153 protein-coding genes and 1 pseudogene (1 of these 154 cut by a window edge) are annotated in these 230,686 nt (G+C 55.3%); 42 read left to right on the forward strand and 112 right to left on the reverse strand.

The annotated features are described in order from the left end of the window. Both HCH_RS15175 and HCH_RS15180 read left to right on the forward strand, forming a co-directional pair. Positions 1 to 1,118: the 3' portion of a DUF4185 domain-containing protein gene (locus HCH_RS15175; RefSeq protein WP_011397200.1), read on the forward strand. Its footprint begins 934 nt before the window's first position; 1,118 of the gene's 2,052 nt are visible here — the last part of the coding sequence; its start codon lies off the left edge, out of view; its stop codon occupies positions 1,116 to 1,118. Between the two features lie 137 nt (positions 1,119 to 1,255). After that, a complete protein-coding gene (locus tag HCH_RS15180; RefSeq protein ID WP_011397202.1) occupies positions 1,256 to 2,548 on the forward strand; it encodes a discoidin domain-containing protein in 1,293 nt (430 codons plus the stop codon). A gap of 110 nt (positions 2,549 to 2,658) precedes the next feature. On the opposite strand, the gene HCH_RS15185 is transcribed toward HCH_RS15180, so the two are convergent. The 11 genes from HCH_RS15185 to HCH_RS15235 form a co-directional block, all read right to left on the reverse strand. After that, positions 2,659 to 3,186, reverse strand: a complete 528-nt coding sequence (locus HCH_RS15185) for a nitrous oxide reductase accessory protein NosL (protein WP_083769777.1) — start codon at positions 3,184 to 3,186, stop codon at positions 2,659 to 2,661. A 67-nt stretch (positions 3,187 to 3,253) separates the two neighbouring features. Continuing rightward, entirely contained in the window at positions 3,254 to 4,081 is an 828-nt protein-coding gene (locus HCH_RS15190) for an ABC transporter permease (RefSeq protein ID WP_011397204.1), read from the reverse strand. Continuing rightward, a complete protein-coding gene (locus HCH_RS15195; RefSeq protein ID WP_011397205.1) occupies positions 4,078 to 4,995 on the reverse strand; it encodes an ABC transporter ATP-binding protein in 918 nt (305 codons plus the stop codon). The genes HCH_RS15190 and HCH_RS15195 overlap by 4 nt, the downstream gene beginning before the upstream one ends. Before the next feature lies 1 nt (position 4,996). Next, the gene (locus tag HCH_RS15200; protein ID WP_011397206.1) at positions 4,997 to 6,310 is read right to left on the reverse strand and encodes a nitrous oxide reductase family maturation protein NosD; all 1,314 of its coding nucleotides are present in this window, start codon (positions 6,308 to 6,310) and stop codon (positions 4,997 to 4,999) included. 14 nt (positions 6,311 to 6,324) lie between these two features. Beyond that, positions 6,325 to 8,244: a TAT-dependent nitrous-oxide reductase gene (gene nosZ, locus HCH_RS15205; RefSeq protein WP_011397207.1), complete on the reverse strand. Its 1,920-nt coding sequence runs from the start codon at positions 8,242 to 8,244 to the stop codon at positions 6,325 to 6,327. A gap of 26 nt (positions 8,245 to 8,270) precedes the next feature. Continuing rightward, complete coding sequence (gene nosR / locus HCH_RS15210; RefSeq protein WP_011397208.1) at positions 8,271 to 10,409, reverse strand: transcriptional regulator NosR; 2,139 nt, start codon at positions 10,407 to 10,409, stop codon at positions 8,271 to 8,273. A gap of 287 nt (positions 10,410 to 10,696) precedes the next feature. Then, positions 10,697 to 11,608, reverse strand: coding sequence for an NYN domain-containing protein (locus HCH_RS32400; protein WP_011397209.1), 912 nt, complete (start codon positions 11,606 to 11,608; stop codon positions 10,697 to 10,699). 284 nt (positions 11,609 to 11,892) lie between these two features. After that, positions 11,893 to 12,351 (reverse strand): hypothetical protein, encoded by a 459-nt coding sequence (locus HCH_RS34260; RefSeq protein WP_041598688.1) that lies wholly within the window; start codon positions 12,349 to 12,351, stop codon positions 11,893 to 11,895. A 2-nt stretch (positions 12,352 to 12,353) separates the two neighbouring features. Next, positions 12,354 to 13,082 carry a DUF2182 domain-containing protein gene (locus HCH_RS15225; protein WP_238385001.1) on the reverse strand — a complete coding sequence of 243 codons (729 nt, stop codon included), beginning with the start codon at positions 13,080 to 13,082 and terminating at the stop codon, positions 12,354 to 12,356. A 16-nt stretch (positions 13,083 to 13,098) separates the two neighbouring features. Then, entirely contained in the window at positions 13,099 to 14,499 is a 1,401-nt protein-coding gene (locus HCH_RS15230) for a tyrosinase family protein (protein WP_011397211.1), read from the reverse strand. Positions 14,500 to 14,669: 170 nt separating this feature from the next. After that, positions 14,670 to 15,053 carry a winged helix-turn-helix transcriptional regulator gene (locus HCH_RS15235; protein WP_011397212.1) on the reverse strand — a complete coding sequence of 128 codons (384 nt, stop codon included), beginning with the start codon at positions 15,051 to 15,053 and terminating at the stop codon, positions 14,670 to 14,672. A 117-nt stretch (positions 15,054 to 15,170) separates the two neighbouring features. On the opposite strand from HCH_RS15235, the gene HCH_RS15240 reads away from it, so the two are divergent. After that, positions 15,171 to 16,097, forward strand: coding sequence for an alpha/beta fold hydrolase (locus HCH_RS15240; RefSeq protein ID WP_148212584.1), 927 nt, complete (start codon positions 15,171 to 15,173; stop codon positions 16,095 to 16,097). An 82-nt stretch (positions 16,098 to 16,179) separates the two neighbouring features. Here the strand turns inward: HCH_RS15240 and HCH_RS15245 are convergent, their stop codons facing one another. The 6 genes from HCH_RS15245 to HCH_RS15270 all read right to left on the reverse strand — a co-directional run bounded on the left by HCH_RS15245 (position 16,180) and on the right by HCH_RS15270 (position 19,107). Beyond that, positions 16,180 to 16,665 carry a VOC family protein gene (locus HCH_RS15245; RefSeq protein ID WP_011397214.1) on the reverse strand — a complete coding sequence of 162 codons (486 nt, stop codon included), beginning with the start codon at positions 16,663 to 16,665 and terminating at the stop codon, positions 16,180 to 16,182. Positions 16,666 to 17,087: 422 nt separating this feature from the next. Further along, positions 17,088 to 17,360: an NIF family HAD-type phosphatase gene (locus HCH_RS34620; RefSeq protein WP_011397215.1), complete on the reverse strand. Its 273-nt coding sequence runs from the start codon at positions 17,358 to 17,360 to the stop codon at positions 17,088 to 17,090. A 31-nt stretch (positions 17,361 to 17,391) separates the two neighbouring features. After that, positions 17,392 to 17,685, reverse strand: a complete 294-nt coding sequence (locus tag HCH_RS15255) for a hypothetical protein (RefSeq protein WP_148212585.1) — start codon at positions 17,683 to 17,685, stop codon at positions 17,392 to 17,394. Between the two features lie 171 nt (positions 17,686 to 17,856). Further along, positions 17,857 to 18,330: a DUF1851 domain-containing protein gene (locus HCH_RS15260; RefSeq protein WP_011397217.1), complete on the reverse strand. Its 474-nt coding sequence runs from the start codon at positions 18,328 to 18,330 to the stop codon at positions 17,857 to 17,859. A gap of 66 nt (positions 18,331 to 18,396) precedes the next feature. After that, positions 18,397 to 18,693: a hypothetical protein gene (locus tag HCH_RS15265; protein WP_011397218.1), complete on the reverse strand. Its 297-nt coding sequence runs from the start codon at positions 18,691 to 18,693 to the stop codon at positions 18,397 to 18,399. 63 nt (positions 18,694 to 18,756) lie between these two features. Beyond that, on the reverse strand, positions 18,757 to 19,107 hold the full coding sequence (locus tag HCH_RS15270; protein ID WP_041598690.1) for a hypothetical protein: 351 nt from the start codon (positions 19,105 to 19,107) through the stop codon (positions 18,757 to 18,759). A gap of 332 nt (positions 19,108 to 19,439) precedes the next feature. Between HCH_RS15270 and HCH_RS33180 the strand changes: the two genes are divergently transcribed. From HCH_RS33180 to HCH_RS15285, 3 genes are all read left to right on the forward strand, one after another. Further along, positions 19,440 to 20,262 (forward strand): IS5-like element ISHch3 family transposase gene (locus tag HCH_RS33180; protein WP_085944396.1). Its coding sequence is split into 2 segments (ribosomal slippage): positions 19,440 to 19,765 and positions 19,764 to 20,262, totalling 825 coding nucleotides; the frame shifts between segments, so codons are not numbered across the junction. Positions 20,263 to 20,315: 53 nt separating this feature from the next. Then, on the forward strand, positions 20,316 to 21,152 hold the full coding sequence (locus tag HCH_RS15280; RefSeq protein WP_011397219.1) for a hypothetical protein: 837 nt from the start codon (positions 20,316 to 20,318) through the stop codon (positions 21,150 to 21,152). Continuing rightward, positions 21,152 to 21,922, forward strand: a complete 771-nt coding sequence (locus tag HCH_RS15285) for a hypothetical protein (protein ID WP_011397220.1) — start codon at positions 21,152 to 21,154, stop codon at positions 21,920 to 21,922. Before HCH_RS15280 ends, HCH_RS15285 begins: the two co-directional genes overlap by 1 nt. Before the next feature lie 160 nt (positions 21,923 to 22,082). On the opposite strand, the gene HCH_RS15290 is transcribed toward HCH_RS15285, so the two are convergent. Together HCH_RS15290 and HCH_RS15295 are read right to left on the reverse strand one after the other, a co-directional pair. Beyond that, the gene (locus HCH_RS15290) at positions 22,083 to 24,077 is read right to left on the reverse strand and encodes a galactose oxidase-like domain-containing protein (RefSeq protein ID WP_011397221.1); all 1,995 of its coding nucleotides are present in this window, start codon (positions 24,075 to 24,077) and stop codon (positions 22,083 to 22,085) included. Between the two features lie 249 nt (positions 24,078 to 24,326). Continuing rightward, complete coding sequence (locus HCH_RS15295; RefSeq protein WP_011397222.1) at positions 24,327 to 24,734, reverse strand: acyl-CoA thioesterase; 408 nt, start codon at positions 24,732 to 24,734, stop codon at positions 24,327 to 24,329. A 158-nt stretch (positions 24,735 to 24,892) separates the two neighbouring features. Here HCH_RS15295 and HCH_RS15300 point away from each other — a divergent pair, with 158 nt between their 5' ends. The 4 genes from HCH_RS15300 (at position 24,893) to HCH_RS15315 (ending at position 29,664) form a co-directional block, all read left to right on the forward strand. Continuing rightward, positions 24,893 to 25,252, forward strand: coding sequence for a MerR family transcriptional regulator (locus tag HCH_RS15300; protein WP_011397223.1), 360 nt, complete (start codon positions 24,893 to 24,895; stop codon positions 25,250 to 25,252). 73 nt (positions 25,253 to 25,325) lie between these two features. Continuing rightward, complete coding sequence (locus tag HCH_RS15305; RefSeq protein WP_011397224.1) at positions 25,326 to 25,904, forward strand: NAD(P)H-dependent oxidoreductase; 579 nt, start codon at positions 25,326 to 25,328, stop codon at positions 25,902 to 25,904. 298 nt (positions 25,905 to 26,202) lie between these two features. Further along, positions 26,203 to 27,510: an acetyl-CoA C-acetyltransferase gene (locus HCH_RS15310; protein WP_011397225.1), complete on the forward strand. Its 1,308-nt coding sequence runs from the start codon at positions 26,203 to 26,205 to the stop codon at positions 27,508 to 27,510. 15 nt (positions 27,511 to 27,525) lie between these two features. Further along, the gene (locus tag HCH_RS15315; protein WP_011397226.1) at positions 27,526 to 29,664 is read left to right on the forward strand and encodes a 3-hydroxyacyl-CoA dehydrogenase NAD-binding domain-containing protein; all 2,139 of its coding nucleotides are present in this window, start codon (positions 27,526 to 27,528) and stop codon (positions 29,662 to 29,664) included. A 76-nt stretch (positions 29,665 to 29,740) separates the two neighbouring features. On the opposite strand, the gene HCH_RS15320 is transcribed toward HCH_RS15315, so the two are convergent. Beyond that, positions 29,741 to 30,487, reverse strand: a complete 747-nt coding sequence (locus HCH_RS15320) for a rhomboid family intramembrane serine protease (protein ID WP_158304962.1) — start codon at positions 30,485 to 30,487, stop codon at positions 29,741 to 29,743. A gap of 474 nt (positions 30,488 to 30,961) precedes the next feature. On the opposite strand from HCH_RS15320, the gene HCH_RS15325 reads away from it, so the two are divergent. Beyond that, positions 30,962 to 32,350, forward strand: a complete 1,389-nt coding sequence (locus tag HCH_RS15325) for an undecaprenyl-phosphate glucose phosphotransferase (protein ID WP_202945312.1) — start codon at positions 30,962 to 30,964, stop codon at positions 32,348 to 32,350. A 73-nt stretch (positions 32,351 to 32,423) separates the two neighbouring features. Next, the gene (locus HCH_RS15330; protein WP_011397229.1) at positions 32,424 to 33,962 is read left to right on the forward strand and encodes a hypothetical protein; all 1,539 of its coding nucleotides are present in this window, start codon (positions 32,424 to 32,426) and stop codon (positions 33,960 to 33,962) included. Positions 33,963 to 34,080: 118 nt separating this feature from the next. Here the strand turns inward: HCH_RS15330 and HCH_RS15335 are convergent, their stop codons facing one another. The 17 genes from HCH_RS15335 to epsL form a co-directional block, all read right to left on the reverse strand. After that, positions 34,081 to 36,570, reverse strand: coding sequence for a S8 family peptidase (locus HCH_RS15335; protein WP_011397230.1), 2,490 nt, complete (start codon positions 36,568 to 36,570; stop codon positions 34,081 to 34,083). 17 nt (positions 36,571 to 36,587) lie between these two features. Continuing rightward, entirely contained in the window at positions 36,588 to 37,556 is a 969-nt protein-coding gene (locus tag HCH_RS15340; protein WP_011397231.1) for an AAA family ATPase, read from the reverse strand. A gap of 200 nt (positions 37,557 to 37,756) precedes the next feature. After that, positions 37,757 to 38,872: a hypothetical protein gene (locus HCH_RS15345; RefSeq protein WP_011397232.1), complete on the reverse strand. Its 1,116-nt coding sequence runs from the start codon at positions 38,870 to 38,872 to the stop codon at positions 37,757 to 37,759. A gap of 377 nt (positions 38,873 to 39,249) precedes the next feature. Further along, positions 39,250 to 39,732, reverse strand: coding sequence for a glycosyltransferase (locus HCH_RS15350; protein WP_011397233.1), 483 nt, complete (start codon positions 39,730 to 39,732; stop codon positions 39,250 to 39,252). Beyond that, positions 39,729 to 40,172, reverse strand: a complete 444-nt coding sequence (locus HCH_RS15355; protein ID WP_011397234.1) for a glycosyl transferase — start codon at positions 40,170 to 40,172, stop codon at positions 39,729 to 39,731. Before HCH_RS15355 ends, HCH_RS15350 begins: the two co-directional genes overlap by 4 nt. 2 nt (positions 40,173 to 40,174) lie before the next feature. Continuing rightward, the gene (locus HCH_RS15360; protein WP_011397235.1) at positions 40,175 to 41,287 is read right to left on the reverse strand and encodes a glycosyltransferase family 4 protein; all 1,113 of its coding nucleotides are present in this window, start codon (positions 41,285 to 41,287) and stop codon (positions 40,175 to 40,177) included. After that, complete coding sequence (locus tag HCH_RS15365; protein ID WP_011397236.1) at positions 41,284 to 42,357, reverse strand: polysaccharide pyruvyl transferase family protein; 1,074 nt, start codon at positions 42,355 to 42,357, stop codon at positions 41,284 to 41,286. The genes HCH_RS15360 and HCH_RS15365 overlap by 4 nt, the downstream gene beginning before the upstream one ends. 4 nt (positions 42,358 to 42,361) lie before the next feature. Further along, a complete protein-coding gene (locus HCH_RS15370) occupies positions 42,362 to 43,621 on the reverse strand; it encodes a glycosyltransferase family 4 protein (protein ID WP_011397237.1) in 1,260 nt (419 codons plus the stop codon). Continuing rightward, positions 43,618 to 45,213, reverse strand: coding sequence for a lipopolysaccharide biosynthesis protein (locus tag HCH_RS15375; RefSeq protein ID WP_011397238.1), 1,596 nt, complete (start codon positions 45,211 to 45,213; stop codon positions 43,618 to 43,620). The genes HCH_RS15370 and HCH_RS15375 overlap by 4 nt, the downstream gene beginning before the upstream one ends. Continuing rightward, a complete protein-coding gene (locus tag HCH_RS15380) occupies positions 45,210 to 46,715 on the reverse strand; it encodes a hypothetical protein (protein ID WP_011397239.1) in 1,506 nt (501 codons plus the stop codon). Before HCH_RS15380 ends, HCH_RS15375 begins: the two co-directional genes overlap by 4 nt. A gap of 69 nt (positions 46,716 to 46,784) precedes the next feature. After that, a complete protein-coding gene (gene epsI, locus HCH_RS15385; RefSeq protein WP_011397240.1) occupies positions 46,785 to 47,465 on the reverse strand; it encodes an exosortase-associated protein EpsI, B-type in 681 nt (226 codons plus the stop codon). Beyond that, entirely contained in the window at positions 47,458 to 48,345 is an 888-nt protein-coding gene (gene xrtB, locus HCH_RS15390) for an exosortase B (RefSeq protein WP_011397241.1), read from the reverse strand. Before xrtB ends, epsI begins: the two co-directional genes overlap by 8 nt. A 30-nt stretch (positions 48,346 to 48,375) precedes the next feature. Further along, positions 48,376 to 49,245: a chain length determinant protein tyrosine kinase EpsG gene (gene epsG / locus HCH_RS15395; RefSeq protein ID WP_011397242.1), complete on the reverse strand. Its 870-nt coding sequence runs from the start codon at positions 49,243 to 49,245 to the stop codon at positions 48,376 to 48,378. Further along, positions 49,245 to 50,693: a chain length determinant protein EpsF gene (gene epsF, locus HCH_RS15400; RefSeq protein WP_011397243.1), complete on the reverse strand. Its 1,449-nt coding sequence runs from the start codon at positions 50,691 to 50,693 to the stop codon at positions 49,245 to 49,247. The genes epsG and epsF overlap by 1 nt, the downstream gene beginning before the upstream one ends. Before the next feature lie 28 nt (positions 50,694 to 50,721). Beyond that, positions 50,722 to 51,561 carry a polysaccharide export protein EpsE gene (gene epsE / locus HCH_RS15405; protein WP_011397244.1) on the reverse strand — a complete coding sequence of 280 codons (840 nt, stop codon included), beginning with the start codon at positions 51,559 to 51,561 and terminating at the stop codon, positions 50,722 to 50,724. 14 nt (positions 51,562 to 51,575) lie between these two features. Next, complete coding sequence (locus HCH_RS15410; RefSeq protein ID WP_011397245.1) at positions 51,576 to 52,526, reverse strand: EpsD family peptidyl-prolyl cis-trans isomerase; 951 nt, start codon at positions 52,524 to 52,526, stop codon at positions 51,576 to 51,578. A 109-nt stretch (positions 52,527 to 52,635) separates the two neighbouring features. Continuing rightward, positions 52,636 to 53,859 (reverse strand): XrtB/PEP-CTERM-associated polysaccharide biosynthesis outer membrane protein EpsL, encoded by a 1,224-nt coding sequence (gene epsL / locus HCH_RS15415; RefSeq protein WP_011397246.1) that lies wholly within the window; start codon positions 53,857 to 53,859, stop codon positions 52,636 to 52,638. 408 nt (positions 53,860 to 54,267) lie between these two features. On the opposite strand from epsL, the gene HCH_RS15420 reads away from it, so the two are divergent. Further along, complete coding sequence (locus tag HCH_RS15420) at positions 54,268 to 54,561, forward strand: hypothetical protein (protein WP_011397247.1); 294 nt, start codon at positions 54,268 to 54,270, stop codon at positions 54,559 to 54,561. Between the two features lie 218 nt (positions 54,562 to 54,779). Here the strand turns inward: HCH_RS15420 and HCH_RS15425 are convergent, their stop codons facing one another. The 3 genes from HCH_RS15425 to HCH_RS15435 all read right to left on the reverse strand — a co-directional run bounded on the left by HCH_RS15425 (position 54,780) and on the right by HCH_RS15435 (position 57,662). Continuing rightward, entirely contained in the window at positions 54,780 to 55,457 is a 678-nt protein-coding gene (locus tag HCH_RS15425; protein ID WP_011397249.1) for a PEP-CTERM sorting domain-containing protein, read from the reverse strand. 295 nt (positions 55,458 to 55,752) lie between these two features. After that, positions 55,753 to 56,676 (reverse strand): sulfotransferase domain-containing protein, encoded by a 924-nt coding sequence (locus tag HCH_RS15430; protein ID WP_011397250.1) that lies wholly within the window; start codon positions 56,674 to 56,676, stop codon positions 55,753 to 55,755. A gap of 89 nt (positions 56,677 to 56,765) precedes the next feature. After that, the gene (locus HCH_RS15435) at positions 56,766 to 57,662 is read right to left on the reverse strand and encodes a sulfotransferase domain-containing protein (RefSeq protein ID WP_011397251.1); all 897 of its coding nucleotides are present in this window, start codon (positions 57,660 to 57,662) and stop codon (positions 56,766 to 56,768) included. 300 nt (positions 57,663 to 57,962) lie between these two features. On the opposite strand from HCH_RS15435, the gene HCH_RS15440 reads away from it, so the two are divergent. Together HCH_RS15440 and HCH_RS15445 are read left to right on the forward strand one after the other, a co-directional pair. Next, on the forward strand, positions 57,963 to 58,580 hold the full coding sequence (locus HCH_RS15440; protein ID WP_041598692.1) for an aspartyl/asparaginyl beta-hydroxylase domain-containing protein: 618 nt from the start codon (positions 57,963 to 57,965) through the stop codon (positions 58,578 to 58,580). 89 nt (positions 58,581 to 58,669) lie between these two features. Then, positions 58,670 to 59,416, forward strand: coding sequence for a hypothetical protein (locus tag HCH_RS15445; protein ID WP_011397253.1), 747 nt, complete (start codon positions 58,670 to 58,672; stop codon positions 59,414 to 59,416). A 92-nt stretch (positions 59,417 to 59,508) separates the two neighbouring features. Here the strand turns inward: HCH_RS15445 and HCH_RS15450 are convergent, their stop codons facing one another. The 15 genes from HCH_RS15450 to HCH_RS15520 all read right to left on the reverse strand — a co-directional run bounded on the left by HCH_RS15450 (position 59,509) and on the right by HCH_RS15520 (position 103,190). Further along, the gene (locus HCH_RS15450) at positions 59,509 to 60,360 is read right to left on the reverse strand and encodes a 3-hydroxyacyl-CoA dehydrogenase family protein (protein WP_011397254.1); all 852 of its coding nucleotides are present in this window, start codon (positions 60,358 to 60,360) and stop codon (positions 59,509 to 59,511) included. A 49-nt stretch (positions 60,361 to 60,409) separates the two neighbouring features. Further along, positions 60,410 to 61,117 carry a GNAT family N-acetyltransferase gene (locus HCH_RS15455; RefSeq protein ID WP_202945313.1) on the reverse strand — a complete coding sequence of 236 codons (708 nt, stop codon included), beginning with the start codon at positions 61,115 to 61,117 and terminating at the stop codon, positions 60,410 to 60,412. A gap of 106 nt (positions 61,118 to 61,223) precedes the next feature. Next, positions 61,224 to 62,045: a thioesterase II family protein gene (locus tag HCH_RS15460; RefSeq protein WP_011397256.1), complete on the reverse strand. Its 822-nt coding sequence runs from the start codon at positions 62,043 to 62,045 to the stop codon at positions 61,224 to 61,226. Further along, complete coding sequence (locus tag HCH_RS15465) at positions 62,038 to 63,147, reverse strand: cupin-like domain-containing protein (RefSeq protein ID WP_011397257.1); 1,110 nt, start codon at positions 63,145 to 63,147, stop codon at positions 62,038 to 62,040. Before HCH_RS15465 ends, HCH_RS15460 begins: the two co-directional genes overlap by 8 nt. Positions 63,148 to 63,159: 12 nt before the next feature. Further along, on the reverse strand, positions 63,160 to 68,154 hold the full coding sequence (locus HCH_RS15470) for an SDR family NAD(P)-dependent oxidoreductase (RefSeq protein WP_011397258.1): 4,995 nt from the start codon (positions 68,152 to 68,154) through the stop codon (positions 63,160 to 63,162). A gap of 76 nt (positions 68,155 to 68,230) precedes the next feature. Next, positions 68,231 to 74,686, reverse strand: coding sequence for an AMP-binding protein (locus HCH_RS15475; RefSeq protein ID WP_011397259.1), 6,456 nt, complete (start codon positions 74,684 to 74,686; stop codon positions 68,231 to 68,233). A 72-nt stretch (positions 74,687 to 74,758) separates the two neighbouring features. Then, the gene (locus HCH_RS15480) at positions 74,759 to 81,238 is read right to left on the reverse strand and encodes a non-ribosomal peptide synthetase (protein ID WP_011397260.1); all 6,480 of its coding nucleotides are present in this window, start codon (positions 81,236 to 81,238) and stop codon (positions 74,759 to 74,761) included. Continuing rightward, positions 81,228 to 84,371, reverse strand: coding sequence for a serine hydrolase (locus HCH_RS15485; RefSeq protein WP_011397261.1), 3,144 nt, complete (start codon positions 84,369 to 84,371; stop codon positions 81,228 to 81,230). The genes HCH_RS15480 and HCH_RS15485 overlap by 11 nt, the downstream gene beginning before the upstream one ends. Continuing rightward, positions 84,364 to 90,945 (reverse strand): type I polyketide synthase, encoded by a 6,582-nt coding sequence (locus tag HCH_RS15490; RefSeq protein ID WP_011397262.1) that lies wholly within the window; start codon positions 90,943 to 90,945, stop codon positions 84,364 to 84,366. Before HCH_RS15490 ends, HCH_RS15485 begins: the two co-directional genes overlap by 8 nt. Then, on the reverse strand, positions 90,942 to 94,280 hold the full coding sequence (locus tag HCH_RS15495) for an AMP-binding protein (RefSeq protein ID WP_011397263.1): 3,339 nt from the start codon (positions 94,278 to 94,280) through the stop codon (positions 90,942 to 90,944). The genes HCH_RS15490 and HCH_RS15495 overlap by 4 nt, the downstream gene beginning before the upstream one ends. Beyond that, positions 94,277 to 95,509: an ACP S-malonyltransferase gene (locus HCH_RS15500; RefSeq protein ID WP_202945314.1), complete on the reverse strand. Its 1,233-nt coding sequence runs from the start codon at positions 95,507 to 95,509 to the stop codon at positions 94,277 to 94,279. The genes HCH_RS15495 and HCH_RS15500 overlap by 4 nt, the downstream gene beginning before the upstream one ends. 8 nt (positions 95,510 to 95,517) lie before the next feature. Further along, on the reverse strand, positions 95,518 to 100,089 hold the full coding sequence (locus tag HCH_RS15505) for an AMP-binding protein (protein ID WP_011397265.1): 4,572 nt from the start codon (positions 100,087 to 100,089) through the stop codon (positions 95,518 to 95,520). Continuing rightward, a complete protein-coding gene (locus HCH_RS15510) occupies positions 100,090 to 101,640 on the reverse strand; it encodes an amino acid adenylation domain-containing protein (protein WP_011397266.1) in 1,551 nt (516 codons plus the stop codon). Positions 101,641 to 101,794: 154 nt separating this feature from the next. Then, positions 101,795 to 102,946 carry an acyl-CoA dehydrogenase family protein gene (locus HCH_RS15515; RefSeq protein ID WP_011397267.1) on the reverse strand — a complete coding sequence of 384 codons (1,152 nt, stop codon included), beginning with the start codon at positions 102,944 to 102,946 and terminating at the stop codon, positions 101,795 to 101,797. After that, the gene (locus tag HCH_RS15520; protein ID WP_011397268.1) at positions 102,939 to 103,190 is read right to left on the reverse strand and encodes an acyl carrier protein; all 252 of its coding nucleotides are present in this window, start codon (positions 103,188 to 103,190) and stop codon (positions 102,939 to 102,941) included. Before HCH_RS15520 ends, HCH_RS15515 begins: the two co-directional genes overlap by 8 nt. Positions 103,191 to 103,727: 537 nt before the next feature. Here HCH_RS15520 and HCH_RS15525 point away from each other — a divergent pair. The 6 genes from HCH_RS15525 (at position 103,728) to HCH_RS15550 (ending at position 110,932) form a co-directional block, all read left to right on the forward strand. Continuing rightward, positions 103,728 to 104,765: an ABC transporter substrate-binding protein gene (locus tag HCH_RS15525; protein WP_011397270.1), complete on the forward strand. Its 1,038-nt coding sequence runs from the start codon at positions 103,728 to 103,730 to the stop codon at positions 104,763 to 104,765. Beyond that, complete coding sequence (locus HCH_RS15530) at positions 104,766 to 105,788, forward strand: FecCD family ABC transporter permease (RefSeq protein ID WP_011397271.1); 1,023 nt, start codon at positions 104,766 to 104,768, stop codon at positions 105,786 to 105,788. Further along, positions 105,781 to 106,815 carry a FecCD family ABC transporter permease gene (locus HCH_RS15535; RefSeq protein ID WP_011397272.1) on the forward strand — a complete coding sequence of 345 codons (1,035 nt, stop codon included), beginning with the start codon at positions 105,781 to 105,783 and terminating at the stop codon, positions 106,813 to 106,815. Before HCH_RS15530 ends, HCH_RS15535 begins: the two co-directional genes overlap by 8 nt. A 75-nt stretch (positions 106,816 to 106,890) precedes the next feature. Continuing rightward, entirely contained in the window at positions 106,891 to 107,748 is an 858-nt protein-coding gene (locus HCH_RS15540; RefSeq protein WP_011397273.1) for an ABC transporter ATP-binding protein, read from the forward strand. Then, positions 107,739 to 108,665 (forward strand): sucrase ferredoxin, encoded by a 927-nt coding sequence (locus HCH_RS15545; RefSeq protein ID WP_011397274.1) that lies wholly within the window; start codon positions 107,739 to 107,741, stop codon positions 108,663 to 108,665. The genes HCH_RS15540 and HCH_RS15545 overlap by 10 nt, the downstream gene beginning before the upstream one ends. A 143-nt stretch (positions 108,666 to 108,808) precedes the next feature. Then, on the forward strand, positions 108,809 to 110,932 hold the full coding sequence (locus HCH_RS15550) for a TonB-dependent receptor (RefSeq protein WP_011397275.1): 2,124 nt from the start codon (positions 108,809 to 108,811) through the stop codon (positions 110,930 to 110,932). Between the two features lie 82 nt (positions 110,933 to 111,014). Here HCH_RS15550 and HCH_RS15555 read toward each other — a convergent pair whose 3' ends face one another. The 26 genes from HCH_RS15555 to HCH_RS15690 all read right to left on the reverse strand — a co-directional run bounded on the left by HCH_RS15555 (position 111,015) and on the right by HCH_RS15690 (position 170,227). Then, positions 111,015 to 112,253: an ATP-grasp domain-containing protein gene (locus HCH_RS15555; protein ID WP_011397276.1), complete on the reverse strand. Its 1,239-nt coding sequence runs from the start codon at positions 112,251 to 112,253 to the stop codon at positions 111,015 to 111,017. Between the two features lie 408 nt (positions 112,254 to 112,661). Continuing rightward, entirely contained in the window at positions 112,662 to 114,356 is a 1,695-nt protein-coding gene (locus HCH_RS15560) for a methyl-accepting chemotaxis protein (RefSeq protein ID WP_011397277.1), read from the reverse strand. A gap of 595 nt (positions 114,357 to 114,951) precedes the next feature. Further along, positions 114,952 to 117,051 carry a DEAD/DEAH box helicase gene (locus HCH_RS15565; RefSeq protein WP_011397278.1) on the reverse strand — a complete coding sequence of 700 codons (2,100 nt, stop codon included), beginning with the start codon at positions 117,049 to 117,051 and terminating at the stop codon, positions 114,952 to 114,954. Next, positions 117,048 to 118,367, reverse strand: coding sequence for a BREX system ATP-binding protein BrxD (gene brxD, locus HCH_RS15570; protein WP_011397279.1), 1,320 nt, complete (start codon positions 118,365 to 118,367; stop codon positions 117,048 to 117,050). The genes HCH_RS15565 and brxD overlap by 4 nt, the downstream gene beginning before the upstream one ends. Continuing rightward, positions 118,364 to 121,162, reverse strand: a complete 2,799-nt coding sequence (gene pglZ, locus HCH_RS15575; protein ID WP_011397280.1) for a BREX-2 system phosphatase PglZ — start codon at positions 121,160 to 121,162, stop codon at positions 118,364 to 118,366. Before pglZ ends, brxD begins: the two co-directional genes overlap by 4 nt. After that, positions 121,162 to 124,845, reverse strand: coding sequence for a hypothetical protein (locus HCH_RS15580; RefSeq protein ID WP_011397281.1), 3,684 nt, complete (start codon positions 124,843 to 124,845; stop codon positions 121,162 to 121,164). The genes pglZ and HCH_RS15580 overlap by 1 nt, the downstream gene beginning before the upstream one ends. Before the next feature lie 77 nt (positions 124,846 to 124,922). Next, a complete protein-coding gene (gene pglX / locus HCH_RS33185) occupies positions 124,923 to 128,576 on the reverse strand; it encodes a BREX-2 system adenine-specific DNA-methyltransferase PglX (RefSeq protein WP_041598693.1) in 3,654 nt (1,217 codons plus the stop codon). Next, positions 128,573 to 129,193: a DUF4276 family protein gene (locus tag HCH_RS15590; protein ID WP_041598694.1), complete on the reverse strand. Its 621-nt coding sequence runs from the start codon at positions 129,191 to 129,193 to the stop codon at positions 128,573 to 128,575. The genes pglX and HCH_RS15590 overlap by 4 nt, the downstream gene beginning before the upstream one ends. Continuing rightward, positions 129,187 to 130,347 carry an AAA family ATPase gene (locus HCH_RS15595; protein WP_011397284.1) on the reverse strand — a complete coding sequence of 387 codons (1,161 nt, stop codon included), beginning with the start codon at positions 130,345 to 130,347 and terminating at the stop codon, positions 129,187 to 129,189. Before HCH_RS15595 ends, HCH_RS15590 begins: the two co-directional genes overlap by 7 nt. Positions 130,348 to 130,414: 67 nt before the next feature. After that, positions 130,415 to 134,572, reverse strand: a complete 4,158-nt coding sequence (pglW, locus tag HCH_RS15600) for a BREX system serine/threonine kinase PglW (RefSeq protein ID WP_011397285.1) — start codon at positions 134,570 to 134,572, stop codon at positions 130,415 to 130,417. After that, positions 134,565 to 134,774 (reverse strand): methylation-associated defense system helix-turn-helix domain-containing protein MAD1, encoded by a 210-nt coding sequence (gene mads1 / locus HCH_RS15605; protein ID WP_011397286.1) that lies wholly within the window; start codon positions 134,772 to 134,774, stop codon positions 134,565 to 134,567. The genes pglW and mads1 overlap by 8 nt, the downstream gene beginning before the upstream one ends. Before the next feature lie 423 nt (positions 134,775 to 135,197). Further along, the gene (locus HCH_RS15615; protein WP_158304963.1) at positions 135,198 to 135,857 is read right to left on the reverse strand and encodes a substrate-binding periplasmic protein; all 660 of its coding nucleotides are present in this window, start codon (positions 135,855 to 135,857) and stop codon (positions 135,198 to 135,200) included. A 362-nt stretch (positions 135,858 to 136,219) separates the two neighbouring features. Then, positions 136,220 to 136,945 carry a transporter substrate-binding domain-containing protein gene (locus tag HCH_RS15620; RefSeq protein ID WP_041598695.1) on the reverse strand — a complete coding sequence of 242 codons (726 nt, stop codon included), beginning with the start codon at positions 136,943 to 136,945 and terminating at the stop codon, positions 136,220 to 136,222. Between the two features lie 251 nt (positions 136,946 to 137,196). Next, complete coding sequence (locus tag HCH_RS32415) at positions 137,197 to 139,860, reverse strand: FG-GAP-like repeat-containing protein (protein ID WP_011397290.1); 2,664 nt, start codon at positions 139,858 to 139,860, stop codon at positions 137,197 to 137,199. 24 nt (positions 139,861 to 139,884) lie between these two features. Next, complete coding sequence (locus HCH_RS15630) at positions 139,885 to 141,066, reverse strand: G8 domain-containing protein (protein ID WP_158304964.1); 1,182 nt, start codon at positions 141,064 to 141,066, stop codon at positions 139,885 to 139,887. A gap of 815 nt (positions 141,067 to 141,881) precedes the next feature. Beyond that, positions 141,882 to 142,439: an imm11 family protein gene (locus HCH_RS15635; protein ID WP_238384905.1), complete on the reverse strand. Its 558-nt coding sequence runs from the start codon at positions 142,437 to 142,439 to the stop codon at positions 141,882 to 141,884. A gap of 32 nt (positions 142,440 to 142,471) precedes the next feature. Continuing rightward, a complete protein-coding gene (locus HCH_RS15640) occupies positions 142,472 to 143,062 on the reverse strand; it encodes an imm11 family protein (RefSeq protein WP_011397295.1) in 591 nt (196 codons plus the stop codon). An 897-nt stretch (positions 143,063 to 143,959) separates the two neighbouring features. Next, on the reverse strand, positions 143,960 to 145,204 hold the full coding sequence (locus tag HCH_RS15650; protein ID WP_011397297.1) for an MFS transporter: 1,245 nt from the start codon (positions 145,202 to 145,204) through the stop codon (positions 143,960 to 143,962). A gap of 119 nt (positions 145,205 to 145,323) precedes the next feature. After that, positions 145,324 to 148,395, reverse strand: coding sequence for an alpha/beta fold hydrolase (locus HCH_RS15655; RefSeq protein ID WP_011397298.1), 3,072 nt, complete (start codon positions 148,393 to 148,395; stop codon positions 145,324 to 145,326). Beyond that, positions 148,385 to 155,494, reverse strand: coding sequence for an SDR family NAD(P)-dependent oxidoreductase (locus HCH_RS15660; RefSeq protein WP_011397299.1), 7,110 nt, complete (start codon positions 155,492 to 155,494; stop codon positions 148,385 to 148,387). Before HCH_RS15660 ends, HCH_RS15655 begins: the two co-directional genes overlap by 11 nt. 119 nt (positions 155,495 to 155,613) lie before the next feature. Then, positions 155,614 to 156,168 carry an isochorismatase family protein gene (locus tag HCH_RS15665; protein ID WP_011397300.1) on the reverse strand — a complete coding sequence of 185 codons (555 nt, stop codon included), beginning with the start codon at positions 156,166 to 156,168 and terminating at the stop codon, positions 155,614 to 155,616. 106 nt (positions 156,169 to 156,274) lie between these two features. After that, complete coding sequence (locus HCH_RS15670; protein WP_011397301.1) at positions 156,275 to 157,618, reverse strand: FAD-dependent oxidoreductase; 1,344 nt, start codon at positions 157,616 to 157,618, stop codon at positions 156,275 to 156,277. Positions 157,619 to 157,636: 18 nt separating this feature from the next. Next, positions 157,637 to 158,518, reverse strand: a complete 882-nt coding sequence (locus tag HCH_RS15675; RefSeq protein WP_011397302.1) for an ACP S-malonyltransferase — start codon at positions 158,516 to 158,518, stop codon at positions 157,637 to 157,639. 60 nt (positions 158,519 to 158,578) lie between these two features. After that, positions 158,579 to 164,305 (reverse strand): SDR family NAD(P)-dependent oxidoreductase, encoded by a 5,727-nt coding sequence (locus HCH_RS15680; RefSeq protein WP_011397303.1) that lies wholly within the window; start codon positions 164,303 to 164,305, stop codon positions 158,579 to 158,581. A 14-nt stretch (positions 164,306 to 164,319) separates the two neighbouring features. Next, complete coding sequence (locus tag HCH_RS15685; protein WP_041598698.1) at positions 164,320 to 165,162, reverse strand: polyketide synthase dehydratase domain-containing protein; 843 nt, start codon at positions 165,160 to 165,162, stop codon at positions 164,320 to 164,322. Then, on the reverse strand, positions 165,146 to 170,227 hold the full coding sequence (locus tag HCH_RS15690; RefSeq protein WP_011397305.1) for a beta-ketoacyl synthase N-terminal-like domain-containing protein: 5,082 nt from the start codon (positions 170,225 to 170,227) through the stop codon (positions 165,146 to 165,148). Before HCH_RS15690 ends, HCH_RS15685 begins: the two co-directional genes overlap by 17 nt. A 1,156-nt stretch (positions 170,228 to 171,383) precedes the next feature. Between HCH_RS15690 and HCH_RS15695 the strand changes: the two genes are divergently transcribed. After that, on the forward strand, positions 171,384 to 172,148 hold the full coding sequence (locus tag HCH_RS15695; RefSeq protein WP_011397307.1) for a hypothetical protein: 765 nt from the start codon (positions 171,384 to 171,386) through the stop codon (positions 172,146 to 172,148). Positions 172,149 to 172,210: 62 nt separating this feature from the next. Here HCH_RS15695 and HCH_RS15700 read toward each other — a convergent pair whose 3' ends face one another. Continuing rightward, entirely contained in the window at positions 172,211 to 173,161 is a 951-nt protein-coding gene (locus HCH_RS15700) for a zinc-binding dehydrogenase (RefSeq protein ID WP_041598699.1), read from the reverse strand. Positions 173,162 to 173,269: 108 nt separating this feature from the next. Between HCH_RS15700 and HCH_RS15705 the strand changes: the two genes are divergently transcribed. Next, positions 173,270 to 173,599: a winged helix-turn-helix transcriptional regulator gene (locus HCH_RS15705; RefSeq protein ID WP_148212586.1), complete on the forward strand. Its 330-nt coding sequence runs from the start codon at positions 173,270 to 173,272 to the stop codon at positions 173,597 to 173,599. A 126-nt stretch (positions 173,600 to 173,725) separates the two neighbouring features. Here the strand turns inward: HCH_RS15705 and HCH_RS15710 are convergent, their stop codons facing one another. The 5 genes from HCH_RS15710 to HCH_RS15730 all read right to left on the reverse strand — a co-directional run bounded on the left by HCH_RS15710 (position 173,726) and on the right by HCH_RS15730 (position 176,346). After that, the gene (locus HCH_RS15710; RefSeq protein ID WP_148212587.1) at positions 173,726 to 174,136 is read right to left on the reverse strand and encodes a hypothetical protein; all 411 of its coding nucleotides are present in this window, start codon (positions 174,134 to 174,136) and stop codon (positions 173,726 to 173,728) included. Positions 174,137 to 174,264: 128 nt separating this feature from the next. Beyond that, positions 174,265 to 174,576: a hypothetical protein gene (locus HCH_RS15715; protein ID WP_041598700.1), complete on the reverse strand. Its 312-nt coding sequence runs from the start codon at positions 174,574 to 174,576 to the stop codon at positions 174,265 to 174,267. A 113-nt stretch (positions 174,577 to 174,689) separates the two neighbouring features. Further along, a complete protein-coding gene (locus tag HCH_RS15720; protein WP_011397311.1) occupies positions 174,690 to 175,091 on the reverse strand; it encodes a hypothetical protein in 402 nt (133 codons plus the stop codon). Positions 175,092 to 175,131: 40 nt separating this feature from the next. Further along, a complete protein-coding gene (locus HCH_RS15725) occupies positions 175,132 to 175,575 on the reverse strand; it encodes a DUF6334 family protein (RefSeq protein WP_041598701.1) in 444 nt (147 codons plus the stop codon). 126 nt (positions 175,576 to 175,701) lie between these two features. Then, on the reverse strand, positions 175,702 to 176,346 hold the full coding sequence (locus HCH_RS15730) for a YwqG family protein (RefSeq protein ID WP_158304965.1): 645 nt from the start codon (positions 176,344 to 176,346) through the stop codon (positions 175,702 to 175,704). Positions 176,347 to 176,477: 131 nt separating this feature from the next. Here HCH_RS15730 and HCH_RS15735 point away from each other — a divergent pair, with 131 nt between their 5' ends. Next, positions 176,478 to 176,972, forward strand: coding sequence for a hypothetical protein (locus HCH_RS15735; RefSeq protein WP_011397313.1), 495 nt, complete (start codon positions 176,478 to 176,480; stop codon positions 176,970 to 176,972). A gap of 95 nt (positions 176,973 to 177,067) precedes the next feature. Here HCH_RS15735 and HCH_RS15740 read toward each other — a convergent pair whose 3' ends face one another. Beyond that, the gene (locus HCH_RS15740) at positions 177,068 to 178,792 is read right to left on the reverse strand and encodes a potassium/proton antiporter (RefSeq protein ID WP_011397314.1); all 1,725 of its coding nucleotides are present in this window, start codon (positions 178,790 to 178,792) and stop codon (positions 177,068 to 177,070) included. Between the two features lie 270 nt (positions 178,793 to 179,062). Between HCH_RS15740 and HCH_RS15745 the strand changes: the two genes are divergently transcribed. After that, on the forward strand, positions 179,063 to 181,339 hold the full coding sequence (locus HCH_RS15745) for a pyridoxal-dependent decarboxylase (protein WP_011397315.1): 2,277 nt from the start codon (positions 179,063 to 179,065) through the stop codon (positions 181,337 to 181,339). A gap of 111 nt (positions 181,340 to 181,450) precedes the next feature. Here HCH_RS15745 and HCH_RS35115 read toward each other — a convergent pair. Further along, a pseudogene (locus tag HCH_RS35115) lies at positions 181,451 to 182,555 on the reverse strand (diguanylate cyclase domain-containing protein). Between the two features lie 602 nt (positions 182,556 to 183,157). Further along, entirely contained in the window at positions 183,158 to 183,913 is a 756-nt protein-coding gene (gene map, locus HCH_RS15755) for a type I methionyl aminopeptidase (RefSeq protein WP_011397318.1), read from the reverse strand. A 172-nt stretch (positions 183,914 to 184,085) separates the two neighbouring features. Here map and HCH_RS15760 point away from each other — a divergent pair, with 172 nt between their 5' ends. Further along, positions 184,086 to 185,198: a leucine-rich repeat domain-containing protein gene (locus HCH_RS15760; protein WP_011397319.1), complete on the forward strand. Its 1,113-nt coding sequence runs from the start codon at positions 184,086 to 184,088 to the stop codon at positions 185,196 to 185,198. Positions 185,199 to 185,216: 18 nt separating this feature from the next. Here the strand turns inward: HCH_RS15760 and HCH_RS15765 are convergent, their stop codons facing one another. The 4 genes from HCH_RS15765 to HCH_RS15780 all read right to left on the reverse strand — a co-directional run bounded on the left by HCH_RS15765 (position 185,217) and on the right by HCH_RS15780 (position 188,372). After that, the gene (locus HCH_RS15765) at positions 185,217 to 185,879 is read right to left on the reverse strand and encodes a VOC family protein (protein ID WP_011397320.1); all 663 of its coding nucleotides are present in this window, start codon (positions 185,877 to 185,879) and stop codon (positions 185,217 to 185,219) included. Positions 185,880 to 185,914: 35 nt separating this feature from the next. After that, entirely contained in the window at positions 185,915 to 186,208 is a 294-nt protein-coding gene (locus HCH_RS15770; protein WP_011397321.1) for a hypothetical protein, read from the reverse strand. 450 nt (positions 186,209 to 186,658) lie between these two features. Next, positions 186,659 to 187,219, reverse strand: coding sequence for a hypothetical protein (locus HCH_RS15775; protein WP_011397324.1), 561 nt, complete (start codon positions 187,217 to 187,219; stop codon positions 186,659 to 186,661). 259 nt (positions 187,220 to 187,478) lie between these two features. Further along, positions 187,479 to 188,372 (reverse strand): LysR family transcriptional regulator, encoded by an 894-nt coding sequence (locus HCH_RS15780; RefSeq protein ID WP_041598702.1) that lies wholly within the window; start codon positions 188,370 to 188,372, stop codon positions 187,479 to 187,481. Positions 188,373 to 188,993: 621 nt separating this feature from the next. Here HCH_RS15780 and HCH_RS15785 point away from each other — a divergent pair. Both HCH_RS15785 and HCH_RS15790 read left to right on the forward strand, forming a co-directional pair. After that, positions 188,994 to 190,133, forward strand: a complete 1,140-nt coding sequence (locus HCH_RS15785; RefSeq protein WP_011397327.1) for an efflux RND transporter periplasmic adaptor subunit — start codon at positions 188,994 to 188,996, stop codon at positions 190,131 to 190,133. A 14-nt stretch (positions 190,134 to 190,147) separates the two neighbouring features. Continuing rightward, a complete protein-coding gene (locus tag HCH_RS15790) occupies positions 190,148 to 193,291 on the forward strand; it encodes an efflux RND transporter permease subunit (RefSeq protein WP_011397328.1) in 3,144 nt (1,047 codons plus the stop codon). A gap of 4 nt (positions 193,292 to 193,295) precedes the next feature. On the opposite strand, the gene HCH_RS32425 is transcribed toward HCH_RS15790, so the two are convergent. The 3 genes from HCH_RS32425 to HCH_RS15805 all read right to left on the reverse strand — a co-directional run bounded on the left by HCH_RS32425 (position 193,296) and on the right by HCH_RS15805 (position 194,749). Continuing rightward, entirely contained in the window at positions 193,296 to 193,652 is a 357-nt protein-coding gene (locus HCH_RS32425) for a Cu/Zn superoxide dismutase (protein ID WP_011397329.1), read from the reverse strand. A gap of 76 nt (positions 193,653 to 193,728) precedes the next feature. Then, positions 193,729 to 194,394 (reverse strand): hypothetical protein, encoded by a 666-nt coding sequence (locus HCH_RS15800; RefSeq protein WP_011397330.1) that lies wholly within the window; start codon positions 194,392 to 194,394, stop codon positions 193,729 to 193,731. Next, complete coding sequence (locus HCH_RS15805) at positions 194,381 to 194,749, reverse strand: hypothetical protein (RefSeq protein ID WP_011397331.1); 369 nt, start codon at positions 194,747 to 194,749, stop codon at positions 194,381 to 194,383. Before HCH_RS15805 ends, HCH_RS15800 begins: the two co-directional genes overlap by 14 nt. 348 nt (positions 194,750 to 195,097) lie before the next feature. Here HCH_RS15805 and HCH_RS15810 point away from each other — a divergent pair, with 348 nt between their 5' ends. Further along, positions 195,098 to 195,853 carry a substrate-binding periplasmic protein gene (locus HCH_RS15810; protein WP_011397332.1) on the forward strand — a complete coding sequence of 252 codons (756 nt, stop codon included), beginning with the start codon at positions 195,098 to 195,100 and terminating at the stop codon, positions 195,851 to 195,853. A 141-nt stretch (positions 195,854 to 195,994) separates the two neighbouring features. Here HCH_RS15810 and HCH_RS15815 read toward each other — a convergent pair whose 3' ends face one another. From HCH_RS15815 to HCH_RS15830, 4 genes are all read right to left on the reverse strand, one after another. Next, positions 195,995 to 196,840, reverse strand: coding sequence for a substrate-binding periplasmic protein (locus HCH_RS15815; protein WP_158304966.1), 846 nt, complete (start codon positions 196,838 to 196,840; stop codon positions 195,995 to 195,997). A 149-nt stretch (positions 196,841 to 196,989) separates the two neighbouring features. Next, entirely contained in the window at positions 196,990 to 198,387 is a 1,398-nt protein-coding gene (gene ccoG / locus HCH_RS15820; protein ID WP_011397335.1) for a cytochrome c oxidase accessory protein CcoG, read from the reverse strand. A gap of 138 nt (positions 198,388 to 198,525) precedes the next feature. Then, positions 198,526 to 199,938: a GntR family transcriptional regulator MpaR gene (gene mapR / locus HCH_RS15825; protein WP_011397336.1), complete on the reverse strand. Its 1,413-nt coding sequence runs from the start codon at positions 199,936 to 199,938 to the stop codon at positions 198,526 to 198,528. Between the two features lie 85 nt (positions 199,939 to 200,023). After that, on the reverse strand, positions 200,024 to 200,899 hold the full coding sequence (locus HCH_RS15830; protein ID WP_011397337.1) for an HpcH/HpaI aldolase/citrate lyase family protein: 876 nt from the start codon (positions 200,897 to 200,899) through the stop codon (positions 200,024 to 200,026). A 176-nt stretch (positions 200,900 to 201,075) separates the two neighbouring features. Between HCH_RS15830 and HCH_RS15835 the strand changes: the two genes are divergently transcribed. Continuing rightward, on the forward strand, positions 201,076 to 201,573 hold the full coding sequence (locus HCH_RS15835) for a GNAT family N-acetyltransferase (protein WP_011397338.1): 498 nt from the start codon (positions 201,076 to 201,078) through the stop codon (positions 201,571 to 201,573). Here HCH_RS15835 and HCH_RS15840 read toward each other — a convergent pair. Both HCH_RS15840 and HCH_RS15845 read right to left on the reverse strand, forming a co-directional pair. Beyond that, the gene (locus tag HCH_RS15840; protein ID WP_041599617.1) at positions 201,570 to 202,637 is read right to left on the reverse strand and encodes an alkene reductase; all 1,068 of its coding nucleotides are present in this window, start codon (positions 202,635 to 202,637) and stop codon (positions 201,570 to 201,572) included. The genes HCH_RS15835 and HCH_RS15840 overlap by 4 nt on opposite strands. 122 nt (positions 202,638 to 202,759) lie before the next feature. Further along, on the reverse strand, positions 202,760 to 203,230 hold the full coding sequence (locus tag HCH_RS15845) for an Rrf2 family transcriptional regulator (protein WP_011397340.1): 471 nt from the start codon (positions 203,228 to 203,230) through the stop codon (positions 202,760 to 202,762). Positions 203,231 to 203,856: 626 nt separating this feature from the next. Here HCH_RS15845 and tssI point away from each other — a divergent pair. Genes tssI through HCH_RS32430 form a run of 3 tightly spaced genes read left to right on the forward strand, consistent with a single transcriptional unit; the run spans position 203,857 to position 211,690 of the window. Then, positions 203,857 to 206,010, forward strand: coding sequence for a type VI secretion system tip protein TssI/VgrG (tssI, locus tag HCH_RS15850; protein ID WP_041598705.1), 2,154 nt, complete (start codon positions 203,857 to 203,859; stop codon positions 206,008 to 206,010). Positions 206,011 to 206,015: 5 nt separating this feature from the next. Further along, positions 206,016 to 207,332, forward strand: a complete 1,317-nt coding sequence (locus tag HCH_RS15855) for a hypothetical protein (protein ID WP_011397343.1) — start codon at positions 206,016 to 206,018, stop codon at positions 207,330 to 207,332. Further along, complete coding sequence (locus tag HCH_RS32430; RefSeq protein ID WP_011397344.1) at positions 207,332 to 211,690, forward strand: DUF6531 domain-containing protein; 4,359 nt, start codon at positions 207,332 to 207,334, stop codon at positions 211,688 to 211,690. Before HCH_RS15855 ends, HCH_RS32430 begins: the two co-directional genes overlap by 1 nt. Positions 211,691 to 212,024: 334 nt before the next feature. Here HCH_RS32430 and HCH_RS15870 read toward each other — a convergent pair whose 3' ends face one another. Further along, the gene (locus HCH_RS15870; RefSeq protein WP_011397346.1) at positions 212,025 to 212,639 is read right to left on the reverse strand and encodes a TetR/AcrR family transcriptional regulator; all 615 of its coding nucleotides are present in this window, start codon (positions 212,637 to 212,639) and stop codon (positions 212,025 to 212,027) included. A gap of 136 nt (positions 212,640 to 212,775) precedes the next feature. Here HCH_RS15870 and HCH_RS15875 point away from each other — a divergent pair, with 136 nt between their 5' ends. Beyond that, positions 212,776 to 213,945 (forward strand): MBL fold metallo-hydrolase, encoded by a 1,170-nt coding sequence (locus tag HCH_RS15875; RefSeq protein WP_238384906.1) that lies wholly within the window; start codon positions 212,776 to 212,778, stop codon positions 213,943 to 213,945. A gap of 611 nt (positions 213,946 to 214,556) precedes the next feature. On the opposite strand, the gene HCH_RS15880 is transcribed toward HCH_RS15875, so the two are convergent. Then, positions 214,557 to 215,639: a helix-turn-helix transcriptional regulator gene (locus HCH_RS15880; RefSeq protein ID WP_041598706.1), complete on the reverse strand. Its 1,083-nt coding sequence runs from the start codon at positions 215,637 to 215,639 to the stop codon at positions 214,557 to 214,559. Between the two features lie 306 nt (positions 215,640 to 215,945). On the opposite strand from HCH_RS15880, the gene HCH_RS15885 reads away from it, so the two are divergent. From HCH_RS15885 to HCH_RS15910, 6 genes are all read left to right on the forward strand, one after another. Further along, positions 215,946 to 216,962, forward strand: coding sequence for a TRAP transporter substrate-binding protein (locus HCH_RS15885; RefSeq protein WP_011397350.1), 1,017 nt, complete (start codon positions 215,946 to 215,948; stop codon positions 216,960 to 216,962). A gap of 85 nt (positions 216,963 to 217,047) precedes the next feature. Further along, complete coding sequence (locus HCH_RS15890; RefSeq protein ID WP_011397351.1) at positions 217,048 to 217,632, forward strand: TRAP transporter small permease subunit; 585 nt, start codon at positions 217,048 to 217,050, stop codon at positions 217,630 to 217,632. Further along, positions 217,625 to 218,947: a TRAP transporter large permease gene (locus HCH_RS15895; RefSeq protein WP_011397352.1), complete on the forward strand. Its 1,323-nt coding sequence runs from the start codon at positions 217,625 to 217,627 to the stop codon at positions 218,945 to 218,947. Before HCH_RS15890 ends, HCH_RS15895 begins: the two co-directional genes overlap by 8 nt. A 74-nt stretch (positions 218,948 to 219,021) precedes the next feature. After that, complete coding sequence (locus tag HCH_RS15900) at positions 219,022 to 219,552, forward strand: gluconokinase (protein WP_041599619.1); 531 nt, start codon at positions 219,022 to 219,024, stop codon at positions 219,550 to 219,552. After that, a complete protein-coding gene (gntR, locus tag HCH_RS15905; RefSeq protein WP_011397354.1) occupies positions 219,549 to 220,544 on the forward strand; it encodes a gluconate operon transcriptional repressor GntR in 996 nt (331 codons plus the stop codon). The genes HCH_RS15900 and gntR overlap by 4 nt, the downstream gene beginning before the upstream one ends. A gap of 188 nt (positions 220,545 to 220,732) precedes the next feature. Further along, complete coding sequence (locus tag HCH_RS15910; protein WP_011397355.1) at positions 220,733 to 221,281, forward strand: hypothetical protein; 549 nt, start codon at positions 220,733 to 220,735, stop codon at positions 221,279 to 221,281. 186 nt (positions 221,282 to 221,467) lie between these two features. On the opposite strand, the gene HCH_RS15915 is transcribed toward HCH_RS15910, so the two are convergent. Further along, positions 221,468 to 223,162, reverse strand: coding sequence for a DUF262 domain-containing protein (locus tag HCH_RS15915; RefSeq protein ID WP_011397356.1), 1,695 nt, complete (start codon positions 223,160 to 223,162; stop codon positions 221,468 to 221,470). Between the two features lie 284 nt (positions 223,163 to 223,446). Between HCH_RS15915 and HCH_RS15920 the strand changes: the two genes are divergently transcribed. Both HCH_RS15920 and HCH_RS15925 read left to right on the forward strand, forming a co-directional pair. Beyond that, positions 223,447 to 225,606: a protein-disulfide reductase DsbD family protein gene (locus HCH_RS15920; protein ID WP_011397357.1), complete on the forward strand. Its 2,160-nt coding sequence runs from the start codon at positions 223,447 to 223,449 to the stop codon at positions 225,604 to 225,606. After that, positions 225,494 to 226,108 (forward strand): redoxin domain-containing protein, encoded by a 615-nt coding sequence (locus HCH_RS15925; protein WP_011397358.1) that lies wholly within the window; start codon positions 225,494 to 225,496, stop codon positions 226,106 to 226,108. Before HCH_RS15920 ends, HCH_RS15925 begins: the two co-directional genes overlap by 113 nt. A gap of 267 nt (positions 226,109 to 226,375) precedes the next feature. Here the strand turns inward: HCH_RS15925 and HCH_RS15930 are convergent, their stop codons facing one another. From HCH_RS15930 to HCH_RS34450, 6 genes are all read right to left on the reverse strand, one after another. Further along, positions 226,376 to 226,606 (reverse strand): hypothetical protein, encoded by a 231-nt coding sequence (locus HCH_RS15930; RefSeq protein ID WP_148212589.1) that lies wholly within the window; start codon positions 226,604 to 226,606, stop codon positions 226,376 to 226,378. A 95-nt stretch (positions 226,607 to 226,701) separates the two neighbouring features. Beyond that, positions 226,702 to 227,409 carry a hypothetical protein gene (locus tag HCH_RS15935; protein WP_011397359.1) on the reverse strand — a complete coding sequence of 236 codons (708 nt, stop codon included), beginning with the start codon at positions 227,407 to 227,409 and terminating at the stop codon, positions 226,702 to 226,704. A 30-nt stretch (positions 227,410 to 227,439) separates the two neighbouring features. Further along, entirely contained in the window at positions 227,440 to 227,625 is a 186-nt protein-coding gene (locus HCH_RS33835; RefSeq protein ID WP_148212590.1) for a hypothetical protein, read from the reverse strand. A gap of 18 nt (positions 227,626 to 227,643) precedes the next feature. Beyond that, the gene (locus HCH_RS15940) at positions 227,644 to 228,267 is read right to left on the reverse strand and encodes a hypothetical protein (protein ID WP_011397361.1); all 624 of its coding nucleotides are present in this window, start codon (positions 228,265 to 228,267) and stop codon (positions 227,644 to 227,646) included. 157 nt (positions 228,268 to 228,424) lie between these two features. Continuing rightward, the gene (locus HCH_RS15945; RefSeq protein WP_011397364.1) at positions 228,425 to 228,820 is read right to left on the reverse strand and encodes a hypothetical protein; all 396 of its coding nucleotides are present in this window, start codon (positions 228,818 to 228,820) and stop codon (positions 228,425 to 228,427) included. A 1-nt stretch (position 228,821) separates the two neighbouring features. Beyond that, the gene (locus tag HCH_RS34450; protein WP_011397365.1) at positions 228,822 to 230,486 is read right to left on the reverse strand and encodes a hypothetical protein; all 1,665 of its coding nucleotides are present in this window, start codon (positions 230,484 to 230,486) and stop codon (positions 228,822 to 228,824) included. Between the last annotated feature and the right edge of the window lie 200 nt (positions 230,487 to 230,686).

Here is a 230,686-nt window from a genome sequence, read left to right on the forward strand (position 1 = left end):
ACAACGGAGCGCCCTACCCGTTAAGCGACTGGGGCATGAGTATCGACTGGTCTACCTATCACAGCGCCGCTTATGACAAGAACGATGGCGGCGACAATTGGCCGACCACCTGGTCGGGGGACGGCAATGTTTACACCGCCTGGGGAGACGGCGGCGGCTTTCACGGCGACCAGCGTAAAGAACGCGCTGCTCTGGGCGTCGCCCGTATCGCCGGAGTTCCCGGGAACTTGTCGCAACTCAAAGCCACCGATCTGGCGGACTTTAAACACTATTGGACATGGTTTAAGGATAAAGAAGGAAATTGGACCAAACCGAACCCGGAAGGAATAAAGGAATGCAAGGGCAATAACCTGCCGGGCTGCGACAAAGCGCATAAGTATGGTTACAAATCCTACGGCATTATCGCCATCGGAAAGTCGCTGTACATGATTGTAAACAATCACGCCGAGGGCATGTACACGCCCGGTTACACCTATCCCAGCGATCTCTATAAGTCCGTCGACAATGGTAAGAGCTGGAAAAAGACCGGGGTAAGGCTTGAAAATGACCTGCTCACGCCGACCTTTATCCAGATGGCCAAAGGCCATGGCAGTTACCCTTATGTTTACATTTACAGCTCTCATAAGACTGACAAGACTCATGGGTTGAACAGCCAGATTCCCGGAGAGATTTATTTGATTCGCGTCTCCACCTCGAAAATTGAAGACCCCGGCGCCTATGAGTATTACGCCGGAGGAAACGGCGGGGCCGCCAAATGGTCGAAAAACTGGAAGGACCGGGCGCCCGCGTTCCAGGACAAAAAAGGCGGCGTTGGCTGGAATTGCTCAAGTTTCTATCACGTGGGACTGGATAGATTCTTCCTGTTTACCCAGCACGGAGAAAATGCAAGCGGCAATATCGGTCTATTCGAGGCGGAAACTCCCTGGGGGCCTTGGAAAACCGTGCATTACGCCAATCAGTTCACCAACGGCAAAGTGGAAGACACCAGCTTCTTGTGGAATATCCCCCTGAAATGGCTTGATGTGAAGAAACATACTTTCACCATGACATACACCGGCATCAAACAGACAGACCGTTGGAACACCGTGAACGGTCAGTTCTACTTGCGCAAAAAATAATCTTTTCAGCAATACCAAAGCATCAGTTCGGTTCGGTTCGGCGTAGCGCCTGCAGCATTACTGGCGGTCTGCGGGCCCCGCCGCTTTTCATGCTGAAACCCACTGATAAACAACCCAATACATAAGGATCATTCATAATGAAAATACGCAATCAGTTAATCAAAGCGATGACGCTCACTCTGCTGACCTCGGGGGTACAGGCTGGGGTGTTCTTTCAGGACAGTTTTGAATCCGCCGACATTCTCTCGACCAACGAGGAAGGTTTCAGATGGGGCTCATTGAATCGCACCTCTATCGTCAGGGACGACCAGTTCATCGTCTGGAAAGGAAGAGGAACGGGCTCCAAGGCGGAAGATGGCCCAGTGGCCGGGCGCAAGTGGGAAGGCTCCGACGGGCGTCACGCCTTGCGCTTTCGGTATCCCGCAGGCGAGGCGTTTGCGGAACAGCGCTTCGATATGGGCGAAGCCCATGGCGAGTTGTGGATCAGCTACTGGGTGCGAGTGCCTATCAATTACTCTCATGACAACGTAGATGGAAGCGCCGCCAATAATAAGTTTTTCTCCCTCTGGATGGACGGATACTCCAATAAAGGGGAAGGTTCTTCCTTCTGGCTGAGTATGGAGCCGGCCGGAGGCGGCAATACCGACCTGGCCTTCACCTACTCCAAAGGCGGCCATACCGCCTCCATCGCCATGCAACAGCATAAGCCTTTCATCAATAAAGCGACGGATCGGGGCAAATGGATGCAGGTGGTCATGCACCTGAAAAACGCCTCATACAACGGCGCCAAAGACGGCGTGATTGAAACCTGGAGACGGTGGGCCGATGAAAGCAGTTTCACCCAGCTCCATAAGGCCGCCAATATTCCCTTCAGAACGCCTTCCCAAGGCCCACAGGGATTCAAGACCGGTTATCTGCTGGGTTGGGCGAACGGAGCCTATGGTCAGGACACCGAGTGGCTGCTGGACGACTTCAAACTATCGGATACCTCCCTGCTCTCCATCACAGACGGCGGATGCCAGCCTAAGCACAGCCTGAGCCGGAATCCCGGAAAAGGCAGCGATGTCAGCTACGCATTTGACGGAGATCTGAGCAACTGGGTTTACTTCCAGGGTGTGGGGCAGCATATCGATACCCAGTTCTGTGAAGAGCGGACATTGTCCTCGGTGAAGATCGCCTTCCATAAAGGCGACAAACGCCAGTACATGTTTAAAGTTCAGACTTCGGAGGACGGCGTGAACTACGTGGACCATTACGAAGGCATCAGCTCAGGAACACTGAACGGAAAGTTCGAGACTTTCGAATTTCCCGAGGTTTCCACCAGGCGCGTGCGCATAGTGGGCCAGGGCAATACCGAGAACGACTGGAATAGCTACCGGGAAATTGAGTTCTCGCAAAGCGACCTGGCTGGCTGCGCGGCTCCCCAATAATATTAATCAGGCAGACAAATAGCTTCCTTCTATTTGTCTGCAACGACAGGGCCTGCGCATGTCAGGCCCTGTCTCCCGCGGCTAGCCGCGCTGGCGCATCATTTGGTCGTCTAGTCGTCCCTATGGTTGAGGCTCTCCAGATTAATCTGCCCATACCCCAATAAACGACCGCCGTGAGCCGCCATGAATGCTTTCGCATCTTCTTCACTTTTAAATGACGCCAGGGACGGCCCCATTCCTGATTTAATCTTTGCGCCCAACACATATGAAGCCGTCCTGGCGTCTATAAGGTGGTCATTGTCTGGCGTATTCCAATCCGTGCGCGACATGTCATGCACAAATACGGCGGAGCCCGGGCGCCGATTTTCTGGTTGAAGCAACCAGGTGAAAAGCTCATAGGTCGAGCAAAACTTAAATACTTGACCATCAGCAAGCACCGCCTCACCTTTGGGGCCAGGCAGCCTGGCGATCACCATCCCGCAGATGTGACATTCGTCTTCCGGTTCAAAGTGTACCGCCGACAATTGCACACTGGCGTCGCTGACGGGATCGCGGCAGCCAGTAAGGCCAAGTAGTACGAGAATTAGTAAAACACCCAAGGAGGACTTCAGCGTCCATTCATATATTCCAAGCACCATATCACCTGCTTCTGTGAATAAGCATTAAAGATCACAACCTGCTTCGCTTTCTGGCGGATTTGGGCCCCTAAATCGCTCTTCGCGTAAAGGCGATATGCGCCAGCAGAAGAGGCGCGGCCACCCATACCGCCAGACCGAGCCACAACCCATGCGTCAGAGGCAAATCCGCCCCGATCGCCAGCGCGCCGCTGACTCCGCCAAACCCATTCATCGCCGTCAGATTGATGAGACGATAGATATCCGTCGGATTAAGCATCAATAACCAGGGAAGAGTCTCAGGGCTCATCCGGCCTTCGGTGGAAGTCAGAATCGCCAATAAAGCCAGATCAAACACCAGCACAAACAGGAACCAACACGACAACGCCAACCCGGCGGCGCGTTTTTTCTCCGTCACCAGCGCGCTGACAAGATACGCAAGCGCCAGAAACGACCATCCCAGTAGTGTGGATGACAGGATAAAGCGACCGAAAGCCGCTAACACTTCACTGACAACGACCCCTTCGGCGAAGATGACAATCGCCAGAGCGGCGGAGCCGAAACCTGTTACTGCAGCCAAACCAAGAATTATGCTATGGCCGCAAAACTTTCCTATTAACAAGTGCATTCGACTCAGGGGGTAAGTCAGCAGCAATAATAAGGTTCCGCCTTCATCCTCTCCGACTATCGCGTCATAGGCTACCAGCAGTGCAATGAGGGGAATCAGAAAGCTGGCCAGACTAGTGAGACTGGCGATAGTGGTCTCCACACTGGAGAACCCGATTTGACCTGACGCGGCGGAGCCAAACCAGGCAATGCCAATCGCCAGTATCGCAAACGTCATGGTGATAGCGAGCAGCCAGCGGTTGCGTAAGCCGTCGCTGACCTCTTTTTGGGCGATGCGCCAGATCTGTCTCATTGCCGCTTCTCCTCTGTTTGCGCAGGGTCATCGGCGATGAAATACCGATACAAGTCCTCCAGGCCGGGCTGGTGGATATCCACATCCTCTACCTGGATGCTGGTCAGCAATACTTTCAGCAGTTCCAGCTTATGTTGCGCGTCGGTGGCGATTTCCAAACTATGGGCGTTAACCGGACGCATATTGGGAATCTGGTCTTTCCAGCGCTCCAAACATTGGTCCCGGTGCTTGACGCCCGACAACCTGACCCGAATCGGGGCCTGCGCCTGACGGCGCAATTCACCCAGAGAGCCATCCGCCCGCAGACGCCCATGGGCGAGGATCGCCGCCCGGTCAATATGAGGCTCCACTCCAGGCAACACATGGGAGCATAAAATGACTCCTGCGCCCCGACATCGCAGTCCATCCACCAATTCATACAAATCAGCGGTTGCAATGGGGTCGAGCCCCACAGTCGGCTCATCCAGCAGGAGCAGCCGGGGTTCGCCCAATAGCGCCTGAGCAAGCCCGAGACGTTGTCGCATGCCTTTTGAGTAGGTTTTGACTTTCTGGTTCGCCGCTTCCGACAGTCCCACTTGTTCCAGCAGGCTTTTCACCTGGGTCAAAGGCGCTTGTTTAAGCCGCGCGAAGTAACGCAAGGTCTCCAGTCCGCTTAGTTGCGGATAGAACATGACATTTTCTGGCAGATAGCCGATCTGACGGCGCATATCCACCTGATTCGGGCTTCGCCCCAGGGTGAGCACATTGCCGCGATCTGGACGAAGCAGTCCAAGTATGAGTTTAATTGTCGTCGTTTTGCCGGCGCCGTTATGTCCGAATAATCCCAGCACTTCGCCTTCCCCCAAAGTCAGATTGAGGTCATGCAGAACCTGATGACGGCCGTAGTACTGGCTAACCCCTTCCAGGTGAATCATGCTATTTCCCCCTCCCCTTTTTACGGCAAGCCGTTTGTGCTTCATGTTGTACTGTATTCCGCATCAACGGGGCACTATCCCTGACGCCAGGAGACTTCACTACGGGAAAGGCCTGTTGCGCCCAACGCAAGACGTCGATGGATGGACTGTGCATCAGCAATCGGGCTTGTGGGTAGGTCCATAAGAGTCGGTCCACGTTATCATTGGGTTCATAGGGAACATCGCCAATCCCATCGGCGTTACGATCCCATCCCAGATAATCGCTCCAGTAATTTCCTTTTCCATTCGTTGACCACTCTTGCAGGCGTGTCGCTACGTATTTCACTTGACGCCGATTATGAATAAACGCATTCCCCCCCACTAAGTTATCTTCTGAGCCGGCCGTCAGATGGACGCCAATATCGCTCTGTTCAAAGCGGTTGCGCTCAAACACGTTAAACGGTGAGTTATAAACGAATAAGGCCTTACCTTCAGCGCCATCCACCCCTACCCCCGCCATTCCTCCCTGCTTCACGGCGACGACCTGATTGTTGCGCAAAGTGGAATAGGTGATGTAATTCATCAAAATGCCGTAGTTCTGATCCTGTTCGGAATAGTTTCCCTCTACGGTCAGGTTACGACTCTGCATCAGCGCATAGCCTGTGCGGGTGCGCAAGGTGCAGTTATTCAGCACCGCATTATCGTGTGAATACATGTAATGCACTCCGTAACGCAGATCGTGCAGGAAGTTGTCGGCCAGGGTGTTATTGTTGGAAGTGTCGATGTAGATGCCATCCCGCGTTTGCGACACCTCATTACCTTCAACGAGAGCGCCAGTGACGGCGAACAGATGAATGCCATTGCCGCGATCTTGTGAACGCACGCTGACGTCGCCTTGTATTTGGTTGCCGCGCAAGGTGACGTTGGGAGTGGCGTCTACCCAGACGCCAAATCCCGGCCCGCTCAGACGGACGTTCTCCACCACCGCGCCAGCGGCTTGACGCTCAATGAAAATACCGGCGTCCAGGTTTGTCAGATTACGTCCCCAGTTTTGAATCTCACAGTCGCGGACGGTTATGTCCGGCGCCCTGAGACGGAGTCCGTGCCCCTGACCGCCGGCGTTGATGACGGCGCCAGGCAGGCAACGAAAATGAAGGCTGCGGGAAACGGCGAAATTGCCTTCGTAAACGCCCTCCGACAGCACCCACTCTCCATCGGTCGCCTGGATCATCGGCAACTCTTGCAGAGTCGCCGATGCATATCCCGCCGCAAGGCACAGGAGTGACGCCTGCGCCAGGCTAAAGCCAGAAACCAGCCGTGACAGGAATCCGCGCATGGGATGTCCGAGCCTCAAGCCTTTTCCACAATCATGCGGCCGCGCATTTCCATATGCAGGGCATGGCAGAACCAATTGCAGTAATACCAATGCACGCCCGGCTCAGACGCTACAAAAGTGACGGACGAGGTCTGCTGGGGACTGATTTCCATACTGACCCCATGATTCACCATACAGAAGCCATGGGAGACATCCTCCACCATATCCATATTGGTAATGTAAACGGTGACTTCATCTCCCTGTTTCACCCGAAACTCAGTGAGGCCGTAGATTGGCGCGACGGAGGTCATGTACACGCGCACTTTATTACCGTCGCGAATAACCTTGTTATCCGTCTCTAAAGTAATTCCATCCTTTTTGGCTTGCGCCACGGCGGAGGCGAAGAATGGGTCATCCCGGCTCCATATTTTCAGTGGGCGGATCTGATCCCGGCGCACCAATATACAGTCATGAGGTTCAGCGTAGGTTGGTCCATCATGGACCAAAGCCATCTCGTCCCCAGAGATATCGATTAACTGATCATTCTCTGGATGCAGCGGCCCCGCAGGAAGGAAACGGTCTTTTGAGAACTTGCAGAGCACCACCAGCCACTTTCCATCAGCATCCCGGGACTCGGTCAGGCTGGCGTGGTTGTGCCCCGGCTGGTACTGTACGTCCAACTTCTGCTTAATATAGTTAACCTTCTCTCCGTTATAAGCGCGTATGGCTTCGGCGATATTCCACTTCGCCACCTGACTGTCTATAAACAGCGTCGTGTAGGCAAAACCGCGGCCGTCGAAGGTGGTGTGCAGCGGCCCCAGGCCCAGCTCCGGTTCGCCTACAATGACGTCGCGTTCGTCTTTAAACTTGCCGTCAAACAGGTCATCCAGCTTATCGATGGCGATGATGGAGACCGTGGGCGACAGCTTTCCATTCGCCATGAAGTACTTGCCGTCAGGGGAGGTATTTAGTCCATGCGGGTTTTTAGGAACGGGGATGTAACGGGTCAGCTCAGAACCATGACGGCCGTCCACCACCGGCGTTTTGGCGTCGCCAATCGTTTTGAAGTTACCCGCCTGAATGGCAGCCTCAATTCTCGGCACGTTGAACACCACGACCCAGTCGCGCTCGTTGCGCATGGTATCCGTCAATAGCAATCCTTTTTCGGAGTTATAGCACGTCGAGGCGACATACTTACCAGTGTAGTCCGCATCGGTGTTATCCAGATTACCGTCGACAATGACCTGCCAGGCGACTTCCATGGTGTCCGCGTCTACAGCATTGAACATGGTGTAATGGTTTTCCAGATTTTCCATGTCTGTGCCGTCATTGGGCTGTGGAATCACAAACTCAGCATTGCAAAACACATACTTGGTGCGGGGAACTTTCTGTAGCCGCAAACCATGGATCGCCTGCACATTCGGAATGGTGGTGATTTTATCGCACTTCATGATGTCCAGGCGGATACGCGCCACCCGGGTATTGGCTTTGTCGTTGATAAACAGATATTTGCCGTCATACCGCCCATCCGTCATGGACACATGAGGATGGTGGGCGTCGCCATTGGAAAACCGCGCTGACTCTCCCAGCACTTGTTTACTCTCATTGGTCAGGCCCCATCCTGTGGCGGAATCCACATTGAATACGGGGATGCGCATTAATTCACGCATGGAAGGCACCCCCAACACCCTCACTTCCCCTGAATGGCCTCCGCTCCAAAAGCCATAGTATTCATCCAGCTCTCCAGGCTCCACCGAGGCTTTCTGATGCGCGGTCTTTGCCGCCGCCGCCCAGGATTCCGGGCTCATGATGGAAGAACCGAACCCCGTCATCGCAGCCATTCCGGTAACAGCGGATACGCCTGTCACCGCCGCTCCGCCAAGGAAGCCGCGACGACTGATTCCAGAATCCCGGGCATCCGGCGTAGTGTGTGACGATTTGTCTGCATCTTTCATAGTTAAGCTCCTGTTCATCAATGGAATCAGCCGTCCAGTTGCGTCGCCGGGATGCGTTCCGGCCTGGGCGCAGCGGCATTCTTGCGCTGGCGTTTGTTTTTCAGCACCAGCGGCGGACATTTACGCTCGTTGTGATAGGTCATCTGGCAGTCAAGGCAGTGATGGCATTCGTTGGCGTTGATGCGGCCATCAGGATGAATCGCCTGAATTTCGCATTCCACGGCGCAGAGTTGACAGGGGTTCCCGCACTCTTTTCGCCGCTTTAGCCAATCGAACAGGCGGAATTTAGTGGGAATCGCCAATGCCGCCCCTAATGGGCAGAGGTAGCGGCAGTAAAACTTGCGGGTGAAAACGTTAATGAGGAGCAATACGCCGGCGTAGGCGACAAACCACCATTCCCGGTTGAAAAGCAGCGTTATCGAGGTTTTAAAAGGCTCCACCTCCGCATATTTCTCCGCCGTCGCCATGGATTCCAACGACACTCCGAACAAAGCCAGCAAGATGATGTATTTCACCGCCCACAAACGCTCGTGGAGACCGAACGGCAGGTCAAATTGGGGGATCTTTATCTTGCGCGCGGCTTCATTGATCAGCTCCTGCAGAGCGCCGAAAGGACAGAGCCAGCCACAGAATACGCCGCGTCCCCATAACAGAATGGTCGCGGCGGTAAATGTCCACAAAATAAAAATCACCGGATCAATCAGGAATAATTCCCAGTGAAAATCCTGCATGACCGCATGTGTAAAGGTCAGAACGTTGACGATGGACAGTTGCCCCAGCGCATACCAGCCAAGGAAAACCACCGTGTAGAGAAGGTAAATGCGCCGTAAGTGATGGAGTAAGCGTGGAAAGCGTACGAAATAGTCCTGCAGAAACAGAATGACCAGCAGCAGCGCCAGGCTGACGATCACTACGCCAATCTGCATGCTTTTATTGCGCCAAATGCTGATCCAAATGGGCTCAGGGTCAGGTTCATCCACCACTAACGGCGCAGGTCTGCTCACGTAGGCGTCGGGTATCTGATAGGACGCGGAGAAGCTTGAGAATACGCCCTCCACCGGGCCCGTTTGTCGCCGCACCAGCAGCTCAAGCTCCCAGGAGCCGCCAGGATCGAAATCATAGTGTGAGCGAATCACAAAAATCGCCATCTCCCGAAATTCCGGCATGCCCTGAGCGTAGACGTCGCTTAAGCGGTAATAATCAAGATCGCGAAAACTGATAATGTCGCCGCGCTGACGCAACTGCACTCGATCGAATATACCGCCGCGGACATAGCCGGAGCCTTTGAAGGAATAACGTCCTTCCGCCATCACGGCAATAGCGTGTTCGCCTGGCTTTAGTTCCTCCATCAACCAGCGATACTGGCTTTCGCCAAGCAGGTTGCGGCCTATCGTGGGCGCATTCAGATAGGCGTAGTACAAGTTGATAAAGGTTTCATCCCTTGAATCGGGCGGAGCGTCGTCGACGCCTTCCGCTGCGGTACCCCGAAACGACTCATCCACCTGCCCGCGACTCAGATGTAACCGACGTATCGCTCCGGCGCCTGTCAATTGAGCCCAATCTGCGGTATTGAATAAATCCTCCAACACTTCCGCACGTATCGGCGCTGTGGCGTTGGCGTTGATCAGACCCAGAGACGTCGCCACTTTACGAACCGAGCGCATGATTGACTCATTCACCACCATAACGGTCACCGTGGCGCCGGTAATCGCATCCACGCTTTTGGTCGCGGAGTCTGAATGTCCCACCACCACCCGATCGTTTGCGCCAACTTCTTGATAGCCGGCGACAAAATCAAACAGCTTTTGCTCAGGAATGCCGACTAGCAGGATCGGCTCATGATGTTCCAGAACGACGGCGTCTTTAATGGTCCCTTCAGCGTCAAGAATGATATGAAGATTGATGGGCTTGCCTGAGTAGGCGGGAATCTGAAAAACGTCATGGGTTTGGTAAGCGTAACCAAGCGTGTGATTGCCCAGACTGATTGTGCGGACTGGAGGATCGCCCAGGGGATCTGAGATAACGTCAGCCTGAGGAAATATCTCGTTGATGCGTTGCGCCTCAATCGCCGTCAGCCCTTCCTCAGCGTAACCCCAAGTTGGCGTTAACAGCAGAAGTACGGTAAGAAAAACCCACCGTAAGCAACCTTTGAACGAAGATTCCACGTTATAACTCCTGGCGTGCGGCGTGACAGCATTGCCGCCCCAAGGTTAAAAGGGTCTGTTTGATCTCTTATTGATACATATCAAGGTGATTCGGATTAAGACCGCGCCTATCTCTAAGGAGGTATAGGGCAAAAAGACTTGCGTGCTCGTCATTGCATGCAGGTAAATTCGAGACTTTCGTTGCGATTCTCCGCCTTGCGCCAAGGGTGCGGCAGGGGACTCAAAAAGAGTGTGGACCTGATGGGGATACGGGGGAAACTTGATCCCCCCTGCTCCCCTATTTGCGTCTACGCAAGCACTCTGGAGCTTATATCTCGTAAAGAAAGATATTCAACGAATTCCCCTTCCGCTGAGACCGGAATGATCTTTACAGCGCAGGTCTTGTTGCCTTTTTCACTTATCCCTCGCTCAAACTCCAGCTGGCATCCACTTTTTGCAATGGTTGTCATCTCAGAGTTGGTAGGGCGTGTCCCCCCGGAAAAACGCACATGCGATACATGGAAAAAGAGGTCGCTCGTTTTGCCAGATTCCTCCTTAACGGTCAGGAAACCAAAGCCCTTGTCCTCTCTCCAGGAACCCGCCTTGATGGTGGCGATCTCACGAACTGGTTTTGTGACCTTCTCTTTCTTTTCCGTCTTGGTCGGCTGTTTGAGAGCGGCCTGATTTTTCTTCAGAAACCCGTGGATCTTATGGCCATGTTCGCCATCCGGACGGTAAAAGGTATCCACGCCTTGACTCAGTTCAGTGGAAATATTGTCGAAAGCGAATGCCTCCACCTTTTTGCCCTTGTGCTGCAATGCGGATACGACGCGGGAAAAATCACCGTCGCCACTGCCAAGGAGAACATAGTCAAGATTGTCGGTCTGGAGCAAGGCGTCTACGGCCAGTTCCAGGTCTACATTGCCTTTTGCGTATACGGTTCCGTCTTCTTGTTGGTATTTTTTCAAGGGTTTCTCGAACACTCTGAACCCGGCGTTGCGGATATCACTGCGGTGTTTTCGTTGTTCCTGCCGGTATTTGGCGTCTTTTTGTTCCCTGTCTTCATCAACCGCCATGTAGGTATTCGCTCGAATGACAAGCATCCCTAGATCTTCCACAAACTTTATGATGGCGCTGTAGTCCAGCCCCTCACGATCCTGTCCATAGATCAAATTGTCATTGTCGATGAATATGCCGGCTTTTAGCCCATCGTATTTCATGTGTCACTTCCGCTCTGAGTCGCTTATAACCTTTTTACTCATTATATCTGGCGGAATCTCGGCTGCCCTCCCTAATTCGTAACATTTACAAGTGGGTGGCCTTGGACGCTGTGAAAATGACGGAACGCCGACGCGCTTATTAATATGGCAATGATATTGACATGTTGATATCTGGCGCATGAATGCGCCTGCGCGGCGGAGAGCCGCGGGAGACAGGGCCCCTGTCGTTGCAGACAAATAGAAGGAAGCTATTTGTCTGCCTGATTAATAGTATGCAGGAGAGGCTACTGTTCGTGCGGTATACAGCAAAGGAATATGAACTCCACCTCTATGGGTATTGGCTCGTCGGCCTGGTCCTGGGGGGTGATTTGTAGAGTCAGGCTTTCTCTCTTGCCTGCCTCCTGACCAAGCAATTCTTTTATGGGGGACTCGATTTTTATTTTTAGGTTCATTCCTTCGTTGTTGTCCGGGTTTCTTGGCCGGACGGAAAAAAACGATAATGAGCCGATATAGTGGAGCGCGCCTCCCTGTGTGTGTGCAACGAGAAACACATCGTAGTTAGGGCTGCCGGGTTCACCGAAGATGCGATGAAAGTTTAGGAATACCCGTGAGTCGCACAAAGACTCGCGATTGAAATGAGGTCGATTTTCCTCATAAATTCCCAGCCGGATTTCTACCTCATCCCCTGACAAGATTAACGGTCCAGGATGCTCGGCCATAATGTTTATGGAAGGTGACGCCATAATCAATTGAGCCAGATCAGTAATGGGTACACCGCCAGCGCACAGCACATCCAGGACACCAGTCTGGTTTCTCTGGGCAGAAGTATGCGTTCATATAACAGAACAGCCGTCACAATCATCATCAGCCAAAGATTGTGCCCGGCGATTACCAGCGCCAACATGACATGAAGGCAGGCTTTTACACAACTCATGCCCTTGATTAGGCCAAAATAGACTGTATCCCTGTAGGCATACCAGCCACTGATTCGCATGGGGACGCCGCTGCTGCAGGCAAAAACGGCTTTTCTTCGGGATGATGTATTGTTCCAGACCGCCGCCGCCAAAAAGGCAAGCGACCCAACAGGTAATGGTGAGATCACGTCATGCTCAATATAGGGCAGCTGATACAAAATTCCCCTGATAACCTCTACCACAGCTCCTGCGATCAGCCAGACGATTGCATACCCAGACACAAGAAGGGGCATCAACCTTAAGTGTTGATACCGTGGCATCATGATTTTTACCCGCCGGACTGAACCGCTGAGCATGGGCAGCATCATCGCTGAAACCATCATTAGCCAGGCCAGCAAACTACCAGAAAGCGCCACAATGGGAGTGGCTGACATAGGGTGATGTGAGTGTGCGGAGCGGCTCAGCTCAGCCGAAATCAAATATGCCCAGCTCAGCGCGCTCACCATGAAAAGCCACCAGTAGGGATAAGCCGTTGTCAGACGGCTCATCCTGTCGCTCATGTCAGCATACCGTTCGCTAATCAATTTCACTGTGCAAACTGACTCTGCCAACGTTTATTTCGACATCACTGTCCTGCTTTGACTGGGGGATCAATTGGACCCGAATTTTTTCTTCGTCCCAATCGTCACGCTGCCTGAGCTTGTTAATCGTGTCGGAAATATCGAGAGCAAAGTTCAAGCCGCCGCCATCACTCTCAACACTGGGAGTTGAGGCATTTTCGAGGCCAAACAGTCCAATACAGCCCACGAAGTTTTCTTCGTTGCCTTCTTCGTTATCACGGTTGGTGATGAACAGATCGATCGGGGACGTTGCGCCTTTACCTTTCACGTTACTGATTCGCAAAATGGTTCTTTTTTCGTCATCAGCTCTGGCGGACTTAAGGCGTGCGCCTCTTACCGGCTGAGGCGTCATGGTCAGATCCATGGGCGCCATATGATCGCCGACCGAAAAGCTGCCTGGGGTCGCACCGACAACATCCATTGGCGGCGCTGTTCTTCTGACAGGCTTGGTGGAAGGAAGAGGAAAGGACGGGGTATATACATAACCCAGTAATTCGGTCGTCTCCACGTCTTTGACCGCCATTTCGACAGGTTGGCCATTGCCGTCATGGAACTTGAAGCGGAAATCCTTCCACGCATTCACAGCAGGGTTGGTGCGACCTGCCTGAGCCAGCCACACCTGCCACAGCCGGTCGATATTAGCATGGTGTAGCCAGAATATGGGGTCGAGAGCAGCCGTGTCGGGATTCCCCATGGCGCCGTTAATATCAGTGTGCACAACGTTGTGTGGAAGGCTTTCTAGTTGCCCGGTCTCGCCACCTGAGTGGGCGAATCCTGTGACTCCGCCGCCAAAGCTTAAGTCATTGCTGATATTGGTAAACTCCACTTCATTCATGGCGGGCCAGGGATTAACGTTGTTCTTATTCAACACATAGTTGCGCCGGTTTTTTATCCATAAAGCGGCGAAGTCGGTATTGGGCCCCTGGGAAGACCCAAACTCAGGTGGGATTTGCAGGGCTTGTTGTTGCTCACTCGCCTGAGCGCTTGTGTTATATGCGTCACAGTAATTCCAGTAGGGAAGCGTCCAATCTGAGGGCCCGCCCATGTCACGGATTGCCTTGGCGACAATCTCTTCGAAGTAGAACAGGTACATGCGGTGCCACGGCAGGAAGTACCAGGTACCGTGCTGGCAACGGTTCCAGAAGCCGCTATTGACGGTCTGCTGGGATGGCGGAAAACCTGTGGCGTCCTGCCAGTAGGTTAAAGCACTGGGGTAGATTGCGTAGCCGTGAATGGCTCCTTGGTACCACCAGCTGGTGGGATCGTTAATGTCCCTGGATTTCATTTCCTCAACGGCTCTTGAGTACCAGGACAGCGTCTCGTCTTGCAATTCGTAAACGTTTTGTCTTGTTTTCATGGTGACCCTCCTTGGGGCGCTGCGCCACATCCAAAGGTAGTTCCAATGTATAACTACCTTTTGTCCGTTAAATATAGATGCTTTTAAAATATTTGGTGGAAATGTGATCAGCCCATTGCGTTCCTTCATTTTATTGGAGGGCTGGCTAGGTGGAACGCCATGCTGCAAACCTAACCATTATCCCGATCATACTCCCGTCGGGCATTGCGAATTTCATCGTGGTGTGCGTTGGCCCATGAAACCAGTTTCCAAAGTGACTTGGCCAGACCTTCTCCCAGAGAAGTCAGTTTATACTCCACTTTTACCGGGACTTCTGGATAAACCGTGCGGTTGACGTATCCATCCCGCTCCAGATCTCTCAAGGTTTGCGTCAGCATGCGCTGAGAGATGCCTTCGATTCGGGTTTTCAGGGAATTGAAGCGATCTGGCCCTTCAACGAGGCTGAATAAGATCAGCATCGACCATTTATCCCCTACCTGACTGACCACATTTCGAATCGGACAGTCTTCATTTTGCAAGAAAACTCGCTTGCCGTTTTTGGTCTTGGTGCTCATTACTCTTCACTCACAGGTTATCAAAAGGTAACTAGGGCATATTTTAGTGCCTAATTGTTGTCCAGAATTCTTTTATGTATGTTAGTACACATTAGTAACCAACATGAAGCCAATTTTATGACTCAATCTCTACTTAACCTGGCGTTAAATGAATATGCGACACGCCGCGCAGACTCTGGAATCGATTTCTTTGCGCCTAAATACGTCGCTGTCGGCAAGTTTAATGTTCGGTATGTTCGTCACGTCAAAGAGGGTGCTCCAACTTTAGTGCTGCTCAACGGCTTGCCTCAAAGCATCCGCATCTGGGAGAGTTTTTGGGAAAGGCTCTCTCATGATTTTAATCTGCTTGCCTTCGACATTCCTGGTTTCGGACTTACCAAAGCAGATGAAAGCGATATGTCGCCGAGAAAACTGGGGCAAGCCGTCGTTGAAATAATGGATCACTTTGGCATTCAGAAGGCGCACCTGATTGGCCCCGATGTGGGCGTTCCCACTACGCTTGCGGCCGTTATTGCTCACCCAGAACGCTTCGAGAGTATTAATATTTTTGACGGTCCTGGCAGTTATCCGCCCAAAATGTCTCCCATTTTGACGGCGGTTATCAAATCAGGTTTCGTCAGATGGCTTGCGAAGGGGCTAAATAGAAAAGCGGTTATGAAGACTAACTTTATGGTCGCAGTGAAAGAGGGCTACAAACGTTATCGGCCCACAAAAAATGCAATTCGAGAGTATTACCAGATAACCCATGACCTGCAAAGTCATCGTTGCGCCATGAGTTTCTTTGGCGCCTACGCTCAGGATCTCCCCTGGATTCAGGAACGTTTACGAAGTATTTCGGTTCCTGCCTTGGTTACCTGGGGAAAACTCGATCCGTTCGTTGACGTCAGCAACGCCGACTATCTTGCAAAGCATATTCCCTTGAGCAAACTCGTCGTCTTTGAAAACGCCTCCCACTTTTCATCTGAAGATGCAGGAGAAGAATATCTAAAGACGTTAACTAATTGGTGTCTGGGTGAATACAAGGGGATACGGGGGAAAGCCTGATCCCCCTGCTCTTTTATTTGTGTCTGCGTTGCTGCGACTCCGCTCTGTCTTTCCATCTGACTGGCGGAGTCTCAACGGAAGTTCAAGAGATATCCTCCACTGCCGCGTCGAGGGCGGCGATATCGATCTTCTTCATGGTCATCATCGCTTCGAATGCGCGCTTCGCCTCGATCGGGTTGGAGCTTGTGGTCAGATCAAGCAGTCGTCGCGGCGTGATCTGCCATGAATATCCCCAGCGGTCTTTGCACCAGCCACAGGCGCTCTCCGCGCCGCCATTCTCGATAATGGCGTTCCAATAGCGATCCGTTTCTTCCTGATTCTCCGTCACGACCATGAAGCTGACGGATTCATTGGGAGTGAAAACCGGACCGCCGTTGAGGCCGACAAACTGTCGGCCAAGCACCGTGAATTCGACGGTTAACTCAGTCCCTTCCTGACCACCGGGAAAATCACCAGGGGCCATGTTGACGCGGCCGACATGACTGTCAGGAAAAGTGGCGGCATAGAACTCAGCCGCTTTGCTGGCTTCACCGTGATCAAACCACAGACAGGTAACGAGGTTGGACATCTCTGCTCTCCTTATTTGTTGGGCACAAACTCTTTGTTGCAATCACTGAGTAGTCGTTCAGCGACATCCCATTTCGACCGTCGTGCGCAAAAAATCTTGAATGTAAGCCTATTACTCCTACGGTACGATTTTTTGATCAGGCTCCGCTTATATCCTGTTTCTGTCGCCCCCTTGAAGGGAGCCATCAGAACAGTGTGTGCATTTAATGATGTTTATTTCATTAAATCGCTATGACATTTCAGAAGCTTTTTCCATAGCATGTTCAATTCATTGTCGGTGCTGGGGTACGGAGGGGCGAACTCAGGTATATGTAGCCAGCAGTCCATTTGTGAGGGCTGGATATACTCAACCCTATCATCAACTAAGATGGTGCTGCTCATACTTGAGTATGGTATGAAATTTAGATTTTTGTATTCGCCGCTCTAATTGATATATTCAATGTCTTTAAACCATTCAGGGGCTACCCCTTCATCTGAAAGTAAAATTGCTATTTTGCGAAACCGTTCTTCGTTAATGGCGGTAAAAATAACAATTCTTTGGAATGCCTGCTTACAGTTTGTCAAGAATGGATGCAAGTTGGGCCGAGGTATTTGACTCATCGCATTCGAGATCAATGTACCCTCAAGGTCTAACGCCAAAACAGAGTTCGGCGCAATTACAATATCAGAGCTTGATTTTGACTTATTGCTATTCATTGATGTTGAGTCCTGTTACTCGTCGTAATCCTCACAAAAACCGGGCATCCACAAACTCTGGCGACTGCCAGCGATCAGCCTGATTGTTACTGATGAAGTCGCCATACCAGGATTCGAGATCTTTGTAGTTGGCGGAAATTGTCTTCTTATCAAGCCCGGCTTCCTTGAGTTGCGCCATATCGGCGAACTGGCTTGCTTGGGGGCGCACCAGGGCCACTGACAACATGCCTTCAAAATCGATCGCACCGCTCAGTTCGGGCCAGTATAAAACCACATCCGGCGTATCGACGGTCTTAAACGCCGAGGCGGATCTTAGCAGCGCCATTAACTTCTCCGCTAAACGTTCATCCGGCCCCATTACAGACATCACGAAAAAGCGAAATGTATCGGCGTCGTATTTCAACAGGGCGAAGTAAGGACCGCCCAATTATTCCAAAAAAAGCCACATTAGGCGTCGGGCGTTTGCCTGTACTTGCTTGATCGTTACGATGCGCCTTTACTCGGAAACCCGAAAATTAACCTGCGTGCCGTCTGGTAGATCTTTTATTAGGAAGTTCATTTGACCCGACAAAGCAAAATGAATCTCTATATCAGTGAGTTCGAAGTTTTCTGGCTCATATTTTCCACCCAAAACTGGCAGCCGCTTAAAGCCATACAGTTTACCCCGCTCAAGCACGGAGCCTTGCTCTTTGAGTTGAAGCACCAAAGGGACCAAAAACCACTCGTTGAGAAGCTCATTATCTTGCAGCTTTATTTTGAACTCTTCGTAAGACTCCGCAACTTTCTCAAACTCGGCGCTACCTGCAATGAGCCAATATATTTCCCCTGACTCATTCTGTAGGAAGGCATCTCCAATAGAGGTCACTAATATCGGCAGCGATTGACCTACGAGCCACTTCCAATCTTCGACTAGTTTATTTCGATCAATGTGTGTAAAGCTGACCGTAAGGTCATTCCATGTTAAAGGCATTTAGTTCTCCCTGAGGCATAACGTTCAGCTTATAAGTGTGTTGTTTGCGAATTTTTCAGCTCATGGCTACGTGTTTTCATTATCCTTGAATACATTCTTTTCAAACCAAGCCTCTGAATGGACTTCTTTATCCACAAGTTCCAGCGCTTCTCTCAATTTGGATACGGGAATTTGGACTAACTCCTTTCCAGACCAAAACTCTACAAATTTCTCTTCGCTTTCTTCGTCAGCGTAAAATTTCAGCAGCGGATAGTCTACACTTTCATCTATAGATTCGTTACCCGTATCAATAAATAGTTCCAATGTCATTCCGAAATCAGAAACAAATTGAGTAGCTATTTCGTCATTTTTAAATCGCTTCATGGTCCCCACTCCACACATAACGCCTAAAGCATTGACCTTACTAATCCTGTGTGCTTTGGCTTTTTATAAGTCATTATCCAACCAGCAAGTTGGGTACTCTAATTTAAGCATTATGATCTTTAGCTCATCCACACACAGCTTACCCTTTGAGATAAAGGGCAAACAAGCAATACCCCATGCTAGCCATGCGGCAAGAGGAATTGAAGCAATCACAATCACCTCAAGTAAGCTCGAATCCTTAGCCCCCTCAGTAGATGTAGTCAACTCTTCAAAGCTAAAACCCAGAAGAAAACCGACAGAAAAAAAATACATTATATGAACGATAAAATACATCGGAATCCATAAATTTGAAATGCGCTTTAATAAAGCAGCCTTTTCCGATTTCAAATAATCATATTGCTTATGTAGTTTCATTTTAATTCATAAAAAACAGTTATCGCGCATTCGCATTCGCATTCGCATTTTATCTGGACCAAGACTTCGTAGAAAACTCATCCAGCCCACTGTGCTTCCTATGTTACATCCGCTCTCGTGTCTAACGCCAAAAAACGTCGCATCGTGGCCTACCATCTACACAACCGGCTCCATTTCAGGATCGATACCTTGCCATCAACGGCTTAGTAACTATCTCATAACCCCCACTTGAATTTTTTAACCTTTGCCGGTTCACTGAGGCGCCACTTCTCTGATAAGGAAACGTCATGTCACAAAAGGACTCAAGCGCCCCGTCCAGTAAATCGAAACCCCTGGACACTCTATGGGAAGTACCGGACGAGCTATGGCTACGAATCGAACCCATTTTAAAAGAAGACTGGCAACCCAGCGCCAAGGGTGGCCGCCCCATCGGCAACTGGAGGGGCTATTTGAACGGGATTATTTTTCGGATGCGTTCAGGCTGTCAGTGGAACCAGTTGCCCCGCCGATTTGGGGATGACGCCACGGTCCATCGCTGGTTTCAGCGCTGGAGTAAAAACGGCGTGATGGAGAAGATCTGGGCGAGTCTATTGCGAGACTGCCAGGAACTGGAAGGGGTGGACTGGGAATGGCAAAGTGCGGACGGCTGGCTGGGGAAAGCCCGCTTTGGGGGGGGAGAATGTGGGGCCGAACCCGACAGACCGAGGCAAGAAGGGAACCAAGAAAAGCCTGCTGGTGGAAGCCGAGGGAGGCCCCTTGGGACTCGTCATCGCCGGAGCCAATGTCAACGACCATAAGCTGCTGGAAGCGACGCTGGAGTCGATTGTGGTAGAGCGTCCGGCTCCAACGGTGGAGGCGCGGCAGCATTTATGCCTGGATAAGGGGTATGACAATGTGGCGAGCGAAGACGTGGCAGCCCGGCATGACTACATACCGCATATCTGCCGAATTGGCGAGGAGGCGCAGCCAGCGGACCGTCATCCAAGTGGAAAGCCCCGGCGTTGGGTAGTGGAGCGCACGTTTGGTTGGCTGTCTAAGTGCCGTGCGTTACTGATTCGCTATGACAAAAAGGACAGCAACTATCTGGGATTGCTGCAATTGGCATGTGGTCTGTTATGGTTTCGGCGGATGTGGCGGCTACAGGGGCGTCAATGAGGTTATGAGATAGTTACTTAGCAGAAGACATCTCAGATGCAGGCATTAATATAATGCCTAAAGTACTAGAAGATGCCTACAAAGACGACAAAGCCGAGATAAGACAAAAAGGTTATACTCTCGCCTACAACCCGCCACCGCTTTATAGCAGGGGCACTGAGTGGACTACACCAGCTCAGAAACAATCTTCCGCCTCGTTTACTGAGACGAAGCTCGCCAAAGGGCTTTATCAAGCTCACAAAATGGGACAACATATTAAGATTGCAGCAACCGGTGATGGATGCTTGCTTTTACTTAAGGCGTTACAGCAATTACCAGATATGCAGCTTAATAACTTTACTCTGTTTATGGGTGCTCCACGAAAAATAGCCATCCCATTATTTAACGAAGTTGAAAAGCGCGGGATAAAACTTGCCTCTGATGTAACTAAAACGCAGTCATATGACTGGACTTGCGTAATGTCAAAGGTTTATGACAGCTTCAAGCTAGCAAACAAGGTTGAGGGCTTTGGTGGAGACCCTGCAAAAGCCCATCAAGTGATAAGAGCACAAGCAAGAACAGATGCAGCATACACCATTGGTGGTGCATTGGGTGCTGGCGGCTCAGGCTTTGCTCTTGGCAATGCCGGCTTAAACCTTGCCGCAGGGATGTCTATCATCGAATCATTTGGTGGTTACTGGACAGTCGGTACAACAACAGTTGGCCTTTTGCTTGTAGCTGCTAAGATGAGAAATTTGCTGGCGAACTCATCAAAATCCTCCGCACTAAATCCGCATATGCATCCCACACGAAGCGGCACAGACTTTGATGCTCAAGTTGTAATCAGGAATGGCGGTTACCTCAAATCATTTTTCGCTCTTGCGAGAGATATGGCGGGGATGGCCAAATAATGCGTTGGCTCAGACGTTTCAGCGCAAACAAAATGAACCCAATGGGGCCAGACTTTAAGTCTGCTCCACTCCTTCATTTCAACTTGTCTGGAACATCATTTAAGTTTCACAGTCCTCGAAGCGAACTGGTATCAGGGGTTACGCAAGGACCGCTGAAAATTGATCTATACAAAGATGAAGCCTTTGAAGCATGGAGCAATAACAAAGGCTTTTCATGCTTGATGATTAGCACTGGCTGGAAATATTGGGACAAGCCATTTGGAGAGGGCGCAATTGGCTCTCTTTCACTAAAAGTTAGAGTCCGAAAACGTCACCCACACTTCAATAAACCTGGCTCACTCTTTTCACCGTCTGAGCTTAAGCTATGGATACTTGAGTATTGCGAGGATGTTTGGGGAAGCTTTAACAAAAATGAGTGGGCACGGCGGCATAACAAGGTAATTGATATCGACCCTGAAAGGGATTTTTTCAGGTATCCAAAGTCTAACTCAGATATAGAAGTGTCAACATTCGCAGGTACAGACTGGTACTCCTACACTGTTGGCAAACCGTCCTCGCCCAGACAAGCTTTATATCACACACCAATATCCGACGATCATGACATAGCCCTGCATTTTGAGGCTAAAGCCCTAAACCGCGAATATAACAACGGTGACCATAATATTGATGACGCGGTTGAGCGCTCAATTTCAGACTTCATGGCCACCACAAGTTTACAGCTCTCAGAGGAATACCAAAAACGGAAGCAAGAAGCCCAAGCAAAAGAATAGCCCTCTCTGAAGGCTCCGCAATTCAACCATTACCACCTTATTCCTCCTGCTATTATCATGCGCATAATGCCGCATCGATCCAGGCGAAGGCCAGTTAATACCTGGCCTTTGCTTCATCTTTCAATGAATAGAATGTGGGTTAATGACTTCTATTTAGCCCCTAGAGTGAGTTATCCAACTTCACCATTTTGGCCTCAGAAGGCACGCCGTTTTCATTGAGCGCGAACAGCATGTAATAGCCCGGAGGCGCGATATTGGAGTTCAATGGCGTGGTCAGCCGATAGTAGTCGGAGCCCAATGGGTCCACTTCCAATTCGATGCGTCGTTGATCGGTATTGGATGAGTGGGTGACTGCAGACAAGCGGATCAGCGCGACAGAGCTGATAGTCTGTTCAGAGCGAATATCGAAATCCTTGTTATAGCCGATTTTTCCGTTATATCCCGTCGGCCCATTGTTGACAAGGGAGACTTCCGGACGATCGCCTTTGAACAGGTACGGAGGACTGTAGATTTCCGCCGTGGTGTAGTTGAACTTGCAACTCGCGCCACAGGCGCCGCCGCCGGCAACCCAGATTCTACCATCAGGAAGCAGCAGTGCGGTCGAGTGATAGTTTCTAGGGTCCTGATGCGGAGCGACTTCCGTCCATTCGTCATTGACCGGATCGTATATTTCCGGCGTATACACCGCTTCGCTGGTATCGAAGAGGTGGCTGTCCCGGGAGCCGCCCACTGTGAAAACGCCGCCATCCGGCATTACCACCGAGTTGGCGTAATACCGGGGATGGCGCATGTTTTCCTTGCGCACGGATTCACCGGTTTTCAGATCGATTTCATAGACGGAATACAGTGACTCGCTGACATTGATTTCCGCCTGATCGTCTTTGTAGTCTTCAATACCGAACCTGGCGTTTCCGCCCATTAGCAGCAGCTTGTCCGCGCTGTACTGGACATTGGCGGCGCCCTGAATGTACTTCGGTCCATCCTCACGTCCCTGGCCGGTCAGCATGGACCCGCCCTCGCCTTCGACAGTATGACGCACGAAGTTCTTGTAAGGCGCGTACTCCAGAATGCTACCGTCATGCATGACAGCGAGTTTTCGGTAATACTGCCCACGGGCCAGACCGTAATCACTGTTTTGTCTGCCGTCGATATCAGTGATGGTTTCGATTTTGTCGTAACCAATATCCCGGGTATTGCTTAAGTACCTGAAGCTGCGGGTGTCTGGATTCCAGATTTCCCCTTTCATATTTTCGAAAAAGGATTTTGGATTAGTGGACCCGTCCCCATCGCCGCCGATGGTGAAGACGGAACCATCGCCGAGGACGACGGCGCTGTTGTACCAGCGCGCCTTTTCCAGGTCGTTTTCCCTCACCCAATCGTTGGTGTCTGAGTTATAGGTCACCACATATTTGCGCTTGGCCTGATCGCCGCCACCGCCCAAAATCAGCAGCGACCCGTCCCGATCCATGACCGTGGCCGGGCAGAACATCTCATAGGTGTCTTTCACCACATATTGAGACAGTGTTCCATCTTTGGGATTGAACGCGCCGGTATAGGTGACGTCATCGCCATGAAAACTGATCGGCGTGGACCCCGACCAGAACACCAGCTGCCCGTCGGGTAGAACCGCTGAAGCAATCGCCACCAGGCCCAGCTCAAAAGTGTCGCTCCACTCTCCAACTACCGTTTTGGCGGCGGGTTTGAGGTCAAACTTTTCGTTGTCACCGGTCGTGCAGCCGAATTGCATCAGCTTCGCACCGTTAGTGAATCGATTGCCTGCGATATTCAGACAGAGCTCCGTTGCCGCTTCACTGATCCGATAACCATCCCTTAAAGGCGCTATATTCAACGGTCTTGCGGCCTGGCAATCGCCCAGTTTGACGTCCGTTCCGGCGACGCCCGGCGCGTTAATGCAATATTCCCGGTTCTCAACCGTAGTGGTCAGCCGGTAACTCCCGTCAGGATTCTGCTGAGCGTTCCATAACAGGGAGTCCGCTGAGCAGGCCAGCTGAACCAAACCCATTGTCTCGTTACGTTGAAAACAGAGCCCACTGTCCTTACCGGCAAGGTTGAATAAACCCGCCGGTATCTCAGCAAACGCTATCTGGGAGGTCACAGCTATGCCCGTACCTACAATTATTTCACGTATTCTCACGTGTACTTCTCCAAATTAATTAACTTCTTAGGTTTCTCATGCAGCTTGTTGTTTTTATTGACTAACATGAGGCCTTGTTAGAAGGGCGTCTGGAGAATTGGTTCAATTTTTTCGACTAAATTAATCGATTATTTTGAAAAGTCTGGAAATCGGGCCGAGCCGCGGGAGACAGAGCCTGCACATGTCAGGCCCTGTCGTTGCAGGCAAGTCGTTACAGACAAAATAGAAGGAAGCTATTTGTCTGCCTGATTAATAAGGGGCGCTTAAAGCCCCGCGAAGCCGCGGCGGAAGCGGCACGGGGCGCTTAGTTTCCGGCGAGACGGCGACCTGGGTTAACGTCGAGCGAAAGGTTACTTCGTTGGCATGGTTACGGGCTTCAACGAAAAAGCTGAATGAGGTCGTGGTTAACTCTTTGCAGCGGACTTCAATGCTGATGGTCTCGTCCCAGGCCATCGGGGCCAGGAACTCCATGGAAAACGCCCGCGCCGGAGGCAAAATCCCCATATCCAATATCTCGCGGATTCCCGGCGCGCCCAGCTTGTGCGTCAGGAATTCATGCACCGCCTCAATCACGAAATAAGACACCCTTGGCGTATACACAATGCCGGCCGGATCGCAGTCGCCAAACAGGATTGTTCGCTTTGTCGTAAAACTCATGGCATTCACTCGCTAGTTATTTCTTTTCCGATGTTTTTGGGCGCCGCGCAAACCATTGTCACGCGCGCCCTACTCGCAATCTTGGACTTTCGGCCTCATCTATAGCCGAACAACCATAGAATACTCGCTATCACGTAGATTTCAGGAGACCGCTGGACATGTATATCGGCAAATTGGCGAAATTGACCGGAACCACGCCGAAGGCCATTCGCCACTATGAAGCTCTGGGGCTGTTGCCGGAGCCGCAACGGAGGGAAAAATACCGGGTTTATTCTGACGATGACGTTGAGGCGGTCACGCTGATCAAGCAGGCCCAGTCGCTTGGATTCAAACTGTCCGAACTCAGGAAGCTGGTTGAAGGCGTCAATGTGTCCGAAGGCTTTCCCTTCGATGCGGCGATAGCCATGGTCAAATTGAAACGGGAAACGCTGCACGAAGAAATGCAGGCGATTCAAAGTCTGGACAAGCGCCTTAAACAGCTTCAGGAAGATCTGCAAAACTCATCCTGTCGTTGTTGACTCTGTCCCTAAGGACAAGGTTTAGCATTTGCGCCGTCAAACGGGTATCTGATCACGTGTCTGGAGATTGTAGATGAAGAAAATACTGGTGCTTAACGGCAGTCCTAAAAACGATGGCTTCGCCAGCGCCTTGTCGCAACACTACGCGGCGGCTGCGGGCGAGGCGGGATTCCCGGTGACGCAGGTGAATTTGCGGGAGTTGGAGTTTGATCCCAATCTGGCGGCGGGCTATGACGCCATCATGCCCCTGGAGCCGGATTTATTGCGATTGCAGCAACAGGTTCTGGCTGCGGATCACTTGGTCTTCGCCTATCCAGTCTGGTGGGGATCGGTTCCAGCGTTGATGAAAGGCGTGCTGGATCGCATTCTGTTGCCGGGCTTCGCGTTCCGTTTTGAAGAAGGAGCGTCTTTTCCTCAGCAACTGCTGGCGGGAAAAACGGCGCGGCTCTTGGTCACCATGGATACGCCGCCCTGGTACTACAAATGGGTTTATGGCGCTCCCAGTCATAAAATGATGAAAAAAACGGTCTTGGAGTTCTGTGGCGTGAAGCCGGTGAAAATCAGCGAATTCGGACCGATTGTCAAATCCACCCACGACGTCCGCCGCCGCTGGCTGCAGCAGACGTTGCAGCTGGCGGCGACGGGCGGCTGAACCTGCGCCTCATTTGAAGGTCCCACTTTTTGAAGGTCCCACTTTCAGCGTTCATTGCACAGGGCTGCGCCCGCTCAAACCGGCTATTGAAGACGCTCTTGTAAGCCTTACAAAAATCATTGCAAGTCTGACGGGAACGGCGGCAGTTATTAATCAGGAAGACAAAGAGCTTCCTGCTCTTTGTCTACAACGACAGAGCCTGCGCATGTCGGGCCCTGTCTCCTGCGGCGGTCGGGGGGGCATGTTTCTTGCCCCGATCAACAGTCAATGGACTGCAACTGTTGAAGTGAGGAAATCTATGTCTATACAGGAATCTCAACCCTCTGAGCCCGTTTATGTGGTTGACGGCGCCCGTTCCCCCTTTATCAAAGCAGGCGACCGCCCCGGCCCTTTCCACGCTGGCGATCTCGCCGCACAGACCGGCGCCGCGCTGTTGCTGCGCCAGCCTTTTAATGCGGAGGAGATCGATGAAGTCATCCTCGGCAACACCATGGCCGGTCCGGAGGAAGCCAATATCGGCCGCGTAGCGGCGCTGCGCATGGGATGCGGCGAGGCGACGCCAGGCTATACGGTGCACCGGAACTGCGCTTCCGGCATGCAGGCGCTGGACAATGCCGCCGCCAGCATCGCCGACGGTCGCTCCGATCTGATTCTCGCCGGAGGCGTGGAAGCCATGAGCCATGCCCCGGTGCTGCTGCGCGAAGATATGCTCAACTGGCTGGCGGACTGGCGTAACGCCGACTCTCCCCTCGAAAAAATCAAGCTGATTCCAGAGTTCGAAACCCAATATGTGCAACCGGTTATCGGGTTACTGCGAGGACTGACCGACCCCATCGTCGGCTTGAACATGGGACAAACCACAGAAAAAGAGGCGGAGCATTTCGGCGTGTCGCGACGCTCCATGGACGAGTACGCCGCGCTCAGCCAGCAACGTTTGGCTCACGCCGATGGAGCGGGTTACTTCAAGGAGGAGCGCACGTCGCTGTACTCCCCTGACGGGACCTTTTTCGACAAGGATAACGGCATGCGCCCGGACACCACGGCGGAGTCCCTGGCGCGACTCAAACCGGCTTTTGATCCGTTCGGCAGCGTCACCGCCGGCAACAGCTCGCAAATCACCGACGGGGCCTGCTGGCTGTTGCTGGCCAGCGAACAGGGTCTGAAAAAACACGGCCTCACCCCCATCGCCCGTCTCGCCCATACCGCCTGGGCCGCGCTTGATCCCTCGATGATGGGGCTGGGCGTCACGCTCTCCTCAACCGCCATTCTCAAACAACGAGGTTGGGGCCTGGACGACATCGACTACTGGGAAATCAACGAGGCTTTCGCCGGGCAGGTGCTGGCTTGTCTGAACGCATGGGCTGACGACGCCTATTGCCGGGAACAACTGGGGCTGGAGCAGGCTCTGGGAGAACTGGACATGACGCGCCTGAATGTAGACGGCGGCGCAATTGGTCTCGGACACCCTATCGGCGCCAGCGGCGCCCGCATCGTCCTTCACTTGATCCACGTACTGCGGCGCCATCAGACGCGACGCGGCATCGCTTCATTATGCATCGGCGGCGGACAAGGCGGCGCGATGCTGGTGGAAAATATTGAATCGTAAAGGGAGAACTCAACCATGGAGCAGACTCAAGAAGCCCACCCCATCGTAGAACTGGAACGGTCCGCCTTTATGCATTGGAGCTTGCAGCGTGACACGGACAATATCCTCTGGTTGCGACTGGATCAAAAAGACGCTTCCGCCAACCTGTTGGGAACGGAGGTGCTGGGGGAATTGACCCGAATAGTCGACATGCTGGAGCAACAGCCCTCAAATTCCGGCGCTCCGAGCGCCCTCGCCTTCATCTCAGATAAGGACGCGGGCTTTATCGCCGGCGCCGACATCAACATGATCGAGCAACTGCAAGACCTGGAACGTCCGGTGGATCGACTGCTGTCCATTCAACAGATTTTCAACCGTATCGAAGCGCTGCCCTACCCCACAGTGGCGGCGATTCACGGCTATTGTCTGGGCGGCGGACTGGAGCTGGCCCTGGCGTGTCGGTTCCGCATCGCTACTGCGGACGCCAAACTGGGCTTTCCCGAAGTGAAGCTGGGGCTCCATCCCGGCTGGGGCGGCGCCGTGCGCCTGCCACGCTTAATCGGCGTCACTGACGCCATGGACATGATTCTTGGCGGCAAACCGGTTTCCGGCGAACGCGCCCATGAACTGGGATTGGTGGACCACATCGCGCCACGACGCCAGTTCGCCAACGCCGCGCTCGCTATCGTGCGGGACAATCCCAAGCCCCATGAACCCAGCCTGGGCGGCAAGATTCTGAATGCGTCACTGCTGAGCGGGCCGGTGGCTTCGGAACTACAGCGGCGACTGCGTAAACGCGCAGATCGCAGTCATTATCCCGCTCCCTATGCCGTCGTTGAGCTATGGGACCATCACAGCAGAGACACGGATAAAATGCTGCATAAAGAGGCGGAATCCTTCGTCGCCATGAGCCGCACTCCCGCCTCGCAAAACCTGCGGCGTATTTTCCTGCTGCAACAGGAAATGAAAGCTCAGGGCCGCAACGCCCGCGATACCATCCAACATGTGCATATTATCGGCGCCGGGGCTATGGGGGGCGGCATCGCCGCCTGGTGTGCGCTCAAAGGATTGCGCGTCACCTTGCAGGATCAGAATCCCGAGAGCCTCGCTGAGGCATACAAGCATGCGAACGGGTTATTCCGCGATAAGCTTGGGGACAAACGGCTGGCGATGGTCGCCCGGGACCGCCTGACGCCGGACCCCGAAGGCGTCGGCCTGGCGTGGGCCGACTTGGTGTTGGAGGCGATTCCGGAAAAACTGGAGGCGAAGCGTCAGTTGTATCAGGAAATAGAGCCGCGTATGAAAAGCGACGCAACCCTGGCCAGCAACACTTCCAGCATCCCCATTGACGAACTGGCGCGCGGCCTTGCCCACCCTGAGCGACTGGTTGGGCTCCACTTCTTCAATCCAGTGGAAAAAATGTTGCTGGTGGAAGTGATCAAGGGCGACAAGACCTCGCAACAGACGCTGGATCGCGCCATGGCTTTCGCCGCCCTCATCAAGCGCGTACCCACGCCGGTCAACAGTGCGCCCGGTTTTTTCGTGAACCGGGTGCTGACCCCGTATCTGCTTGAAGCGATGATCATGTTTGACGAAGGCGTCCCGGCGGAAACCCTGGACGCAGCGGCGGAAGAATTTGGCATGGCCATGGGGCCAGCCGAAACCGTGGATCTGGTGGGCCTGGATATTTGTCTTGACGTGGCGGAGCACATGAGCGGACTGATTCGCGGCGACGCGCCGGCCATGTTCAAGAACTGGGTGTCCAAAGAACGCCTGGGCCGCAAAACCGGCCAGGGATTCTATGAATACAAAGACGGCGAGCCGCAGAAGACCAAAGTCTCCCGTCCGGATGATCAGGAAATGGAGGCCCTGCGTCAGCGCATGATTTACCGCATGCTGAACGAAGCCGTGGCCTGTCTGCGGGAGAAGGTGATTGAACAGAAAGACCACGGCGATCTGGCGATGGTGCTGGGAGCGGGCTTTGCTCCCTTCAGAGGCGGCCCGTTCCGCTACATCCAGGCGTGCGGCCCCACCCAGATCAAACGTATGCTCACGCTGATGGCTCAGGATTATGGCGACCGTTTCACGCCGGACAGAGGTTGGGAAATGCCCGCTCTAATCGCCGATGAAGAACGCGGGCACAAACAGGACCGCGATTCCCAGACTGAGTTATGAAGCCGAACAGCGCCCTCAGACCGTCCCGGGGGATGAGAGCCCGCCCGAATAGCGCCATGGCCATCTATTCCGCACCCTATTCCGCACCATGCCGCCTGGCGTAGGCTTCCAGGCGGTCGAGCATCTCCATTGACGGCAAGCCGTTGTCGTAGGGGCGCGAGGAGAGCGCTTCGAAGCTGTTCGCATAGTCAGCGATATCCCCGTCGGACTGGGCCATGGTTATAACGCGCACTTGGCGTTTCAGCGGCTGATAGCGACCGGGTTCAGGCAGGCACGCCCATAGCGCGACAAGGGCGGCGCTCGCCAATCCCGCGATGCATCCTCGACGAAGCGGAGAGAGTTGGCGGGCGTCGCGGGGAATAAGCAAGGCGCCCAGAATCAGGCCGGTAATGAACCCTCCCCCATGGGCGGCGTTGTCAACGCCATCAATCAAGAAACCCAAAAAGATGGTGAGCAAAGAGAAGATAGCGGCGCCGAAGAACAACCATCTGAATTCGGTCAAAGGTACACGGGATTTATTCAACCAGAGATAACTGAGTAACGCGCCATAGACGCCGAATATGCCTCCCGAAGCCCCTGCGGAGACGACGCTGACGACATGCAAAGCGAGGGAAAATAAATTGCCGATGAGACCTGACGTTATAAAGATAATTAAAAAACGCATCTGGCCGTACATGCGCTCCACCCACTGCCCCCCATCCCATAGCGCCCAGGCGTTCAGGGTCAGGTGGACGATTCCGAAGTGGAGAAAAATCGCGGCGTCCAGCCGCCACCATTGCCCGTTCTGCGTCGCCGGGCTGAAGTTGGCGCCCCACTGCAGCATGACATGACTTGGGACATGCCAAAATTCACCGTTTTTTAACCATATAGAGACAAAAGCGAGTATAATCCCGAGAATGATTATCATTGAAGTGTAAGTAACGGCGACCCTTTCTTTTAGCTGTTCATAGAAAGATGACATGGACGCGCTGGATTCCCTGCGATAGCTTTTAACTTATTGAAACTTAAAGGACATATTGCTCGGCACATATGGAAACTAACATACCCCGGGCGCAGACGCACGTTAACACAATGAAGACCCAGGTTAACACGACGAACAGAAACAGGCTTTCACAGCGGCCGCTGACGCCGCCTTTTTGGGGCCCGCGAACAGTTGTTCCCAGCCCTCCCACCTCCGGACCCTAGAGGAGATTGACGCGCTTTCAGTAAAACAAGGAACCAAGGAAGTAAAGGATTAGATGTACACAAGGATTAGATGTACACAAGGATTAGATGTACACAAGGATTAGAGGTACATATGGACAACCTGCAACGATCAATGAAGATCGGCTTTGGCCGGAATAATCTGCATCAGTTTTGCGAGGCGCTGTTGGACCCCCTCGCCCTGTTCATCAGCATCTTGTTGGTGAGTTATTTATTTGAAGGCGCCATTGAAGCGCCATCGATGATCTCCGCATTATTTGCATTCTGCGTCGCCTTCCCCGGGCAATCGCGACTGCACCAACCCTTGAGCCGTTGTCTCATCAACATATTATTAGGCTGGTTCGTTATCGCCTTTTTGATTCTATCTTTAGGCTACGCCACGCGATCGATAGACTTATTCTCACTGACCACCATCCTCCACTGGCTGTGGATCGGCCCCGCCATGCAAGTCAGCGCGCATCTGGCGTTCCGCTACTTCACGGTATTGCTGCAACTGCGCGGCGATCGACAGAAAGTGGTCATTGTGGGCATGAACGAACAGGGACTGGAGCTGGCCAAACGTCTGTGCCGCAGCCCCTATTACAACGTCGAAATACTGGGCTTTTTCGATGACCGAACGGCGGATCGACTGCCGAAAGGCGCCGACTGGCCAGTGCTGGGGGATTTTTCTGAGTTATACGGATACTGCAAGGCCCAGCGAGTCAACAGTATTTACCTGTCGCTGCCCATGACCACGCAGCCTCGCATCCTGGCGATTCTCGACAACCTGGGCGACACCACCGCTTCCGTTTTGTTTATTCCCGATATGTTCGTGACCAAGTTGATCCAGGGCAATGTCCACCAGGTCACCGGCATGCCGGTCGTCTCTGTTTGCGATACGCCGTTCCGGGGCGTTAACGGGCTGATCAAGCGCTGGAGCGACATTGTTCTTTCCACGCTGATTCTGCTGATGATCGCGCCGCTGCTGGCGGTCATCGCTGGCATGGTGAAAGTCAGTTCACCCGGCCCCATCATTTTCAAACAGCGCCGCTACGGTTTGGATGGCGAGGAAATCATCGTCTACAAATTCCGCTCCATGACCGTCTGCGAGGACGGCGATGTGATTAAACAAGCGCAAAATGGCGACAAGCGGCTCACGCCCATCGGCGGCTTTTTGCGCAAGACTTCACTGGATGAGCTTCCCCAGTTCATCAATGTGCTGCAAGGCAGGATGAGCATCGTCGGCCCCCGCCCGCACGCGGTGGCGCACAACGAGCAATACCGCAAGCTCATCAAAGGCTACATGGTGCGCCACAAAGTCCGGCCGGGCATCACTGGTTGGGCTCAGGTCAACGGTTTGCGGGGCGAAACACAAACCCTGGAGCGCATGCAGGCGCGGATCGAGTTCGATCTCGACTACCTGCGCAACTGGTCGCTGGCGTTGGACCTGAAAATCATCCTGATGACTGTCGGCATGGTCTACAAGGATGAGTACGCATACTGAAACCGGAACCTGGAACTTCATCCGGTTACCGCGCAATGGATATTACCTCCCACTTAACTGAGAGATATTTGCAATGAAAGGCCTGTACATTAACGTTACCAACGCGAGAGCCGAGGTAGAGTTATTTTCTTCTTCAATTGGCGCCCCCGCGGACATACATGAGTTCAATTCCCCTCTCGGCGCCCACATTTTGGTGGACGTGCATCGCGCCAACTGGCCGGAGGGCGTCGCTTACGCCGATGCGGCCACACATTCCCTGGCGGTGGGCTGCGGGCATTTCGTCTTCAACGGACGTTTGGGCAATATCAGCGAGTTCGCCCGCGCCTTTTTCAGGGCGGAAACGGAAGAAGAACGCACAGCGGTGTGTTCGCTGATCGAAGCCGGCAGTTACGTGTTCTATATCGAAACCGGCGGCGCGCACTACCTGGTGACCGACCCCTTCGCGCTGGCGCCGCATTTTCAGGACGTTCAGTCTGCAACGCTGCGCGTCGCGCCGGCGCCCTGCTTCATCGTTGAGGGCAAGGAAAAGGAAGAGGACCCGGCGCTGCAGAACATCCTGAACATCAAGCGCCACCTGTTCGGCGGCTACACCCTGTTCAAGGGAATAGAGCGGCTGGAAGTGGGCGCCATCGTGTCCCAAAGCCAAACCTCATTCTATTTCGATTATCTGAACGGCTCCGGCGACTTGCAGAACGTCAATGAAAAGATGCGTAAGGGCCTGGAGATTTTCGGCGATCGCAAAAGAATTCTCCCTTTGAGCGGCGGGCTGGACTCCCGGTATTTGCTGTCGCTGGGCAAGACTCATTACGGTTACACCTATGGACCGGCGAATACCGGCGACCGCCCTGTCGCTCGTAAATTCGCCAGATTCTTCGACGACTATCGTGAGTTCTCCCTGTTGGATCTCAGTTATCCAAAGCGCTCGCAACAACTGGGCGAAAAGATGTTCAAAGGCCTGGTGTCCCGACCGCTCTCCGAACTGCTGGTGGTGTACCGTCATTTCTATGAAGCCTGGGGCGACGGCAATCTGTTCGTCGACGGTTACCTGGGGGGCACCTTACAAAGGGGCTACTACTTCAACATCGAGTCCGCCTGGGGAACCCTGTTCCGTATCTTCCCTTCCCTGATGTTCCGCTTCATCACGCCGGAAGACCTGATTCGTTATCGCTACCGTCAGTTGGATGCAACCGGCAAAGCCCTACTGCTGGATAACTTCCATGCCGTCACGGCGCGCTTCAACTGCGACGGCTGGAAGAAAATATTCCTGTACGAAGCGCTATACGGGCGCAGCGGGCGCTGGATCACCCACGGCGGCTGCGTGATGGCGAGCCAGTTCTTTACGCCTGTGCAGCCCTTCGTCTTCTTCGACGTTTTCCGCACCTTCATGTCTCTGGACGTTCGCAAGTTCAACAGCTTTTCTTTGCTTTCGCCTTTGTGGCGCACGCTGCCGAAGGGCCTGAGCGACGTCGCCACCCTCGACTTGTACCGCCCGCTCTGGCCCGCCATGCTGAACCGCTGTCTGCACGTGGCGTCCAGAACCACCGACAAACTCTCCCTCAGCCATCGTTTTGATAACTACAAGGAAGAACTGCCCAAGGTGCAGTGGGAGTGAGTGTCAGAAATAAGGCAGGGATCTGATTTTGCTTTCGCGCACCTCAGATGGAATATGATCAGAGGTGCGCGTTAAATTAATAGTAGAAGCAGATAGCGCATGCCTTACTAACGTCGAATTAAACTTGGATAGCAACGGGAATAGGTAGCCCCAACATAGTCACTACTGGCGTATAAATATCTACATCGGCGGTGACTGTTTCTATCGACACAATCAGGCTATAGCGGGTCTTTCGATTCCAGCAGCCTAAATGGGCTCGCTCCCTCCACCATCCAATTTTTGGCATCACAGAGATAAAGTGGGAAGTTGCAAGTTCGGCGGAAGTGCCAATCCAAGTATCAGAATGGATGGAGCCACGATCCCTGGCATTCGAACCAAGAAACCAATAGCCAGACGCCGATTGAGTGTTGACAAGCTGCTCATCTTCTTCTCTAGCAGCTTTATTTATTCGCTTAACAAACTCTTCTTTTGATTCGCTAGGATTATTGATATCAAAACGTAACGCATGTGATGCATATCGATAACGATCCTTCCAGCCGATTTCACCAGGCCCTGGCTCAATAAAATATGACAACGTAACTTTCATTTTTACTTGGACATTATCGGGAAGCGCCTGAAGCACTTCTTTAGGCCATGGTAAGTCATAGAAATGCATGTCCCGTGTGCACATACCAGTTTTGGGCTTCTTACGTCTATCAAATGGTTGAATTTCTGCCTGTGAAATTAAGGTTAACGAATTCTTGGCGCTGAACAGCGCACGATTCAAGTCAGGTACGCCATAACCACAAATACTGAGCAATACCTTTAAATCAGCTTTTTTATTGCTTGACGTAAACTGATTTTTTAAAGGCTCAGGCCAATCTGCTGAATGAACCAAAAGAGCCCGGATAGTCTCTTCCCAGTAACTAGGGTACTCGGCTCTAAGAGCTCCCGCCATTCTTGCTAACTGAGCCGTAGCCGCACTAGTCATATTAAAAGGATAAAAATATCCTTGTGAGTGCGGTTGATGAGTGATCGAAAGTATTGACAGGTCATCACACTCAGTTGCAAACCCTGTGCGGTCTATCGCTAAATTCCCTCCTTCTAACACTAATTCTGGCTTAATCGGCCACTTGTTTTCTTCCCATGTACTCGACGTTGTTGAAAATGGAGAGAGTGTTTGTGCCTGTGCGACAGGAGAATATGAGTCTAACTTTGGATCAGTTATATCAACGAGATTTGTTATCGCGCCAACTGTCAGAGCATTCCAAGATTGGGCTGGGTCATGTGCGGATTCCGTCACTTGAATTGCAGGATAATCTTGTGCAGCTTTTGTAAAGTCTATGCCATGTACAGAGTTACCCGCACTGATAATAAACAGCCTTTGCTCATTCCACCTTGCAGTAAGTTGGTCAATCTCAGCGGACCAAGAGCTTGGGCGACCTCTGTCACGTGTATCCGTTGCAGTAACAGCCATGCAATAGGTCCGCTTCCTTTCAGGTGCTTGTATTTCTGCTCTACTAACCCCCTGAGCGATAATGTATCCCCAAAGTTCTGGTTTGTTCTCACCATCATGCGGCAAAATTTTTACAGACTCTAAGGCATAGCGAATAGGTACAGTGTCATTGTTTTCCAAGAGAAGCGTTAAGTCTCCATACAGGGCTGTTCCCGCCATGAGCGTCCCATGCTGGTCACGGTCATTTACCCCCCAATTTGGATCTATTGACTGGCAGTCTTCATCAGCTAAGTGTGGTCTGAGTAAAGGGTGACCATTGTTAACACCAGTATCAAGAATACATACTGAAGATACTGAGTGTTCCGGTTTATCAATTCTATTTAGAAGATCAGTCACCCATTGGCTTTGCTCTTTTGCACTCATCTCCATAAAAAACGCGGACGTCGTTTTTGCTAAGCGATATTCTGCTATAAGGTCGCTTGTTTGCGTCAGCTTCTCCAAGTCGCTCATACTCGCGAAGATTACTTTAACAATTCGCTCTGGAAACTTTATAACTCCTTGGCGAGCATCTAAATTGAGCTGATGGATAAGTCTGTCAAATATCCTAACTTCCTCATCGGAGCTGCCTCGAAGCCATACTTCCACCCATTTCTTTTCTAGTCCTGGTTTAGTCGCACTCAAATCAGTCCAAAACGAATCGACCAAGAGCGCACTCTTGATATCCGCAATACTTGCCACTAACCTTTGGTGCTTCGGGTTGCCCTTATCTGTATTTTGATTTATATACTCATCAAATTTTGAGGCAAAATATTTCCGCATTTTGTTTGAAACATATACTGTCGCCAAAGTGACTAACTGTCCTGCATCGTTCTCCACTTTCCGAATGTTTAACAGCCTAATTTCTCTAGATCGCATATCTTCGAGGCTTTTGGTTACTAGCTCAGCCCCTGGATCGCTAATAAATTCTAAATAGACACCATTCCTGGCGCCAACTAAGGCTAGTTGGGTGGCTTGTGATTCGTGCCAAGCCTTTTTAAACTGGGCCTGCAAATAACTACCATGCTGAACTCGATTTCTGGCGGTAACTTCAATCGGATTTATTGCTGAGGAGGTACTGGTATATGGGCGAACTTCAGGTTGGCTGGGCAATACAATATGAGGAAGCTTATCCATAAACTATTACTCCTCTATCAGAGACTTGAGTAGACCTGTCTCCGTTGATTTAAAGTATAGATTAGGTCAGTAGATGTAACTTTTGAACGATCATGCAATACAGCTTCTTTAATGGCATCGCGGCAAGCTGAGCCTATTTCGGCTTGGCTCAGGTTTTCGCATGTAGACAGAACTTTCCGCCAAGCAAAGCGCGTCGCCAAGAACCCTCCTAACACTATTTCAATCAACTGTTTACATTCGCTCTCATCGGGTAACGTGTAATAAATTACATCATCAAATCTGCGAAACAGTGCTTGGTCTAAAAGTTTTGGGTTGTTAGTTGCTGCGATGATAATGCTGTCAGACTGATCAAGCTCAATAAATTGCAATAACGCATTCAGAACTCGACGCATTTCTCCGACGTCATTATCAAGGGATCGATCACCACCAATGGCGTCGAATTCGTCAAAGAAATAAACTCCTTGCTTTTGTCCCATAATATCGAAAATTTGACGTAGTTTAGCACTAGTTTCCCCCATAAACTTAGTAACGAGCCGATCAACTTGAACTGTATAAAGCGGTAACTTAAGCTCATGAGCAAGCACTCTTGCTGACATTGTTTTTCCAGTTCCTGGAGGGCCAGCAAGTAGAACTCGACGACGGTTTGATAAACCGTGCATTTGTAACTTACTGCGCTGATAAAACTCCTTAACAACCCTATGAAACCGCTCCAAAGTATCCTTAGGGGCCACAAGTGATTTGAAAGGGGTGTCTGAAGTTTCAGAAACTACCAACCCTTTCAGTTCCTGAGGAAAAGGTACAACTGTTAAGCTCTTGCGAACCCTTTTGCGATGGTTATCAACTAGCTCTCGTATCTCATGAGCTAAAGTGGCGTGTCCTTGCTTTGCCTCATGAGCCGCCATCTGAAGAGCAATCGAATAAAAGCGCTCTCGATCTTCCTCTGAATAGGAGCGAATGAGGGATTTAATCTGGTCCGCGGTGGCCATGGGGCATATCCAACTTAATCACGTCAAAAGGCTCGTAATCCTACATGAAGCGGGCAACCAGCAACAGCTAAAAAACATTGGTATGAGATGGAGTGAAAGTTTAGCACACAAAATGCTTGGGGCCTGAGGAGCTGGATCATTGTTGTCGGTCCTCCGAGTCCGCCAAAGCAGGCTCGGCGAACCGCTAATGAATCCTTCCGCTAGTCCAACTCCAAACTGGGTCTTTTTGGAATCGCCATCCTGACTTTTTCCGGAATGGACGGATCGGGCTCGCAATCCGCGAGCGTGTTGCAGCCAATCATCTTCATATCATCCCACTGAATCGTCAGCAGCCCACCGTTGGCGGTGACGTAATCAATCAATTCCGCAGAGGTATAGAGTTTCATGGGACTGATAATACTGACGCCATCCGGAGAAGGATCGAGAGGATGGCGGGTGTAGTTGTGAATGTCGAAAATAGTCTGGGGAGCCTGATTGTCCAGAGTGGCGGTCATCTGGAAGCGTCCGGTCTCCGCATCCCCCTCAATAAACGTGTATTCAAGAGATATCCACTGTCCCACGGGGACTTCAAAGGTCTGGTTGACTTCACGCCATAGCGCGTCGTCCCACTTCTGCGTGGTTTGATTGTAGCTGCGCGCCCGCACGGCGAAACGCAGCTGATTTTGCCCCTCCTTTACGCTGGGTTTGTTGATATTGACGCTGACCACGAACGGATAGGGATCGCCATCCCAATGCGGGTTGTTCCACCAGGAAGACAGGGACAGCCAGTCAATGGTTTTCGGGTAGGTCCGCAGCATGCTGAAGCTGTTGCTCAGATACATGCGCACCTTCAGCTTTAACTCTTTAAAGCCGGTCTTGCCAGTGACGTCCAGCTGCACTCTGCCTTTCTCGTTATTGACGTTGGGCTTTTTCAGTGCGAAAGCGAGCACCTTGTTGTTGGGATCGTCCAGCGCCGGCTGAACCTGCGCCCAGCGTTCGGTGAGGTCGCCCCCTTCATAGTTGATGAACGCGCCGCCAAATCCCATGGTGGTTTTCTGTTCATTGATCCAATTGCGCACGCAGGAAAACTGGTTGGTGCTTAGCTTGGGCTCTGCGGTTTTGCCGGGCTGGATGTCTTGAAAATATAAGCCTTCGTTGAAGTCCGAGCTGAAAACAACCCGATTCCCGTCGTTACATGACCAGAACCAGTCCAGTTGCGGCGTTTCCGCCTGGACCGAATCAAGGGGCGGAAGCAAACACCCCAGAGCGGTAAGTAGAAGCGCCCATCGTTTCACAACGTCGGGCGACTTGGTCGAGTTGGCTGTCGGCCTGTCCATAAGCACTCTGACTCCTGTTGGTTAGACTGACTAAAAAAATGGCGCTGCTCCGCAGCGACCGAATACAACCTGCCAGTTTATTAACCAAAGGCTCATCCGCGACCACGGATAGAAAAGAGCCCGATTGCAATGACGGGGACCTCCACAAATGCTTGGGTAAGTCGAAGTCGTTCAGGCCCGATAATGCTTCTCCGGTTGGCCAGCCACTTCACGGCGGACAACTGATGCTATTAACGGCGCTCGCCGGAACATGCTTGCGCGGCGGTCCGATAACCGGCGCCGCGTCCCTCCGGCGAGCGGATTTTGTTGAGGCGGCTGTAGGTTTTCCCTAGCGGAATGACTCCTGTTAGTTAGTCTGACCTTACTAATAGTAGCCTTCATTGCAGAGACTGAATGTAACGTGACAGCTTTTTAACCAAAGCGCCATCCGCCACTTCGGAGATGGCGGGACCGGATTCCAATTGCGTGCGCCGGTCCAGTATGCGCGGCAAATCCGACGCTTCCCAGGCCACGATGATGCCTTTGCGATTGGCCAGCCATTTCGCGGTGGCCAACTGATGCTCATTGCGATGCTCGCCCAAAGAGGCTTTGCGCGGCACGATGATCACCGGTTTACGCAAATACATGGCGGTGATGATGGAGCCCATGCCCGCATGAGAGACAATCAGCTCCGCCTCGCGCATGTAGTCGGTCACTTTTCCTGGTGCGAGAAAGTCCGCGAAGCCCATGTGTTGGGGCATGTATTTAGCCGGTCCGGTCTGCGCATAGACCACTACATCCTGGTTGCGGCCCGCCCAATCGTCCAGCGCGCTGATCATGCGATCAAACGCAAGTTGAGTGCCTACGGTTGCGAAAATCACAGCACAGCCCCCCAGTAATGCGGTCCGCTGGGCTTGCTCAGATGCTCCCACTGCGTCAGCCACACATGGGCCCATCTGCCGACTTTGGCGCCGGACTGGGACAACGCCTCACCATTGGCGATGCTGTCTATCCATATGGTGCGCGCGCCTAAGAGACGCCCGTACAGGATGGCGGCGAAACCCGGCGCTGCGCCGGTGGTGACGACGATGTCCGGCCGGGTCTTAAGCATCACCAACGCCACCTGCAGGAACATTTTCACCAGCGCCAATTTATTCCACATGTTCGCATCCTGCACGATAAAACAGGGTTCGTTCTGAGGCGAACTGTAGTCCTTTACTGTAGTCATCCATGACAGTTTATGGTTCTCAAACGCGCCGCGCAGTCTTTGCAGTTGCACCCAGTGTCCCCCACCTGAGGCGACCAAAAGTATTTTTTTCATTTTTATTCTCCTGTCATTCCCTGAAAGTTCCTTTTTTGAGACAGATTTCCGGCTCTGGGCCGGTTGACGATGCTCAACCAAAGCTTCGCCAGTTTGGGGTACACCACATTTGCGGAAAAGGTATCCGCAAAACTGGCGTGTCCCCTTGCCGCCAGGCCCGCGCGCGCTTCATCATCGCTGATCGCGCAGCGTAAGGCCCGGCGTAATTCCTGAATGTCCCCCGCCGGCGTCAACATGCCCCGGCCATCGCTCAATACATTGGCGATGCCCCCCACCGGCGTCGAAATCACACAACAATGCCGCGCCAGCGCCTCCAGAATAAACATCGGCATCGCCTCGTCTCTGGAAGGCAGCACCGCAATGGCGGCGCGGTCCAGCAGATCCATGAGCGCCTGATGGGATAGCGCCCCCACGAACTCGGCGTTGCGCAGCGACTCGGGAACCACGCCAGCATCGATCACCGGTCCGGCGATGACCAGTTTCCAGGCGCCGACGTTAAGAGTGGGATCGGTATCGCTTTCAGCCTGCAGCTCTTCCCAGGCCTGCGCCAACACATCCACGCCTTTGCGATAGGTGACGCCGCCGCCGAATACCGCCAGATTTTCCTTGTTCCCCGGACGGCCGGTCGCCACTGCGTTGGGAATATACACGATGCGCTCCGGCGCCAGCGTCTGCGCCACGATGGCGCGGGTCTCTTCACTCAGCACATGGACATAGGTCGCTCGCGAAAGGACAAAACGCACCAGTTTCGGATAGCGCCGACTGAACTCGGCGAAACGGCTGCCGTGTAATTGCGCGACCACTCCGAAGCCCAATAGTTGCGCCAGGGTGAGCAAAGCGCCCTCACGCACGAAAGAACCGTCCTGGGACAGGTGAATCACCATGGCGTCCCGGTTTCTACGTCCGCGCAAGCGCAGAATTTTCCAAATGGCGCGGAAGAACAGTCCCAAAGCCTTTACGCCCCTGGAGCCGTCCCGTGACGGGATCACCTCAACCTTTAAGTTTTCGAACGGCCAGTTCAGATAGGCGTTGATCACCTGGGTCATGCCCCCCGCCACTTCGCCATGGCGTCCCACGTGCCATACCACTGGCGTCGTTGTTCTGTTCGCGCTCATGCTTCACGCCCCCGCACCGCCTCCACGAAAGAAACCAGTTCTTTGCGAACGCCATCCAGGGACACTCTGGCCTGCCCCAGCGTATTCAGATAACTCTCCCGCTGTCGCAGCGTATCCTCCAGAAACTGACCGGTGCGCTCCGGGGACCAGGACGCGGCGCTTTGCCCCACGCCTTTCAGCCCGATGGCTTCGAAATGACGGTCCACCTTGCTGGAATTATCCGTGGTCAGCCCCGCCGGCGCCGCGCCTTCCGTATAGGCGGCGATGAGCACGTGAAGACGGTCGCTGACCACCAGCGCCGCGCGTCGATAGACATCCCGCAAGCGCTGTTCCTGTTGCATATGGTCGTGGCCGTCCCAGTCCAGCACCTGTCCGCCCAGACTGCCGGCCAGCTCGCGGGAGCGCGCGGAGTCCATCAGCACCTGGGTCACCGCCATGATTTCCAGACGATGTTTGTGCGCGAAATCACGGACGGCCTTACGCCAGGCTTCATTGGGCGCAGGTCGGTCGCCGCGCATGGACACAATCAGATAGCGGCGGTTTTCCATGGAGGAAATACGGCTGAGTTCGCCGCCCTCCGCAAACGCCAGATCCGGCATCACGCCGCCGTGTCCCAGATACTGGAAAGAGCCCTGATCGCGCCAGTAAGTGAGATCGGAGACTTTCAACGACGGCGTTATCAAACGGCGATAGAAGCTGGAGAAGTTACGCACTCCTGAGCCCAGGCGGGCGACGCTGCCGCCCCGCGCCTTGAAGCGTTTCGCCATGGGCAGAACGCCAAGGTGCTCCTTCATGCCTTTCAGACTCAACTGGATTTCTCCGGGCTTGAACAGATAAATGCTTTTCTGGCGCCGACTGGCTTCCATGCCGGCGCGATACCAGGACAGAAACGACGTGTAGACATGATCGTCCGGACGCAACTGCAATGCTTCGGTATAGCCGGCGGGGGCGTCGCCGGTAAACACATGCAGCCGCGAATCGCCCTGCAGCCACTTGGCTAACGGGCGTCTCAGGATGATGTCGCCGATGTTCTGGTATTGACCGATGAGGGGTAAAAATATCGGAGTCATGATTTCAACTTCCTTGCTTCAGAGCCTCGTGACAGGCTTTCTCATGGATGGCGAAATAGGTTCCAGCCAATTTCCTTGCAATGACTGGATAGTCCCTGTGGGTTCTCAAATAACGAATGGCGTTTTCCATTCTGTGGCGGCGCATGTCCGGGGACTCCTTGAGCAGGGCTTCCGCGGCGTCGGCAAACGCTTCGGCGGTGTACGGAACGCACAAGCCCGCGCCGGATTGTTCGATCACCAGTTTTTGGTCCGGGTTATCGTTACAGACCACGGGAACGCCCAGCGCCATGTATTCGATCAGCTTGGTCGGCGAGGAACAGTCAAGCAGTTCGCCCCGGGGAATGGGCGACAAGCCCACTTCCGCCTCACGAATGTATCGCCACGCCTCCTGCATCGGCAGCCAGCCGGTCCAGATCAGGATATCGTCGACGCCCAGCTGGCGCGCCCGTTCCTGCAGCCACGTCTTGTGCTGCTGGTCGTTGGTGTCGCCGACGATGGCGACCACGATATTGGGAAGACGCCAGCGCAACAGCGACGCCATCTCGAACAGGGTTTCGATGTTGCGCACGTAATCCAGACTGCCCAGATAAATCAGGGCGCGCCGGCCCCGCATGCGATTATCGACACAAACATCGTCTGCCACGTCCGCATCGAAAGCCGCCACGGAAGCCAACATGCGCTCCAGATCCACGCCCATAGGAACCGGGGTCATGCGGTCCGGCGGAGCCCCGCGGCGCGCCATATCCTGTTTCATTCTTTCCGACTGCACAAAGATATGATCCGCCCGGCTCAGCACGAGTCGGTACAGAACAAAGCGTCCCAACAGTCCACGCAACAGCAAAGGCAGCGATGTGATTTTCTTCAAGCCGTTGGCCCGGCGGGCCCGGTCTATCTGGCCTTCCGGATAGGGGTAAGAGCACCAGTACAGGAACGGCATGCCTTTAAGCCGGGCGAAAACCAGCGCCATTAGCGCGATAAAAGGCATGTCCCGCACCTGCACGCCGTCATGCCTGTCGCGCCGGGACTGCGCCAGCGCCCTGAACATATGCGCGAACCCCGCAAGATGTTTGAGCCTGCGCGGCGAGTCCGCCAGAATCGCCTCGCCGCCGCCCCAGGCCTCCTTCTGCGTCCCCGGTTTGCGGAACGCGACTATGTCGGAATAGACGCCGTGACGGTGTAAACAGTCGCCAAAAAGCAGGCCCACGTCCACCCGTCTGGCGGGAAACAACCCTGGCGTCAGATAAAGCAGTCTCATTGTTCTCATGCAGTGCTCGCGCCTCTTTTGACTAGCGATTTCAACAATCCTGTCTCCTCCGCCGTGAACGGACGGAGCAGTAACACCGACACCGCGAAGGCGCCGACAATCAACAGTGAATAACCCAGCAACGGAATGAGGCCGGCGCCGATCACCGCAACGGAAACGTCGGGGCCGATCGCGCCGGGAATGATCGCCACCGCCATGGCCAGGATGAGCTTGGTCTGATTGAGCCAGTCAAAGGCGTAATCGCAACGCCGCTTGAGACCCGCGATAATGAAAGTATTGAACAGCACATGCCCCAGCCCGATGGCGATCACCGCCGCCCACACGCCGAAGCCCAGGTGCAGCAGTCCCCAGAGACTGGGCAAGGTGATCAATCCCAGCGCCGCGCCCCATTTACACAGGTTGGCCTGATCCAGCGTCACTGCGGCGGTTTCCAGCAAAAGCCGCTGGCTGTAGGGGATCAGACACAACAAAAATCCGAAGAACAGATAACCGGAATCGCTGAATTTGCCGCCGGAAATCAGGTGAATAAGATCATCGCCGAATACCGCCGCCACGGACACCAACGGCAACAGAATCACCAGACTGACTTTGCCGGCGGAATTGGTCAGGCGGCTGAGTTCAGACGTGCCGCCGCCGTTGACGTAGACCGCCACCAGCTTGGGTCTGATCAGGCTGAACAGCAGCGACGCCGGTAGATAGCGCGCAATCTGGTCATTCAGGGTGCGCAGGAACCCGAACACAGCGGAGGCCTCCGGTCCCAGGTATTTCTGCAACAGGTTGACCAGCGCCTGCGGGCTGTACAGCAGGGTGAGCAAATGTGCGAAATACATGTGCAGGGACAGCCACCATTGCTCCCGTATGGACGGCTCCGTCCAGCCCGCTTCCCCTTGTAATCCGCGCATTGAGCGACAGAACCTGAACAGGCAGGCCATGGCGATGAGGGTTCCAAATACGGACGCGATCAGTTCGATCAGAACCACTGCATAAAGCCCCCCCCCAGGCTGCGCCAAGGTTTGCGCCAAAGGAAACAGCGACAGTTGAGTCAGGTCGGAACCGGAGAGCCGCCACAGCACAAGTAACGCGACCAGATACAACAACTGCCGCCCCACCATGCTGGCCCGGATGCCGCCTTGCAACAGCAGCGGGCCCAAAACCGCCTCCCGCAGGAAGCGGCCGACGCCTTCCACCAGGAAGACGCCCAGAAACACCCAGGCGGCGGGACGAAACGCCTGTAATCCCGCCCAGTTGAGATAGGCGTCCATCAGCACGGCGAATAACAGGGCGCAAGCAATGAGCGCCGCGCTTTGCCATACCGCGACGCGGCGGCAGAACCGGATCAAACGGGGCCCGTCCGCCTTGAGGCGATACTCGGGAAGTTGTCGCGCAGTGAGCCAGGCCAGCCCCAATTGCGCCAGAGAACGGCCGATTTCCGTCATGGCCAGCAACGTCACATAGGCGCCGTATTCCGTCACCGGCAGCAAACGCACCGTCACCAACAGGATGCCAAGGGTCAGCAAAGCCGATATGACTTTGCCGGATAAAAACTTCTTCGTGCCTGAAATCAGCGCCTGACGTGAATAAGGATGACTCATACCGCTTCCTCCGCACGTTGGGACTCACGGTAAAGCCACGCCAGATACCCCAGCATGCTCCAGAACAGAATCTGAAAGGGCAAGCCCTCCAGCAGGGTGCTGCGGTAAACCGGATAGATCATGAAAATGCTCAGCGCCGCCTGGATGCCGGCGGCGTCCGCCATAATCCGGCGACCGAAGCGCGCCGCGCGCAGCCGGCCGGCGGTCAACCAGGCGGAGACTAATACGCCGTAGAACAGCATGGAGCCCAGCAGGCCCTGCTCCCACAGTAAGGAAGACAGTGCGGTGAGACTGACCCCGAAGCCCGGATAACGCAGCGCAATGGTTCCCCCGGTGGCGTCATGGGCGGAGCCGATGCCGCAGCCGAAAAAGAATGAGACGGGATCATGCAGGCCCTGCTGCTGGAACCAGAACAGCAACCCGGTGAGGCGATTCAGATAGTAGCCGCCATAGCCCTTGTCGCCCATGTTGTACGCCATGGTGTCGGACAGCATTTCCGACAGACTTTGCGCCTTCACCAGTTGCAGGTAAGCGTAGGCCACGCCCAGGGTCAGCAGTGCGCCGACGACCAGCGCCAGCAGCGCCAGATGGGGCTTTCTCAGCAGCTCGCGACCATACAGGGTGACGAACATCAACGGCAGGAAAATCACCACCACTTTGGTTTCACCGAGAAACAGCGGCGTCAGGGCGAACAGTCCCAATAATGCGAAGTGGCGCGGGGATATCAGCTTCTCACTGCGTCTGGCCAACAGAAAGCCCAGAGCGATCACCAGAAAGCTCGCCATTTCTGCGTTGGCGCCGCCGGCGTAGCGAGTCGCGCCGAACGTGCCGGCCACCACGTCGATGGGGATCATGCCGGGATAGGCGTATTGCAGGCTTTCTCTGACCGGCACGAGCCTGAGCAGCTCATAGAGCGCGAACGGCAATTGCACGATCACCAGCGCCGCGAAAAGCCGCACCCAGCGATCCATGTCGGCGCGGGAAAAGCTCAGCCAGGCCAGTGCGAAACAGACGCCCATGACCTGAAAGTAGCGTTTGAATCCGCTGGCGAGTTCGAAGAGCGTGGATTGCGCCGCGCCGTTCAATAAGGCATAGCCGACGAACACCAGCGCCAGCCAGATGAACAGCGGCTGCTTTTCCGCGCTGGCGGGATTGAGCAGGCGTCGCGAGGCGGCGCTGAGGAACAGAATCAGCCCCAGTACGGAAATACCCCATACTGCTTTCTTGCTCAGTCCTTCCGCCCAGATGGGCGCCAACCCGGCCACGAACAAGCCTAAAAACAGGATCAGCCACAGGGTGATGGCGGCGTTGGCGAACGCCAGCAGGCCGACGATCATTCCCGCCGCCAGACCCGCCAGCAACAGATTGCCCGTGGCGGCCACCATGCCAAACACCACGGCGGCGGCCAGCGCGCCCAAAATAATCAACGCCTCCGCGCCGTAACGTTCAAGAAATACCAACGCGCCGCCTGCGCCTGCTTGCAACTGCTGACTGAAAATCATCGAATATCCTTTCGATTAAAAGTAAGAGTCCTTCCGGTTATTTACTGCGTCAACCTGTTATGCGAATCCTTACTGAGTCAAACCCGCCAGACGCTGTCGCGATGCTGGCGATATTTCCGTTAAAAGCGCGTCCACCAGCTCCCGCTGTTTCTGAAACGCGCGTAAGGAATTTTTATCCACGGAGGACACGCGAAACAGCAGTCCATCCGGAATGTAACCACGAAAGCCGTAACTGACTTCCTTCAACTTCTTGTCGACTTTATTGGCGATCACCTGCTCCCCTACCGTCGCCCAATAAGTGACCGGTTCATGGCGTTGTCCCTGGGAGGTCAGTAAACGGGTAATGCGAATCTGACCGAAGTCCGTCTGCAACAAAGCGGAAGTCTTGTCCGCCAGCGTAAAACCCTGGGCCGGATAACAGACTTCCGGATAATGCATCTGTATGGCGTCGCGCTGATCTTTCCCATAAGCAACGGAAACCATGACTCGGTAACCCGAATCGTCCACATAGGTGCGGGACAGCGTCTGGTTATAAATCCGGTTTATCGCCTGTTGGGTCTGCGGATCGACAATCTGGTTGGCGGACTGGGCGACTTCGCGCCAGCCGCCGAACACTTCGGGAATCATGGCGTCCAGCTTCACCTTGGCGATGTGGTCGGACAGCATTTCTCTCGGCGTCAGCGCATACGCCGACAACGCCGAGATCACCATCGCCGCGCATGCGACCAGACTTGTCCTGCGTTTACGCATGGGACGTTAGCCTCCCTGTCGCCGGGGTTTTCCGTCGCAACGCCAGATGCAGAATCGAGTCGACGCCAATAATGAGCAACAGCGCGCTGACAAACAAAACCATGCCGGCGAATCCATGCAGAAACCCCTGCCCCGCTTCATCGCCGTAGTGATAGGTGATCAAGGTCAGCGCCAGCACTCTGACGAAATTGGCGACAAACGAAATCGGAATAATAGCGATAGCAAGGGCGACGTTACGCAGAATCGACTCATGACGGACGATATGCAGATAAAACAGCCCCATCGCTTCCAGGGTAAACAAAGTATGCAACCCCGCGCAGGCGTCGGCGATAAGCAGCCGGTATTGGCCGACCTGTAAAATCACGCCTGACCGGGATACCGGATACCCCGCCCAGTACAGCGTCTGATCCACGGACCAGGACACTGCGGTTTTCATGGGCAGCGTCAACGCGCTCACCACCGGCCCCGGCAGCGGCGCCATAAAAATCATGAACAGCAGCGGAAACCACATCATTTTCACTGCTTCGCGGCCGCGTAACAGCAGAAGCAGCCCCGCGACCACCGGGATCTGCGAGCCGATCTCGAAAAGCAGAATGTCCTGGGAGCGCCCCAACACGTACAGAACCAGGCCCGCGCACAGGGCGGCATAGCCTTCCAACGACGCCGGAGCGCACTCAAGCCGGTGGATGTCCAGGCGTTTTTTCCAGAAAAACCAAAGCAGCAGAATGAGAATAATCGGCTCATGCCCCTGCTCACCCGACGTCCATAATGAGCCCGCCAGATCGTAGTAGGTGGGCAGATAAAGCACGACAACGCCAAGTAGCACGGGCGACCATTCGCTAATCGCCGGAATATGGGGTTGGGTGATCGTCTGCTGCATGATGTTTCAGTGATTTTACGCGCGTGGATTTCAGGTTTTGTTTAACAGACTCCCGGCGATGGCGACGCCGTTTTGCTGCAAGTTCGCCACCAGGGATTTGAGGCCCCTGACGGCGGTTTTGTGCTGGTTCGCCACCACCAGCGCCCCGCCCGCCTGCGCGGAAATCGGCTGCGCGTCGGAGACCGTCGCCCCCGGCGGGGTATCGAAAATGACGATGTCATAGTGTTCTTTCAGCTCCGCCGTCAGGCTTGCGAAACGCGGCCTACTGAGCAGCTCCTGCGGATTGGGCGGAATCGCCCCGGCGGTCATCAAGAATAACCCCTGCAGACCGTCTATCTGTTTCACCGCATCCCGCCAGGGAATACGGTCGGCCAGAACAGTGGAGAAGCCAAACTTATTCGCGCGCTTGAACAACTCATGCTGCCGCGGCGCGCGCAGATCCGCGTCCACCATCAGAGTGCGTTGCCCCAGCTGGGAGAACACCACCGCCAGATTGGCGGCGACAAAACTGCGTCCTTCGCCGTGGTTGGCGCTGACGACAGACAGCGCGTTACGCCCGCTCTGCGCGTCGAACCAGCGCAGCAGCAATTGACTGCGCAGCGCCCGCAGCTGCTCAACGATATGGCTGAACGGGTTGAACGCGGCGACCACTTCCTGACTGATGCGATCGTCGGACGCCTGCAGATAGGAGTAAACAAACTGCCGCGACAGAGCGAACTGAATATCCTGCTCCTCCAACAAACCCAGTTGCAGCGCGGCGTCGCCGAAACGCAGTCCGGGCTTGTTTTGCTGCAAACGAAGTATTTGCTCAGCCGCCTCCGGCTCCAGGCGCCCGCTGTCGATCAGGATGGCGCCGATTGATGGGGAGTGGCTGCTGAGGTTTAGAGCTTCCATGTTCATCAGGCTTCTCCCGCCAATGGATAAGAGCCGCCCGCCATCGCGCCGGTTTTCAGTCCCGACGGTCCGGCGGTATCGGTCTTCCCTTCTTTTTGTTTCATCATGGATACCGGCGCTTTACCCAATTGCGCCAATACAGGAACGCCAAGCGCGGATTGCAGATCCTCTATGGAGCGCACTACAGGATTACGTAACTCCAGGATCAGCGCGGCGCCAACGGACAACAGTCCTCCCAGCATCACCGCGATGACGAGATTGAGGAACAGTATAGGCTTGCTGTGCCTGAGAGGCGGCGACGCCGGCGTCAATACGGAGACATTGGTCTGCACCGTTTGCGCCTCCAACTGACTTTGCGTAAGCCGCTGGCTGATGGCGTCGAAATCCCGCTGCGCGGTTTCCACTTGGTGAGACAGAATCTGAATTTGATCATGCTGACTTTTCAGCTCCAGCATTTTCTTTTTCTGCTCCTCGATGGCTTCTTTCAACTCCGCCTGCTTGGCTTTGCTGACGCGTCCTACCGTGGAAATCGACTCCGCTATTTTGGCGGTTTCCATACGCAGCCGGGACTTCATGCTGGCCAGCTCGGAGGCGGCGCTTTTGTATTGCGGATGATTGACGCCATAGTCTTCGGACAACTCCTGCAGCCGCGACTCCAGGCGCGCGATATCGGTCTTGAGCTGGATAATCAGCGGATTGCGCATGATCTCAGGCAGCGTGTCGCCGCCTTGATGAAAGCCCTGCTTGCTGGAGGAATCCGTGCCTTCCGCCAGGGCCAGACTCAGTTGCGCCGTCAACTCGCCCAGCTTCTGGTTTTCAAAATCCAGGCGATCATTGGTCACCACGATGCCGGTTTGCTGCTGAAAGTCGGACAACGCTTTTTGCGCTCTTTGCAGGCGCTCGCGCTGGGTTTCGTATTGCTGTTCAAACCAGGCGGCGTATTTTCTCGCCGGCTCCGCCCGCAGATCGATAGTGGTGTCGATATAGGCCTGTGCGAAGGCGTTGGCCGCGGTGGCGGCGAAACGGGGGTCCGTCGCGCTGAACTCCACGCTGATGACGTTGCTTTCCCGGGCGGGACTGACCTCCAGATTCTTCTTCAACCCCGGCGCCAGCCAGACAGCGAGGCTTCCCTGTCCGCCGGTTTCCTCCAGCCACTTTTCACGGGTCTCCGGGTTTTCGTCGAGTTTCAGCAGACGCACCACGCCCTGGGCGACGCGGTCGCTGGTGATGATGTCCATCTGCGTCGCCATATAACCCGGCGACATCATACCCGGCAGCACCATGCCGACAATACGGTCGGGCGTCTGCACATCCAGCACCACGGTGGTGGAGGCCGTATACTCTTTGGGAATGAGCAGGCTGACCACGGCGGTGGTCGTTATCGTGGCCAGCAGGACGCTCAACACCACCCAGCGTCGCGCCCACAGAACCAGTAATACATGTTTCAAGGTCATTACTTATCTTTCCTGGAACAGATCTTTCCTAGAACAAACTTTCGCGAATGTAGATAACGTCATCGGCGCGCACGGGGTCGTACAGCTCCGACTCTTTCAGCTCCACATCGCCTTTGGCGTCCTTGCGATACACCTTGATGCCGTTATCGGTGCCGCGCAGGCTGATTCCTCCGCCCTGGGCCAGGGCCTGTTGCACCGTCATGTTGCGTTCGACCCGATACACGCCGGGACGCTGCACCTCGCCGTAGATATAGTAAACGGGGGCCTTATCCACGAAGATGACGTCGCCGCCCGCCACCAGGATGTTTTCGTTACGCTCGCCCTGGGAGAAAATAGAGGGGAAGTCCACTTCTTTGTGGAACGGCCTGCCTTCGCGAATCCCTGACACTACGACAATGTCGGAGCCTGACGCAGTGACGCCGCCGGCCATCGCCAACACATCGGAAAGCCGGGTCTTCTGCGTATCCAGAGGAAAGCGGCCGGGCCGGCTCACTTGCCCCAAGACGGATACCTGATTGCCGCGAATTTCCAGTAGCGTGATGGTGACCTGCGGGTCTTTCACGTACTTGCCCTGACGCAGCCCTGCGGCGATTTGTTGCTCCGCCGCCGCCAGCGTCTCGCCGCCCAGCTGCAGACTGCCGATCAATGGGTAAGTAATACTGCCGTTTTCCGAAATACGGGTATCCAGGGTCAAATCCGGTTGTTGAAATACGTTGATGCGGATTGCATCTCCCGGCGCCAGGCGATAATTCAGGCTGGCGACCTCCGCCGCCTGAGCCGGCGTGAACAGAATCAGCGTCAACAGACACAGCACTATCTTTGTTGGCATTTGCGTCAATTGCATGACGTAAGAAGAGAAAGCTTTCATTTTTTCAGGCGCCGTTACGCATCATTTCCCAGTTGCAAAGAAACGGCGTCGGCATTGCGGATATCCTCTCCGCCATCGACGCCGGTGTTTTCATTCCCTTTTTCCCCGTCTGACGCAGGGATGGCGAGTCGCTTGAAGTCGCCGACATACTCAATGGCGGCGCTGCTTTTCAGGCGCTCGACTTCATCGGTGACGGCCTTTTTTACTTTGCGATTATGAAGAAACTGCGTGATGCGGGGCTTGGCGTCCTCTTCCGACACCGGCCTTTTCTGAGAGGCGGCCACTCTGACGACCAGATAATTGTTGGGGCCCTGGAACAGCGTCATCGCGCCGTCTTCAAGCCTGGCCACCTGGGTCAACAATTCCAGGCCGATCTGCTCTGCGGAGCGATTCGCCGCGTTGACGCGATACTGCACGCCTTCGGCTTTCAGCCAGGCGACAATGTCTTCCAGCTGCCCGGCGTTACCAACTTTATTTCTAAGCGGCGCAAGAAGTTCGTCCCGGGGCTCAATGGCGATTTCCTGCAGACTGTATAGCTTGCGCTCGGCGAATAACGCGGGATGCTCTTGGTAATACTGATGAATTTCTTCCTGCGAGGGTTGTGAAAGCGCGCCTATCACCTGTTGCAGGTACGCCCGGGCGATGATGCTTTTCTTCATGGACTCAATCGCCATGACCACGTCGGGACTGCGGTCCAGCTTAAGCTCCACCGCCTTGTCGTAGGCGACTTGCTGCTCCACCAGCTCATCCAATGCCCGCGCCCGCGCCGTGTCGGAGCTGACGCCTTGGGCAGGCTGCTTGGCGAGTATGGCGTTAAGCTGATGAATAGAGATTTCCGAACCGTTGACTTTGGCGACCACCTGGGTTGCGTCAGTCGCCTCGCCTGCGCCGCCGCACCCGGCCAAAGAACCCGTCAGGGCGGCCAGAAAGACAAACTTCGGAAAGGAAGTTCTATGGAGAAACATTGCTAAATCCTTTAGTTAATATGTGCGGCGCGATTGACCACACAGTTACACATTCCTACATGTGGGCTACATACTAAACCCAAAAATTTTTCAGTGATAGTGATTCTCACTAAAAAGTAAAGGTTAACGATAATGTCGCATTATCGCTGTTGAAATCAGCGTTCGCTTGATTCGACGCACGCTTCTCCCGCTGCAGCGCGGCGCTTATCAGGACGTAGCTGGCGGGGCTCCAGTCGCCCCCTAAAACCAGCGTTTGCAAGCGGTCTTCGCGCGCCGGCGGGCCCGTGAGCAAACCACCTTCATAGTCCCTTTCTTCATAGCGCCAGCGGGCATGCAGACTCACCTTGGCGGAGTAACGCCACAGCGGTCCGATGGAGACCAGTCGTCGCCGGTAATAACTGCTGTTATAGAAAGCCCCGCCGCCCAGTATTTTATCGATGTCGGTCGCTGGCGAGCTTTGATAAGACGCCAGGCTCTGCTCGATCGCCGCGCTCAGGCTGGTTGAACCTGTCCATTGATAATCCAGACTCAGTCCGCCAATGGCGCCCTGGTAGTCTCGCTCACCGTAGTGATAGTGCTCGCGCTCGACATAGCCGAGACTGCCTCTGACCTTTGACTTGCCGCTGAAGATCCACAGAAAGCGCATCTCCGCAAGGGTTTGTTCAAAACCGGAATCCACGCGGTCGGTAGTGCTGATCACGCGATTGGCGTAATCGCCGTCCGTCTTGCGCAACGAAATTGAAAGATGACTGCCGGAAGGCGCCTCGTAACCCACTCCCAGCTCCAGTGAATCAGACTGATAGTCCCCTTCAACGCGATACAGAGAGCTGTTTTCCTGTTGATAATGAGCGCCGCCGGCCAGCAGTTTCCAGCGTCCCGCAACACGCCAGTCCGCATCAAGGTAATAGCGGCGTCGGGTGCGGATATTCTGTTCGGTTCCGGAAAAATCGGCGAAGCTGTTGATGGATTCATTGTAGTCGGCGCCGAGAACGCCCTGTAAACGGCTGGTGGCCAGCCAGTCCCACGCCGCTTCAGCCTCCCAGGCGGTGTAATCAAGATAGTCGTAATGCTGATAGCGGTGGTCGGAGAAGCGGGCGTCCAGTTTCAGGTTTTGCCGCGAGATCGACTGCTCGCCGCTGACTGCGGCGAATGCGGACACAATCTGCTCATTGCTTTCGTTGCCGGAGGTCGACCGGAACAGATTATCTTCATGGCGCAGAAGGCTGCCTGCGCTGAATTCCCAGGCGTCGCCGACTTTCCCCTGCGCCGCTGCGCAGTAACACAATGACAGGCCCGCGGTAATCCATGCGGTAGGTTTGATCTGACAGAACATTTGAATTCGTCACTCACATTAAGAACGCGATCCTGCGTTCCAAAAAATTTAAGACGGACGCTGAACACCGTGCGCGTATGTCGTGAATGACTTGAACGAAGAGATACTAAGCCATGACGCACGCTTCAAGCGACGGAAAATCCAAGGTCCCTGGATGGCGTCTGTGTAGAACCAAACGAGGGCCATTCTAGAGGAGATTCCGTTTCCTTACTATTACGAAAAAGACTAACTCGGGAAGCCGGTTGCCAGCGCCCAGCCTCTTCGCCCTGGGGCTGCTTTGATGACGGAGATTGATGCGACTTACCGCGCATCAGCCGCAGATAAGCTAGACTGGTTAGGTTAAGCGGTTGAACAACAAAACAGGCCATAAGGGACCACAACAAGCTGTGATTAGGGAGAACAAAAAGGATGACTCAATCTTTGATTGACGGCGACTGGCGCAAGCTGCTCGTTGACGACAACGTAAGCGAAGAACCCAAGCATCAGGTTATCGACGCCAAGCGCAGGCAGCTGCAGGAACTCAAAACAAGACCGGAGGCCCCCGTCCAGGTTCGGCGTCTGATCATTGCCGCCTGTGACGGCTTGGAACGTTTGAAAGGACATGTCGGCGCCGAAGAATTCTACGTTTATTACGGACGTCTGACCGATTTGCTCAGAGTCATAGGCAAAGAACTGGAGGTGAGCGGCATCGCTGTTGATTGAGCGCCTGTCGCTTGCGGCCGCGGCTTCATGGAAAGCTGACCATGCGCAGGCGCCTGTGAGAGCGGGAGTGTTGGTCGCCCATGTCTCCCGCTTGCATCATCAGACTTTCAATTCGTCAGACTTTCAATTCGTCAGACTATAGCTATTTGTCAGACTTTCAATTCGCCAGACAAACAACGTCCGTCTATTTGTCTGCAGACGACAATGTAAGAAAGAATTCAGGCTTTCTGACTGCGTCGACGAGCGACATAGCCCACGATGCCCAGACCGGCCACCCACATAGCGTAGGCGTCGGCTTCCGGAACCATGGTCACAGCGGCTGCGCCGAACTGATTGGAAGCGAAGTAAACGTCACCGATCAAGATTGAGTCAGTGGCGCCATTCAGGTTGAGGTTGATTTCGCCAAGCTTGGTTTTCCAACCATCGAAAACGCTGCTGTTGTAAGCGCCGATAATGCCTTCGTTGGCGGGGCCCGCATACCATTGAAAACTGGTGATGTTTCCGTCCACGATGGTCAAAACGCCACTGTCGCCATCCTGGGTATCGTCAGGGGTCCAGGTAACGCCATCCGGCGCTTCCTGACGGGTCCCTTCAATACCGCCAAGCACGCCGCTCACAATCGCCAGATTCAGGCCATTGGAGTTGAGGCTCACCTGGTGCGTACCAGTCAGGTAGTTATCGAAGTTGGGAAGAATAATCTGACCGAGGAAAGTCGCGTAGGAAGCATCCTCCATGAATATGTCAGTGTATTCGTCAATCGTTTGCTGGCTGTGATAATTCGGGTCAAATGTCAGGTCGACGCTCCCAGAAAAATCAAAAACCAGGGTGCTGGCGCTAACGCCCATACTAACCGCCGAAAGCGTTGTCGCCAGGATCGCCCCTCTAAAAGGATTCATGTTTAACTCCTTGTTTTATTGGGTTGAGGTCCATTTCCACAGGCGATACAAAGTTTCTAACCAATACGACTCATCATAGAAATACGACGTCGCCGACATGCATGATACTCACTGGCGTAAAAAAAACACAACCGTTGACCCAAGAAAAGTCGGGCGGTCCTATGTCTTCTTTTACAACCTGATCATGATGTCGAACGACGTAATAAAAAGTTCTTATTCACGAGATGCAATCCGCTGGACCGCCAGCCGCAGGATCGCCGCACAAATAGATTCTACGACCTGACGGACGGCGTCATCAGTACTTAATACCATAGCCGCTCAGCAACGCTAAATTGTCCAGCCGATACATGTCTTTCAACTGCTCGATTCTTTTGCGGTCATCCGGCGTCATTTCATTCTTTTTTATCTGCAGCATGGAATAAAGACTATTCATACAATGCCTCATTCTTTTACTTTTCAGGAAGTAAAAGGAGTTCAAATGGGTATCCAGTTCTTCCTTCGACATAGGGTTAAATCCCGCTATTTCCCTCAATCGCCGATGTACTTCCGGAAATCGGACGCTGTAGGACTGGTTAATCGCCTTGAAGTTATACTGGTTGAAAAAACGCGAACTGACGCCCAGCCAGGCGCAGACTTTCTGCAAAAACGTCAGGGGGAAGGTTTCCATTTCTTCAAGCGCGCCGATGAAGATCCTGTCATTCCCCAACGCCGAGCGCCACTTATCCAGATAATGCACGTAGCGTCCCCACTCAAAAGCGTTGTTGAGGACATAATCGAATCTTATTTCACGCAGTGATCCTTTGACGCAGCTTTGATGCATCACCACATCCACAAACTCAGAAAACGAGTTGATTCTTAACCCCTGTATCACCTGCGTGAAAAACAAGTAGCTGGAATACATCCGCAGTTCGGGGCTGCGCAGAACAAAGATCGCTTTTACGTTTTTATTTCTTCCGGCGTATTCGAAGCAGGTCTTTTGGTCAAAATGAAACGGCGAAGCCTCCAGCAAAATATCCTTGTTATCCCGGGCGAAGAAACTCGCAAAATCGCCGCCGCTATGCTGGGTTTTCCACGGTGGTTGAAATAAACACTCCTTGTCCATGAAAAAGAAGGTTTCTTTGGGATTTGATGGAGAGATGTCAGGATGATCGGAGAGCCAATAATAGAGAGAAGACGTTCCACACTTGGGAAACCCAAGAATCAGCAGAATTGTTTTCATAAGGTATCTCCCTATATCAGCGTCCCCTTCCTAAGATCAATTCATCAGATTTCGGCTAACTATTAATCAGGCAGACAAATAGCTTCCTTCTATTTTGTCTGTAACGACTTGCCTGCAACGACAGGGTCTGCGCATGTCAGGGCCTGTCTCCCGCGGCCAGCCGCCGCGCAGCTTTTGTCGCCCGGGAACTGCAACATCGCTTTCACCTCGTTCATTTTGTGGGTCAGCGAATTTATTTGCGCCTCGCTCATTACTCTTCGATGATCGCCAATCGCGCCAACCCGATAGTGATGCGCCATCTCGGGCTCCCTCGCCTTCATGGCGGCGAAGCGACAGGCCTCAGTAATACGCTGGACGTCGCGCTCCGTGACATCGACGCCGACAAAGTCGGCGATCTTTCTGACCGCCGTCGGCATGTCGGACAAGATCTCTTCATAGGTCAGATAGAGAATATTGGAGCGCCCGTAATGCCGGCGCCATGAATAATAATGATAAAAATAACTCCCCCAACGTAGTTCGGAGGTCATGAACTGCTGGAAAAAATCATCCCATGAGCGACGGTAGGATTTGTCCCCGTCAATGGCGTTCAAATACTGATAGTAATAAGACGTCACCATGTCCGGACAGTCTCTGGATACATGAATAAACCTGGCCTTTGATTTGATGGGGTCGACGTGTTCGGACGCCGTCCAGTGACTTTTAAAACAACGAGGCGCGACAAGCTTTTCCAGATCATCCAGGGAAATATAATAGCGACTGTTTTCCCAGCCTACTTCAGGCCATGGGACAGTTTGATGACGGGAGGCGTCAGCGTTCAACAGGTTGGCGAGAATGCCCTGGGTTAAAGTGGTGCCGGACCTGGGATAAGTGACCAGCCATACATCAGTGTTTCTTGGCTCCACCTGTTGCATCAGCTCATTGATTCTGGATTCGGTAATAAAGTAAGGAACCCTCAAGCCATATACCATTCTGTCGCTTCGATCCACACCGTTTCCCTCGCCGTTCGCCACATCATGATAATCCGAAATGAAGTATAGACCAGGAAGTAAACGCCAATTGTAACCGTATCTGTTTTTATGTATCGACTTTTATTATCTTAATAACGTCGGTCTGGAGTGTTTGCGATTGAAATCAAATCATTAAAATAAACAATTAAAACCGCCATCAGATACAATATTTACTTTATATTTTTAAGTCATTCCTTTGACCTGGAAAATTTATAACCTCCTGCTAATACTTTATCAAATGCGATGAATGCACCGCGCCTGACGTCACAGGAGGACGCCATGAACTTCGATGGGAACTTCAAGCACATAGACGTTTACGATATCGCTGCTCTAAGCAGGAAAGTGTCCGCGTTTACGGAGGACGAATGGGGAAAAATGTCCTGGAAGGACCGCATCGGCAAGGAGCATCGCGAAACCCAGACCATTCCGATCCTTTTTGATAAGGACTTCAGGCACGCCAACCCGTCCCGGCATTCCGCCGCCGATACACTGGCGACCGCGTATGCGGATATGACCGCGTTCATGAAGCGTATTTACGAAGACGACGCCGGATACTTTATTCGCATGATACTCGTCAGGATGAACCCTATGTCGGAAATCCCACTGCATTACGACACGGGCGCCTCGCTTCCTTATTCCCATCGCGTGCATTTACCTATCGCAACCAATGAAAAAATAACCTTTCAAGTTGGCGATGAAAGTAAATATTTAAAGCAAGGCGAGCTTTGGGAAATTAATAATCAAAGACGTCATGGCGTTTTCAACCGTTCGAGTGATTACAGGATTCATATGATCATGGATTGGGTGACCTCTGATCTGGCGAAGTTAAGAAAAGAGCAACTTGGGCTGGAGCCTGAGGATGTCGGACAGTTACCCAAAGAAGATTCGCGTAACTAATAACACTTATAAGGTTCCGTTGAATTATTTGATTTGACCTAAGCTAATTTTTTGCTGGTTTATTCTTAATATGGAATAAGGAAATAGTTATGAGTGAATACATTATTGGCGGCTGGACGCAGAACCCTGCAGATACTTCACCGAACTCCTTTTCTTTCACCATGTACGGCATGGTGACCAACCTTTCCGGGCTAACGACCGGCACGCCTCAGTCTCCGGGGTGGAGTCCGGACACGACGGCTGCGCCTGGCGGATCGGGTAAAGTGCTTTGGACCTACGGCGGCGGTGGCTGCACGCCGAACAACATGCCCCAGAACGCGACGGAAGTGAGCGCCATTGTCAACGCGACCCAAACCAAGAACTGGGCCGGCGTGGATTTTGATGACGAGTGCTACATGAACGTGGACATGCTGGTTGAGACGATGAGCAAGCTGAAGTCACTCAACAAGGAGTGCAGCTACACCTTTCTGGCCGGTTGGGATTACAACAACCCCAGCGCCTCCAGTGAGGGAACCAAGATTAATCAGGCGGTGCAAACCATAGCGCAATCCGGCGCGGTCAACCGCTTCTGCCTGATGTGCTACGCCGAGGCCATGTGGAGCATGAGCGACATTGAAGCCAACGTCGGTCCGGCGATAAAACGCACCATCGCCAACGGCGTTCCCGCCAAGCAGGTGATACTGGCGCTGACGCCCGCCGGATTGAATCAGCAGAACCTGAGTTACTTCCTCAATGAGGTGACGCAAAACGGCATTGGCGGTCTCTTTATCTGGGACTACCCCGCCCTGCCCAGCAGCTATCTGCAGCAGATTGAGCAGGCGCTGTTGGGCGCCTGAATTTCAGGTTAAGCGACAGGACCTGCGCAGGTCAGGCCCTGTCTTTCGCGGCTTGTCGCGTTAGTTAAAGTAATAGCTAGTAAGAATAAAAGTCAGTAAGAGTAAAAACCCTTGCCGGTCTTGCGGCCCAAATGGCCGGCATCCACCATGCTGCGCATTAACGGACAGACCCGGTATTTCGAATCCTGAAATGTCTGATAAAGCACATCCAGCGAGTTCACCACGGTGTCGACGCCGATCAGATCCGCCGTCTCCAACGGCCCCATTTTATGGCCAAAGCATTCCTTGAAGATGGCGTCCACATCCGCAGGTTGCGCGATGCCGTCCTGAATGGCGAACGCCGCTTCATTCATGAAAAGATGAGAGATGCGGTTGGAGACAAAACCAGGGCCGTCCTTCACCACCACCGCTTTTTTGCCCAGCATCGCCAGCATTTCCAGACAGCGGTCTTTGGTTTGCTCTGAGGTATTCAGGCCCAGTATTACTTCCACGGTATGTTTCAGGTAAACCGGGTTCATGAAGTGAACGCCAATGACCTGCGCCGAGGTTTTATGGAAAGACCCCAGTTTGGTGATGGGAATGCAGGAGGTATTGGCCGCCAGAACGGCGTTGGGCGCAATAAACTCAGCCATGCGGGTATACAGCGCCTGTTTAAGCTCAATGTTTTCCGGGATATTCTCGACCACGAAGGCGCAATCAGAGATCGCGCCCAGCTCATTCGACCAGCGAATGTTGTCCAGAATATCCTGAGGTTTCTTCCCTTTCGCCAATGGGCTGAACAGGGGCGCGTATCCCGCCGTCTCCAGCACGCGCGCCCGACTTTGCTCGCAGGACGGCTCGTCTTTTTCAACCACGACGACGTTATGGCCGCGCAGTGCGCAATCAAACGCCAGGCTGGACCCGATGTTACCGCCGCCAATCACTGCAATGTTTAGTTTTGACATACAAACTTCTTCCTTGTTGTGCTTTAAAAATCTGTTTTCCGTTGACTAATCAGGCAGCAGAATCCGGCGAGATCACTTCCCACTTTCCAAACCAGGTCAGCCCTGCCGCCTTCGCCAATGACGCCGACGCCAGGTTGTCGAACTGACAACGGTATTGCGGTTCATAACCCCTCTCACTGGCGCGTCGGCAAATCGCGCGCACGACTCTGCGGGCGTAGCCTTTTCCTCTGAAGGGCGGCAGCGTCAGCACGCCCAGATCGGCGATGCGCGCGTCGTCGCCGGGATAACTGTCCCAGGGATACATGCTGGCGGCGCAAACCAGACTGTCGCCGATAAAAGCGCCGCAGACCTCCCAGTGATCCAGTTCAACGTAAGCGTCATCCAGGTCCTGCTCTGTTGCGGACGCCTGAAATTCAGCGAAAACGGCCTCATCCTCAATGTTTAGCGGGCGGATGTCGCCTTCTGTGGCTTCCTGCATCAGTGTTTCTTTATCCTGCGCAGAGAAATAAAAGATCTCATCGGCGCCATGCAGAACCACTCCCGCGTCCTGCAATGTCTGGCGCAGGGCCGTCGTCGTTAAGGCGTCCAGCTGATAGAAGCCCAGCTTATCCGCCATCGCCGGCGTCATGACCGCCATGACGCGCCCGTCCGACAATTCCAGCACCATCAGCCGTCGTTCCTCCGGCAACGTCGCATTCGCGATCACCGTCAGGCTCCCGGTTTGCAGCAGAACTTCCCCATGTGTAAAAGGGGTCATCCAAAAATCCATTATTGTTGATGAAAATACAGACATACTTCTCTCTCGACTTCGTTGTCATTAATTCGGCGGACAGGTCGCTTCCGTCTGTCCGCCAATCACTCAATCACAATACCTGTGATGTCAGGTCCTGTTTCTCTCTGCTTGGCGCCGCGCAGGCGCGACTGTCCTGCAAGCCCGTTAACTCGCTGACCCGCGCTTCAATCCATGGCGCCACCTGATTATCGGCGAACAGATAAAAGTGGCCGCCAGTGAACACCCGCTGCGTCAGCGGCGCAGCGAACGCCCGTCGCCATCCCGTCAGGCGAGACACCGGCACGCGATTATCGCTGTCGCCTCCCGCGATAAAGCCAGGAACGTCCAGCGGCGGTTTCGGCATGCCGGCCAGGGCCGCCAACAGCATCAGATCATTGCGCATCACGCCAACCACATAAGTTCTCAACTCAGGGTCCGCCAGCACCTCCGGCGGTGTGCCTTCGTATTGCTCCAGCAAACGCAGGATCTCTTCGTCCGACAGGGACTCCCGAGGTCTTCCGCGCAGGTCAACAGGATCAATATAGCCGCGGGCGGAGAGAATCACTCCCAGGCGCATCTCCGGCGCCTTGCGCCTGAGTCTGTGCGCAGTCTGGTAAGCCAGCTCCGCGCCCAGGCTGTGGCCGCATAGCATCAAGGGCTTGTCGCGCCCCAGCTGCAATCGCTCGACGGCGTCGAGAATCTCTTCTAAGACCGCATCAGCGTCCGCGTTAAGCGGCTCCAGAAAACGCGCGCCTCTTCCCGCCAGCTCCAGGCAATAGACTTCAATCGAATCGGACAGATTCTGCGCCAGTTGCATGTAGGTGTAACTGGAGCCCCCCGCATGGTGCATAAACAGCAATTGCGCGGCGGCGTCCGGCCTGTTTTTCGCAGCAAACAAGACTGAATCAGACAAGGCTTACTTCCTCCCTGGCTTCACTCCCGGAAACGGCGCGCTTCTGATATACCGACTTGAACGCCAACGCCGCCGCAATGGGAGCGCTGGCGATCCACCCCGGACCGCGCGCGCTTTTGAATTTAAAATAATCGTCGTACTCCGGGCTGGTGACGAAGTTATAGGTCAGGGAAATGCTGGGCGATAGAGTATGCACCTCATGGGGCAGCCCTTTGGGAATCAGCATGATTTCCCCCGGCTCCAGATCGAAGCGCCAAATCCTGTCCGCCTGCCCGCCGGGATCATTGGCGGCGGCGGGCGAATGGGCGAAAGAGCGACCTTCCGCAAGGGTTCTGGCGGCGCCTTCCAGCGACGAAGAAAAAATCCATCCCGCTTTTTTGCCCACTACCTGACACAACACCGCATTCGTGCGCATGCCGTCTACATGCAAACGGGTGCAGGCGCCCGGCGCGGAAAAATAAAGCCCCCAGTCCTGACACATACGCTTGTTCGGCTCTAAGGAGCCCATCTGCACCCAGGGAATCCGATAGCCGCTCCGGGGCAGAAAATAAGGTCGGCCCCAGTGCCGCTGAATGCGCTGAAACGCGAGGAAGCTGAACGACTGCGTTTTTACGCGATGACCGAACCCCCAGGTGAACAGCAGATGCTTGAAAAAGGAGTCATAGGTATAGCGCAGGTAGTCCAGCTCATTGCTCATACACCCCAGCTCCACCTCAGGAAGCGAAGCAATCTGCTTCAGGTAGGCGCGCAGCTCGACGCTGTCTTTCGGCTTGAATCCCGCGTCCTGCAAGCGGACCGACAGGTCGCCGAACTCCTCACAAAAGTAGTTGAAGCTCCACAACTGTTGCGCCGGCCAGTCCAGCAGTCCGTCTGCGACAATGACGGGCTCATTGCGCATCAGGTAGCGTTCGCTGAACGTCGCAGAGGTAATATCCGAGACTCTTTCCACATGGCGGTAATCCGCCCCTTGCAGGCGCGACGCCGCCTCGCTCTCTTCAATCAACGGCTGCGTTTCCCGTTTGCGCCGATAGATGCTGGCTTCTTCATAGGTCCACAACGCCACATCCCCCAGCGCATTGCATACATCGCCAATAAAACTCATAACCGCCCTTCCCTAAAAATCAAACTCTAAGTCCACATCCCTTTCCGCCATTTGCGCGGCGTCTGTTTGGACGGGGTGGTATTCGAGGTTTTGCAGCAAGTCCCCCACTTCCGTTTCCGGGTCGGCGAGGATGGCGCCCACCAGTTCGAAGTAGTACTGGAACAACGCCAGAATTGTCGCCTGCTCGAACATGTGTTCGCGATACTGAATGGTGCAGTCGAAGCCGTCCCGGGTTTCGGAAACCTCCAGCACCAGGTCAAACTTCGCGGTGTCCGAACTGATATCGAGCCGCGACAGCCCTGCTTCCTGAGCCTCCTCAGCGCCGCCGTTCAGACTCTGGGGCAAATACCCGAAAACCACATCGAACAGAGGATGCTTACCCTGACGATGCTGACAGTAAGACTCTGCGCTCAGGTCCTGCAAAAGCGCGCTCATGGGATAGGTTTGGTATGGCGCGCATTCGGCCCATTGTTCGTTCAGGTCCAGCAGATAATCCGCCACCGGGAACTCCGCCTCCGGCTCAAGCTTGAGGGCGAGCATGTTGACCAGATACCCGACCAGCTGCATCTCTTCGGGCTGCGTGCGTCCGGTAACCGGAACGCCGAGCAGCAACGCATCCGTGCGGGCGATCTTGCTCATCAGCACGCCAAACGCGCCGAGGAAAAAAGTAAACGTCGGCAGTCCCAGTTCCTCGCACAGCCGTTTGACGTCCTCGCCAAGCTGTCTGGGCAGCGCCTGCACCCGCGTCGCGCCCTGATTGCGCGCGGATTCGTCGCCATCGTCGCAGCCCTCCGCCCGAGGCAACGCCAGCGGCGCCGGCAAGGGTAATAAGTTGGCGAGCCAGAACGCTTTGTCCTTGCGGGTTTTTTCCTCATTTTCAGCCGCCTGCCGCCCCTGACGGAACGCGGCGTAACTGTATTCCAAAGGCGCTACGGACCGCCCGGCGAGGAAGTTCTGCAAATCGTCTGCGAGGATGCCGAGGGACACCGCATCGCAAACAATATGATGAACGACGATCAACACTTGATGAGGCCGCCCGGCGCCGGGACTGGTTATCATCATGGCGCGAATGGGCAGCGTGGTTTGCAGATCGAACGGCATGGCGGCGAACTGCTCCAGGCGAGCCCGATTCTCCGCCTCCGTCGCAGCGCTTTCAAACACCACCAGGCTGGCTTTGGCCAGGACCTGGGGTTCCATCATCAGGTTGGCGCCCTGTCGCTTGAACAGGCACTTCAGCGCCAAATGCCTGTCGGCGACCTGCTCAATCGCCGCCGCAATATCTGTAGGGCTGTATGATGCGGGACATTCAAAGGCCACCGGCATGTTATAGCTGGCGTCCTGAAAGGTGGTCTGGTGTATGTAAAGCAGTTCCTGATCCGCGCTCGCCAATATGGGCGCGGCGGGATCGATCTCCAGCGCGGTCACTTTCGCGTCCTCCTGCTCCAGCAGACACTGGCGTTCAATTTCCCGAATGGTCGGTTGCGCGAAGAAATCCTGTATGGCGATCCGCTTGCCCAGCTTTTTATACACTTTCTCCGCCATCACGATCGTTTTGAGGCTATCGCCGCCCAGTTCCATAAAGCGATCATCGACGCCCACGCCTTCCACGCCGAGAATGCCGCTCCAGATGGCCGCAATCTCTTCCTGTAAGGCATTGCCGGGCGCGGCGAACGCCGCCGCCACGGTCGCCGGCCGCGGCTTCAGCTTAATGCTGTTGACCGAGGACGAAGTCTGTCCCTCCCCGTTCGCCGGGCGCCGACCGCCCCAGGAGTACAAACGATCGCTAAACTGTCCGGCGGAGAAGATCTTCTGATTCTCGCGGTCGAACTCGCGCAAACTGCGTTCGAACAAGGCGGGGAACTCCGCTCCCAGCAGCGCCGTTTCGTTGGCGCCCCAGGCGTTGGCGTCTTTTGGCGACGCTTCCTCGAAGTGGATGGTCTCCCAGTTCACCGTCACCCAGCGGGTCGCCGCCAGTCTGTTGTTGCGCCGTTGGCTCCAGCCATCCAGAAACAGGTTGGCGGCCGCATAGGGCGCGTGGGCGATTCCACCGAAAAACGCGGACATGGAAGAGGTGACAAAACAGGTCTCCACAGGCGCGCTTTCGAACACCCGCGCCAGCGTCTGCGCAACCCGCGCTTTCGGCGCAAGTTGCGCCAGATAGCGATCTGCGTCGAGCTGGGCGAGTGGCGCAAAGGAGTCGCCATCCGTCACCCCGGCGGCGTGAATCACCACCTGTATTGCGCCCAGACGCTGGCGAATGCTCTCAAACAGCGCCAGGGCGTCGCTTTCTGACTCCAGCGCATAGGGAAACACCTCCACCGCACCAGCGCCGGCCGCCGTCAGTTCCTGCCGCAGGTTTTGCATAGCGGGTGAGTCCGCTGACTGACGGCTGATCAGAGCCAGTCGTCCCTGAAAGCGCTGGGCGAGGGTTTTCGCCATCGCTCTGGCCATTCTGCCCCCCGCACCTGTAATCACGAAGGTCCCGCCAGTAAAATGCGACGCGTCCAGCACCTCGTTTTCTTCTTCGTCAGGACTGCGAAAGTCCTCTACGAACAGTCCTTCTGCGCTCAGCTTCAGAGGGCCATGCATGGGAGACGCCAACACGCTGGCGAGCGCCGCCGGCGTCCATTTCTCACTGGGATTGCAAATCTCCACACAGGCGCACGCGATGCCGGGTATCTCCTGAGGCGCCACCAACGCCAGGGATTTCAGCGCGGCTGTCGTCAGCACCTGATCGGCTTCCTGCTGCAGGTCGTCCACGGCTAAAAAGGAAGGCGCCAGCAAATAGATATGCACGGACGCATACCCTGAGAAATCCGCGTCCGTCAGCGCCCTGCCCAGATCAGCCAGCGCCTGCAGGGACTCCGTGTTCATTGACAGGCCATCCGCAGGAAACGCCAGCGTCAACGTCAGCGCCTGCTCGCTTCGCGCGCCTGCAGCCAGCTCCGCCAGTGCGCCGCGCAACTGCACTGAACATAAGGGGTTACAGTCGAGCACTTCGATATCATGCTGGGTCAGCCCGGCGGTCAGCGCTTCTGTCGAAGCCGGGGCGAGCAGCACGCGCCGGGACCCGGGTTGCACCGGGGGTTTGCGAAGCCGTATGGATTTCCAGAATGGCGTCAGCATTCCCGCCGCGTTTTTGGAGAGATTGCCGCCTTCCGGCGCCGACAGAACGTCCGCAATGCGTCCCCAGGTTTTATCCGAGACATGGCCTGCGCCGTGGTCTTCGCGGGCGAAAGCGTAACCCGGAACCTCTTTCAGGGGCGGTATGGATTGATCGCCCCAAAGAGACCGAGGCAATTCCTTGCTCACGCCGGAAAGCCATTTTTCGATACTGTCTTTATCAAGAGGCGCAGGCATCCCATTCAGGACTTCCGGCGTCAGTGACGCCAGGGTCGAGCGGACCAGGGACGGCGCATCGCCATCCTCTGCGAGCGCCAGATAGCGCTCGATTTCCCGCATCAGGGCGAATTGGGAGTCCGCCGCCAGCAGCGCCCGACAGGGAAAGCTGTGACGTTTGCGCAGCGTATGAGAGAGCGCGCGAAGATCAGGACTCTCCTGCGTCACCAGCCACTGGGACACAGACTCCATATGCCGCGTCAACGACGCAGTGTTAACAGCGGAAAACGGGAAGAACAACGGTTCTGCGCGATCCGTGTCGACCGCCGTCTTCTGCGACGCAGGCGCATATTCCTGCAACACAATATGGGCGTTGGTTCCGCCAATGCCGAAACTGCTGACGCCACCGGTGCGCAGCTTGCCGTCCTGCGCCAGCCAGGGCTCGGCTTCGGTGTTGACATAGAAGCACGACTTTTCAAAATCCAGCTGCGGATTGGGACGCAGGAAATGCAGCGTCGGCGGTATTACGCCGTGCTTGAGCGCCAGCACCATCTTGATGAATCCGGCGACCCCGGCGGCGGAGTCCAGATGGCCGATATTGCTTTTAACGGCGCCCAGCGCGCACTGGTTCGGCGTGTCGCTGTCGGCGCCGCTCTCGCCGAATACCTCGCGCAAAGCCATGAACTCAATGCTGTCCCCCAATCCGGTGGCGGTGCCGTGGCACTCAATGAAATCCACGTCGGCGGCGTCCACTTCCGCCAGTTGCAGGGCGGCGCGAATCACCTCCGCCTGCCCTTTCACGCTGGGGGCGGTGTAACCCACTTTGCGGGCGCCGTCGTTGTTAATGGCGGAGCCTTTGAGAATCGCCCAAATAGGGTCATTGTCGGCGATGGCGTCACCCGCCCGGCGCAACACCACCGCGCCCAGGCCGCTGCCGAACACGCTGCCGCTGGCGTCGGCGTCAAACGCGCGGGTTTTACCGTCTTTGGAGAACAGCATGCCCTCCTGATAGAGATGCCCGTTCTGTTGCGGCAACAACAGGCTGACGCCGCCGGCCACAGCAAAATCGCATTCGCCGTTCAACAGACTTTGCACCGCCTGATGAATGCTGACCAGACTCGTCGAACAGGCGGTCTGCATGGTGAAGCTCGGCCCTTGCAGCCCCAGTTTCCAGGAGATCAGCGTGCTCATGGCGTCTTTATTGGCCAGTTGCGAGGCCAGAAAGCCGCCGACGTTATCCACCTGCTCGGACAACATGGCCTGCATAGTCCACTGCACGGTGCTGCGCGCCCCCAGAAACAGACCGATGCTGCGTCCGCGTTTGTCAGGATCGACGCCGGCGTTCTCCAGCGCATGCCACACGCACTCCAGCATCAGCCGGGTTTGCGGGTCCATCAACGCCGCCTCCGCCTGGCTGTATCCGAAGAACTCCGCATCGAAATACTGCGCGCCGCCCAGCACGCCGTTGGCCGCTACGAAGTCCTTGTTGCGTATCTTGTTGACGTCGTGCCCGGCCTTGAGCAGTTCTTCGTCGGTAAAATGAGAAATGCCGTCCACGCCCATGAGCAGGTTGCGCCAATACTCACGGCAGTTGTCGGAACCGGGAAAGCGACCCGCCAGACCGATAACGGCGATATCCAGATCTTCTCTAATCTCTACAACACTCATAATTCCATACCTTGTTATGCTCTCAGACGAGGTCGTCTGATATAAATCCTTGTGGTCCTTGCTGCGCCCCTGATCACTAAACCGGCTCGGGCTGACTTGCCGAAACGGGCGGCGCCTGGGAGAAATCTGCGGGCGACACATCCTCGGCGCCCAACCTGCGCAAAAACTCAACGTGGTCCCCTTGCAGGCGTCGTATCTGTGCATTCGCCGGCGCCGAACGCTGCAACGCGGCGGCGCTTTTCTCATCGGCGTCATCGGAGAGAAACACCCGCGTCGGGATGCGATTCAACGGGGACGCCGACAACCGCTCAGGGAAGCGCGCGGGTTGGATGAGCTGATGCTGCAACCGGTAGTAACGCCATTCCATAAACAGAGACGGCGAGGCTTCCCGCAGCGCCGCTTCGTCTTCGATCGCCGCCAGCGCTTTTGTTGTCTCACTGTCTTCAGCGGACGCGGCGATATCCCGGAACATCGCCAGGAACTCCGCATACAGCTCTGGCCCATCGAACACACTGGTTTGCAGGTTGGGATCAAGAAACACCAGCTGCTCAACATCCTGGCCTAATTCCGGACGCTGCGTCAGCAACGCCGCCAGCATCTCCGCCCCCAGGGAATAGCCGCCCAGCCACAGGGGCCGCGCGGGCGTTTCCCGGCGGCCCGCAGCAAGCGCCGACAATGCATCCGCCAACGCGGTCTGCAACGCCTCCGCAGAAAGATCAACGGCTGCGCCGGGCTCCAGAGTCAGCACCGATAGCGTTACGCTCCCCGCCAACGCATCCGCCAGTCCTTGCAGCTCCACCAGTCCGCCTAACGCGGGAGGCAGCAACACCCATTTGGGAAGCCTGGGGTCGTCCGCATTCAGCAAGCGCTCCTGCAGGCATGCCCCCGCCATGGGCCGGGACTGGCGACGGGTTGCGATCAGGGCCCGCTGGGCGGCCAGGGTGGCGTGGCGAAACACATCCACCGGGCTGAACGGGACGCCGAATCGCCTCTCAATCTGGCTGGCCAGACGCACTGCGCTCAAAGACGACCCGGACACCTGGAAAAAATCCGAATCCGGCGTCAACGCGCCATGGAAACCCAGACATTCGCGCCAGCACGCCGCCAATTCTCCCTGCTCTTCGTCCCAGGCCGGGTCCGCAGCGTCCGACGCTACCTGCGCGCGTTCACGCCACGCCTGAAACAGGGCGACGATTTGCGCCCGATCCAGCTTGCCGGTCTCGGTGCGGGGCAAACGCGTTACCGGGAAGATGGCGGAAGGCAAATGGGAGCGCGGATAATGCCGGGCCAGATGCGCCTGCAGTCCTGAACCGCCGTCATCATCGCCTTCAACCGCCAGCACCAGACAGGCCTCCGGCGTTCCCGCCTGCGCCACCGCCGCTCCCGCCGCGATTACGCCGGGATGTTGTCCCGCCCGGCTCTCCAGCTCGCCCAGGCCGATAAAATTGCCTCGCACCTTGCAGCTGTCGTCCATGCGCCCTTTGAGAAAACACTGACCACTGGCGTCCACCATGGCCATATCGCCGGTGCGGAAATAAGCGCCCTGATCATCGTTCCCGAATTTCTGCGCAGTCAGTTCCGCTTCGTTCAGGTAGCCGTGCTGCGCAAAGTCTCCGTAGATCAACAGTTCGCCCCATTGCCCTGGACGCAGGCGACACCCCTGGGCGTCCACCACGGCGAAAGAGACGTGATCGAGAGGCGCGCCGATGGACAGCATCGGCGCCGAATCCATATCCGCGCAGTTCGCCATGGAGACGGCGATACAGGTTTCCGTCGGGCCATAACTGTTCCAGATCTGGGTGCGTTGCAGCAGACGGTCGATATCGCCGAGGGTGAGAAAATCACCGCCGCTGATGCACACTTTGGGGAGCGGGGCCAGGTTTTCCATGCGGTTCCAGGCGGAAAACAGCGCCGGCGCTGCAGAAATCACATCGGGACGGCGCTGCGCCAGAAACGCTTTCGCCCTGCGCTCGTCGAGCAGGCTGTAGCGGTCCGTCACCAGACTGGTTCCCTGCACAGCCCAGGCCAGCAGTACTTCTTCCAGATAGCCGTCGAAGCTGGGTGAAAATTGCTGTGTTACGCGCGCCCCGGGTTGCAGGTTCAGCGTGCGGACCAGCGAATCCAGATACTGCGCGACGGTCTGCGCCGCGACGCAAATGCCCTTGGGGCGACCTGTGGTGCCTGAGCTGTACAGTATCCATGCGGTGGGATTGGTCTCCATGGACTTCAGGCTCGCAAACTGGCGCCAGTCGACGTCCCTGGCGGCGATCGCGTCCTCCGCATTCAGCACGATATCCGGCTGCCCATGGCGAATCACTTCCTCTACACGAGCCTGTGGCGTTCCCTCCTCCAGGGCGAGATAAGTGGTTCGCGTCAGAAAGCACGCCGCCAGAAACGCCTGCAACCGGCGTCCGGGACGGCCTTGGATCAGTGCGCGCCGAATCTCTGAGCGGTTCAGGCGGTCTGCATAGCTCCCGGTCAGCGACGCCAACCCGGCCCAACTCAGCTCGCCTTCGTCGTCAATCACGGCGGGGCGATCGCCCAGGGTCAGAAAACCCTGGCGTAAAATATCTTCAATGGAGCGATAGGCTTCACGCCGTTGTGCAGGCCGGAACGCCTGGGCGGCGATGTCGCCGGCAACCAGCAGGTCCTTCAGTCGTGGCGTTGAACTGTCGCCAAGCGCCTGCCGCAGGATATCGCGATAGCTTGCGGCGAGCTTCGCTATCCGCGCGTCCGACAAGGCGGCGCGCTGATATTCCAGCATCAGGCGGCTGTGATCTCCGCCGTGGAAGACGGTGAGGTTCAACGGGCCATGGGCCTCTTCGTCGTTCTCCTTATCCGTCCCGTCGCTGGCGAGGGCGTCACTTTCCTCTTCGGCGTCGAAATAGGAATAGGCGACGTTAAGCAATGGGTTGGCGCCAAACACCCTCGGATCGTGACGCAGTAACGCAAACACCTCTTCTACAGGAAAGAACAGCTGCTCCATGGCCCGCCACTGCGCCTCCGCCAGGGACTTGAGATAGGCGTCGAAACATTCTTCGTCGCGATCAAAACGAAACGCGCAGGGAGACAAAGACACGAACATGCCCACCGTGGTCTGCGCCTGAGGCGGACGGTACGCATTCGCGACAGAGATGGAAAACCCATCGCTGCGGCCCTCCCGCGCCACGGCCAGTCCCCATATCCCCAGAAAGAACACCGCCGGCGTGACATTGTGGCGGGCGCATAATCGGTTCACCGCCTCGATCTCCATCGCGGTCAGAGACCAGGAGGTATATTTCACGCCATCGTCGTCATCCACGGCGCCATGGCCGAAAGGATCAAAATCGAGATCCTCAAGGTAATCCTTCCAGAATGCCTGCGCTTCCCCCCAGAGCGGTTGCTGACGGGCTTGCGCCAGCGCCTGCGCATAACGGCGGTAGCTCAGGCTGGATGGCGACGGCTGCGCTCCACGCAGAAGCTGCTCAAACTCATGCTTGAGCATCTCCATCGAGGGCTTGTCCACCAGAATATGATGGACCTGCAGATGTAACCGCGCCCGCTCCGTCTGCGGCTCCAACAGACATCCTCGCAGTAAGGGCCCCCGCTCCAGGGCGAACGCCCGGGTCCAGTCCGCGTCAGCGCCGATCAACACCTGGTCGACGTTGAGGGTCGCCAGCGCTTCCGCGCAAGGCGCGCCCTGTTCATCAAGGGGGTAACGCGTGCGCAAAATAGCATGGCGGTCAAGCAAGGCCTGCAGGGCCTGTTTCACCGTGTCGCTGGCGACATCCCGCGCAAGGGGTATGTCTATTTCCAGCACATAGGCCATGGAGTCTGGATGCAGTCGGTACTGCGCATACAAGCGGGCTTCCTGAGGGGACAGCTCGCCGCGAACCACCTCGCCGGACTCCGCCGCCTTATCCAGCAGCCTGGAGAACGCGTTTCCGGCGCCCTCCCGCTGCCCGGCGCAGCGCGCGTCGATCAGCGCCGCCAGACTTGCGATGGCGTCATGCTTGAAGAATTCCAGCAAAGTCACCGCCTGGCCGAACTCCTGTTGTATTTCCGCCAGCACCCTGCCCGCTCGCAAAGAGTGTCCGCCCAATGCGAAAAAACTCCTGTCCGCTCCGATGACGCTGACCTCCAACTCCAGATGACGCGCCCAACACGCCGCCAGCCACTCCTGGGTACGCCCTTGGGGACGCGGGCCGAGGTCGCTGTTGGCGACGTCACTGAGCATCTGCTTCAGCTTCTGTCGATCCAGCTTGTCGTTGCGGTTCAATGGCAATGAGGGAGTCAGAATGATCTGGCTGGGAACCATGTAGGCCGGCGTACGCTGTAACAGCCTTTCCCGCACATCACGCTCGTTGAGGCCGCTGTCGTTAGCGACAATGAAAGCGCCAAGCCGGGCGTGTCCTCGCTGGTCCGTCAGACTGATCACCGCCGCCTGAGACACGCCAGGCAAATCCAGCACCTTTCTCTCGACGGCGTCCAGCTCGACGCGGAAGCCGTTGACTTTCAACTGCCGGTCCCGCCTGCCCAGAATTTCCAGTTCGCCGTTCGCGTCCCAGCAACAGATGTCGCCGCTGCGATAAAAGCGGCCCTGCAGAGCCCCGTTATCCAGCTCGATGAAGGCGTTTTCGGTCAGATCGGGGCGATTCAGGTAACCAGCGCCTACTCCGGCGCCGCCAATCAGCAGCTCCCCCGGCGCGCCGATCGGACAGGGTTGCAGGGTGTCGGGAAACGCCACCACGCACTGGCAGCCATTGAAGGGCCTGCCAATGGTTATCTTCTGATCATTGCGGCTGATCTTCTGATAGGTGGTGAGCACCCCGGTCTCGCTGGGCCCATAGAGGTTGATCAGCTCGTAGTTATTTTTCTGAAAAGCGCGCAGACTTTCGCCGCCGAAATACAATTGCCGCAGGCTGGTAATATCCCCCTGCGCCATGATGTCCTCCGCCAGCACCGTGGTCGTAAACATCAGATCAATGCGCTGCTCCCGCAGGAAATCCACGCACTTCGCCGCGTCGGTGCGAGCCGCTTCCGGCGCCACGACAATGACGACGTCTTCCGTCAGCGCCAGCACGCACTCCAGCACAAAGTAATCAAAGGTATGGTTCGCCACAGAGGCGACCCGCGAGTGATCTGTGTGGTACTGGGCGCGCTCTTCCTGACAGATATTGAGCAGGGCCCGGTGGGTGTTGACGCAGCCTTTGGGCTTGCCTTCGCTGCCGGACGTCATCACCACGCACAAAGGGTCGTCCAGTGACGCCGCGTCGCCCTTGCGCAACGCTTCATCGCGAACACTCGCCGGTGCGGACGCCACAATTACGCCGCTGTATGACGGCAGGATAACGACGCGGCAGCCCTGAGCGACAAAGCGTTGCTCCAGCTCGCCGCCGCCATCCTGCAACAGCACCGTTTGGGTCCCGTGCAGGGCCACCACATCGGATAGCTGCTCTATTGGCGATTGCCGGGACTGCAGACAGAACGGTTTGCCGATGCGCATACAAACCATCGCCGCCAGTGTGGTCTCCACCCCTTTATCGCCAACGATCAAGACATAGTCACCGAGGGCGTCCCAGTGCGGCCAGTTGGGAGCTTGCAGCAACGCGTCGATATAGCCGTCCAGCTGCTTAAAGTTGACCGTCTGGTCGTCGCACTCAAAAAACACCTGCTCGCCCCGATCGCGAATCGACGCGGCAATCGCCTGGGCGACATTGCGATAAGCCAACGGGCGGCCCTGGGTCGGCGCGGACAGCGCGTCAATGCGCGCCTGCTCCGCAGGTGGAATCCAGGGCATGGACGCGAGCACGCCGCCCGGGTCGAACGCCATCGCCTCCATCAGCGTCCGCAGGCGCTCAAGCAACAGCGCCGCCAGCGCCGGGTCCACTTGATCCGGGTTGAAACGCAGATGCAGCCGGGTCGCTTCGGGACGCGCCTCAACGCCAATACAAAGCCTGTACTGAGAAGCGTCAATGCCTGCGCAGGGGACGCCCGTTTCCGAATATCCCACCAGCACCTGCGGCCCCGCCGACATGTCGCCCGACGCGCTTTGCGGCGACAGACCAGCGATCAATCCGGCGACCTGCTTCCACTGCCTCAGCTCCGCGCCGATCAGTTGTTTGACTGGCTGCGCCAACTCCGTTTCCGTCAGCCGCCATTGGGCGGGAATGACGTAAAGGCCGTCACTCGGGCTGTGCGACGGCGCTTCAGACGCCGACGCGCCGCCTTGCCCCAGCTCTCCGGCGCCTAGCGCCCAGTTCAGCGCGCCCAGGGATTCGTGGCTGTGCGCAAACGCCAGATACTTGATACAGGCGGAGAACAGCGATAGCCGGTGCAACGGAGAGGCGGACGCCATCGCGTAAATCCGGCGGTTAAGCGCCTCAGGAAGCGCGCAGGTAATGGTCGTCGTCGCGTTCGCCTCAGGCGTCGCCTGCGCCATCACAAAAAACGGGCACTCCTGATAGTCCGCCGCCAACTGCTGGCGGACATAGGCTTTGAGCGCCTGTTTCCTTGCATTCATTGCAATGGGATCATTCGTGAGCATTTCCATGTTTTACTGCTTCTCCATTTTTACTACGTCTCCACGCCTTTCTGCTTATCCGTGTTTGCCTGGATTCTTTTTTCAATCCAGCGCACATTGCAGCGCTTCCTTGAAGCGGGCGCCCCAGTCTTCCTGGGCCGCCTCGGCGCGATACGCCAACGCCTCCAGCCGGATGTCGAAGCCGGCGTCATGTTCCGCCACCTCACAGGTCAGGCTCCACTGCGACTGCGCTCCCGCCAGGCCGGGCAGCTCAAGCTGGCGACAAGGGACTCCGGCGATGCGGCCGGTGAAACCTTCTTTCTTGAAGTAACCGAAAAAGGCGGCGGGATACAGCGCCTCTCTGGACAGGTCAGGGTGACGGGCGCCGAGGTCCTCCGCATCGAACAGATAATGACGACAGGCCTCGCGAACCGCATTGGACACCTCTTGCAACAAGGCGCCCCCCTGCTCCGACGCCATGATCACCCGCACAGGCAACAGGGTCATCAGCGGCGCGATGACCGTCTGTTGCGCCAGATTGTCGCGGCCGTGGAAGATCATGGAGACCAGTTGCTCCGCCTGCTGGTCGAGTCCACTCTTGAACAGGGCGAACACCGCCATAAAGTATTCTGGAACGCTGATCTTCAGTCTGGCGGTCAGCGCTTCAATGCGCGCCTTGCAGTCGGCGTCCACAGAGACCAGCCAGGCGCCGGTGCGCGGTTGAGCAGTGACCGCCGGCGAGGCCGGCGTCCAACCTTGCAGTTGCGCCAGCCAGTAATCCGCGTGCGTGCGTCGCTGAGCGGCGAAGGCCGGGCTGTAGAACAACTCGGAGTACGCGCTCAGATCGCCGCCGGCGTCGGACTGGGCGGCGTCCGCCGTCAGCTCATGCAGAACCTGGGTCAGTCCCGAGCCGTCAATGCAGGCATGAGAGAAGTCCAGCAACAAAACGCCGCCCTGAGCATCGGACACCCAGCGACCGCGCACGTTTACGCCATCTTCCAGAGAAAACGGCCGCACAAAGTCGCGCACGTCCTCTTCCAGACTCCCCAGGCTTTGCCGTTTTTCCAGACGAAACAGGAAGCGTTTGGCGGGACGCAGGAAAAGTTCGCCTTCCGCCAGCGTAAACTGCGCGCTGAGACTCTCATGGCGTGAAAACACCGTTTGCAGCAGATTGCGCAGTTGTTTCAGATCCGGCTCCGCATCAAACGCCAGCGCCACAAAACTGTTGTTGCTGAGATCGCCGGGATTCAGTTTCACCGCCTTGTAAATCGCTCTTTGCGCAGGCAACGCCCGGATGCCCTGGGTTGGTGACTGAGTTGATGCTGGCGGCTTAGTTGACGCTGACATGAGTGTCGCTGATTGCGCGTCCGCAGTCTGTTCCGCCTGAGAACGAACCAATTCGGCTTCAATCAACCTGGCCTGACTCTCCAGATCCAGATGCGCCACGATCGCGCCCAGAGACAGAGCGAGATGGAACTCCCGCTGAATGCCCGCCATCAGCGCCACCGCCAGCAGCGAATGTCCGCCGGCTTCGAAAAAGTGCGTTTGACGGCCAATGGCGTCGGTGTTGAGCAGAGAGCGCCACAACTGCGCCAGCCTGGCCTCCACGCCGTCCCTGGGCGCTTGCGCCTCAGAAGGAGCCACGGCGCTGAAAGACGGCGCCGGCAATGCTTTGCGATCCAGTTTGCCATTGCTGGTGACGGGCATGGTCGCCAGCCAGACAAAGTTGGAAGGAATCATGAACGCCGGCAGACGGTCTTGCAGATGTTCCCGCAGCGCGAGATTCAACGCGTCTGCCTGAGCGTCCACGTCTTCGCCGTTCGCCAGCGCCAGTGACGGCGCCGCCGTGACATAGGCGACCAGACGCGCGTCTCCCGGCGCATCTTCGCGCACCAGCGCAACGCATTCCCTGACGCTGGCGTGGGACGCAATCGCCGCCTCCACCTCGCCCAGCTCAATGCGAAAACCGCGCAGCTTGACCTGAAAGTCATTGCGTCCCAGGTACTCAATGTCGCCATTCGGTAGAAAACGCGCCAGATCGCCCGTGCGATACATGGCCCGCCCCCCGTCAGCGCAGAATGGATCGGCGACGAATTTTTCGGCGGTCAGCTCGGGTTGATTCAGATAGCCCCGCGCCACGCCCACGCCAGCGATATACAGCTCGCCAACGACTCCGACCGGACAGGGCTGGCGGTGCGGATCAAGGATATAAAGGCGGATGTTGTCGATCGGGCGACCGATGGGAACCGTCGCGCCGACCTCATTGCCCACGCAATCCCACACCGTCACGTCAATGGCGGCCTCGGTCGGTCCATACAGGTTGTACAGTTCAACGCCGGGGAATCGCTCCCGAAACCGGCGCACGCTCTGAGCGGGCAAGGCTTCGCCGCTGCAAAATACATGGCGCAGGCTGTCGCTGACGCCGGCCGCCGCCTGATCCAGGAACGGCGACAGCATGGACGGCACGAAATGCAGGGTGGTGACGCGACGGGCGCGGATGAGGTCGCTCAAGTACACCGGGTCCTTGTGCCCCTCCGGCTTCGCCACCACCAGGCGCGCGCCGTACATCAACGGCCAGAAGAATTCCCACACGGAGACATCGAAGCTGAACGGCGTTTTTTGCAGCACCGCGTCCTCCGCCGTCAAAGCGTGGGCCTTCTGCATCCAGGTCAAACGGTTCACCACACCGCGATGTTCGTTCATCACGCCTTTCGGGCGTCCGGTGGACCCGGATGTGTAGATGACATACGCCAGATGAGAGGCGTTCACCGCCGTTTCTTCCCGGCTCAGATCGACGCTGCGCTTGTGCTCCCAGGCCGCTGTGGCGTTGAGATCAATCAGGCGCGCCTCGCGCTCTACGGCATAGGCCGCCAGCAGCGCATTAACGTCCGCGGGTACTTGAGCGTGAGTCAGCACCGCTTTCGGAGCGGCGTCGCGCAACATGTAGTCGAGACGGTCGCCGGGATAATGCGGGTCCAGCGGCGCATAGGCGGCGCCGGCTTTCAACACCGCCAGCAAGGCCACCACCATTTCCAGACTGCGCTCCACGCAGACGCCGACGATGGCGTCCGGCCCGACGCCCACGTCTTCCTTCAGATAGCGCGCCAGTTGATTGGCGCGGCGGTTCAACTGCGCATAGGTCAGCGTTTCCTCGCCGAATTCCACTGCCACCGCGTCCGGCGTGCGCGCAGCCTGCGCTTCGATCAACCAATGCAGGCAGGCCTCGCCAGGAAAGTCCGCCTGGGTCTGATTCCAGCGTCGCACCACCAGATCACGTTCCTGCTCAGGCATGGCGCTCAGACGGCCAAGTCGGGTTTCCGGCGCCGCTTCCAGGGCGCCGACGATTTCCCGCAGCGCCGTCTCAAAAAAGTCGCACACCCGCTCTGGATCATGTCCCTGCGTCACCTGTGCGTTGACCACAAAATCATCGCCAAAATCGTCCACATTCACCGACACCGGATAGGTGGTGCGCTCCATCACGCCGGAGTAGCTGACGCCCTCTACGGCGGAGGGATTGAGGGCCTGAAACGGGTCCGCCGACGGAACGTTGCGCACGTCACTGTGACGGTAGTTCAACATGGTCGTGAACAATGGCGTCTCGCCCTGAACCTGCGCGGACTTTTGCGCCTGCGCCAGGGAGGCCTGTTCATGCTTCACCAATTGCATCAGCCTGTCCTGGGCGTTCCACAATCCTTCCAGCACCGGCAGCGCCCCCAGACGCAGACGAATCGGCAGCGTGTTGATGAACTGCCCCATGGCGCTCTCCGCTTCGTCGCCGGCGAACATGCGTCCCAGCAGCACCGTGCCGAACACCACGTCATCGCGCCCGCTCAGGCTGCCCACTACCTGGGCCCAGGCCAGATGAATGATCGCTGCGACGCTGACGCCATGCGCCCTGGCCTGCCGCCGTATCTGCGCGGATTGCGCCGGAGAAAGCGAGCGCCAGGCCTCCGTGACCGCATCTTCGCCGGTCAGATACTGTTCCAGGCCAAGAGGCGCAGGCCCCGGTTCATAGTCCAGCAGCATGGCGTCGAAGAAGGCTTTGCGCTCCGCAGTATTGATGTCGGAATACAGGCCGGATCGGGTCAGGGAGAACGACACCGCGGACGCCGGCGCCAGCGCTTTGCCCAGCAATTGCGCTTCTATCTCCTGCTGCATTTTTTCTACAGTGGCGTGGTCCACCGCCAGATGATGCAACAGGTGCAGCAACACCCATTGCCCGTTCTGGGCGTCATAGCAGTAGTAACAACGCTGCAAGGGCGCCCTGGCGATATCGAAGCGTTGCGCGGATGCAGCGCAGCGTCGCTTCAGGGCGGTCACGGCGTCTTCACCCTCCCTTTCCGCATGCACTTCCTCTACGGCCAACGGCGCTTCTCGCCAAACCACCTGCAACGGTTGCGTCAGCCCTTCATAGGCGATGCCGACGCGGAAAGCGTCGTGCCGGGCGATGGTATTGCGCAGCGCGTCCAGATAGCCATGCAACAGATCGGCGCTGGCGAACCGGGTCGCCTGCCATAACACATAGGGGTCCGCCGCGGGGTTAGCGAGAGCATGATAGAACATGCCCTGCTGCAGCGGCCCCAAAGGACAGACGTCCTTGATGTTGGCGAGTCCGCCCGTGGTGGCGGCGATGGCGGTCTGTTCCTCCTGGCTCAGTTGCGACCACAACGTCGGCCGGGTTTCGTTCGCCTCTAAAGTCGCCGTCCCCTGCTGCGCGTCAAACCGCCGCAACTGCGTCGCCAGATCCGCCAGGACCGGGTGCTGATACAGGGTGTGCGCATCCACGATGAAGCCGCGACGACGCAGCGCCAGCATCATTTTCACGATAAGCAGAGAGTGGCCGCCCAGGTTGAAAAAGTGCGCATTGCGGCCGATGTCCTGAACCCCCAGCAGCTCGCTCCACACCTCCGCCAGCAGGCGCTCCAGCGCAGTCTCGGGCGGCGTGGCGTCGCCGTTGTTCGCCGCCCCGTGGGCGATGACCGGAAAGGCTTTACGGTCGACCTTGCCGCTGGCGGATAACGGGAAACGCTCCATGATGACCACCGCCGCGGGCCTCATGTAGTCCGGCGCCTGCTCCTGCATATAACGGCGAATGCTTTCCTGAACGCCTTCTGAGGTCTGGCGTTGCTGCGCACGCTCCGAGACCAGGACGAAGGCCGCCAGACATTTGCTGTCCGCATCCTCTCCCTGCGCCGCCACGACCGCATCGCGCACCGCCGGATGCCGCATCAGCATGGCTTCGACTTCACCCAGTTCAACCCGATAGCCGCGTATTTTGACCTGAAAGTCGATGCGACCCAGAATGTCCAGCAGCCCGTCCGGCCGCCAGCGCGCCAGATCCCCCGTGCGATACAGGCGCCGCGGCCCGCCGCCGTCCACATCGATATCGACGAACCGGGCGGCGGTCTCCTGCGGACGCTGATGATAGCCATAGGCGAGTTGCAGCCCGCCGATGCACAGCTCACCCGGCGTTTCGTCGCGCAACGGACGGTTGTTCTCGTCCAGCACAAACAACTCAACCTGATCGATGGGCGCCCCCACTGAGGGCAGATCCGGCCATTGCCGGGGATGTCCGCTCAGGGTGTGCGCCGTCACCACATGGCTTTCCGACGGACCGTAGTGGTTATGCAGACGGCAGTTCGGTAAAGCGCTGAAGAATTGCCTGATGGCGGGGGTGATCACCAGCTGCTCGCCGGCGGTCACCACATCAAGCAGTCCGCCGGGATAGCGATCCTCCGCCACCGCCGCCAGCGCCAGGCTGTTCAGCGCCACATAAGGCAGGAATATCCGTTGCGCCTGCTGCGACTCAATCAGCGACAACAGCGCCAGCGGGTCCAGACGCAGCTCGTTCGCCATCAACACCAGCTCGCCGCCGCTGGCCAGCGTGGCGAAGATTTCCTGAAACGACACATCAAAACTCAACGGGGAAAACTGCAGGGTTTTCTTGCCTGCGTAGTCGCCCTGCTCGCGAATCTGCCAGACCAATAAATTCACCAGGGCTTTGTGGGGCATACACACGCCTTTGGGCGCGCCCGTGGAGCCGGAGGTATAGATAAGGTACGCCAGATCCTCCGGCGTGCAGGCGCGGGACGGATTCTGCGACTCGTCGTCGTTTGCGTCGCCGGAAAAGTCATAGGCGTCCATATCCAGGAAGGCGAAGGTATCGGGCAGCGCGCGGATAATCTCGGCGCTGGAAATCACCACTGAGACATTGGAGTCGCGCAGAATATAAGCCTGACGCTCAAGCGGATAACTCATATCCACCGGCGCATAGGCGGCGCCGGCTTTGAGCGCGCCCAGCACGGCGACGATAGCGTCTATGCCGCGATCCAGACAGACGCCCACTACCGCCAGTTCGTCGCCATAACGCCGGCGCAATTCATGCGCCAGCCTGTTGGCGCGGCGGTTCAGCACGTCATAGGTCAGGGTTTCCGCGCCAAAGCTGAGAGCAATGGCGCTCGGCGTCAGCGCCGCCTGACGCTCGAACAGGTCGTGCACGCAATCGTCCGCGACGGCGTTTGCACCCGGGTCGGTTTGTTTGAGATGGCCAGAATTACTGTCTAACAACGATTTAGTAAACATAACTATCTTCTTTGAACTCAATAAGTTGACCGTTTTTCATGGTGATCAGGGCGTCCGCCTCGGAAAAATACTCATCATCATGGGTCACGACAAAAACGATGCGTCCCTGGGCTTTCAGCATAGGGACCCATTCCTTGTAAAACCGGGATTTGGAGCGCGGGTCCTGGTCCGCGGCCCACTCATCCAGCACCACCACCGGACTGGGGTCCGCCAGCAGCATGGCCAAAGAAAGGCGTTTGCGCTGTCCGGTGGACAGCTTGATGTTGTCGAAGGCGCCGTCGTCCAGCAGCGTGGACTTATCCGCCATGCCAAGCAGCGCGATGTTGCGGTTGATGGCGTCCCGCGCCGCGATCAGGGCGGGGTCGTATATCCGCTTGAACAGCCAGTTGTCGCTGAATATGGCGCGGGTGTGCTCCAGCAACTGGCTTTGCGACACCTCGACGCCGTCTATCCTGAGGGCGCCCTGGGCGGGGGCGTAGAGCCCCGCCAGAATCATCGCCAGGGTGCTCTTGCCGGAGCCGTTGCCTCCCGTCAGGAAGTAGGCCTTGCCGCTTGCCGCCGTCATGGAGACCGGCCCGACCCCGAAGCATTCGCTTTCCCCGCCCGGCGCGGGATAGTTGAAGCGAACGCCTTCAAGCTGGAGGGTTTTGACCGGTTGCAGGGTTTTGACCGATTGCAGAGTCGCGCCCGCCGCGCCGGACTCAACGCTCTGGATGGACTGACTGAACGCCACCATATTGCGCATCAGGCTGCGCAGCCGCACCAGTTCGGGCATCGCCGACATGACCGCGTTCAAAGGACCGATCAGGTACAGCAGGATGATCAGATACTCTTTCGACGCATCTCCGTCGAACCGGGGAATCAGCAACGGAAACAGCAAAGCCACAGCCACCAGCAACACCGTAAGCAGGGACTCGCCGATGAAGAACGCGCTCAGGAAGCCGCGGTCATACTGAATTCTCAGTCCCTTGAAGCGGTCTGACACCGCCTGGGCGTGACGATGGAAACTGCGTTTCACCGCCTCCCGGCGCAGCCCTTTGTAGCCCTTCTGCAGGTCTTCAACGGTGTCCATGAACTCGCTGCGGGTCTGCAACGCCTGCGGCATGATGCGGTTGGCGCGCTCGGACACGTAGTAGTACAGGCCGATCATGGGAACCGCGCAGGCCAGCAGAATGGACGTCGCCAGCGTGGATTTGAACGCCATCAGATAGGCGAACAGAAACACAATCGTCAGCAGGTTGGCGAAGAACGGCACGAAGGCGAGCACGCTTTTGGCCAGCTCCTGGGAATCTTCACCCACCACGGACTGAATTTTTCCAGGCGAGAGTCGCTCCACGCTTTTGTAATCCGACGCCAGCAGCTTACGGATGATCTCCATGCGCCAGCCCTGCACGAAAGCGTGGCCGAACCGCATGATCTGCAGTTCCGCGGCCTTGCGGGCGGAAATGTAGAAATAGATGCAGTTGAACAACAGCGCAGCGCTGTACGCCAGATTGGCCGCCGGGCTGTCAATCGCCTGGATGATGCACAGCACCAGGGCCGAGTTGAGCAGGCCGGAAATCACCGTCAGGCCGACCACTTTGGCGATCATCAGCGACGAAAAGGTTTTGCTGTTGAACTTGTCGCTGTGACGGGACGCCTGGAAAAAGAACAGGCTCAGAGCGTTGACGCAGACCACCAGTCCCGCCGCCGCAGCCAGCAGACTTGTTGGGCCCCACACCAGCAGGTTCGCCCATCCCAGTCCCAGGGTAAGGGGCGGCGCGATCATCAGCACCGACGCCAGCGCGACGTTCAGCACCAGCAGGCGTCCCAGGAATGCGCGCCAGCTCACCCTTTCCGCAGACTGCACGAAACTCTCCTGCACAATGGCTGCGTCCACCTGGAATCCCTTGGCTCCGCCATCCGCCGGGCCCGCGGAACGCGCTTGCAGACGCCTCAGTACAGGCAGCGTCAGCAGCGCGCACAACCAGAAAACCACGGCGGCGACGGTTGCGATCCAGTCTCCCGTATCCGCGGCGAAGCGCTCAGGCAGAGGCTGCGGCGACGCGCCGCGCAGGTGTTCGAAGACCGCCCGGCCCAGCTGAATCACTTGCGGACTGTTGCTGTTGCCCAGCAACGCAACGCCGACTCCGGTTTGCGGGTCGAACGCCACATAGGCGCCGGCGTTGGGGTTCTGTCCCGGATGACTCCAACTGGTGGTGGCCCCCGCCTCCACATCCCACCCATAGGCGTAGCCTGCGTCGCTGTCGCCGCCATAGGGACGTTTCGCCTGCTGCGACGCCCACTGCAAGACGTCCAAACGGGAGTCGCTTAGCTTTGGCGGCTGCAGCAGAAACTGCAGCCACCGCGCCATGTCCTCCGGCGTGCTGAGGATATATCCCGCCGGGGTGTTTTGCAGATAGCGCGGCGCCTCATACGGTCTGGCGACGGTGAAGCTGAGCTTGTAGCCCGATATGCGCGGCGCGGTGGCGGCGGGATCGCCTTCCACGAAGGTGTCCTTCATGCCCAGGGGCAGAAAGATTTTCTCCCGTAACAGGACCGCGAAGGATTTCCCCGTCGCCCGCTCCGCCGCCAGCCCCAGCAGGCTGTAGTTCAGCGTGGCGTACTCTTCCCTGGCGCCGACCGGGTAAGCCAGCGGCGTGTCCCGCAACAAGCCCGGCAATTGCTCCAGAGCGTTGGCGGCGTCGCTGGGGCGCAGCAGGTCCAGGGTATCCCCGGACAGACCGCTGCTATGGAACAGCAGATTATTCAGGCGAATGGCGGAATATCCCAACTCCGGGCGTTGATTCAGCTCCGGAATCCAGCGCGTGATCGCATCCTGCCGGCTCAGCGCGCCCTCCTGCTCCAGCACGGCGATCAACAGGCCGGTGAAGGCTTTCGAACAGGACGCCAGCTCGAATACGCCGGCCTCCTGCGCCCCCAGACGCAGCGTGTGCGCCTGACCATTGACGACCACGCTCAGTCCCCCAGTGGGAATCTGTGACGCGTCCCAGCGCCGGGTCAGCTCGCTGACCGTCTGCGCCAGGTCCGCCGCCGGCTTGACGCCCGCCATGTCGGCGAACGCGCGCCCCGTCAGCGCAAGCAGGAGGCTGATCAGAAGTACGCCAATGCGGATTAAGCCGACATTATTCATTGACTTCGCTCTCCTGACGCTGGGTCGCGCCCCGCAACTTGCGACGGGCCTGCAGCGCCCGTCGCTTGTCGCCAAGGTCCGCCTGCGCAGACGGCGCGGGATCGACCGGCGCAGACTCCGCCGGCGCCAGTTCCTTGCTCAACTCACGCAGGGAGGCGGCTTTAAACAGCAGGGCCACCGGAATCTCACGGGCCAGCCTTTGCTCCAGTCGTTTGGCGAACTGGATCAGGTCCAGTGAGGTCGCCCCCAGATTGAAGAAGCTGGCGTCAACATCCAGCCCGTCCGTGCCCAGGAAGCTTTCCAGCATGGCGCGCATCGCCGTCAGCAGCGTTTCCGCGTCCGCGCCCGCCAGAGATTCCGCCTCATCGGCGGCGTCCGGCGCGCCCTGAGAAGCGCTGGCGCTGAACAGCATCTGCTGAGTGCTCAATTGTTTCTCCAGCACCACGCCCACAGGCAGTTTGGAGACGGCGACAAAAGGCGTCTGCAGCTGACGCGCCAGGGTCGCCATCGCCAGCGCGATGCGCGTTCCTTCCTGGTTCGACAGTCCCTCCTCCCGCAGTTTGGCGGCGAAGCTTCGCTCCTCCGAAGGCGTCTCCATCGCAATGACGATCTTTCCGATGTGCCGGCCCTGGGCCATAAACTGAAACGCGTCGGCGATGTCTCTGGCGGCGTAGGCTTTGGTGGGCAAAGGTCTCAGCGCCTCCCGCTCCAGCAGCGCCACGACTTCGGCCCAGGCTTCTTTGTAAGCAGGATGCTCCGCCCCAGCCTGTACGGCGTGGAAACTGCCGCCCTCGGCAAACATCGACAGGCCCAGTTTCCAGTCCTGCAAAATGTCCCGCAGCCCCAGCTCCAGGAAGCGCCCCTGGGGCGCCAGCAAGGACAGGCTCTCCTCCAGCAACTCACCCGCCAGCGCGTTGAGAATTACCTGGAAAGGCCGCTCGCCCAGGCGCTCGCGGAAAACGTCGCCGAATTCACGGGTTCTGGAGTTCGCCGCGCCCTGGGCGCCCAGACTCACCAGCAGATTACGTTTCTCTTCCGTACCGGCGGTGACCCAGACTTCCGCCCCCAGATGCAGCGCGATCTGCATGGCCGCCATACCCACGCCGCCAGCGGCGGAATGGATCAGTATGCGTTCCCCCGGCCTCAGATTGGCGGTGTGCCGCAACGCGATCCAGGCGGTGGTGAACGCGACAGGGACGCCGGCGGCCTGCTGATATCCGAGCACAGGGGGGATAGGAGCCACCACCCGCTCCGGCATCAGGACATGCTCCGCCAGACAACTATGGCCCGCGCACATCACGCGGTCACCGACGCGAACCTTCGTCACCTCCGCACCAATCCGGGTGACGACCCCCGCCGCTTCCTGGCCGAAGGTCATGCTCGGGTCGGACGGCGCGGGTAAAACTCCCAGGGCGATCAAGACATCCTTGAAGTTAAGTCCCGCCGCCCTGACTTGAATCTCCACCTCCAGCGGGCCGGGCTCCCGGCGCGGTTCCTGGCGGGATTCGAAGGCGAAATTGCCATCGCGGGCGTCGCCATTGCGCAAGCGCATGACGGCGTGACGCGCCGAGTCATTACTGCGTAACGCCTCAGACGCATCCACCAGCAGCAGATCGTCGATCGCCACCAACAAGGCGTTCGCATCCGAATAGATTTTCACCTGTAGCAACTTGCCGGCGCCCAGATCGCTGACCTGCACCCGGCTCCTGACCTGGTCGCCCATGGGCGCATACTGTGTGAAGGCGCCGATGGACACTGGCGCATATTGCGCGTCTTCCTGTTCCGGAGAGGCGATCAGGGTGGCGGTGTCCAGCAATGCGACATGCAGACCCTCCGCCGCCGCTTCGCCCTGATAAGCCGCCGGCAGCTGCAATTGCACAGCGACGGCGTCGGGGGCGACGCGATCCACCGCGATCACATTGCGCCAGCGCGGTCCGAAGGCCAGCGCGCCTTTGGGGCTGACGCCGACACCATCGCGAACGCGAAACAGAGGCTCCCTCTCCCCAACTGACTCCTCGTCCCCGACTGTCTCCTTACCCCCGACTGGCTCTGGGCCCGCCTGTTGCGATGAGATCGCGCTGTCGCCAAGGCGGATTTTGCCGGTTGCGTGGCGGGTCCAGGACTCTGCGGAGAATGCGCCGACGCCGGAGAAAATCGTGAACGCGGCGTGGTCGTCGGAGAACGCCACCGCCACGTCTAACGCCACTCCGTCCTGCACCACCAGCGGCCTTTCAATGGCGACGCCGTGCAGGGAAAACCGTTGCGCCAGCGCTTGCTCGGCGATGGCGCGATAGGCCAGCGTCACCATGCCCATGGCCGGCATCACCGTCGTGGCGGCATCCATGCGGTGCTCGTCCAGCCACCAGTCCCGCCTGGCGTCCAGGGAGCGGCGCCAAAGCGAGGCATGCTCCGCTTCGGACCGCACAGGCTGTTTGAGGGCGTCATCCAGTTGCTGCGCCGAGCGCGTCGCCATGCCGGATTCCGCCCAGTCGTCCCAGGCGATGGCCAGGGCGCGGCCGCCCCGTCGACGCACCTGTTCGGCGTATGCCTCCAGGCAGGCGTTGGCGGAAACATAGGCGACCTGACCGACTTTTTCCTTCGGCAGTAAGTTGCCCAGACTGGAGAACAGCAACAGGGTCGGTTTCCCCAGCCGCTCCAGGTTGTCGCACAGGAAACGGGTTCCCGTGACTTTCGGCGCCAGGGTGGCGAGGGATTCCGCCTCCGAGCGCATCTGCATCATGGCGCCTTCGCCGCGACCGGCGGTATGGAACACATAGTCGACGCCAACGCCCTGCGCCGCGAGCTGGAACACCGGCGCGAACGCCTTGTTCAGCGCCGCTTCGTCGCCAAGATCCCCTTGCAGCAAAGTGACGCGGCCGCCTTTGGATTCAAGGCTCAGCACCCATTGCAGAAACTCAGCGTTGGCGCTCTGACCGGCGATCTCCGCCGCCCAGTCCCGTCGCGGCGGTAAAGACTTGCGCACCAGCAACAGCAGATGACAGTGGTAGACCTCCGCCAGATGCTCCGCAATCGCCGCGCCCATGCCGCCATTGGCGCCGGTGATGAGCACCCAGCTGTTGCGGCTGATATCCGGAAGCGCGCGCGCCAGAGGTTGCGCCTGTATCCGTGCGCTTACACGCCGACGCCAGAACGCATCGCGTCGCAGGCAATACAACTGGCCGCCGCGCCAGCCGCGCTCCAGCCAGGGTTTGAGAGCCTGGGCGACGCTTTCTCCATCAGGGCCGTCCGCCTGCTCGCTCGTCAGGTCTATGCACAGGGCTGACAGATCCGTGTATTCTTCCGGCGCAATCAGCAATGGGCCCAGCAACTGGCTTTTTTCCGCGTTCAGGGTTTCCGTTCCCTCCCAGGCCGCCATGCCGACGGCGGGAAATATCAGTCTTAATTTTGGCGAGGACGGCTGCGCCGCGCTCCACCTGGCCAGCGCCACCGGCAGCCAGAACGCCCAGAATTGCGCCTGTGTGGCGTCCAGGTCATCCAGCAATCCGGTGACAATCACGTCCATCGCCGCAGACGCCCGCACCCCCTGCTGCGTCAGCCAGTCCTGCAGCTCAGCATGGACCTTGCTGAAATCGCCCCGCCACTCGCCGCACTCGATCACTCCACAGCGCTGGTTGCGGGTTTCCAGCGCCTGCGCTAGATCCCGTTCTCGTTGCGTCAATTGACGACAGATAATCCAGATATCCGGGGTTTCATCCATCGGCAAACGTTCGGGCGGTTGCGCGCCAATGCTTTCCCATTCCTGACCATAAAAATGCGAGCCAAAGAACAGCGAAGCGACCCTGTTTGAATCCTGTGCGGAAGATGCAGGTAATGAACGCGCCTTTAATGAACGCGCCTTCGTCAGTGGCGCACAAACGCGACGCTCAAAGGCGTGACCAGGCAGATGACTGCGCAGGCTCTCTTGATCCCGCGCCGGCCGTAGGTACAGCCGCGACCAGGCGATGCGCGCGCCCTGGGTCCAGGCTTTGGCGATGAACTGGCGTAACGCCGTCGCCTCTTGCCCCACCCCGGCGGAGCCCAGACTTGGCGTCAATCTCGACGCCTGCAGGCGCAGCCATTTGCGCGCATGCTGCAGCAAATCCACGCCGGTTCCGATTTGCGTATAGAGCGCATCAGGATGCGCCGCATTCACTTCCGCCAGCGCCGCGCCCCACTGCACCGGCGACAGCATTTGCCGCACCCAGTATTGCGGATCGCACATATCGCGCTCGTCGAGCTTGCGGCCCGTGGCGGTCGAGAAAATGGCGCATTGCGCCGGTTGCAGCGCGCAGGATTGCAGCATTTCGCCGAACGCCCGCGCCGCCGATTCGATCAACGGCGTATGGAAGGCGTGGGACACCGCCACGCGCTTGAACGTCAGTCCCTGGCGCGTCAGCCAGGCTTCCGCCGCCGCAGCGCCCTCCTCCGAGGTCGCCAGGGTCCAGGTTCCCGGACTCAGTTCCGCAACCCGCCACAGCTCAGCCGGCAATGGGTCGTCAAAGCCTTGCTTGCAGCTCACGGCGAACACCGCGCCTTTGGGCGTGGCGTCCATCAGTCTGGCGCGGGCGACCACCAGCGTCATGCCCTCTTCCGGGGTGAAAACGCCTGCGACCGCCGCTGCGGCGAATTCCCCCAGACTGAAGCCGCACAGCGCCGCCGGTTGGCAGCCTATCTCGCGCAGCCAGACGCCCAGGGCGGTTTGCAGCGCATAGATCAGCGGTTGCAGATACAGCGTCGACAAGGATTCCGGCTGTTTGAGGCGCTCGATCAGGGCGTCCCGCTCAGCGCCGGGCTGCGCGCCAAGTTCTGTGATCAGTAATTGCGCCGCCTGCTCCAGCAGACGAAAATAACGTTCGCCGAATTCGGGAAATTCCGCCGCCAGACGCAGTCCCATTTGCGGGGATTGCGATCCCTGCCCCGGGAACAGCCAGACTTGGTCGTCTCTGGGCTTCTCGGCGCCGTCCGTCCATTCCCATGCGTCCAGCTGCTGCTTCCAGTCCGCGCCGTCGGCGGCGACAAAGGCCGCGCGACAGGAATACTCGCTGCGGTTGTCCTGCAACTGCCGGGCGATTAGCGACAGATCCGCGCCGCCCTCTGCAAGCTCCAGGTCCAGATGCAAGGCGTAGGTTTGCGCCAACCGGGCCAGCGCCGCCGGCGAGGATGCCGACAGCGGCAGAATATGCCCCTGCGCCGCCGTCTGTGTCTCAGCGGTCTTCACGGCGCTCTCCACGGATCTGGCTGCGTCCAGATCGTCGATGCGCGGCGGTTGCTCCAGCAGTACATGCACGTTGGTGCCGCCGATGCCGAATGAGCTGACTCCCGCACGGCGAATGGGTTGCCCGGCAGGCCAGTCCGTCGCCTGGGTCGGCGCCCAGAAAGGGGTTTTATCCAGTTCCAGGTGGGGATTGGGCTGGTTGAAATGCAGCGTGGGAGGAGTCTTGCCATAGCGAACGCTCAGGGCGGCCTTAATCAGACCCGCAACGCCCGCCGCCGCATCAAGATGCCCCATGTTGGATTTGACGCTGCCGATGGCGCAACGAAACTGCGCCAGTTGCTCCGGCGGCGTCAACGCCTGCGCGGCTTTGTTCAACGCCTGAATTTCTATCGGATCGCCAAGCACCGTGGCGGTGCCGTGGGCTTCGATCATGCCCAGACTGGAGAACGGAATATCCGCCAGTTGGTACACCTGGGAAATGACATCCGCCTGCCCCTGCACGCTGGGGGCTTCAAAGCTCACCTTGCGATCGCCGTCGTTGTTCATGCCGGACTCCAGGATCACCGCATGAATCGGATCGCCGTCCGCCAGAGCGTCTTCCAGAAGCTTCAGCAGCACCACGCCCACGCCATTGCCGTTGACCGTGCCCTGGCCCTGATCCGAGAAAGTCTTACAGTGACCGTCCGGCGACAGGATCATGCCGTTCTGGTACAGGTAGCCGCCCGTCACCGGATCGGTGATGCAGGCGCCGCCGGCCAGGGCCATGTCGCACTCTCCGGCCAGCAGGGACTTGCAGGCCAGGTGCACGGCGGACAGCGAGGTCGAACAGGCGGTCTGCACATGCACCGCCGGTCCCTGCAGTTTCATCCGATAGGCGATCTGCGTGGCGAAAGCAGCGGGATCGTTGTAGTTGCCGACGTCGAACATTTCCGCAATGTCCTGACTGGCGCCCGCGAACTGCTCCAGCCGCTCCATGTTCAGCGTCGAACCGATGAACACGCCGGCGTTGAGAGAGGACGCGCCTGGATTCAGCCCGGCGTCGAGAAAGGCGTTGTAGCTGACTTCGTGAAGCACCCGCAATTGCGGGTCCATTTTCTGGGCTTCCCGCTGTGAATAGCCGAAGAACTCATAGTCAAAGCACTCCGCATCCTCAAGCGCGGCTTTGGCCGGCACGTAGTTGGGCAGGTCGATGAGATCGGATGGCGCGCCGGCGGCCAACAGCTCGTCCCTGGAAAAAAACGACACCAGCTCGCGCCCCGCCAGGAGATTGCGCCAGAACGCGCGCCAGTCGGGGCTTTGGGGAAATCGGCAGGAAATACCAATTATGGCGACTTCGTTACCGCTAAATTCTCGCTTCATGATACTGAACTTCCTTTTACTTTACGCCGTCTGTCGGCCAGCCGGTTCTTGCCGGAACGGGCGGACGACAGGATATGTGCCTGAGTGGACGCAGCGCCGGCGTCAGCCGGGTCCGTCTGCGCGCCGGTGTGCTCTGCGGACGCTTCGCTGCGCCTGATCCAGGCAGCGAAGGAGGCGATGGTCGGATGCTCAAAAATAACCGCCACGCCAATGTCCCGGGCGAATCGTTGCTGCAGCTGCGACTGCAGGGTAATAATTTTGATGGAGTCGCCGCCGGCGTCGAAAAAGTTGATGTCCGACGCCACTGCCGGGGTCTCCAGAATGTCGCGCCAGATCGCCTGCACCTGCGCTTCCACCGGGTCCGTCAGCGGCGCCTGCGCAGCCGCCGTCAGGGCGTCTTGCTGAGCCTGTCGGGCGGCGATGTCGAGTAGTCGCCGACGATCGATCTTGCCGGTGAGCGTACGCGCAAAACCGTTCACCGCCAGAATTCGCGACGGGGTCCACGACTCCGGCAGATGCCGGCGAATGTGCTCGCGAACCCGGGGCTCCAGTTGCGCCGCTGGCGCAGCGCTGTCGACGAACAGCCGCCATTGCCGCTTGCCGCCTGCTTCGCTGACCGGCAGCAGACAACTGGCCCGCACCTCCGCCATGGTTTCCACCATCCGTTCCAGCTCGCGGGGCTCGATGCGCACGCCGTTAATTTTCACCTGATCGTCGATGCGTCCCAGGTAGTTGAATCCGCTCGCCGGAGAAAAGGTCACTGCGTCTCCGGTGCGATAGAACGTCTGATCCTGGTAGCGGACGAAGGCTCTGGCGGTCTCGACCGGGTTTGTGGCGTAGCCCCGGGCCACCGCACGCCCCGCCACCCACAGCTCGCCGCGTACGCCGGGAGGCAGCGGCTTGTCGAAGATATCCGCGCAATAGGCGACGACGTTCTGAATAGGCCAGCCAATGGCGATCTCCGCATCCAGCGATTGTCTGGCGCTCAGGCAGTCCACGGTCGTCTCGCTGGGGCCATAATGGTTGCTCACCGCATATCCCTGAGCCAGCAGTTGGTCCCGCAAGCGCAACGGCAGCTCTTCCCCGCCGAAGATCCACAACCGCATGGCGGGCAGCCTGGGGGCGTCTTCCAGCAACGGCGCAATGGCGCCGGGGATGAAATTGACCAAAGTCGCCTCTGTCTCCTGCATCGTGCGGATAAACGCCGTGCGTTCCTGTAAAACCCGCGGCGCGGGGTATATCAACGTAGCACCCACGCAGAGGCTGCCGAACAGGTCTTCCACGCTGGGATCGAAATTCAGGTCCGTCAGTCCCAGCACCCGGTCCGCCTGGGTGAGCCCGGTTTCGCCAATGAACCAGTCCAACAGGTTCGCGACGGATTCATTGCGAATGGAGATGCCTTTGGGCGCGCCGGTGGTGCCGGAGGTGAAAATGAAATAAAACTCGTCTTCGGGACGCCGTTGGGACCACAACGCTGGAAGTGGGGATGGGACATCGCTGTCCGTTTGCGTCGCCAGCGGCGCCTCTATCTCAACTCTTTCCACTATTTCCAATAGAAGACGACCACTATCCGCGCCTAATTCGGCGATCAACGCGGCGTCGCACAGCACAATGCCGCAGCCCGCCAGTTCCAGTAACGTCTGCTTGCGCGACGTTGGATCTTTCGGGTTGAGATAAAAGTAGCTGCCGCCGCTGAACAGGATCGCCAGAATCGCCACGGTCGATCCTTCGCCTTTCGGCGCATGCACGCCCACCCGGTCGCCAGCCACAAATCCTGCGCGCGCTAATTGCGCCTGCACGGCGGCGATGCGTTGCGCCAGTTCGCCGTGGCTGATGGGCCGGTCGCCGTCGATCAGGCCGATATTTTGCGGCGCCTCGATCAGGCGCTGACGTATGCCCTGCAATACGGCGTTGATGTCCGCCGTCGCAGTGGTCGCTCCCGCCACCAGATGGCTCGCCTGCGCCTGATCCGGGACCAGCTGTAACAGGCAGTCCGCAATCGGCGCGTGATCCGCCATTGCGACCAGATCCGCCGCCAGACTGTCAAAGGCGTGAAACGCCGCCGTCACTGCAGCGGGATCGCCGTTAAAGGTCTCGCCCGCGCTTAACTCGACTTTCCAGGCGTCCGCGCCGGAAACCGTAAGGGTCAGGCCGAAATGGGTGGTTTCCTCGGTATGCAGATCGGTCAGGCAGGTTGCGTAGGACGCGTCCTGCAAACTGGGGTCGATAGGATAGTTGTCGAACACGACCAGCGAGTCATACAGCTCTTCTCTCTGTCCCGCTATTTCCCGAATCAGTAGCGGCGGCGTTTTTTCGTGGGCCTGAGTGCGCTGCAAGGTCTGAAACATCGCGCGCAGCGCCGCTTCCAGGGTCCAGGCGCCGTCCAGGATCAGCAACAGCGGCGTCGTGTTGGTGAACAGTCCCAACGGTTGCTGCTCGGCGTTTTGCGCCAGCGCCGCCTCGCGCCCGGAAAAGGCGCAGCCGAACGCCACGGTTTTCTGAAAGGTAAGCTTGCTTAAGGTCAGCGCCCAACACAGATACACAAAACTCGCCGGCGTCACGCCAGCGCGACGGCACAGCGCTTCGATCTCCGCCTTACGGGCCTGCGGCCACAGACGCCCGGCTTTTGCGGTGTTCTCTGCGAGCGGCGAGTCGTCACGGTTTGATTTCGATGTCGCGCGACGGAACAGGGGCTCATCCAGTAATTTAGTCGTGACCGCCACATCCCTGTCGTCAACGCCCTGCAACGCATCGCGCCAATACTCCCGACTGCGTCGCAGCGCTTCCGGGTCCAGCCCTTTCCAAAGCTGTTGCGAATACAACCGCGACGCCAGCGGCGGGATAGCCTGGCCGCGCAGGCCCTGCACCCACAGGGAGACCAGTAACGAGCTGCTCCAGCCATCCATCAGTATGTGATGAAAACAGAAAGCAATGCTCAGCGTCCCCGCTGCAACGTCATGCAGGCAGGCGATGCGGAACACTTCGGCGTCCAGCTCGAAGGGCCGCGCCTTGGACTGGGCCAGCCAGTCGAGACAGCGGGCTTTGTGGGCTGACGCAACCAAAGGCGCATAGTCCAAAGCAATGCGGGGCGACGCATACACCGCCTGATGCGGCGCGCGCAGGCCACGCCACAGGAAAACGGATCGCAGGGCCGGCTGCGACGCCTGGATTCGCCGCCACAGATCGCCAATCTCCGCCTCGCTCGCCGGCGTGCGCAGAGTAAAGGACACGCCAATGTGATAGGCGCTGTTGCCGTCCTTCAACGCATGAAACAGCAAACCGCTGGCTTGCGGAGTCGCCTGCAGCAACTCCTCAATGTAGTTTGACGACTTCATGCGCAGCGCTCCGCCGCGTCGTAAAGGTGTTGCAGCCTGCGCTTGTCGATGGCCAGAGAGACGGCGCCGGCGTCTTCAATGATGTTCAGCCACTGCTGGGTGCGGGCGTGAATGAAGGCAGCCTGTTCGCCCTGTTTATGGTTCGCGTCAGCCAGCGTCTCCTTTACCTCGGTTCTGATGCGGCGAAGCTGTTGCAGGGCGCCGGGATCATCCAGAACCGGCAGTTTCGCGCTGTACAGGTGATAACAGCAGCGCTGCAGAAACTGCTCGCGGCGATTCTGCGGCGCGCTCATCGTCTGTGCGAAGGCGAACAGGTCCTGAGGCTCGCAAACCGATTGCATAGGCAGGTTCGCGCGCTGGGTCAGATAACTCAGGACGGATTTGGGGGAAATTTCCAGATAACGGGTGACGCCGTTTTGCGCCACATACTGCAAACTCCGCAACCACTGCACCGGCGACGTCAGGTGTTGCAGGATGGAGGCTTTTATGTTCGCCGCCGGCGTTTCCGCGCCGCTCACATTGCAGACCAGACGGGACAGCTGCTCGACCGGTTGTGCGGTGGGCAGGAAGTCAAGCTGGCGCTCCAGTTGCGCGCGCGCCTCCGCCATCAGCGGAGAGTGGAAAGGTCCGCCGATCTTAAGGGGATACAGCAGACCGCCCATGGCCTCCATCCGGGGCGCAAAACGTCTAATCTCCGCCATTTCTCCAGAGACCGTCGCCTGATCGAAGGCGTCTATGGCGGAGATGTAGATATTCACCCCATCCTCTGCTCTCGCCTTCTCCACTTCCTGCGCGACGGTCGCGGCCGGGGCGTGCAGCACCCAGCACATTTCGCCTTGCTCGAACTGACGCGCACAGGCCTCGACGATCTCCGAACGCAGATTGACCACCTGCGTGAGCGTAGCCAGATCCAGATAGCCGGCGGCGCACATAGCGGGATATTGCCCCAGGCTGTGTCCCATCACAAAATCGGGAACCAGCCCGCAGTGCTTGCGCAAAATGTCGGCGATGGCGACGGTGGTCGCCGTCAGCGCCAACTGGGCGACGCGCACCTGCTTTAGTGCGTCGCGGCGCTCGCCGTGAATCACCTCCTGCAGGTTGACCTGGGACAGCTCCGACACTTCCTGCAGGCGCTCCCGATACTCGGGATAAACCAGGAATTCGGCGAACATATCCGGCTGCTGGGCGCCCACTCCGGGAAAAAGAAAGACGGTTTTAGCTGAATCCATAGCGGTTCTCATACTGCGGCTCCGTTAATGATGAGATCCAGCTCCGTCTGTGAGAGCTGGCAAAAGGGAAAATCCGAGGGAAGCAGGACGGACGGCGCGCCAGAAATCGCGTCGCCCTCGCCCAGCAGTGCGTCGCGCCAGGCTGACAGTCCGGCGTTCAGTTGCGTCAGATACTGAATGGCGCGCGTCTCGCTGGCGCCAGGAACGCCTAGACGTAATTCCACGCTAACCGCGCCGGACTCGCGCTCGTCAAACACCAGCAGGTCGAAGTCGGCCACACTGCGTTCCTGCGGGTGGCGGAAGCCCCCGGACAACGAAGGCGTCAGCGTGAAGTGACGCCACTGCCCACTCAGCCCACCGCCGATATCGTTGATACAGAGCAAAGGCCTGACCCGCTGGGTCTGCGCGCCCAGATGACGTAGCCAGTTCTGGCGTCCGTCGCAACAACGGGACTTGATCTCTCGCAACTGCGCCGACGCGCCTTGCGCAAGCGGATCAAGGCTCACCTGATGGAAGCCGGTGAACCAGCCCACCGCATTGGCCAGCGCGCCGTCCCATTCGCGGGGGACGTTCGCTGCGGAGAAAACACGGCCGTGATGTTCAAACAGCGCCACAGGCTGCGCCCGCGTGGCGTCGTCTTCATCCAGCGCCGCAATCAGCGCGGCGGCGAGCAACTGGGTGCGCTCCGCCTTGAGCCGCCGCTCCATGTCCTGAATGTCCGCGCCCGACAGCGTCAGCGTCAACCTGACCGGCTCCGCCGTCGCCGCCGCATCCCCGCAGGGCGTCACCGGCGCTTCGCCGCCGTGATCGCGCAGCCATTTCCCCCACAGGAACGCGCCGGCCTCCACCTCTCCGCCGGCGATAGTCGCATCGCCCAGGGCCTGATCCAGTTCATCCAGTAAATAAATCCAGGAATGCACGTCGCAAATCAGGTGATGGCACACCCAGATCAGATAGTTCTGGTTCGACGCAGGATCGCAAACGATTTCGTGAACGCTGGGCTGATGTTGCAGGCTGACTGCGCTCTGCAACCGGCGCAGCCGCGCCATGAGCGTCTCCCCTGTCGCCAGTTTATGCACAGGCAACGAGGTTGAGGCGGACTCAAAGTGACACGCGCTAAGGTCGGCGTTGGTTCTCAGCGCAAAGATTTTATGGCGCGCCTGCACCGCCAGAACGGCGGCGTGAATGCGCTCCGGCGCCAGCGACGACGGCGCCGCCAGGGTCACCCCCTGTTGCAGGTGATCCGGATAGTGAAAGCCTTGCTCCCGCATCCAGCGCACACTGGGCAGATGGGTGATCCAGTTCGCATCGACGTCCCCAATGGCGATGGCCTCGCCGGCATGCTGCGTCTGACCGTTGGCGCAGGCTTTCTCCAGCACGGCGCCCAGGGCGGACATGGACAACAGCTCCCCTGCGCCGACGCGGACGCCCTGCTTCGCAAGCAGCGCCGCCAGGCGGATGGCTTTGATGGAGTCGCCCCCCAGCGCCAGGAACGACGCCTTCAGGTCCACGCCCTGGGGCCAGATCGGCGCGAAAAAGTCGTCATTCAACCACTCAGGCAGGGTATAGGTTTGTGCGGCGTCGGCGTCCTGAGCGCCAATGCTGCGCGAGGGCGTCAGCGTCGCCGCCAGGGCGTTGTGAGCCGCCGCCGTCAGCGCCTTCATATCCACTTTGCCGTTGGCGTTGACCGGCCAGGGCGCCACCGTGCAGTACAGGCCGGGGAGCCAGGCGTCGGGCAGTCTGTCCTGCAGGCGCGCCTGAAAATCCGGGGCGTCGTAAGGGATCGGCGCACTGCTGCACAGCGCCACCAGCTCGCGGTTCTCACCTGCCCCGTCCGACGCATGCGAGGCGTTGGCGGCCGCCAGCTTCAACGCTTTTATCTTGCCCTGGCGATCTTCCGCACCCAGCGCCGCCAACGCGCTTTCCACCGCTTTTTCGATTTCCGTGGGATGAATGCGGTAACCACGCACTTTGAATTCTTCGTCGATGCGCCCGAGACAGTGCAGCTCCCCCTGGGCGTCCAGCACGCCCAGGTCGCCGGAGCGATACCAGCGATGTCCGTCCCGACGACTGCGCACGAATTTGGCGTCAGTCTGCATGGAGTTGTTGAGGTAACCCTCCGCCAGCACCGGGCCGCCGATCCATAACTCGCCCTGAAACCCTTGCGGCATGGGTTCGCCTCTGGCGTCGCGCACCGACATCCGCGCAGCGCCAAGCGGCGCGCCAATGGGCGTGACGCCTGCGCTGTCTTCAGCGGCTACAGTGGAACTGTGGCTGGTATGAATGCAGCAGCCCACCGTCGCTTCCGTAGGACCGTATTCATTCACCACGCAGCTGCCGGCGGGGAAAACGCGCAACGCCTGTCGCACCAGCCCCTCGGACAGGTTTTCGCCGCCGACCACAAAGGTCAGCGGTTGGCGCCGCGGAACGCTGTGCTCGGTGAGCAAAGACAAATGGGAAGGCGTGCATTTCACCCCGGACAGGCGCTCATCCGCCAGCAGCGACCGCAGCAGCTCGGGGTTATCGCGAATATCCTGTTCATGAGGCTGCATAAACCCGCCGGACAGGACAGGAACCAAAATGCTGGTCTGGGTAAGGTCGAATCCAAAGGAGGTGAACAGCGGCGTATTGAACGGCCGTTCCCCGGCGTACGCCTCAGTGGCCGCCACGGCGTAATGCGCCAGCGCCACAGGAGAGATCGCCACGCCTTTAGGCTCTCCTGTCGAGCCTGAGGTGTACAGAATATAAGCCGGTTTATCCTGGGCTGCGGCCGTTAAGGCGTCCGGCGTCGGCGCCATTGTCGTGGACCAAACCGATGACTCTGACGCCTGGTGAGACGACCATTCCAGCGGAACGGACATGTCCAGCAGCGCCAAAGGCAGCTCCAGGCTTTCCGCCAGACTCTGATCAGGCTCTACGTACAGGCACAGAGACGCCCCGGAATTTCGCGCGATAGTTAACAGCCTGGCCGCGGGCGTCGTGGGACAAACAGGAACCACGGTGATGTTATCGATCAGACAGGCCAGATACGCCAGCACCGTCGCCGGCGTGCGGCGCCCAAGGATCATGACGGGTCGGTCGTCGTCGGCGCGTTGCTGACGAAGTTGTTCACGTAGCGCGCGCATCCAGTCCCAGCCCTGGCGGTAATAAATGGGATCACTTTCAGGACTGGCGCTGAACAGGATCTGGTTGGAGTAACGCTGAAAAGCATCTCTGATGCGCACGCTGATAGGCGTCATGGTTTCTTCAACGGACTGAGAAACTTCCGTCTCATAGGTTTTATGGGTTTTAGGCCGCGTTTCCGCGGCGGTCATCACGTCCGCAGCCGCTTCCATCGCGTAATCGACCACCGTCTGCAAAAAAGCGCGACATTGGGGCTCCGACCACTGGCGACGAAAATCCGCTTCCAGCTTGATGCTTCCATCTTCGAAGCGATCATGAATATGCACCGTGGCGAACAGCGCTTCCACCGCCTGCAAATGGTCGATTTCCACCTGGGCGCCAGAGACGGAAGGCTGAAACGCACCGGTCTGATAGGACACGCCGAACGCAGGAATGACCCGTTTCCAGTCTTGTGAGGCGAAGTCGCCCCAGCGCGCGCCGGGGGCGTATCGAGAGTGCGCCAGGGCTTTTTGCAGCCCCTTGCGCAGCACGCGATAGCAGTCCGCCACGGTCTCGCCCGCCGCGCGGGATACCGGGACCAGCACCGGCGCCACGGCCATGGCGATGGCGCGTTTTTCGTCCTCGCTCCAACGGTTCAGCATCGGCGCCTGCACCAGGACCGCGTCGCCGTCTTCCACCACCATCTGCGCATAGGCGACGGCGGCGAAAAACAAACGGAACACGGAACCGCCGCTGCTTCTGAACTGAACCAGCAACGCATTCTGCTCGGCGCGTAAAGACAAGCGCACGCGCCGGCTGCGCGCTTCCCCGCCCCGGTAGTCGCCAATAGGCTGGCGGCCGCTTTGCTGAGCGGCGGATTCGCCGAACAGGCTACGCCAGTATTGCGCGTCCCTGCTCCAGCGTGGAGACGCTTCGTACTCCTGCTCCCGCTCAGCCATGACGGAAAAAGCAGGGCTCCCGACCAGCCCACAGGCATCGCCTTCCAGCGCCGCCGCCAGACGCTCCATTAATAACGCCAGCGCGGCGCCGTCTGCAGCGGCGTGGTGGGCCTTCACAAACCAGCCGGATTGTTGGTCGCGATACTGGACGGCGAAGACGCGGATCGGCGTTCGCGACAGATCCTCTTCCAGCAGCAGCTGACGCTCGGCCCACTGGGAGAACGCCTGTTCCGGATCAGGATGCTGGCTGAAATCCACCTTTTGCACGTCCGCCCATGGAGCCTCATGACGCACGCCCCGCCACAGCGCGTCGGACGCATTGGCGACAAAGCCAATGTGGAAGACATCTTCGGCCTGAGTGACCGCCACAGCCGCCTGCGCCAAGCGCTCCAGCGCCAGATCGCCATGCAGGCGCGCCACGCCGCCCAGATAAAACCGGCGCCCGGACAAATGAAAGGCTTCCATCTTGAAAACGGTCTGTTGCGACCGGGACAACTCAAATGTCAGCGTATTCATCATTTACGCTACCGCCTCCGCGAAGAAGTGCTCACGCAGGGTCTCCGCAATCGCCTTGCGGTTGAGCTTGCCGGAGCTGGAGCGGGGCAATTTACCGGTTTGCCAGAACCGCGTCGGCAACATGTAAGCGGGCATCTGCGCAGCGAGAAACTGACGCATTTCCTGTGTCTCTAGCATGTCGCCGCTCGCCGCGATGGCGGCCATCAGCCATTGTTCGCCCTCTTCGTCCTCCACCACGCAGACCACGGCTTCGTTAATCGCCGGATGACTGAGCAGGTGATGCTCTATTTCGCCCAGTTCGATACGCAGCCCGCGCAATTTCACCTGGGTGTCCTTACGGCCCTGACAGAAAAACAGGTCGCCGTCTTCACGCCATCCCAGGTCGCCGGTCAGATAGATACGTTGTTGCAGCTCTGGGTGAAAAACAAAGGCTTTGTCCGTCAAGTCCTGACGGTTGTAGTAACCTTCAGCCAGACAAATTCCGCCAATGGCGATTTCTCCCTGCTCCATATCACCTTTCAGCGCTAATGTTTCAGGGTCGACAATGTATAACTCGCAACCGGTAAGCGCCTGTCCGATGGGCACGTTTTTGGGCGCAGGTGCGACGCAATCGTAGTAACTGACGTCGATAGCCGCTTCCGTCGGACCATACAGGTTGGTCAGCAGACAGCTAGAGCTGAACTGCGCCTGGAACTGGGCGACCAGACTGGCCTGTAACGATTCGCCGCTGACATACACGTTGCGCAGGGCGGTCTCCGCAGGCTGCAACTCTTGCAGCACCGGCTTGAGCAAACTGGGCACAAAGTGCGCCACGGTGATGTTTTCACTTTGCAGCGCCGCCACGATGCCTCGGGGAAATGACTCCAGACCTGGGCGCAGCAAGTAGTGGCTGGCGCCGTTCAACGCAGGCAGGAAAAGCTCCCACAGAGATACGTCAAAGGTCAGCGCGGTGCGTTGCAGAATGATGTCCGACGCTGTCATCGCACTGTGTTGTTGATGCCATTGCAGTCGGTTGATAAAGGCGCCGTGATTGACCAGCACCCCTTTCGGGGTTCCCGTGGTGCCGGAGGTAAAGATCAGATAAGCCGGGTCCGACGCCTGCAATCGCGGCGCGTTCCGCATCGCGTCTATTTCAGGTTTGGATACATAAATATCCTCCAGCCGCTCCGCCAGAATCAACGCCAGATCCGGTCCCGCCTGGGAAATCTGGCCAGCCTGGGCGGCGCTGCAAAACGCAACGCGACACTGCGCCGTCTGCAGCATGGAAGCCATGCGCGCAACGGGCGTTTTCGCATCCAGAGGGAAATACACGCCGCCTGCAAGCATCACGGCGTAGGCCGCCACCACAAACGCCGGACTTCGCTCCAGGCCAATGGCGACGCATTCACCCTGGCGCAGGTCACGCTCATCAATCAGATATTGAGCCAGTAGCAGCGCGCGCTCATGCAGTTCGCACCAGGATAGAGTCTCCCCCTTGCCCCAGCGTATCGCCGGGTTGGGGTTGTCTCGCGCCGTGTCCTCGAAAAAATCAGTAATAAGTCGACCAGTGTCCATAGAGCCGGAGTCCTTTGATTGCTGGCTGAGTCGCTCCTGAGCCATAGCGCGCCCAGGGTTACAGACGAACCCGGGGCGACAGGCATCCGTCAGCCGAGACCTTGGGTCTCAAGCCTGGAGGATAGAAATGGTGAGAAGCGGATTATGAAATAGTCTATACAGCGCTATAGCTGTATCGATTACATACTTCCTTGCCGATCAGCATTTTTTGCAGTTCATTGCTGCCTTCGACGACCTGCAAAATTTTCGCATCCCGATAGAGACGGCTGACGCCGTTACTCTCATCGCAGCCATGGCCGCCGTGAATCTGGACGGCTTTGGCCGCCGCTGTACCGGCTTCATGTGATGCAAAAAGCTTGGCCTGAAGAATCTGCTCCAGGGCGTCTTCGTCCCGGGATTCCTTCGCTTTTGTCGCTGACAGGCAAATGAGTTGGGAGGCAAGCAGACTACTGGACATTTCCGCCAGATAGCCGCGAATGATGCCTTGGTCCGCTAGCAGCGCACCAAAGGTAGAGCGGGTGTTGGCTCTGCGCGCGGAGGCCGCCAGCGCCGCTTGTTGAACGCCTAGCGCCGCCCAGGCCACGCTGATGCGACCGTAGTCCAGAGCGCTATTGGAGATGAGGTTCTGGCCGAAGCCCGGTTTCCCGATGATGTGAGATTTGGGAATCCGCACGTCGACGAAGTCGAGCACCGCCAGATAGGCGCTCTTGAAGCCAAGCATATTTTTCTTGGCGGTGATGGTGAATCCTGGCGTCTCTTTGGGAATCAGAACGGCGGTGTCCAGCCCCTGATATTTACCGAACACCAGAAACAGATCCGCGATCTGGGCGAACGTGATCCAGGTCTTTTGTCCGTTGACCAGCAAGGCGTCGCCGTCGTCAACAAACTGCGTCGACAGGTTCTTGGAATCGCCTCCGGCGCCGACCTCGGTTTGCGCAAACGCGCCGATGATCTCGCCTTTCACCAATGGCGTCAGATACTGTTGCTTTTGCTCCGGCGTTCCCCAGTCCTCAATGGTTTTCAACACCATTGAGTGCACGTTCAGCAAGCCCGTCAGTGAGCCGCTTCCCGCACCGATCGCCATGTTAAGAAGCCCGAAAGTGGTGGCGTCGAAGCCCAGGCCGCCGCTTTCCTCTTTCGCCAGGCCGCCAAGCCAGCCGTTATGGGCGAGTTTTTTCACTACCGAGGCGGGGGTCGCCTCGTGTAGATCCCACTCATCGGCATAAGGCGCGACTTCATCGGCGGAGAACTGTTCGAAGGCGTGCAGCCACTGGTTTTGAGAAGGCGATAGAAAACGGTTAAGCATTTATCACCGCCTTTCTCTCCAAGAAATTACAGACAGCCTGAATACTACAAAAGTTGGCGTTATCAAGGTCGTCAATCTCTACCTTGATTCTGAAGTTTTTTTCGAGAAAGGAGATTAATTGGATAGCGGCCAGGGAGTTAACCAGGCCTGTTTCGAAGATGTCGACTGAGTCGTCCAAATCCTGTTTTCCAGCAAGTTTGCTCAGGTATTCAGACACTAATTTTTTACGCGCAGATACGTCCATTACTACTTTCCTTTGCGAGCTTAAATTCCATTAGTCTTTCCATTGAAAGTCAGCTGGCGCTGCTAGTGAAAAGGTTTTCTTTCCAGGCCCCATCTTGGGGCGCCAAACTGACTTGCAGCATCATATATCATCATCACGAACAGGCGCAATCTTCCAGCCGACTGATTTTATTGACAAAAATTAACCCTGTTTGTCACACCCAGAAAGCTGACCAAATAACGCGAAGCAAGCGTCATTTCTGATTTCAGAGCAAAACCAGAAGCGACCTTTTTGTTCTTTTTCGCCACCCGGGGGCCCTGTGGCGCAAATTGTCGCAATCGAAAATGGGAAAAGTTTGGGAACGCATGCAGGCTTCAACGACGATTTCCTGCGGTAACGGCCACAGCCTCCGTTACAGGCAAGTTGTTACAGGCAAGTCGTTGCCGACAAATAATGGGCGATCAGTATATTTGTTAATGCGAATGCTTCTTATTGATATTATTAATTCCCCCGGATAGACTGCCGGTTTCCTTCTCCACGATCCCACAATTGAACCTCATGTCGATGTTACGCAACTTCTGGTTATACCTCCGCTCTTTCCTGGCCTCCCACTCGTCTTTCCGGGCTTTGCTCTCTTCTTTTCAGGCTTCGCTCTTTCGGTGCGCCGCTTATGTTCTCAGCTTCAGCAGCCTGTTATTTGTCGGGCCTGGCTCCGCTTACGCCGACGAGGAGTCCGTACGGCGCATCGAGCATTCCATGGGCGTGACGCAGGTGTCCGGTACGCCAGTCAGAGTGGTGACTTTGTTTCAGGGAGCGACGGATACCGCCATCGCTTTGGGCGTTATTCCCGTGGGCGTGGTGGACTCCTGGGCGGAGAAGCCTACATACAAATATCTGCGTCCTCATCTTCAGGGCGTTCCTCATGTGGGGCTGGAGACCCAGCCCAATCTGGAGGTGGTCGCCGGACTCAAGCCAGACTTGATTATCGCCTCCAAACGGCGTCATGAAAAAATCTACGGTCACCTGACCCAGATCGCCCCTACTATTGCGCTGGAAACCGTGTTTGATTTCAAAGACACCGTAACCATGATGGGATTGGCGATGAACCGACAGGCGCAGGCGGAGACGCTGCTGCGAAACTGGAACGACCGCGTGGCGGATTTTCAGCAGCAAATTCAGCTCAAGCTCGGCGACCAATGGCCGCAGGAAGTATCCGCCATTAACTTCCGCGCTGATCATGCCCGCCTGTACCTGCAAGGCAGCTATACCGGCTCCATTCTGCATGAGCTGGGTTTCGTCAGCCCTCCCAACCATCCGCAGGATCACTGGATGCAGAAGCTGGCCACCAAGGAAAGCATTCCCGCAATGAACGCGGATGTCTTTTTTGTGTTTATGAACACGGAAGACCCCGCTGTGCTGCAGGGATATGCGGACTGGACCCGGCACCCGCTGTGGAAGAACCTGGACGCGGTGCGTAAGCATCAGGTTTTTCAGGTCGACCAGATAGCCTGGCATTTATCCGGCAGCATCCTTGGGGCCAACCTGATGCTGGATCAGATCTACGACCATTTCGGTCTCGCCGGTCCGACGCAGTAAATGTCGTTCAGGCATTTACGGGCCAGGCGGGGCGCCGGCCGCGTCCTGCAACTTCTCCTCGCGCTGCTGGTGTTGGCGGCGGCCTTCAGCGCCAGCATCGCCCTGGGTCAGATATCCATGCCGTTGAGCGTCGTGATGGACGCCTTCATCGCTTTCGACCCGGGCTCCACGGAGCACATCATCGTCACCACCACCCGCCTGTCCCGGGCGTTGACGGCGCTGTGCGTCGGCTCCGCACTGGCGGTGGCGGGCGCTTTGATGCAGGCGCTGACCCGCAATCCCCTGGCCTCGCCGGGAATCTTCGGCGTCAACGCCGGCGCCTTGTTCGCCATTGCGCTGTCGACCACGCTTTTCTCCGTCCCGTCGCTGCAACACTATATCTGGATCGCTTTCGCCGGCGCCGCCGTCGCGGGAACCCTGGTTTACTGCCTGAGCGCCCTCGGACGCGACGGCCTGACGCCGGTCAGAACCGTGCTGGCGGGCGCCGCCATCACCGCCTTGTTCGTCTCCTTCACCCAGGGTCTGCTGGTGATCAATCAGGAAGGGCTGGACAGCATCCTGTTCTGGCTGGCGGGATCGGTGGCGGGGCGCAGTCTGGATCTGGTGGCGCCGGTAGCGCCCTTCATTCTGTTCGCCATCGTCGCCAGCATGGCCCTGGGCCGTCATATCAATGTCCTGATGTCCGGCGATGAAGTTGCAAAAGGCCTGGGGCAACGCACCGTCATACTGCGACTGCTGATGGGTGCTTTGATCATCGGTCTGGCCGGGGCCGCAGTGGCGATCGCTGGCAATATCGTGTTTGTCGGGTTGATTGTTCCCCATATGGTCCGCGCCTGGCTGGGCGCGGATTACCGTTGGGTGCTGCCGGGCTGCGCGGTGCTGGGGGCGGTTCTATTGTTGAGCGCCGACGTGGCCGCGCGGTTCCTGATTCCGCCCCAGGAAGTCCCCATCGGCGTAATGACCGCATTATTGGGAACGCCTTTTTTCATCTATCTGGCGCGGCGGGGCATGCAGCATGCATAGGCTTATCACTCTGCGGATGAACCGGTGGTCGGTGCAGATTAATCCCCGCTCAGCGACCCTCATTCTGCTCATAGTGGCGGCGTCTTTGACGCTGGCGCTCATTGCTATAGCCACGGGCAGCCTCTGGATTTCCCCGCTGGAGGTAATCAAGGAACTGAGCGCCAGCGAGCCGGGCGATCACGCATTTATTATCGAAACCCTGCGGCTGCCCAGAGTGCTGATGGCGTTTCTCGCGGGCGCCGCCCTGGCGCTGTCCGGCCTGATTCTGCAGAGCATTATCAGAAATCCCCTGGCCTCTCCCGACATTATCGGCGTCACCAGCGGCGCGTCTGCGGCGGCGGTGTTCTTTCTGTCGTTTCTGGCGGGCGCCGTCAGCATTCGCTGGCTGCCGGTAGCGGCCATTTTGGGCGCGGCCTGCACGTCCTTGCTGATCTATGCGCTGGCGTGGCGGCAGGGCGTTTCCCCCATTCGTCTGGTGTTGATCGGCATTGGTCTGTCCGCCGGACTCAGCGCGCTCACCACGCTGATGATCGTCATCAGCCCCATCGCCACCAGCATGACCGCCTATGTGTGGCTGACCGGCAGCGTTTACGGCTCGGAATGGAGCGACGTGCAGGCTTTGGCGCCCTGGCTGCTGATCCTGGGCCCGCTGTCGCTGCTGCTGGCGCGGACCATTGATATTCAGGAGATGGGCGACGCTATCGCCATCAACCTCGGCGTTCCGGTGCAGCGCAACCGTTTTATCCTGTTATGGATCAGCGTCGCCCTGGCCGGCTCCGCCGTCGCCTATACCGGAGCCATTGGCTTTGTCGGCCTCATTGCGCCGCATATGGCGCGCCGTCTGGTGGATCGCTCCTTCGCCAGCCTGGCGCCGGTGGCGGCCATGATCGGCGGCGGCATGGTGGCGCTGGCCGACACCATCGGCCGCACCGCCTTTCTGCCGCTGGACATTCCCGCCGGGGTGTTCGTCTCCGGCGTGGGCGCCCCGTTTTTTATCTATCTGCTGTATCGGCAGCGTCATCACTGACATACACAAGCCCTGTCTTTGCAGACAAATAGAAGGACGCTGTTTGTCCGCCTGATTAATAAAAGAGAGATCGTCATGAGCATTACGACAACGACCGAACATCCGCTGGAAAGCCGCTCACTGACTCTGGGTTATGAGCAGAAGGTCATTATTGAAGCGCTGAACCTGAAGATTCCCCGCGCCAAGGTGACCGTGTTCGTCGGCAGCAACGGCTGCGGCAAGTCCACGCTGTTGAAATCCTTCGCCAGAGTGCTCAAACCCCAGCAAGGGTGCGTATTGCTGGACGGTCAGGAAATACAGCGAAGCCCTACCCGGCAGGTGGCGCAGAAGCTGTCCATGCTGCCCCAGGGGCCATTAGCGCCAGAGGGGCTGACCGTCCATCAGCTGGTCCAACAGGGCCGCTATCCCCATCAGGGCCTGCTGCGGCAATGGTCGACGGAAGATGAGCGTCTGGTGGAGAAGGCGTTGCATGACACGGGCCTCACCGCGCTGCAACATCAACCCGTGGATTCACTGTCCGGAGGCCAGCGCCAGCGCGCCTGGATCGCCATGACCCTGGCGCAGAACACGGATATTCTGCTGCTGGACGAACCCACCACCTATCTGGACCTCACCCATCAGATTGAAATCCTCGACTTGTTGCGCGAGCTGAATGACCGTGAGCAAAAAACCATTGTCATGGTTCTGCATGACCTCAATCTGGCCTGTCGCTATGCGGACCACATCGTGGCGATCCAGCATCGCAACGTTTACGCCCAGGGCGGGCCGGAGGAGATTATCACCGAGGAAACCGTCAGCGCGGTGTTCGACCTGGGCTGCCGCATTATCCGCGATCCCCTGTTCGGTTCGCCGTTATGCATCCCCTTCGGCAAAACGACGCGCATACCGACGCAAACTCAGGAACATGACAAACGGAGCGAAGCATGCGTCTAGGGGCCGTCACGCCAAAATTCTGCGCCCAGGCCAGTCGGGACGCCGATGAGCCTCTGGCGGGAACAGGCTTTCACCCGCAAAGCAATCTATTGCTGAGCTGGCCCATCGCCGGTTGGACGCGCACTTATCATCAGGCCAAGGACATGAGTGAAACTGAGTCCGGGCTTGTCGCGGCACTGGTTGCACAAGGCCGCCGGGTGAACCTGATGCACCGGGCGGATCAGTCGAAAACGCTGCGCCGCGCCTATCTGATGCCGGAGCGCGAAGCGTACGACATTCCCCGCGAGCAGTTGGAGGCGTTTCTGCTGGCGTTGCGGCAGGGCCGCTCGTTGGCCGCCTGGTATTGCGGCCCGGCGCCCGCCAAGGTCGTGCTTTGCTGCACCCATGGCGTCAAGGACAAGTGTTGCGCCAAGTTCGGCGTTGCGGGCTTCAAGGCGCTGGAGCAGGCCGCGCAGAATTTCCCAGGCGTTGAAGTCTGGCAAAGCTCTCACCTGGGAGGCTGTCGTTTCGCGGCCACCGCCCTGGTGTTTCCCGACATGCGCAAATACGGGCGTATCGAGCCTGAGCGCGCCCGGCCCCTGCTGGAAAGCGAGATGGACAACCTTCCTTATCTGCCCTGCTTCCGCGGCGACAGCACTCTGACGCCGATCCAGCAGATTGCCGAGATCGAAGCGCGCAAACGTATTGGCGCGGAGGGACATCAGCCGACCCAGCTGGAAATTGTCGCTGAACAGAGCCACGGCGAGGAGCAGGCGGAGATCGCGTTTTCCTGGCGAACCGATACGGCGCAAGGGCGTCTGCTCATCCGTCTGGAGGCCGCGTCGTTCCGGCGCTACGACATGTGTTCGGATATTGACGCGGACACAGGCCCAACGGATCGCCGCACATGGCGGGCAAGCGCAGCGTCTGAGTCTTAACTGAAGCAAACGTTAATTCGTCCCTCGCCGCTTAATGCAATTGATACTTCTTCTACTTTTTATTACATTGCACACTTGGCTATTACTCCTGGCTATTTTTTCTCCTTCATTCATGTCCCAAGACAATCATTAAGGAATTGTCCATGCTGTCAAAACCTTCCCTGCACGCCCTGGCGCTCACGCCGCTGGCGGCGTTTTTCCTCTCCGCACAGGCTCAGGCCGAGTCCGCCGCGCAGCCGACTACGGTGCTGGAAGAGATCGTGATTACGTCCACTCGGTCCGCTACAGGGGAGAAGGACTCCCCTCAAGTCATCACTATAATCACCAGGGAAGAGATTGAAGAGCAGTTGGCGCTGACGTCCGATTCGTCGCAAATTCTGAGCAACCTGCTGCCCGCCTACTCGCCTAACCGGCAAAAGCTGACCAGCAGCGGCGAAACTTTCCGCGGTCGCGCGGTGCTGTTCATGATCGATGGCGTGCCGCAGTCCAACCCGCTTAGAAACGCATCTCGGTCGGGCCACACTATTGACCTGTCCATGGTGGAGCGCATTGAGGTGATTCATGGCGCCAACGCCATTCACGGCCTGGGCGCCACCGGCGGCATCATTAACTTCATCACGCGCCGTCCAAGCGGGGTGGAGCTCAAGCAGCACGCCGGGGTTCAGGTCACCACTCCCGCCCGCAAACTGGATTCCGACACCCTGAGCTATAAGCTCGACTACCTGGTGGAAGGCGCGCAGCAGGACTTCGAGTATCTGGCCGGCCTCAGCTATGAAACCCAGGGGCTGTATCTGGACGGGAACGGCGCGCCGGTAGGCGTCGACAACACCCAGGGCGACCTGATGGATTCCCACGCCTACGACCTGTTCATCAAGCTGGGTTATTGGATAGACGACGACCAGAACATCGAGCTGGAAGTGAATCACTATCTGGCGGCGGGCGACATGAACTATGTCAGCGTGACCGGCGATCGCAGCGAAGGGATTCCAACCACCTCCGAGAAAGGCAGGCCGGAAGGCGAAGCGCCCCGCAACCGGGTCATTACCGCCAGCATGAAATACCAGCACCACGACCTTGCAGGGATGAACTTCACCGCGCAAGCGTACAGTCAGCAATTTGAAGGCCGCTTTGGCGCCACCCTCACCTCCACGTTCCAGGATGAAGATATTGCGCCGGCAGGCACGCTGTATGACCAGTCGCAGAACGAATCCGACAAACTCGGCGCCAAGTTTACCCTGAGCAAACAGGACCTGTTCGACAACAAGCTGAAGCTGACCGGCGGCCTGGACTTGCTGCGTGACACCACCCAGCAAAGGCTGGTGCTGACCAACCGTAGCTGGGTGCCGGAAACCTCTTACAACAACTACGCGCCGTTCCTGCAGGCGCAGGCGCAACCCATGGACAACCTGGTATTGCACGCCGGGGTGCGTTACGAGTACGCGGAACTCGACGTGGACTCCTTCGAGACCCTGGCCTCCGCCAATGGCGTCACGGTGGAGGGCGGCAATCCCGACTTCAGCGAAACCCTGTATAACGCCGGTGTGGTGGTGACGCCATTGACCTGGCTCAGCGTGTTCGCCAACTATTCGGAAGGCTTCGGCATGCCGGATGTGGGCCGCGTGCTGCGGGGCATCAACCAGCCGAATCAGGACGTGGACGACTTCCTCAATCTGCAACCGATCCTGACCGACAACCGTGAAATCGGGGTGCGGATTGATTTCAAACCCGTGGATTTCGAGTTGAGCTATTACCAGTCCGACTCCGACCTGGGCTCACGCCTGGAGAATATCGACGGGGTTTATTTCGTGAAACGGGAACGAACCGAAATTGACGGCCTGGAAGCGACGCTGGGCGTCCAGGTGCATGAACGGCACCGGGTGAAACTGGCCTACTCGCGCATCAACGGCGAATACGACAGCGACGCGGATGGCGAGCTGGACAGCAAACTGGACGGCCTCAACCTGCCGCCCAATCGCTTAACAGCGGGCTGGAACGCACGCTGGACGCCAACCCTCAGCACCTCCCTGCAGGCCAGCCATTCCTTCGACCGCAGTTTCGATGACCCGGAAAAAGAGTTTGATGGCTACACGCTGGTGGACGCCACCCTCGACTACCAACTCTCCGTCGGCAAGCTGTCCTTCGCCGTGGCCAACCTGTTTGATGAAGATTACTTCACCTACTACTCCCAAAGCGCCCTCGTCAACGACGACCGCAACTTCAAAGGCCGCGGCCGCACCTTCACCCTGGGCTATGGGGTGGATTTTTAATACGTCTCGCTAACAAGTCCACTCAAGGAGACCAGCGCTGAATGGGTCTTCTTGAGTGGCTGCACCGCCAGCGCACCCTGTTTTACCCGTTCGCTGTCGCTTCAACTTCCAAGACGACTTTTGCTGCGGCAAGCGCTGACGCACGCTCCGTTTCTTCAGCGGTTTCTCCAACCGTCATCAGGTAGCCGGCGCGGTCATTACTGTCGTTCAGAGAGGTCACTGTGTCACCGATGCGGGGATAGACCTTTATCTCCCTGACGCCTTCCAGCAACCGAGCCTCATCCAGGCCGGAGATGCTTTTTAATACGCCATTTCCGGTGGTGATGAACTTGAGTAAAACCGCTTTGCTCCCTTCGGCATCAATAAGATCAGCAACGTCAAACTCCCTGCCCAAAGCCGCCAGCAGGGTCGCTTTGGCGAGGTTAAATCCCGTTGCCGCGCGGACGAACCGGGCTTCTTCGCCGCCGCCGATTCTGGGCATGACTTCGATGATGCGGTACTGGTTTGCGTGGGAGGACGTAACGATCACCTGGGCGAAAAACGGCGCGGTATCGACGCCCATTTTTTGCAGCGCGGTTTCCATATCGGCTCTGAGTTGACCGAGAAATTCAACCGGAAGATCCGTCGGATATTGTTTGGTTAAAGCGACGCCGAATCCCGCTTCCGTCCGCGACGGACTGCCTCGATATGAGGCGATGAATGGAGCAATCTGACCGCGGTAGATAAAGCCACTCAGGCTGTATTCAACGCCTTCCACAAACTCCTGAATAATCGCCCGCGATTTCACGGAGGCGTTCAGGGCGGATTTAACCACCGATTTTAACTGCTCTGGATCAGCGGCGGCTCCCACGCCTTCCTGTCCCGTACCGTCAACCGGCTTGACCACCACGGGGTAACCCAAGGCTTCCGCCAGAGAGATGGCCTGTGCGTAGGACTCGACAAAATCATAGCGGGGAGCGGGTAAATCAGCGGCTCTCAACAGCGCAGCCATACGCAGTTTATCCAGAGGCAACGCGGCGGACGCCTCCGAAACATAAGTGCTGATTCCGCATTGGGCGGCGCACTCCGCCATCAACTTGATCGAACGGTCGCTGCCGGCGGACACGATTCCGTCGAATGCATGTGTAGACGCGTACTCAATAATGCTTTTCTTATCATGGCGATTAAAAGGAACACTCTGAATGCGCTCAGCAAGCTCCGGCTCAATTATCCCTTCCCTGTCATCCACCACAAACACCTCAAACCCCAACTTCACGCCTTCCTCGATCAATGGGAGCTGTATATGCCCTCCCCCAATCACCAGCACCCTGGCTTTCTTCACGCAAAACTCCTTCTCTCACCACTCAGTCGGCGTTTCCCAGTGAAACAACCTCGAAAGTTCAGTATTAATGTGGCCTTCCATGGTGATTCCCAAGTGTTTGCAATACAAAGAATGCGCTTCGGTGAAAGTTGGCAAGAGTGTTGAGTAAAAGTATTAAATAAGAATATTAAATAAGAGTGTTGGATGGCGCTGCGCTTATCCAACCTACCGGGTTATAGAGTGTTCGTTATTTGTAGGTTGTTCGTTATTTGTAGGTTGGAAAAGCGCAGCGCCTTCCAACAACTGAGGTTAGTTCAGGCTACAGATGAAAGTCTCCGTGATGCAGCTTGATCGACAATGGCCTGGAAGCGGCGCCCTCACACTAGACTGCCTTGAGGCAGCTAGCGAAGGCGCACGTTTCCAGGACTCTCACGCCCCAAACCGGGCGGTGAGCGCGCTCAACTCGTCCGCCAGGGCGGAGAGGTTTTCCGCTCTTTGCGCGACTTGCACGGCTCGTTCTGACGACTGTCCCGTCACTTCGTTAATGGATACGATATTTCTGTTGATTTCTTCCGCCACGGAGTGCTGTTCGCGGGCGGCGGCGGCGATTTGCGCGCTCATTTCACTAGCGACTTTGATCGCTTCCGACACTTGATTGATGGTTTCGGAGGTGCGTTGCGCATACTCCACCGACTGCGCGGTTTTACCGGACGCCTGCTCAATCACCGACACCATGGCCTGAGCGCCGGAATGCAGCCGCTCTATCATGTGATGGATCTCTTCTGTGGACGCCTGGGTTTTCTGCGCGAGACTCCGTACTTCATCGGCGACCACGGCGAAACCACGCCCCTGTTCGCCGGCTCTGGCGGCCTCAATGGCGGCGTTCAGCGCCAGTAGATTGGTCTGCTCGGCGATGCCGCGAATCACGTCCAGCACAGCGCCAATGCTTTTGCTATCCTCGTTCAGTTTGTTCACGACTTCTTTGGCGTCCTGCATGCTCTCGGACACTTGCGCGATCGCCGCAGACGCCGCCTGAGTCACCTGCATACCCTGCTTGGCCGCTTCATCGGCGCTGGCGGACGCCGATGACGACTGCGATGCGTTTTCCGCCACATGATTCACCGTACTGGCCATTTGATTGACCGCCGCCGCCGCGGTTTCGGTCTGCCGTTGCTGTTGGTGAATGTCGTCGTTGCTGCGGTCGGTGATGTCCGACAACTCTTTGGCGGACGCCGCCACGTCGCGGGTTAAGGCGACTATCTTGGTGAAGGTCTGCGACAGCTCGTTAACGAAGCTGTTGAACGCGGTGGCGATACGGCTGATTTCATCATTGCCTTCCGCATCCAGCCTGCGCGTGAGATCGCTGCCGCCGCCGGATATTTCCTCCATCGCCACAGCGATACTATTGATGCGACGGTGGGCCAGCATTCGGTACAGGAAGGCGGTGAGCCCCAACACCGCAAGCAGGGCCAACGCCAATATAGCGGCTATTTTGGCCCCCAGCGCCTGTCCATTGGCCAGCGGTCCGTCAATGTTGATATCCACCTCCAAGACGCCTCTGACATCCCCCAGTTTCCAGTCGTTTTTGGGCGTATCCGCCCGGGTGTTGTGACAGGAGACACAGGCTTGCGCGACCATCTTATCCGCCACCGCGACGCGCACGATAGACCCCAGTTTGGCGTCCTTATCCACCTGCGAAAACGTGGTGTCCGAATTTTTCGTCAGACTGGCCCAGGCGGCCTGCCCAAAGCTGTCCAGGCGCCTATCGGAGCGGTTGGGAAACGGAAAGGCGCTGTACAGTTTCAGCGTCATGCCCTTTTGCGAAAACTCTTTGCTCAAGTCGTGAATCATCGTCGCCGGCAACGGGATAGCATCCTTCTCCTTATCATGGTCAAAAGACGCCTTCATGCTGGTATTCCCCAGCACCTTCTGCACGACATTCTTGGTGTAATAACCACGCAACGTCTTGAACTGCTGCACAACCTGCTCCGCCGACGCGGTGGCCTCGCTGATCGCGTTGGCTTCAACCGCTTTGGGGATATAAATGTAGATTGCGATGACGGACAAAGTGAAAACAACAATAACAGGAAGAGTGATTTTCCAGATGAGAGAGAGTCTGTTCATATCGCTGCTCCTCACCACAGGCAGGCCGGAAAACCCGAGAGTTTCCGGTAATGATTAAGGGATGAAAGCGGGCCTATATAACAAGTGTAGACCCATAACCGGTTAGGTTTGGCGTTTTATGGGTAAAAGTTGGTGACAGGTCTCTCTTGTGTTGTTTCCCAAGCGCTTCCTTGTCATATCCGGTCTTGGAGAAAGTGTGGAAGTAAAAATGTTGGATGGCGCTACGCTTATCCAACCTACGGTTTATAGATTGCTCGGTACTTGTAGGTTGGAAAAGCGCAGCGCCTTCCAACAACTGAGGTGGACATCAAATGAGACCAGAACATCAACTGGGGCCCAAGATGGCTCTACGAACAAGACCTGCAAGAAGGCAAACTAATCGAACTCTTCCCGTCATGGACTAGCCGCAGGAAGGACTAAAACTTTGACAACAAACACATCAGACATTCCTTGCGCGAGCCCTCTTCGCTGGTGTCATTGCCGCGCGCTCATAAGTAAAGACATTTTTAAAAGGCTACTGTAGGTTCAATCGTACTCGCTAATAGAGCACTTGAGTGAGCAATTGAAAATTTACATAGCTGGAATGCATGCTCAACTATCCAATCTGAATAATACCTAGGTCCATATTCCTTATCGCTTCAAATACTTTTTTAACATCGAATCGACAACTCAATTCTTTATCCGCAAACTCTTGGGATAAGCATTCGGAAAACTTAAGCTCTTCAACAAATCGTTCATCCAAAATGGCCGGCAACTGCTCGAATGACTCTGCTAAAAAGCTGCGAATGCGTTGTATAAGATTGTCTCGGTCAATGACTCCGATAAACTCCACAGCCAAATTATCACTTTTTACCTGATCGGATTCCGAAGAAAACAAATGAGAGGCCGTTGAATTAAAAAGTCTCCCGCCAAATGTCCACCAAGTTGCGTTATCTTTCGTGTAGGTAATAAGCGTCTTGCCATTTTCTACCCAATCAAACTCTTGCTTTAGGCTTTCAAGTAATGCCGCTGCGCGATTAGAGAGCCACGGGTCGATGTCATCAGATGCCAACACGCGTTGAATCGATTGGCACATTTCAAATTGGAGCGGTTGCCCCATGCTCAACCACTGAGATCGCCCTTTGATGTCTGTCGGTTCAACAAACGCCTTCTTCCTGGCCCAATCAATATATTTAGTTACCCAACTTTTCCCTCCAAGAGTTAAGCAGGCTGGACCATCCTCTTTTGTAGCAAACGTCAGCTGGTGAACTTCACCTAGTTCTTGTTTACCGTTGAATACTTTCACCATCGGCGGACTGGTGAAAACGGAAAATAGCTCGAGAAAATTCTTTTGCCCGAATATTCGTTCACCGGAATCACCAATACCAATAATGCCGCTATCGGAGTGAAGTATTGAACGCTCTAACATATAGCTGACTAAGCTGGAACGGTCTGACACAGAAAACTGTGTAAAACCGGGCATACGACCAATCCATTTAGAAAGGTCTGCTTCGGCGATACCTTTCTCTTGCAGCACCAACGCCATAACCTGCTGACAATAAATATGTAAAGGCAATGGTGGCGGCTCTATTGGTTCGACGTAACCTGCTTCCCAAAGCCGAAGCAACGCAATCGCTCTGAGAAATGCATCTTGTTTGGTTGCCAGGAACAAACAGTTTCTTGAGCTACCAGCTCGTCTTCCTGTACGCCCAATTCTCTGAAGAAATGAAGATACCGTAAATGGCGCATCAATCTGGATAACCCGGTCGAGGTTACCAACGTCAATACCCAGTTCCAGTGTCGATGTTGCCACAATCACACAATCGCTGCCTTGAGCGAATGCTTCCTCTGCCATCCTGCGTTCATCCAAGCTTAAACAACTATGGGAAACATAAGTTGTTACACTTAAATTTCTCAATTCCACTGCCAATTCTTCGACACGTGAGCGACTGTCTACAAACACCAGTCGCTTCTCACCTCGATGAAGTCGCGAGATGACGACCGCAGCATTCCGAACGGAGCCAACCCAATCTACCTGGATTTCGGGAACAACAGTATTTGGAGCTGGAGGGTTAATGACACTGCGTGGAGATGGACAGCTTCCAGCCAACCAGTCGCAGAGCGTCTCAGGGTTGCCCACAGTGGCGGAAAGACCAAGCCGCTGCAACTCGCGGCCAGTTAAATAACTCAAACGTTCCAGCACAGCTAGCAAATGCCAGCCTCGGTCGTCTCCAGCAAATGCATGTGCTTCATCGATAATAACTGCACGCAATCCCTCAAAAAGATGTCGGTGATCCATCCGGTTGGAAACCAACATCACCTCGATAGATTCGGGAGTGGTTAATAGCAGATCAGGAGGGTCAGCCAGTATCTTATTTTTCACTGAGGTAGAAATGTCGCCATGCCAAACACCCACGCGGCGTCCAAGCAAGTGACCGTAATAACTAAGTCGTTCCTCAAGATTGTTTAAAAGCGCTTTAATTGGACAAATGTACAGAACACTGAGGCCCTGCCAATTTTCTGTAAGCATCCGCGAAAAAATAGGGAAGCTTGCCGCCTCTGTTTTTCCCCCTGCGGTGGGGGCCAACAAAATTGCGTGCTCTCCATTGAGGACAGGCTCAATGGTTGCTTCTTGTAAGGGGCGCAAGCCCGGCCATCCCAGGCTGTTGACTATGTGGTGCTGAATGGCAGGGTGAAGCCGGTCGAATCCAGTCATAGATCCAGCTCGATATCGTCCACACTTGAAGCAGACTTGGCTGCACGCTCTACCGCGTTCAACTCCGTATCCGAAATCGTTAAAGCGTAGTGCTCTCTAGGGTTGAACTCATCATGTTGGTCAATTCTATCCAGCACGTCGCCGACCAATTTCTTTAAGAAGATTCGAGGCGCAACGCCGATCTTTCCGCCCAGGTTTCCTGTCACCGCTTTGGCAAGATCTGCGATGTATGTGTCATCGGCCTTAGTATTGACTCGCTCGGGAGTATCACTGATATTCGCGTACAGATCCCTCACTTTCTGTCCCACTTCTTCAAGCGACGACAAATCAAAACCTTTTAATCGAATTTGCACCGCTCTTGGATTATCAAATCGACTGTCTGTGGAGAAATCTACGGCTAAACGTTGTGCCAGCGGCGCCAGTCTCTGTACACCCATCGGCCCATCGAAAAAAGCAGGAGTACCGGTAATCAATAAGTACAACCCGGGGAATCGCCCACTATCAATTTCGTCCATCAACTGTCGCAAGGCGTTAAGGCTTTTATCCCGTACATCGCCACGCATGCGTTGAAGCGTTTCAACTTCATCCAATACCAGTAATAAACCAGAATGACCGGAATCCTTTAATATCGTTAAAACGCCTTGTAGAAAGCTCAGTGCGCCAAAATGGTCAATATCGCCTTTAATTTCTGCATAACGCTTAATGGAGGCCGCAATGTTCGGTTGTCCCGCCATCCAAGCAAGTAAACCGTCCGCTATTTCTTCCCGTCCTTCCACGAGAGCCTTTCGATATGCTCTTAACGTTAATGCAAAAGCAGGCGCAGTTCTCACCACTTCGCCTAATCGCTTTTCCATAAGAGCATCCGTCGCACTCACCAAAGACTCGACATCATTCTCATCGACCTTTTCTTGCGATAGCACATCTTCTTCTAACGTGTAGAACCAGGATTCGACAATATTCCGAAAGGCGCCTGTTGAACTGTCCGGTGTTGTAAGTCGTTCCATCAAACGTCGATATACTGTTTCCAGCCGGTGGAGCGGTGTCTCTGTTTCTGATACTTGCACTTCTGCACAAGCAAACCCTAACCGATGAGCTTTTTCCCGCAGCCAGCGAGACGCGAAGGTTTTACCACTACCATACTCACCACGCACAGCTTTAAAAACCGAACCGCCACCAGCGACTTTGTTTAATTCTTCTGATAGTGCCTTTTCAAGCGGATCTAGCCCGACTGCGAGCGCATCCAAACCATATTGCGGCACCGTGCCGCGCCTTAAAGCGTCAATAATGTCTCGGCTTCTTTGCTTGCTAATCGTCATAATTCAAACTGTGTTTTTAGGGCTCGAACATCAAGCATGATAGTTTGAGAATCTCGTTCGACTTTTAAAATGGGGTAGCCATCCACGTTCAAAATTCTTTGTGCGGCGGATAAAAATCCTCTCATGCGGAGCTCGGGCTTTTTGAGTTCTCTTACAACCACAGCTTGCATTATCTGCCCGCCATTGGCACTCAGCAGTGTCAAAAACTCTTTCAACTCCGATTTCGATATTGCCATCCGTCCTAAACGACTCTGTGCATCTTTATAAACTGCGGAATCGAATAACTGCTCGACCCAATCCTCACTAGTAATTTTTTTGGTTGCTTCTGGCTCGGCAAATAAATCGTCAATCCGTTCTTCTGTCGCTTTGCGTTTTGACGCTGTTTTTGTTTCCGCCTTCTTCTCTTCTTGTTTTATTTCTGGTGTAGGTGTTTCAGATACAACAGAAATTGTGTTAAGAGTCCACCAATCTGGCCGGTAGAGGGGGACTTCTTTCCAACCCGACAATTTGTTCTCTGCGCCAGAGTTTGAAAACACACCCAGTGGTATGGAGGCTTCTTGCAAACTGGCCCCACCGTGATACCCCATATTTTTGCTTTTGCTATAACGGACTTTCTCAGACCAAGGTACAACTGCGGTATTGTCTTTACCGACCACGCGAATGCCTTTCGTAATCACTTCCTTCTCTCGTATCGCCTTGGTATCCGAGTGGTACCTTTCACCCGATTCTGTGCTCGATGAGTAATAAGTGGTCTCGTGCTCAAGAGTATGTCCGTGGTCACTGGTTACTATCACAACGCGCCCGGACTCACGAGCCGCCTCCAGAACTTGCTTTAATGGACGAATAGAATCCAACTGCCATTTAAACGCAACCTGAGAACTACTACTGAGCTGGTCGTCGACAGCATTGATAACCGCCGCCAATATCTTATGCTCCGTACCGGCAATGAGGGCTCTCACTTCTGAATTAAGTGATCCACTACCAGATTGCTGCAGATCCTGCTTATGAAACAGTTTTGGGGGGAATTTGGTGGAAGCTATACGCTTTAATAACGGGTGATTTGTAAAATTCTTTTTCTCTTCTTGCGCAAGTCCGCTCCCAAGTTCTCCCGATAAGAGCGCATACCGACTCACCTGAGTAATGGAAGGCAGTGCAGATACCAGGCTTTGTGATTCACCTATGTCTTCACGCTGCAGCTCCACCCAATTGTGATTAGCGAAATCTTCAATCAACTCGCGGTAAACGGCTTGGCTCATGCCATCTAGTACCAACAGCAAAACTGGCGACTGCTCGGCTATGGGAGCGACGATTTTTTCAAGGGCTTGTTCTACATACAACAGGCGACTGGGTAGTTGATCACCTTTGGCAATAGACTCTAACGAGGTTCCAAACTCAAAATTTTCAGCTTCGCGTCCATCGCCGATTTTCTCTGCTAAACGCTGGTACACCTGACTTAGCGCGTCTTCGGCATCGCCAAACCAAATTTGGGTTCTTGCCCAATCCACAAAACCACCATGATCCATATATCGCTTTAGCAGCTGAGAGCAATTCGTGTTCTTTTCTAAAGCCTTTTGCGTGGTTTCTTGAGAGTCAAGTAGCCAATGGACAAGGCGCAACGCCATTTTTGCCCGTTCTATTTGATCTCTTTGGCCTGGTAACGCACCTAGTACGTGCAATTCCAGTTCTCTAAAAGCTAACTGTGCGGGTTGTGTATCGCCTTTCTTTATGGCTTGTTCAAGCGCTTTGCCAAAGGTGATCAAACGTAAGCGAAAGCCGGCTGGCAATACGTTTGAGCAAATGGCTCCATCACTCGCATCAACGCTTGCTAATAATTGCTCTGCTTTGGTGATTGAGTTTTTAACCTTTTGATACCCGTCGGGCTCGCTAACGATCAGATCCTTCACAAACAGCGCAGCCTTTTCTCCAAACTTCGCCAGAGAATCAGTATTGCAAGCTATCCCGTTCAGTTGTCGCTCTTTCAGTTTAATGTTCGCAGCGAACTGTTGCTCGTAACTCAGCGCACCTTCCTTGACGGCATCCGGGTGATAAATTACCGAGCAAACCAAACCTATCGCGAGCAGATCCTCAACGGGTTGACGGACTATCAACTGCCCAACCACTGGCGCTAAGCCATTCAATGTAATGCTCAGCCAATCAGCTATGGATTCCTGCATCTCAGCAGGTAGCGCGTTGCTGGGTTGGTGTTTTGATGCGTTAGAAATGGACCAGCGAAATAGACTGGAGAGATCACTGTGCTGTTGATTAAAGCCGAGATAGCCCACCGCTAAAGCTTGCCAGGCGGTCTCCTGATCCAACACTTCACCAAAATGAACGCTTTTTTCGTAACGGTCGTAGCGGCTCAATAAGGCCTCGGCCATCCATTTACCGTAGCGCTTGGGTAGACGTGGATCAATGGACTGAACGCGGGTTAGTTGCTCCAGGGTTCTCCAAGGGCTTATACGCTGAGGCTCGTTACGCCACAGCCTAGCCAATACATCTTGCGCGAGGTCAGTTACTCCAAAAGGAGCCACCAGGACTAAACAGTTATTACCGTCGTGCTCCACTAATGCCTCACGCATGGCCAACTCGGAGACGCAATAAACCAGTTTTATCGACGTGTCCTCCAGGCGGCCTGTATATTCAGTCGGTACTAATGTATCTGTCCAGAAAATTGCAATTCTGTCCGCATTGGGGGCCCTGCGTAAAACCGCCTGAATTTGCGTCAACAGCGGAGAAGGCAGTTTCGATAAGTCTGCCTCATTCTTACTTAACTCAACTTTCGTTGAATAATTCATCAGCTGTTACCACCTGCCGAATCATCGGTATGGAGAATGCGATAACTCAACTCTAAAGTCTCGCCGGTACTCATAGCACCTTCAATTTCTGCAAATAATGCCTTGGCGGCATCTCGATTCAGGCCTGTTTTATTGTCCTGTTTAATCACTCGCACCTTGGGATTCTTCGGCTCCGGTGTAGGTTCTGGCAGAGCGGGCGGAGTATTCTGGGCGATTAACCGCGTCGCATCTTGCTGAGCTTGCCGGAAGGCCGGCGACAGCGCCGTCACCAATTCATCCGCCGCCAGTGCATCACACACTCGTTGTCTAATGGCCTTGCCAGCAGGGTCATTGCCATTCCATACCGTTTCCAGCAACTCCCAATTGTTGTCTTGAATGGTTTGCACAACGCTACCCGCCGTCGTCATGCTTTTGCCCAAGGCCAGTAAATTGGTTATAGGCTTAATACCGGCTAGTACCTTTACCAGGGTGGCGCCCTCAGCGGCTTGCAATTCACGCAGCACTTCCAACGCATACTGAGCGTTACGAATTCTATTTCCAGTTAAGGGTTGTTTAAGCCAGTCGAGTCGCTTACTGATGTGTTGAGCCAAAGATTCGCAGTTCGGTAAGCAACTGCGAATTTCCTCGCGAATATGCTTTTGCAGCTCGTTTTGATTGTTGGCCGTTCTCAAGGGGCTGACGGTAATGCCGAAGATTTCAGCAGCATTATGGGAACCCTTTTGCCATTGGTCAGGTTCAGCCAAATCCTGTTTGATTAACTCAAGGTTGTCGGGCATATCTTTCAGGGTGACATCATAGCTACCGCCATGGAAGCTATAAGCGTACTGACCAAATTCTGCGAATATTTGAATCAGTAAATTCTGAACAATCTCGGGCAGCCCTTTCGGACTAGGTTGATCAATAGCTTCTCTAATGCGCTTAACCGTAATGGCCTCTCCTGTCTGCTGCTGTTTTGCTAGCCCTCTCGTCAGCTGATTCGGCCAATCGGGTTTAAAAATAAAATGGCGCTCATGCATTTCACCGAGTTTTAATGGCTGTGCGATAGAGCGCATTAAAGGCCGCATGGGCGTTTCAACATCAATGCGATGATTTTGCGCAAAAATGGCTCGGCGTATTTGTTCAAATACTTTACCCAAATCCGTGAGTTTGATTTCCGAATCAAATTCCGGGTGCTCTGGGTATTGGTGCTCTAGCGCTTGCCCTAGTAGGTTTTCAAAGGCTTTGCCTAAGGTGCTGCCAAATGGAAGTCGCGGCTTAAAACCTTCTTCAAGAGAGATTATTTGAGAATCTAAACTTCCTGCACCATCATCCAATGAGCCAGAGATTCGTTCACTGGCGCCATACGCGCCCAGCAAATAGTCCTTAATGCGTTGCCGCAACTGACTGCGCTGGTTTTCGAGTAAAGTTCGCGCTTGACCTCGATCCACAGGGCTCAGATGTTTGCTAAAGGAACTAAATCGGTCATCGGTTTTTAATACATACTCCAACCGCACCAAGGTGCCCAAATCCTTTTGCGCCGTTTGGCTGAAAAAGTATGGCAACCAACACAAAGTACGTGTGGGGCTACTGTGTGATTCGTATTCTTGAATGCGCGCCCGATCATCTGAAACCGTGTGGTTATCGCGATCAAACGGAAAGTCCACAATCACTTTCCAGTCATCACCGCGCGCTTCGAATAGAGTGAAGTCCGTAATTTCGCGGATGTTGTAAAACAGCACTTCAACCGTCCGCGTAGTGCCACGCCAGGTGAACTTGTGCGTAGTCTCCTGGAACATATCATCGGTTTCTTGCACACCCAACGCGGCGAACACCATATCTTTAACCAGCTTGCGGCGGGCGCCGTCATTATCGTAAGAGTTGGCTTGCTCCAAGATGCTGGCGGTATCCACGCCGGATAACTGCAAGGCGATGGTGGGGTTGGTGTCATCACTGATTTTGATCTCGCCCACCTGGCCGGCCCATTTACGACAACGGGAGAGCACCATGCTGGCCTCTTTGCCTGGGATGGGTGATTTAATGGTGCCATGGTTTAGCGCCGCGAGTTTATTGGCTGTGAGCTGTTTGAAGCATTCCACTTCAGGCACCAAAGCAGAGAGCAAGAGAGTTTTAATCAGACGAAGGTCATTATTGAATGCCCGCTTTGCAGAATCTGTGTCGGGTATAGAATCGAAATCAGCGTACTTGAGGTTATGATCGGACTCGAGCAGCGGTATAAGCTTACGCTCAAACAAGGTTTTTGCGTTTTCGAATTGTTGTCGCATAGCATCAGAGAAAGGTTTCGTTTCCGATGCGATGACATCGTACAAATCTCCAACGGGAATAACATTGCCTAACTCCAACGTATCTCGTTGCTGTACGAGTAACATCAACATCACTTTTAACGCGGTACGCTCACGTTGAAGCGCAGTGGAAAGCGCAACCAAGGCTTGCACAAGCGCGGGGCTGAAAGGATACAGCGAGCGAAATTGTTCTCTGTCGCCTTGGTTGGTCAGCAAAATATTGAAGATTTCCTCCTTCATTTTGCTGTCCATGGTTTCAAAGGCGCTGTCTACCTGAATTTTTGCAGATTCACTCACAGGGCGAAGCAAACGGCGCTGTGCAATGACCGGTAAGTTTCTGTCTTCCAGCTTAATGGTATGAAAGCGCCCATCCCAATATTTTAAGGCGTCACTTAAGCTGTCTTGCTGTGCACCCGTATACTGGTCGCCCACAAACTCACGCAAGTCGCGCTGGCGGGCAATAAAACTAGCGATCGGCAACGCCCTGGGTTCGCTGGCTTCCACCAACTTGACCACTTTTTGAATATTTTTGGCGATAAATTTTTCGTCTGAAATTCGGCTGGCGAGCCAAAGAATCAGCTCGTCTAAAAACAGAATAACCGCATCGTAACCCAGCGCTTTGGCATGTTCCGTCATAATCAGCAAGCCTTCATCAAAATCGACAAAGCCCTGGTCATCGGTTTTGGCGGCCTCGGTTACGGACTGGAAAAAGGCCTGCACCAGATCGCCCACCAAACGCGAACGATCTGCGCGGTTACCGTTAGCAGAAATTGCCAAGGTGTAGCTATCTAACTCCCAACTGCCACTGTCGATATCGCCCCAGCCGGAATCCTCCCCGCCACCTTGCCCATTTTTATTCAGTGCTTGAAAGAAAGCGACATCACCCATTGTTGCGCGTAGGTTTTCGGCATCTTTAACAATGCCATCGGCGAGATAAAACCCGGGTATGGGCGCCTCGGGGTGGTGTTTGTGAATGTATTTGGCATAACCACCCAACACACCGGCTTCAATACTGGCGGCGCCAATCATTTGGTAAGGCACCAGTAAAATATTTTTACTTTGTAACCAATCGTCGTGTTTGTTAACCGCTGGCGCCAGTTCGTTAATCGCTCTCGCTTCCGCGTTGCCTTGCAAAAGTAAGTGCAGCACGGCCATAAAGTGGGATTTACCGCTACCAAAGCTGCCGTGCAAATACGCGCCTTTTTGACGGTTTTGGTTGCCCTCGATGGTGGATTTAATAAAACCTAAGGCATCCTCAAAGGCGCGCGCCAATTGTGGTGTTACCACATACTGATCCAAAGTCTGCTTAACAGCAGCGGGTTCCAAACCGGTAGATAAATTCAGTACAAAGTCCCCGCTTTGCACTTTCTCCGGTATGGTGATCAGGTCTTTTAATAAGATCATAGCCAATTTTCCAGTTTGAAAAGCGCTATTCTTCTAAGCGCATCCGTCAATATCGTTATCTGGTTTTAATCAAAGATTTATCTTCGTCTTCTTGTGGTTGTCGGCGGTCGCCAATCCAACAATTCTTCACGCGTTAACTCCCAACGGCGCAGCTCTTCCAACAAATAACTTTCATAAAAGTCACCCATACGTTCACCGTATTCGGGGTCTATGTCGTTGTGCCATTGTTTTAGCCAGGGAATTAATTCGTCTATCGCTACCAACATCGGCATTAAACGTTCCGCTTCCCACCCATCGTTTTCTTTGCGGTCTTCGTACCAAGCGGCAATGGCTTGAGCGCGCTGCAAATGGTTTAAACCTGCCCAGCCAATCACTAACGTGTTATCGCCGTCTTTTTCACAGCCTGGCAGAGAGAAGAATCGTTCTTTGGGTACGTCGAGCTTACCGCGTAATGGCCAGTAGCTGGCTTTTCGGAAGTCGCTTTGTTTGTATTGGGGCGGAAGAGGAATATCGCCAATAATCTCGGCTTTTTTAGCTTCAGCTTTGCGTTTAGCTTCTTCGTATTTGGCACGGTTGCTTTCGTCGGCGGAATCCACTTCAGACAAAGGCCTGTCCACTCCGAATTCAGCATCAATCGCGTCTTCTAGCCGCTGCTTTTCCCAGGTTTCCTGCCAAGCACGATATTTTTCCATAGCTGCAGGCTTGATTCGGTCGGCCGCAGTTTGAGGAACATTATCTGAAGCTACCAAATCACTGACTAGAGTTTGAAAATCAAAGTCTTCCCCTCTGGTATATATTGCGGCCACCTGCCTTGCTTTTTTATGTTCTCGAACTTTGTCAGCTAATTGAGCGCAGGTTGAAAGCTTATGGAATTCCATCAATTTCTGAATGCAATCCAATAACCAATCTTTTGCAGCTAGCTTTAATCTGTCGTCCCAAGAGTCCCTTGCCCATCGCCGCTTATGATCTTTGTTATCAATTAATTTAATTGACTCATTTTCTTTTATCTCATTGATGCGCGCGTTCACTATATCGCGATATTTTTCCGGCCATTCGCTAGGAATTTCGGTATTAGGTTTACTACAATGGTGCTCGAACCAAACAGTCTTTAACTCGCCTGCATTTATTTTTCTTGCCAAAACTATTTCGAATGCTCGCTGACCCAAATCAATTTCTGGAAGTTCTCCCTCACAACACAAGGGTGCTTTTGTTAATCCGTATAGATAGTAAACAAACCAATCCAACTCTTCTTGCAGAGCAATCATTTCTCTCAATATTTTATATTCTGTTTCTTTTGCCTTTGATAGTGCTTCATAGAGTTGATCTTCTGCTTGGTTGAGTATTGATGATGGACTACAACTCTCTAGACGTTTTGTTAAACTATCGATTTGCTTTGCAAATAGGGTTGCTTGCTTGCTCGTATCTTCAACAACAGGAAAGGCCTTTAACTTTGTACCGTCCCACTCCATTCGCTCTTGCCACTTACCATCAGAAAACCCGCCACGCCCAAAAAACGTCTGACGCCCCCAAAAGCACGCAGTTGAGCTATTTAGCAATGCTAGCAGCCCGAAATGATCAGTTTCTGTAGCCAAAGTCGGTAGCTTTATAACTGGAGCAGTTCGATTGAATACATTGCCACCCCGGTCTAACACAAAATGGTTGTGGGTCGCCACGAATGCAAAAGTTATAGAGAGCGATGTTTGGTAAGCGGATGCGGTATGTTGCATATAGTCATACCATCTAAGACCTGCGTCAGCCATTACTCCCTGAAAAGTTTTTCGATTTGCCAGAGTAGTTTTCCATGCCCACAAAATACTTAAAGCTTTCGACCGAGAAGATTCTTTAAAATAGGGATACCATACCGAAGATGCATGTATTTTGGTCCAATCACGAATATGCTCACCAATTAAAAGTCCACGAAATTCACTTAAGCTTATTTTAGAGTTTCTCAATCTTACTGGCGAAAAGATAAAAATATCTTCTTCTGCAATTCGGACGCCACGGCCAATGGGAGGCTCCACAACTTCCTCCATTTGGCAAGTACTGTTTTCTTCCAATAATATCTTTAGTTCTGTGGCCCCACCGCCTCCGACACTCCAAGGGTGCGACAAAAAAAACTCTCGTGGCTGATCTACTATAGAAATGAATTCGTTTTCTGAATTTACTTTCGGTAGCAAGTCCACAATTGAACGCCAGACCTTTCCCTGCGACGCAGTTTTAGGAGCACTCGGCTCTCCGCGAATACCCAATGCAGCTCTAACCGTTTCTAAGCGTGGTTTTTGATTGCGAGCAAGAAGAATCACTGTAGGGGTACCATGACCAGGAATATATGCCCCTGAGGTATCGATCACGTGGGTCAAATCTTTATTTTGGAAAAGCTCTTCAATCAACTTTTTTCCAAACTCACGCTTCATAAAACTATTCGCGGTAATCATGCCAACAAAGCCTGCTGATTGATTTTCCTTTTCAAGAAACGCTAGGTCAAAAAAGCGCTCAGTAAAGGGAACACCTAACGAGAACTGACGATGACAGGTCGGGTATTTATCCCTATAAGCTGCACCAAGAGCTTTATCCTTTACCGTTATATAAGGCGGATTACCAACCACTACATGAAATGGTTTTTCGCCTAAAATTTTGTTGAGTTTCTCGAGATCTTCTGCTTCAAATACATGCTTTATTTCGTCATCCAATAAACCTTGCTGAATACCTTGTCCCTGCCATTCAAACCTTCTTCCATGCAGCAAAGAATCCCCACAAGCCAGGTTAAAATGAAACGCTGGCGCATCCTTTATTAGGTCTATATCGCAAGCCTTCATCGCCGCCATCAATAGACGAAAACGACAAATGGCAATCGCATAGGGGTTAATATCCACCCCATGCACTACATCCAATGCGCGCTGAGCCAAGACCCGACTATTAGTGCCTGGCTCGCGTTTTTGCCAACGTTCAAAAATGCGCTCGAAGGTAGTTAATAAAAAATGGCCGGAACCGCAGGTGGGATCAATTAAGCGCAGGCCCTCCAGGCCAAAGGTTTTAATTGCTGGCTCTAAGGTATAATCCAGAATAAAACTTTCGACAAACTCCGGTGTTTGCAGCAGGGCGTAACGTTTGCGAACGGCCTCAGATAGATCCTGATACAAATCCCCCAGGAAGCGCGTGTCCCAATTGGGATCGGTGAAATCGTGAATGATCTGCCCAGTTTCTGGATCGATCTTTTGGAAAAAATCGATCAGGCTTTTTGCTCCATCTGCTGAGACAGGAATTTGCCAGAGTGGGTTATGGCGGTGATCCAAGAGTTCTGCGATAACGGGAATTTTTTCCAACTGCTCAAATAGCTGCAGCAAATACTCCCGCTCTGCATGAGTGGGGTGCGCGTTAAAATAAGCTTCAATGCGATCTTTGGCGTTCTTTAACGGATGACTTTTTGCTGAATCGGGGCCACTCTCACGCTCCACTGGGCCAGCCAATACCGGCTGAGCTAGCAGGCCATTGTCTTCCAGAAAACGCACAAACACACAGGTTAATACCCAAGCAACCGCCGCTTGAGTAATTTGCGCCTCCCGCCAGGAAACGAAATGCTCTGCCGTTCGACCCGCTTCTTTCGCTTTAGCGTATTCCTGCTTTAGATGTGAAGTGCGCTCCATACTCTGCTCGTTGTAAGCCAGAATATCTTTTTCCAGCTTTGGTAATTCGCGCTGGAGATCTTTTAATAACTGTTGACGGTCTATCATGCGTCCATCTTATTTTTTAGTTCATTAATAAAGCGAGCGGCCCAGCCGGATGCTTGCTGTACTAATGCTGGTGATATTTCTTTTAGTATTTTGAAGGAATGACTTCCCTTTCCGTATTTACCTTTCTTGCAATCTTTAGTCGCATTTTCCAATGCTTGATACACTTGTTGCTTACTGACTTCCTCTATGGGGCGTTGCTCAGAAGGCAAAACGTTGGCATTAAAGTTTTGCCCAAAGAAATTCTCTAGTGTTTTCCGATCTGCAATAAACCACGACTCCATAACTTGAACCATTAAATGGCAATCTGTATCTATGGCGCCTTCTGGTTTTCGCCAACCATCTCGACTCTGCAAATGGCTCCAGGGAAGCCAGGCATTTTGCGCTCCAGTTTGGTTTTGTGAATTTACCGCTTGTTCACTATCGACAAGCAGCATTGCGGATTCACCATTTGCTAAGGCTGTACAATAAGATTCATAAGCATCGCGTCGGCTTCCGCATGCTACAACTCTTGGTCTCTTATTTATTCCCGCCGCAGTAATAAATTGAGTAAACCCCTGGCGGCAAGCTGTTTTCAGCTCGTTTGAATCACCACCACCTTCAACATAGAGTTTTACCATCGAGTCCCTCCAATTTCTCCGCGCGTCCATAATTGACCTAATCGGTATTTCTCTAACCAGGGTTTAAGTTTTTTCCCATCCAATCGAGTGAGTGTAGAGCCGTCTTCTCCGCGCTCTGCGACAAGTACACTTTCTGGTTGATCAGACATTGCATCCACAAGTACATCTGAGTGAGTTGTCACAATTAGCTGACAGCGCTCGGATGCTTCTTTCAATATTTCTGCTAAGGCAGGCAATACATCCGGATGTAAGCCTAATTCCGGCTCTTCGATACAAATCAATGGCGGAGGATTAGGGTGAAATAGAATCGCCAAAAGACAAAGGTAACGCAGAGTGCCGTCAGATAAGCGCGAGGCGGGGATTGTTATATTATCTTCAAAGAAAAATACTTGTACTGTTCCACCTTCTATTTGAACGCCGTAGTCTGTAATACCCTCATAGAGGCCTTGAAGTGCTCTTAATATTTTCTTTTTGACTGTTGGTTCTTTTGAAAAGCGGTTTAGCAGAAGACCTAGATTTTTACTATCAGGCTCCAGGTAATCATTTGGCAAATCTGCTTTTTGCGGAAGTCTTGAAGGCATTGAACGCCCAAAACTCCATTCTCGGTAGAGTCGAATTTTAGAAAATACTTCGCCTAAATAGGTAACTTCTGGATATTGTTCTGGATCTTTTCTCTGAGACAAAATGGATAAGTTCACATCAATATTTTCGCTTGATGACTTTTTCTTACCCTTTACCGAGAGAAATCCTTTTCCATTAGAAAACTCGTAGAAAGATGAAAAATTACTATTTGAGCTCTTTTTCTCTACGGATTCAATCCGCTCTTCAATTAGTTCAAACCTTTGGGATATAGCAGTAAAACTTAAGGAATATCTCAAATCTTGTTTTTTTTGAGAATCAGTGAGTATAGCTTCTAGAACTGCAACAGGATTAGCTGAGCTTCTTTTCCACAGAAGCTCGTGAACACCTCCACCATTCCTGATGGCCGCTAAAAGATCTTTAGGTGCAGCATGAAGTAGCTCAATAGCCTCGATAAGATTGGTCTTTCCCGATCCATTCGGGCCGATAATAATATTTAGAGGTTGCAAAGAAATATATTGTTCTTTTTCCCCATAACTTAAAAAGTTTTTGATCGATATGGATTTAAGCAACATGTGCTTCTCCTAAATGTTCTTTCGCTATATTCATCAGCAGAAACTTAAATTCGCAACGCATTGATTATTAATTTGAAAACTGTGGTTGATCTGGTTTAACCCAGCTGCCGGAAAGTCGTGCATAGATGCTGTTTCCCGCCTCCAATGGAATTACTTTGCCATCAATAACAGGCGCATGTTGCTGTGCGTCCCCGACAATTAATAACACCAAGGCATGAACATGACCCGTATTCGCCAAATGCTGGCGCAGCTCGTTAAGCCAGGTGTGAATAAGATCGTAACGGGCGATAAGGCCGGGCTCTGTTAATAGCACGGGTTTATCGGATTGTTTTATTTCGTCGGCAATCGAGGGCAAAACCTGATGAACCAGCCTTTGCAGGTTCACCCAATCACGACTGGTTTGGTCGGCGGCATCGGCTTTAAGCACCACCTGCCAATTGGGTGGGTTCTTCATTGCTGCGCAGTGTTGGTGTAGGCGCCTAAGAAGTAACTCATCGAAACTGAAGCTAACAAGCCCGTAGGTAGAACAAAGCTTGATTTTGGCCTTTTCCATATCCCGCGGGCGCACACCAAGCGCCAGGAAACGGCCGTCGCGCAAACTGTTGCTGATGGATTGGCGAATGCTTTTTTCATCCTGCCAGGCTTCACCATCCCAATCAGTTTGTTGCGTTAATGAGGTCTTGGTTTGAGTGGCCTGATACTCAGTAAAGCTGGTGATGGGCAAGCAGTAGGCGCCCAGTTGTTTTTTGCCGTCTTTATCGAAGGTTTCGTAATTTGGGTCCCACAAAAAGCCCATATCCAGCTTAAGTACTAAGTCGTCCAAGTGGGGCCTGCCTGGTAAAGGTTTGGCAGCAGGGTAACGCCCCTTTACCCGGACTTGAACCTCCGCCACAGTGAGCGCCTTGCTTCCTAAGAGGGCGCCTTGCGCCAGCTCTAAAGCCTGCGCGGCCTCCATATCCCGTGGGTAGAACTCCGCCCGGCTGGATAGTGCAGCCTGTTCCGATGCTGCGGCCGCCAGGCGCAGTAGCCGATGGGTGCTCAGGCCTGTGAAGGTTTCCGGAGCAGGCACTGCACGGACTTTATCCAATGTGGCCTGGGGTGAGAGTAAAGGTTGCTTTAATGCACATTCGCTGGCCAATTGACCAAGGTCCTGAGCGTAGGTGGCGAGGTCTTCACCTTGCTCTTGTTGGTTGTCCGCAATGACATAGCGGTTACCAAAACGGCGCAATATCCAGCGAGGTTGCTGTTTGCTGATTTCGGTCTCCACCGCTGCCCGCACCACGGCCTGAGCGTGACGGGAGCGTATGGGGTTGTCTTCCACCGAGCCCCTGCGCAGCAGCACAGCATCGGCCAGTTCAATTGCGGTCATCACACCACCGTTTTCGGTGAGAATCTCAACGATTTCATTGCGCAGCAAGTTGACTTCCGACAACTTGCCCCACTGGGTGGTGAGTTTGCTGAGGATTTGCCGGGCCTCGGCTGCCTCCATATTGATTTCGCTGCACAGCATGGTGATGCTGGGCCAGTGGACATTGTGATGGCCTTTCGGCGCTTCGGAATCCAACCTGCCTAAGAATTCATTTAAAAAGCTGCGTCGGGAGATATCAGGTGTTTTAGGGTAGATAAGGCCGAATAGGCGGTCAACGCTGGCTTGTTGCGCACCATCATGCTGGGATACTGGCTGAGCAACTTCGTTTGGCCACTTTTCCTGGAGTTTGCGAATCAGCTCTGACACTTCGTTACGGGTTTTGATACCGACACCCGGCCAGGCGCGCACCTTACTACGGTTTTGTTTGAGTAGATCCGCCACTGTATTGAGATTACGTCGACTAAGCGCATCCAGGGCTTGCGGGCTAAGTTCCAGAAGCCCGATTTGGGTGTCTTGCTGAGCCTCTTCCACCGGGCACGTCGGTACCTCGCCGTGAACAGTGGGATGCCGGGATTCTTTAGAGGCCTGCAGAAAGACCTGGCGCCAGGCGCGCAGCATATCGGCCGCTGTGGCGAAACGGCTGCCGAGATCCCGAGCTAATGCTCTTTGAAAGAACTTGGCCATACTGCTGCGAATGGATGGATCGAATACTGAAGCGTCCAATTGAAGCTCATGTTCCAAATCTATGGGTAAACCTTGATTGGCCGCCCAACCGGGCAAAGTGCCTGCGGCCATTTCGTAAAGAGTGAGCGCGGCGGCAAATCGTTCGGCATAGTCATCCCAACGCCTGCGGCCAGCGTCGCGGATGTAAGGGTCCATATAGGCCATGGTGCCGACTTTGATATTGTCGGTACCAGCGTTAGACAAGGAAAAGTCGAACAAAACCAGATGCAACTGGCTACCGAGCTCAGTAACGCCAATGTTGTCTGGTTTGATGTCACGGTGCATTAGGGCTTTGTCTTCCAGATGGACCATGGCGCTGAGGAGGTCGTCACCAAAGCGCTCCAATAACTCCAACTGAATGGCTCCGGTGCGTCGGATGCGTTGCGCCAAAGTGCCGCCTGTGGCGTAATCAATAAGCAGGCAGGTATGGCCAAGGATATCCAGCGTTTTGTGGTGCGCGATAATGGCTTGATGGCGAAGTTGGCCGAGGGTTTCACCCTCCTGATGCAGCCGCCGATTGTGTTCTGGGTCCAGGGCCATTTTTAACACGCGTTGCTGGCCTTGGTATTCAACTAAAAATGCGACAGAACAGGCGCCGCGACCTAGACGCTTGATGACGGTGTAACCGCCTTCGAAGGTATCGCCTTTCTTAGCTTCTGTGGGCTTTTGCGTGACTTCCCCCTCTGGTCGGGTAATGTCATTTTCGACTTCGGTCAGGTAGTCCAAAAAGTCCTGCACGGAATCCAATCTGGCGCCTGGGTCTGGGTGTGTAGCGTACTGAACCAAATAGGAAACCCAGGATGACGCACCATTGATTACATCTGTTACCTGAAGGCCATCTTTTCCTAGTTTGTCTTGCAGCTCAAGTTCATTTGCTGCGGGCTTTTTACCAGTAAACAAGTGGTAAGCGATGGCGCCCAATGAGAAGACATCAAGTTGAGTGCCGTCAGCTTCTTCCAAAGTATGAGATTCCAGCGCCATATAGGAACCGGATTCTTCCTGAACCATGCGTGTAAGCTTGCTAAATGCACTGATGTGTTTGGATTCGGTCTCAAAGATCCGCTGCGCTGTGGCCCAATTGGCAATTTTGATCTTGAACTCGCCGTTCTCTTCTTTAATAAAAATGGATTGTGGGCTGAGCGCCCTGTGATAAAGCTTTTGGCTGTGCGCGTATTTAACCGTTTCCGCTATGGAGCGAAGTAAGCTTACCGCCACAGATTGATCCAGGCGTTTACCTTCGTCTTGCTTGAGCAACCAGTGGTCCAGACGCTGGGAGCCATCGAAGTTTTCATAGATCAACGCTGGGCCGTGGTCGTGCCGTTGAAACTCCAAGGTTTTGAGAATGCCTGGGTAATCAACCCCTTCCAAGAGCTGCGCCTCCAAATGGGCGGCTTTGTCCAGCCGTGCGGCTTCGTCTGCTGCTTTGCCTTGGGTGAGGTAGATTCTTACTCGCCTTCTTACCTGAGTATCCACATGTCGCCCAAGCCACTCTTGGTACAAATCCGTTTCATCCAGTAACTCAGCGAGGTCAAACTGACCGACACGCCGGGTGCGCAGAGACTCTTTGATACCCGCCTGTAACATGGCTTGAGAAACCGTTTTCGCCGACACTTTGTCCAGCTTTTTATGCTTCCAGCTGTCATCAATACGAGTGATTTCTTCTATGAAATTCTTACGGGTATACACCTGCTTACGGCCGTTGCCTTCCAACTTGTTAACAATATTGGGCGCAGAAAGAAAAATGACGGGCGTAATGAAAGGGATTCTTTCTTTGGATGACTTACGTGCGGCATCCTGAGCTTGTAGCAAAGATGCAAGCTTTTTGGCTTTGCGATCCGTGAGCAGTAGTGGGTTGTCAAAAGCTTTGCGCTTACCCTCAGGCGCTTCCCAAATCCAGATTCCTGCGTCGCCTTTCATGACACCCGGGTGCGATTTGATCTCGACCAGAAACAGCCCTTTTGGGGTGTGGACGAGTAGATCCACCTCGTTGACGAAGCCTTCCTTAGTAATGAACTCAAAGTTCGCCCAAGCTCGATAGGGCTCGTGATCCGGAAGCGCTGCTTTCACGAAGTCCAGCGCCTCTTGCTCCCAAGTATGATCGGAGGTGGTTATTTGTTTCCAGAATTTATCCATGATCTGGCTTGCTCTCCAACGGTTGCTTTGGGGATTGGGTTTGTTCGCCTATCCAGCCATCAACGTCCGACTTCCGGAATCGCCAAGCATTGGCAACCTTAAATGCAGGTATATCCCCCTTGTTTGCCAATCTGTAGATAGTTCGCTCATTGACCTTGAGGTATTCGGCTACCTCCTTGATAGTCAGGATGTCGTCTGCCACTGGTTAGCACCTCAAGGCCTTTGGCCGGTGTCAAAGGAGTACAAATAGATACAAAGTATACGCTCAAAGTATGAGTATTCAAGAAAAGAATCCATTAGCCTGTACTGAAGCACAGCTCTACGTAATTCCGCTGGATTACGATCCACAAGAAGGCCCACCTCCTTGTCAGTGGCCGCCAGCTCCAATGCGCCAATCAAAGGGGGAATCTCCAGACCTTTGCTGTAGCGCTCGGCTTGCCGGATTTTCCCCGCCACGTTGGTGTTTTCTTTTTTTGGCTTCCACTACTGCAATAGGCAACAGGCTGGCGAACAAAGCTTGAGCAGGTTTTTAGCTGGCGTGGGCGTTGCCCGACTTGGGCATACGGCGGGAAAAATCATAACACTATCCGTCAGCATCTTTCCTAATGCTCTAACACTCCTTCCATTACCGATATTTATCCCAAATCCCCTCAATCTCCCCACTATCAATCAACTCCTTAATCGCCGCATTCAACCGACCCAGGGCGGCGGCTTTGTTGGGGTGGATGCGCAGCATGACGTCTACGCCGCCGACTTCGAAGCCGGGTTCGAGGTCTCGGTAGGCGGGGTTTTCGCGCATGCGGTAGAGGGCGAGGTCTTTGTTGATGATGACTTGGTCCAGGCGGCCGGCGAGGAGCATGGTGAGGAGTTGGGATTCGCCGTTGGCGTCGTAGCGCTCGATGGCGCCGCTTTGGAAGAGTTTGGTGAAGGTTGGGTATTGGTAGCCGCGCACGACGCCGATGCGTTTGCCGATTAGGTCCGAGGGGGCGTCAACGGGCAGGCTTTTACCGCGGGCGAATAGCAGGATGTCGACGGATTGCGCGTAGGGAATCGTATACAGTCCCAGGGTTTTCTCCCCTGCCCGCCATGCGGGGTTCACTCCCGACTCGATATCCACCAGGTTTTCATCGAACATCATCAGGCCGCGGGCCATGGGGTGAGCTTGAGTGATAAAGGTGTCGCCGGTAATGCGGCTGAGGGCGTCGAAAAAGTCTTGGTAGAAGCCGGTAGCGACTCCGTCCTGATAGAAAAAATAGGGAGGAAACTCCGTATTATGGGCAAGCACTCTGAACTCTTCCGCGTGCGCCCCGCCCTTTGGCGGCCATATACCAATAAGGAGAACGACGAGTCCTCTCAAAAAGATACCCGACAACAGCTTCGGTAGGGTCATTCTTGCTCTAACTTCTATTACAAAGGCTTGTGAAAAGCGTTGGCTTTCCCTGCGTCCGTTTGGCGCCGCCTCAGCGTAACGCGCTTGCCGCCGGTAAACACCTTGAGCGCTACAGTGGCTACCGGTTTAAGCAGTTGCTCTGATCATCTCCTTTTTTGCATTACACGTTTGTAAATCAATGCAAATTCAACCGCCAGACAGTTCCGCCCGTTCGCACGAGACCGGCTTGTCTGGCAGCCGATATGAAAGTGGGCGGATTATTTGACCCCATACTCCGCCAGGATCTTGTCGTAGGTTCCATCCGCTTTGATGGCGGCCAGGCCCCTGTTGTAGGCTTCGATGATTTTCTGGCCCTGGGCGTTGGCTTTGCCGGCGGCGACATGCAAGTCGTTCACCGACAGGGCGTTGTTGGTGAACTCCACCGAGTTGAGGTCAATGCCGGCGTCCTTCATAACGGATTTGGCGACGATCTCATCTTCCAACGTCAAATCCACCCGCTCGCTCAGCAGCTTTTTGACGTTGGCCTCAATCGTCCCCGCCTCCGGTCTGGAGAAATTGGTGGCGTGGGTGAACTCATCGCCATAGCCATAACCGCTGACAATGCCCACTTTCTTCCCGGAGAGACTTTCCAGGCCGTTGAATTCAAAAGGATCGCCCTTGCGTTTGATGAATTTGATGCTGTTTTGCGCGTAATAGTTGCTGTAATGAAGCAACTTGGCGCGCTCCTCCGTGAACCAGGCGCCGGGCAGCAAATCGATATTGCCGTTGATCACATCGTTCAACGCCCGCTTCCAGGGCAAAATTTTGAAATCCACCGTATAGCCCTCTTTCGCCATCGCCGCTTTCAACAGCGCAATGGATATCCCCGGATCATCGCCCTCCTGAATGAACGGCGGCCAGGGGTCCTGCGCGGCGGTGACCGTTTCCGCCTGTGCGGAGAACGCAACGAACAGTGTCAGAATCAAGGTAGAAAGAGCCTTCATGCTTATACCTCTCAGTTTGAGATAGATCATTGGCGTATACCCGATAAGCTTCAGAGCGAAAGTTCATCTGGCTGAGGTCGAACGGCGTTCTTTACAAATCCCCGTTGGTGGCGTGGCGTAGCGGCCAGTAACCGTATTAAGGTTAGTTTATAAACAGGTCTCCAACAAACTGGAGGTCCGCTGTGTGTGGGCTTTTCGGGGATCGGGAAGTGAGCGCCGGAGTCCGATTCGACTCCGGCGCATAAGAAAGACTAGCGATCGCTAATCAGATAGACGTTGTCAGCGGAGCCTTTGGGCAGTTCGGTGGCGCTTTGGAACAGGAAGTTCTGGAAGTTATTCGCGCCGTTAAGCACATGAATTTCCGTACTGTTCACCCCATTGCGTTTGAACCCGATCAGATCCGGCGCGCCGTCGCCATTGAAATCCGCCACGCGGAAGCTCCAGTTGTCGTTGGTGGCATGCAGCGCCGTCGCCGAATGCACGACAAAATTGTCGTAGCCGCTTTGGGCGCTCAGTATATGCACTTCCGTTCTGTTGGAGGCGCCTTGTTTGGCGATGTACCAGAGGTCGGGCCTGCCGTCGCGATCATAGTCGCTGATCAGGAACTCATCCGAAGAGTTTGGCCTCAATCCGAGCCCGGTGGCGTCATGCAGCAGGAAGTTCTGCGGATTGCGTCCATCCAGCACATGCACTTCCGTGCGTCCGCTGCCCGTCGTGTTATGCAGGATGGCCCAGATATCCGGCTGGCCGTCGCCGTTGTAGTCCCGTATCGCCATGTGATCGTTGACGTTCATGTAGCCCAGCGCCGTGCCGGACTGGAAGATAAAACGCTGCAATCCGCTCTTGCCGTCCATGATATGCACTTCCGTGGTTCCCGTGCCGGTGTTGCGCTTTTTGAAGCCGGCGATATCCATGTAGCCGTCGCGGTCCCAGTCCGTCATATCAAACTGCCAGGCTTCGTCGGTAGGCTCCAGCGCACTGTTCTGGGCGGCGGTGGAGATAAAGCTCTTGCTGCGCAACAACTTCTGGAACGAGGTTCTGGGGCCGCCCTGTTTGTTCAGCACATAGACATTGGGAGCCAGCGGGCGGTTGGCGCCGGGGGCGCATCCTGGATTCAAACACACGAAGATAGAACCCAGTTCGCCGGGATTTCTGAAATCCGCGCCAGCGGGCGCTTTGAAGCGGACAAACAAGCTGCCGTTTTCATAAGCCCAGGCGTTGCCGTCAAACGCCCGCAGCGCGGCCGAGGGTCCCACGGAGCCCAACTGAATCAGCGGACCGGCGAAACCATATTGCCCCGCCGGCGTTCCCAGATAGACATACACGTTGGGCGCCACGCCCGGCAGCTCCAGAGTCACGTACTCGCCGCTGCTCATGCTGTGATAATCAAACCGGGTGATGCTGGGAATCTGATCATGGTAGATGTAGCTGTAGTTATAGGCGCCGTCGACCATGGGCAGCAGGCTGACGCCTTCGATCTCCTTGCGGGATTCTGTGTAGCGCGCGCCGTCGCTGCGCAGGAAAGTGCTGTCCTGACGTCTGCGGCTGACCAGCGGCGCCGGCGGCAACCAGATTTCATCAGACGGACGCACTTCCACGTAGGCGAAACGGCGACGGCTCTCCATGCCGCTGAGCCCGTCTTTGATGCGGCTGCTATTGCCGTCGATCAGCATGGGATGGTCCTGGGTGATGGCGGTCATGGGCTGGCCGGTGAAAGTCCCGTCCACATCGTAAATCGCGCCGTTGAACCAGACCGGACCAATGTACTCATTGCGATAACGCACTTGATAGCTGCCGGGAGCGACCGTGGTGTTATGCAGGGAATGCCCGGAGTACTTGATGTTGGCGCCCCACTGGTCGAACAGAGTGAAATTATCCCGCTCGAAACCGGTGAAATGGGAGTCGCGAATACGCACCGGACCGTCATACAGAATATGCCCGATCGCCAGACCGATCACGCCGCTGGACGCGGACAGCCCCAGCGGCGCCACCGGCTCGTAGTTTTCCGAAGCGCCCACCCACAGCACGCGGTTGTAATCCGTCACCCAGGTGCTGGCCTCGCCTTCATAGTTATCCGCCACGATCAGGTCGTTGTAGGTGCTTTTGCCACGATTGCCGCCCACGCGGGAGTACATGCCCAAGTAGTTCTTGTACACCGTCAAGCCATTGATGACCGGCTCCTGCTGGGGCATGTAGTCATTGTTCAGGTTAGGCGTCTGCGTGGCGTCATTGGGCATGGGCGCCATGCCCAGCAGCCAGCCGTGGAAACTGGAGTGCGCGGTATTGTTGTCAATCGCGCCGGCGGGCAGGTTCTGCACATTGGGGTTCAGTCCCGGCACGAACACCGGACTGTTGGGATTCTGATGAAACGCGAACCAGAAACCCGACCCATCGGAACCGGCGGCGTGGTTATTCTGCACGATATTGTTGGGATTGGTGATCCAGAAAGTGGAAGGACCGCTGGCGTTTCTGGATCTGCCATCGGTGAAGTCGCTGGGCAGCAGCGCGTTTTCCGGCGTCGGTTTGCGGGTCACCAGACCGAGATTGCCAACAATACGGTTACCGGTTTCGTTGCCGTCCTCCATGAACACCGCGTGTCCCAGGTTGTCGTAACAGACATTGTTTTCCACTGAGGCGTTGTTCGTGCCATGAACGGTAATCGCGCGATTGTAGGTGTGGTGGATACTGGAATTGCGAATGTATTGCCCGGCGGCGTCGCCGGCCAAATGCCAGTGGAAAGGATAGCGGCCCAGCTTGCGGCGCTGCCCCATGCGGGTCAGCTCCACATTGGACAGACGACTGAAAGCGCCGCGCATCACCATGATATTGCCGCCATAGGCGATGCGGCCGCTGTCTTCGTCTCCCTGAATCTTCAGGTTGCGCGTCAACAGGCCCACTTCCGCGCGCTCGTCCAACGTCCAGCTTTGGCCGTTGTCGCTTTATTCCTGCAGCTTGCCGAAGTGGTTGTAGGCAAGGCGGTCATTAAGCGTGAGCGTCTTTCGGTCGCCGCTCACGCTGGCGATGGTGAATTCTTCGGCGTGATTCATGTCGAAATCGCTGGAGGCGATGACGATGCGATCTCCCGCCCGCCAGTTAACCGCCTCTTTCAGCGTGATACTGGTGTCGCCAACCCCAGCGGAGGCGCCCAGTTGCGTCCAGGACAGCCTGGGTTGGCCATGCATTTCGATGCGACCGCCGTTCATGGCGTGAATCAACTTGGATTCCGCCGCCGGGTTATCTCCCAGCAAGGTAATGACGCCCTGTCCATTGAACGTCGCCTCTTCCCGGCCCAGCTCCAATAAGCCGCCCGCCATGACGTGGATTTCCGCCACATCCAGGGTAAAGTCGCGGTTAACCGGCGCGGTGAGAATCCCCTCGTTGATGATCACATTCGCCGCGTTCAGGTTATCCAGCGCGATGGCGGCGCCGGCGGGAATGTAGACTTCGTCGCCAGGACCGGGAACCGAGTTCTCCAGCCAGGACGACGCCTCCGACCAAAGCGGCAGCCTTTCCAACTGCACGTCGTCGACGAAAGCCGTGTTATCGCCGCTGGCGCTCACGCCGCTGATCAATAACTGGTAGTTGCCGGGCTCCAGCCACATCGCCGTGGAATGGTACAGCCGATAGGCGCCGTCCTGCGGCCGAATGTTTCCAATCCGACTGCCGGCGAGCGATATGCGCAACGTTTGGCCCAGGGGCGAGTTGATGCAGCCTCGCTGCGCGCCTTGCAGATTGACGCGATAGGCGCCTGCGCTGGAGATGGTGATGGTTTTCTGAGCCTGCCCCGTCTGCTGGATAAACAGCGCCTGCTGACCCTGAGGCGTGACGGGATTGCATGAAGTAAACGCAGAGCCGTTTTCGGTAATGCCCGCGCTATCGGCGAAGGCCCATTCTCCGCCTGCAGGAAGATATTGAAAACCGCCTGCGGGAACATCCGGCGTCTCAAAGCCGGACTCGCCAATGGGCGTCATGACGCCCTCGTCAACGGCCGTTACCGCCATGGCGCTCTGGCAAAAGGCCAATGCGGCGACGGTCGTCAGGATGGAAAGCGCCCTCTTGCGTCTTAAGACTGAGCCGCGCGCCGGCTCGTCAGTATGATTATTCGTGTCACCCAAGTTCATTTTATAGTCTTCCACAGTGCATTGATTCTTAGCTCTGGTTCGCATGAACCCGTTTAAAGGCGTTGGGAATCTATGCTTCAAACAGACATAGAAATCCCCTATCCAAAATCACCCTTAAACGTTTCAGATCCGACATAGATAAATTAAGTAAAAAGTTCGGCATTGCTATCTTGTCGCCGAAACCAGAACCTCATCCTTTAAGGCGAATAACCGAAATGCATCAAGCTAATAACTGCCGGCGCAGCCATCAATTTAATGCAGTGTTTCCGTTATCCATATCCCAGGCGAACATTAACATAAGTTCACAGTTAATCCATTAGGGCAATGTTTATAACCCATACGGCATAACGATGAATAAAGAATTATCAGAATTGATATGCAACTTAATCTGCATCACCAATGATAGATTTTCATATTTTAATTATGCGCCGTTGCAACCTGTTTCGTATGATCCCACAGTCCTGCTGACAGGCCCTGCAAGCCTCATTTAGACTATTCAGCGACATAGCGACATAGCGACATAGCGACATAGCGACATAGCGACATAGCGACATAGCGACATAGCGACATAGCGACATATAGACAGGGAGATCTTTTCGTGTCAGAACTCATTAATGAAAAGAAGAAATTCGACGAAACCTGGGAAAAGGAAGCGCTCAAGGCAAATCGCACTATATGGTTGAATAGTAGACAGTAAATTTATAGAGTACGCCCCTTTTTCTCCCCCTAATAAGGACTGTTATGGGATCTTCTTTAATAGAATGCAGAGATCCTGATCGTCCGAATCTCCTATGAGTCTAACTCAAAATAATCCTTCAAGTGTCGTCAGAGTACTTTAGCTTTGTCATAATCAAGTTGGTAAAGCCAGCTTGAATAAAATCATTTACAAGCTCTTCACTTATAATATACGAAGACACATGCTCTTTGACCCTGAATATTGCGGGTGCGTTTTCAACCTTTTGGGTATCGAGAATATACTCCCCAATATCAATAACCTTATCGGTATCTCTCCAATACTTTACCTGACTGGCCTTAGTATCCAGGCAATCCATAATAGTCAGGGGGTTGATAAAGAAGTAATCGCCAGTGTGTGGTTTATTCTTATGGTTCAGTAGCGTGAAGGGAAAGTACTCGATATTGTCGTTGCCGATCCTGGATTCAATAATCGCTTTTACGTCTTTGTGAAGAATTAAATAACTTTCCGTGCTACCGATTAAAGAAGCAAGCTTCAAACCCTCTCTGTCTTCGGACATATGAACAACGGCATTTTCGGGGTAATAATCCTTAACGGACTTCCCTCCTCGAAGCCTACTGTAGTGAGCGCCTATGCCTACTGGCGAGTGGTCTAACACCACTAAACCCTCATCATCCATATTGCCAATTGTGCTCAGCCTATAGAAATTCATTAATCTTCGTTGGCATACTGTAGCTTAGTTAAGATCATATTGGTGAAACCCTTTTGCCTAAATGCGTTAGCCAGGTCTTCGTTAACAACGTAAGTAAATATCTCTTCTTTCACTCTGAAAATTGCAGGAGCATTCTCAACTTTCTTCCGGTCTAGAATAAACTGCCCTACATCCAAAACCTTATCGGTATCTTTCCAATATTGCACCTCACTGGCTTCGATATCAAGGCAATCCAGCTTTATCAAAGGGTTAATAAAACAATAATCTGCTGAGTGTGGCTTGTTATTCTGATTATGAATGGTAAAAGGAAAGTATTCTATATTCTTGTTACCCGCTTTTTCTTCAATGATGCTTTTAACATCTTTGTGTACTATCAAAAAGCTCTTAGTGTTCCCTACAAGGGATGCCAGCTTCGAACCTTCTCTATCTTCAGACATATGAACTACGGCATCTTCGGGAAAGTATTCAACTGCACTATTACCACGACACAACCTACTATAATGAGCCCCCATACCTTCTGGCGCTTGATCTAGAATACAAAAATCGCCGTCATCCAGGTCTCCAAGCGAGTTTAGCTCAAAATACTCCATATAAATCTCTCAATTTTTTCTTTAACTGTTCGTTAAAAATGGCTATCAGGCATAGAACTTAATGCTATTCCCTCTGCCTATTACCCCAGATTTTTAATTCTCCATATATTTTTTGGGGAGTATTTCACTAGGGAACCTCTGAAAAACTACCTGCGTTGCCATTGCTGCGTCAAAAGTCGGCTCAAAATGCTCATTTATTCACGATAAACTGCGCTTTTTCGCCGATTTTTTCCCTGCACAGGCGGCCTCGCCAACGTTTTTCAGGGGGGCCCTAGCTTTGCCTTGGTAAAGGCAAAGGCTGGCAATGTGACATCAGACTTTCCATCGAAATCGGGTTCGCGTACTCAGAGATAACCAGGCAAATCGCACTATACGGTGAATAATTGACCATATTTTTTCTGCCATGAGAAGTGAAAGTGGCGCTCAATATCTCAAATTCGCTGCTTTAACCCACTATGCTATGGTTTCCGGGGATTCGCTGCTACAGAGTATTTCACTAAAATCGCTTTTTTAGCAATTTTCTGCCGTTTTAATGAAATTTCAAGCAAAAAAACAAAGTGCGATTCCCCTGGGAAGCGCTTAAGGCTTTTTCCCGTTTGTTTTCATCGCAGCAAATAACGGAATTTGATCAGACTTTGTTCGGTGATCAATTTGATAACTTTCGTCAGGGAATGAGCGTCATGTTTCCTGATTCGGATGATATTAATTTTAAAAGAATAAGGTCCAACAGATTAAAGCTTCTCGGTTATAGCTGGCAGGCGGATATAAAGACATGGATCAAAGTGTCGGGTTGATTACATCATGATGCATAAGCCGCCTGCTTTTCGTTTAAACAACCCGACAATCAGGCGGCGACATTCAAACGCCGGCCGTTGACGGGACAGCGTTGTTTATTGACTAATCCGCGTATTTCACCTGCCGCGCCAGACTCAATTGTTCTTTGCAGCAAACCAGAATCGCCAGGCAGACGCAGAGCAGCGCGGAGACGATGGGGGCGTTGACGCTGATGTTGGCCACAAAGCCGAAGGCGAAGCCGGAGAAGCCTGCGCTGAAGGCGGCGATGGCGGCGGCCATGCCCATCATGGAGCCTTGTCTGCTCGCATCGACGCTGATAGAAAGCTGCGCCATCAAGCCGCTATATGACAGGCCAAAGCCCACTGCGCCCAATACCGCCAGCAGATACAGCGCGTAGGGATGAGTGCTAAGCAGGGTTCCGCCGATACAGAGCGCCATCAGCGTCAACGCCAGTCCAACCATGCCCAGAGGCTTCAGCATTTTCATGGCGGCGCCCACCAGAAACAGGAAAGCCGCCGCCAGACCAAAGCCGACCCAGGAGACGAAGCTGCTCACTTCCTGCTGACCGAAACCGAGCCCGCCAGTCAGATACAGACCGATAAACTGGAAGAAGGTATTCCACCCCACCAGCATCAACAGCAGGAGTAAGGCGTAGGTGCGGATATCCTTGATCCTGACTGCGTCGAGCAGGTTCGCTATAGGATTGGGAAGCGTCATCGCGCGGCTCTCGGCGTCCCGTTTCTGGTCTTGGAATACAAGCAGCAGGATCAGCAAATTCACCACGGACAGCGCCGCCACAAAGATAAAAGGCGTTTGCAGATTGAACCAGGGGACTAGCGCAGGATCGCTCAGATAACCGCCGATCAATGGGCCGACGACATAGCCCAGGGAGACAAAGAACATTATGTAGCCAATATACTTGGCCCGCTGTTTCTCCTCGGTGACATCGATAATGGAAGCCTGCGCGACGGGCAGACTGCCGGAAAAGAAACCGCCGATAAGGCGCCCGGCCATGAACAGCCACAGGCTCTTGAACGCCAACGCGAGCGCCAGAAACACATAGCTCATCGCCAGACCGCTCAGGCACAGCAGCAGCGTCTTCTTCCGCCCCAGACCATCAGACAATGCGCCCAACAGCGGCGCGCCAAAAAACATGGCGATGGAGAACGCGCCCAGCGCCACGCCGTAAACGCCATTACGGAAACCTTCAGAGCCTTCGCTGATCAGCCCGGCCACGGGATCGTGGGCGATGGGCGTCAACATGGGAATAATCAGGCTGGCGCCCAGATTATCAATGAAGATAACCAGATAAATGCCGATTAAACTCAACATCCTTATGTTTGTCATAAAACCTCTCGTACTGGAGCGCCCTAGGAGGGCGCCCTATATTTTTCCCATTATTTGCTATTTGATTTGGCGCTTTATTCGCCTCTTAACCCTGGCCACTGCGCCGAAACTTCTTCGTCTTAACCGATAACCTCCCCATTGAGAAAGCGGAGTAATTGCGTATTAAAAAACCGGCTCGCAGTCAGAGGAATGAAATGTCCGTGTTTCTCCACAACCAGTTCGGCGGCCTGAGGAATGCGGCGTAACTGATCGAAAGTGGCCTCATCGATGACGCAGTCGTTTTGCCCATGGATCAGCAACACGGGTATCGCGATCCCGCCAAGGCGCGCATTGACGTCAAAGCGCATCAGCGCGTCGTAGTAATAACGCAGCACGTTCATCGGCGCGCCGGCGCCCAGGCTGGCGACAATATCCTCCGCGCCGTCAAATACAACCTCAAGAATGTCGCGATGCGCCCTCAGTTCATCATGCAAATCCAGCGTATTGCCGAACACATCGTCGCCGAAGCTCGGCGCCGTGCTGATCAACGTCAACGAACGCACTAAATCCGGGTGGTGAATGGCGATCAGACAGGACAGGCATCCACCCAGAGACCAGCCCACCAGATCGACGGCGCCGCTGTTTAACTCCTTTTTAATAAAAACCGCCATGTTTTCCGCCAGTCTCTCCAACGAGAAAACGGCGGCGTCGAACGGACAATTCTTATGGCCGGGATAAATTGGAATTAACACCCGCCGCCCGGACTGAGTCAGCGCATTGATCTGCTGTGTCCAGGCCTCTGCGCTGGTATTCAGAGGCGGCGCCAGGATAACGGGCCGCCCTTCCCCATAGCTCAGCCATTGCGCCATGGGGCCGGATGCGATTGGCGTCGTGTTTTCTCTCGGCGCTTTCGCTATCGCGTTATCTTCCACAACCGTTGCGCTCTCAACGCCCGACGCGGCAATAGCGGTGGCCAGATCCGCCAGCGTCCGGTACTTGAACAAATCATGCGCCTGCAGCCCGGGACCGCGCTGTTGATAAGGCGCCAGCAGTTTCAGGGCGGACAGGGAATCCAGCCCGAGATCTTCGATTAACGCGTCCTTGGGCAGCTCATCCGGCGCAAACCCCAGAAGGTCTGACACCGTTGCACGCAGCTCTTCCATTATGGCGTCTGTAGAAAACGCAGAATCAAGCGGAGCGGACACAGCAGCATCAATAGCTTGCTCGTCTTCACGATCATCAATCCAGTATCGTTTGCCGTCAAACGGATACACCGGCGCGTCCACGTCCGGGTTCAGTGAGGCGACCGCCTCTAATCGGCGGCGCATGTCCTGCTGTTCACCAGATCGCCACAGCGTCACCAACGCCAGGTTCTCTGTGGACAAAGCAAGCTCTCGCACGGCCAAAGGCGCATCTCGCACTGCTTCTCCGGCGTCCAACTCATGCGCCAACTGCGCCAGTGCGGATAACAAATCTGACTTATTCGCGGCGATGACGACACAGTGCTGTCCGTAGCGGGGACGGCGCAGCAACAATTGGCTAAGGTCATAAAGCGCGTCCTCGGCCAATGTCCCGACTAACTGACGAAGCTGGGCGACGCTGGCGATCAGGCTGTGGCGACTCTGCGCCGAGAGACAGAACGGCAGCACGTCTCCTGTCCAGCAGTCCGTCGTTTTCCGCCTTGTAGAGGGCATTTTTTGCAGTAACACATGGCCATTGGAGCCAGTAAAGCCAAAGGCGCTGACTGCGCATAAGGTTTTGTCCTGCGGCCATGGCTGGGGGGCGAAATTCATGCTAAAACCGGCGAAATCGATCAGCGCGTTGGTTTTACGCAAAGGCGGAAACGGCGGAATCGTCTCATGCCTGAAACTCAGCATTACCTTGATGATGCCGGCCAGCCCGGAGCACACCAGAGTGTGGCCGATAATCGGCTTCACCGCGCCTAACAGGCAATCGTAGTCCTTGCCGCTGTGTTTGAAGGCTTCGGTCAATCCGCGCATTTCAATGGGATCGCCCAGATGCGTGCCGGTGCCATGAGTCTCCACGTAGGCCAGCCGCTCGACATCCACCTCGTGACGACGATACAGGTCGCGGATCAGTTTGCTTTGCGACTGGGCGTTGGGCGCCATTAGCCCATTGCTCTTGCCGTCATGATTCAGGCCCGTCGCGATAATAGCGCCGTAGACGCGCAGCCCCCGCACTTTGGCTTCTCCGTAGCGCATCAGGATAACTGAGGCGCATCCCTCCGCAGGGGTGAAACCATCCGCATCATCGCTGAACGCCGCGCAGCGCCCGCTTGGCGACGACATGTTGGAGCGCTGTGCAAACTCAAACAGCTCCGGCGTACTGAACACGGACGCCGCCGCCACGATCGCTGCGCCGCAATGGCCCGCCTGAATATTGAGGCAGGCTTCATGCAAGGCGCTCAGCGAAGAAGAACAGGCGGTGTCCAGGGTCAGCGATGGCCCGTTGAAATCATAGAAATAGGAGATTCTGCCGGACAAGGTCGAGGTCGCATTGCCCAGAAAACTGTGGGTGCTGAACGCCTGGTCAGGACGTCCCGCCACCACGAATTTGTAGTCGCCGGGCAGACTGACGGCGAACACCCCGCACTGCAGCTCCCGCAGTTCCTCCAGCCCCAGATAACTGTCGTCAATGGCGTGCTGCGCCGACTGCATCAGCAGGCGTTGCTGTGGGTCCATGCATTTGGCTTCATTGGGAGAGATTTTGAAAAATCCGGCGTCAAAGTGGTCGTAGTCGGGCAGAAAGCCTCCCACAAACTCCCCTGCTCCCTGGCGACGCCAGCGCTCTGTCGCCGTCAGTTGGGAAGTCCCTTGCATGATCGCCCGCCAATAGGCCTCCAGGCCGTCGCAACCGGCGAACCGGGCCGCCATGCCCACGACAACGATGGCGTCATCCTGTATGTCGCCATCGGTTTCGTGATCGGTTGCGTCGCCGGTTGCGTCGACGTGCGGCGCCGGCTTCGCCAATTCCTTGCTGACGCGGACGGCGAGCCCGTCAATGCTGATGCATTCGTAGATGTCCGTGGGCGTGATCGCAATGTGGAAATGGCGATTGATCAGCTTGCTCAACTGCGCCGCCAGAATAGAATCCACGCCGAGAGAAGCGACTTCCGCCGCCGTCTCAATATCGCCAGGTTCCGCCAACAGAGCCTCTGCAAACAGCGCGACAAGACGCTCTTTAACTTCCATGATTCACCTCTTTCATCGCGGCGCTGTCCGCCGCCTGTTCAAACCAATAAGGCTTCGTATCGAAGACATAACCCGGTAAATGCAGACGACGATAAGCGCCGTCCGTAAACAAGGGCGTCCAATCAATCAGCGCGCCCTGTTGATATTGCGCCTGGGCTTCCAGCATCACCGCCGTCCAGTCGTTTTGCGACCGCTCAGGCGTCCAGTGCGAAGTTTTGCCAGCACACTTTTCCTGATGAGCGGCGTCGGTCTCGCGAATCTGCTCCACCAGATCTACGGTGGAGCGCGCGATCCAACTCAGGCGATAAGGAAAGGCCTCGCGACCGGTATTCAACGTAAAGGCAATGTCCGCCAACTCGTGATCGGAGGCGTGCAGGCGGTCCAGTAATTGCGCCTTCATGCACGCCAGCGAGTACGGCGTTTTGGCGCTGAGGGTGACTAACCAGCATGGCCTCTCCGCCCGTTTGACGACCGGCGACGGCAACCCCTCTGACACAATGACATGCGCGTTGGAGCCGCCAAATCCGAATGAACTGATCCCCGCCACTCTCGGGACCGCCGCTTCCCAGGCGCAATTCTCGGTCAGCAGACGGAACGGGCCCTCGTTGAGACGAATCATGGGATTCAGGCGATGGAAATGGATATTCGCCGGCAGTCGCCGATGTTGCAGACACAGCAGCACCTTCAGCAGCGACGCCATTCCCGCCGCAGGCTCCAGGTGACCGATATTGGATTTCACCGCGCCCAGCGCGATACTTCCCTCGCGTCGGTTCGGCGCCAGCGCGCGGAACGCCTGATGCAGGGCGTCGATTTCAATGGGGTCGCCCAGTTGCGTGCCGGTGCCATGGGTCTCGATATAGCTGACCCGCTGCGCCAGTTCCGGCGTGTAGGCCTTTTGCAGCAACGCTGACTGCGCCTGTGGATTCGGCGCGGTCAACGAGTTCGCGCGCCCGCCATGGTTTTCCGCAGAGGCTTCAATCACGCCATAAATGCTGTCGCCGTCCCGTTGCGCATCCGCCAGGCGTTTGATCACCACGCACCCTACGCCCTCCGCCCGCACATAGCCGTTGGCGCCGTCATCAAAGGTCGCACAGCGGTAATCGGGTGAAAGCACGCCCATGCTTTGCGCCGCATCGCTGATAGCGGGGTCGATCAGCAGACTTACCGCGCCCACCAGCGCCACATCACACTCGTTGCGCTGCAAAGACATCACCCCGCGATTCACCGCCACCAGCGCGCTGGAACAGGCGGTGTCGATGGTCTGACTGGGGCCGTTGAAGTTGAGCAGGTACGACACCCGGTTAGCCAGCATGGCATGGGCGTTACCAGTGGCGGCGTAGGGGTGCGAGCTTTGCCCCCAGGTCTGCAGCAGCGTCTGATAATCGTTGAACTGCACCCCGGCGAACACGCCTACATTACTCAGTAATGCCGGCGCATATCCGGCGTCGGTCAGGGCGTTGTAGCTGGTCTGCAAAAACAGACGGTGCTGCGGGTCCATCAGCATCGCCTCGCGGGCGGACAGGCCAAAGAAGCGGGCGTCAAAACGCTCAATATCGTCAATGGTTCCCGCGTAGTAGTTTTTATCTCCCCAGCGCTCCACACGGCGAATGGCGCTGCGGTTCGCCGTCAGCAGCTCCCAGAATGCGTCCAGATCCGCCGCTCCCGGCATGACGCCGCTCATGCCAATGATGGCGAAGCCTTGCTCTGATACTGTCTCCTCGGAGCGTCCCTCCGCAGACGTCTGCGGCGCCGACGCAACAACGGCGGCTTGAGAAGACTCGCCGGATAACGCCGCCTCGGTCTGCGCATCAGCGTCGTCCGATTCGGCGGCGTCCGCCAGAGTGGCGCCCTGTTGCAGCAGATATTCCGCCAGTCGCTGGATGTTGTTGTAGCTGAACAAGGCGTTAGGCGGAACCTGAGCGCCGAAGGTCTTGCCGATATCCTGCGCCAGGGTTTGCATCATGACGGAGTTGAGGCCCAGGTCGCCCCAGCTTTTGTCTGCACTGATATCCTCTTCCGAAAGCCGGGTTAAGGCTTGCACCAGACGGGTCAGCCCCGCCTGGATCTGCGCTTCGGAGGCGACGGCCTGAGACGGGTTTTGACTGGCGCTTTTAGCCTGTTGTTTGGGCTCTTGGACGGTCGTCGACGTAAAGCGCTCGCGGATCTTCTCCTGATCGCCCACCAGTCCCATAACCTGGTCATACTGATCGGCGACGCCGTTAATCCAAGTGATGAAGAACGCCGCGCCCTGCGCCAGCGTCAGCGGCGAAAACCCATAATGACGCCGCAGATAGTCCGCCAGAGAGCGATACTGATCCATCAGGTTTTCGCTGTCCTGATCGTCGATCCACAACGGCCAGTTAATAGACAGCGTATGGCCTTTGCGCGCCCCTTGTTTAATTAGTCGATTGCGCTCCGCCGCAAACTCGTCAAGAAAGCGGTTGGCGGCGACGTAGTCGCACTGCCCCACATTGCCCATGATGCTGGACATGGAAGAAAACAGGCAGAAGAAGTCCAGTTCCAGATGGGCCGTGCAACGGTCCAGTTGCCGGGTCCCCTCCACCTTCGCCGCCATCACCGCGGAAAAGTCCGCCAGCGACTTGTTCTGCACCTGGGCGTCTTTCAACACGCCGGCGGACTGAATGACGCCATGCAAACAGCTATGCTTTTGCAGTACATCCGCAATCAGGCGCTGCGCCTGAACCGGGTCGGCGATATCGGCTTGCTGGTAACTGATTTCACCTTGCGGCCATTGCTGCAGCCAGGCTTCCCGCTCTGGCGACAGGGCGGAGCGTCCGACCAGAATCACGTTGGCGTTGTAGTCCGCTTGCAGACGTTGGGCGATTTCTTTGCCGATCATGCCCATGCCGCCGCTGATCAGATATACGCCCTCCTGGCGCAGACGTGCTCCCTGAGCGGGTTCAATGCAGGTCAGGCTGCGCTCCCGTTGTTCACCTTCCCGGCGTTCCACTTCCTTGAATTCGTCCCCGGTTTCAGCCTGTTCCGCCAACAGCCAGCGCCAATCCTCCAACTCCCAAGATCCAGCGGGTTTGGCGATCTGCGCCTGCCGGTAGCTAACATGAGTATTCTCCAGCGCCAGCACTCGGAAAACCCCGCCCATGGCGATGCTCTCCGGGGTTTGCCTGCTGTCGTTGACGTTCAGTATGACGCAAGGGCGCGAACAGGCCTGCATCGCCTTCGCCAGGTTCAACGCCGACGCGTCGCTCCAGGAGACGTTGCCGTTAATCCAATAAATCTCTTCCTGATTCAGTTCATGAGCGATGTAATCCAGCGCCTGGGTGAAATCCTCCAGGCGATCGGGCCGCAGGGTCAGCACATCATGTTGGAAACTCAACGCTGCGCCCGGACGGATGCGCAGCACCCGCGCGCCGTCGATCAATGTCGGCAATGCCTGCTCTGACGGAGCCATCACCGCCACCAGGGGGATTGGCTTTGACAATGTTGGGGGTTCCGTGTGGCGCCATACAGGGGTCAACAATACAGCGGGCGTCGAGTCCGGTCTCGGCGCTGAAGAGGGCCCGGCAGGTTTAGCAGAATCAGTCGCCGCCGAAACGGCTTCCGCCTGCAGCGTCGGCGCCCAGTAAAGATCGCGGGCGAAAGGATATTTAGGCGCGCCTCGCAGCAGTGACTTCACCGGAAAGACGGGGGCGAAATCCACGCGATCCCCTTGCAGGTAAGCGCGCATTAACGACGCCAATGACTCGTTCGCCGGGCTATTCGTTTGCGGACTATTTGTTTGCGGACTGTCCGTTTGCAGACTGTCTGCGCTTTCCAGGCTGTCGATCAATACGCTTGCGGATTCTACGACATAACACTCCCGCTCGGCGTGATGTTGGCGGGCGCAGCACAGGGTGTAGCTCAGGCTGTATAAATTGATTTGCGGTTGCGCGCGCAAATACGCCGCCAGCTGCTGTTTCACCCGTCGCAGACCGCTGCGATTGGGCGCCGACAGGGCAATAAGATAGTGCGATTGCGCCGGGGCTGTTCCGGCGGGTTCCCTCGCCAGGTACTGCTGCAGAACAACGTGGCCATTGGCGCCGCCGGCGCCGAAAGAGCTGAGCCCGGCGAAGCGGGTGGCCGCTCCCGCCAGGGGCCAGTGCTGCTTTTCCCGCACCAGTTGAAAGCGGGTTTGTTCGATATTCAGATAGGGGTTCTCAATGGCGCAATGCAGCGTGGGAGCAAGCTGTTCATGGGCGAACTGCTGCACCACCTTGAAGAGGCCCGCCATCGCGGCGGCGGACTCCAGATGCCCGATGTTGCTTTTCACCGAGCCGAGGTAACAAGGCGCGTCCGCACCCTCCAGATCAGCGCCGTATGCGTTTTGCAACGCCTGCAGTTCAATGGGGTCGCCCAGACTGGTGCCGGCGCCATGGGCCTCGATGTAGTTAACCTGAGCGGGATTCACGCCGGACTTACGTATGGCGTCCTGAATCACCCGTTGTTGCGCCCGCGCGGACGGGACCGTAAAGCTGCTGGTCTTGCCGCCGGAATTAATCGCCGTGGCGCGCACGATAGCGTAAATCACATCCTGATCGCGCACCGCGTCGGCGACGGTCTTTAACACCACCACCGCCGCGCCTTCGCCGGGAACATAGCCGTCCGCCTCCACGCCGAACGCGTGACAATGGCCGCTGGCGCTGAGGAACTTGCCCTGCGACAGCAGCCGGTATTTGCCCGGGTGCGCCATGATATTCACGCCGCCGGCCAGCGCCATGCGGCAATCCCCCAGACGCAGGCTGTTGCACGCCATGTGCAGCGCGGTCAAAGAGCCTGAGCACATGGTGTCCACGGTGAGACTGGGGCCTTGCAGATCGAACGCATAGGACACGCGATTGGCGATGGCAGCGAACGAACTGCTTACGACTCTGCCGGGGGCGTCCAAGTCCTGATAATGGCCGAACATGGCGGCGGCGAACACGCCCACCTCCTGGGTTGGCGAAGCGAAATAACCGGCGTCTTCCAAGGCATGGTAACTGACTTGCAGAAAACGTCTTTCCTGAGGATCAAGCAGCGCTGCGTCCACCGGCGCGATGTTGAAAAAAGCCGGATCGAACTCAGCGACGCCCGCCATAAAACCGCCATGACGGCCATAGGCGGCGTCCGCCTGCGCAGCGGAGGCGGAGTAATCACGCCGCCAGTCCCAGCGATCCTGCGGGATAACGCGCACAGCGTCTTCGCCGTCCGCCAGAGAACGCCAGAACGCGTCCGGCGTCGCGCCATTAGGGAACTCTCCCGCCATGCCGACGATAGCGATGTCGTCGTCCCGATAAGCGTCCGGCGAGAGTTTGGGTTCGTTGGTCACCGCTGGATTCGTGTCGCCTTCATGCGTTTTGACAAGTTCAGAGCCGGTTTTTGTGGCGTCAGATGCATTGTCTACGGCAGCGGTTTGCGCTTGTCCGGCAGGTATTTTGTCCACTTCCTGGGCCGTGGCGGCGCCATCCGTGTCCGCCAGACAGGCGCATAACAGCGGCTGCGCCCGCTCCATCAAATGCTCCGCCAATTGCCTGATAGTGGAACACTCAAACAAGATAGCGCGACTGAGTTTGAAGTCGCCCTCGGGCGATAACTGCGCCGCAATGTCCGTGCTGATCTGAATGCTGGCGACGCTGTCGAGGCCTTTGTCCAGCAGGTTGTCATCGTCCTTCAGGGTTTTCAGTCCGCTATGGCGGCGAACGATGTCTTTCAGCCAGCGTCGTGTTTTCTCTTCTAATGCGTCCTTGTCTATTAACGATACAGACATTGACGATACTGACATTGGCGCTACTGGCGCTGAGGAGTCAGGAGCGGCCTGAGATTGCGTCTCTCTCGCTGGAGCCTCCCTGTCCCCGCGCAATGCCGCCATTCCCTCTGCTGCGCCGTCGTAGATCACCAGATGGCGCTCTCCCGTGACCAAGGCGGATAGCATGCGCTCACAGGCGGGGCCAGGCTCCATGGGACGCAGTGCTGATCCGTCGGTCATCTGCATGCCCTGAGAGCGCCACAGGCCCCAGGCGAAGCTATACCAGTTGGGCAATTGCTCCGACGCCAGTTCGACGAACTCATTGGCCGCCCCATAGGCGCATTGCCCAATGTTGCCGAGCGTCGCCGTCAGGGAACTGAAGTTGACCACGTACTGGGGTCGGTAATCCTGCTGCAACGCCGCCAGATTCAACACCACGCCGACTTTGGCGAGCAAGGTCCGGTGCAGGCGCTCCGCGCTCAGGTTATGAAAAAGACAATCGTCCAGCGTTCCCGCCAGATTGAACACCGCCTTGATCGGACCGAATCCTTGCTCGATATGAGTGAAAGCCGCTTTCAGCACGCCATAGTCCGTGGCGTCGACGCGCAGGTAACTTTTCACGCCATACGCCTTCAAAGTCTGCGTCAAGGCGGCGTCAGGCGCTTTGCGGCCCAGTACGAATAAATTCAGGCGACGGGAAGACTGCAGCACGCGAATCAGTTCCTGACCCACGCCGCCGGCGCCGCCGATCAGCACAATATTGTCGCCGTCGTTGAACGGGGTTTGACTCGCATCGCCCTGCCCCGCGGCGATCCAGGACTCCGTGCGCAGGCCCGACTCGTCAAAGCGCAGGCGGCGTCCCGGCCAGGCGAGCGCGGCGGCGATGCGGCCTGATAACGATGCGCCAACAGGACCGGAGGGAATGCGTGCGGAAGTGAAGACGCAACGGGGCATTTCCAGACAGGCGGAACGGGCCAGCCCGTCGAATAATGCACTGAGCGCATCGGATTGCGAATGGAACGACAGCAGGCGCATCTGGCGATTCTGAGCGAATACCCAGCGCAGCAACTCAAGGCTGCGACGGCTATGGGACATCCAGCTCCCCTGAGTCAGCGAGGCCACAGCCTGATTGCGTCCGGCAATCACTGCAACAATATCCCGACCGCCGTCGATCCGGGCCAATTCAGCCTGCATGGCCGCCTCATCCGCGACCTGATCCAGGCGCAAAACCGCCGCGCCCATATGGCGTGCGGCCTCCGCCGCCTCGGCGCTGTCCGTCGCCAGCAGCACTCGCTCCGCTTGAATTTCGCCGAAGGGAGGCGCGGCGACCTCCGTCAATTGCCGTCTTAATATTTCCATTCAAACACCACTGTAAATATGCGTTGAGTCTTCCGTGTTGCTGCGCCGAAGCCTTCTACAGCCAAACCATCCCCATAGCGCCGCCAGCGACGCTATGTTTTCGCCCACAGCCGGCGCGATTAACGAATGTAGCGCCCGTCCAGATATTTCATCGCCAGATCCAGATAATTGGGGTATTCGGAATGCCGGATCAGCTCGAAAAAGAACATTTCCCGAGTGATCAGCTGCACGCTGTTTTGTTCAAGGCGCCGCAACGCCGCCTCGTGATCGGTGCGCGAACGCGCGGAGCAGGTGTCCGCCAGCACAAACACCTCTTTGCCCTGGGCTTTTAAGCGCAGCGCAGATTGCAACAGGCAGACGTGGGTTTCCGCTCCCGCCAGCACGTAATGATCGCGTCTGGCGGCCTCCACAGAATGGGCGACGGCCTGTTCCTGCATGAAATCGAAGTGGGTTTTCTCCAGATATTCCGCGCCTTTCGCCACCTCGGTCAGAGATTGCGACAGCTTGCCGAGCTTTTTGTGCTCGATGATCTGGGTGGGAACCTGCAGATCGCAACACATGTCCGCCAGCCAGCGGCAGTCGTTCAATAACTGGGTGCCGTTTTGCAGCAGCGGTATCAATTCCAGCTGCATGTTGAAAATAACCACGGAAGCTTTGTCTTTTTGTAACAACATCGTCTGATTCCTTTTAAACCCGTTTGATTCCGTTAAACCATTAAGTCTTTGATGAATTTGTGGGATTGCTCTTTGTGAAGGGATAGCGCCTTGGCCGTCTTGAAGATCAGGTCGCCAACCCAGGAGGCGAATTTTTCCCCCGGCTTGTTGACGCCCATGATGTCCTGATCACTTTGAACTGTACGTAGGCCAGCGTGTTGTCCCGATAGGGATAGGCGGCGCCCAGCCGATCCGCGATCACCATCGCCGAGACAATGGCGCCTTCGTGTCCGGTCAGGCTGGTGTCGGTTCCGCAGAACCAAAGATTATTAACGCCCTGAATCTCTTTGATGCGGGTCTTGCGATAGAAGTCCACGGGCCTGAGCTTGGGCAGCTTCCATGATCTTTCGCAGGCGATGCGCTCCGGTTTGATCTCCGCTTTCGGATCGAAAGTGACCAATAGCGGCTTGTCCACGCCCCGATACGGCGGCAGCGCGTTATTGACCCGGGTCAGCGTGCCGAATTGCGCCTCCGGGGCCGTAATATCGAAGCTGTCCGGCATTTTGAACTGACAGTAGAGACCCTCGCCCTGGGCGCTGATCCAGCTCTCGTCATGATGCAGGTAACTCTTCACGGGAACATGTTCGAAGCCGCCTAAAATCTCCTGATAGACGGTTTCCGTGGTGGCCAGCATCGATAAAGTCACATCCGCATGAGTAGCGAATATCACCTGGTCGAAACGCTGACTCTTGCCGTTGAACTCCACGGTGACGCCCGAGGCGGACGGGGTCACGCGCTGCACCGGCGTATTCAGTTTCACCCGGTCGCCCAGTTCCTGCGCGATGCATTTCAGGTAGCCGTTTATCCCGCCTTTGGCTTTACGCCAGTAACCCGGCGAAAAGAACGACAGCAGATTCATGTTGAAGGAAATAGCGACGTACATCAGCGTATAGTCCAGGGACGGCGCGTTGCAACCCGAATAGACGGTCATCAGCGGCGCCAGCGCCTGATGTTTGAACGCCTCCGAATAGCCGTTTGCGTCCAGATACTGGCCGATGCTCATTTTCTTGTAACGCTCATCCCCGGAACTGAGCACGGCGGCCATGTCCAGATGAAAGCGGTCAAACTCCTGCAACAGCTCCGCGCCTAACTCGCCTTTGCCGTTGAGATTGTTCCAGAACCGCCCTTCCCCGGGAAAATCCACGTGCATGGTCAGCGGGGCCACATAACTGTCGACGCCGAAATGCGTCAGCAACGCGCATAAGTTAGGAGACAGGCGCTCATTGAAATACTCCACGCCCATGTCGATATACTGCGTTCCCGTCTCGGTTGCGACAGGGTGACTGTAGGCGTGTCCGCCCAGATAGTCGCTGGCTTCGAACAGGGTGACCTGATTGTCTTTACTGAGCAGCCACGCGGCCATTGCGCCTGCGCCGCCCCCGCCGATCACGGCGATGTTGCTTCCTTTCATCTTGTTTACCTCTATGCGTTAAGCCTGTGCGGGGGGGGCGACCGCATGCTGAATTTTTCCCTGCAGGTTGGTGAGCACCCGTCCCGGCCCCAATTCGACAAAACGCGCCTGCGGGTAGCGCCGCAACAGGCTCTGAATGGTCAGCGACCAGCGCACGGGTTTTACCAGCTGAAAAGCCATTTCTTCGATGAGGTGCTCGCCGCCAATGGGGTCGCCACTGGTGCTGGAAATCACCGTCTTCTGCGGCGCTTTCAACTCAAGGCCCAGCAAAAAGTCGGTGAGCTGCACCCGGCAGGGCTCCATGTAGCGGGAATGAAACGCCCCGCTGACCGGCAACGGCACACAGCGCAGCCCGTCCTTTTCCAGCAGCGGAGATAGCCGCCGCATGCGCTCTTCCCTGCCGCTCAACACCACTTGCCCCGGCGCGTTGTCGTTCGCCACATCCACATCGAAACAATCAAGCTGGATCAGCTTTTCTCTTAACCTGTCGGCGCTGACGCCCAGCACCGCCAACATGCCGCCGCCACGGATGGCCTGCATCAGCTCTCCGCGTCTGGCGACAATGCGAAGCCCGGTCATCAGGTCAAACACGCCGGCCGCGAACAGGGCCGGAAACAGCCCCAGGCTGTGTCCGAGCAAACAACTGTCATGGGGGTCATGAACGCTTCGGCCGGCCTGACTCAGGTGGTCCAGGTAGGTCAGACAGCACACAAAGTACAGCGCCGGCTGCGTATAGGCGGTCTGGTTCAAGCGCCCTTCCCGGTCCTGCAGACACAATTCGGTGAGGGAGTAACCCAGGACCGCTTCCGCATCCTGACACTGGGTCGGGTAGCGCTCGAACACGTCTTTTCCCATGCCCGGATGTTGCGATCCCTGGCCGGGAAACATCAGTATTTCCATGGTTTCAACACTTCCATCGTTGTGGTTTATCAGACTGTTTCACTGTCGTTCCGGGCGGCCTCAGCTCAGGTCAAAGACTTCAAACCGGGGCTCTGGCCGCACTTGCCGGGGTCGCGTATCGACATCGTCCTCCGTGTGCGGACGCGCCACGACAGACACCATGTCTTCGAGCATGATCAGCACGTCTCCGCGCCTGTCGGTGAAGTAGAAATCAAAGCGTCGGGCTTTACTGGCCTGAGCGCTGGTTTTCTCCAGGCAATAGGCATACACGGCTTCATTGTCCGGCAACCGGTTGACCGCCAAACGCCCCAGGTGATAGGGCATAAAGACGGCTTTCTCGCCGCCGCCGTTATTTGCGGTAGCGCCCTCCGGCGCCAGAATCGCCAGTTGCAGGCCGGCGTCCAGCAGTGCGGGAGACACCAGCTGTCCCCAGTCGTGATCGACCTGTAAAAAGGCTCTGACCAGGCCCGGTCTGATGTGCGCCCAGCGAATGCCCTGCAGCGGCTGACCATAGTCATAACCGCGCTGCTTGAAGCCCGCATAGATTTCCGCCTGAGACCGGCGCGGAGCGTTGTCTGTCTCCATCGCCTGTAAAGGGTTTTCCATGCCCAGACGCGCCAGTACGGCGGAGATATTTTGCGGAGCGCTGACGTCCTGGGTTCGTTCCGCACTGCAATACTGGGTAAAGCCGCCGCGTCCGACGAAAAGCGTGCGGCCGCCCTCCTCAATCACCTCCACCTTGTGCGGATCGGTGATCATGTCTTTCCACATAATGTTGACGAAGCCGCCTTCATCGGCGTTTTCGCACAGGGTCGACAAAGTCCAGGCGGCGGGCGCCATGGTGCGACCGTTAATGCGGTGAGCCTGCGTCAACGAGTGGAAGCCCTTGAAGTTGGATTCAACAGAGTCAATCCAGTGACGGTGGCGAATAAACACATACTCCGGGACCGCCGCCAGCCGCCGCTGCGGGTAGAAATCGCGCCAGGGCAAATCGTTTCCGGCTTCGTACAGGGCGGCGACGCTTTCCGCGTTGTCGCGGGTCAGTTGTTGTGGGGACGCTTGTTGCGCTTGTCCCGATGTCTCTTTCTGTGACGCGACGCCTGTCATTTGCAGATCCCGTCCCAGTTGTTGAATCAGATCAGCCTGATCGCGACACACCAGAGCGCGGCGGAAGCGCTCGTGATCCCGCGCGCACGCCAGCGTATACGCCAGCGCGTCCATATCCACCCGCCGTCCCTGCAGCCACTCGCGCAGGCCGTCCAGGGTCTGTTGCAGTCCTGCGCTGCTGTGATGGGACAGCGGAATGACATAAGTCTCTGGTTGGGGTGCGCTCTGCGCAGCGTCGCTCAGGGTTCGCGCCTGCGCCACGCCCTGAATCACTACATGGGCGTTGCCGCCGCCGGCGCCGAAGGAGCTGACCGCTGACACTCTGGGCGCCGCGGCGTCCCATGCGCGCCGCTCTCTGTTCAACTGAAACGGAGTCTGAGTGAAATCCAGATGGGGATTGAGTTGCTCCGCGTGCAGTGAGGGAACCCACTCGCCGTGATGCATTTGCAGAACGGCTTTTAGCACGCCGCAAAGACCCGCCGCCGATTCCAGATGCCCCACGTTCGATTTGACCGACCCCAGACGAATACTCTGGGGCGCGGCCGCCCCGTAGCTTTTGCTTAACGCGCGCAGTTCGATGGGGTCGCCCAGCTCCGTGCCGGTGCCATGCGCCTCCACATAGCCCACCTCCTGGGCGGATACGCCGGCGGCTCGCAGCGCTTTGCCGATCAACGCCGCCTGAGCCTCCGGATTGGGCGCGGTATAGCCGTTGGAGCGGCCGCCGGCGTTGATGGCGGAGCCTTTGATGAAGGCGTAAACGCGATCATTGTCGCGCATGGCGTCTTGCGCCCGTTTCATCACCAGACAGACCACGCCTTCGCCATCGACAAATCCGTCCGCATTGGCGCCGAAAGGCTTGCATTGTTCGCTGCGGGACAGCATATGCAGACCGCATAGCTGCTCGTAGTGCCGGGGATGGGTAATGAGATTCACGCCGCCCACTACCGCCTGTTCGCAGTCGCCGTTTTTCAATGCCTGACAGGCCAGGTGCAATGCGGTGAGCGAAGCGGAACACGCCGTATCCACCGCCATGCTGGGACCGCGCCAGTCAAAGAAGTAGGACGCGCGATTCGCCATCGACCAGAACAGCGAGGTCGCCGGCGCAGTGGTCGTTTGAACTGGGGTGTGCCAGGCGTAATCGCCGTTCATCACCCCCACGAACACCGCGGTGTCGCTGCCCGCCCACTGCCTGCGGGTATAACCTGCGTCCAGCATTGAGCGGTAAGTCTGTTCCAGCATGATCCGCTCTTGCGGGTCCATTCGCGCGGCTTCGTTGGGCGTCAGATTGAAAAACACATGATCGAAGGCGTCCACGTCGTCAATAAACGCGCCGCGATTGGTGTAGCTGCCGCGACCATTAAGAGGCGTCTCCGTGAGGAATCCCTCCTGCTTCCAGCGCTCCGCCGGAATCACATCGGTGCAGTCTCGACCCTGGCGCAGATTGTCCCAGAAACGCGCCACATCCTGCGCCTTGGGTAATCGCGCCGACATGCCGATAATGGCGATGTCGCCAGGACGCCATAACGACGCTGCTGGATCGACAGGGGATAGCTGCGCATCTGGATCACTATGATCGTCGGGATACTCACCGGTCTCCGAGACCGGCGCAGACGCGCTGTCAGCCCCCGCCTCGTCTGAGGACGCCGTCGCTACAGTAGTCGCCAGGTATTCCGCCAGTTGGCGCAGGCTGGGATATTCGAACAGCACTGTGGCGGGCAGATAACCGAATATCTCCTTCAATGGCCGAATCAGCTCCAGCGAAATAATGGAGTCAACGCCGTACTCCTGAAACGGCGTGTCCGCCTCCACGTCCTCCGGCTCCATCATCATGGTGTCCGCAATGACCGCGCGAACCTGATTCATGATTTCCGCCAGACTGTCCCGTTTCGGCGGCGTTTCCTCTACTGCGACCTGAGGCGCAACCGGCGCTGCGCTTGTCTCGCTTTCACTCCAGCCCAGCCCGGCGGTCAATATATGCTCCGCCAGCTGTCGGATAGTGGGATATTCGAACAGGATCGTGGCGGGCAAATATCCCGTTTTTTCCTTGATCGGCTTCAATAGCTCCATGGAGATCAATGAGTCGACGCCCATTTCACTGAACGGCATGTCACGCTCGATTTCGCTGGGGTCGAATTGCAGCACCTCGGCGATAACCTGCTGTAAAAACGCCTCAATGGACGCCTGACTGGCGACGCCTTCCTGAGGCGCGGTTTGCGCAGGCTCCGCGTCAGCCTGAGACGTCTCTTCGAACGGAAAATCCTGCGCCTGAAGCGCAGCCTGTTGAGGCGCTGCGCTTTGCTGCACGGCCGCCCCGGCGAAGCCGACGATGACTTGCTGATCTTCGCCGCCGTGGGCGTCCACACCCTGGAATCCCGCCTGCAAAATCAAACGCCGCCAACTGTCTCCAGACAGTAAGGGACTGTTGGGAATGCGATACGAGTCCTGGCTCAGCCACCAGCCGTCCGTGAGGCCGAAGGTCAGGGTCGCGTAATCCTGGCAGGAAGTGATTTCGTTGAGCACGAATACGCCGTCGTCACGCAACAAACGCCGCACCTGACGCAAGGTTTCCGGCAAGTCCGACGTGGCGTGGATGACGTTGGTGGCGATGACTACGTCGAAGGGCTGCTCAAACGCGGGCGGCTTCTCGATATTGCAGATTTTATATTCCACAAAGGGATAGTCGGCGAACCGGCGTCTGGCTTTGTTCAAAAACGCAAAAGACAGGTCGGTAAAGGTGTAGCTGACGTTGTCCGGCGTCAGTTGCGGCAACACAAACTGAGTAGTGCTGCCGGTGCCGGCGCCGATTTCGATAATGCGCAGAGGACGTCCCGCGCGCGCCTTTTGCAAGTTGGCGACGATTCTGGCCGCCACCTGGTTGAAGTAGTCCGCAATGGGGTTGTCCCGATACACCGGCTCCACCAGCTCAAAGCCGCCATCAGGGAAGATCACGCTCAGCGGATTGGTCTCCCCGCGCAAAATGGCGGGCAGATTTTCGATGCATTGATCCAGCAGGCGGATATGCCCTTGCAGCTCTGGATAGCGGCGCACCACTTCCTCCCGTTGCGGTGAATGTCCCGCCTTAATGCTTCTAAGCGCCGCCGCCAGCTTGCCGAACTTGGGCGCAATGGCCTCCGGCATGGATGTTTGGCCCAGACGCCAGCGCGCGTACTCCTGCAACGCGGCGGACATCGCTTCGTTACGGGCGACTAACGGGTCTTGCGTGCGATAAGCCGGGATCAAGTCGGCGTCGGCGCCGCTTGCAGGCGTTGTATTTTGATTAATTACAGTTGTATTTTGATTCGTTGTCTTTTGATTAATTACATGAGGCGTAATATGCAGGCGTTTCAACGCCAGATCTGAGGCCTTCACCACCGTAATTTGCCTGCCCTCCGTCACCAGAAAACGTTCGATGACGGCGAGGCCCTCGTCCGCTTCAATGGAGCCGATTTGCAGCTTTTTCATGCGCTCTCGGTAGTGCTCCGAGGCCACCACGCCCACCGAACCCCAGAAGCCCCAGTTGATGACCTTGCTGTTGATCATCAGTCCGTTGTGCAATAAATCCGCGAAGGCGTCTTTGGCCACACAGGCGGCGGTGTAGTTGCCCTGCCCCGGATTGGCGATATAGGACTGAATGGAAGAGAAAAACAGGCAGAAATCCAGCGTCCGTCCCTTCAACGCCCGCGCCAGATTGTAGGCGCCGTGAACTTTCGGCCGCAGCACATTGAACAGCGTCTGCTCGGACATCGCCGTCAAGGACGCGTCTTCCAGCACCAGCGCGGAATGCACCACGCCATGAATCACCGCGTACTGGTCCAGCACCGCCTGCAATGCGGCGCGGTCACTGAGATCGACGGAGTGATAGCGCGCCTCCGCAGCGCCCAGGTTGCGCAGTCGCATCAGTAAGTCTTGAGCCTCAGGGCGACGCCCGAGGATAACCAGTTTCGCCTGATAGCGAACGGCCAGATATTCCGCCAGCTTTCCGCCCAACCCGCCGGCGCCGCCGAGAATCACATAGGTTCCCTGCTGGCGGAAAGCGGACTGCGCAGGCCATGGGCGCAAGGTCGTCGGCTGCATGTCGGCGACGCCATAGCGTCCGTCTGCGATGCAGACTGGCGTTCCGGGCAGCGTCGGCAGCGATATGCGCAACAGGTCCTGCAGTGCGTCCGCCGTCAGTTTTTGCAGCGAGAAACTGCGCACCGTCCATTCCGGACGCTCCTTGGCCAGAGTCTGCGCCAGCCCCACGTAGACGCCATCCACAGGATGGGTGACGCTGTCAAACATCGGACAGGCGACGGCTTTGTCCGTGAACACGTCCAGCTTGATCACAGGTTTGTCCCCCAGCGCTTTAAGCAGCTGAAAAAAGGCGCTGACGTCTTCATCCGGCACGGCGGCGCGCCAGGGAGTGCGAGTCACGAAACATAGACGCAGCGCGGCGTTGTCAGCCACAGCCCGCGCCAGATCATCAATGGATTGAGGGTTCAGCAGGCGCACGTCCGCCTGAGGCGAACGCTCGGCAATTTCCTGACGCAGCGCCGCTTGCGATGGTGGAACAATGATGATCCGGGGCTGCTCCTCTTCCTCCACCTCGTCCTCCGGGGCCGCCGGTAAAGGCAGGGTTTTCCATTCGGGAGAAAATACCAGCGAATCAATAGCCGTTTGAGAAATTCCGGCAAACTCCATATCCCTCATACTCCTTATTGTAAATGTGATGGTTTGACGCCCAGGTCAAAAACAGACAGCAAGGGGGTGTAGGCTTCGTCAAAAATGGTGAGGTTGGTGCGAAACGGAGACAGCTTCTCCGTCAGCACAAAGGCGCTGCCCAGGGCCTGGTCGGGCAATGCCTGATGCAAGGTCAGTCGGCCCAGGGAATACGGCATCAGACTCTCCCTGCGCTCGCCAATGGAAATCGCCATGCCCGCCTGAAACGCGCAGTCCAGCAGGCTGGCCCAGCCCAGAAAAACGCCGTCGTTGTTGCTGAGCCAGGACAACGCCTTATTGGAGAGGCGTTGCACGTAGCTGATGCGCTGAAAGTATGGGCCGTAGACGATCCCCATGTCGGCGAAGGCGGCGTAGACCTCGCTTCGCGGAAAGTGATCCCGGGTTTCCGCACCGACCTGGCTGCGCACGCACAAAGGCGTCGCCAATGGATCAGCGCTCCCTGATGCTGTTTGCGCGTTCACAACGCCGCCGCCGCACATCTCTCCCCCATGTTCTATGCGGAACTCAAAGCGCGTGGGGCTTATCGGCGCCAATTGCACGTCAATGTCCGTCACCGGCGTACTCGCGAGAACGGGACGCAACCAGACCACGTCGTCGATAAATCCGGTTTTGAAGTCCGGCCGCGCCTTGGCGATGGCGCTCAGGGCCAGCTCCAGATACACCACGCCGGGCAGGACTTTCCAGCCGCGCACGCGATGGTGCGAAAAGTAAGGGTGATCGTCTCGCAGGCTGACGCGAAATCCATCGCCGGCTGGCAGGCTGCGCCATTGTCCTTCGGTATCAAAAAAAGAGTCTCTGGGTCTAACGCTTGCGCTCATAATCTGTCTCGCCATCCTTAGCTGTTGTTGTTACCTGCGCCAATCCTGCTTGCTGTTTGGCGTACTGCCCTGTCTGGTTCTTGGTATACCAATAGTCGCGTTCGTCGAACACATAGGTCGGCAGCCTTATTTTGGCGCCGCCGGCGCCTTCGTACAGACGCCGCCAGTCAATATGGAGCCCTTGCAGGAAACGCGATTGCAGCTGCGCCAGACAGGCCAGATCATCAAGGCTTCCAGGGGCTGTCGCCTCATCTGCAGCCAGCGTGTGATTATCCTCGCTTGGTTCATTCTGAGATTGGCCGTGTCGAGGCGCATGCACGCCAACATGACCGGATCGGAGTTGCGTCAGTAATTCATCCACGCCGCTCACCAGCCAGGCGTGGCGATGCTCGAAATGTTCGCGCCCGTTGCTCAACGTGAAGGCCAGATCGAGCAATCCGCTCTCCCCTAGCTCCACGCGGCGTTCAGCCACGAAATGCGCCAGCGCCGCCACCTGTTTCTGCAACGCGCCGGCGGTGCGCGCGGAAACAGGAATCAGGTATTTGTGGTACTGACTCACTGCACGGCGCTCCCGCCGCGGGGGCGCGGAAAGAACCACGTGGGCGTTGGCGCCGCCGAAACCAAAGGAACTGACTCCCGCCGTCAACGGGTGCTCGCTGCGCCAGGGAATGGCGTCCGCCAACACCTGAAATGGCGACGCTGACAGATCGATCTCCGGGTTCAGATGCTGGAAATGCAGATTCGCGGGCAGCTGTTCATGCTCGAAGGCTTTGATGACTTTCACCACTGACGCTACGCCAGCCGCCGGCTCCAGATGGCCGATGTTGGATTTGACCGCGCCAAGCCAGACCGTTTGAGCGGTATTGCCGTCGGTCAACTCCTGTAAGGCGCGTTTCAGCGCCGCCACTTCGATGGGGTCGCCCAGGCGGGTGCCTGTGCCGTGGGTTTCGATATAGCTGACCCGTTGCGCCAGTTCCGGCGTGTAAGCATCCAGCAGCAGGCGATACTGGGCATTGGGATTCGGCGCCGTCAGCGAATTGGCCTTGCCGCCGTGGTTCTCCGCCACGCTTTCAATCACAGCGTGAATGAGGTCTCCGTCCGCCTGCGCGTCCTGCAAGCGCTTGACCATAAAGCAGCCCACGCCTTCCCCTCTTACATAGCCATTGGCGCTGGCGTCGAAAGTGGCGCAACGACTGTCCGGGGACATAAAACGCCCCGCCTCCAGGCCTTCGTTGATCTGCGCATCCAGAATCAGGTTGACGCCTCCCACCATGGCGGCGTCGCAGACCCGTGACTGCAGATCCCGGCAGGCCTTCACCAGCGCCGTCAACGCCCCGGAGCAGGCCGTGTCCAGGGTAAATGACGGACCATTCCAGTCAAAAAAGGCGGAAATGCGGTTGGCCAGAATGCTCAGCGAATGTCCCGACAGCGAATACGGCGTCTGCTTTTCGCCATCGCGGGCCTGTAATAAGGCGTAGTCGCTGCCGGTGGCCGCCATATAACATCCGATACGCTCGCCAGCTAATTGAGATGGCGCATAGCCCGCGTCCTCCAGCGCTCTCCAGGCGGCCTGCAGCAACATTCGCTGACGCGGGTCCATTCTGGTGGCTTCCAGGGGCGATATAGAGAAAAAGCGCGCGTCAAAACGTCTGACCGAGGAAATATATCCGGCGCGGTAGCCCGACAAAGAGCGGTCCGCCGGCGCAGCGGCGATACAGTCCTTACGGTCCAATAAGGCTCGCCAGAAGCTTTCCGCATCGTCTCCGCCCGGCAAAGTGGCCGCCATTCCGACGATGGCCAGTCTGTCATCGTTGTTTCGGTTTTGGTTTTTGTCACGGCGACGATCAATTCGGCGCTCTTGCGAGTTGGCGATCCGCTGCGGAGATTGACGCTGACGGACAGCCCCGGCCACCTCATTGATGGTGTTGAACTGATAGAATTCATAGCTGCGAAACCTGATACCGAAACGCTGCTGAATCGCCGCGGCAAGCAGGTTGTAGCTGATGGAGTTCAGACCCAGCCACCCAAGAGGCTGATCAAGGTCCGGCGCGGTGACATCGAGTTTTTCCAGCAGCAGGTTCCGTATCTCCTGCTGAAGCCCCGGCTCTTGCAGAGCCGTTTCTGACGCAGCTGGCGACGCCGGCAACGGCTGCGTTGCAAGCGGTAGATCCGCCAACGGGGCTTCGCTCAGGAGTTTAACGTCCGCCTTGCCGTTGGCGGTTAACGGAATACGGCTCAAACGATGCAGCGCTTTCGGCGCCATGTAATAAGGCAAGGCGCGCTGGAGCCATTGCATCGCGACTGCAATGTCGAGTCCGCTGCTCTCCGGGGCCCAGACAAAACAACACAGATGCGCTTCCGGTTTATGCCTGACCACGGTGAAAACGGCGGCGTCCGGGGCGAATTCTTTCAGGCGGTGACTCACCTCGCCGGTATCGACCCGATAGCCGTTCACTTTGTACTGACTGTCCCGGCGGCCGACGTATTCTATGTCCTGATGGGACAGGTAGTGCACGATATCGCCGGTTTTGTAGGCGCGGACGCCATTCGGCAAGGTGACAAAAGCCTGCTCTGAGGGCGCGTTCAAATAGCCTTTGCCAACGCATTCGCCCGCGATCGTCAGTTCGCCCTGCATTCCCGGCAGCACGGAGTCGCCCTCCGCATCCAGAATGTAGTAGTCGCTATTGAAGACTGGCCGCCCCAGAGGAATCCGGTCCGCGTCCGTCACCCGGCGACAGCTGGCCCAGATCGTCGCCTCGGTGGGCCCGTACATGTTGTATAACTGTCCGGTCTGTTGCAGCAGGTATTGCGCCAGCTCTTTATCCAACGCTTCGCCGCCGCACAGAATGGTCAGTTCGCCGGCGGCGCGCCAGCCCGCCTGCTGCAACATACGCCAGGTTGACGGCGTCGCCTGCGCCACGTCCGCCTGCCATTGATTGAGCGCGTCCCCCAGCAGCTCCGCGCTCACGCGGGTCTGATCGGAGACGATATGCAGCTCACCGCCGCACATCAGCGGCAATAACAACTCCAGGATGGAAATATCGAAACTGATGGGCGTCAGCGCGAGCATCCGCTCGCCTGCCTGAAAGCCCGGCGAGGCCTGCATTGACAGGAGAAAGTTCGCCAGATTGCCAGCACTGATAGCCACGCCTTTGGGCCTGCCAGTCGACCCGGAGGTGAACATCACATAGGCTGTGGCGTCAGGGTTCGCGTTCGTCACCAGCGCCAGTTCAATACCATCAACGCTGACCGATTCCTGAATCGCCAGGGCGAGTGAGGCGTCGACGTTGATGATCGCGGCGCCGGGAAACAGCGTTTCCGCTCGGGCGCGCGTGCGCGCATCCACCAGGAGGACGCCGACCTTGGCCACATCCATCATGTAGCTGAGCCGTTCATCGGGCAGCAGTGGGTCCATGGGCGTAAAGGCGCGCTGACACGCCAGGGCGCTGAGATAAGCTACCGGCAGCGCCACCGTCCGCTCAAGAAATACGCCTATGCTACTGTGCGCCGCAAAGGCATTTGTGGAGACATTTGTGGAGACATTTGCAGGAGCCTCCAAAAGCGCCATGATTTCGCTGTACAGGCGTCCGATGGCGGCGCAGGTTTGGCCATACGTCAGGTTCGTCCGCTCATCGCTGATGGCGGGCGCTTTAGCGTAGAGTCTGGCGGCGTGCGCCACTCTTTCCAGAATGCGCGTATGCGGTGTGGACTCGTCACGTTCGCCGCAACTAACCGGCGTCAAAGGCTGGCTGAGGCGGCATTCACGCAGTGGGCGCTCTGGCGATGAGGCGAGGAAAGCCGCGACTTTGACAAAATTATCCGCCAGCGCCGTCAGGGTTTCCCTCGCCATAAAACGGGAGGAAGAATCGAAGGACAAAAACAGTTGATCGCCATCGCAACTGAAGTTGATGGCGAGATCATTCTGGCCTCCGGTATCTGGACGTTCGCTCAGCTTCACTTGGCATCCCGTCAACGCCGGTGCGGCGTAAGGCACAAGTCCATCAGAAGCGTTCACCACCAGATTAAGCAATCGGCCGCCATGATTAGCGCGCGGGTCCGCCCACTCAACCCATTGCAGCGTGGGCGTGTGTTGATGCGGGCGTACGGCCTGTCGCGCTTGCTTGACGCTATTGAGCAATGCCGCGCCGTCTTGATCAGGGTTAACCTTGACGAATAGCGGAATCAGATTGGTGAAACAGCCAAAGGCCTGCTGCTCGCCCCGACAATTGACCGTATGAGCGATAGTGACGCGTTCCTCGTCATGGTCTTCCGTCGCAGAGTACAGTTTTATAACTGCGGCGGTAACCGCGACGACGAACTGAAACAGGGTGAGATCGCGCTGTTCCAACAAGGCTCCGATTGGAGTGGCGCTCCCTTCGTCCAGTGCTGGTATCCCGGTCGGCAAAGGCTTGGCAGCCAGCGTAGGGTTGATCGCCAGCGTACGCTTAACCGAGAGATACACGCCTTTCTCTTTCGGGGTTTTGAAACAAAACGGCAGCGTCTGCGACAATCGTGCGCCTTGCAGGTTCGCCTTCCAGTAGTCTACGGACGCTTCATTAACCGGCGTTTCGCCGATTTGCGTAAACGATATTTTCGTTTCTTCCCTGCCCTGATCATCCAGGCGCTCCCGACGACGCCAATAGTCAGACAATGTATTTATAAAGGGTTGATAGCACTCGCCGTCAAAGACCAAATGGCTAAATTCTAACTTCAGCCCAGTGACCTTATTATCCTCAGTAAAACAAGTAAATCTGAACAACTTGTCGCCGGCGGGATCAATGGGTTCTGAATGCATCCATTGCGACTTATCGGTAACGATATCCACCACTCTATCGGGCAATCTATAACAGCCGACTAAAAGCGCATCATCCCTTTCTGAAAAGAAACTTAACAGGCAATTAAATCCATTTAAAAGCGTTACTTTTAAAGCCTCATTTAACACCTGAAAATCAATGTTTCCAGCTAATTCAAACCGATACTTTAGTGTCAGGCCAGGATCATCAGGGTTACGTCGATAGCGCAGCCACTGAAACTGTTCATAACGGGTTGCCTTACGTAATTTCATGAAGTTTTCTCAAGCATTAAAATCCCTAATTTCACTTGATAAAATGCCGACGCAAAGTTGCAGGGAACAACTAGCGACAATACAACACCAGAGGAAACAGCATGCAGTCGCCGTCCCTCTCAGAAGCGCTGGAAATGTTTGAATGGCCCGCGCCATCCGCGTAAAACAAGCCAAAAGCCGCCCAGAATATGTCTAGACGCTTGTTTTTGTTAGCTTATTTTTTGAGATTAAATTGCGGGCGGACGAGTGCGTCCTAGCGAAAGTCGGAAAAGTACATCCATCACTTATTTACTCCTCGCGGGGAAACCCCAGCTTGCTACCCTTCTAGTCACAACATTGATATGAGACTGCATGCAAAAAAAGAAACTATGCTTTCCTTTAATTACAACACATCTGAAGACATGCTGATTCTGCTATGCCTTCAGAGATAGATTCATGAATTTAACATTAAAAAATGTTAGGAAGCGGATACATCAATGCGCTCTTTTAGCGCTACAACACACCCTCTGCAATCTATGTCACAGCCGTCAATATACAGCCAGCTTCCACAGACCATTTGCAACCAATTGTTCACAAATGGCCAGCTCACGTTAGCGCATTATTTAAAACAGTTCAACCGGTAAAGAACAAGGTTATTAATACTTGGGAACGTTTACTTAAATTGATCTTATATTAATTTGATTTGGCGCATTCTTTTAATTTTTATCTTTGTCAACCGTAGAAAATAACGTTGCGCAGTATGAATTGGCTACCAATAGAGGATTGTCTATAAATAGAGTAGCTCTATTTATAATCAAACTTAAAAATTAGTTAATAAATACACGCCATTCAAATCGCAACATTACCTCATCTTTTAAACGCCCCAGCGCCACGGCCCCCATTACCTAACAGAAGCGTAACCTCACCGGCGTCCGCATTTTGGATCGCCTGTAAGTTCAGCGCAGGGCAGTAAAGAAGAAGGGGCAAAGCGCCATAACCGTCTCGTTGTGAAGTGTTGGCGACTGCAGTCGTAATTGGGGGCGCAGGCTTTCGATAATGGCCCTGGGCTTACGCTTTTTTGCTAGCACCGAATTACGAAGGCGTCTGGTATGATCCGAAGGAGTTAAACGCCTCTTGGGCGAGCATCCTAACAACAAAAATCACGGAGTCTGGCGAGATGCATATCGGGCCGAAGTTTTTACTTGCCGCCATCAGAAGAAGAATCAAAGACGAGGGGCTGAGTTACGGCTATTTGTCGGAGAAAACCGGCATCCCCCTGTCGAGCATCAAGCGTCACCTGCACAACCCGTCACTGGGACTGGATAAGATCCTGATGTATGTCGGCTACCTTAATACCGATCTGGTGGAGCTGACCAAACTCGCCAACAAGCTGCAGCATGAGAACGAGCAGTTTATTTCCGACAAACAGAGCGAGCTGTTTCTGGAGCACCCTTACCTGCTCGATTTCATCAACATGGTGACGTCCCACAATATGACGCCGGAAGCTGTGGCGGAGAAACATGGGCTCAGCGAGACCAGTCTGCGCTTTTATCTGCGCATCGCCGAGATCCTCGGCTACATCGATGACTTTGGCGACGGCTCCTTTTATCAGTCCGGACGTCGCTATTTATTGGAGGAAGGCTCCGCCCTGGACAGCCTGTTTCGACGCCGCTTCCAGGAGGAATCCCTGTCCCACAACATCCACCCTGGCGTCTGCGTCGGCCGCATCAGAATGACGGAGGCGCAGAGAGTCCAACTCGAAGACGACCTTTACGACAAACTCATCGAACTCAACGCCGTCAACTCCTCCAACGACGAAGGCGAACCCACCAACGTCCTCATGCGCTGCACCCCAGGCAAACTAACCCAGTTTTCCGACGGCCTGCCGAATATCGATGGGCAACTGCTGAAGTATGTGTCGGAGATGTTTGCTAAGGCTTAGGGGACGGCTTCAGGGCGACCAAGCGGGAAGCGGACCATCGAGTCCGCTTCGAATAGAGAAATTCAGTCTATCTCAATCACGATTTTTCCTTTTCGCCCGCCGCTCTCTATAAGCTGATGGGCTTCTGCAATGTCATCCAGCTTCATATGTTTCTCGATTACAGGAGATAAGTGACCGGCCTCTACCGCAGCGGCGAGCTTTGACAACCTGATTGAAGACTGTGTCGTAAACACGAAATGTATCTCGCCATTCACAGGCCACCCAGAAAACAGGTTTTGCGGCTGTGATTGATCTACGATCGATATCACTTTTCCCTTGTTGGCCAACAGCCCCAAACTCAATTCAATCGTTTTCTGGCCAACAGTGTCCAAGATGATATCAAACCCGCCCGGGTGGTCATTTTGTATACGCTCATAAACATTGTCTTTGCGGTAATCGTAAACACCTTCCGCCCCAAGAGACTTAACAAAATCAATACTCCCCTCAGAGCAAGTAGTGATCGCATAGGCTCCAAACATCCTGGCTATTTGCAGTGCGTATACGCCAACGCCTCCGGCGCCTCCGTGGATAAGCACTTTATCGCCTGCCTGTATCCGGCCCCGTTCAACCAGACATTCCCATGCCGTGCCGCACGCCAAAGGGAGCGCAGCCGATTCCAGGTGTGAAAGGTTCTTAGGTTTTTTTGCAAGTAAACAGGCTTTTTCTACGTGGTGTGAAGCGTAGCCGCCCTCATTCTGGAGAAGCCTCGGAACGTAAAACACCTCATCTCCAATCGACAGGTTCTCGACATTACTTCCTACATTTTCAACTACACCAGAAATATCCACACCGAGTCTGGCGGGTAACTTTATTTCACTAGCATAATCTCCCCGCCTTGTTTGGATATCGACGGGATTAACTGATGTTGCATGAACTCTCACCAGTACCTCGTCGTCATTAGGCGTGGGTGTTGGCGCCGTTTTTAGCCGCATGTTAGACGCCGCCCCAAACTCTTCAATAACAATCGCTTTCACTTTACGTCTCCGTTTCGTTATGACGAGGCGGATAATAAATAACAGGCTTAATTTGCGTAAGTACGCACATTTATGATACCTAGTGTCTATTTTTATACTGCCTTGATTATGAATTACGACGAACCTTTTGGCTGCTCTGTGACGACCACACTCAATGTTATTGGAGGACGTTGGAAGCCGGTGATTCTGTTTCACCTGCTTGAGAACGGAGTAGTCCGCTTTAATCAGTTAAAACGAATGACGGACGGGATTACCCAGCGCATGCTGACGAATCAGCTCAAAGAGCTTGTATCTGACGGTATTGTTGAGAGAAAAGTGATAGAAGTCGTGCCGCCTCACGTTGAGTATCTATTGACCGACTACGGAAAAACTCTCACACCGATTCTTATTGAAATGCGCGAATGGGGCGCCAAACATGCTGAAAAGCAATCGCTTTAAAAACTGAAGTCTGTTAAGAAGTAACAATCCGTTTATCAATTCATAAGGATATTAATTTCAGGAGGGGTATCGCACATGTGTAAGCAAGATATAAACGCCAAAAGAAAATCAAATAAATAAGGTGGATTATAACCAGAAATTTATGGTAGCGCTGATAAGCAACGCGAAGACCAGGATTGCAAATACTCTCCACCCATAATCCCAGATGCTTTTTTGGTGCTTCTTTGAAAGAAGCTGACATTTTATCAGCAAAGTATCTTTGGGAATATCCAACTTAAAAGATATCGGGCATGGAGAGAAGGCTAAGTACTCTCCAGCCCACATAGACTTTTTATCTACGCCTAAAAAAGCACCGTCTTTATCGTAATAGGAGAAGCAAGCGTGGAAATCGTCTCCATCAATTAGACCCGGCGCCTCTATCCGCGCCTGAAAGGATGTCCTCGGTGTTTCTTCCTCATCGTCCACAATCGAGTGTTCTCGTACTACGTATTCAAGAATCTTGATTTCATTATCGACATTTTCCAGTTCGATGTTCAATTTAATACGCCCCCAATCCCATTGTTTATATGATCTTTTACCACTTCGATTCTCGTACGATCTACTAACCAGATTAATTTTTAGGCTGGATAGATCAGCGCCTCCCTGGTTGATCGAAGTTCTCACTCTTATAAGTTGTGAGTATGCTTAACCCCCTTTGGGAGAACCATAAACCCATCTCCTTGAAAACCCAGATATAGGGGGCGCCCTTTTTCATTGGGATTCCAGCCATTCTTCAGACCAAAGATTATAGCATCTCGTACAGTCTTTGGTCTTACCTCCACTCCCCAGGCATAAGGGTCTATAAATAAAACCTGCCCACTCTTTTCGGCCATAAAAACAGTAATATGACTAGCTCTACTTTCTAAGCAGTTCCCGCGAATGCACCAGTTATAGGCAACGCCTTCCACTACTATTTTTCGAATGCTTGCCTGGGTCATTTTAATTATTACCTCCTAAAAAATATATAAAATTCAGGGAGGATATATTTGAGCCATTTAAATCGCCGCATAATAACAAATAAATACATACATAAGGTGAAACAGTTTATTCATTAACACTTCTCCTTAACTATATTTACATCTTGGTTTTGATAGAGTTTATCTTTAAGCCTTGTTAAAAGCCCAGTAAAAAGATCAAGTGTTTCCTTACTCCTTCCTCTAATGGGCTCTTCCATCTCTAAGAAGCAGCTCCATGTAATCCCTTGCTCTTCTTCGTCAAAATACTCTCTGGTAAACTCTGCTCCTCGCTCACCAGTGCAGCCTATCCACACGTATTGCGGATGCTGCATCAAGTTTACTCGCCAAGTTCCGTCTTTTTGCACAACATTTTTTTCAGGAAATTCATCCGCTTGAAAGAAAAGGCCCAAGAATCTAGCCAAACACTCACCAGGGTTATCCTGAGGCGATTGGACATTGATCAAATCAGAAACAAAATAAATGGTTTCACTTTTCATCGAAAGGATTGCCGAAGCCTTTACTCTTTATAACATCAAATTATTGAGTAAATGTAATAGCACTGCACTTTTCCGCAATATCTCGCTGCATGATTTCTGAACCGAGAGCAACCAGTTGTACTATTACTGAGCGAGATTCAGTGCTTTTCGCAAATTCAAGCTGAATTCCATCAAAGTAGCCTTGCTGATTATGAAGCACCCAAGACCATAGCAGCGGATTCCCAATTGCTAATGACCAAGGCCGTCTTTTCATAAACGATATGGTTGTCCATTTAGGATCACTGCACCAATCGTTTGGATGCAGTACAAAGCTGTCATCCTCTTGGACCACAATGTAAAATTTTGACTTCTCGAAAATGAACCCCATCGCGCATAAAACACACTCGAGACTGCTTTCTTCACAATTCTCAAAATACCCAACAACATCTACTAACTTTTGCTCAGAGTTTGCGTAGTTTGATAATATTTGTTGATTTACGCTCATACCTAATACTTTCGCCCTTTATTCCCGCCGGTTTGATAGTCTTGAGAGCAGTCTCCGCTTTCAGCCATGTTCGCTATTCTCTCCAAACGATTTCCCTCTCAAACTTATCACTACAGTGTCTGGAGCCTAACCCGCATCAGACTTTAAATTGCCAAAGTCTTTTTGTATAAGTTTTGATTTTTCGATAAAAATCATTAATTTATCACCATCATGCCAGCACCATTCAAGCTCATCATGCGATGATAGCGTAAGCAACGAAACCCAGTCCTCACCAGGTGTTGGATCGTAGGCAAGCGAAGAGTGAGACGGATAGCCCAGTATGTAATCATCACAAATCCCCTCAAGATCTTGTATTGCATACAACGCATCCGTATCAAAAGGCCAGTCCTGTCTTAGCTCCTCATGCCTTGGAATTTCAACTCCAGTTTGAAGAAGAATCTTCCTGGCTTGCACTACACCTTCGGGGTCTGGATACAATGATAGTTCTTCGGTATTAGGCCAGTAATATCCCAAAACATAGCCGTCATCCCCCCAAAATACCTCGCCATTTTCGTCAAAGGCGTAAAAAAGAGAAAGAAGCCCTACTTTGGGCAACGACGCAGGGCCATTCTGAATTTCTGAAAAATTGATTTGCCCAAGAAACCGATACTCGCCAATATCATGGACTGGCCATTCATTCAATGTCTGCGGCGACGGCGCCAGACGCCGCCATATCAGTCTCAAAGGCGTATCTTTACCTGCACGCCGTATTCTGGGTTTGGCAATAAACACATAAAAACATAGAGATATGGCGGAGCATGGAAAGTGGGGCGGTTCCTGCGATTCGGGATAACGAACGGGACACCATAACCGACATGGAGAGTCGCTTCCAGTCACAGCTTTTCGAGATATAGGAGGCGATTATGAAAACAGTTTTATCCCTGACGCTTTGCGCCGCATCCATCGTCCTGGCGTCCGGGTGCGCCAGTATTGTAAGCGGCAACTCTTACCCTCTCGCTATAGAAAGCCATCCCTCCCAGGCTCAGTTTGTCATCACCAACAAAAACGGCGACGCCATTCACTCAGGCGTGACGCCGGAAACAGTAACCTTGCAAAGTGGAAGCGGCTATTTTTCCAGCGAGAAATATAAAGTTCGCTTCAGCAAAACCGGTTTTCACGAGAAAGAAGTTGAAGTAAACACCACGCTGGATGGATGGTATTTCGGCAATATTTTATTGGGTGGACTGATCGGATTGCTGGTAGTGGACCCGGTCACCGGGGCCATGTGGAAACTGCCGGAAAAAACAGAAGTCACCCTGGACGAAGTGGTCGCCAATGGGAGCCAAACACACATCAAGATCGTCACCATAGACGACGTTCCCATGGCGGATCGCAACAGGCTGATTCCCTTGCGTTAATACAGAAAGGGCCAAGCACAGGCGCTTGGCCGAGTTTGCATACGGCCTCTCAATTTGTGGATTAATAGAGTGTTTGACTTGCAACTGTACAGGGATCAGCTCCGCCCCAGTTTCAGCCCGATCGCGGCAATGACGCCTTCTTTAACTTCTTTCACCACAAACTGCACCGGCCCGAGTTGGACCCGGTCGCCCACCACCGGTTTGCCATGAAACTGACGAAGGATGAAGCCGGCCACAGTCTGCTCCGGGTCTTTGTCACTGACGTCAAAGCAATACAACTGCGCCAGCTCCGCCAGTCTGGCGTTGGGCTGAATGGCGAATTCGCCGAAAAACAGACTGGCGTCCAGTGGTCGAAGCTGTTCCGGGGCGAAATATCGTCCCAACGCGCCTCCCGCCCTTTCCGTCGCCAGCGCCATCACATAGTCATCCAACGCCAACGTCTGCTCCGCAGGCGCTTCTAGCAGAACGCCCCGACGAATAACGCCAATCAACTGGGCGCCCTCCGATAGCGGTAACTGGCTCCCCTGTTTTCCCAGCGCGCGGCAGCTTGCCGACACTTGATATAGCAGCACGGATTTTTCATGCTCGTCTGGAACTTTCAGCATCAGATGTTCCGGCTCCCGCACCGGCGGCGGTAATTCCACCCGCAGCCATCTGGCGATGGGCGCAATAGTCCAGCCTTGCAGAATCAACGAAATCAGCACCACGAAGAACACCAGTTCGAAATAGATGCGGGTGTTCTCCAGCCCCGCCAAAGAGGGGAACAGGGCAAGGATAATCGGCACCGCGCCGCGCAAGCCGCACCAGCTGATAAAGACCTGTTCGCGCCACGGAAAATGAAAGGGAGCCAGGGACAGCAGCACCGCCAGGGGGCGAGCGAAAAAGATCAGCACGAACGCGATGGCGATCGCCGGCGCGATAATCGGCGTCATTTTGCTCGGCGTAATCAACAGCCCCAACATCAGAAACATGATGATCTGGCTCAACCAGGCCAGCCCATCATGAAAACGATGGATGTCGCCGCCGTAGGGCAACGATTTAGCGCCGATCATCACCCCCACGATATAGATCGCAAGAAAGCCGCTGCCGCCCAACAGGTTGGTCACGCCGAAGAGGCTCAGCGCCCCGGTCAACGCCAACAGCGGATACAGAGAAGCGGATAATTGCAGCCGGGCGAGCAGCCTCGACAATATGTAACCACCAGCGCCCCCCGCCGCCAGCCCCAGCCCCATTTGAATCGCCAGTTCGCTTAACAGGGACCAGCCGGGGTTGCCGGTAGGCGCGCTCAATAACTGCACCAGGGTGATGGTCAGAAATATCGCCATCGGATCATTGGAGCCGGATTCGATTTCCAGGGTGGCGCCGGTGCGTTCTTTCAACTCCAGACCCGCGCTGCGTAGCAGGCCGAACACCGCCGCAGCGTCCGTGGAGCCGACAATCGCCCCAATCAACAGACCTTCTTGCCAAGACAGGTCGAGAATCCAGTGGGCGGCCAGCCCGGTCAAACCCGCGGTCACCAGAACGCCAACGGTGGCCAGCGACAATGCCGGGCGCAGGCTGACGCGGAAGGTATCCCGGCGCGCGCCCAGACCGCCGTCAAAAATGATCACCGCCAACGCCAGGTTGCCGACCAGAAACGCCAGGCCGAAATCGTCGAACTTAATGCCTCCGGGCCCGTCCTCCCCCGCCAGCATGCCCAGGACCAAAAACACCAGCAACAGCGGCGCTCCGAGTCGACGCGACAGCACACTGGTGAATACGCAAAGCAACGCCAATAAGGCGCTACCGAAAATAAACTGGTAAGTAGTTTCTATTGTCATCCGTTAGTCAGCTCGCCGCCCATCTCGCGTCACTCCTTATACTCGCAAAAATCGGGCGTATGGCGCCGCTTAGAGACGCGCTTCCACCCCAATTTTCTCCGGTTGCTAAATCCCCTGACTGTACTAAGATAGCCATCTCGCGACCGCTGTCTCTGAGTGGACGATTTCACGCCGTACTGATCAAGCTTGTTTCTGATTAGGAAACACCCGCCTTAAATATCGCGATTACCCCAACATTGCATGTTAAGCACAATAAAACGGAGACCCGTAATGGAAATGACTTCCCCAAGAAGGAAATTTGTCTCACGCGATGTTCTAAAACAAGTTAAATCCCATTTAAAACAAGGCCTGGTCGGCGCCCCCTTACTGGACGACACCTCCATCGCCGGCTGGTTTATGGGCACAAAAGGCGAAAATCTTGAAGTAGTGAAGAAGTTGTTGACCGCCGTTGTCGACAAAACCCTGGAAGGGCGCACCAATCTGTTTCCGGAAGATCCCGGATACATCACGGATAAAGTGAAGTCTTCCGATGCGTACATTCAGGCGTTGCAGAATATCGAGCAGCGCAGCGACGATCTTCTCAGTCTGTTGACGCAGTACTCCGTCCCCTTCTCCAGCCTGCGCTATCAAGGGCATATGACCTGGGACATCACTCTGCCTGCGATTATCGGCTACCTGTCCGGCATGCTGCAGAACCAGAATAACGTCACGCCCCAGGCCGCGCCGGCGACGACATTGTTGGAAATCGTGGCCGCCAACGACGTGGCGCAAATGGCCGGTTTCAACGTGCGTCCGCTGGAGAACGACAGCGAGTCCGCCGAACCGCGTTCCTGGTCGCATATCACCAGCGGCGGTACGGTCGCCAATATCGAAAGCGTGTGGGCCGCCCGTGAGCTCAAATACATGCCTCTGGGCATAAAATATGCGCTGGAGGACGGACAACCCTATGCCTCTATCCGCAACAGCCTCACCCTGCCTGACGGCCAGCGGGTCGCAGACGCCAGCGCCTGGCGTCTGCTTAACCTGATGCAGGACGACGCGTTGAATCTGCCAGGCAAAATAGCCGGTTTGCTCAACGTGGACGAAGCGGACGTCTGGAAAACGTTGGGAGAAGGCTATTCGCTCAACGCCCGAGGCATGACCTTCTTCCAGAACAAATATCTGGCGGCGGAGAACATCAAGGCGCCGGCGATCATTGTACCCTCCACCAAGCATTACTCCTGGGTGAAGTCCGCCGCCGTACTTGGCCTGGGCGGCGGTCAGAAAGGCTTGACCGAAGCGCAGATGGCGGACATCAACGTGATTGGCGACGACGCCGTGCTGAATGTCTATGTGGACGAAGAAGGCAGAGTAAAAACCGATCTGCTGCAGGCCGTGTTGAACACCTGCAAGCAGAATAAAAAGCCCATCCTGATGAATGTGGCGGTATTCGGCTCCACCGAAGAAGGCGCGGTGGACCCGGTGGAAAAAATTCTGCAAATCCGCGAAGACTTCCGTCGCGACGCCGAGCCATTCGAGTATGCGGTGCATACCGACGGCGCCTGGGGCGGCTACTTCATGGCCTGTATCCGCAAGCCGTTCGAGATGGGTTCCGAGCCACAACAGGGCAAGCTGGCCACAGATCAGTTTGACAATGGCGACACCTGGTTCAGAGCGTCCGTGTACGAAAGTATGGCCCATGTGCATCGTTGCGACAGCGCCACGATCGATCCGCACAAAATGGGTTACATCCCCTACCCGGCGGGCAGCCTGACTTACCGCAATGAGAAAATCATCAACCTGCTAAGCTTCAGCGCGCCTTACATCAGCTCGGAAGGCGACAGCGACAGCATCAACACCCGCAATATCGGCGAGTCCGGCCTGGAAGGCTCCAAACCGGGCGCGGCGGCGACGGCGGTTTACCTCAGCCATCAAACCATCCGTCCAGACAAGCGCGGCTATGGCCATATCATCAATCAGAGCATGTTGAACTCGAAGTTGTTCTATCTGTATCTGGCGACCATGGACATCGCCTTCCCGGACGACAAGTTCGATCTGGTGCTGCTGACTCCCATGCCCAAAGAACAGGAAATGCAGCGTAAAGCCATCGCTGAGATGTTGTGGAAACGTCAGGTCTCCAAGCGTGACCTGTTGCAGCATCGGGAGATCAGCTCATTCCTGCGCAAAATCTCCGGCGACCAGAATATCGTGGACTATGTGTTCGTCGACAAGAATGACCGCTCTGTGGAGCGGACGCTGCAGCTCAACAACGCCCTGTTTGACAAGCTCAGCGTGCCGCCGGGACAACCGGTATCTCCAGATCAAGTGTTCGTGTCCATGACCACTTTCAACCGGGATGACTACGGCAATGACTTTATGAACGCCCTGGGCGAGCGTCTGTTTGAGAACCCCCAGCAAGTAAACGCCATTCCCTGCATCCGCTCGGTGATCCTGGACCCATGGGCGATCTATACCCATGAGCATGATCAAATGGGGCTGTATAACTTCTTTACCGATATTTTCCTGCCGAAGTTGAGAAAAGAAGTGAATCTGTTGTGCGGGCAATAATCGTCTGACTCAACAGATACTAGGTTGTAAGCACATGCAGTGACGTATCTTCCACGCGGCCGCGCCTTCCCGGTCGCGTGTCTTTTTGCGCCATCGTTTTCTGGATGGGTCTCAGGCGTAACCGTAGTTATTCTTGCCCTTGCGTTTAATCTGATACATCGCCGCATCCGCATTGCGCAGTAATGCTTCCGGGTCATCGCCATTTTGCGGATAGGACGCCACGCCAATACTGGCCCCGATATAGACTTCCACTTCGCTGCCGTCGTTTGAAGTCACCGTCACCGGCATGGAGAGCGTCTTGATAATCTGATGGGCGATCACGCCGGCATGCTCACGACGTTGCAGATCCGGGATCAGCACGATGAATTCGTCGCCGCCAATTGTCCGATGCTCGCACAGAGGATTGCAGGCGCACCGCTACCTCCTTCAAAAGACAGCCGCCGCCGTCATGGCCATGCTGGTCATTCACCGCCTTAAACCCGTCCAGATCGATGAACAACAACGCCGCGATGGCCTCATTGCGCCTGGCGACGGCGATCATGCGGCCGAGCCGGTCCTTGCACAAGCGCACCGTAGGCACGCCGGTCAGCGCATCGTAATGCGCCAGCTTTTTAAGTTCCGCCTTGGCTTTTTCCGACTCATCCAGGGCGTTCTGCAATGCGCTGATATCGTATTCGGACACCAGTATCACGTATTCTCCGCTCACCGGATGCCGGCTGGCGCGCATATCCACCGTGTGCTTGCGAACGCCGCGACGGGTGATCATCAAGTGGTCCTGCGAACTGTCCAGCAACGCCTGCCCTTGACGCAGCCTTTCTCTGCCTTCCTCCAGATCATGAAAGCGGCTTTCGAACACGGAAACCCCTGTCGGCGCCCCCTCTCTCACCGCATACCCATAGAGTTCTGTGGCGGCGGGATTTTCAAACAATGGCTGTCCGTCCAGAGAGAAACTTGTCACAGCGACCGAGGTGTAATGTATCGCCTCCGCAAACAGGCATTGCTCCGGGTTGTCTCCCGCCTCCCCGCCGCCGGAAATAAACGCAATGGTCCCGCGATGACGCTCAGGCCCCAACAGAACCGCTTTGTGACGAATATGCAGGCGCGTAGGTTGCTCGTTGGGATAGGCGGTCCAGGGATCGACGGATACGCCTTCCAGCGCCGCCTTTTCGAAGGTCTGCTGCATGCGGCGTCGCGCGCTGGCGGTATCCCCCGACATGTCCTTGTCGATCACCTGCTGGACGTTATCCAGCCCCCAGAACGCCACGCCCGCCGCATTGGCCCACCAGAAAGCGTGCACATCCAGGTCGAAAATAAAGATCACATCGGGATGCAAATCAAAGAACGCAACGTCAGCGCGGGACTCCAATACCGGAAGGCGACTGATATCAATGTCTTTGTACAAAGGACACGCTCCTTCCGGCCACTGCGACAAGGCCCCGGCTTCATGGTTGTAAAGGAAGTCCAAGATCCCTGTCCGCTCATCCTTGTGACCGACTATGTATAAGAATTAGTCAGAAATGGTGGAAGCGCCAGTTATGGGCAGGCCAATTCACAGTATCCGGAACCGCCCATGCAGTAGGTTTGTCGCCAGGTTGGCAGGTTGGCAGGTCAGCAGGTCAGCAGGTCAGCAGGTCGGAAAAGCGCAGCGCCTTCCGACACACCAAGTCAGTAGTCCAAGCGGCGCTTTCGATTGAACGACATTTGTTGCGCATGGTGCGTCTCCCCTGAGATAGACTCCACGCCCACGTTGGATGGCGCTTTGCTTATCCAACCTACGGATAGCCTCGGAGGCGCGTAAACCTGGGGAAAGTGAGGATGTTAGGCGGTCTGTGGAACCGTCACTAATATGGGCTGTCCGTTGGTGATCACCATCGTATGTTCAAACTGGGCGGATAAATTCCCTGCGGCGCCAACCAGGGTCCAGCCGTCGCTGGCTTCCGTGACATGTTTACTCTTGGTGGACAGGAAGGGCTCGATGGTGATGACCAGTCCTTTGTGCAGGCGTCGTTCTTCACGCGGGTCGTAATAGCCGAGAATCTCTTTGGGTTCTTCATGCAAACTGCGCCCAACGCCATGGCTGCACAGATTTCTGATAATTTTGAAGCCTTTGTCCTTAGCGACTTTCTGGATCTCCTTGCCGATGACATTCAGATTCTCCCCCGCTCGCGCTTTCGCCGCGGCGTTGCGCAACGCCAGCTTCGTCGCGTGTAACAACCGGTCTTTTTGAGGCGTGGATGGCGGCACGATAAAAGTGCCCCCTGTGTCTGCGAAATAACCGTTCTTTTCGCCCGAAACATCAATATTGACGATATCTCCGGGACGAATAACGCGACCGCCCGGAATGCCGTGCGCCGCTTCCTCATTCACGCTGATGCAGGTGTAACCGGGAAAGTTATAAGACACCAACGGAGCCGACTCGGCCTCATATTTTTCAAACAATCCCTTGCCGATCTGATCCAGCTCCCCAGTCGTCATCCCCGGCTCGGTGCGCGTTATCATCTCCTGCAAAATCGTCGCGACAATGCCGCCGATATGTTTCAGGTGAAGTAAGTCTTGCTCTGTTTCTATGGTCATCGACCGGCTCCTCAGGTGCTTGGATTATCTCGCACTCATACCAAAAGTCATTGAAAAGATAAACAAAATGGACGTTTTTTCCTATATAGTCCGCCACAAATACGCTAATTTTGAAATGATAAAGGCGGCTTTTCCCGTACTTTTTACTTGTAGGCGGCCTTAGGGGTTGGACGTGATCAATAGCAGTGAGAATTACCAAAGAGCATTCGAGTTCTTAAGAGACTATATTCCAGATAGTCAGCCGCCACGCCTTCCCTATGCACTCAGAGAGCTTAAACAGCTTCCTGAGCTTTATCTCTCGGATCGACTGTTAGAGGACCTTTCCCCCGCCATCAGCGCTTTTCAAAAGTTAGAGCGACTCAGCCTGTCAGGTAATCAACTGCGACAATTGCCAGAAACGATAGGTAAATTATCCAGTCTTAATCACTTGTATTTGGATAGCAACAAACTGACAAGCCTGCCATCTTCGATCGGAAGTCTATCTCGGCTAAAAAGCCTGACGCTCTTCGATAATAGTCTGGAGAAGCTACCAAGAGAGGTTGGCGATCTGGCGGAGCTTGAACTTCTATCGCTGGGTCAGAACGCTCTTAGTACGCTACCTAACGAAATAGGCGGGCTGTCCAAATTGAGCCTACTGTACTTACATAACAACCGCTTGGTAGCGCTGCCCGAAACTATAGGGCGCATGCATTCACTCAGCACGCTGGAGCTGGATTACAACAAGCTGGAGCAGCTTCCCCAAAGTATTGGAGACCTTTCCGCATTAGGCTCCCTATCTCTAATTGGCAATCAATTCAGATCTGTTCCTGAAGTTCTTTTGCAACTTGAAAAACTGGCCTATTTGTCTATTGATATCAGTAGTATCGCCACCTCAACAGACCTTCCGCGTAATGTTTCTCATTTATGCCTCAGCCTTGATACGGATAACATAGACCAAGCGCTAATGCGCCTGGAAAAATTCGCTGGCGTTAGATCTCTCTCACTGAAAACTCATAATAGGGAGACATTGCCGCCGACGATTGGGTTACTGAAGAACCTTCCCAACCTGGTGGGATTAGATCTAAGCTTTAACAAGCTCAAGAAATTGCCTCCAGAAATCGGCGAGATAACCCAGTTAACGCACCTGCATCTGAATGACAACCAGTTCACTGAGGCGCCATCAGAAATTCTGAACCTGAAGCAGCTGAAAGAATTAAACATTTACCGCAACAACATCCCTGAAGAACAACAACGAAAGCTGTGCGATCAACTGGACGCCGAGTTGGGAATCATATTGTTTGATTAAGCCCAGCCGTCGCTTCTATCACCACCGAAACACTAACGGCAAATGAGGCCGGAAGTCGTGATGCTTTCCCTCTCTTTCGTGATCAAAGCCTATTTCCAATAGATTCTCGTCTCCCACCGTCATTTCAAATCCGCTCACAGTGGTCGCCTGAATGGCGGCGTCGGAGGGCGTTTCTCTATTGGGGGATGTCACACGCACTCGTGTTATTTCCCTGAAACCGGTAGCGTGCGCCAACGGCTGGGCGCGCTCTGGGGCGGCTTGGTCTGGTCTGGCGGCAAACCCCAGGTAGAACCACATGGGTTCGCTTAATGGCGATTCCCCGACTTCCACGCGCAGTGTTTCCGGCAGGTATTGGGGGTGGTAGTCCCAGCTTTTGAACGGCGCAGGGCCTCGCTTCTTGCCTGCCTCAGGTCGAAAGCAGACGCCAAATGGTGAAACGCCTGCACCGCATTGGGTGAGTCGTTCCAGAAGCATAGTAGGCCGCGTCAGCTCACTGCCCGCTTCTTGGGGATCGTTTAAATACAACAGTTCGATAAAAGCGTTGTGAAAGAAAAAGCGACGATTGGCGGTGCCCTGGCCTGGGTGCGTATTCGCAGAGCCTTCCGTCAAACCAAAGGCGGTCAGCAAATCCCCTTCAGGGGCTTTTTCCGTTACGCAGATAAAAATATGGTCCAATTCCATGGCGATGCTCTTCGTTCAATGAAAGTTCTGGACGCCTAGTTTGCCGGCTCTTCCTTACGCGACCGGAACCGAAGCCAGCTCACCAGCTTTCTGAGTCCATGGATTATTGCAAAATATCCCAGATATTGAGCGAGTATTCCCGCAATTATCAGTGGCAAGCTAGTGTGAATAACGTTTTCCAATAGCGAAACAATCAACCCTCCCGGCGCCAAAAAGACAACAAGAAAAGTGAAAGAGCCATGCAACATCGCATAGCTGAAATAGACGGCAAAAAGAGTGATTGGAATACTGATTAAGGCCCACAGGGCGGATTTACGGACATCCTTCATTCTTCATCCTTATCAATATGGCAGGGTAGCGTTATAACGCTTTTGAGGGGATTCAACAATCGTCGATTGTTGCGGCCGCCAGGAGATGCGCCTCCCGTCGAATACGAAAACCTGTATTATCAACAAGCCGAGTCTGCAGTTGCATGACTCAAATAAAATTGCCTCCGACAAAACCGGAGGGATTCAGGTAGGATGCGTAAGAAAAGCCACTATCACTATTAATCAGGCAGACAAATAGCTTCCTTCTATTTGTCTGCAACGACAGGGCCTGCCCATGTCAGGCCCTGTCTCCCGCGGCTAACAGTCGCGCAGGCGCATCCATGCGCCAGATATTAACATGTCAATATCATTGCCATATTAATATAGAAGGATAGTGGCTACAGATATTAGATAGCAGCTATAGATAGTTGGTACCTACTGTTGTCTTATGAATATGCTACTGTCGCCTTATTAATAAAAATGGAAATAGCGGACACAGTAATAACCGCTATCATAGCCATCATCCGTACGATCTTGTGAAGACACATTCCAATCTAAGAATTCATTAAGAAAGGAATCTATATTTGTCGTATTGATCTTGCAGAGAGCATGCTTGTCCGTATCATCATTAATGCCGTTACCGGGGCGCTCAAGCCTTACTCGCTCAAAATAGGTCCCGAGCACTTTGCCTCCGGTTGTCAAGATGCTCAGCTCAAGGTTATGGTATTCACGTTTCCCCTTTTTAACGAAACTATCGTATTTAAGATATTTGTCGCGGTCTGTCAGGGGAGGGTTGACGATAAACGTTTCGATTCGGTTACGGGACTGAAAGCCTTGACCTGGCTGTAGCCACATTTCGTCGTAGATAACGCCATTTTCAGACAGCTTTATGTACAGTGTTTGTCCCGTATCATTGGTGAAACCATAGTAAGCGCGCCCGTGAGCGCCTTCTTCCGCCGTTGCTTGAAAGGGTAAAGTTGCGAGAAGCCCCAGGCCAGCCAATGTAGCGCAATTCTTGATGATGCGTTTCATTTGTTTTCTATCCTTTGTTTATTAAGTTATTGATCCGATTAGATATAAATCCAACTTCATCTGACGCTTAAAGTACGCTCTAACCCTCAAGAAGAAGGTTGGTAACTTCAGCGGGCGGCATTCTACAATTTAAAAAAGGAATGATTAGACCTCGTTTGGAAACAGAATGTTTTCAAAATCAGTACATATCTGATCTTGTTTGTGTGGAGCCCAGAGGTTATGCATAGAAAGATGCAGAGGTCGAGCCGCATAGGCGGATCTACAGAATGCCGGACTCAAGCACAAAATCTATAAATGCCCGTACTCTACGTTTGACCGATTTCCGATCCGGGTACACCAGCCATAATTGATTCTCGTTACTTATCCACTCTTCAAATAAGGATACGAGACTAGCTTCTGCAATATGTTTGGCTACAAAAAAATCAGAACAATAGAGAATACCTGCATGTCGGTGGCAGGCTTGTACGAGGGTGGTGACGCTATCTGAGTATATGCAGGCATTAATCTCTAATTGGAGTACCTGTTGGTTTTGCGGATTTTTGAACGACCATACTGCATTTTTGGGGGAAAGTTGATCCGAATAGGCGAGGCAGGACAATCGAGTGATATCTTGGATTTCCTTCGGGCTATGTGTTTTGATGAATTGAGGGCTCGCACATAAACGGTATGGTGCGCGTCTAAGTGGTCGAGCGATAAGGTTTGGATCTATGGTGGGAGATAATCGGAATGCCAAGTCGAACGGCTGCTCAACCAGATCAATGCACTGTATGGAAACATTGGTGACGAAAGTGACGTCAGGGTGTAACTGCTGGAACTTGCATATTGGTTCCATCAGCAGTGATTCTCCAATTCCAGGAGGTAAGGATACAACAATAGGCCCGGATAAGTGCTCTTGTGTTTCGATGACCAATTGATCATTTTGCTCTAATGTCTTTAGCAATTTCGTTGAATGTTCGAAATAAACTTCACCCGCACTTGTCAGCACTAAGCGTCGGTTACTCCGATGCAACAATGTTACCCCAAGACGAGTTTCAAGGTGGGTGATCTTCTTGCTGATATTTGATTTGGTTGTACCTAAGTATTCGGCTGCCGATGTGAATGAACCATACTTGGCCGCAGTAACGAATTCTTGAATGCCGATCCATTTATCCATATGCACTATTCTGTATTTCCGGTACGAGGTTGGAGAACCCTCTGTAGTCTTAGCCCTGATTAAATTTTAGTGAAAATAGGGGTGGCCGCTCTTCGCATTAAAAATCAAGCGTTATACCACAATACATCATGTTTCCATGATGATGTCTTCTGCTGTGTTATTAATATGGCAATGATATTGACATGTTAATATCTGGCGCATGGATGCGCCTGCGCGGCGGCTAGCCGCGGGAGACAGGGCCTGACATGGGCAGGCCCTGTCGTTGCAGACAAATAGAAGGAAGCTATTTGACTGCCTAATTAATAGTAACTTTTCCCCTGCAGTCGTTACTTAATCGGATGAAATTCTATTAAGGGTCCTCTTGCAATTATCACAATAACTTGATTTCCTTAGCTTATTCTCAATCAAAATTTTTTCATTTCGCTCTGTCGAAATTCGCATTCGCCGTTCGACAAGGTGTAAATCCCCACTCTATTCCAGGCTTCCATATGCCTGCCGGCGTCCATTGGCGACAACCGGGACACAGGGATTTGACAGGTTTATGATCATATTTTCGCGACAAGGTCCGATATTTGGCGAAAGTGGTCCAACGCTTTAACTCACTTTGCAGAGGAAGTGCATATGCTTAAAAAGCTCCTATGGGTGTTCGCTGGCCTTGTCGTCGTGGCGCTCATCGTTGGGGGAATCGTCCAGGTCAAGATGCAGCAGTTCGACACTATGGGGACCGCCGCAGCGCAGATGACCATGCCGCCGACGCCGGTCAACACCTATACCGTCGAACAGTCGCAATGGCGTCCGCGCGTCTCCTTGGTGGGTTCCGTCAAACCGGTGCAGGGAACGGTAATCAACACCGAAATTGATGGGACGGTGAAAGAAATCAAATTCTCCGCTGGCGCGGACGTGAAAGCCGGCGATGTTCTGGTGCTGTTCGACGATGAGATCGAGCGGGCCGAGTTACGGGAGGCGGAAGTAGCCGCCGACCGCGCCCAGTTAAGCCTGACTCGCGCCAAAGAACTGAGCAAGACGCGCAATATCTCCCAGCTGGAATTCGACAACGCGGAAAACGACGTAAAGCAGGCGCAGGCGCGACTGAATTACAACCGCGCCGTGATCGCCAAGAAAACGTTGCGCGCTCCATTCGACGGCAAGTTGGGTATTCGCCAGATCAGCGTCGGTCAGTTCCTGAACAGGGGCACGCCCGTGGTGTCCCTGCAATCGCTGAATCCGGTGTATGTGGAGTTTTCGCTGTCGCAACGGCGTCTGGGGGAGCTGGCGGAAGGCCTGAAAGTGGAAGTCGTCACCGATGCTTATCCAGAGCAAAAGTTTGTCGGCAAAATCACCGCATTCAACCCGGACATCGACCCCAACACTCGGAACGTGCGGGTGCAGGCGACGCTGGACAATCCTGAGGGCAAACTGCGTCCAGGCATGTTCGTCGCGATTGAGATGATTCTGGCGCAGGCGCGAGACGTGCTTTTCATTCCTTCCACTGCTGTGTTGCACGGCCCTTACGGTTCCTCCATCTACGTGGTCGATAAAGGCGAAGCCAAAGACGGCGGCGACGCCCCTTTGGTATTACGTCAACAACTGGTGCGACTGGGAGAGACCCAGGGCGATTTTGTGATCGTGGTCGAAGGCGTGAAACCCGGCGATCAGATCGTTTCCACCGGCTCGTTCAAGCTGATGCCCGGCATGTCCGTGGTGATTGACAATAAACTGGCGCCGGATTTCAAACTTAATCCGCAACCCAAGAATACCTGACAGGGCCGCCGATTATGAAAGCTTTTACCGACATATTCGTGCGGCGTCCGGTGCTGGCCCTGGTGGTCAACATCGTCATCATCATCGCCGGCGTTCAGGCCTGGAACTCACTCAGCGTAAGACAGTACCCACAGAGCGAGAACGCTTCCGTCACAGTGGCCACCACATACGTGGGCGCCAGCGCGGACGTAGTGAGGGGGTTTGTCACCACCGCGATTGAGCGCGCTATCGCTTCCGCGGACGGGGTGGATTACATCGAATCCAAGAGTATGCTGGGCCTGTCCCTGGTGACGGCGCGCCTTAAGCTCAACTACGATCCGACCAAGGCGCTGGCTGACATCACCGCCAAAGTGAATCAGGTGCGCAATGAACTGCCCGCCGGCTCGGAGCTGCCCGCGATCAGCGTGCAATCCGCCGACTCGGAGTTCGCCGCCGCTTATCTCAGCTTCTGGTCCGAGTCGTTGTCGCAGAGCGAAATCACCGACTATCTGGTGCGGGTGGTGCAGCCGCGACTGGCGGCCTTGTCCGGCGTACAGCGGGCGGATATTTTCGGCGCCCGCACTTTCGCCATGCGCATCTGGCTGAAGCCGGACCACATGGCGGCGCTGAACATCAGCCCCACGCAAGTACGCGACGCCCTCGCCGTTAACAACTATCTGGCGCCGGTGGGCAGCACCAAAGGCAGTTTCGTACAGACTTATCTGACCGCCAATACCGACCTGCATACGGTTGAGCAGTTTCAGGAGCTGGTGATCCGCCAGGAGAATGACACCATCATCCGTCTGCAGGATATCGCCGACGTGGAATTGGGCGCCGAGGAATACGACACCGAAGTCAGCTTCAACGGCCAGACCGCCGTGTTCATGGGCATCTTCCCGCTTCCCAGCGCCAATACCATCGAAGTAGTGGAGCGGGTGCGCAAGGATCTGGAAGCCATTAAGGAAGACCTGCCTCCCGGCCTGCAGGGCGGCATCGGTTATGACGCCTCGGAATACATCAACAACGCCATTCATGAAGTGGTGGGCACCCTCACCGACACGTTGTTGATCGTGGTAGTGGTGATCTTCCTGTTCCTGGGCTCTTTCCGTTCCGTGCTGGTGCCCATCGTGGCGATTCCCGTCTCGTTGATCGGCGCTATCTTTTTGATGCAGATGTTCGGGTTCACGCTAAACCTGCTCACGCTGCTGGCGATAGTGCTTTCCGTGGGGCTGGTGGTGGACGACGCCATCGTCGTGGTGGAGAACGTCGAACGGCATCTGCGGGAAGGCCGCAGTCCGGTGGAAGCCGCGCGTATCGGCGCGCGAGAGTTGATCGGCCCGGTCATCGCCATGACCATCACCCTGGCGGCGGTGTACACCCCTATCGGTTTACAGGGCGGCCTTACCGGCGCGCTGTTCCGTGAGTTCGCTTTGACCCTGGCGGGGGCGGTGACTATCTCAGGCATCGTCGCCCTCACTTTGTCGCCCATGATGAGCGCCAAGTTGCTGCGCAGCGCAGAGAGCGAGGAAAAAGGCTTCACGGGCTGGGTCAACCACCGTTTCGATCGTCTGCGCGACGGGTATGGCAAAGTGCTGGAAAAAGTGCTGCGCGCGCGTCCGGCGGTTTACACCATCTGGGCGGGGCTCAGTCTGATGGTGATCCCCATGTATATGTTTTCACCCAAAGAACTGGCGCCGCTGGAAGACCAGGGCTTTATGTTCGGCATCATCAACAACGCCGCCAATGCGTCGGCGGACCAGAAAGCGCACTTCGGTCATGCGGCGGAACAAATCTTTCTGAACGCGCCAGAACGCGATCTGACTTTCCAGATACTGCTGTCGCCTTCCGACCCTTTTGCGGCGGCGCTGGGCGTCGGCGGCTTCAGCGGCATGGTGGTGAAGCCATGGAATCAACGGGATCGCTCTATCGCTGAGATCGTGATGGATATGCAGAATCAGCTGAACGCGATACCTGGTTTGCAGGTATTCGCGGCGCAACCGCCCGCCCTGCCCGGCGGCAGCAACTTCCCGGTGGAGTTCGTGATCGCCTCCACTGCGGAGCCGGAGCAGATGTTGCAGTTTGCGCAACAACTGCAAATGAAAGCCATGGAAAGCGGCCTGTTCTACTTCCCGCCGGATATCGACCTGAAGTACGACCAGCCGCAGTCTGAAGTGGTCATTGACCATCGCAAAGTGGCGGCGCTGGGCCTTAACAACGCGCAGATTGGCGCAGACTTGAGCGCGGCTCTGGGCGGCAATTACGTCAATCGTCTGAACATGGACGGACGCGCCTACAAGGTCATCCCGCAAGTGTCGCGAGTGGAGCGCTTGAATCCGGATCAGCTTAAGGACATTTATGTTTCCGGCCCCGAAGGGCAATTGATGCCGCTCAGCGCCGTAGCCACGATTACGGACAGCACTGTGCCGCGCTCGTTGAACCGCTTTCAACAGCTTAATGCGGTGAAGCTGTCCGGCATGACCGCACAATTGGACGAGGGCTTGAAAGCGCTGGAAAAAGCGGCGGAAGAAATCCTGCCGCCGGGCTACACCATCAACTACACCGGCGAGTCCCGTCAGCTGCGCACGGAGGGAGGCAAGTTCCTGCCCGCGCTGGGACTGGCCATTCTGATGATCTTCCTGGTGCTGTCGGTGCAGTTCAATTCCTTCCGCGACCCGTTTGTGATTCTGTTGGGCTCCGCCCCATTAGCCATGTTCGGCGCCCTGCTCTTCACCACCTTGAAGATGCCAGACCCGAATATGCCGTACTGGACCAACGGCTGGACCACCACCATGAACATCTACGCTCAGGTGGGGCTGGTGACCCTGGTCGGTTTGATCTCCAAAAACGGCATTCTTATCGTGGAGTTCGCCAACAAACTGCAAATGCAGGGCATGGATAAACTCAACGCCGTACATCAGGCCGCCATGACCCGTCTGCGCCCGGTGTTGATGACCTCCGTCGCCACCGTGGCGGGCCACTTCCCGCTGACCCTGGTGGAAGGCCCCGGCGCCGCCGCCCGTAACTCCATCGGCCTGGTGCTGGTGGGCGGCATGGCCATCGGCACGTTGTTCACGCTGTTTGTGACGCCGGCGTTGTATGTGCTGTTGGCGCGGCAGCATAAGGACGATCCCGTCGCCGAAGAAATCGAGTCCGGCCACGCTCAGCCGGCGCCAGGCTAAGCAATCAGCCTGCTTTGCAATCTGGCGGACAAACAGATTCCCTGTATTTGTCCGCCAGCGACAGGGCCTGCTTCCAGCAGGCCTTTTCGTACGCTCCCCAGCAAGTCCCGACGTTTCCCTTATCAACGCCCATAGCGCTAGCTGGCGCCGTCTTTCTGCTGTTTCTGCTGCGGTACGGCGGACTGGCTTTCTCATGCAGGTGAAAACCATGCATTCCCGGCTCCAGTCCTTCGAGAATCGGCCGGATTAATACGCCATGAGACGTGGGCTCCAGAATAACGGCGCCTATTTTATCTCCAACGTCCTGGTCGCTGATTTTGCTGACGGAAACCCGGATGGCGTTTTGCGCATGAGCGCCCAACGCGCCGCTCAGCGCAAGAGTCGCGGCGGCGATGGTTTCGGTTCATCGTCCATGAGTGCGGCCTTCGCTGGCGCCTTTAGAAAATCGCCCGATGTAAATCCGACTTGCAGTGTTGTCCAGGATCACCCTGATTATTGCCGACCCGCGTCCAATGGCTCTTGACGTTATCGGTCATAACAGAAGTCGCTCCCGCGCTGGAAAAAGCTTCATGCAAGGCTTTCTGTGGCATTCTCGGATTGTTATGGTGGCTGTATGTCCAGAAATTAAGTTCGCCGCTGTACGCCAGCGCGTCTGCGGCTTCCCTGAGAGCAACGCAGACGTTTTGGTATAACGCCTGATTCCCATTCACCAAGGCCTGCGGCGACGGGATTTGCGCATCCCCCACATCCAGATTCTTGACATAGACGTCACGCAACAGGGTATCCGCCGTCACATTGAAAAAGAACATCCCCACACGAACGGCCTGAACGATGTCTTGCGTTCGCGTTGCGTCCACACTGAAAACCCAGACTTCGCGACTGTCTACGACAGCGGCCTCTACGTTTTCGCCGCGTATCCAGGCAAGAAACGGAAATGGAAAGCCGTAAACATGGCAGGTCGCCCGCCACTCTTCAAATGAGAGCAAGCTGCTCCTTACCACAACGTTTTTTTCTTGCGCCTCTTTATCCAATGCGAGAGAAACGCTGGTTTTGCAGTCATAACGCCCCTCGGCGAGGGTCAACGCTCCCCTAACCTTCTTCATGGCCAAGCTCTTCACCATATTCCAATGCTTCAGAGGAGATGCCGCCAACATAGTAGATACAGTCATTCTCCAAAGCCTGTGACGCGGTGACGCCAAGCTCAGGCTCGTTCAGAGACGGCTCATGAATAGGTCCTCCTATGCCAATAGGTCCTTTGTACTGTTCGCACTTCCACAGGTCCATCAACGTCATTTTGCTTTCAGCCAGATACTTGTCGAACAGATCCAGCGCTTCTCTCATGGACGTGGCGGGAACCACGCCAACGCCAACCATGTACTCAGACCCATCTAAATTCATTGGCGAGAAAGGGTCCATGGAAGCTCGATGGTAGAGCAGCCAGGCGGACACTATTTCCATAAACGCTCCTCAAAACTCATTACTGTATGCGGCATAACATTCCCCTTTATCACAGAACGTTAAAACTTCATAAATATTAACGTGGCAATGATATTAGCATGTTATTAATCAGGCGCAGGGATGCGCCTGCGCGGCGGCTGGCCGCGGGAGACAGGGCCTGACATGTGCAGGTCCTGTCGTTGCAGACAAATAGCTTCCTTCTATTTATCCGCCTGATTAATAATAACGTCGTATATCAGGTAAGCTATACTTTTCTACAAACGCATGACCACCACAAACCATGGCGCCAGGGGCCGCTCATGTGCGGTTCAATGCCGCACCACGCTTTATCTGAAAGGGTGAATCTTTATGAAGCATAGGACCTGGAAGATAATGGGCGTCCTCGCCCTTATTGTCTCTGTGATGTTAAGTTCCAGGCCGGTTTTCGCGGAAAAAAAAGCGCTCGTGGTTGCTGGCGATGAGGAAAAGAAAGGCGGCTATCTGGTTGAAATTACCCAGGCCGCCTTCAGCAGAGTGGGCTACGCCACCGATTTTCGTTTTGTTCCCTGGTCCAGGGCGCTCACCAAAAGCATCGCCGGGGAATACGATGTATTGCTGGCCGCCTACTACACCCACGAACGCGCGGAGAAGCTGTTGTATTCCAAACCCATCGGCGTCGCCGAGGTCATGTTGCTGCAGCGAAAAGGCAGCGATATCACCTACCGCAAGCTCGAAGATTTAAAGCCCTACCGGATCGGCCATATCAGCAACTCCAAAGTCAGCCCTGAATTCGACAAGGCGGAAGCGGAATATCTGAACATTGAATACGCGTTCGACGCCGAAACCAATATTCGCAAACTGCTGGCGGGAAGGCTTGATCTGATGGTGGAGAAAAAGCAACGGATCGTGCAACTGGTGAATACTGAGTTCGCCTCCGAGGCCCATAAGCTGGCGTTTGTGAACCCTCCCCTGCACATCAATTACTTCCACAACTGCGTAACAAAGATAAATCCCGACCATCAAAAAATCATCCACGACTTCAACCTGGGTCTGGATATCATTCGCAAAGACGGCACCGAAGCCCGCATCCTGAAGAAACACGGGGAAGACAAGCAAGACCTGTAGCTGCTCCTGCTCATTTCGAATATATGCCCCATGGCGTCCGTTTCGGCGTAACGGGGAAACAGCCCGTAGCGAACTCCGTTTCCAGTTTCAAAGCCCTGCTATTATTAATCAGACGCATCCATGCGCCTGATTATTAACATGTCAATATGGCTGCTCTGCATTGGTTTCCTGCACCCCCGCGCCCTGCCACTTTGCGTTGATCTTGTAAAAAATCCCTTTCTCTACAATGCGTCGTTTGCCCGCATCGAAAACGCCCAACAGTTTTTCTCCGTCAGGGTTTTTCTTGGCGCTGACGGCGAATTCGTCGGTGGAGTCGAACACGGGAAGTTTTTTGTAATGATTGCGCCAGTTCGCCTGCTGCAGGGCGTAGTCGAAGTTCAGCTCATATCCGGCGAGACCGTCCAGGTGCCCTTTGTCCAGCATGGCGAAGCCTTGCAGAATCTCGCCCACGTCATACTTGACGATGCGGGACTGCCGCTCCCATTCCAGACCGTAATTCCAACCCCGCAACACGCCGATGGTTTTACCTTCCAAAGACGCCAGCCCATTCCAGCGCAGCTTGGCGTCCGGCTTTATATAGATCAGGAAGTCCACATGATTGATGGCCTCCTTGGAGTAATTGAAGTAGCTGGCGCGTTCCTGATTGAATCCAGTGGGAAACAGGATGTCCAGCTTGCCGGCCTTCACTTGATCGAAGGCGCGAATCCAGGGATAGATATAAAGTTGAATGGTGTAGCCCATTTCATGATAACTCTCCCTCAGAACATCCCAGCTATATCCTTGCAGACGATCTGAGTCCAGGCCTGGCGGAATGGTTTCCCGTTGCACTTTTTCAGCAAAACGCTTATCGAAAGTGAATGGCGGGTTATTGGTCAGGGTGGCGACCCTCACCAGTTTTTCCGCATCCGGTTCGTCAAAATGATCTTTCGCCCAGGAAAAAGGCGCGCCCAAGAGCAAAACGGTGAAAACTAGAATCAAAATCTGCACAGGCATCCCCCGCGTGTCGACGACGATAGACCCCAAGCTGGTTTCATCCCGAACGGCGACGAGGGGGCGCAACGTCGCCGTGATGAACGTCCGTGCTTACTTGCCAGTATAGACCTTCAACAGCGCTTGAGCCTTGTCATTGCGCCGCCTCATTTGGCAGTGGGTCCGGTGAAGCGACTGGGTTTGACCACCCGTCGCTCGGGGCGATAGGCGTCCGTAACTTCGAAAAACACATCGCTGGAGCGTTGCAGAATCTGACTCGGGCGCATCGATAAGGTTACGGGAACGCGGACGGAGCTTTCCGGCCCGACCTGTATCCTGCGCTCGCCGCCCATCGCCAGCCCTTCCAGACCCGACGCGCTGATCAGGAACGTTTTTGGTTCATTTTCTTTATTAAGAATATCCAGTATGTAGCCGTTTTCTATACGGTTTTCTGAATTGTAGCGAAACAGTCCCCGGTCCTTGGCCACATCCAGGGACAGCAGCGGCCGCGTCGCCATTACCCAGGAAAACACCCCGATCATCAGCAATAACACCGCCGCATACCCTACCAGCCGAGGCCGCAGAATACGCGCTTTTTCCCCTCGCAATGCACGCTCGCCGGTATAGCGCACCAGACCCGCGTCATAGCCCATCTTCTGCATGACCGTATCACAGGCGTCGATACAGGCCGCACATCCGATGCACTCCATTTGCAGTCCGTCACGGATATCAATGCCGGTGGGACACACCTGCACGCACAGGCTGCAATCGACGCAATCCCCCAGTCCTTGCGCGCGGTAGTTCGCGTTTTTCTTGCGCGGACCGCGGGATTCGCCTCTGGCGGCGTCATAGGTGACCACCAGAGAATCTTCGTCCAGCATGGATGACTGAAATCGTCCGTAGGGACACATGTGGAAGCACACCTGTTCCCGCAACCAGCCCGCGTTCAGATAGGTGGCCACCGTGAAAAAGCCGATCCAGAACAGACTCCAGCCGCCGACCTGCAACGTGGCCAGATCCGCCGCCAGGGCGCGAATGGGCGTGAAGTAACCGACAAAGGTCACCGCCGTGGCCACACTGATGACGACCCACAGCCCGTGTTTGAGGATACGTCGAGTCGCTTTGTCCAGGCTTGGGGGCGCTTTATCCAGCTTGATACGCTGGTTACGGTCTCCCTCCGTGACCTTCTCCGCCCACATGAACACCCAGGTCCACATGCTTTGCGGACAGGCGTAGCCGCACCAGGCGCGTCCCGCGAACACGGTCAGAAAGAACAGGCCGAAAGCGCTGATGATGAGAATGCCGGAAAGCAGGATGAAGTCCTGGGGCCAGAAGGTGTTTCCGAAAATATGAAACTTGCGCGACGCAATATCCCACAGCACCGCCTGTCGTCCTCCCCAGTTCAGCCAGGCTACGCCGAAATACAAAGAGAACAGAAGGAATCCGCCCAACAGGCGCAGGCGCCTGTATCTTCCACTGAAACTTCGGGTATGAACCTTGGTTCGGGATTCATACAGATCAACCGTCACCGCATCAACATTGTGAACCGGGATATGCTCGCTCATTCGCCGCCACCGTCCTTTTTACTTCCAAACGTTTGGCGGGATTATTCAGGGGAGCGCGACAAACAAACAGTTTCAGAAAGCGTTTAAAAAACCATATCAGATGATCACAGGCTTTCTGTCTAGAGCCTTCGCCAGTATTCAGAAAGAGCGAGCAAGGCGACCCAACACGTCCATCGCCTGCTCGAACTCAGCTCCCCACGGGTGGCCGTAGTTGAGGCGAATATAATTGCGAAACTGGCGCGTGGCGGAGAATATCGGCCCCGGAGCGATACTGACGCCCTGCTCCAGCGCCAGTTTGAACAGGGCCAGCGAATCCACGGCGGGAGGCAGTTGCAACCACAAAAAGTAGCCCCCATCCGGACGCGTCACCCGGGTCTGCGACGGGAAGTAGCGGTCGATGGCCGCCAGCATCTGATTTTGCTGGACCTCCAGATTATGACGCAGCTTGCGCAGATGACGATCATAACCGCCATGTTGCAGATAGTCCGCGATAGCCGCCTGGGCGGGAATGGAGGCGGAAATCGTGGTCATCAGGCGCAGCCGCTCCACCTGTTGCGCAAACCGTCCGGCGGCGGTCCAACCGATGCGATAGCCGGGAGCGAGGCTTTTCGAAAACGAACCGCAATGCATAACCAGCCCCTCTTCATCAAAGGCTTTGGCGGGTTTGGGCGCATGGGCGCTGAAGTACAGTTCGCTGTAGACGTCGTCTTCGATCAGGGGGACCTGATGTCGTCGCAACAGTGCAACCAGTCTGCGTTTCTTTTCCTCCGCCAGGGTGACGCCCACCGGGTTCTGAAAGTTGGACATCAGCCAGCAGGCCTTGATCGGATGGTTGCCCAGCGCCTGCTCCAGCACGTCCAGGTCCATACCTGCGCCAGCGTCCACGGGAATCTCCACCGCTTTAAGCTGTAGACGCTCCAGAACCTGCAGACTGGCGTAGAAAGCGGGAGATTCTATCGCCACCAGATCGCCCGGTTGCGTCACCGCCTGTAAACACAGGTTCAGCGCCTCCATAGCCCCGCTGGTGACGACCAGTTCCTCCATCGGCGCGGACACGCCTTCCATGACATATCGCAACGCAATCTGACGGCGCAAATCCCGGTTGCCCGGCGGCAGATCGGCGACCACGGAGCGCAGGTCCATCAAGCGCGTGGCCTTGGCCATGGAGCGCGCCAGTCTCTGCATGGGAAATAACGTCGGACTGGGAAACGCGGAGCCCAGGGGCGTAATGGCGGGATCGCGCACGGAGCCAAGTACTGAAAACACCAGTTCACTGACGTCCACCGAGGTGGAGGCCAGCGTCTGCTGGCGACGCTTTTGCGCAGCCGGCGCCGGCTGCTTGAGCTGGTTGCATACGAAATAACCTGATCGCGGTCTGGAGCGGATCAAACCGCGATTCTCCAGCAGGTAATAGGCTTCGAACACCGTTGAAGCGCTGACGCCATAGGTCTTACTGGCGTTACGCACCGATGGAACCCGGCTGCCCGCCGGCAACACGCCGGAGCGGATCAAGTCCGCGATCTCATTCGCCAATTGCTCGTAACGTTTCATCTTGCGGCTGTCATTATCTGTGCAGGCCCGGTCGTTGCAGACAAATAGAAGGACGCCATTTGTCTGCCTGATTAATAAGTCTGCGCTAATCCCGCGCCAGAATGCGTCGGGCGAGAGCGACCACAGGCGCATCCAGCATGCGGCCGTCCATGTTCGCCGCGCCATGGCCTTGTTGCTCCGCCTGCGCCATGGTGGAGACCACTCGCTGCGCCCATTGTTTTTGCTCCTCGCTGTAGGTGAAAGCGCGATTCACGCAGGGAATCTGACTGGGATGCACGCACAAAGCGCCGCTGAAGCCCAGCGCTTTAGCCTTGGCGAGATGGGCGGCATAGCTGTCCAGATCTTTGAACTCACCGATGGAGCCGGGCAGCCCCAACGCGTCGATACGCCGCTCGCCCGCTACCAGCGCCATCTGCTGACAGGCCGCCAGCAGGCTGTCGGGCGAGGCCATGGCGCCCAGCTCCGCCGCCAGATCTTCCGAGCCGATCGCCAGCGCTTTTATACGGGGCGACGCCGCCGCAATCTCACGTAAATCCAGTACGCCCTTGCAACTTTCAATCTGCGGCGTCAACGCCGTGACGCCAGGCGTCAGCGACCGCCGCGCCTCCAGCACGTTCAAATACTGGCAGATCATACGGATCACGCCGGCTTCCTGGGTTTTGGGCAGAAACACCGAATGCAGATCCGCCAGCGGCAGCGCCTGCAGGTCTGCGGCCAGATGCTCAAGATCCCCATTGATGCGCACCGCCACCTGTTTGTCCCGCTCCCGCAACTCCGCCACAATGCCCGGCAATGCCATTCGAGCTTTGTCTTTATCGTCGCCGGGCACGCTGTCTTCCAGATCGACGATAATCACGTCCGCATCCAGACCGCCCGCCTTGGCGACAAACTCCGGCCGATTAGCGGGAATAAACAGGTAACATCTGGCGTGGCGATAGGAGGTGACCTGATGTTGCTCCATGATAGTCTCCAATGTTGTCGTCGGTTCAGCCCGAGGTAATAAAAGCGCTTAACATGATAAGCTACTTTGTTGTTATATTTGAGCTTTTATCGCTTAAACCGGTCTCGCTATAACTGGCGCACTCTGGACGGGGTCCCACTGGTTGTATCGCTCAATAGTTAGAACAGGGTTGCTGTATGGACGTGGTCGTAAAGAATTTAAAGATCCGCAGAATGCGGGACGAAGACAAACCGGCGGTGCTGGCGCTACAAGTCCATGAGGAGCAAGTCCCCTATGTCGGTCGCACGCGGGAGATTCTGCAGGCGGTGAGACCAGACCATCACTGTCATGTGCTGACGCTGAGCAACGAAATCGTCGGCTTTTTCATTATCGACGTCGCCTATCACCAGAGTTTCGAATTCACACTGGATCACGAGTTGGGGTTGCGCGCCTTTCTGATCGACGCCGGCAGGCAGGGGCAAGGCATTGGCAAAAGCGCCGCCCGCGCGTTGAAGCCTTATCTGGAGGCGGCGTACAGCGACAGACCTTCCATCGCGCTTACCGTGAATTGCCGAAACCCGGCCGCCTACCATTGCTACATCGGCGGCGGTTTTATCGACACCGGCGCACAGTATCTGGGCGGCAAGGCCGGCCCACAGTACATCCTCAGAATGCCTGTGGGCGAATCGCTTTAAGCCATCGCCTCGCTCAGGCTGGGGTAATCCACATAGCCTTCAGCGCCTAGCTGCATAAACGTCTCAGGGTGCGGATCGTTAAAGTCGGCGTCGACTTTAAAGCGCTCTGGCAAATCCGGGTTAGCGATGAACAGACGTCCGAAGGCCACCGCTTCCGCTTTGTTCTCAGCCACCAGCTGCTCCGCCCGTTCCTTGGACATCTCTTCATTGGCGATAATTGCGCCGCCGAAGTTTTTGCGCAGGGTTCCGCCCAGTTCATCGTCAACGATCGGGTCGCGGGAGAAGATAAAGGCGATTCCGCGCTCGCCCAGTTGTTGCGCGACATAACCGAAAGTGGCGACCGGATTGGAATCCGACATGGAGTGGGAAGGACTGCGCGGCGCCAGATGCACCCCGACGCGCCCTGCGCCCCAGACAGAGATACAGGCGTCCGTGACTTCCAACAGCAACCGCGCGCGATTTTCCACAGAACCGCCGTAATCATCGGTGCGTCTGTTCACGCCGTCCTGAAGAAACTGATCCAGCAGGTAGCCATTGGCCGCGTGGATTTCCACGCCATCAAACCCAGCCTCTTTCGCGTTTTCCGCGCCTTTGCGGAAGCCTTCCACAATGCCGGGAATTTCATCCAGCTCCAAAGCGCGTGGGGTGACGAACGGGCGCATGGGACGCAGCAGGCTGACGTGGCCTTCCGCCGCGATGGCGCTGGGCGCCACAGGCAATTCTCCATCCAGGAAAACCGGGTCGGAGATTCTCCCAACATGCCAGAGCTGAAGAATGATTTTGCCGCCGGCGGCGTGCACGGCGTCGGTGACTTTTCTCCAGCCCTGCACCTGTTCTGCAGACCAGATGCCCGGCGTGTTGGCATAGCCGACGCCTTGCGGGATCACTGCGGTCGCCTCGCTGACGATCAGACCCGCAGAAGCGCGCTGTGCGTAATACTGCGCCATGAGTTCGTTGGGAACGCGCCCTTCCCCGCCTGCGCGGCTGCGAGTCAGTGGGGCCATGACGATGCGGTTGGAAAGCTCAAAATCGCCGATGCGGATCGGATCAAACAATGAAGCCATCATTTAGTCTCCCTGGATAGCGATGAAAAAAGTGAGAGGGCGCCGACAACAACAGGTCGCCGCCCGACAGTGAGAAACAATGTAACCAACACGGTTACACTTAGCAAGAAAATTTTTGCGCCTTAATCGACGTCTTCAGAGACTTGCTGGTTGGCGCAGTGGTAATGCATGCCTGCATTGTCGGCCACCTGACGCGCCACATCGGCAATAGTGGTCTGCGCCAGAGAAGCGTCCATGGTGGCGGAGATGCGCTGAAACTCGTCTTCCAGCACCGAGGTGATGTTGCAGCCGATATAGCATTTGGGGTTGGGTTTGGAGCGATGCAATACGAAGTAATTAGGCTCCTCAACCGCCTGGTAGACATCCAACAGTGTGATTGCGTCAGCGGGCCTGGCGAGCAAAGCGCCGCCGCCCACGCCCAATTGCGAGCGCGTCATGCCCGCTTCCGCCAGCACGCCCAGAAGACGCCTCACTACCGCCGCATTGGTGTTCACGCTGCAGGCGATATCCTCAGAGCGCACGGCCTTGCCTTTATGCAGAGCCAGGTCGGCGAGAATATGGATCGCTACAGCGAAACGGGTGGATGTGGGCACAACATTACCTTTGACGTCGGTGGAATCTGGCGCAGGCCGCTTATTTCAAGGGCTACGGGCGAAGTATTGTATTTTGGGGTGGAAAACGCAAGCGCAGGACCGGGCGTGGCCTGTATCCCTCATGATTAATACAATGTCCAACTCTGTCTCCACCACCATCGTATTGTATTAATATGGCAATGATATTGGCATGTTAATGATCAGGCGCATGGATGCGCCTGCGTGGCGGCAAGTCGCGGGAGACAGGGCCTGACCTGTGCAGGCCCTGTCGTTGCAGACAAATAGAAGGAAGCTATTTGTCTGCCTGATTAATAACGCCGCGCCAGAAACCCCGCCAAGCTTGCCTTACACTTATACGCCACCCACTTTATCGTTAAATAACAACAACTTGTAGCGTTTCGCCCCATGGCGTCGTTATGGAGATTTATGATCTAATGAACGCAAGAAAACCTCAGCGTTTTCGCTACAGTCAGGCCAGGAGAAGGCATCGCTATCACCTCTTGCGCAGTAGGAGTCAGCCCTCCTCGCCAGCCGCTCAGGCCGCCTGTGCGCAACGTTGCAGATCACATAATTTCGGCGGGAATGGCGGGAGAATCCGCGCCACTCTCGCCAAGATGGAGTTCCTTATGGACGCCTTATTTATTGAAGAGGGTCGTTACACCCAGGACACCCGCCCCATCCGCATCGACACGCCACTGGGCAAGGACGTGTTTCTGTTGCGCCATTTTCGGGGTCAGGAAGGGTATTCGCAGTTGTTCCAGTATGACGTGGACTTGCTGTCCCACAAGCGGGATATTCGCGCGGAAGACATCATCGGGGAAGCGGTGCAAGTCACCATTGGCGCTGATGGCGGCGCCCCTCGCGTGTTCAGCGGGCACGTGAGTTATTTCGAGTCCACCGGTCTGGAGAAACGGGGGTTGTACGGTTACAAAGCCGTTCTCGTCCCCTGGCTATGGTTTCTCGGCAAGAACACCGACTGCCGGGTGTTTCAAAACATGACCGCTCCCAAAATCCTGGAAGCCGTGTTCACGGAAGCGGGCTTTTCCGACTTCCGCTTCACCGGCCTGTATAACGAATACCCGGAACTGGAGTATTGCGTGCAGTACCGGGAGTCCGACCTGAATTTCGCTCTGCGCCTGATGGAGCAGGAAGGCATTTATTTCTATTTCGAGCAGGCGCAGAAGCGGCATCTGCTGGTGCTGGCGGACGACAAATCCACCAACGCCCTTATGGAGCCCCGCAAGATTGAACATAGCTCCCGCCCCCGCAACGGCGGCTACATTCAGGAGTGGCGCCGCACCTATCAATACTTCTCCGGCAAATGGAGCCTGAGCGACTTCAACTTTGAAAAATCCGATCAGTCCCTGCTGGCGGAATGCTCCGCCCTGAACGAACTGCGAGGGGCCTCCGCTTACGAGCGCTTCGACTACCCCGGCGCCTTTGGCGATCAGGATCGCGGTCGCCGCTTGACCAAGCTGCGCATGGAGGAAGAGGAAAGCCGCTTCACCCGGGTCAATGGCAGAAGCAATCTGCCGCACCTGCTGGTGGGCCGAAAGTTCATGCTGGAATCAGAAGAATGCGTCACGGACAACCGCAAGAGTTTCGTCGTCACGGCGGTGCGTCATTACGCTTATGAAGGCGGTTACACCAGTGCGGACAGCCCGGAGAGCGCAGATAAAGAGAAAAGCGTGTATTTCAACCGCTTTGAATGTCTGCCGGACAACGTCAGTTTCCGCCCCGCCCTGAGCACGCCCAAACCCCGTATAGACGGCGTCCAGACCGCCATCGTCTGCGGCAAAAGCGGCGACGAGATTTATACTGACGAGTACGGCCGCATCAAAGTCCAGTTCCATTGGGACCGCTACGGCGAACGCAACGAAAACAGCTCCTGCTGGGTGCGGGTGGCCACGCCCTGGGCGGGTAAAAAATGGGGCAGCATGGGCATCCCCCGCGTTGGCCAGGAAGTGGTGACCACTTTTCTGGAAGGCGACCCGGACCGCCCGCTGGTCATAGGCGGCGTCTACAACAAGGGCAATATGCCTCCCTACTCCCTGCCGGACAACAAGTCCCGTTTCGGCGTGAAGTCGCAATCCACCAAAGGCGGACAAACCTCCAACTACAACGAAATTTCGTTCGACGACAAGAAAGGCGAAGAGTCGTTGAATATCCATGCTGAGAAAGACTTCAACATGGAGGTGAAAAACAACATCGGCGCCAACGCCAAAGGCCACTCCACCAGCAGTATTGGCGGCAATGCGTCGGATTCGGTGGCGGGAAACAGTTCTCTCAGCGTCGGCGGCGATCATTCCGTGTCTGTGACCGGTAAGCAGAACGTGTCGGTGACCGGCGCGCAGACTCACTCTGTCACCGGGGCGCAAACCCTCAATGTGGGCGCGGATCAGACGGAGTCCGTCTCCGGCAATATCACCCAGAACGCCACCAACCAGACGCTCACCCTGTCGGCGGACCAGACCGTCAGCGCGACCAACCAGAAGGTCAACCTGGGCGCCGCGCAGGAAGTAACCGCGTCCAGTCAGAAATTCACGATCAGCGGTTTGCAAAGCGTGCAGGCGGATGCGCAAACGGTGACTGTCACCGGCAAGACCACTACCACCGCCACGGACATCGATCTGGCGGCGGGGGGCAATATTTCCCTGCGAGTGGGCGGGACAAGCATTCAAATTAACGACGGAGGCGTCACCATCACCATTGGCGGCAGCTCCATCAAAGTCGACGGCGCCGGGGTGTCCGTGTCCGGTCCGATGATCAAGTTGAACTGAACGCCATGACGGATAAGAACCCAATCGAAAGAGAGCTGGAAAAGCTCGACGCACAGTGGGAGACGTTCGTGGAAAGCGAGCGCCCTATCCTACGCTGGTGTATTGACCCGGACGCCGGCCAACTGGTCGCCGCCTTTCTGAAAATGCGGGAGCAGTTTGACGAAACCTCCGGCGAGTTCTTTGTCGCCCTGCATTCGGAGTTTTTAAGCCTGGAAAGTTTCGGCTATGACCTGGCGGAGGAACTGAACCGGGAAATCGCAGCCGGCGTCGCCGCCAGTGCGGAAGACGAGGATGGGGACGAAGAAGTGTTTTCCTGGCGCGCCCCCGACCCGAACAAAGCGCTCAGCGGCCACGACGCCTTGTACAAAAGCTGTCACCAGATTCTGGATGCTTTCTCTGATTACTTCTCCACCCTGGTGATCGCCATCCAGCCTCACGCAGTCAGCGACATCAAGAAACTGCAACGCTGGCTGCAACTGGCCTGCGAGATTCATCGCGACTATAAGCTGTGGGGCGGCAATCTGAAGTGGATCATTATCGACAACGCGCAGCGCCCCGCCTTCGCCAAACTGGCCCAGGATTATTCCGCGCAGATTTTCAGCCAGACGCCGCCTTTGAATCTGCGGGAGGCCATGAACAAAATCATGGAGGAAGCAGATGACGGCTCCCCCGGCGCGGAATTCCGACAGTGTTTCGTGGATATGAACTACGCCGTGCAGAACAACGACCTGCCCGCCCTGCAGCGGCGCTCGGAACGCGCGCTGGTGATCGCCGCAGAACAAGCCTGGTTTGACATGCAGTGTTCAACGTTGCTGTTGCGGGCCTCCGGCTATCTGAACGCCAAACTTCCCGAAAAAGCGCTCATGGACTACCAACAGGCGCAACAGTGCGCGTTGAAAGGCGTCGAGGCGGAGCGTCCCGGTTGCGACAAGTTGCTGTTTCAGGCCCACATGAGCGAAGCCAGCGCCTATTTGAGCGAAAAGCGCTATGAGGAAGCCGCCAAGCGTTTCCGCCGCAGCGCCGATATCGCAGAGACGCAGGAGGACGCCATGATGTGTGTGGAAAGCTGGCGCCTGCAAAGTTATTGCCTGGAGCGCCTGAAGCTCAAAGGTTACGCCTGGGAAAGCGCGCTGCGAGGACTCAAGGCGGCGGAAGCTATTGAGCCGGAGCAACGGCGATACACCACGCTGTCCTACCTGGGCGAAACGCTGTTGCGGGTGGCGCCGACCAAAGAGGACAAAGACTACGTTCACGCAACGATGAGTGAACTACTGGGCGAGGCCTGGCGGGAAGCTCCCGCCGCCAAAGCGGAGACAGTCTGATGCTGGCGGCCAAGCACTTTGATCCCATACTGGGTATCGATATTCATTTGTTGGCGTTGCCGCCGGGAACGCCCATTCCTATCCCCCATCCGCACATCGGCATTATTTTCGATGTGCTGGACTACCTGCCGATATTCGGCGGCACGGTGAAAGTCAACGGCGTACCCCGCGCAACGGCAGGCACGGCGGGCAAACCCATCCCCCATATTCCCATGGGCGGTCCGTTCGTCATGCCGCCTGGGAACGAAGACGAGATTTTCATGGGCGGCGCGACAGTAGTGGCGGACGGCGCGCCCTTCAGCTTCACCGCGCTGCCGGTGCTGAGTTGTCAGAGCGTAGGCATGCTGGCGCCCATTCGCGCCAAGAAGCCCAAAAAGTCCTACGGCATGGTGCTGCCCACCACCACCGTACTGCCCATTCCCATTGGCGCGCCGGTCATGATCGGCGGCCCGCCCACGGTGGACGCCATGGGGATGGCTGTCACCGCCGGGCTGGCGGGGCTGGGCGCAGCGTTCAAAAAGATGCGCAAGATGCAGAAAAGCAGTAAGCGCGTCAAAAAGATCTCCGACGCCATCCATAAGAAAGCCGACAAGCTCATGGACAAACTGGGCGCGCCGCCCAGCGTCCGCAACCGCGTTCACAAAGGCGTTTGCGCGGTCACCGGGCACCCGGTGGATGTCGCCTCCGGCAAGGTTTTTACAGACTGGATCGATTTCCAGTTGCCCGGCCCGATTCCGCTGACCTGGGAGCGCACCTGGTTCAGCTCGTCCACCTATCAGGGATCTCTCGGTCACGGCTGGCATCACAACTATGACTGGAAGCTGATCGAAGAAGACGGCGCGGTCGCGGTGATGATGCAGGACGGCCGACATATGGCGTTTCCCGCGCTGAAGCAGGGAGAAGAAAGCTTTAACCGCCAGGAACGCATGACGCTGCATCGGGACGACCAGGGCTATCGCCTCAAACATACCGACGGCAACTGGCTGCGCTTCACGCCGGCGGCGACGTCCAGCCATTCGCAGGCGACAACGGTGCATTATCTGAGCGCCATCACCGACGCCACTGGCGACGCCAGCATTCAGTTTCACTACACCGCAGGCGGCTGTCTGAGCCGGATCATCGACAGCGGCGGGCGGCGCATTCAGTTTGAAAGTGATATGGACAATCGCATCCGTCGCATCTTGCTGCCGCATCCCGATAACGCCGGCGAGTTTTACTGCGCCGTGGAATACGATTATTACGGCGGCGACCTGGTGACCACGCGGGACGCGCTGGGCAGTGAGTTTAGCTATCAATACCAGAATCACCTGCTTTGTCAGGAGACCAGCTACAGCGGCCTGAATTTCTATTTCAAATACGATGGCGTTGACCACAACGCCCGCTGCATTCACACCTGGGGCGATGGCGGCATTTATAACCACCAGCTTGTCTACGACGATGAGAAAAGCCTCACCATCGTACAAAACTCCCTCGGCTATCAGACCGTTTATCACCATGACGGCGCCCTGCCCCATAGAATCGAAAACGCCTCCGGCGGCGTGGTCGTCAACGAATACAACAGGTTTTATCAAGTCACCTGCGAAACCAACGAACTGGGCCTGTCGACGCGCTACGAGTATGACCCGCGCGGCAACCTCACCCAAATCACCCAGCCGGACGGCTCCGTGCTGCAGATGGAGTATGATGAGCGGGATAATGTGGTTAAAGCGCAGGACGCCAATGGCGGCGCCTGGTTATGGGAATATGACGAGCACTGTCGCCTCACCGCCAAGGTGGACCCACTGGATCGCCGGACCCGCTACAGCTACGAAGGAGCCATGCTGACGTCTGTCGCAGGTCCTGCCGGACAAGAAACCCATATCGAATACGACGGGTACAACAACCCCATCGGCTTCGCCACGCCTGACGGCGGCTTGCCTGAATGGCGCTATGACAACCATGGCCGCATTACTCTCGCCATCGACGCACAAGGCGTACAACGCCGTTTGCAATATGATCTGCTAGGCCGCGTCACCCAGGTCAACGAACCTGACGGCAATCTCAGAACGTTCTCCTATGACCCTGAAGGCAACCTCGTTCGCGCCACAGACGCTCAGTTTGACGTGCATTTCACTTATCAGGGCATGGGACGGATCGCCTCTCGCACCCAAGCGGGAACCACGATTCAGTTTGAATACGATACCGAAGAGCAGCTGACGGCGATTACTAACGAGCACGGCGATGTCTATCGCTTTGAGCTGGGTCCAACAGGGGAAACACTGTCTGAATCTGGATTCGATGGACTATTGCGTCGATATGAGCGCAATGCCGCCGGCCAGGTTCGCCGCCTCCTCAAGCCCGGCGGGCGCCATACTGATTACGCCTACGATACGCTTGGCCGCGTGATGCGAATCTTGCACAGCGATGGCGAAGAGGAACGTTTTCAATACCGCCCCGACGGCGAACTGATGATGGCCGTCAATAGCAGCGCAACGCTGTCTTTCGAACGCAACGCATTAGGCCAGGTGACAAAAGAAATCTGCGGCGATCTCTGGGTTTCGTCAGAGTATGACGCACTGGGCTTACGCTCACGCATGCGCTCTTCTCTTGGCGCAGGGCAGCAAATTCAGCGCAATGTTGCTGGCGACGTTATGGGCGTGACAACAGGCGACGCCCAATTCTCCGCACAGTTCAAACGAGATGAGCTAGGGCGCGAACTAGAACGAAGTTTGCCAGGAGGCGTCCGAAGCCGGTGGCGCCGGGATCGCCTGGGGCGCCCCTCGCTGCATGAAGTACTCAAAGCCGACGTCCCAGAGTCCGCAAGGACCTATTTCTGGGGTGTGAACGGCCGTCTGGAAAAAATACACGACTCACTTAACGGCGTTTCCGTCTTCGAGCATGACGAATTAGGCAATCTGGTTTCCGCCCGTTATGGCGACGGCGTCATGGACTTGCGTATGCCAGACGCCATCGGCGCCCTATTCCAGTCCTATAACCGGAAAGATCGCGAATACGGCCCAGCCGGTCAGCTGCTGTCGATGCGCCGGCCTAATGGTCTTGTGCGCTTTGAATACGATGCGGAAGGGAATCTGATTACCAAGTCGGAACCCGGGGGCAAAATCTGGCGCTATGAATGGAATGTTTCCGGCACACTGAAAAAAGTCATTCGACCGGATGGCCGCATCGTCACATTCGAATATGACGCGCTTGGCCGGCGCCTCAGCAAAGCTTTCAACGGTCGCATCACACGCTGGGTCTGGGACGGCAATAATCCGTTGCATGAATGGGTGGAAATGCAAGACGCTCAGGAAGCGCGCGCAGCATTCGATCTGTCTTCCGCCCCCGCTGAAACCGTCTCAGGACGCCCGGCCATCGCCCGCAGCCCCATTCAACCGCAGGCGCCTCCTGCTACTTCACCACAAGCGCATCCCGCTGGCGCCGGCGGAGAAAGTAAACTCATCACCTGGCTGTTTGAGCCGGAAAGCTTCACCCCCATGGCTAAACAGGTGGGAGACGCTTATTTCTCTATCCTCGCGGATTATCTGGGAACGCCCAACGCCATGTACGACAGCGAGGGACGGCAGGTATGGTCGGCTAATATCAGCGTCTGGGGCGAACTGCGCAACCTTAAGGGTAATAGAGGCGCCTGCCCTTTCCGCTGGCCAGGCCAATACGAGGATGAAGAGACCGGCTTATATTACAACCGGTTCCGGTATTATGATCCAGACTCGGGCCAGTATATTCGGCAGGATCCGATTCGTATAAAAGGAGGACTGAACCTTTATAAATACGTTAGTGATGTAACAACTTGGATAGACACTTTAGGTTTACAAGGCGGTTCTGCTTCCTATGGAAGATCTGGAAGGCGAATTGGACATGCGGATACAGACGGTTTAGAAAAAATTGGAGAACTAAACGCAGTTAAAGCAGGGGGAGATGATCGCCTCCCAAGTATTCTTTATGAAGGTGATCGAACCAGCTTATTTCATTACACAAGCGAAGAAAATTTGGAGAATATTTTAAGAACGAAGAAGCTTTTCAACTCTAAGGGGTTTGAGCACGGTAGGCATGGCGATGGCCAATATATGGCGGACATCTCACCCGATGAGATTGTTGCGATGGCTAAAGGTGATTTGACCCAAGCTCAACGGCAAGCTAAAAAAATGTCGCTTGTCCAGCTTTCATCCTTGTTCTACAACAAAGGTAACATGACGGATCAGCTTAGCCACTATATTGAGATAGACGTTTCAGACCTTATTGTTCGGCATGGGGTTACAGCCAAAGGCAATCAGACAAGGAAGGGCGTCCAGTTTGTGCTAAACGATGAAAACCTGGATCTGACAGATCGTATTGTTAGCTCAGGAAAGGTGCTTGATTAGATGAAGTATTACAAGTCTTACACTGAGTCTCACGATGGGGAGGAAGGTTTTTACTATTGTGAGGTGAAGAATGGCCTAATTACTCGACAGATAAACGCCTTCAATAATGTGCTTTATTGGGCGACGCCATCAGATGAGTACGATGAAGAATACTTTTTTACAGACCAGCCTGAGTTTAGCTTATCCAAAAATGACCTAGAGATATCTTCAGATGAATTTTTAGACCTCTGGAAGGTCGCGACAACACAGAAGCCTGACTAGCAGAGCTTCCTTAAGCTCTGCTCTGGACTGTCCCAGAGAAGCTCTAAAAAGCCACTTCGCGAGAGTGCATTATTTATTCACTTTTTCCATAACGCCCCAAAAACATCTCCACCGCAGCGGCGACGATTTCACGTCGCTCCGCCTGCGTGGGGTTGGGCGCGTGGCCAACGATTTGCGGCCAGAAGGCGAAGGCTTTTATCTGGCTCATGAATTGGGTGGCGGCGAATTCCGGGTCGACCTTGATCAGTCTTTTATCCGCCATGGCGGCTTTTAGCCAGCGTTTGGTTCCGCCCTCGTTTTCCTGCATTTTCTGCATCGCCTGCCGCGCCAGGTCGGGAGACAGCATGTATTCCGCCAACACCATGCGCGCCATGGCGATATAGCCTTCCGATCCCAGCAGCTCCAGTTCCTGTTCTGCAATGGCGGTGAGTTGTGGAGCCAGGGGGGCGTCGCTTTGGTAAGGAAACTCTGTGGCGTCCATCGCCTTGCGCCATACCTGCTCCGTGATTTCAATAAATAAGGCTTCTTTGCTGGTGAAATGATTGTACACCGTGCGTTTGGACACCTGCGCCCGCTCGGCGATGCGATCCATGCTCGCGCCTTGAAAGCCGGACTCCTGAAACACACTGACCGCAGCGTTCAGAATCGCTTCACGTTTACGTTCGCTCAGACTTTTTTTCTTTTCCATTGCCTTATCCAGGTCGTGTTGGGTAGAAGTGAACAATGCAGAGAAGTTTACACTCTCCAGTTTACTTTTGAAAATTTACGAGTACACTGCTCGGTGTAGTTTACAAACAATTGAACAGACCGGTTGGATACACATCATGAAAAAACGCCTGTTATTCGGCTTGGTTGTTATCACATTGGGAGCTTTAGCCATGCAAAACGACGACACTCTCGCCACATTGACCGGTCTGGGCGCGCCGACATCGCCAGTCGCTTCCTCCGACGCATACAGCGACAACTTCCACGAAGGCAAATTTCATAATTCCATCCCGACGCTGGCGAACGCAGGCATGGGCAAAATGCTGAAAAGCTTCCTGTTTGATAAAAGCGCCGCCGCTCGTCCGGATAAGGCGATTCCACTGCAGCCAATGCAATCTGAGCAATTGCTTAGCGAAGAACGTAACGCGGTATACCGCCTGGGCCATTCCACCGTGTTAATTCGCTTCGAAGGCGACTTCTGGCTGACTGATCCGGTATTCTCGGACAGGGCCTCCCCGGTGCAGTGGGCCGGCCCCAAACGTTTCCACCCTGCCCCCATTGAGATGGAGCAACTGCCGCCAATCAAGGGCGTGCTGATTTCACACAATCACTACGATCATTTGGATGCAGGCTCCATCAAGGCGCTAAACTCTCGCGTCGAGCATTTCTATACCCCCCTTGGCGTGGGCCGACAGCTAAAGGCCTGGGGCGTCCCTGCGGAAAAAATCACCGAGCTGGACTGGTGGTCGTCAGTGCAGGTTGGGCCTGTGACGTTGGCGGCGACGCCTGCGCAGCACTTTTCCGGTCGCGGCCTGTTCGACGGCAATACGACTCTGTGGGCGTCCTGGGTGATGCTGGGAGCAAAAGAACGCCTGTTCTTCAGCGGCGACAGCGGTTACTTCCCAGGCTTCAAGGAGATTGGCGACAAGTACGGCCCCTTCGACCTGACCATGATCGAAACCGGCGCTTACAACCACAACTGGCCCGGCGTGCATATGCACCCGGAAGAAAGCATCCAGGCTCATATCGATCTGCAGGGCAAGCAGATGATGCCGATTCACAACAGCACTTTCGACTTGGCGATGCACGCCTGGTATGACCCCCTTGAACGCATTGCGGAACTGGCGCGAGAGCGTCAGGTGACGTTGCGTACGCCAAAAATCGGCGCGCCCCTGGTGCTGGCGGAGCCCGCGCAGCAAACCTACTGGTGGCGGGAACTGATGCCCGCAAATGCAGAGGCGACCGAGTACGCGGACAAAGAGCCGTCGGCACAACCGGAGTTTCTATAAGCGCTCAGCCATTATTAATATGGCGATGATACTGGCATGTTATTAATCAGGTGATTATTTGCAATGACAGCCTCGCCACCGATCTGGAACCAAGACGCCTCCGCATCTCTCGATCTCTGGCGAGGCGTCATGAGAAGCTTCATAGAACCAGCCGCGCTGTCGAGTGGTATTGGCGGTCAGCGCGGCGTATCGCTGTGAATAATCCGAAATCTATCATCACTGCCCAGCCTGTTCGTGGTCAGGCTTGGCCGCCTTATCCCTTCTTTCCAATTTCGTTTTTATGGGTGTTCAGTTTGTCGGCTTCGGATCGCAGGAATTTTTTATACTTTTCTATCGAACGCTCCAACGTCTGTGAATTATTTTTGGGCGCTGACGTGGAGTCTGTACCGCCAGGGCGCGAAGACATCACGTCTTCATGCCTTGCGACCGGGCAGACTGAACTCTCATCAGCCCAATTCGGCCACACATTCCAATTGGTCACTATTAGATCCCTCTTGTTGTGTTTTCAATACCGCCATTTGATAACGTCATTACAAGATTAGAAGGAATGGGAATAGCTGGAAATACCCCAATTGGGGGCGCTTTCAGGTCAGGAGACAGCCTTCACAACATCATGGCATGGTGATGCTCAGCACCAGGCGCACCAACTCCGACTGAGAGTGCGCGCCCATCTTATGCATGGCTCTTTTGACATGGGTTCTGACTGTTTCCGGCGCCTTCGACAACTCAGAGGCGAGCAACTTGTTATGGGGCTTTTGGGAAAAGTGCAGCGTGGTTTCCGCTTCCGTTCTGGTGAGTCCGTAGCAGTCCATCAGCTTCTTTAAATGAATCACGCAGCGGTGGCGGTCGTACACGGCGATCACCACGCCTTTGGGCGGTATCTCCCACGGCAGCAGTCCCCGCAGCAGCGATGTGGGCGCCATCGCGATATCATAGGTAAAGTCGGAGTCTGTCGCAGGGTACGTCATCATGGCGCCGAAGCGAGCGGACATATCGAGGATATTCGCCAGCCCCGGCTCATAGATATGAACTTTTTGGTTCTCGATTTTTATCTGCTTTTTGACAAACAGGAAAACCAGATCGGAATCCATATCAACCACATTCATTTTGTCGTCAACGATGACATAGCCAAGCAGGCCTCCCAGGCTGCCTGTAGCGTTGAGCAAGGATCGCGCAAAATTTTTTCTGCGTTCGTTATTGAGTATTTCCTGGACTGCCAAACGAATGGAATGGGTCGAGCGGGCCAGCCTCTTTCTGTCGTTTTCTGAGAAATCGCCGTCCCGACACAAGTACAGATTCGTCACATAGTTGTTGCTGCGGGGGAAAGCGAACGCGGCGCGTCCCTTGTATCCGTTGGGCGCCATGAAATCATTCTCGACTTCCCGACTGGTCAACGCTTCAGGAAGATCCTGCACAAACACCAGATCCTGTCGGCAAGTCGAGATGGTCTCGTTCGTCTTGTCTATCTGATCGTAGTAGCTTTCATAGATGTTTTGATGCTCAACCGGGACGTTGTAGATGTAGTCGCTGTGAGAATCGCCGAGGTTATTCAGATCCGTAATCAGAAACACCGCGCTATCGCAGCCGGTACTCTCGGTGAGCAACCTCAGGAAAGACTGGAAGAGTGAGTCTGAGTTAGGAGATTGCGCTATCAAGTTCAGTATCGTCTGGTAATAACTTTCCATCGCCGACATTCCCTAATCGTTTTTCCTATATTCCCTACTCCTGCTATAACTCTGAATTAACGCATAAAAACCCGATTCGATAAGTACCCTAACTTTAGCATATTGATCACTATTTGATCTGACTTTGATGAAAAAAGCGTGCACTGCCGTCATCGTCATATTGATAGTTGTTATTTATTAATTTTTAAAAGTTACCGGTAACAAATTTATTAGAATGTTACCGGTAACACGCCTAGCATGAATTGCGTTAACCCTGAAGCCGTCATTAACTAACGGCGGCGATACTCCGTTAAAAATAAGAATTGGAGCGATCATATGAAGTTATCGACCTCTCTCGCAGCGGGCGCTTTGGCGGCTGCTCTGTCCTTCGGAACCGCAAGCGCTGCGGATTTCAAACTCAAATTTCAGTCATCCGACCCTTCCGGGGTGAAGAATTTCAAAGTGCAGCAGGAATGGGCCGAGCGCGTTGAGCGTATGAGCGGCGGCCGCCTGCACATCGAATTACTGCCAGTGGGCAGCGTGGTGAGCCACACGGAAACCTTGGACGCCATGGGCATGGGCGTGCTCCACGGACATATTTCCGTCACCGGTTACTTCTCCGGTAAAGACCCCGCGTTCGGCTTGATCGGCAACACCGTTGGCGCCTGGTCGTCGCCGGATCAGTTGATTACTTATATCAACTACGGCGGCGGCTACGAGCTCATGAACGAGCTGTACGAACCCTATGGCGTCAAATTCGTGGGCGGCGGCGCCACGGGACTGGAAGCGTTCGTCTCCAAGAAACCATTGAATGGCGTGGCGGACTTAAAAGGCCTGAAACTACGAGCGCCGGAAGGGCTGGTGCAGTCGGTGTTCGCCGCCGCGGGGGCGGCTCCGGTGAACCTGCCCGGCTCGGAAGTGTTCACCGCCTTGAGCAAAGGGGTGATCGACGCAGCGGATTACACCGTGTTCTCCACCAACCAGGAGGCGGGCATGAACGATGTGGCGCCGCATCCGGTATACCCAGGCTTCCATTCCCTGCCCTTGCTGGAAATCGCCATGGGTATGAAGCAGTGGGACAAGCTGCCGGCGGACATTCAGGAGATCCTCACCACCTCCGCCCGGGATTTCGCTCATGACATCAGCACACAGCTGCGTATGGCGGATATCGAGGCGGTCAAAACCGCACGCGCCAATCCCAAAATCACCATCCATGACTGGCCGGCGGAAGAGCGTAAGAAATTCCGCGAAATCGCCCGCAGTCAGTGGGAGGAATTCGCCAAGCAATCTCCCAACGCCAAGAAGGTCTATGAATCCGTGACCACTTATCTGAAGCAACAAGGGCTGCTATAGCCCACTGGCGTCAAACTTCCCAACTGTGCCTATGGGCGAGCGCAGGCCGCATTGACCGGCGTCGCCCTGATTCAGGAGCCGCTTTATGTCCGATCTGATGCAAGAGCTGGAGGAGGCGAGAACGCCCGCTCCGGCCAATCCGCTCGACCGCTGCATCAACTGGCTGGGCCGCCAACTCAGTCTGCTGTTTATTCTGGTCGTAGTGATTTCCTTCTATGAAGTGGCCATGCGTTACGTGTTCAATTCGCCCACTATCTGGGTGCACGAAACCGCCACCTTTATTGGGGCGGCGCTGTTCGTCGTCGGCGGCCTCTATGCCTTCGCCAACGACCAGCATGTGCGGGTAGTGGTGATCTACGACGCCGTCGGCCCCAAAGTCCGCGCCTGGCTGAAACTGTTGCATCATCTGCTGGGGCTGAGCTTCTGCGGCATGATGATCTACGGCTCCTGGTTCATGGCGCAAAAGGCCTGGTTCGCGCCCTGGGGCGACCTGCGACTGGAATCCTCCGGCTCCGCCTGGAATCCGCACTTCCCCGCGTATCTGAAAGGTCTGATATTCGCCGCGTTTTGCATACTGGCGGTGCAAATGATTCTGCACCTGATCCGCGATCTCAGACGACTGTTCGCCATTAACAATCCGTCCGCCAAGGAGACGTCCGAGGATGTTTGATTTATCTTCCATCGGCATCGCCTACGGCAGTCTGCTGATGCTGGTTATGTTGATCGTTTTGCTGCTTACCGGCATGCAACTGGCGTTCGCCACCGGGCTGGTGGCGCTGACCTTCGCCCTGGGCTGGTTCGGCCCGCAGGCGCTGCCTCTGGTCAGCAGCCGCATGTACAGTTTTGTCGGCAGTTACGTCTTTCTGGCGGTGCCCATGTTTGTGTTGATGGCCGCCCTGCTCGATCACTCAGGCATCGCCCGCGACCTGTTCGACGCCATGAACCGGTTGGGCCGCAAGGTCCGCGGCGGCGTGGCGGTGCAGACGCTGGTTGTAGCGGTCATTCTCGCTTCCATGTCCGGCGTCATCGGCGGTGAAACCGTGTTGCTGGGCCTGCTGGCGCTGCCGCAGATGCTGCGTCTGCGTTATCACCGTCGTCTGGCCATCGGCGTCACCTGCGCCGGCGGCGCCTTAGGCACCATGCTGCCCCCCAGTATCGTGTTGATCATTTACGGGCTGACCGCCAATGTGTCTATCGGCGACCTGTTCAAAGGCGCCTTTGCGCCGGCGTTGATCCTGGCGGCGCTGTATATCCTCTATGTGCTCGCCGCCGCCAAGTTACGTCCTGACTGGGCGCCCTTGCCATCCGATCACGCCGACGAGGAGCCCGAGCCAACGCCTCCGAACTGGACCAAAGCGCTGATGTTTCCGATCCTCACCGTCGCGGTGGTGCTGGGCAGTATCTACACTGGCGTTGCGTCCATCACCGAGGCGTCCGCGCTGGGCGTAGTCGGCATCGCCCTCAGCGCGCTGATTCGCGGCGAACTGAACGCCACCATGCTGAAGCAAAGCTGCATCACCACCTTGCGTAGCTGCGGCATGATCATCTGGATCGGCATCGGCGCCACCGCCCTGGTGGGCGTCTACAACCTGATGGGCGGTATCGATTTTGTGCGGGAGAGCATCTTGTCCTTCAGCGATAGCGATGGTCTCACCACCATTCTATTGATGATGGCCATTCTGCTGGTGCTGGGCATGTTTCTCGACTGGGTGGGCGTGGCCTTGCTGACCATGCCGATCTTCGTGCCCATCGTGGTGGAGCTGGGCTATAACCCGATCTGGTTTGGCGTGGTGTTCTGCATGAACATGCAGGTGTCGTTTCTGTCGCCGCCATTCGGGCCCGCCGCGTTCTACCTCAAGTCTGTAGCGCCCAAGGACATCTCCCTGGGTGAGATATTTATTTCCCTGCTGCCCTTTATCGGGTTGCAATTAATCGCTCTGGCGCTACTGATCGCCTTCCCGCAACTGGCGTTATGGTGGGCGTAATGGACAGGAAGCCCCACCCGATGGAATCCCGTACAGAAACCCGCGATGCCCGCTTAGAAAAGAGAGAAAACAGTTTGAAAATAGTCGTAATGGGCGTGTCCGGTTGCGGTAAAAGCCGCATCGGCGCCGCCCTGGCGCAACGCCTGGATTTGCCCTTCTTCGACGCTGATGATTTTCACAGCGCCGCCAACGTAGAAAAAATGGCCCGTGGCGCGCCGCTTACCGACGCCGACCGTGCGCAATGGTTGACGGATCTGTCGGCGCTGATCCAACGTGAACCAAGTCTCGTGTTGGCCTGTTCCGCTTTGAAAGCAGAGTATCGGGGTCTGCTGCGCGCAGGCGCGCCCGGTTTGCAGTATGTTTATTTACAAGGAGATTTTGATACGATCCTGCAACGCCTGAGCCAGCGCCGCGGCCATTATTTCAAAGGTCCCGACATGCTGTTGAGTCAGTTCACCGCGCTGGAGGAGCCTGCTGCCGATGAAGCTATCCTTATTGATATCCGCCAGTCTGCGGAAGAGGTGCTGACGGCTTGTTTACAGGCGCTGGATGATATGGGTTCATCGCGGAGCCATCCCGCATCAGATTCAAAGGGAACGCAGTGAAAAAAAGAAGACCTACGCTACAGGACATCGCCGACCAGGTCGGCGCCACCAAGATGACGGTAAGCCGTTGCCTGCGACAACCGGAACTGGTTTCTGAGCCCCTGCGCCACAAGATCCAGACGGCGGTGCGGGAGTTAGGCTACATCCCCAACCGGGCGCCGGATATTTTGTCCAAGTCCCGCAGTCACGCCATCGGCGTGCTGATCCCGTCCCTCACCAATCAGGTGTTTTCCGATGTGATCCGCGGCATTGAGCAGGTGACGGAGAGCCGCGGCTATCATTTGATGTTCACCCATTACGGCTACAGTCCAGAGCTGGAGGAGCAGAATCTCGCCAACTTGCTCGCCTACAACGTGGATGGAGTGATCATGTCCGAAAGCCGGCATACAGAGCGCGCTCTGCAGATGATCAGAACCGCCGGAACGCCAACCGTGGAAATCATGGACACCCGCAGTCCCGCGCTGGATCAGGCCATTGGCTTTGATAACGTGCAGGCCGCCTACGATATGACCCGCACGTTGATTCAACGTGGATACCGTCGCACCGCCTATCTCTCGGTTCGACTCGACACCCGCACGCTACAGCGTCAGGAGGGCTATCAACAGGCCATGCGCGACGCGGGGCTGGCGCCGCGCACCATGCAATACGCCGCACGCTCGTCTTTTAGTGTGGGAGCGCATTTGATGACCCGCATTCTGGATGAAATGCCGGAGACCGACGCTATCTTCTGCACCAATGACGACGTCGCCATCGGCGCCTATTTCGAATGCCTGCGGCGCGGCATCAAAGTCCCCCAGGAAATGGCCATCGCCGGCTTCCACGGCCACGACGTCGGCCAGGTGATGACCCCACAACTCGCCAGCGTCCTCACCCCCCGCCACGAAATGGGTGCCCTCGCCGCCGAAGCCCTCCTCGCCCGCCTGGAAGGCCAACCAGACTTCGAATCCGTGATAGATTTGGGGTATGTGATCTCTCCGGGAGGGACGATTTGAGGGAGGGGGGCGTGGAGCGTCCCTTTGGTTGGAGCCTGCAAGGAGCAAACACACCACAAATATTCTTCACGGCGTTGAAGGTAATCTCTCTCTAAAAACGCCTTATATTCTGCTTATACAGCCTCGCTCCAGCAGCGTTCCGGCTCAGAGAGCGAGCCCTCTATGCATCTGTCTAAAGGAGAAGAAAGATGGCGAGCGGATTAGGTGTTTTGGTAACGAGCGGAGACAGTCAGATCGGCGATATCTTCTCAGCGCTTGAAGGCGCTTTGGATCGGACGACATGGCGCAGCTCCACCCTTCTGAATGAACGCAACGGCGACGGCAAGCTTCCGCTGGTGCTGCTTGGCCACGCCAACGAACTTCGATTCAAAATCAACTCCAGCGAACGCAAAACCGGCGCAGATATCGTCAAGCACTTAGTGACGACACGCATGTTAACCCCTTCAAAATTCGGATTTGTCTTCCTGGCCGGGTGCCGCGGCGCGCACACCAATCGAGAAGGACTTTATATCGACGTCGGCAACGCCATCGGCCTGCCAGTGCTGGCGTCCACCACCTCGGTCAGCATGGGAAGATCAGGAAGCAAAGTGTCATTCACTCCCATCGAAAACGGCGAATGGAAAGTCTACTATCCAGATGAAGGTGTGGTGTACAACCTCCGACTCGAACGCTGCAAACATTTCCGGGACGTACTGGCGTCGGTGGAAATCCAGGTGAACGACGCGGCGTCGTTTTGAGTTGAAATCCAATTGGTGGATTCGAGGGGAGTTCGCTCCCTTCATTTATCTAATAACTCGGTTATAACCACCACTAAAACACATTAGATATAGTCAACGCCTCAACAACTTACGCAACATCAGAGAGCTCTTTTACATTTAAATAAAATAACATATTAGAAATATATCTTGACACAATGAATAGCCCTAGGCCCAGGTTTCCCTCACCCACTTAATAATATTTTTCTCTCTTTCCTCAATTTGCTCATTAGCCCACCCTCCTTCACTTATCATATTAGCCACTTCCGTTGCACAGTGTAGTCCAGTGCTTCGATAACTTTCCGCCTTATCCACGGGGTCTTTGTCAGCCAACACTGAGTTTAAGCCGGGAGGCAGTAGAAGCAAGTTACCAAGACGGTGAACAAATATTCCTGGTTGCCCTGGCTCGATATACTCCAAAGCCCCCTTTGACTGAGGAAATATATGTTCAATAGATTTAGCTGCACTTGCTTCCCAAATTCGAGCCCATTGTTCGTTACTAAAATCCTGACCTTTATTTTCAGATAAATGCTCTTCATATCGGTAAAGAAGATATCTCAGCTCTTCTTCCCAGCCTTCATAGCAGTTTTCATTTTGAAGCTGCCTAATTGCTTCATTTATATCGTGCTCTTTTCCTTCACTAAATCGGTCTAATCGCTGCTTGACTTCCTCAGAAGTAATTCGAGGAGTATTCAAAACATCCCAAGCCAGCCGGACGTAATCTCCTATAGCAGTTCTTGCGTCCTTCGCACACAGCCCGTAGACACGAAAAGACGTTTTTTCCCACTTGTCTAAAAGTAAGCGCTTCTCTTCATCTGAAAAGCTAGAGAGTAGAATTGAGACTGCCAGTAAGCGTGCTTGCGCAATATTTGTTACCGCTTTTGAGCGAAAGGTATCTCCAAGAAAACTGTCAACAGCCTTTGCGACTTCCAGCAGCCAATATGATAATTTGATGGATTTTTCAGCCTTTCCGTCACATAGTTCCATAAACAGTTGAACTGCTGACTCTTCACTGTGAGGTTTGCTGGGGCGGTTTTTCGACTTAAGTGATGCTGCAAACTTCAGAGCCTCACCGCTTAGTCCTTGACGGAGTCCTATCGCCTCATAAATATTTCCCCAAATATTATGCAACTCTTCAATATGCTCATTAACATTGCCCATACTTTTCTGGAATGCAACTCCCATAAGCATGCTTTTCAGTCTATCCAGCCATGAAACTCTAAGCCCTCGATTATTAAGCACTTCAAAAACTGTATAGACAGTTTCTTCATTATCTATTTCATGAAATATAAAAGTTAGCTGATTTTTAATAATTCTTAACAACTCTATTTTGTCTTCCCAAGCAGAAACAAAATTGTCGCAGTCTTCAATGGCACTCAGTATCTCACGGTCCGCTATGGTCCTCACTCCTTTTATATCAACCCGCTCACCCGACCTAATATAGTTGGAGAAGTAATGACTTTTATCATGATTTGTCTGTAACAACACTAAACTCAGTTCATCTTGCTTAACTAGCAGCTCCTCCAATTCGCTTGCAAGCTTTTTTTCATCTTTTATTCTTCTATCTAAGTTTTGTTCTATTGCTTTCAACAAGATAACCAGTGTTGTAATTCTCTGCTGACCATCTACAACTTCCACAACACGATATTGATCAGTAACTATCGTTGTCAAACCCCGCCTTAAGCCGACTACTGTCGCCATAAAATGATTAGACTCAGAATTCCCCCTTAACATCTTAATATCATTAAACATATCCTCGCGCTGCTTCCTGTGCCACGAATATGCTCTTTGATAACGAGGAATCCGGAAAAGACGGTTTGTCAACAATGTAGATAGATTTGTAAATTGTGGCTGAATATCCATATTTTTGTCTCCAACGCTAGCTATGCTCACAATTCTGGTACGCTAATTAACGCAATGATCTAGCAAAATATAGCAGGATATTGGAAGTTCGCATCCCACAATCCCCCGAATTAGCATAATACTGTAGATGCTCCTAACCTTAGAGTATGTGAACATCCTCTAAGGTCCCCATAACTTTGTAGTCTTTACCCTCCCCCCATTAACAATCCGTTAGGTCTCCTCCCTCGTATAAAAATTATCCTAAAATAGGCAGACTACTCTCACGGATACGTCAGGTCGGCGCCATGGTTGTGTTGACGGTGGTTCCCAGGCAGTGGCATTTCATACTTCGGGTTTGCGGAGCCCTGTTACTTTGGGTGATGGCGGGCTTTGCCTCGGCTGCCGACAGCGCCACGGGCGAGCATATCCGGGTGCAGTTGGTCAGTGAATGGGACGGTGTGGCGCCGGGGCGGACCCATTGGGTCGGGGTGATTCTTGAGCCGGACCCGCACTGGCATACCTATTGGCGCAATCCGGGGGATTCTGGAGAGCCGCCTACCCTCACCTGGCGCCTGCCGCCAACCATTCAGGCCGGCGATATTCAGTGGCCGCTTCCTGACGAAATTCCAGTCGCCCATCTCACCAACTACGGATACTCCGGCGCACACTTGCTGATGGTTCCGCTACAAGTTGGCGAGCTGTCGCAGTCCAACGCAGATATTTCCGTGGATATCTCCTGGCTGGTTTGCCGGGAAGACTGCATCCCCGGCTGGGCGACTTTGTCTATGAACCTTCCCGTCGAGGCGGAACCGTCGCCAAGCGAGCATCATCCGTTGTTTGAGCAGACCCGGCTGAACTTACCGGCGCAGGAAATCATTTCCGCTCGCTATGAAGTCACCGATTCTCATCTGGTCCTCGCATTCACAGCGCCCAAGGCGGGCCCCTGGCGCGCACTGCCTTTGGAAGGCAATGTCGTTGTACACGGCGCGTCTCAACAGTTGATTCGGGACGGCGACGTCACCCGGCTTCTGACGCCCCGCTCAGAGTACCTGTCCGCAAAGGGGCAACCTATCGCATTCCTGCTCACCAACGGCGAGCAGGGTTACTACCTGCATAGCGAGTACAACGCTGGCGCGAGCGTAAAAGAGACATCCCAGGGGGGAATTGAGAGCCTATCTCTGTGGCTGCTGATGTTAATGGCGTTCGCCGGCGGCCTGATTCTTAATCTGATGCCCTGTGTGCTGCCGGTGTTGTCCATCAAGGCGCTCGGGTTGCGTCAAGGACATCACACGCTTATGCACAAACTGGCTTACGCGTTTGGCGTATGGGGCAGCTTCATGGCTTTCGCCGCGATCATTGTGGCGCTCAAGTCCGCAGGATCGGAGGTGGGCTGGGGATTTCATATGCAGAATCCGATAGTCATCGGATTGCTGTCCTTCCTGTTTCTGTTTATCGCGCTGAATCTGATGGATCTGGCCCCGGTTGGCGGACGACTGGCCGGGATGGGCCAGTCACTGACGCAAGGCGACAGTGCTCAAAGTCAGTTTTTCACCGGCGTCCTCGCAGTGCTGGTCGCCAGCCCTTGCACGGCGCCGTTTATGGCAGCGGCGATTGGCGTCGCTCTGGTCAGCGACGCCCTGATGGTATTCATTATTTTCACGGCGCTGGCGTTGGGGTTCGCGCTGCCCTTATCGTTAATCTATTTCATTCCCGCGCTGCAACGACGCCTGCCCAGACCCGGCCCCTGGATGAATACATTCCGGCAATTTCTGGCGTTTCCCATGCTGGCCACGGTGTTGTGGCTGGCATGGATATACCAGCAACAGACCAGCGCCTATGCGCACTTATGGCTGATGATCGCGCTACTGGGTCTGGGTTTCTGGGCCTGGAGTCGCCAACATTTGGCCAGGCTTCCCTCTTGGCTGGTTGCCGTGGCGACGCTCGCCGTCATGTCACAGCCTTTGAGGCTGGCGCAGACATCGCAGGACGCGAGTCCGCCGCAGGCCGCACAGGCGTTCAGCGAACACAAGCTGGCGACCCTGCGCGCCCGGGGCGCAGTGGTGGTGGTGAATATGACCGCAGACTGGTGCATCACCTGCAAAGTGAACGAACAAGTGGCGTTTTCCTCCGGCCAGGTGCAGACCTTGCTGGAATCGGAAAACGTCCACTATCTGGTGGGAGACTGGACCAACAGGAATGATGAGATCTTCGGCTACCTGCAACGCTATGGCCGCGCCGGCGTACCGCTGTATGTGGTGTACGCGGGCATGGCTGACGGACAGGTGCTGCCGCAGCTTCTCACGCCGGAGTTGTTGATCCGAGGCATTGAACAGGCGAAAGAGGAGATCCGTTATGAAAGTCAGGCTGTTGTTACAGGCACTCTCGGCGTTAACGCTGGCGGCCAGTGTATGGACGCAGGCGGCGCCGAAAATAGACGTTCAGGCGCCCGGTTTCAGCGCTATTGACAGTAATGGCGAAGTCGTCAACCTGAGCGATTACAAAGGCAAGTACGTGGTGTTGGAGTGGACCAACCACGAATGCCCTTACGTCGGCAAACACTACGGCAGCGGCAACATGCAGGGCCTGCAAAGCAAATACCGGGCTGAGGATGTGGTCTGGCTGACTATCATTTCCTCCGCGCCGGGAACCCAGGGCTACGTGAAAGCCGATGAAGCCAACGCGCTCACCGCCAGCCGCAACGCTAAACCCACTCATGTGGTGTTGGACCCGGACGGCGCCGTCGGCAAGATGTACGACGCCAAAACCACGCCGCATATGTACATCATCGACCCGGAAGGCGTACTGCGCTACGCCGGCGCCATCGACAGCATCCGCTCCGCCAACAAAGCGGACATCGCCAAAGCGGTAAACTATCTCGACAAAGGCATGCAATCCCTGTTCGAAGGCATGCCCGTAGACCCAAAAGCCACCCCACCCTACGGCTGTACGGTGAAGTATGAGAGTTGAAGGCGAGTGATGAGTGGGAGTGGAAGCTGAATGATGGTGGAAACTGAATAAGAGTGGAAAAGGCTGAGAAATCGGCCTTTTCATTCTTTCTTCTAACTATAGTTTCTTTCAATCCAAATAGGCATAGATAAATATCATACTTTTTATTAATTCAACTCTCTTCAAAACCGCTATTTCTGATTAAAATTCGGCAGCTCACTTAACATATTTCACACACTACAAGGCGTTGCCAAACTAAAAACACATGAGACGAAAGGAGGCCAAACTTCAATAAACATCCTCCTCACAAAACGAATACTTCTCTGGATCACCCCTTACATATTCAAAATTTCTTATAAAGTCAAGCAACTCCTGCTTGTCCATAGTTTTTGTATATGTGGCAGACGTCATAATTTCAACGCTGTATCTCTTCCCTGTCAGGGTCAACGTTGTTCTGCTTGTGTCTTCTTCCACATAAATAAATATGAAATCCTTTCCCTCAGACCTTAAATCGTCCATAAGGCAATAGATTTCATCTAAACCTTCAGTTAAAGGGGAGTTTCGTGACGACCTATATTTCTTGGCCGACTCAATGGAGTAGTAAACGCAGTACATTAGTATACACTCCCCCAGGTATATTCACCTTTCCCTTCAAAGGTTATGACCAGCGCCCCGTAATCAACCTTAAAGCGTTCAATATTAGTGACTTCAACAGAGCCATCTTTTTCAACAAGCTCCGCCAGAACGGTCACTTTCTCTCGAATTTCAGGCCAGTCAACCGTCGGGTTAAAGTTATTCTCAACCACTTCGTGAATATCAGGTTGAACGATTCTAATAACGTCAGCATCATTAATATTGGCGTCGATTCTATCTGACAGAAAAACACCGTCCTTTACGTCAACAAGATAGCCGCTTATCCATGTTTTTCCTCCTTTTTCAACCATTAACCGACATATCGCCTCTGACGCATCAGTTTCCAGATCTCTCTCGCGACCATCAAAGTAGAGATCATAGCTAATCCATTTTGTTTTCAGCGTCATGTGTTTTATGTCAGATAACGTCGCGTTCCCATCACATATCAGAAGGGTTCCGCTGACTTCACAAAAATCGACATACTCCCATTCGCCGCCGGTTCTGGGCTCAATGTGCACTGACAAAGTTTCATAAAAATTAGTATCTTTTATTACAATTCTATTAGCATTTAAAAAATCATCAGAATCACATATAAACATTGATTTTTCATTGGCAAAAATGATCCCCATTACTCTTAATGGCCGCCCCACACAACCGTCAATTCCGTTAAATCCACCGATTAGTTTCACGATATAATTACAATAAAAAAGTTAACTCAATCACACATCCAGTTCTTTCAGAGCTTCATTCAATTCGCCACATGGAATTTCGATAAATCTAGAATCAACTCCAGCTGTGAGTTTATAGTTTCTTCCCATTTCTAAATTTAGTCTATTACCTACGCTCTCTGACAAGTCACCCTTATTATCGCCTGATACATGTAAAGAAAAAATATTATCATCCAAGTGAACCAATACTTCGCATTATGCATGAATAGCTTGTTCATTCCATTCAAACACTGCATTTCCCACAACAGCTTTGGCTTTGTGAATATCCGTGACGTTGCGTACGCCATCATGTTCTTCTGACTCTACATCAGCAATGAGAGTCACTGTCTTGTCAAAAAAGTCGTGACACTCAAGGAAGTCAACCAAAAAGCCATAAGGTTTCTCATCAAAACTTACTTTGCTTCCATCTACTGTGCGAAAGCTCAAGACTATCCCATCTAGGCTTATATCACCGCAAATCACTTTATCGAACTCAAAGTTACTCAAAACTGATTCAAGCGAGTGAGGATTATCAGGCGGACATATAAATACAGAGGCTCCCGTTCTCACATAAAATTTAATATAGCCAATTTCGTCTATGTATAAATCGTTCCTGTCCTCTGCAATCTTACCGTGCAATTTAACATCATAGTTAAGGAGAGATCTTCCACCGACTAAAACAGACAAGAACTCGAAAAAAGTATCTTCAAAACTCTCGACATTAAGTTTTACAGTGTTATCCAGACTAAATGGCGGCCCTGAAAAACACCCTTTGACGGTTTGAAACGTGTCAATGTAACGGAGTTTATTAGTTTTAATTTCTGAAGCTAATACTGTCATTCTACTTTATCCGATTATATCGTCATGACCATGCTCATCACCTCCTACAAAAGCCATAAAGCCCTCGTATGGCTCGACTTCAAACTCTTCACCCACTTCCACCTGTCCATTTTTGGGTTGACCAGTTCATAGAGTTCAAATAAAAGGTGTATTCGTCTTATTTTTCATTAATGCATATGGTTAGAGAATTATTGCCATCCGCATCTCTAATGATCGTTATCCAACCAGCCTTCTCCCACTCGTGAATCAGTTTTTGATACAAGGGAGCCAAGCTTGAATGATCGACTTTTTTAAGCTCCGCCCCACTGGCTTTAATAAAGCTCTCAACTTTAACGCTACCCTCTTTAACACTCAAAAATGGTTCAGCTGGGGCAAGGATGTAATTCTCAATCACGTCTCTGGAGAAAATATCAAAAATATTGTATTCCGTGACGTCAAACTGACTCAATTCAACGACTACCGCATCAGCCAACATCCATTCAGGCTGATAATACTCGACGCAGAATTTTTCTTTTTCTTTTAACCTTTCAATTGCTTTTTCAATACTCTTCATTTCAATACCCCTTCTTTTTAGCAATGGCGTCTCCAATATCTACCGCCTGCCCGTGCAAACCATCAATTTCCAACTGCAAGTCACGATATAAAATACCATTTTTCGTTACTTTCTTATACAGCCCATATACTTCATGGAATTCATGAGAAAGAATACATGCTATACCTTGATCTGACTTAAGCAAGCTTTTCTTAACACTAACAGTAATTGTTTTATTGCTAAATATATCATCCACACCCATTACCTTATCTGGGGAGACAGGAAACACTCCGCTTTCAATTAAATCCGCATCAGCTGCTGTTGCAAATCGCTTGCCTGGTTGATAATACGCCCACACATCATCAAAAACGCCGCCCTGTGCCACTATTGTATTAACAGCTTCGTCTTCAAGAAAAGCGAATCTAGCAGTTAGCCCATCATGCGTAATAACTTCAATAACATTTGGATTTAGTTTTGATGGCCTTATATCATCGACAACATCTTTAAATGCGCCAAACTCATCTGCTAAGAATACTGCGTCTTCTGGTGATTTAGCATTTTGATTCCACTTCCACAACGATTCATCCTGCTTCCGAGACGCTGCTGCGCCATAGACTGCCTTGGTGTTGCTACCCTCCTTATTCTCTCCCTTGAGGGCTGGCTTCAACCCCATTAACGCCGGATGCCCAACCACTGCAGTAATGGCCCCAGCATAGATCTCTTCCAACTCTCCCAGTCTGGGTGGAATTTCGGTGACAAATGAGCCGACGTCTTCCAGTGCTACGCGTTCGCTCAGTCCTTCCAGTGAGATGACTTCGATGCTGCGTCTGGCGGCGATGGGGTCTGAACTGGCGTTGATCAGGTCTTTACGGATGTTTCTGATCTTGTTATCGAATGCTCTTACATCGTCAATGGGGCTTCCCCGTTCAATGACGCGTAGCCCTTCCAGCATCAGCTCCGCTCGCTCCTTCGGTATAGCATAGTACTTCCCGAAAGGGCCACCCCCGCCGGTTTCCAGCGAGTGGTAAAACTCATCCCCCAACTTTTCTTCCATTGCCAGAATAGCGGAGGCGTCTCCTTGTTTTTTGGCCTCCCAGAAATCTCTGTAGGCCTCCTCACGCTCATCTTCGGTCAGACTGGTCGCCTCATCAGGTTCTGCTTGAGCGATCTCAGGCGTTTCAGACCTTTTGAATGGCGGGGGGAGATAATTACGGCGTTCAGCAGGAACACTTTCCCACCACAAATTACCGTTCAATGAGGGAATGTCTTTTAGTAGTCCGTTTAATACTGGCGGCGGAGGTGGCTCTGGGTTCGCCCGAGCGATCAGTCGCTCAGCCAATACAGGATCTGAGTTAGTAGGAAAGACGCCTTCGTCTTCCTGCCTTGCAATCGGACTAAATGGCTTTTTACCGTCTTTAAACACCAGAAGAATGTCGCCGCGCTCAACCAGCCTGACGAAATCTTCCTTCCATTTCCGAAAGTACGGCGTCCCTCTCCCGGGAAAGGCGCCGAAAGCAGAGCGAAAATTAGACCCCGAGAGGTTACCGACGATTTCGCTGACCTTCATATCGTGGTTTAAACAGCGTTCAGCGTAGCTGGCGGCGAAGAATGGAGACTCAACAAAAGACAAGTCAACAATGGTTAAATCTGTCCAATGTTTGAACTCGTACTGACGAGTGGAATACATGAAACGACATCCCTGATTAAGCAAAATATCCAGTCATGGCGGCGATATAGCAGGACAACCGCGACAAGATACAATTAATTACAATGCAAGAATATTTTACTTTTTTGGGACGTTACTCTGAATCGTCCGCTCCCTCTAGGACATTGGAACTACAAGTAGGATTGGCACGTGTGAACAAGGTGAACTCAGCTAATAGCACC

The sequence above is a fragment of the Hahella chejuensis KCTC 2396 genome, from assembly GCF_000012985.1.
GTDB classification, from domain to species: domain Bacteria; phylum Pseudomonadota; class Gammaproteobacteria; order Pseudomonadales; family Oleiphilaceae; genus Hahella; species Hahella chejuensis.

Coding starts and splice junctions, on each gene's coding strand:
- HCH_RS15180 (WP_011397202.1), top strand. CDS start 1,256: ATGAAAATACGCAATCAGTTAATCAAAGCGATGACGCTCACTCTGCTG.
- HCH_RS15185 (WP_083769777.1), bottom strand. CDS start 3,186: ATGGTGCTTGGAATATATGAATGGACGCTGAAGTCCTCCTTGGGTGTT.
- HCH_RS15190 (WP_011397204.1), bottom strand. CDS start 4,081: ATGAGACAGATCTGGCGCATCGCCCAAAAAGAGGTCAGCGACGGCTTA.
- HCH_RS15195 (WP_011397205.1), bottom strand. CDS start 4,995: ATGATTCACCTGGAAGGGGTTAGCCAGTACTACGGCCGTCATCAGGTT.
- HCH_RS15200 (WP_011397206.1), bottom strand. CDS start 6,310: ATGCGCGGATTCCTGTCACGGCTGGTTTCTGGCTTTAGCCTGGCGCAG.
- nosZ (WP_011397207.1), bottom strand. CDS start 8,244: ATGAAAGATGCAGACAAATCGTCACACACTACGCCGGATGCCCGGGAT.
- HCH_RS32400 (WP_011397209.1), bottom strand. CDS start 11,608: ATGAAATACGATGGGCTAAAAGCCGGCATATTCATCGACAATGACAAT.
- HCH_RS34260 (WP_041598688.1), bottom strand. CDS start 12,351: ATGGCGTCACCTTCCATAAACATTATGGCCGAGCATCCTGGACCGTTA.
- HCH_RS15225 (WP_238385001.1), bottom strand. CDS start 13,082: ATGAGCGACAGGATGAGCCGTCTGACAACGGCTTATCCCTACTGGTGG.
- HCH_RS15230 (WP_011397211.1), bottom strand. CDS start 14,499: ATGAAAACAAGACAAAACGTTTACGAATTGCAAGACGAGACGCTGTCC.
- HCH_RS15235 (WP_011397212.1), bottom strand. CDS start 15,053: ATGAGCACCAAGACCAAAAACGGCAAGCGAGTTTTCTTGCAAAATGAA.
- HCH_RS15240 (WP_148212584.1), top strand. CDS start 15,171: ATGACTCAATCTCTACTTAACCTGGCGTTAAATGAATATGCGACACGC.
- HCH_RS15245 (WP_011397214.1), bottom strand. CDS start 16,665: ATGTCCAACCTCGTTACCTGTCTGTGGTTTGATCACGGTGAAGCCAGC.
- HCH_RS34620 (WP_011397215.1), bottom strand. CDS start 17,360: ATGAATAGCAATAAGTCAAAATCAAGCTCTGATATTGTAATTGCGCCG.
- HCH_RS15255 (WP_148212585.1), bottom strand. CDS start 17,685: ATGGCGCTGCTAAGATCCGCCTCGGCGTTTAAGACCGTCGATACGCCG.
- HCH_RS15260 (WP_011397217.1), bottom strand. CDS start 18,330: ATGCCTTTAACATGGAATGACCTTACGGTCAGCTTTACACACATTGAT.
- HCH_RS15265 (WP_011397218.1), bottom strand. CDS start 18,693: ATGAAGCGATTTAAAAATGACGAAATAGCTACTCAATTTGTTTCTGAT.
- HCH_RS15270 (WP_041598690.1), bottom strand. CDS start 19,107: ATGAAACTACATAAGCAATATGATTATTTGAAATCGGAAAAGGCTGCT.
- HCH_RS15280 (WP_011397219.1), top strand. CDS start 20,316: ATGCCTAAAGTACTAGAAGATGCCTACAAAGACGACAAAGCCGAGATA.
- HCH_RS15285 (WP_011397220.1), top strand. CDS start 21,152: ATGCGTTGGCTCAGACGTTTCAGCGCAAACAAAATGAACCCAATGGGG.
- HCH_RS15295 (WP_011397222.1), bottom strand. CDS start 24,734: ATGAGTTTTACGACAAAGCGAACAATCCTGTTTGGCGACTGCGATCCG.
- HCH_RS15300 (WP_011397223.1), top strand. CDS start 24,893: ATGTATATCGGCAAATTGGCGAAATTGACCGGAACCACGCCGAAGGCC.
- HCH_RS15305 (WP_011397224.1), top strand. CDS start 25,326: ATGAAGAAAATACTGGTGCTTAACGGCAGTCCTAAAAACGATGGCTTC.
- HCH_RS15310 (WP_011397225.1), top strand. CDS start 26,203: ATGTCTATACAGGAATCTCAACCCTCTGAGCCCGTTTATGTGGTTGAC.
- HCH_RS15315 (WP_011397226.1), top strand. CDS start 27,526: ATGGAGCAGACTCAAGAAGCCCACCCCATCGTAGAACTGGAACGGTCC.
- HCH_RS15320 (WP_158304962.1), bottom strand. CDS start 30,487: ATGCTGCAGTGGGGCGCCAACTTCAGCCCGGCGACGCAGAACGGGCAA.
- HCH_RS15325 (WP_202945312.1), top strand. CDS start 30,962: ATGGACAACCTGCAACGATCAATGAAGATCGGCTTTGGCCGGAATAAT.
- HCH_RS15330 (WP_011397229.1), top strand. CDS start 32,424: ATGAAAGGCCTGTACATTAACGTTACCAACGCGAGAGCCGAGGTAGAG.
- HCH_RS15335 (WP_011397230.1), bottom strand. CDS start 36,570: ATGGATAAGCTTCCTCATATTGTATTGCCCAGCCAACCTGAAGTTCGC.
- HCH_RS15340 (WP_011397231.1), bottom strand. CDS start 37,556: ATGGCCACCGCGGACCAGATTAAATCCCTCATTCGCTCCTATTCAGAG.
- HCH_RS15345 (WP_011397232.1), bottom strand. CDS start 38,872: ATGGACAGGCCGACAGCCAACTCGACCAAGTCGCCCGACGTTGTGAAA.
- HCH_RS15355 (WP_011397234.1), bottom strand. CDS start 40,172: ATGAAAAAAATACTTTTGGTCGCCTCAGGTGGGGGACACTGGGTGCAA.
- HCH_RS15360 (WP_011397235.1), bottom strand. CDS start 41,287: ATGAGCGCGAACAGAACAACGACGCCAGTGGTATGGCACGTGGGACGC.
- HCH_RS15365 (WP_011397236.1), bottom strand. CDS start 42,357: ATGACTCCGATATTTTTACCCCTCATCGGTCAATACCAGAACATCGGC.
- HCH_RS15370 (WP_011397237.1), bottom strand. CDS start 43,621: ATGAGAACAATGAGACTGCTTTATCTGACGCCAGGGTTGTTTCCCGCC.
- HCH_RS15375 (WP_011397238.1), bottom strand. CDS start 45,213: ATGAGTCATCCTTATTCACGTCAGGCGCTGATTTCAGGCACGAAGAAG.
- HCH_RS15380 (WP_011397239.1), bottom strand. CDS start 46,715: ATGATTTTCAGTCAGCAGTTGCAAGCAGGCGCAGGCGGCGCGTTGGTA.
- epsI (WP_011397240.1), bottom strand. CDS start 47,465: ATGCGTAAACGCAGGACAAGTCTGGTCGCATGCGCGGCGATGGTGATC.
- xrtB (WP_011397241.1), bottom strand. CDS start 48,345: ATGCAGCAGACGATCACCCAACCCCATATTCCGGCGATTAGCGAATGG.
- epsG (WP_011397242.1), bottom strand. CDS start 49,245: ATGAACATGGAAGCTCTAAACCTCAGCAGCCACTCCCCATCAATCGGC.
- epsF (WP_011397243.1), bottom strand. CDS start 50,693: ATGACCTTGAAACATGTATTACTGGTTCTGTGGGCGCGACGCTGGGTG.
- epsE (WP_011397244.1), bottom strand. CDS start 51,561: ATGAAAGCTTTCTCTTCTTACGTCATGCAATTGACGCAAATGCCAACA.
- HCH_RS15410 (WP_011397245.1), bottom strand. CDS start 52,526: ATGTTTCTCCATAGAACTTCCTTTCCGAAGTTTGTCTTTCTGGCCGCC.
- epsL (WP_011397246.1), bottom strand. CDS start 53,859: ATGTTCTGTCAGATCAAACCTACCGCATGGATTACCGCGGGCCTGTCA.
- HCH_RS15420 (WP_011397247.1), top strand. CDS start 54,268: ATGACTCAATCTTTGATTGACGGCGACTGGCGCAAGCTGCTCGTTGAC.
- HCH_RS15425 (WP_011397249.1), bottom strand. CDS start 55,457: ATGAATCCTTTTAGAGGGGCGATCCTGGCGACAACGCTTTCGGCGGTT.
- HCH_RS15430 (WP_011397250.1), bottom strand. CDS start 56,676: ATGAAAACAATTCTGCTGATTCTTGGGTTTCCCAAGTGTGGAACGTCT.
- HCH_RS15440 (WP_041598692.1), top strand. CDS start 57,963: ATGAACTTCGATGGGAACTTCAAGCACATAGACGTTTACGATATCGCT.
- HCH_RS15445 (WP_011397253.1), top strand. CDS start 58,670: ATGAGTGAATACATTATTGGCGGCTGGACGCAGAACCCTGCAGATACT.
- HCH_RS15450 (WP_011397254.1), bottom strand. CDS start 60,360: ATGTCAAAACTAAACATTGCAGTGATTGGCGGCGGTAACATCGGGTCC.
- HCH_RS15455 (WP_202945313.1), bottom strand. CDS start 61,117: ATGACCCCTTTTACACATGGGGAAGTTCTGCTGCAAACCGGGAGCCTG.
- HCH_RS15465 (WP_011397257.1), bottom strand. CDS start 63,147: ATGAGTTTTATTGGCGATGTATGCAATGCGCTGGGGGATGTGGCGTTG.
- HCH_RS15470 (WP_011397258.1), bottom strand. CDS start 68,154: ATGAGTGTTGTAGAGATTAGAGAAGATCTGGATATCGCCGTTATCGGT.
- HCH_RS15475 (WP_011397259.1), bottom strand. CDS start 74,686: ATGGAAATGCTCACGAATGATCCCATTGCAATGAATGCAAGGAAACAG.
- HCH_RS15480 (WP_011397260.1), bottom strand. CDS start 81,238: ATGTTTACTAAATCGTTGTTAGACAGTAATTCTGGCCATCTCAAACAA.
- HCH_RS15485 (WP_011397261.1), bottom strand. CDS start 84,371: ATGAATAATGTCGGCTTAATCCGCATTGGCGTACTTCTGATCAGCCTC.
- HCH_RS15490 (WP_011397262.1), bottom strand. CDS start 90,945: ATGAAGCGAGAATTTAGCGGTAACGAAGTCGCCATAATTGGTATTTCC.
- HCH_RS15495 (WP_011397263.1), bottom strand. CDS start 94,280: ATGAAGTCGTCAAACTACATTGAGGAGTTGCTGCAGGCGACTCCGCAA.
- HCH_RS15500 (WP_202945314.1), bottom strand. CDS start 95,509: ATGGATTCAGCTAAAACCGTCTTTCTTTTTCCCGGAGTGGGCGCCCAG.
- HCH_RS15505 (WP_011397265.1), bottom strand. CDS start 100,089: ATGATGAATACGCTGACATTTGAGTTGTCCCGGTCGCAACAGACCGTT.
- HCH_RS15510 (WP_011397266.1), bottom strand. CDS start 101,640: ATGGACACTGGTCGACTTATTACTGATTTTTTCGAGGACACGGCGCGA.
- HCH_RS15515 (WP_011397267.1), bottom strand. CDS start 102,946: ATGCTTAACCGTTTTCTATCGCCTTCTCAAAACCAGTGGCTGCACGCC.
- HCH_RS15520 (WP_011397268.1), bottom strand. CDS start 103,190: ATGGACGTATCTGCGCGTAAAAAATTAGTGTCTGAATACCTGAGCAAA.
- HCH_RS15525 (WP_011397270.1), top strand. CDS start 103,728: ATGTCGATGTTACGCAACTTCTGGTTATACCTCCGCTCTTTCCTGGCC.
- HCH_RS15530 (WP_011397271.1), top strand. CDS start 104,766: ATGTCGTTCAGGCATTTACGGGCCAGGCGGGGCGCCGGCCGCGTCCTG.
- HCH_RS15535 (WP_011397272.1), top strand. CDS start 105,781: ATGCATAGGCTTATCACTCTGCGGATGAACCGGTGGTCGGTGCAGATT.
- HCH_RS15540 (WP_011397273.1), top strand. CDS start 106,891: ATGAGCATTACGACAACGACCGAACATCCGCTGGAAAGCCGCTCACTG.
- HCH_RS15545 (WP_011397274.1), top strand. CDS start 107,739: ATGCGTCTAGGGGCCGTCACGCCAAAATTCTGCGCCCAGGCCAGTCGG.
- HCH_RS15550 (WP_011397275.1), top strand. CDS start 108,809: ATGCTGTCAAAACCTTCCCTGCACGCCCTGGCGCTCACGCCGCTGGCG.
- HCH_RS15560 (WP_011397277.1), bottom strand. CDS start 114,356: ATGAACAGACTCTCTCTCATCTGGAAAATCACTCTTCCTGTTATTGTT.
- HCH_RS15565 (WP_011397278.1), bottom strand. CDS start 117,051: ATGACTGGATTCGACCGGCTTCACCCTGCCATTCAGCACCACATAGTC.
- brxD (WP_011397279.1), bottom strand. CDS start 118,367: ATGACGATTAGCAAGCAAAGAAGCCGAGACATTATTGACGCTTTAAGG.
- pglZ (WP_011397280.1), bottom strand. CDS start 121,162: ATGAATTATTCAACGAAAGTTGAGTTAAGTAAGAATGAGGCAGACTTA.
- HCH_RS15580 (WP_011397281.1), bottom strand. CDS start 124,845: ATGATCTTATTAAAAGACCTGATCACCATACCGGAGAAAGTGCAAAGC.
- pglX (WP_041598693.1), bottom strand. CDS start 128,576: ATGATAGACCGTCAACAGTTATTAAAAGATCTCCAGCGCGAATTACCA.
- HCH_RS15590 (WP_041598694.1), bottom strand. CDS start 129,193: ATGGTAAAACTCTATGTTGAAGGTGGTGGTGATTCAAACGAGCTGAAA.
- HCH_RS15595 (WP_011397284.1), bottom strand. CDS start 130,347: ATGTTGCTTAAATCCATATCGATCAAAAACTTTTTAAGTTATGGGGAA.
- pglW (WP_011397285.1), bottom strand. CDS start 134,572: ATGGATAAATTCTGGAAACAAATAACCACCTCCGATCATACTTGGGAG.
- HCH_RS15620 (WP_041598695.1), bottom strand. CDS start 136,945: ATGAAGGCTCTTTCTACCTTGATTCTGACACTGTTCGTTGCGTTCTCC.
- HCH_RS15630 (WP_158304964.1), bottom strand. CDS start 141,066: ATGAACTTGGGTGACACGAATAATCATACTGACGAGCCGGCGCGCGGC.
- HCH_RS15635 (WP_238384905.1), bottom strand. CDS start 142,439: ATGGATGATGAGGGTTTAGTGGTGTTAGACCACTCGCCAGTAGGCATA.
- HCH_RS15640 (WP_011397295.1), bottom strand. CDS start 143,062: ATGGAGTATTTTGAGCTAAACTCGCTTGGAGACCTGGATGACGGCGAT.
- HCH_RS15650 (WP_011397297.1), bottom strand. CDS start 145,204: ATGACAAACATAAGGATGTTGAGTTTAATCGGCATTTATCTGGTTATC.
- HCH_RS15655 (WP_011397298.1), bottom strand. CDS start 148,395: ATGGAAGTTAAAGAGCGTCTTGTCGCGCTGTTTGCAGAGGCTCTGTTG.
- HCH_RS15660 (WP_011397299.1), bottom strand. CDS start 155,494: ATGGAAATATTAAGACGGCAATTGACGGAGGTCGCCGCGCCTCCCTTC.
- HCH_RS15665 (WP_011397300.1), bottom strand. CDS start 156,168: ATGTTGTTACAAAAAGACAAAGCTTCCGTGGTTATTTTCAACATGCAG.
- HCH_RS15670 (WP_011397301.1), bottom strand. CDS start 157,618: ATGAAAGGAAGCAACATCGCCGTGATCGGCGGGGGCGGCGCAGGCGCA.
- HCH_RS15675 (WP_011397302.1), bottom strand. CDS start 158,518: ATGGAAATACTGATGTTTCCCGGCCAGGGATCGCAACATCCGGGCATG.
- HCH_RS15680 (WP_011397303.1), bottom strand. CDS start 164,305: ATGGAGTTTGCCGGAATTTCTCAAACGGCTATTGATTCGCTGGTATTT.
- HCH_RS15685 (WP_041598698.1), bottom strand. CDS start 165,162: ATGAGCGCAAGCGTTAGACCCAGAGACTCTTTTTTTGATACCGAAGGA.
- HCH_RS15690 (WP_011397305.1), bottom strand. CDS start 170,227: ATGAAATTACGTAAGGCAACCCGTTATGAACAGTTTCAGTGGCTGCGC.
- HCH_RS15695 (WP_011397307.1), top strand. CDS start 171,384: ATGCATATCGGGCCGAAGTTTTTACTTGCCGCCATCAGAAGAAGAATC.
- HCH_RS15705 (WP_148212586.1), top strand. CDS start 173,270: ATGAATTACGACGAACCTTTTGGCTGCTCTGTGACGACCACACTCAAT.
- HCH_RS15715 (WP_041598700.1), bottom strand. CDS start 174,576: ATGACCCAGGCAAGCATTCGAAAAATAGTAGTGGAAGGCGTTGCCTAT.
- HCH_RS15720 (WP_011397311.1), bottom strand. CDS start 175,091: ATGAAAAGTGAAACCATTTATTTTGTTTCTGATTTGATCAATGTCCAA.
- HCH_RS15725 (WP_041598701.1), bottom strand. CDS start 175,575: ATGAGCGTAAATCAACAAATATTATCAAACTACGCAAACTCTGAGCAA.
- HCH_RS15735 (WP_011397313.1), top strand. CDS start 176,478: ATGAAAACAGTTTTATCCCTGACGCTTTGCGCCGCATCCATCGTCCTG.
- HCH_RS15740 (WP_011397314.1), bottom strand. CDS start 178,792: ATGACAATAGAAACTACTTACCAGTTTATTTTCGGTAGCGCCTTATTG.
- HCH_RS15745 (WP_011397315.1), top strand. CDS start 179,063: ATGGAAATGACTTCCCCAAGAAGGAAATTTGTCTCACGCGATGTTCTA.
- map (WP_011397318.1), bottom strand. CDS start 183,913: ATGACCATAGAAACAGAGCAAGACTTACTTCACCTGAAACATATCGGC.
- HCH_RS15765 (WP_011397320.1), bottom strand. CDS start 185,879: ATGGAATTGGACCATATTTTTATCTGCGTAACGGAAAAAGCCCCTGAA.
- HCH_RS15770 (WP_011397321.1), bottom strand. CDS start 186,208: ATGAAGGATGTCCGTAAATCCGCCCTGTGGGCCTTAATCAGTATTCCA.
- HCH_RS15775 (WP_011397324.1), bottom strand. CDS start 187,219: ATGAAACGCATCATCAAGAATTGCGCTACATTGGCTGGCCTGGGGCTT.
- HCH_RS15780 (WP_041598702.1), bottom strand. CDS start 188,372: ATGGATAAATGGATCGGCATTCAAGAATTCGTTACTGCGGCCAAGTAT.
- HCH_RS15785 (WP_011397327.1), top strand. CDS start 188,994: ATGCTTAAAAAGCTCCTATGGGTGTTCGCTGGCCTTGTCGTCGTGGCG.
- HCH_RS15790 (WP_011397328.1), top strand. CDS start 190,148: ATGAAAGCTTTTACCGACATATTCGTGCGGCGTCCGGTGCTGGCCCTG.
- HCH_RS15800 (WP_011397330.1), bottom strand. CDS start 194,394: ATGAAGAAGGTTAGGGGAGCGTTGACCCTCGCCGAGGGGCGTTATGAC.
- HCH_RS15805 (WP_011397331.1), bottom strand. CDS start 194,749: ATGGAAATAGTGTCCGCCTGGCTGCTCTACCATCGAGCTTCCATGGAC.
- HCH_RS15810 (WP_011397332.1), top strand. CDS start 195,098: ATGAAGCATAGGACCTGGAAGATAATGGGCGTCCTCGCCCTTATTGTC.
- ccoG (WP_011397335.1), bottom strand. CDS start 198,387: ATGAGCGAGCATATCCCGGTTCACAATGTTGATGCGGTGACGGTTGAT.
- mapR (WP_011397336.1), bottom strand. CDS start 199,938: ATGAAACGTTACGAGCAATTGGCGAATGAGATCGCGGACTTGATCCGC.
- HCH_RS15830 (WP_011397337.1), bottom strand. CDS start 200,899: ATGGAGCAACATCAGGTCACCTCCTATCGCCACGCCAGATGTTACCTG.
- HCH_RS15835 (WP_011397338.1), top strand. CDS start 201,076: ATGGACGTGGTCGTAAAGAATTTAAAGATCCGCAGAATGCGGGACGAA.
- HCH_RS15840 (WP_041599617.1), bottom strand. CDS start 202,637: ATGGCTTCATTGTTTGATCCGATCCGCATCGGCGATTTTGAGCTTTCC.
- tssI (WP_041598705.1), top strand. CDS start 203,857: ATGGACGCCTTATTTATTGAAGAGGGTCGTTACACCCAGGACACCCGC.
- HCH_RS15855 (WP_011397343.1), top strand. CDS start 206,016: ATGACGGATAAGAACCCAATCGAAAGAGAGCTGGAAAAGCTCGACGCA.
- HCH_RS32430 (WP_011397344.1), top strand. CDS start 207,332: ATGCTGGCGGCCAAGCACTTTGATCCCATACTGGGTATCGATATTCAT.
- HCH_RS15870 (WP_011397346.1), bottom strand. CDS start 212,639: ATGGAAAAGAAAAAAAGTCTGAGCGAACGTAAACGTGAAGCGATTCTG.
- HCH_RS15875 (WP_238384906.1), top strand. CDS start 212,776: ATGAAAAAACGCCTGTTATTCGGCTTGGTTGTTATCACATTGGGAGCT.
- HCH_RS15880 (WP_041598706.1), bottom strand. CDS start 215,639: ATGTCGGCGATGGAAAGTTATTACCAGACGATACTGAACTTGATAGCG.
- HCH_RS15885 (WP_011397350.1), top strand. CDS start 215,946: ATGAAGTTATCGACCTCTCTCGCAGCGGGCGCTTTGGCGGCTGCTCTG.
- HCH_RS15890 (WP_011397351.1), top strand. CDS start 217,048: ATGTCCGATCTGATGCAAGAGCTGGAGGAGGCGAGAACGCCCGCTCCG.
- HCH_RS15895 (WP_011397352.1), top strand. CDS start 217,625: ATGTTTGATTTATCTTCCATCGGCATCGCCTACGGCAGTCTGCTGATG.
- HCH_RS15910 (WP_011397355.1), top strand. CDS start 220,733: ATGGCGAGCGGATTAGGTGTTTTGGTAACGAGCGGAGACAGTCAGATC.
- HCH_RS15915 (WP_011397356.1), bottom strand. CDS start 223,162: ATGGATATTCAGCCACAATTTACAAATCTATCTACATTGTTGACAAAC.
- HCH_RS15920 (WP_011397357.1), top strand. CDS start 223,447: ATGGTTGTGTTGACGGTGGTTCCCAGGCAGTGGCATTTCATACTTCGG.
- HCH_RS15925 (WP_011397358.1), top strand. CDS start 225,494: ATGAAAGTCAGGCTGTTGTTACAGGCACTCTCGGCGTTAACGCTGGCG.
- HCH_RS15930 (WP_148212589.1), bottom strand. CDS start 226,606: ATGGACGATTTAAGGTCTGAGGGAAAGGATTTCATATTTATTTATGTG.
- HCH_RS15940 (WP_011397361.1), bottom strand. CDS start 228,267: ATGACAGTATTAGCTTCAGAAATTAAAACTAATAAACTCCGTTACATT.
- HCH_RS15945 (WP_011397364.1), bottom strand. CDS start 228,820: ATGAAGAGTATTGAAAAAGCAATTGAAAGGTTAAAAGAAAAAGAAAAA.
- HCH_RS34450 (WP_011397365.1), bottom strand. CDS start 230,486: ATGTATTCCACTCGTCAGTACGAGTTCAAACATTGGACAGATTTAACC.